This is a genomic window from Photorhabdus africana (genome assembly GCF_035181445.1).
Classification (GTDB): Bacteria; Pseudomonadota; Gammaproteobacteria; order Enterobacterales; family Enterobacteriaceae; genus Photorhabdus; species Photorhabdus laumondii.
Genome location: NZ_JAXBVE010000007.1, coordinates 1 through 165461, shown reverse-complemented (window position 1 = coordinate 165461; position 165461 = coordinate 1). Strand labels below are relative to the sequence as shown.

127 protein-coding genes and 7 pseudogenes are annotated in these 165461 nt (G+C 43.1%); 66 read left to right on the top strand and 68 right to left on the bottom strand.

Features of this window, described 5'->3' with window-relative positions; genetic code table 11:
- On the bottom strand, positions 1 to 372 hold a 372-nt coding region (locus SLS51_RS06400), incomplete at its 3' end, for a two-partner secretion domain-containing protein (protein ID WP_323836566.1).
- Positions 373 to 889: 517 nt separating this feature from the next.
- On the opposite strand from SLS51_RS06400, the gene rluB reads away from it, so the two are divergent.
- Positions 890 to 1822 carry a 23S rRNA pseudouridine(2605) synthase RluB gene (rluB, locus tag SLS51_RS06395; protein ID WP_323836564.1) on the top strand — a complete coding sequence of 311 codons (933 nt, stop codon included), beginning with the start codon at positions 890 to 892 and terminating at the stop codon, positions 1820 to 1822.
- Positions 1823 to 1858: 36 nt separating this feature from the next.
- On the opposite strand, the gene cobO is transcribed toward rluB, so the two are convergent.
- Both cobO and SLS51_RS06385 read right to left on the bottom strand, forming a co-directional pair.
- The gene (cobO, locus tag SLS51_RS06390; RefSeq protein ID WP_439126849.1) at positions 1859 to 2455 is read right to left on the bottom strand and encodes a cob(I)yrinic acid a,c-diamide adenosyltransferase; all 597 of its coding nucleotides are present in this window, start codon (positions 2453 to 2455) and stop codon (positions 1859 to 1861) included.
- Positions 2455 to 3219 (bottom strand): YciK family oxidoreductase, encoded by a 765-nt coding sequence (locus SLS51_RS06385; protein ID WP_323836562.1) that lies wholly within the window; start codon positions 3217 to 3219, stop codon positions 2455 to 2457. The genes cobO and SLS51_RS06385 overlap by 1 nt, the downstream gene beginning before the upstream one ends.
- Before the next feature lie 335 nt (positions 3220 to 3554).
- Between SLS51_RS06385 and SLS51_RS06380 the strand changes: the two genes are divergently transcribed.
- From SLS51_RS06380 to sohB, 3 genes are all read left to right on the top strand, one after another.
- The gene (locus tag SLS51_RS06380; protein WP_323836560.1) at positions 3555 to 3905 is read left to right on the top strand and encodes a hypothetical protein; all 351 of its coding nucleotides are present in this window, start codon (positions 3555 to 3557) and stop codon (positions 3903 to 3905) included.
- Positions 3906 to 3928: 23 nt separating this feature from the next.
- Entirely contained in the window at positions 3929 to 4441 is a 513-nt protein-coding gene (locus SLS51_RS06375) for a hypothetical protein (RefSeq protein ID WP_323836558.1), read from the top strand.
- 1018 nt (positions 4442 to 5459) lie between these two features.
- On the top strand, positions 5460 to 6506 hold the full coding sequence (gene sohB / locus SLS51_RS06365) for a protease SohB (RefSeq protein WP_323836556.1): 1047 nt from the start codon (positions 5460 to 5462) through the stop codon (positions 6504 to 6506).
- Positions 6507 to 6608: 102 nt separating this feature from the next.
- On the opposite strand, the pseudogene SLS51_RS06360 reads toward sohB, so the two are convergent.
- Positions 6609 to 6769 (bottom strand): annotated as a pseudogene (locus SLS51_RS06360) (DUF2498 family protein).
- 389 nt (positions 6770 to 7158) lie between these two features.
- Between SLS51_RS06360 and topA the strand changes: the two are divergent.
- Together topA and cysB are read left to right on the top strand one after the other, a co-directional pair.
- On the top strand, positions 7159 to 9759 hold the full coding sequence (topA, locus tag SLS51_RS06355; protein WP_323836554.1) for a type I DNA topoisomerase: 2601 nt from the start codon (positions 7159 to 7161) through the stop codon (positions 9757 to 9759).
- 304 nt (positions 9760 to 10063) lie between these two features.
- The gene (gene cysB / locus SLS51_RS06350; RefSeq protein WP_011146661.1) at positions 10064 to 11038 is read left to right on the top strand and encodes an HTH-type transcriptional regulator CysB; all 975 of its coding nucleotides are present in this window, start codon (positions 10064 to 10066) and stop codon (positions 11036 to 11038) included.
- A gap of 50 nt (positions 11039 to 11088) precedes the next feature.
- On the opposite strand, the gene SLS51_RS06345 is transcribed toward cysB, so the two are convergent.
- A complete protein-coding gene (locus SLS51_RS06345; protein ID WP_323836552.1) occupies positions 11089 to 11916 on the bottom strand; it encodes an Evf family palmitoylated virulence factor in 828 nt (275 codons plus the stop codon).
- Between the two features lie 253 nt (positions 11917 to 12169).
- Between SLS51_RS06345 and acnA the strand changes: the two genes are divergently transcribed.
- On the top strand, positions 12170 to 14845 hold the full coding sequence (acnA, locus tag SLS51_RS06340) for an aconitate hydratase AcnA (RefSeq protein WP_323836550.1): 2676 nt from the start codon (positions 12170 to 12172) through the stop codon (positions 14843 to 14845).
- Between the two features lie 190 nt (positions 14846 to 15035).
- Here acnA and ribA read toward each other — a convergent pair whose 3' ends face one another.
- A complete protein-coding gene (gene ribA, locus SLS51_RS06335; RefSeq protein WP_323836575.1) occupies positions 15036 to 15632 on the bottom strand; it encodes a GTP cyclohydrolase II in 597 nt (198 codons plus the stop codon).
- Positions 15633 to 15857: 225 nt separating this feature from the next.
- On the opposite strand from ribA, the gene SLS51_RS06330 reads away from it, so the two are divergent.
- The 7 genes from SLS51_RS06330 (at position 15858) to SLS51_RS06300 (ending at position 20371) form a co-directional block, all read left to right on the top strand.
- Positions 15858 to 15989, top strand: coding sequence for a hypothetical protein (locus SLS51_RS06330; RefSeq protein WP_109791587.1), 132 nt, complete (start codon positions 15858 to 15860; stop codon positions 15987 to 15989).
- A 160-nt stretch (positions 15990 to 16149) separates the two neighbouring features.
- The gene (locus SLS51_RS06325) at positions 16150 to 16461 is read left to right on the top strand and encodes a LapA family protein (RefSeq protein WP_011146657.1); all 312 of its coding nucleotides are present in this window, start codon (positions 16150 to 16152) and stop codon (positions 16459 to 16461) included.
- A 6-nt stretch (positions 16462 to 16467) separates the two neighbouring features.
- Positions 16468 to 17637: a lipopolysaccharide assembly protein LapB gene (lapB, locus tag SLS51_RS06320; RefSeq protein WP_323836548.1), complete on the top strand. Its 1170-nt coding sequence runs from the start codon at positions 16468 to 16470 to the stop codon at positions 17635 to 17637.
- 44 nt (positions 17638 to 17681) lie between these two features.
- Positions 17682 to 18428, top strand: coding sequence for an orotidine-5'-phosphate decarboxylase (pyrF, locus tag SLS51_RS06315; protein ID WP_323836546.1), 747 nt, complete (start codon positions 17682 to 17684; stop codon positions 18426 to 18428).
- Positions 18418 to 18744 (top strand): stress response translation initiation inhibitor YciH, encoded by a 327-nt coding sequence (yciH, locus tag SLS51_RS06310; RefSeq protein ID WP_113049814.1) that lies wholly within the window; start codon positions 18418 to 18420, stop codon positions 18742 to 18744. The genes pyrF and yciH overlap by 11 nt, the downstream gene beginning before the upstream one ends.
- Positions 18745 to 19261: 517 nt before the next feature.
- Positions 19262 to 19867, top strand: coding sequence for a TetR/AcrR family transcriptional regulator (locus SLS51_RS06305; RefSeq protein WP_323836544.1), 606 nt, complete (start codon positions 19262 to 19264; stop codon positions 19865 to 19867).
- A gap of 24 nt (positions 19868 to 19891) precedes the next feature.
- Complete coding sequence (locus SLS51_RS06300; RefSeq protein ID WP_011146652.1) at positions 19892 to 20371, top strand: nuclear transport factor 2 family protein; 480 nt, start codon at positions 19892 to 19894, stop codon at positions 20369 to 20371.
- A gap of 96 nt (positions 20372 to 20467) precedes the next feature.
- Here the strand turns inward: SLS51_RS06300 and SLS51_RS06295 are convergent, their stop codons facing one another.
- The 19 genes and pseudogenes from SLS51_RS06295 to SLS51_RS06205 all read right to left on the bottom strand — a co-directional run bounded on the left by SLS51_RS06295 (position 20468) and on the right by SLS51_RS06205 (position 47088).
- Positions 20468 to 21748, bottom strand: coding sequence for a type II toxin-antitoxin system HipA family toxin (locus SLS51_RS06295; protein WP_323836540.1), 1281 nt, complete (start codon positions 21746 to 21748; stop codon positions 20468 to 20470).
- Positions 21745 to 22107, bottom strand: coding sequence for a DNA-binding protein (locus SLS51_RS06290; protein ID WP_323836538.1), 363 nt, complete (start codon positions 22105 to 22107; stop codon positions 21745 to 21747). Before SLS51_RS06290 ends, SLS51_RS06295 begins: the two co-directional genes overlap by 4 nt.
- An 804-nt stretch (positions 22108 to 22911) precedes the next feature.
- On the bottom strand, positions 22912 to 27801 hold the full coding sequence (locus tag SLS51_RS06285; RefSeq protein WP_323836536.1) for a putative adhesin: 4890 nt from the start codon (positions 27799 to 27801) through the stop codon (positions 22912 to 22914).
- 628 nt (positions 27802 to 28429) lie between these two features.
- Positions 28430 to 29464, bottom strand: a complete 1035-nt coding sequence (locus SLS51_RS06280) for a PI-PLC domain-containing protein (RefSeq protein WP_323836534.1) — start codon at positions 29462 to 29464, stop codon at positions 28430 to 28432.
- 342 nt (positions 29465 to 29806) lie between these two features.
- Positions 29807 to 30709, bottom strand: a pseudogene (locus SLS51_RS06275) (Pvc16 family protein).
- A 24-nt stretch (positions 30710 to 30733) separates the two neighbouring features.
- Positions 30734 to 32815, bottom strand: a complete 2082-nt coding sequence (locus tag SLS51_RS06270) for an ATP-binding protein (RefSeq protein ID WP_323836532.1) — start codon at positions 32813 to 32815, stop codon at positions 30734 to 30736.
- Positions 32816 to 32824: 9 nt separating this feature from the next.
- Positions 32825 to 34258, bottom strand: a complete 1434-nt coding sequence (locus tag SLS51_RS06265; protein WP_323836530.1) for a contractile injection system tape measure protein — start codon at positions 34256 to 34258, stop codon at positions 32825 to 32827.
- 179 nt (positions 34259 to 34437) lie between these two features.
- Entirely contained in the window at positions 34438 to 37239 is a 2802-nt protein-coding gene (locus SLS51_RS06260) for a baseplate wedge protein (RefSeq protein WP_323836528.1), read from the bottom strand.
- Between the two features lie 26 nt (positions 37240 to 37265).
- Positions 37266 to 39068: a baseplate J/gp47 family protein gene (locus SLS51_RS06255; protein ID WP_323836526.1), complete on the bottom strand. Its 1803-nt coding sequence runs from the start codon at positions 39066 to 39068 to the stop codon at positions 37266 to 37268.
- A gap of 83 nt (positions 39069 to 39151) precedes the next feature.
- A complete protein-coding gene (locus tag SLS51_RS06250) occupies positions 39152 to 39568 on the bottom strand; it encodes a contractile injection system spike tip protein (protein ID WP_323836524.1) in 417 nt (138 codons plus the stop codon).
- Positions 39565 to 39987 (bottom strand): GPW/gp25 family protein, encoded by a 423-nt coding sequence (locus SLS51_RS06245; protein ID WP_323836522.1) that lies wholly within the window; start codon positions 39985 to 39987, stop codon positions 39565 to 39567. The genes SLS51_RS06250 and SLS51_RS06245 overlap by 4 nt, the downstream gene beginning before the upstream one ends.
- 12 nt (positions 39988 to 39999) lie before the next feature.
- On the bottom strand, positions 40000 to 41604 hold the full coding sequence (locus SLS51_RS06240; protein WP_323836520.1) for a phage baseplate assembly protein V: 1605 nt from the start codon (positions 41602 to 41604) through the stop codon (positions 40000 to 40002).
- Positions 41601 to 42284, bottom strand: a complete 684-nt coding sequence (locus SLS51_RS06235; protein WP_323836518.1) for a CIS tube protein — start codon at positions 42282 to 42284, stop codon at positions 41601 to 41603. The genes SLS51_RS06240 and SLS51_RS06235 overlap by 4 nt, the downstream gene beginning before the upstream one ends.
- Positions 42271 to 42450, bottom strand: coding sequence for a DUF5908 family protein (locus SLS51_RS06230; RefSeq protein WP_113026746.1), 180 nt, complete (start codon positions 42448 to 42450; stop codon positions 42271 to 42273). The genes SLS51_RS06235 and SLS51_RS06230 overlap by 14 nt, the downstream gene beginning before the upstream one ends.
- The gene (locus SLS51_RS06225; protein ID WP_323836516.1) at positions 42447 to 42905 is read right to left on the bottom strand and encodes a phage tail protein; all 459 of its coding nucleotides are present in this window, start codon (positions 42903 to 42905) and stop codon (positions 42447 to 42449) included. Before SLS51_RS06225 ends, SLS51_RS06230 begins: the two co-directional genes overlap by 4 nt.
- An 18-nt stretch (positions 42906 to 42923) precedes the next feature.
- The gene (locus SLS51_RS06220) at positions 42924 to 44090 is read right to left on the bottom strand and encodes a phage tail sheath family protein (RefSeq protein WP_323836514.1); all 1167 of its coding nucleotides are present in this window, start codon (positions 44088 to 44090) and stop codon (positions 42924 to 42926) included.
- Positions 44091 to 44144: 54 nt separating this feature from the next.
- Positions 44145 to 45431 carry a phage tail sheath family protein gene (locus SLS51_RS06215; protein ID WP_323836512.1) on the bottom strand — a complete coding sequence of 429 codons (1287 nt, stop codon included), beginning with the start codon at positions 45429 to 45431 and terminating at the stop codon, positions 44145 to 44147.
- 57 nt (positions 45432 to 45488) lie between these two features.
- On the bottom strand, positions 45489 to 46565 hold the full coding sequence (locus tag SLS51_RS06210) for a phage tail sheath family protein (RefSeq protein WP_323836510.1): 1077 nt from the start codon (positions 46563 to 46565) through the stop codon (positions 45489 to 45491).
- Between the two features lie 73 nt (positions 46566 to 46638).
- Positions 46639 to 47088: a phage tail protein gene (locus tag SLS51_RS06205; RefSeq protein WP_011146620.1), complete on the bottom strand. Its 450-nt coding sequence runs from the start codon at positions 47086 to 47088 to the stop codon at positions 46639 to 46641.
- A 670-nt stretch (positions 47089 to 47758) separates the two neighbouring features.
- Here SLS51_RS06205 and SLS51_RS06200 point away from each other — a divergent pair.
- On the top strand, positions 47759 to 49756 hold the full coding sequence (locus SLS51_RS06200) for an alkyl/aryl-sulfatase (protein WP_323836508.1): 1998 nt from the start codon (positions 47759 to 47761) through the stop codon (positions 49754 to 49756).
- A gap of 87 nt (positions 49757 to 49843) precedes the next feature.
- Here the strand turns inward: SLS51_RS06200 and SLS51_RS06195 are convergent, their stop codons facing one another.
- The 9 genes from SLS51_RS06195 to SLS51_RS06155 all read right to left on the bottom strand — a co-directional run bounded on the left by SLS51_RS06195 (position 49844) and on the right by SLS51_RS06155 (position 58979).
- Entirely contained in the window at positions 49844 to 51787 is a 1944-nt protein-coding gene (locus SLS51_RS06195) for an exoribonuclease II (protein ID WP_323836506.1), read from the bottom strand.
- 139 nt (positions 51788 to 51926) lie between these two features.
- Positions 51927 to 52565, bottom strand: a complete 639-nt coding sequence (gene nth / locus SLS51_RS06190) for an endonuclease III (protein WP_323836504.1) — start codon at positions 52563 to 52565, stop codon at positions 51927 to 51929.
- Between the two features lies 1 nt (position 52566).
- Positions 52567 to 53265, bottom strand: a complete 699-nt coding sequence (locus SLS51_RS06185; RefSeq protein ID WP_323836502.1) for an electron transport complex subunit E — start codon at positions 53263 to 53265, stop codon at positions 52567 to 52569.
- The gene (gene rsxG, locus SLS51_RS06180) at positions 53262 to 53891 is read right to left on the bottom strand and encodes an electron transport complex subunit RsxG (RefSeq protein WP_036805851.1); all 630 of its coding nucleotides are present in this window, start codon (positions 53889 to 53891) and stop codon (positions 53262 to 53264) included. Before rsxG ends, SLS51_RS06185 begins: the two co-directional genes overlap by 4 nt.
- A 9-nt stretch (positions 53892 to 53900) precedes the next feature.
- Entirely contained in the window at positions 53901 to 54980 is a 1080-nt protein-coding gene (rsxD, locus tag SLS51_RS06175; protein WP_323836500.1) for an electron transport complex subunit RsxD, read from the bottom strand.
- 12 nt (positions 54981 to 54992) lie between these two features.
- Positions 54993 to 57206: an electron transport complex subunit RsxC gene (gene rsxC, locus SLS51_RS06170; protein WP_323836498.1), complete on the bottom strand. Its 2214-nt coding sequence runs from the start codon at positions 57204 to 57206 to the stop codon at positions 54993 to 54995.
- Positions 57199 to 57831: an electron transport complex subunit RsxB gene (gene rsxB, locus SLS51_RS06165; RefSeq protein WP_323836496.1), complete on the bottom strand. Its 633-nt coding sequence runs from the start codon at positions 57829 to 57831 to the stop codon at positions 57199 to 57201. The genes rsxC and rsxB overlap by 8 nt, the downstream gene beginning before the upstream one ends.
- The gene (gene rsxA / locus SLS51_RS06160) at positions 57831 to 58412 is read right to left on the bottom strand and encodes an electron transport complex subunit RsxA (RefSeq protein WP_323836494.1); all 582 of its coding nucleotides are present in this window, start codon (positions 58410 to 58412) and stop codon (positions 57831 to 57833) included. The genes rsxB and rsxA overlap by 1 nt, the downstream gene beginning before the upstream one ends.
- 126 nt (positions 58413 to 58538) lie before the next feature.
- Positions 58539 to 58979 (bottom strand): DUF2569 domain-containing protein, encoded by a 441-nt coding sequence (locus SLS51_RS06155; protein WP_323836492.1) that lies wholly within the window; start codon positions 58977 to 58979, stop codon positions 58539 to 58541.
- A gap of 183 nt (positions 58980 to 59162) precedes the next feature.
- Here SLS51_RS06155 and SLS51_RS06150 point away from each other — a divergent pair, with 183 nt between their 5' ends.
- From SLS51_RS06150 to SLS51_RS06140, 3 genes are all read left to right on the top strand, one after another.
- Positions 59163 to 60206: an oxidoreductase gene (locus SLS51_RS06150; protein WP_323836490.1), complete on the top strand. Its 1044-nt coding sequence runs from the start codon at positions 59163 to 59165 to the stop codon at positions 60204 to 60206.
- 66 nt (positions 60207 to 60272) lie between these two features.
- Positions 60273 to 61244, top strand: a complete 972-nt coding sequence (locus SLS51_RS06145) for a bile acid:sodium symporter family protein (RefSeq protein ID WP_323836488.1) — start codon at positions 60273 to 60275, stop codon at positions 61242 to 61244.
- A gap of 302 nt (positions 61245 to 61546) precedes the next feature.
- Positions 61547 to 61828 (top strand): hypothetical protein, encoded by a 282-nt coding sequence (locus SLS51_RS06140; protein WP_323836486.1) that lies wholly within the window; start codon positions 61547 to 61549, stop codon positions 61826 to 61828.
- A 239-nt stretch (positions 61829 to 62067) separates the two neighbouring features.
- Here SLS51_RS06140 and SLS51_RS06135 read toward each other — a convergent pair whose 3' ends face one another.
- The 3 genes and pseudogenes from SLS51_RS06135 to SLS51_RS06125 form a co-directional block, all read right to left on the bottom strand.
- The gene (locus SLS51_RS06135) at positions 62068 to 62376 is read right to left on the bottom strand and encodes a type II toxin-antitoxin system RelE/ParE family toxin (RefSeq protein ID WP_323836484.1); all 309 of its coding nucleotides are present in this window, start codon (positions 62374 to 62376) and stop codon (positions 62068 to 62070) included.
- A 17-nt stretch (positions 62377 to 62393) separates the two neighbouring features.
- On the bottom strand, positions 62394 to 62858 hold the full coding sequence (locus SLS51_RS06130) for an antitoxin PaaA2 family protein (RefSeq protein ID WP_323836482.1): 465 nt from the start codon (positions 62856 to 62858) through the stop codon (positions 62394 to 62396).
- 79 nt (positions 62859 to 62937) lie between these two features.
- Positions 62938 to 63098, bottom strand: a pseudogene (locus SLS51_RS06125) (IS5/IS1182 family transposase); the annotation flags it as partial.
- 98 nt (positions 63099 to 63196) lie between these two features.
- Between SLS51_RS06125 and SLS51_RS06120 the strand changes: the two are divergent.
- Together SLS51_RS06120 and SLS51_RS06115 are read left to right on the top strand one after the other, a co-directional pair.
- Positions 63197 to 63400: a type II toxin-antitoxin system VapB family antitoxin gene (locus SLS51_RS06120; RefSeq protein ID WP_011146605.1), complete on the top strand. Its 204-nt coding sequence runs from the start codon at positions 63197 to 63199 to the stop codon at positions 63398 to 63400.
- The gene (locus SLS51_RS06115; protein WP_058588678.1) at positions 63400 to 63777 is read left to right on the top strand and encodes a type II toxin-antitoxin system VapC family toxin; all 378 of its coding nucleotides are present in this window, start codon (positions 63400 to 63402) and stop codon (positions 63775 to 63777) included. The genes SLS51_RS06120 and SLS51_RS06115 overlap by 1 nt, the downstream gene beginning before the upstream one ends.
- Before the next feature lie 312 nt (positions 63778 to 64089).
- Here the strand turns inward: SLS51_RS06115 and add are convergent, their stop codons facing one another.
- From add to manA, 3 genes are all read right to left on the bottom strand, one after another.
- A complete protein-coding gene (add, locus tag SLS51_RS06110; RefSeq protein WP_323836480.1) occupies positions 64090 to 65091 on the bottom strand; it encodes an adenosine deaminase in 1002 nt (333 codons plus the stop codon).
- 76 nt (positions 65092 to 65167) lie between these two features.
- On the bottom strand, positions 65168 to 66724 hold the full coding sequence (locus SLS51_RS06105) for a YdgA family protein (protein WP_323836478.1): 1557 nt from the start codon (positions 66722 to 66724) through the stop codon (positions 65168 to 65170).
- Positions 66725 to 66863: 139 nt separating this feature from the next.
- Positions 66864 to 68036 (bottom strand): mannose-6-phosphate isomerase, encoded by a 1173-nt coding sequence (manA, locus tag SLS51_RS06100; protein ID WP_323836476.1) that lies wholly within the window; start codon positions 68034 to 68036, stop codon positions 66864 to 66866.
- A 304-nt stretch (positions 68037 to 68340) separates the two neighbouring features.
- Between manA and fumC the strand changes: the two genes are divergently transcribed.
- A complete protein-coding gene (gene fumC, locus SLS51_RS06095; RefSeq protein WP_323836474.1) occupies positions 68341 to 69735 on the top strand; it encodes a class II fumarate hydratase in 1395 nt (464 codons plus the stop codon).
- Positions 69736 to 69793: 58 nt separating this feature from the next.
- Here fumC and SLS51_RS06090 read toward each other — a convergent pair whose 3' ends face one another.
- Positions 69794 to 70240: an Xre family toxin-antitoxin system antitoxin gene (locus SLS51_RS06090; protein WP_323836472.1), complete on the bottom strand. Its 447-nt coding sequence runs from the start codon at positions 70238 to 70240 to the stop codon at positions 69794 to 69796.
- A 52-nt stretch (positions 70241 to 70292) separates the two neighbouring features.
- Positions 70293 to 71219 (bottom strand): DNA replication terminus site-binding protein, encoded by a 927-nt coding sequence (tus, locus tag SLS51_RS06085; RefSeq protein WP_323836470.1) that lies wholly within the window; start codon positions 71217 to 71219, stop codon positions 70293 to 70295.
- A 315-nt stretch (positions 71220 to 71534) separates the two neighbouring features.
- On the opposite strand from tus, the gene SLS51_RS06080 reads away from it, so the two are divergent.
- The gene (locus SLS51_RS06080; RefSeq protein ID WP_323836469.1) at positions 71535 to 72647 is read left to right on the top strand and encodes a class II histone deacetylase; all 1113 of its coding nucleotides are present in this window, start codon (positions 71535 to 71537) and stop codon (positions 72645 to 72647) included.
- 315 nt (positions 72648 to 72962) lie between these two features.
- Here the strand turns inward: SLS51_RS06080 and SLS51_RS06075 are convergent, their stop codons facing one another.
- Positions 72963 to 73562: a lytic polysaccharide monooxygenase gene (locus tag SLS51_RS06075; protein ID WP_323836467.1), complete on the bottom strand. Its 600-nt coding sequence runs from the start codon at positions 73560 to 73562 to the stop codon at positions 72963 to 72965.
- A 470-nt stretch (positions 73563 to 74032) separates the two neighbouring features.
- Here SLS51_RS06075 and SLS51_RS06070 point away from each other — a divergent pair, with 470 nt between their 5' ends.
- Entirely contained in the window at positions 74033 to 74866 is an 834-nt protein-coding gene (locus tag SLS51_RS06070; protein WP_323836465.1) for an NmrA family NAD(P)-binding protein, read from the top strand.
- 82 nt (positions 74867 to 74948) lie between these two features.
- Here the strand turns inward: SLS51_RS06070 and SLS51_RS06065 are convergent, their stop codons facing one another.
- Positions 74949 to 76556 (bottom strand): ABC transporter substrate-binding protein, encoded by a 1608-nt coding sequence (locus SLS51_RS06065; protein ID WP_323836463.1) that lies wholly within the window; start codon positions 76554 to 76556, stop codon positions 74949 to 74951.
- A 639-nt stretch (positions 76557 to 77195) separates the two neighbouring features.
- Between SLS51_RS06065 and SLS51_RS06060 the strand changes: the two genes are divergently transcribed.
- The 7 genes and pseudogenes from SLS51_RS06060 (at position 77196) to SLS51_RS06030 (ending at position 83192) form a co-directional block, all read left to right on the top strand.
- Positions 77196 to 78626: a gamma-aminobutyraldehyde dehydrogenase gene (locus tag SLS51_RS06060; protein ID WP_323836461.1), complete on the top strand. Its 1431-nt coding sequence runs from the start codon at positions 77196 to 77198 to the stop codon at positions 78624 to 78626.
- 15 nt (positions 78627 to 78641) lie between these two features.
- Positions 78642 to 78896, top strand: a pseudogene (locus SLS51_RS06055) (nuclear transport factor 2 family protein); the annotation flags it as partial.
- Positions 78897 to 78962: 66 nt separating this feature from the next.
- Positions 78963 to 79415, top strand: a complete 453-nt coding sequence (locus SLS51_RS06050; RefSeq protein WP_323836579.1) for a nuclear transport factor 2 family protein — start codon at positions 78963 to 78965, stop codon at positions 79413 to 79415.
- A 162-nt stretch (positions 79416 to 79577) separates the two neighbouring features.
- A pseudogene (locus tag SLS51_RS06045) lies at positions 79578 to 80267 on the top strand (aminotransferase class III-fold pyridoxal phosphate-dependent enzyme); the annotation flags it as partial.
- Positions 80268 to 80297: 30 nt separating this feature from the next.
- Entirely contained in the window at positions 80298 to 80666 is a 369-nt protein-coding gene (locus SLS51_RS06040) for a DUF805 domain-containing protein (RefSeq protein WP_323836459.1), read from the top strand.
- A 52-nt stretch (positions 80667 to 80718) separates the two neighbouring features.
- Positions 80719 to 82260 (top strand): NAD(P)/FAD-dependent oxidoreductase, encoded by a 1542-nt coding sequence (locus SLS51_RS06035; protein ID WP_323836457.1) that lies wholly within the window; start codon positions 80719 to 80721, stop codon positions 82258 to 82260.
- A 161-nt stretch (positions 82261 to 82421) separates the two neighbouring features.
- Positions 82422 to 83192, top strand: a complete 771-nt coding sequence (locus SLS51_RS06030; protein WP_011146580.1) for an SDR family oxidoreductase — start codon at positions 82422 to 82424, stop codon at positions 83190 to 83192.
- 82 nt (positions 83193 to 83274) lie between these two features.
- On the opposite strand, the gene SLS51_RS06025 is transcribed toward SLS51_RS06030, so the two are convergent.
- Positions 83275 to 83958 carry a hypothetical protein gene (locus tag SLS51_RS06025; protein WP_323836455.1) on the bottom strand — a complete coding sequence of 228 codons (684 nt, stop codon included), beginning with the start codon at positions 83956 to 83958 and terminating at the stop codon, positions 83275 to 83277.
- A gap of 223 nt (positions 83959 to 84181) precedes the next feature.
- Between SLS51_RS06025 and SLS51_RS06020 the strand changes: the two genes are divergently transcribed.
- The 5 genes from SLS51_RS06020 to SLS51_RS06000 all read left to right on the top strand — a co-directional run bounded on the left by SLS51_RS06020 (position 84182) and on the right by SLS51_RS06000 (position 89965).
- A complete protein-coding gene (locus SLS51_RS06020; RefSeq protein WP_323836454.1) occupies positions 84182 to 85198 on the top strand; it encodes an NAD(P)H-quinone oxidoreductase in 1017 nt (338 codons plus the stop codon).
- Positions 85199 to 85644: 446 nt separating this feature from the next.
- The gene (locus tag SLS51_RS06015) at positions 85645 to 87564 is read left to right on the top strand and encodes a pyridoxal phosphate-dependent decarboxylase family protein (protein WP_323836452.1); all 1920 of its coding nucleotides are present in this window, start codon (positions 85645 to 85647) and stop codon (positions 87562 to 87564) included.
- Positions 87565 to 87608: 44 nt separating this feature from the next.
- Positions 87609 to 88817 (top strand): tyrosine transporter TyrP, encoded by a 1209-nt coding sequence (gene tyrP / locus SLS51_RS06010; RefSeq protein ID WP_323836450.1) that lies wholly within the window; start codon positions 87609 to 87611, stop codon positions 88815 to 88817.
- Between the two features lie 113 nt (positions 88818 to 88930).
- Positions 88931 to 89365, top strand: a complete 435-nt coding sequence (locus SLS51_RS06005; protein ID WP_323836448.1) for a DUF29 domain-containing protein — start codon at positions 88931 to 88933, stop codon at positions 89363 to 89365.
- 159 nt (positions 89366 to 89524) lie between these two features.
- Positions 89525 to 89965, top strand: coding sequence for an OsmC family protein (locus SLS51_RS06000; protein WP_323836446.1), 441 nt, complete (start codon positions 89525 to 89527; stop codon positions 89963 to 89965).
- Between the two features lie 154 nt (positions 89966 to 90119).
- Here the strand turns inward: SLS51_RS06000 and SLS51_RS05995 are convergent, their stop codons facing one another.
- Positions 90120 to 90434 (bottom strand): hypothetical protein, encoded by a 315-nt coding sequence (locus SLS51_RS05995; RefSeq protein WP_323836444.1) that lies wholly within the window; start codon positions 90432 to 90434, stop codon positions 90120 to 90122.
- A gap of 510 nt (positions 90435 to 90944) precedes the next feature.
- Between SLS51_RS05995 and SLS51_RS05990 the strand changes: the two genes are divergently transcribed.
- Positions 90945 to 92729, top strand: coding sequence for an acyl-CoA dehydrogenase family protein (locus SLS51_RS05990; protein WP_323836442.1), 1785 nt, complete (start codon positions 90945 to 90947; stop codon positions 92727 to 92729).
- A gap of 343 nt (positions 92730 to 93072) precedes the next feature.
- Here SLS51_RS05990 and SLS51_RS05985 read toward each other — a convergent pair whose 3' ends face one another.
- The 5 genes and pseudogenes from SLS51_RS05985 to SLS51_RS05960 form a co-directional block, all read right to left on the bottom strand.
- Positions 93073 to 93348 (bottom strand): type II toxin-antitoxin system RelE/ParE family toxin, encoded by a 276-nt coding sequence (locus tag SLS51_RS05985; protein WP_054481587.1) that lies wholly within the window; start codon positions 93346 to 93348, stop codon positions 93073 to 93075.
- Positions 93348 to 93629 carry a CopG family ribbon-helix-helix protein gene (locus SLS51_RS05980; RefSeq protein WP_323836440.1) on the bottom strand — a complete coding sequence of 94 codons (282 nt, stop codon included), beginning with the start codon at positions 93627 to 93629 and terminating at the stop codon, positions 93348 to 93350. Before SLS51_RS05980 ends, SLS51_RS05985 begins: the two co-directional genes overlap by 1 nt.
- 114 nt (positions 93630 to 93743) lie before the next feature.
- A pseudogene (locus SLS51_RS24610) lies at positions 93744 to 94322 on the bottom strand (plasmid pRiA4b ORF-3 family protein).
- A gap of 135 nt (positions 94323 to 94457) precedes the next feature.
- Positions 94458 to 94766, bottom strand: coding sequence for a type II toxin-antitoxin system RelE/ParE family toxin (locus SLS51_RS05965; protein ID WP_323836438.1), 309 nt, complete (start codon positions 94764 to 94766; stop codon positions 94458 to 94460).
- A complete protein-coding gene (locus SLS51_RS05960) occupies positions 94766 to 95020 on the bottom strand; it encodes a type II TA system antitoxin, ParD family (RefSeq protein ID WP_011146571.1) in 255 nt (84 codons plus the stop codon). Before SLS51_RS05960 ends, SLS51_RS05965 begins: the two co-directional genes overlap by 1 nt.
- A 105-nt stretch (positions 95021 to 95125) precedes the next feature.
- On the opposite strand from SLS51_RS05960, the pseudogene SLS51_RS05955 reads away from it, so the two are divergent.
- The 4 genes and pseudogenes from SLS51_RS05955 to SLS51_RS05940 all read left to right on the top strand — a co-directional run.
- A pseudogene (locus SLS51_RS05955) lies at positions 95126 to 95251 on the top strand (Rpn/YhgA-type helix-turn-helix domain-containing protein); the annotation flags it as partial.
- A 398-nt stretch (positions 95252 to 95649) separates the two neighbouring features.
- Entirely contained in the window at positions 95650 to 95895 is a 246-nt protein-coding gene (locus SLS51_RS05950) for a hypothetical protein (RefSeq protein ID WP_323836434.1), read from the top strand.
- A gap of 272 nt (positions 95896 to 96167) precedes the next feature.
- The gene (locus SLS51_RS05945; RefSeq protein WP_323836432.1) at positions 96168 to 96824 is read left to right on the top strand and encodes an SGNH/GDSL hydrolase family protein; all 657 of its coding nucleotides are present in this window, start codon (positions 96168 to 96170) and stop codon (positions 96822 to 96824) included.
- 10 nt (positions 96825 to 96834) lie between these two features.
- Positions 96835 to 97878 carry an acyltransferase gene (locus SLS51_RS05940; RefSeq protein ID WP_323836430.1) on the top strand — a complete coding sequence of 348 codons (1044 nt, stop codon included), beginning with the start codon at positions 96835 to 96837 and terminating at the stop codon, positions 97876 to 97878.
- A 204-nt stretch (positions 97879 to 98082) separates the two neighbouring features.
- Here the strand turns inward: SLS51_RS05940 and SLS51_RS05935 are convergent, their stop codons facing one another.
- The 11 genes from SLS51_RS05935 to SLS51_RS05885 all read right to left on the bottom strand — a co-directional run bounded on the left by SLS51_RS05935 (position 98083) and on the right by SLS51_RS05885 (position 130360).
- Positions 98083 to 98835 carry a Txp40, insecticidal toxin (previously name A24tox) gene (locus tag SLS51_RS05935; RefSeq protein WP_323836428.1) on the bottom strand — a complete coding sequence of 251 codons (753 nt, stop codon included), beginning with the start codon at positions 98833 to 98835 and terminating at the stop codon, positions 98083 to 98085.
- 607 nt (positions 98836 to 99442) lie between these two features.
- Positions 99443 to 100609 (bottom strand): cupin domain-containing protein, encoded by a 1167-nt coding sequence (locus SLS51_RS05930; protein ID WP_323836426.1) that lies wholly within the window; start codon positions 100607 to 100609, stop codon positions 99443 to 99445.
- A gap of 192 nt (positions 100610 to 100801) precedes the next feature.
- A complete protein-coding gene (locus tag SLS51_RS05925; RefSeq protein ID WP_439126851.1) occupies positions 100802 to 103699 on the bottom strand; it encodes a salicylate synthase in 2898 nt (965 codons plus the stop codon).
- A 35-nt stretch (positions 103700 to 103734) separates the two neighbouring features.
- Entirely contained in the window at positions 103735 to 104511 is a 777-nt protein-coding gene (locus tag SLS51_RS05920) for a thioesterase II family protein (protein WP_439126850.1), read from the bottom strand.
- Positions 104512 to 104537: 26 nt separating this feature from the next.
- Entirely contained in the window at positions 104538 to 105635 is a 1098-nt protein-coding gene (locus SLS51_RS05915; RefSeq protein ID WP_323836421.1) for a Gfo/Idh/MocA family oxidoreductase, read from the bottom strand.
- Positions 105632 to 117361: a non-ribosomal peptide synthetase/type I polyketide synthase gene (locus SLS51_RS05910; RefSeq protein ID WP_323836419.1), complete on the bottom strand. Its 11730-nt coding sequence runs from the start codon at positions 117359 to 117361 to the stop codon at positions 105632 to 105634. The genes SLS51_RS05915 and SLS51_RS05910 overlap by 4 nt, the downstream gene beginning before the upstream one ends.
- On the bottom strand, positions 117361 to 123522 hold the full coding sequence (locus SLS51_RS05905; RefSeq protein WP_323836417.1) for a non-ribosomal peptide synthetase: 6162 nt from the start codon (positions 123520 to 123522) through the stop codon (positions 117361 to 117363). Before SLS51_RS05905 ends, SLS51_RS05910 begins: the two co-directional genes overlap by 1 nt.
- A gap of 42 nt (positions 123523 to 123564) precedes the next feature.
- A complete protein-coding gene (locus SLS51_RS05900; protein ID WP_323836415.1) occupies positions 123565 to 125421 on the bottom strand; it encodes an ABC transporter ATP-binding protein in 1857 nt (618 codons plus the stop codon).
- On the bottom strand, positions 125321 to 127120 hold the full coding sequence (locus tag SLS51_RS05895; protein WP_323836413.1) for an ABC transporter ATP-binding protein: 1800 nt from the start codon (positions 127118 to 127120) through the stop codon (positions 125321 to 125323). Before SLS51_RS05895 ends, SLS51_RS05900 begins: the two co-directional genes overlap by 101 nt.
- Positions 127113 to 128357, bottom strand: coding sequence for an MFS transporter (locus SLS51_RS05890; RefSeq protein ID WP_323836411.1), 1245 nt, complete (start codon positions 128355 to 128357; stop codon positions 127113 to 127115). The genes SLS51_RS05895 and SLS51_RS05890 overlap by 8 nt, the downstream gene beginning before the upstream one ends.
- Positions 128354 to 130360 carry a TonB-dependent receptor gene (locus tag SLS51_RS05885; RefSeq protein WP_323836409.1) on the bottom strand — a complete coding sequence of 669 codons (2007 nt, stop codon included), beginning with the start codon at positions 130358 to 130360 and terminating at the stop codon, positions 128354 to 128356. The genes SLS51_RS05890 and SLS51_RS05885 overlap by 4 nt, the downstream gene beginning before the upstream one ends.
- Before the next feature lie 296 nt (positions 130361 to 130656).
- Between SLS51_RS05885 and SLS51_RS05880 the strand changes: the two genes are divergently transcribed.
- Positions 130657 to 131634 carry a helix-turn-helix transcriptional regulator gene (locus tag SLS51_RS05880; protein ID WP_323836407.1) on the top strand — a complete coding sequence of 326 codons (978 nt, stop codon included), beginning with the start codon at positions 130657 to 130659 and terminating at the stop codon, positions 131632 to 131634.
- 229 nt (positions 131635 to 131863) lie between these two features.
- Here the strand turns inward: SLS51_RS05880 and SLS51_RS05875 are convergent, their stop codons facing one another.
- Positions 131864 to 133714 (bottom strand): polyurethane esterase, encoded by a 1851-nt coding sequence (locus tag SLS51_RS05875; RefSeq protein WP_323836405.1) that lies wholly within the window; start codon positions 133712 to 133714, stop codon positions 131864 to 131866.
- Between the two features lie 303 nt (positions 133715 to 134017).
- Between SLS51_RS05875 and SLS51_RS05870 the strand changes: the two genes are divergently transcribed.
- The 3 genes from SLS51_RS05870 to SLS51_RS05860 all read left to right on the top strand — a co-directional run bounded on the left by SLS51_RS05870 (position 134018) and on the right by SLS51_RS05860 (position 135366).
- Positions 134018 to 134281: a type II toxin-antitoxin system Phd/YefM family antitoxin gene (locus tag SLS51_RS05870; RefSeq protein ID WP_323836403.1), complete on the top strand. Its 264-nt coding sequence runs from the start codon at positions 134018 to 134020 to the stop codon at positions 134279 to 134281.
- A complete protein-coding gene (locus SLS51_RS05865; protein ID WP_323836572.1) occupies positions 134281 to 134688 on the top strand; it encodes a type II toxin-antitoxin system VapC family toxin in 408 nt (135 codons plus the stop codon). The genes SLS51_RS05870 and SLS51_RS05865 overlap by 1 nt, the downstream gene beginning before the upstream one ends.
- A 291-nt stretch (positions 134689 to 134979) precedes the next feature.
- Positions 134980 to 135366 carry a hypothetical protein gene (locus SLS51_RS05860; RefSeq protein ID WP_323836401.1) on the top strand — a complete coding sequence of 129 codons (387 nt, stop codon included), beginning with the start codon at positions 134980 to 134982 and terminating at the stop codon, positions 135364 to 135366.
- Positions 135367 to 135584: 218 nt separating this feature from the next.
- Here the strand turns inward: SLS51_RS05860 and SLS51_RS05855 are convergent, their stop codons facing one another.
- On the bottom strand, positions 135585 to 135758 hold the full coding sequence (locus tag SLS51_RS05855) for a hypothetical protein (protein ID WP_391529213.1): 174 nt from the start codon (positions 135756 to 135758) through the stop codon (positions 135585 to 135587).
- 568 nt (positions 135759 to 136326) lie between these two features.
- Here SLS51_RS05855 and SLS51_RS05850 point away from each other — a divergent pair.
- Entirely contained in the window at positions 136327 to 137334 is a 1008-nt protein-coding gene (locus tag SLS51_RS05850; RefSeq protein ID WP_323836399.1) for a tail fiber protein, read from the top strand.
- Between the two features lie 255 nt (positions 137335 to 137589).
- Here the strand turns inward: SLS51_RS05850 and SLS51_RS05845 are convergent, their stop codons facing one another.
- Positions 137590 to 137853, bottom strand: a complete 264-nt coding sequence (locus SLS51_RS05845; protein ID WP_323836397.1) for a toxin-antitoxin system HicB family antitoxin — start codon at positions 137851 to 137853, stop codon at positions 137590 to 137592.
- A gap of 724 nt (positions 137854 to 138577) precedes the next feature.
- Between SLS51_RS05845 and tssB the strand changes: the two genes are divergently transcribed.
- The 21 genes from tssB (at position 138578) to SLS51_RS05740 (ending at position 164172) form a co-directional block, all read left to right on the top strand.
- Entirely contained in the window at positions 138578 to 139129 is a 552-nt protein-coding gene (tssB, locus tag SLS51_RS05840; protein ID WP_323836395.1) for a type VI secretion system contractile sheath small subunit, read from the top strand.
- Between the two features lie 7 nt (positions 139130 to 139136).
- Positions 139137 to 140618, top strand: a complete 1482-nt coding sequence (gene tssC / locus SLS51_RS05835) for a type VI secretion system contractile sheath large subunit (protein ID WP_323836570.1) — start codon at positions 139137 to 139139, stop codon at positions 140616 to 140618.
- A gap of 66 nt (positions 140619 to 140684) precedes the next feature.
- Complete coding sequence (locus SLS51_RS05830) at positions 140685 to 141179, top strand: Hcp family type VI secretion system effector (RefSeq protein ID WP_323836393.1); 495 nt, start codon at positions 140685 to 140687, stop codon at positions 141177 to 141179.
- 56 nt (positions 141180 to 141235) lie between these two features.
- Positions 141236 to 141676, top strand: a complete 441-nt coding sequence (tssE, locus tag SLS51_RS05825) for a type VI secretion system baseplate subunit TssE (RefSeq protein ID WP_323836391.1) — start codon at positions 141236 to 141238, stop codon at positions 141674 to 141676.
- A gap of 4 nt (positions 141677 to 141680) precedes the next feature.
- Positions 141681 to 143492, top strand: a complete 1812-nt coding sequence (gene tssF / locus SLS51_RS05820; RefSeq protein ID WP_323836389.1) for a type VI secretion system baseplate subunit TssF — start codon at positions 141681 to 141683, stop codon at positions 143490 to 143492.
- A complete protein-coding gene (gene tssG / locus SLS51_RS05815; RefSeq protein ID WP_323836388.1) occupies positions 143483 to 144475 on the top strand; it encodes a type VI secretion system baseplate subunit TssG in 993 nt (330 codons plus the stop codon). Before tssF ends, tssG begins: the two co-directional genes overlap by 10 nt.
- Before the next feature lie 24 nt (positions 144476 to 144499).
- Positions 144500 to 146506, top strand: coding sequence for a type VI secretion system Vgr family protein (locus SLS51_RS05810; protein WP_323836386.1), 2007 nt, complete (start codon positions 144500 to 144502; stop codon positions 146504 to 146506).
- A 34-nt stretch (positions 146507 to 146540) separates the two neighbouring features.
- A complete protein-coding gene (locus tag SLS51_RS05805; RefSeq protein WP_323836384.1) occupies positions 146541 to 147137 on the top strand; it encodes a DUF6931 family protein in 597 nt (198 codons plus the stop codon).
- Positions 147137 to 147436 carry a PAAR domain-containing protein gene (locus tag SLS51_RS05800; protein WP_323836568.1) on the top strand — a complete coding sequence of 100 codons (300 nt, stop codon included), beginning with the start codon at positions 147137 to 147139 and terminating at the stop codon, positions 147434 to 147436. Before SLS51_RS05805 ends, SLS51_RS05800 begins: the two co-directional genes overlap by 1 nt.
- Before the next feature lie 13 nt (positions 147437 to 147449).
- Complete coding sequence (gene tssA / locus SLS51_RS05795) at positions 147450 to 148517, top strand: type VI secretion system protein TssA (RefSeq protein WP_323836382.1); 1068 nt, start codon at positions 147450 to 147452, stop codon at positions 148515 to 148517.
- 22 nt (positions 148518 to 148539) lie between these two features.
- Complete coding sequence (locus tag SLS51_RS05790; protein ID WP_323836380.1) at positions 148540 to 149217, top strand: type VI secretion lipoprotein TssJ; 678 nt, start codon at positions 148540 to 148542, stop codon at positions 149215 to 149217.
- A gap of 3 nt (positions 149218 to 149220) precedes the next feature.
- Positions 149221 to 150618, top strand: a complete 1398-nt coding sequence (gene tssK, locus SLS51_RS05785; protein ID WP_323836378.1) for a type VI secretion system baseplate subunit TssK — start codon at positions 149221 to 149223, stop codon at positions 150616 to 150618.
- The gene (locus SLS51_RS05780; protein ID WP_323836376.1) at positions 150615 to 151238 is read left to right on the top strand and encodes a DotU family type IV/VI secretion system protein; all 624 of its coding nucleotides are present in this window, start codon (positions 150615 to 150617) and stop codon (positions 151236 to 151238) included. Before tssK ends, SLS51_RS05780 begins: the two co-directional genes overlap by 4 nt.
- 15 nt (positions 151239 to 151253) lie before the next feature.
- The gene (locus tag SLS51_RS05775; RefSeq protein WP_323836374.1) at positions 151254 to 154763 is read left to right on the top strand and encodes a type VI secretion protein IcmF/TssM N-terminal domain-containing protein; all 3510 of its coding nucleotides are present in this window, start codon (positions 151254 to 151256) and stop codon (positions 154761 to 154763) included.
- On the top strand, positions 154756 to 157338 hold the full coding sequence (gene tssH, locus SLS51_RS05770) for a type VI secretion system ATPase TssH (RefSeq protein ID WP_323836372.1): 2583 nt from the start codon (positions 154756 to 154758) through the stop codon (positions 157336 to 157338). Before SLS51_RS05775 ends, tssH begins: the two co-directional genes overlap by 8 nt.
- A 70-nt stretch (positions 157339 to 157408) precedes the next feature.
- On the top strand, positions 157409 to 158647 hold the full coding sequence (locus tag SLS51_RS05765; protein ID WP_323836370.1) for a hypothetical protein: 1239 nt from the start codon (positions 157409 to 157411) through the stop codon (positions 158645 to 158647).
- 30 nt (positions 158648 to 158677) lie between these two features.
- Positions 158678 to 159304 (top strand): response regulator, encoded by a 627-nt coding sequence (locus tag SLS51_RS05760; protein WP_323836367.1) that lies wholly within the window; start codon positions 158678 to 158680, stop codon positions 159302 to 159304.
- Positions 159305 to 159307: 3 nt separating this feature from the next.
- Positions 159308 to 162919 (top strand): transporter substrate-binding domain-containing protein, encoded by a 3612-nt coding sequence (locus tag SLS51_RS05755; RefSeq protein WP_323836365.1) that lies wholly within the window; start codon positions 159308 to 159310, stop codon positions 162917 to 162919.
- Between the two features lie 144 nt (positions 162920 to 163063).
- Positions 163064 to 163264 (top strand): type II toxin-antitoxin system TacA family antitoxin, encoded by a 201-nt coding sequence (locus SLS51_RS05750; RefSeq protein WP_011146531.1) that lies wholly within the window; start codon positions 163064 to 163066, stop codon positions 163262 to 163264.
- A 51-nt stretch (positions 163265 to 163315) separates the two neighbouring features.
- On the top strand, positions 163316 to 163729 hold the full coding sequence (locus tag SLS51_RS05745) for an Exc2 family lipoprotein (protein ID WP_113049478.1): 414 nt from the start codon (positions 163316 to 163318) through the stop codon (positions 163727 to 163729).
- A gap of 56 nt (positions 163730 to 163785) precedes the next feature.
- Positions 163786 to 164172: a type II toxin-antitoxin system Phd/YefM family antitoxin gene (locus SLS51_RS05740; protein ID WP_323836363.1), complete on the top strand. Its 387-nt coding sequence runs from the start codon at positions 163786 to 163788 to the stop codon at positions 164170 to 164172.
- Here the strand turns inward: SLS51_RS05740 and SLS51_RS05735 are convergent.
- The 3 genes from SLS51_RS05735 to SLS51_RS05725 all read right to left on the bottom strand — a co-directional run bounded on the left by SLS51_RS05735 (position 164061) and on the right by SLS51_RS05725 (position 164949).
- Positions 164061 to 164366 carry a CcdB family protein gene (locus tag SLS51_RS05735; protein ID WP_011146528.1) on the bottom strand — a complete coding sequence of 102 codons (306 nt, stop codon included), beginning with the start codon at positions 164364 to 164366 and terminating at the stop codon, positions 164061 to 164063. The genes SLS51_RS05740 and SLS51_RS05735 overlap by 112 nt on opposite strands.
- Position 164367: 1 nt before the next feature.
- Positions 164368 to 164607, bottom strand: a complete 240-nt coding sequence (locus SLS51_RS05730; protein WP_011146527.1) for a type II toxin-antitoxin system CcdA family antitoxin — start codon at positions 164605 to 164607, stop codon at positions 164368 to 164370.
- A gap of 87 nt (positions 164608 to 164694) precedes the next feature.
- On the bottom strand, positions 164695 to 164949 hold the full coding sequence (locus SLS51_RS05725) for a VOC family protein (protein WP_323836361.1): 255 nt from the start codon (positions 164947 to 164949) through the stop codon (positions 164695 to 164697).
- Positions 164950 to 165461 lie beyond the last annotated feature (512 nt).

Below are 165461 nucleotides of genomic sequence, written 5' to 3'. Positions count from 1 at the left end.
CTCCAATTGGCCTTGCAGGTTAGATTGTCCGCTGCCGGTCACTTCATTAATAATCAGTTCCGCCGCTTTTCCATGCAGATTAGGATTAGCGTTAAGTTGCCCCGCCAGTTGCGATTGAGCCGCTTGCGTGGCGTTATTGAGTACAGCGCCTTGAGTATCGACGTTGAACGCTTTATAGGTGTTGTGGGATATCCCCGCGTCATTCGGCGTGGCAATATTGACAACCGGGACATTGCCCTGATTTTGTACCTGCGTATGGTTATTATCCGGTGTGATCCCCGCGGCAATCGCCGGGTGAAGCGGCTGAATGGCGGTCAGGTAAATTAATAGATAACTCGTGCCTCTCGCCACCGAGTTGTTGCGTTTACTCATCGTGCTATCCCTTTTGTTTAATTTAAGTGTTAAAAAGTCAGTGATGCTAACCAATAAGTGACCTGAGCATCTGCGGTCAGGCTTCGGGTATAAAATGACCATTTACCACAGAGAATATTGATTATTTAATAGTTACATTATTGAACCATTTTAATGTGTAATTAATTGATCGTCAGAATGGGTAGTATGAAATGTGATCGGTGCTGGGTTTTTTAATTCTGATAATGGGGAATCTGTCATATTAAATGTCGGTAAATCGCGATAAGGATGGAGATATTGTTCCCTTACGCCAGCCATAATGTTTTCAGTTTTAGCGTGATGGGAATTGCTGGATTAGAATCATTGTGTCTGAAATTAGTGTAGAATGCTCGGCCACGGATTAGAATGTATGAGCTATTTTCTAGCATTCTATGCTATCAAATGTATTAAAATCAGTTTGTTATGATTGAATTTCACAATCAATGTATTGATTGATATATAACACGACGCCTGTGAAGGCGACAACAGAGGTTGCTCAATGAGCGGTAAGACACAGAAATCTGAAAAGTTACAGAAAATTCTCGCGCGTTCCGGTCACGGTTCCCGCCGCGAAATAGAAGGCTATATTCAACAAGGCCGCGTCAGTGTTGACGGTAAGATCGCGACTTTAGGTGATCGCCTTGAAGTTCAGCCCGCCACGAAAATCCGTCTCGATGGTCGGATATTAAATATCAAAGAATCACAAAAAGCGGTTTGCCGTGTTCTGGCTTATTACAAACCAGAGGGTGAGCTTTGTACTCGTCATGATCCAGAAGGGCGGCCAACGGTTTTTGATCGTCTGCCTAAATTGCTAGGTTCCCGCTGGATAGCTGTTGGGCGTCTGGATGTGAATACTTGTGGTTTGTTGCTATTTACCACGGATGGTGAGCTGGCTAATCGGTTGATGCATCCAAGCCGCGAAGTTGAACGCGAATATGCTGTCCGTGTCTTTGGTGAAGTTGATGATGCTAAATTGAAACAACTGGCTAAGGGCATTCAACTGGAAGATGGTCCCGCCGCATTCCGCACTATCGCGTTTAAAGGCGGTGAGGGGATGAATCAGTGGTATAACGTCACGCTGACAGAAGGACGTAACCGCGAAGTTCGTCGTCTTTGGGAAGCGGTTGGTGTACAGGTGAGCCGTCTTATTCGTGTGCGTTATGGTGATATTGGTTTGCCAAAAGGCTTACCACGCGGGGGATGGACAGAACTGGGTCTGGAGCAGACTAACTATTTACGCCAATTAGTGAATTTGAATGAAGAGACGGTTTCCAAAGTGGAAGTGGGACCGGATAAACGTCGTCTTAAAGCTAACCAAATCCGCCGAGCGGTTAAACGCCATGCTCAAGTCGCATCGCGTCCATCGGCAGGAAAACGTCCGGGCAGTTCACGCCAGAAGGCGGGGCGAACAACCGCGCCAAAAGGCCGTTAAGTTTTCTGGGTCTCGTGTGTTATAACGGGGCCTTTTTTACCAATCGATCCCTTTTTGTGCTTTGATGCCGGCGTCAAAGGCATGTTTTACCGGACGCATCTCTGTGACGGTATCTGCCATTTCCAATAATTCACGATGACAACCGCGGCCGGTGATAATAACGGATTGGTGCTCCGGTCGGTGGTTGAGCGCACTCATAACGTCTTCCAGAGGAAGATAGCCATAACTCACCATATAAGTCAGTTCATCCAGGACAACCAGATCTAAATCGGGATCAGATAACATCGCTAACGCATGGCGCCATACCTGCTGGCAGGCTACAGTATCCGTTTCCCGGCTTTGAGTTTCCCAGGTAAAACCTGTTGCCATAACATGAAAATTCACCCCATGCTGTTCCAGCAGATTTTTTTCGCCATTCTCCCACTTACCCTTGATAAACTGGATCACTCCGGCGCGAAATCCATGACCTATCGCTCGGGTCACGGTGCCAAATGCCGCAGTGGTTTTGCCTTTACCATTGCCGGTAAAAACGATGAGAATACCCCGTTCTAACTGGGCGGCTTCAATACGGGAATCCACTTTTTCTTTTAGGCGTTGTTGCCTTTTTTGATGTTGATTGTCATTGATTGTCATTATTCGGCTGGTCCTGCTTTGCGTCCGGGTTGGGCATCAAAACTGATGCCTGTTTTATGCAGACTATCGCTGCCCATAAGATAAAGATACAGTGGCATAATATCTGCCGGTGTTTTCAGTTTAGCAGAATTTTCGTTAGGGAATGCGCGGGAGCGCATATTTGTGCGTGTACCGCCGGGATTAATACAATTAACGCGCAGAGAAGTGTGTTTATATTCCGCTGCTAAAACTTGCATCATGCCTTCGGTTGCAAATTTAGAGGCAGAATAGGCTCCCCAACCACAACGACCTTCGCGGCCAACGCTCGAACTGGTAAAGATTAATGATCCATCAGGTGATTTCAATAATAGTGGCAATAAGGCTTGCGTTAACATAAAAGTCGCATTGACGTTGACTTGCATAACATCATGCCATAGTTGAACGGGTTGCTCTGCCATCGGTGCGACGGCCCCCAGTAAACCGGCATTATGCAATACGCCATCCAGATGCGGATAATGTTGCGCTAAATCGCCAGCGAATGCTTGACACTCTTCGGCTGTGGCGGTAAGCAGATCCACGGTGTAAACAGTTGCCGGGGCACCACCTGCTCGTTCAATCTCTTTTTGGACAGCTTCCAGTTTGTGTGTTGTTCTGCCAAGTAAGATCACCTGTGCACCGTAACGGGCATAGGTCAAAGCCGCTTCACGGCCAATACCCTCTCCAGCGCCTGTCACTAAAATAATACGTTGTTGTAGGAGGTCATGTTTTGGTTGGTAATGTAACATTTGAAGATTTCCTGTTATTGACGGCGCGATTTGTTACCGTCGGAGGCCGTTCGGGCTATCAAAACAGAAAGTTATATATTGAGTCAAATTTGCCAAGGTTGATTGCTCAGGAGATACACGGAGAAACATTGCGGGCTGCGTGAGTGAATGTTAGGCAACTTAGGTAGCTGAAGTTGGTCGGGATCATGATTACGATTGGACTATTGCTGTACAGGCGGCTGGTTGTTAAATTTGTTGAACTAGAGGTTCAATGCGACTATTATCACGTTAAGTGATATAAATTTGTATCATGCTAAGCACTATGTCACTTCAATTTCATCATGTTAGGGGGCTATATGAGAACTGAACATACCAGGTCTATACAGACCATTAGCCACTCAACAGAAGTTATTGACTCCTTCAAAGATAAGAGCACAGATAAACTTTTTTGCGTTCTTCGCCTTAGTGAAAGGCGGGATGCTAACAGGCAATTGTTTATTGTAACTCTTAAAGATGATAACAAGAGTGATGGTTTCTATATTGTGCCATTTGCTGAATTGGTTGTCAGAAGGGAAAGAGTGAAATACCTTGTTTCTCCTGAAAATCAATATCCAGAATTTGGCGATAATATTAGCTTCATTATGAAACGCATTGAGTCCGTTGTTAAAATTTTCATTGATAATTACAAACTAACGACTACCCGTTAAATTATTATATAATAGGGATAGCAATGGCCCCCGATCTTATTAGTTCATATTCAAAGGACTTGAGCGAAAAGCCAAGTTGTGTTTCATCAAATATTATTGATGAATTTTATTGTCTATCACCGGAAGATGATTTATTGAAAATAATAGAATATGCTCTTGCTGGAAGTGAATACGATTACTATTCAGAAATAATTTATATGGGATGCTCTACTCCTGACTTTTACTCTGAACACGCAGAATGCCTGAGAAAATACGGGTATTGTACTGAGAAAATTATCGATGAATTACTTTCTTTGGATATGCATGAATCATCAGAAGATATTTTGGTCGGAAGAGTTTTATATAACGACTTTAATTTTATCGATAAAGGGATAACCCAAACGGGTAAGCAAATAAAAGGCGTTTATACCCTATGGATTTCAAGATGCATCGCGGCGGCAAGGGAGCGAATCCCCGGGAGCATAGATAACTATGTGACCGGGGTGAGTGAGTGCAGCCAACAAAGAAGCAACTTGAAAGATGACGGGTATATATAGACATAGATTATCGGAGGGTGGGGCTGGCTAGTTCCATTTATAACAGTCTATTATTGAAACATAGATATCTTATTTGCGACAATATTCAGAGTCTGTCAGGTGGTTCTCTATGGGCTAGTAGTATCGTTAAATTAGGTGAAGTTCGCATTTATGATGTTATTAAGAAGAAATTTTTGGATGTGTTAACTCCACGTGGCGTCGGTGTAAATGGTGTTGTTCCTTGGAGTGTCCTGGATTTGCCTGTTAGTGAGTTATCCAAGTGGGAACCAAGACCTTTATCGCCAGAATCTTGCCATCATATCGTTAACATTATAAGCAAAGATAAATTATACAACTAAATCCGCTTCGGTGAGTTTTTTCATATATGCCGCTTAATTGCGGTTTTTTTACATCTGAAATAACCACACATTATTATTTTCCTATTCCTTGGTCATTGCCCCATTCATCTATTTGGTTATTTCACTTGTAACAGTTCAGATTTTGATAAATTACAGTACCCGGAATTAGCGGAAGCTTATCCTGATGGTAGATTACTCGATTTAAGAGGGGAATTTATTCGAAGTTCATTCGTCGGCATGATAGCACCAAACCAAGTTCTAACTATATTGTAATGGCCGCATAATGATGGGAGCTGTTTGGCCCTTATTCTTTACTCACAGCGATAGCAGTTTACTTTTCCATTGTTCAATAATTTCTCTCTTTTCTTTCAGATAGTCGTAGCGATCAGGTCGTTGTAACAGTCGTAGTTGTAACAGTCGTAGTTGTAACAGTCATAGTGCTTGGTTGAAACGCCGGGTTTTTGTGATTCTGCAATCTAATTCCTCATTTTTGAACTGGTCCCCCATTTCTCCATCTTAATGGTGTAGAATTAGCGACTGAGACCGATATACTGGACGTTTTTATTTGTACATATTCGTATTTATTGAATGCGAATTAATTATAATATATTGTTTTTAAATGAGAAAATTAGATACATTATATTGTAAATTCATAGTCTAAGAAGCAAAAGGTGGATTTTGTGGAGTACTTATCTCTTTACGGGTTGTTTTTAGCCAAAGTAGTTACACTGATGTTGGCTGTTATTGCTTTGGCAATATTCGGTATTGGCATGGGAATGAGGAAATCCTCGCTAAAAGGAGAACTGAAACTCACCGATCTTGGTGAATCATACCGGGATAAACAGCGTCAAATGCAGCGGGCACGCATGACGGAAGCGGAAAGAAAAATCTGGCAAAAAGCGTTTAATAAGCAACAAAAGCTCGAATTTAAGCAGAAGAAGAGTGAGGCTAAGACAGGTCAGAAAGGGTTACAGAAACCTTGTCTTTATGTGCTGGATTTTAAAGGGAGTATGGATGCACATGAGGTCGATTCATTACGTGAAGAGATTAGCGCAATTCTGGCCGTGGCAGATGCAAAAGATGAAGTGTTGCTACGTCTGGAAAGTCCTGGAGGTATGGTGCATGGCTATGGATTGGCGGCCTCTCAGCTTGCTCGTTTGCGTCTGAAAGACATTCGCTTGACTATCGTCGTAGATAAAGTTGCTGCCAGTGGGGGCTATATGATGGCTTGTGTTGCTGATCGTGTCGTTGCTGCGCCCTTTGCCATTATTGGTTCTATTGGCGTGGTCGCTCAGATTCCGAACATTCATAAGCTATTGAAGAAAAATGATATTGATGTGGAACTCCATACGGCTGGTGAATATAAACGTACACTGACTGTGTTGGGAGAAAATACAGAGCAGGGCCGGAAAAAGTTTCAGGAAGATCTGAATCAGACTCACGAACTATTCAAATCGTTTATTCATACACATCGCCCATCACTTGACGTGGAAAGTGTGGCGACAGGCGAATACTGGTACGGCTCACAGGCGAAAGAGAAGGGCTTGATTGACGAAATTGGTGTCAGCGATGATCTGTTGATTGCTCAAATAGATAACTGTGAAGTTATTGGTGTCAGTTATACACGCCGTAAACGCATGGTAGAGCGTTTCACCGGCAATGCAATGGAAAGTATTGATAAACTGTTATTGCGCTGGTGGCAAAGAGGGGAGAAGCCTCTGCTTTAATTAAAGTTTCGCTATTTTGAATTAATTATCTTGGCGTACCCCAAGGCGTTCTATTTCGACGTTCAGGGGTGCCTTGATATATTGCTTAATGAATTTTTGTTATTAATTTTCAAGGTAATATTGTTTCGGCAGGATATGCGTCAATTGTTTGAACATATTGAAAATAGCAGTACTTTTTACTGTGGGTAAACCATTTTCACTTGGAAAAAATTCACCATTAATACTAATACATCTCCTTTTTGTTCTACGCTACTTATATACATGCCATGAATAAAATCTTCACGTTGGCGGATAATATCGCTGGTTTTTTTGGTCATTGTTCACCTTTAATCGGTGTTGTTCTGTTTTATCTTTTTCTGTCCTTAATCAAAAATAATTTGTTGCGCATCATTTTTTATCAGGTAGAGTGTGAACTTTTCATCATGCAGATGGAAGATTTTGTTTACGGTGATCACTTCATTCATTTGCATAGATCATGGGCGGTATCTAAAATACCTTAGATAATTCAATATGTTTCGAGTTTGGGGAAATCAACTGAATAAAAATAAGTTGATATATTGAGAATCTATCGCAATATAAAAAGAGGTTTTAAATACCGTGATATGGCGCAGTGAATTCCACCATCTGAAAAGATAATTAGGTAAAGATAACTATGGGTAAAGCTCTTGTAATCGTGGAGTCCCCGGCAAAGGCCAAAACAATCAACAAATATTTGGGGAGTGACTACGTGGTGAAATCCAGCGTTGGTCATATCCGTGATTTGCCGACCAGTGGCTCAGCCAGCCAAAAGAGTTCGAGCTCATCTACCGATAAGTCTAAGAAGAAGGTTAAAAAAGATGAGAAAGCTGCATTAGTCAACCGTATGGGAGTTGATCCATACCGTGGTTGGGAAGCGAATTATCAGATTTTGCCGGGCAAAGAGAAGGTCGTGGCAGAGCTGAAATCACTGGCTGAAAAAGTTGATCATGTTTATCTCGCAACGGATCTTGACCGCGAGGGAGAAGCCATTGCATGGCACTTGCGGGAAGTGATTGGCGGTGATGGCGATCGTTTTAGCCGGGTTGTTTTTAATGAAATCACTAAAAATGCCATCAAACAGGCATTTGATAATCCGGGTGAATTAAATATTCACCGGATAAATGCTCAACAAGCTCGCCGTTTTATGGATCGCGTCGTGGGTTATATGGTTTCTCCGCTACTGTGGAAAAAGGTCGCCAGAGGGCTTTCTGCCGGTCGTGTGCAATCGGTGGCGGTACGCCTTGTGGTAGAAAGAGAGCGTGAAATTAAAGCGTTTGTACCGGTAGAATATTGGCAATTACATGCTGATTTGCTGGCGAAAGGCGAAATTTCGCTGCATATGGAAGTGACCCATCAGCAGGGTAAACCGTTTAAGCCGGTTAATAGCGAACAGACTCAAGCCGCCGTCTCTTTACTGGAAAAAGCCCGTTACAAAGTGATCGATCGTGAAGATCGTCCAACATCCAGTAAACCGAGTGCGCCGTTTATCACATCGACATTGCAACAGGCGGCCAGCACGCGTTTAGGGTTTGGTGTTAAAAAGACCATGATGATGGCTCAGCGTTTGTATGAGGCCGGATATATTACTTATATGCGTACTGATTCAACTAACTTGAGTCAGGATGCGCTGGATATGGTTCGTGGTTACATCAGTGATCATTTTGGCGATAAATACCTGCCAAAAGCAGCCAATACTTACAGCAGTAAAGAGAACTCACAGGAAGCGCATGAAGCGATTCGTCCTTCCAGTGTTGATATCATGGCAGAGCAACTGAAAGATATGGATGCGGATGCACAGAAGCTGTATCAGCTAATCTGGCGTCAGTTTGTGGCTTGTCAGATGACACCGGCGAAATACGATTCCACAACATTGACGGTACAGACGGGTGATTTTGAATTGCGGGCCAAAGGCCGTACATTGCGTTTTGATGGCTGGACAAAAGTGATGCCTGTGTTGCGCAAAAGTGACGAAGACCACACGTTGCCGGTTGTTGAAATTGGTACAGAACTTGATTTGCAACAACTGATTCCAAGCCAGCACTTCACTAAACCGCCGGCGCGTTACAGTGAAGCATCCCTGGTTAAAGAGCTGGAGAAACGCAGTATTGGTCGCCCATCCACTTATGCTTCCATTATCTCCACGATTCAGGAGCGTGGTTATGTTCGCGTGGAGAGCCGCCGTTTCTACTCGGAGAAAATGGGAGAAATTGTGACTGATCGTCTGGAAGAAAATTTCAACGAACTGATGAGTTATGATTTTACTGCGCGAATGGAAGATCAGCTTGATCAGGTTGCAAGTAACAAAGCCGAATGGAAAGGGATTCTGGATGAATTTTTCACTGATTTTAGTGAACAGCTAGACGTCGCCAATAAAGAGCCGGAAGAGGGCGGCATGCGGCCCAATCCGATGGTAATTACCTCTATTGAGTGTCCGACATGTCAGCGCTCTATGGGTATTCGAACGGCAACCACTGGCGTTTTCTTGGGTTGTTCTGGTTATGCGTTATCACCTAAAGAGCGTTGTAAGCAGACGATAAACCTTATCCCTGAGAATGAAATTCTTAACGTCTTGGAAGGGGATGAGGCGGAAACAAACGCATTGCGCGCCCGTCGTCGTTGTAAAAAATGTGGTACAGCGATGGACAGTTACCTTATTGATAACCAACGTAAGTTACATGTTTGTGGTAATAACCCAGCTTGTGATAGCTACGAAGTGGAAGAGGGCGAATTTCGCATTAAGGGATATGACGGTCCTGTTATCGAATGTGATAAATGTGGCGCTGAAATGCACCTGAAAATGGGGCGTTTCGGTAAATACATGGGCTGTACCGATGAAACTTGTAAAAATACCCGCAAAATCTTGCGTAGTGGGGAAGTCGCGCCGCCAAAAGAGGATCCGGTTCCATTGCCAGAGCTTCCTTGTGAAAAATCTGATGCCTATTTTGTATTGCGTGATGGTGCAGCCGGTGTATTTTTAGCGGCGAATACCTTCCCTAAATCCAGAGAAACCAGAGCGCCGTTGGTAGAAGAGCTAGCGCGTTTTAAAGAGCGTTTGCCGGAGAAATTACGCTATCTGGCTGATGCGCCTGTGGCGGATGCTGAAGGTAATAAAACAGTTATCCGTTTTAGCCGTAAGACTAAACAGCAATATGCTTCTTCAGAGAAAAATGGCAAGGCAACGGGGTGGAGTGTGTTTTATGTTGATGGGAAATGGGTTGAGAAAGAGAAAAAGTAACAATTTCTGACAGAATCAACACTCTCTTTTTCTCAGAAAAGGGATTATTTTCTTCTATTAAGCCAACCATATAGGTTGGCTTTTTTCGCCTATTGGCATTATCTTAAAATATATGAATTAGAATCCGGTTAAACATTCATTATGAATTTTTAATTATTCGTTATATAAATATATAATCGTGTTATAGTGGTTATATGCGACAACAATATTATTTCTATTCGTTATAATAAATAGCAAACAGCAATATCAGTCCAGGTTTCTAAGTCATAATTGTTCACAGCGTTTATTTTGGGATGGTGTTTATATGAAATTGCAACAGCTTCGTTACATCGTGGAGGTGGTAAACCACAACCTTAATGTTTCATCTACGGCAGAAGGACTGTATACATCTCAACCCGGGATCAGTAAGCAGGTTAGAATGCTTGAAGATGAATTAGGTATTCAGATTTTTTCCCGTAGTGGTAAACACCTGACGCATGTTACTCCCGCAGGTGAAGAGGTTGTCCGAATTTCTCGTGAAGTATTATCTAAGGTTGATGCAATACGGTCAGTTGCTAGTGAACATACTTATCCGAATCGTGGTTCGCTATATATTGCGACTACCCACACTCAGGCCCGTTATGCATTACCTCCTGTGATTAAAGGCTTTATTGAACGTTATCCGCAGGTCTCTTTACACATGCATCAGGGGTCGCCAACGCAAATTGCTGAAGCTGTGAGTAAAGGTAGTGCTGATTTTGCTATTGCAACTGAGGCGCTGCATTTATATGAAGATTTGATAATGTTGCCTTGTTACCATTGGAACAGGACGCTGGTGGTGACGTCGGATCACCCGCTGGCAGGTAAAGAGAGTGTTTCAATTGAAGAACTGGCTGAATATCAACTGGTCACTTATACATTTGGTTTTACCGGTCGTTCTGAGTTAGATGTCGCATTCGATAAAGTGGGCTTAAAGCCTAAAATTGTTTTCACTGCGACGGATGCTGATGTCATTAAAACTTATGTCCGGTTAGGATTAGGTGTGGGGGTTATTGCCAACATGGCGGTTGATCCGGTGCAGGATAATGACCTTGTTTGCATTGATATGCGTGATAAATTCAGCTACAGCACAACTAAAATTGGTTTTCGTCGCAGCAGTTTCTTACGCAGCTACATGTATGATTTTATGTGGCGTTTTGCGCCTCACTTGACGCGTGATGTTATTGATCAGGCAGTTGCTTTACGCTCAAATGAAGATATCGAAGTCATGTTCAAAGATATCAAATTACCAATCGTATAATGAAATAGTTAGGGAGCTAATGATTGCTATTGGCTCCCTAATTTTGCTTATCAGATGGGTTCAAACTCACCACTGAAGAAATCATCAGACTCTTCTATTGATGTTTTTCTTTGTTTGTTGACGAAATTATCAAAACTGGCTTTAATCTCAGGATTTTCGAGCGCCTCATAGTCTAAAACCGATATTAAGGATGAATACTCAAAATCAATATTGATATTTTCATTAGAAGCACAACTTGATAAAAAGTTTGAATTAGTGCTATCAAAATTAACTCGATAGAGTTTTAGTTTTGGAATATATACGGTCTTTTCTCCTACAATCAAGGTATCGATAGCAATCGTTAGGGTCACAGTAGAATAGAAGCCTTTATTTTTCCGAATACCTAAACGAATCGTCTCCCCTTGCTTGGTAATAAACTTAGCGAAATCTGGCAGCATATCTGTATTTTCGAATACAACCACGTTCATAATGAAATTAAGGAAACTTTTTGAAATGCTTAAACCATTTAATGAATCGGTGTAATTTTTAGATTCAACTTTGCTAGTACCCATTAGAGGTAATTTATTAACGATTTTAGTCCAAAAATCCATATCTGTTTTATATTGCTCTCCATACTTTTCCGCGTATTTATTGACATAATTGGTTGCGATGGAGGAGAGTGCAATTAATGTTTGACTTAAACTATTAGTTTTATCTATAACTTCTGGTTTATCAGATAATTGTTTGGCTATAATGAACTGAACTAAACCATCCTTTTCATTATATTTATTGGTATTTTCTATACTAAAATAAGTATCGTCGATGTGAAAGAACGTATTAGCTTCATTGATTTTTGCGATATGTTCCTGATTATTCGTAATTGCGTTTTTTATATCCATTATTTTGTCCTTGTTTTTTTATTGATAATTTGAATCCAATTGCATTGTTAGCGGGTTAATTCTAGCTGATTATCATTCGATTGTTTACCCGACTAAATTATCAAAATTTATTACTGAAATTCTGATAGATACACTGAATTGACTCATTGTGCGGTAATGAGAAACAAATATTTGCTTATATGTTATGTTTAATTTGTGCCATTATCATCTAAGGTGGTTTTGAGTTATGCCAGTATAAGAAGAAGGAGGAGTTATGTCGTTTGATTTAAAAAAAGTTTGTGTTTCAACACTTTCCGCTGCAAATAAACAATATGATTATTACAGCTTGCCACTGGTTGCTAAACATTTGGGGGATATTTCCCGTTTGCCCAAATCAATGAAAGTTCTTTTGGAGAATCTTCTTCGCAATATTGATGGCAATTCTGTTGTTGATGATGATTTGAAAGCAATTGTTGATTGGCAAAATACCGGCCATGCAGACAGAGAAATTGCTTACCGGCCAGCACGTGTATTAATGCAGGATTTCACCGGAGTACCTGCCGTTGTTGATTTAGCGGCCATGAGAGAAGCGGTTCAGCGCCTTGGTGGTGATGTTGAACAAGTTAATCCACTATCACCCGTTGATTTGGTTATCGACCATTCAGTTATGGTCGATAAATTCGGCACGGAAAAAGCCTTTGAACAAAATGTTCAATTAGAAATGGAACGTAACTACGAGCGTTATCTCTTTCTGCGTTGGGGGCAAAAAGCGTTTAACCGTTTTCGTGTTGTCCCGCCCGGAACCGGGATTTGCCATCAGGTAAACTTGGAATACCTGGGTAAAACGGTTTGGCATGAAATGCATAACGGACGGGAGCTGGCTTATCCTGATACCTTGGTTGGTACCGATTCTCATACCACCATGATCAATGGTCTCGGTGTTCTAGGATGGGGTGTGGGCGGTATTGAAGCTGAAGCGGCTATGTTAGGACAACCTGTTTCCATGCTGATTCCTGATGTGGTGGGTTTTAAACTTACCAGCAAGTTACGCGAAGGGATTACTGCAACAGACCTTGTACTGACAGTGACTCAGATGCTGCGTGCGCATGGTGTGGTCGGGAAATTTGTTGAATTTTATGGAGATGGGTTAGCTGATTTGCCGCTGGCAGACAGGGCAACCATTGCCAATATGGCACCGGAATATGGTGCAACTTGCGGTTTCTTCCCAGTAGATGATATTACCTTGAGCTATATGCGATTGACAGGGCGTACAGAACAGCAGATTGAGCTGGTAGAAGCTTATTGTAAGATCCAAGGATTATGGCGAAATCCCGGTGATGAACCGGTATTCACCAGTAGTCTTGAGCTGGACATGTCGACGGTGGAAGCGAGCTTGGCAGGGCCGAAACGTCCACAAGACAGGGTGGCTTTAGCGCAAGTACCTCAGGTATTTCAGTCAGCCGTTGATCTGGAAATGAATAAACCTCAGGGGAAAGCCATCTCAGCGCCAGTTAATTTGGATAATCAGAAGTATGAGTTAGAAGAGGGGGCTGTTGTCATTGCTGCGATTACTTCCTGTACCAACACCTCTAATCCCAGTGTGCTGATGGCTGCGGGGTTGTTGGCAAAGAAAGCGGTTGAGAAGGGGCTTAAACGCCAACCGTGGGTGAAAACCTCACTGGCGCCCGGCTCGAAAGTGGTGACAGATTACCTTGAATTGGCGGGCATGATGCCTTATCTGGAGAAACTGGGCTTCAATCTGGTGGGTTACGGTTGCACAACTTGCATTGGTAACTCTGGGCCATTGCCTGAGTCTATTGAAATGGCGATTAAGCAAGCTGACCTTACCGTCGGTGCCGTCCTTTCTGGCAACCGAAACTTTGAAGGCCGTATCCATCCTCTGATAAAAACTAACTGGCTAGCGTCGCCGCCATTAGTCGTGGCATATGCTTTATCCGGCAACATGAAAAAGGATTTGACTAAAGATCCTCTTGGTCAGGATCAACAAGGCAATGATATCTATTTGAAGGACATATGGCCTGATAGCAAAGAAATTGCTAAAGCCGTTGAGCAAATTAAGGCTGATATGTTTCACAAAGAGTATGCGGAAGTCTTTGATGGTGATGAAACATGGCAATCGCTGGATGTTGCGAGTTCTGCTACTTATCACTTCCAGCTTGATTCTACTTATATTCGCCACCCGCCATTCTTTAGTGAGATGACAGCAGAGCCAGAAGCGATAACGGATATTCATGGCGCGAATATATTGGCTATTCTTGGGGATTCTGTCACCACAGACCATATTTCTCCGGCGGGGAATATCAAAGCTGACAGCCCGGCAGGGCGTTACCTTCAAGAACATGGGGTTGAGCCTAAGGATTTTAACTCCTACGGCTCAAGGCGCGGTAATCATGAAGTCATGATGCGTGGAACGTTTGCCAATATCCGTATCCGTAATGAGATGATTGCTGGTATAGAAGGAGGATATACCCGCCATATTCCATCACAGACACAATTAGCGATTTATGATGCGGCTATGTGTTATCAGGAAGAAAAAACACCATTAGCTATCATTGCGGGCAAAGAATATGGTTCCGGTTCGAGCCGCGACTGGGCAGCGAAAGGTACCCGATTATTAGGAGTTAGGGTAGTGATTGCGGAATCATTTGAGCGTATTCACCGTTCGAACCTGATTGGTATGGGGGTATTGCCATTGGAATTTCCTCATGGCGTAAATCGTAAGACATTAAATCTACGAGGTGATGAGACAATTGATATTGAAGGGATGAATAACCGCAAGCCGGGACAGATTGTACCGGTGAAAGTGACTTATTCGGATGGGCGTCAGGAAATCATTAATGCTCAGTGTCGTATTGATACCAAAACTGAATTAGATTATTTCCACCACGGTGGTATCTTGCACTATGTTATTCGTCACATGTTGAAATAATTTTTATCCCCGTTATCTTTCAAGCTGCCTCTTTGTTGGCTGCACTCGCTCACCCCGGTCACATAGTTACCTATGCTCCCGGGGATTCACTCCCTTGCCGTCGCGATGCATCTTGAAATCCATAGGGTATATACTTAAAGATGGCACTGATTTATTTGAGCGCCGTCTTTTCAGCTAGCTTACTGAAAAACTAATTTTGCTCAGATAACAAATGACCCATTTTTCTGGCTTTAGTATCCAAATAATAAGCATTCTTAGGATTTCGGCCGGTAATTAATGGAACACGTTCTACGATATTAATCCCTGCTTCGGTCATAATTTCCACTTTTTTGGGATTATTTGTCAGCAGACGAATAGCTTGAATACCGAGTAATTTATACATATCTGCACATAAGGTGAAATCACGCTCATCGGCGGCAAAACCTAACTGATGGTTAGCTTCTACAGTATCGATACCGTTATCCTGTAACGCGTAAGCACGAATTTTGTTGATTAAGCCAATATTACGACCTTCTTGCCGATGGTAAAGTAATACACCTCGCCCTTCTTTAGTAATTTGAGCAAGGGCGGCTTCAAGTTGAAAACCGCAATCACAACGCAGACTAAACAGGGCGTCACCGGTCAGACATTCTGAATGGATCCTGGAAAGCACAGGTTCATTGCCAGAAATAGTACCGTATACTAATGCGACATGATCTTGACCTGTGGCGATTTCTTCAAAGCCGACCATTAAAAAATCACCCCAAGGAGTGGGTAACTTGGCCTCAGCGACTCGTTTTAATTGCATTTTATTGTTCATATGTTGATTCAGACTCGTTACAAGACATTCGTTACAAAGCATAGATGTGAAAAACAATACCGGTCTGGGAAATCAGCGGACACTGCGTAAAAGATTTTCTCTGATTATAATGTGGCTATATTTTGCCATATTTACCGCAAATTATCTGTCAAAAACTTTCAAATAATTATATCTACAATTGTGATGGTATGATGGTATGGTCTGATTAGCAGAATGGCATTGGGTATGCACTGGTCGCAGGACATTATCACATCAACGTTAATTAGTGCAGTATTAGTGATGGCTATCTGTTATCTCACAGAAAAATGGCGGTTGATTAACGACAAAAAGGATTTGGTGGTGTAATTGCTTCTTATTTACACTTAATCGATGGGAAGATATCGTAAAAGAGCTGAAAGACGCATTTATCATGATAAATTGCTTCCTTTATCCAGACTGGAAATGCTAATTTAATGAGCCGTTATCCAGCATAATGTCCAAGCAACAATAGATAACAGGAAAAAATGTGAAATATTTTCTGATTTTATTACTGATATTGGTGATCTTTGTCATCTCGATGACTCTTGGATCAAATAACGATCAGGTCGTTACATTTAACTATCTGATTGCTAAAGGGAATTACTCTATATCTACACTTTTAGCTGTATTATTTGCTAGCGGTTTCGTGTTAGGTTGGGTTATCTGTGGATTGTTTTATCTTCGTGTTCGTTTGTCATTAGGAAGAGCTGAACGCAAGATTAAGCGACTTGAAGTGCAACTGGAGCAACCTGCTGAACCTTCGGTTACTGATTCATCGCTTGCACTTAGCAAGGAATAAACTCCTATGTTAGAGCTGTTGTTTCTGTTGCTTCCTGTGGCCGCTGCTTATGGCTGGTATATGGGGCGCAGAAGTGCTCAACAGGATAAGCAACAAAATGCTGATCGCTTATCACGAGAATATGTTGCCGGGGTTAACTTTCTCCTTTCAAACCAGCAAGATAAAGCCGTGGATCTGTTTCTTGAAATGCTCAAAGAGGACAGTTCTGCTTTTGAAGCACATTTGACTTTGGGGAATCTATTCCGTTCCAGAGGAGAAGTAGAGCGGGCTATCCGCATTCATCAATCTCTCATGGAAAGCGCTTCTCTGACATTTGATCAGCGTTTGCTTGCGACACAACAATTGGGCCGCGATTATATGTCTGCGGGTCTGTATGATCGTGCTGAAAATATGTTTGCTCAATTGGTGAATGAAAAAGATTTTCGGGAAAATGCGTTTCAGTCGCTGCTGACTATTTATCAATCAACCAGTGATTGGAAAAAAGCCATTGATATTGCTGAGAAATTAGTCAAATCCGGCAAGCATGATTTACGGGAAAAAATTGCGCATTTTTATTGTGAACTCGCTTTACAGGAGATGAGCGGTGATGATCTTGATGAAGCTATCGGTTATCTCAATAAAGCGGTTCAGGCAGATAAAAACTGCGCCAGAGTTTCTATCATGTTGGGGCGCTTGTTTATGGCCCGGCAAGAGTACAATAAAGCGGCGGATGCTTTAAAATCTGTTCTTGAGCAGGATAAACAGTTGGTGAGTGAGGTGCTACCTATTCTCCAAGAGTGTTACCAGCATCAAAATCAGATTGATGAATGGGAAAATTTCCTGAAACGTTGTGTCGAGGAAGATTGTGGAGCCACGGCCGAGCTTTTGCTGGCTGATATTATCGAGCAGCAAAAAGGGCATGAAGTCGCGCAAACTTACATCAATCATCGATTAGAGCGTCATCCGACCATGCGCCTATTTTATCGCCTGATGGATTACCACCTGGCCGAAGCAGAAGAGGGTCGGGCAAAAGAAAGTATTATTTTGCTACGGGACATGGTTGGTGAACAAATTCGCACTAAACCTAATTATCGCTGCCATAAATGCGGCTTTACTTCTCATTCGCTTTATTGGCACTGTCCATCATGCCGTTCGTGGGATTCTATTAAACCGATCCGTGGATTAGATGGTCAGTGACAGTGTCACCATAATATTGCTTTGTTAGTCAAAAAGGTTAAAAAATGACATCTCATACCTTAACATCGTTCGGTAGACAGATTAGCTCGCCTGTCATTGTTGCTTTAGATTACGACAATCAGGATGCGGCGCTGGCTTTTGCCGATAAAATTGATCCACAGGATTGCCGTCTGAAAGTAGGTAAAGAGATGTTCACCCTACATGGTCCGCAGTTTGTTAAGTTACTGCACCAACGTGGTTTTGAAATATTTCTGGATTTGAAATTCCATGATATTCCTAATACCACCGCCAGAGCGGTAGCCGCTGCTGCTGAGATGGGGGTTTGGATGGTAAACGTACATGCCAGTGGTGGTGCCAGAATGATGGCGGCGGCGAAAGAGGCGCTGCTACCTTATGGTCATGATGCGCCATTGTTAATTGCTGTCACGGTATTAACCAGCATGGAACAATCGGATCTGCAAGGTATTGGGATTGATATGACGCCAGCGCAACAGGCTGAAAGGCTGGCAAAGCTGACTCAGGCATGTGGGCTGGATGGTGTGGTTTGTTCTGCGCATGAAGCTCAGCAACTGAAAAAGGTTTGTGGTCAGCATTTTCAATTAGTTACTCCAGGAATTCGCCCGACGGGCAGTGATGCGGGAGATCAGCGCCGTATCATGACGCCAGAACAGGCGGTATTGGCTGGGGTTGATTATATGGTTATTGGGCGTCCGATTACCCGTGCCGCCGATCCTGCGGCCGCATTGCGTCAAATTAATCAATCTATTGCGGGAGCTATTAATGCAAGATAATAATTCGCGCTTGGTCTATTCCACAGACAGAGGGCGTATTCAGGAAGAAATAGTTAAACCTCAGCGTCCAAAAGGCGATGGCATTGTTCGTATTCAGCGTCAAACCAGTGGCCGTAAAGGAAAAGGGGTTTGCGTGATTACCGGGATTGATGCTGATGATCAGACACTCGCTAATCTGGCGGCTGAATTGAAGAAAAAATGTGGCTGCGGTGGTTCATTGAAAGACGGTGAGATCGAAATTCAAGGCGATAAAAGAGATTTATTGAAACAGTTACTTGAAGCCAAAGGTATGACAGTTAAATTAGCGGGTGGTTGACAGAAGGGCGATATTCGCCCTTCATTTTATACCCGTCATCTTTCAAGTTGCCTCTTTGTTGGCTGCACTCACTCACCCCGGTCACATAGTTATCTATGCTCCCGGGGATTCGCTCCCTTGCCGCCGCGATGCATCTTGAAATCCATAGGGTATATTTCTGCCTAATTGCTAGTAGTGTTTTAAAATATTTATTAATAATATTCCTAATCATTTTAATTAAAAATAATTGACAATAAATAGGCGAAATAGATTATTGTAAATATTCTATTGAAATAATTTTTTAATATTGTTTTTTTCCTTTTAAAAATAAATTTATATTTTTAATTGATAGAATAATCAAGAAACGGTAGTAGGAAATTTAATATTATTTCTTCATTTCTCTGATAAGATCATTATTGAAGGAAATTCTCATGTAGAAATGAGCAGTTTTAATGATAAAAGCAATGAGAATTAATAATTTTATTTAAAATCATATAGATAACAGTTTAAATCTATTTTTTTAGTAAAGAGGTTGACTATGGAGAATGATCGTTCTACCATGAAAAACATGGAAGGTGAGCCGGTGCCCAACATCAGGGAAAACATGTTGGATGTTGTAGAGGAATTAATTTACACCAGGGGGATTGCGGCGACGGGTATCGATCTGATAACGCGCACGACAGGTTCTTCACGTAAGACAATTTATCGTTATTTTGGTACGAAAGAGGGGTTGATTGAAGAAGTTCTTCGTCGGCGAGATGAACGATGGATGCGGTGGTTTACCTCATCAATAGCTGAATATAAAACGCCTAAAGATAAATTACTGAATATTTTTCTGGTATTACAAAGATGGTTCGCGAGTGATAATTTTAGAGGATGTGCATTTATTAATACATCCGGTGAACGCCCTAATCCTGATGATCCGGTAAGAATAATTGCTAAGGAACATAAAGAGAAAGTTTTTACTTACGTGCTGTCTATTTGTGAAGAAATATCGCCGGATTCATCGGTAGATTTAGCGAGGAAGCTCCTACTCTTAATAGAAGGTGCTATTACAACTGCGCATGTGATGAATGATACACACTATGCTTTAGAGGCGATGAATATTGCCGAGGCATTGCTGAGTAAATACGATGTGAATTAATGGAAAATTTAATTAGGAGACAATATGTCTAATACAAAAGAAATTCGCCAGCCGGTGCCGCCATTTACCCGCGAAACCGCTATTCAGAAAGTCCGCTTAGCGGAAGATGGATGGAATAGCCGTGATCCTGAAAAGGTTTCATTGGCCTATTCGTTGGATACCCATTGGCGTAATCGTGCTGAATTTGTGCATAGCCGTAAAGCAGCACAGGATTTATTAACCAGAAAATGGGCGAAAGAGCATGAATATCGCTTAATTAAAGAACTTTGGGCGTTTACTGATAATAGAATAGCGGTTCGTTATGCTTATGAATGGCATGATGATTCCGGTAACTGGTTTCGCTCATATGGTAATGAGAATTGGGAATTTAACGAAGATGGCTTGATGTACAACCGTTATGCCTGCATTAATGATCTTCCGATAAAAGAATCTGAGCGCAAATTTCATTGGCCTTTAGGTCGCCGCCCTGATGATCATCCTGGATTATCTGAGTTAGGGCTGTAACCCTTTTCAGGTGCCGGTCGAGACGCGGCTCCTGCGCAGTACCCTCGCCGGAGCCTGCTGATTAACAGAAGAATTCAGAAGGCCTGTACCTTGAATTTACCGTTTAAGATAAGACAGATTACGGTTAATGCAGCCCGTGACCTGATGAAGTTCGTCAGTGGGAATATCATCAGTTATATTCCGTGCAGTATGGGCGAAGTCGGCGGCGACATCCGCGACTTCATCAATAATATTGTTCATTCTGGCCGACGCGATGCCCGCATCTTTGGCAACCTTAAGCAACATGGTGCGGGTGATATCTGTTCCGTGGCCGGTCACTGAGGTTTGATGTTGTCCGCCGGGTCCGTCCGAAAAGGTCAGATCATAGGCGGGGGATACCACCCACTCATTGCTTTCATTCAGAATGAAGGAGAAATTCTTCACATGATCATCACGATTATGCATCAACACGTTGAACACCATACGACGGGCCTGAATTTCTCGCGCAACAACACAGCGCGTGATGGAGCCCGTCGCCCGTAGGATATTTGTGTAATCCATACCGGGTAATCGAAAGTCGGCATGTAGGGCGCCGGCCATACTCAGTACCGGCACCCGCATTCCATTCTCACGATCGAAACGCTGGACACCGAAAGCAGCAAGCTCCCCTTCAAGGCGGAAGTAGCGACTCGTGGGAAAATCAATGCCCGCCATTCTAGCCGTACAGGCGAACACTTCCTCAAGGGCACAGACCCAAGGATTTTCCTCTGCTGCGGGGAATTTGACCAACCAAGGCTGACTTCCTGAGAATGCAGCCGTTTTCATCTGGCCGGTGGATGGATTATATTCTACCTGTGCTTTGGGTCTGGCTCCATGAGGCGAGCCGCCAAGTAGGAAAAGTTCACGCAGTGCCTCTGAATCCTGACCGGTGACTTCCTGCCGGATCTGCTGAGCCAGTCCAGTCAAGTTCAGAATACTATATTTGTCTTCCTGATCGTTCGGTAAAGGCAGAGCAGGTTGGTAGGTTAGCGCCCCCATCGTGTTATCGCTCAGCAATGCCAGACGTTCCAAGACGGAAATCCGGCTAGGATCGACATTATTACGGCGAAGGAACCTGTCCATAAGTAGCCGTCCCCAGCCATCCGGTAGGGAATCTGCGATGAAGCCGGGGAGCCAGTCCTGAAAGTGCTCAAAATTCGCGTAAGTCTCTGTGGAAAGTGGCAATTGTAGGGGCGAGAATTCGATGCCATTATCAAGAGCTTCATGGGTGTACTCAAATAAATAGCGGCCACGCACAGTACTTTCGGCCAGATGGCCCAACACCCACTGTTCTCCTCGGCCGCTGTAGATCACTTGTAGTCGGCCCAGTGACCGGTACTGAAAGTTTCGTGTCGTCATTTTTTTGTGTTTCCTGATTGATGAGCGCGGCCATTGCCGGAGGGTTTCCGAGACGAACGTTGGGTTCGCCGGGCACGCTGGCGAACCGGTGCTTTCATGGCTTCGAGCTGTGCAATGCTGATCTGTTGTGGCACAAACAGGGACTTAATTTCGTTCTCCAGCCGCAGAGTAAAGACGACCTTCATGAAATTCTCAAGCGTGCCCCGCCCGCTGCCTTCAAGTTTTTTGAGCGCAGAGACGGAAATACCGCTCCTGAGCGCTAGCTCTGTCTGGAGCATGTTACGCCGTAACCGGTGATCCCGGAGGCGGTGCCCAAGTTCTGCCAGCAACTCTGATTCGGTATAAAGTATTAGAGCCACAAATACACCTCTTAAGTTTAAATTTTATGGTTAAGAGACTTTATTATACCTCTTATTTTACTAAAATCTGATATGAAATGAGAGTGTTTTAAAAGTTCTATATGAAGCTCATAAGTGTGTTTAAGATACTTTAAAGTTTTATATGAGTCTTTTATAAAAGAAATCCTCCGTTTCAAACAGTTCATGAATCTGGTTTATTCGTGTTGGCCTCCTTAAGGATTTACTGTCATACTTACCTATACATCAAATTTTAAAATGTGAGGTAATATGGCAAAACATCCTGTAAAACAATCAAGGAGCACGCTAAAGACTATGGTATGTCATATCTTTATGTTCAAAAGGATTATGGGGATTTAACTTATTTTATCGATTTTAATGTTAATATTATTCTAAACGCATTTTGATGAATTACAAGAGCATTTAAAAGTAAAAACAAAAGAATTTTATGAAATTGTCGATGTGTTGGAAAACTCAAAGTATAAAAGTAAGCTAACCTTCATTCAGAAAGATTTAATTAAAAAAGGTATAAAAGAACCCGGAAGATTGTTTAAAGTTAAATCGGTTAAAAATGTATATGATGTTAGTGAAAATACAGCCAGAAAACTACTTAGAGAGCTTGAGGCAATGAATATATTTCTTCCTATAAAAATAAGACGAACAACTTATTATATTGCCCCCGCCGATCTACGTAGTAGGCTAAATAAGATATCAAAATCGTAGGCAGAATTAGTACAGTTTAAAATAAATAAGGCGAGAAAAATTTCCCGCCTTAATTTAGTGTTTCAAGTAATACAAAGAGACCTTTTAATTATCCATAAATAGGAAAGGGGCGATCCCAATAATTTTTTCTGTTATGAGATTATTATGCAAATTTACTGCAATAACAGAATAAATTATTGCGCCGTCGGGCGTGAGTGTTGTTGATCGTTTTGAACGAGAAAGAACCACCGTTGGTTGTAGTTTGGGTTCATAACCACCGCCAAGGCCAGTATCATGTACTGGTTTCATATTTATTCTGTTCAATTCTTCACGACAGGCAACAAAGGTTATTTCATCATATTTTGCCATCCTTTCGTCGGTTCTCAGCAGAGTAAAAATATCGGACAATTTTTTACGATTTCCCGCTTCCAGGCTGACCAATAGCGCGTCATATTTATTGATATTTGTACTGTCTGCTCTATTTTTCCATATTGCCGCCTTCACTTCCTCATCAGGCATTTTTTCGTAATATTTAATACCATAATTTCTTACCTTACCATGATTGACTGTATTGGCTTCTAATCCGGTGGCGAGTAGATAATTTTCAATATCATCGGCAGTCATATTCTGAATATCGTTTACGGTAAACGTCTTATCATCTATTTTTACACTGGCCGAACCGGTTTTATTGCCTGATTCTATTGTTGCATAAGGTTGTATCGTCAAGCCACTATTACCCAATGTGACATCAAAAGGGGAGTTTAGTGGATTTTCCGGTGATTCCAATAATGTCTTACCGTGGGGACCGAGAAATTGAATCGTTTTTCCCGCAGGGACTTGCGTTGCTGCACTATCAGAGAAAAAATATCCATGTGAACTCAGTATTAATCTATTCGCCGGTTCATTAGGTACTGTCCATAATTCGAGTGCACCGCCAAGCTCAATTTTTTGTGGTTCAAATTGAGGATATTCTTTTTGTAAAAGTCCAATTCTGAATTGTGCTTTTGTTTTTCTAATATCACCAGTTCCAATATCTGTTTCTGGTTTCTTATTGGCTTTCCTCCATTCTCTCACTCTGTTTCGGTAATCAGTAGCTGATTCACCGGGCATTTTTTCAGGTTTTCCACTTCCCACACCCATGACATTACGGTGTGATTCATTTGTGCTTATTCTAGTACTTGTTAATGGGATCTGGCTATCTCCTTTACCATAATAAGGTTGAATAACATACTCGCTTTCACCTTTGAATATGGCATATTCTGCTCTGAATCTATTTTCAGTCAATAAGGCCGAATTGTTTTCTAATAAATAGCTGGAATTGCTGAAATCAAATAACGTATTTTTATCATTGGCGTAATATTTTGTTCCCACAATGCGTGATTCTTCCAGCAAAGAAAAACCGCCACTGACTTTTTGATCAATTATTTTATTATCGATAGAAGTAAACCATGTTGGGTAACGATTATAATAGATATGTAGCATCTCATGATATAAGGCAATAGCGGGATCACGGGAACGCCAAGGCTCTTCGGTAAGTTTTTCTTCTGTGCCAATCAGATGATTCTCTGGATCAAAAGTGATACTGCTACCGGCGCTATTTCTGGCATAAAATTGGCCCTCTTTTTCACGGATAATGGCATCCATCGTCGGGGGTTGTATCTTTAAACCCTGTTTTTCAAGCTCCTGAATAATGATATTTCCGGATGGTATTTGGTCTATCTCGTTTAGTGCATGAGTGACTTGATTAATAAATAGATCATTACCTGTTATGGTGATCCCGAGAGGAGGAATATCGACACGGTTACTCTCTATGGATGTGTATTGTATAGTTTTTTGGATATTACCCGAAGAATATTTTGGCATCGGTGTGCTAGGTATTTCTTCAATGGCTAGGGCAATTCTATTTATCTCTGATTGGTTGGGTAATTGATTTTCAAAGGAAAATATTTCTTTTAGTAGATAAGGGAATTCGGTTTTGATAGCATTAATTTTTTCAATCGAAGTACTTGGATTGTTTTGTAATGGTAAGATAACTTCACGGATCCAAGCCTGCTGGATATTGACTATCTCTGTGCTGAGTAGCGCTGTTTTATCTCCAAGTTTTAGCGATTTTTCGAAAAAATGTGTTAATGTTTCAGTAATATCTGATAGTTTATCGATATCATATATTTCACAATTTTTGAATGCAGTATTGATATGAATAAATGCATCCAATATTTTATCGTGATTAATATTACTGTGTGCTGCTTCAAGTTCCTGATCTATTTTTTTACTTTGCCCCAGGATAAGAAATTTATTAGATACATCGGTATGAGTAATCCAATGTCCATTTTTATCTAATTTAACCGCAGGCCAGTAACTAAATTGTTCGGGGTAAGCCGGGTTAACGACACGCCAGGTGTGATTTGCTTGATCCCATTTGACTTGATAGCTAGCGCCAGATTCCTTTATATAGTAGTTTTGTTTAATTGCTGTTTCCACATTAGCAGGGTGTATTGAATAAATCCCTTTATATATTCCCTCATTTGCATGAGGTGCTATTCTGTCGAGTGGAAGATGACTGATTTTCCATTTATCTTTAAGTTTACCTAATCCTTTGGCGCTTTTGCCAAAAATATCAGCGAAACTCTTCTCAAGTTTAATACTATTTCTCATTACTCCTACTGCGCTTATGACACCCCGGTAAGTTAAGGTCAGTGTTGATCTAATGGGTAAAGGTTCGATTAAATCGATTAATCCGCCGAGCAGAATGCGAGAAGATTGACGTAAGGTGATTACGCCATGCTCTGGTAATGTTCGGATAACCGCTGTAATTAAAGCTCTTCCGGTCAGACCGGCTTGTCTGAGGCGTAATGTGGTTTGTGTGACTTTAGCGGCCATTGATTCAGTCAATGACATACCTAGGGTAGCAACAACTAACAGCACATTCGCGGTATCAAAGATAATTGAACCGATATCCTCTCCCGTTAATGTATATTCACTATCGGTTGTTGCTTTATAGATAACATTATAGAAAGGAATCAGAATGGTTGCTGCGATATGCCAACCAGAGGTAATATCCAGAGCTTGTTTACTTTTTATTGCAATATCGTTTAAGCCTTTCTGCACTATCGTTGTGGTAACAGAAAGTAAGTTATCTTCTTTATAAAAATTAAATTTAGGTGAGCCTGTGAAACTAATTCCGACATTCATTCCTGAGGTTATACCATAATAATCATTCCAAAATGCGTCATAAGAATATTTATATCGCCTTGTTTCTGAGAAGCCGCTCAAGGTTTTGGCCCGTTCATAGCCAATCGGGAAAAGTCTTTTTCCTGTACGAACCATTCTATTTGCCATTAATATCCCCATGCCTATCTCTATTTTTTGCTCAATTAAAAATAGTGCATTGGGTCTAGACATAGCACGTAAGGTGGGTTGGCTATCAACCTGCTGTTGGCTATATTTTTTTGCTTTCACTCCTCCTTGTATTGTTGAGACAACCAACCAATTACCCTGATACATTTTTATCATGGCGACATTTCCCATACCCTGTTCGACTGAATAGAGAAAAGCTTCTTCTGGTGGATTAACAATCTCTTCGGTAGTTAATTGCGCAGCCGGAGATGAAAGTATTAATTTACTAAGTAAAATGGATTCATAATGACTGTATTTGTTTTTATAAACATTAAATTGCTCATTAAAATTATATTGTGAATCAAATTTATCCCTCTTTTTGAAATCGATAAAAGAAAAGTATCCTGCTGGCTTTACGTTGCTTTTATTGAAAGGATTAAGTTTTTGCTTGTCATTTTCAAATAATTTTATTGTTTCTAATGGAGAATACTTAAATGTTTGTTCCACATTGGCATTCTCTTTTCTCATTCGATAAATGATTGCGGCTGTTAAAATAATACAGCCTTCCATTTCAATATGTTTTGATTCTTGATAAAGAACATGATCCGTATCATAGTGAATATTATGTTTTTTAAATAATAATTCAGCTTGATCTTGGGCAAAAATGATATCGCGATAATCACCATGACCTTGAGTCATTTTTCCGATTTTAGGAGCAATCTGATATAATAGGGCACCTAATGAAGATAAGACTAATAAATGATACTTAGCAGCTTGTAGAGTTTGCAGGTCAAGAATATCTTTTTGACTATACTCGGTACGATGTTGTTTTTTTAGTGCTATCTCTTCTTTGGCTAGTAGGGATAATAGTATGTCATCTCCAATGCTGATACTTTTGTTTGTTTCTGGATGAATAATTGGAATGCCCGGATTAATATTATTATTAGAAATTAAACTATTCACCTTTTCAATACCTTTTTTATAGGATTTGAAAAGATCTTCTTTATCTTTGATTCGTTGGTTATAATCTGATTTTTCTTTATCATTTAACGCTACATTGCCATCTGACATAAAAGTTAGCAGTGCATCTGAATAGACCTCATCATCGATATCGCCGGTAGAAAATGCTTGACGATATATTTTTAGTAAAGGCTCTTCGGCGTTGATACCCAGTTCCTGCCATATATCGAATTTAGTTTGATCTGAATCGACTTTATCCTTATTTATGCTTGCTAATTTTTCATGAATTTCTATCTTTGATATTAAGATATTAATTGCTGTATCGATATCAGAGCTGTTATAATTTTTTATAAAGAAAAGGTTAAATATATTATTAATGTTATTCAGTAACTCAGAATATTTTATTTCGGAATATTCATTGAAAACGGCGTCCACAGCTTTTTTCAAAGTCTGTTGTAATTTAGTTGAATATTTATGATAAGAAAGTAAATTCTCTATGATATATAGAGCCATTTCTTTAATATCAGAGGTTATCCAAGTTGGATAGTCTTGATTGCCTTTCAGTAGGGAAATAAATGGCTTATTTTCATTTTCATTTCGCTTATACTCCCAATATTTTACATTGACTACAGTATATTCATTTTCTTTTGATTGATAGGCATCTGTTTTATTTTCGATATCATATTCAAAATGTGACATATAATCCTCCAAGTTGATTAAATTTATTATTTATTTAGCTATATAGCTACTGTATCCATTTGATTTATAAAAACGATTGTTCATATAAAAATATTATTTTTTGATTTTAAAGTCACAATCGCAAGGCAGGGTGATTATAGTTAATTTCGATTAATATAAAATATCAATTAATAACATTGTAAAATTATTAATTAATATAATTATATATAAATATTTATTTATAGTTTTTATAATATGGTTAAATATACAACAATGTATCCGTTGAGGAGTGGGCTGATAAGGTCTCTGTGGCTAATACGGGATGTTTGTTAAAGGCACTCTATAGCGAGTAGTCAACAGTAGAAATAGTAAATATTTGTAAAGAAGAGGAAAGGGAAATGTTATCACTGTGAGGGGATAATGCTAATGATACCTTATGGATTTCAAGATGCTTCGCGACGGCAAGGGAGCGAATCCCCGGGAGCATAGATAACGATGTGACTGGGGTGAGTGAGTGCAGCCAACAAAGAGGCAACTTGAAAGATGACGGGTATAGCGTAGATTTCGAATTTTTATATCCCGCTCTGCATAGAGAGCGGGGAAGAAAGTATATCAGGCTGCTTTTTTCACACTTAATTTTATTACCTTATTAGTCCGTCTTCATTAAACGTCGATTATGTGATTCAATCGTCTCTATAAATCCTGAAGTTGCACTATGTGTGTCACCGATATAATCAGCACTGATTATTCCCGCATGAGGGATCTTCTCAACAGCATCAGCCAAAACGGTATTATTTCTAGATAGGTAACTTTTTACCCCTGAAGTCAATTGTCTACGTCCAATAGACGCCACTGGGATGTTTGTCTGCATAACATTAAGTTTACCTTCAGGTGCAGGATTTGCATGAAACTCACTAAGGAACTTGGCTGTACTTTCTGCGTTTGCTCGATTAGCCCACTTTGTGTGAACTTGTTCTTTGTAGGCCCAATGTGACTCAGCGCCGTCATAACCATGCACCATAATCCCGATGTTTTTTCCTTTGCTCAATAAATCAACCGTTGCTTCGCTTAAACTCGGTGTATCACTACGGGTAATAAGATTATTATGGTGAGCTTTGAGTACAAGATCCAAAAATATATCTGAATTCGATGTTCCAGAAGCGGTGTTCTTCTTCTTACCTTCTCCTTTAAATACAAATTTGATGAGATAAAAATTATTGGTATCTCCTGCGGCATGGCTCAATAATTCCTGAACATCGGCAATGGCATCCCCGGCCGCAACACTGGGGCCGTGAAAAAAGCTAAATGAGCCATTTTTGTTCCGTGCTACGCGAATATCGAAATATTTCGTCCCCGCTTCTGCTTGCTCTCTCAAATTCTTATTTTGGGTTTTAAATGCAGAGGGAAATAGCGCTCCTAAACTACTGAACATTCCATTTCTTTTTCTACTGTAAGCATAGGTACCTGCATCATGGCTACCCAACATCGCTATCTGAGATAGCTGAGTGTTAGCAGGTAATTCATTATGATTTACGGAAGTACGCCCATTCGTAATATGACTTGCGCCATTGTTTCTTGGCGCTGCATTTAGTTCTAATTCTAATGAATCGCTTTCATGATGAATCGCATTCTTTGACTGTGATAAGCGTCTTTTTTGCGTTTCTTCTTCATATTTACGTCCCATATTATCACCTACCTATTAGTGTTAAGTAAGAAATACCTTGGGTATTTCATTAAATTTATGCATATGTCGTTTAACTTGATTCTACTATATACCCGTCATCTTCCAAATTGCCTGTTTGTCGGCTGCACTCGCTCACCCCGGTCACATCGTTATCTATGCTCCCGGGGATTCGCTCCCTTGCCGTCGCGATGCATCTTGAAATCCATAGGGTATAGATTTATTTAGCATATCGAATTTATATGACAGTTTTATTTCCTTTTTGTGAAACCTTCAAATCTATTAATTTTCTTTCTATATGATCTTATGTTTCATGGAAAATATATGGTTAATTAAATAGTAATGCTAGATTTCAATTAATTTAGCATGATTTTCTTCAACAATTATAATACTTATACCGTTGATCTTAATCTCGGCTCCATTAATGTTTTTCCACGTTGAGAGAATGTTCTTAATTTTTGGTAAATAACTTGAATGGGTAATGCCCGAAACATGAAGAATCATAGTTTTATGTTCCTGATTTTCATTACTTTCCGTGGTGAGTTTAGTTGTCAACTTTACTTTATTAAGTGTAAGGCGAACATCTTCTGTACCACCCAAATCAGAACATAATTTATCAAATAAAGCTTGATTTATTTGTGAATTATCCAGATTTTATTTTTGCACCACAGAAGCGGAAATTTGGCTAACGGGTTTTATGTCATTTTTAATATTTTGCAGTTTCACTGGTGCGGTAATTGAATATAATAAAGAAAGGCGAGGGCGATTACCGAGTGCTTGCCAAAAGTTACCTAAGCTATTTAGATTTTCTTGTGGTGGAATGACTCTGGTATATGCGCCAGGAATTTTAGGTAATTGTCGGTTGTTAACCAGTGCAGTTAAAATATCTGTCATGACGCGTGCAGCTTGATTATTGGGCTGACTGTCAGGATTGGAACCGTCTCCTGATGGTTGATTTGAATGCCAGTAAGTAATTAAATAATTGTAATTAATATTTACCCATCCAGATAATAATGAACTGGTGGCAGGATTATAACTTCTTGGTTCCGCAGAGCGTAATTGTAGATCTTCATGTATATCATAAAGAAACACACTGACGGTAGGTTTAGCAGGAGTTGAATTAATTTCCGGTAGATCAAAACGGATATCAATTATTTGCTTGGCGGTATTTAGATGTTGAGATAAAATTTCATGCAATGCGGCATTAACTGCAACAATCGCATTATTAGGGTCAATTATATTTGTCATGTTGTCTCCAATCTTATTAAACGTTTAAAAAAACAATCGGCCAGTTTTATTCAATTCGAGAATAATTGCCCGTTCTATGTGCTTATTCTCAATTTTTTCACTATTATCATCTGCTGCTAATATTGATGCTAATAAAGCAATATTACGAATATTTGCACCTGTCAGATCTGTCTGTTTAGACAAATGGTCAAAATTAAGTTCATCGGATACATGCAGTTGTTCAGGCCAAATTGCTTGCCACATTTGTTTACGTAATATTTCATCGGGATAAGTAAAATGGGTAATAAAGGTAAAACGGCGATTAAAAGCACTGTCTAAATGGCTACGATTATTGGTGGCTAAAATTACTAATCCGGGATAATCTTCCAAGCGTTGTAATAGATAAGAAACTTCAATATTAGCATGTCTGTCTTGAGCATCTTTGGTTTCACTGCGTTTACCAAATAAGGCATCGGCTTCATCGAAAAATAGCACGCCGGAATCGGCTTCCGCCAGATCGAAAATCCGGGAGATATTTTTTTCCGTTTCACCGATGTATTTATTTACCACGATAGAAAGATCGACTTTAATCAAATCAACGCCAAGATGCCCGGCAATCACTTCTGCGGCCATGGTTTTTCCGGTACCTGACTCGCCGTAAAATAGGGCGCTAATGCCGCTACCATAACCTATTTTCTCCTGAAAACCTGCGTTTAATACTGGGTCACGGTAATTAATTGCGGCAATAATTTCTCTCAATTGTTGAGTTAATCCCTCTGAAACGACCAAATCATTAAAACTGCGTTTGGGTGTTATTCTTTGGGCTAATTTACCGAAATTTTGTTGGGCGCGGAAATTTAATGCCTTACGCAAATCGATTTCCTTTAATTGGCCTTCCGGCTGCCGGAATATTTGATATTGGCAGGATTCTTTCAGAATTAACGGTAATGTTTCCGGTGTAAATGAAAAACGTTGACATAACTGAGTAAGATTAATTTCCCGATCAACATTATCCGGCAGATTTTCTATCAGCATCGCTTTTTTCTCTGCTAGCGTGAGCGTTGGCATATCAATTTGCACCATTGACAGGTGTTGAATCCATACGAATGAATCTCCCGGTTCTACCAGACAAACCACGCGTAATTTTGGTTGATTCAGCAGGGTGGATAATTCGCTTTGACATATTTTCTTTTCCTCTGCGAGTAAAGAAAAATTGCGGATTAATAAGCAGGCATCGTGTAACCGGGTTTCTCGTATTGCGTCTGTTAACCGGCCAAGTTGAGTGTTGATATTCTCTTCGTCTGGTAGATGGGCTAAATCGATAATTAAGGTATTGATGTTATGCAATGCCATAATATTACTGACTGCTAATTCTCTGGCGCTGTCCTGTTTTCCTGTGAGGATTACCAGTGGGCGTACTTCATCTATTTCATTTAACAATATTTTTTTAAGTGAATGATAAAGGGTTTGCGGATACCAAGTCTGTGAAGCAGAAGAATGCCAATAAGCACAGGTTATCAGGGGAGGTAAAATAACCCGTTGGCCGGATAAAAAATGCCAGACGCTACTGTGTGTTACAAATTGCGTTTGTAGCCAAATAGGTTCCTCGTGGTTATTGAGCTGTAACAGACGGTGATTGATTAATGGTGTTTGCGGTAGAAAGCTATTTTGCAGTAATTGCCAATCACTTTGACGTTGACTAAATAATTCAATTGCCAAAGTAAAGCTCGGCCACTGCTTTTTACTGTTACCATGCAGAAAAGCAAATAGCGCATGATAACGGCTGTCAAAATGGGGTAATAAACCTAATAATAAAGTATCACGCTCAAATTCAGTCAGTTCAAAACGTTCTATCAATAATGATAATGTACTGGTGATAGATTCATTCTCTATTCCCTTATGACCAATAATATCGCTCTGTTCTAACCAATGGGGTATGCCTAATGGTTTTACCAAACGTTGTTTTATTTCATCCTCGGTCAGTAAAAAACTTTCTGGTAAGGAGTCGTACCAATCTCTCTTTTGATAATAGTAGCGTTGTAATAGCAGATCAATACGCTCCAAATGAGGATAAATCCAATGTAATTCTGCGGCCATACAGTGGTTATTTTTCAGCGGGGAGTTCATATAAACCTTTTAAATTTTTTGCCAGTTGATTAATAAATGGCGATCCAGCCAAGGCAATTTGGCGATATTTAATGGCCAGGGCCAGTCAGCTAATAGTGCATCAAACGGTTGATATTGAATTGTGATGTTGATTTCCTGTTCATCTATTCGTAATTCTCCCGCTCGTTGTAAAAATAATTGGCGAACATCATTGCGGCTTAATTTTTTCCAGCCAGGAAGTTGAGTAATAACGGTATCCAGCCATTGCTCTGTTGCCAACTGTTGTTTTGGCTCAATGGGCACTGATTCGATATTTTCATCAGCCATGAGTCCACATAAAATAGGATTTAATCCCTGGTGTTCTATCGGTGCCTTTTCAGTTCCCCAAATTAGGTAATCAAGGAAGACAACGGCACTGAATTGAGCTTGACGATGGATAAATTTTTGCTTTTCAAGTAGACCGAGTTGATTAAATAGAGCAGGTAATATCGGCCATAAAACCAATACTCCAGCATTATTTACCTGACGAAGAAGAACTTGTTCAGGTAATAAAGTTGTTTCAGAGAGTTGTGTGTTATCAATTCGATGTTGGTTATGGTTATTTTCTTCTGTTGTAATAAAGTATTCCGATAGGTATTGGTATTCTCCATCCGATAGATGTTTTTTACAACGTTGTGAAATTGGTACTGTTTGCCAAAGTTGTTTTAACCAGTTATTTAATGGAATATGGTTGGCTATAGCATGGCGAAATAATGTAATAATAGGTGCTATATTAATTGCACCGTTATTAAGTTCAGTCGTGATACGTGAGATAATTTTTGCGTCGGATTCAGGTATTTCCTGTGTATTATGCTGTTGTATATATTTCAAAGCATTTAATATCAGTTGGCAGGAGGAAATGGGTTCCTCCTGATGCTGCGGTGTAATTATTTTTTCCGATAATTTATGATTAATGGCAGTTAATAAAATGGGCTCTCTGATAGACAAAAGTTTTTGTAAACTATGTTCAGATAAACAGCTTTTTGCTAATAAGAGTGTCCAGTTGTTTTGTATCTGGGGTAATTGATTAATTAATTGCTTAATATTGATGTCAGTAATTTCACTATTCTTAATCCCTTCTATTTGGTTTGATATGGAGTTTTTTTGCTGTAAGTAATGAATAAATTTCTCAATATCAGTCTGATTATTTACCTGATATTGGCTTAATGCTTGATTTAATTTAGCATTAAGCCGAGCAGGAAACAGTGAATTAAAATTATGTAAAGTTATTTCGCCAAGATTCAAGGTGAGTGATTCCAAATAGATATTTTGGTTAATGACATATTGATTAAAACAGAAGTTGATTAACTTATTTATATTGGATTGATTTAGTAGGGAGCCATTTAATACTTTTTTAGCTGCCTGCGTGTTATTAGCTGAAATAATAATGGTTATTCGGTTTAACATATTTTGCTCAAAGACCATGTTTATATTTCCTTTATGGTTAGTAAATGTAATCAAGCGTAAAAATATGAATGTGAAATATGTTATCATAATTAACTGGAGTTTTTATTTATAATATATCTCATATTATAAGGCGCACATTGTTCTAAATGTTTATTAATTATTATAGTACGTTGATTTTCGGCTGAAATTTTTTATTATTATGATGCATCAGGTATAAAATTTTCTTCGGATGATGAAGTAGTAGGTGGTTTTCCGAGTGTTAATGTTTTTAAAATTTCATATGCTGCGTCCCCTAAGGAAGCGCCGTTGTTTTGCCAGCGTTTGTAGGTGTTGGCAAAATCATTAAAATGTTCTGGTGAAAGCCAATGAATAACGAGTGAAATATGAGCTGGTAATTCGGCTAAAATCTCAGCTTTCACCCAAGATTCTATTTCGTATAGATCAACTTTGTCACTGCCAATTAGCTCGCGATTCAGTACCACACTGACCACAAATGAAAAATGATCAGCTTGGACATATCTTTCTCCGGAAAAATGCCAGTGATAGAGTGATGCTATTTCCTTTCTTGGGAAATTATTTATTGAGTCTGATTTTTTTTTAAGTAATATTTGTCTCTTAATAGGATTAAATTTCTTTACGCATGCTTTAATTTCATGATTTTTATTATCATTTAGAGTGATTTCGTCATCCTTTCCAATCATGGCAGGGAAGTGGCTTTTGTCGTTGATAGTAATCCAGTATTCTTTTTCTGCTTCACTTGAGGGGAGATGATCGGCATAAACCAGTTGATAATCTATATCTTCCATCCACTCTGAGCTGTTTTGCCAGCTTAGTTTATTTTCTTTAAATGCTAGTTGCACCTTTTCTAGATTTTCTTTTAAAACATTACTGTTATTGATGTTAAGGGTGAATATATTTCCTGTTACCTCAGTGATCATCTGATTCAGCAAAAGGCGATTAGCATAACCTATATTGATAATTAAGTTAATAACTTGACCTCGTAGTAACTTACCTGCGGAACCTATTTGCGTGATTGTTAATTGCTCATTTTTGACTTCGATATTATTAGGGATTGTCTTATTATTGTATTCCTGCGTAGGTTTTACTGGTAAGAGTTGCCTATGTTCAATTAAATAAAAAGGAAGGTTAGCTAAGTCTGGTTTTTCTTTAAAACATTCCCCTCCCAGACCCAACCGGGCAGCGATACGTTTTTGCAGTGCTGATACCTTATCAATACGAACATTATTACGTTGATAGGTTAGTTCTGGTTGTTGAGCAAGATATTCTCGTTGAGTAGATAGAAAATCTTCCTGAGAATTTGAGGTTTGTGATAGGAGAGGGGTTGCACATTGCGCCCCAAAATATCGTAATAGATAATCTAGAATGATTAATTCTTTAGCATAGTTTTTATTATTATCAATTTTAGCTTCGTTATTCACTTGGTCAATTAAATTAGGTTTTATGTTTTGATGAACATTTTGACCCACACTATTTTCTTGAAAAGGCCATTGAGTACCATGTACATTATTTCCTCGTTGTTTAAAAGCCAATAGTTTTGGTAACAAGGCGAGATTAGCACAGTTATTAGCTAGCATTTGTTCAAAAGGTAACATGAACTGATGTAATTGTATTTTCTGCTGAGTATTAGTTTGTAATTCATAGCAAGCAGGTAATTTATTACTCACTGGATAGTAATCCAGAACCTTACGATGTTTTCCCCAATTTAATAATTCAGGCTGTGTATTAATCAGAGGTTCTGAAATTATTTTTTCTTTTACCTGTTGTTTAATCACGTTGGCTTTAATCCCTCCTTTGGCGGTAATGATGAGAGGGCTTGATTCTGAGGTAATTAATGCTAATGGATCGTTGCCCCATAGTCTGGGATAGTATCCCTGATCGATTTTCCAGGACCAATTATCATTTGGTAACTTAGAAATCTTTTCATTATTATCATCTAATGTGAATCGGGTAATGCTTTGAACGCCTTTGATTGTTAATAATTGGTTAACCAAAGGGCTTAGATTTAATATCATAGGGTTGTTGTAATCCTTAACCGGAGGTAGTTTGAGTATCCAGCCGTGATTCAAATAAGGCCCATCAAAAATTTCTTCATGATCGTAACCCATTTCTTTCATTTCTTGGGTGGTATAACGTAGTGGTTTTTCAAGAATCATTTGTTCCGCTGTTGTATAAACTTTAGCAAATATATCAGCGATATCTTTGACATCATCATCAAGCTGAATATCAATCTTCAATGAGAGATCGATGGGTTCTAGCCAAATAATTTTGCTGACTGATTCACCCAAATTGCGATTGTCCCTCAGAAAATCTTCCAACTTTTCCTGAGCTTGATTTTTTTTATTTTGATCTTCTTCGATTTCCCGGCTAGGGAGCAAATAAAGCCAATAGTTTCCCCTCAGTGTTAATTTTAATTGTGGTGTATTTTCGTATTGGTCTTCAATAGAACTATCTTGATCTTCAATAGAACTGTCTTGAACTCCAATAAAACTATATTGATCCTCAATAGAACTATCTTGATCTTTAATAAAACTGTATTGCCGCTTTTGTTTGCTATACCAGTATGTATAGCGTTGATCTTCAGGTTCATGAATAAGCTGTACATCATTAAAGAGAAAATAGCCATCACTTTGGTCGTTGCTATGCAAATCTAATAAAGCCCGGCGATAATCCTCTTCGGTGATGGGTCCGCAGGTTAATATTTGTTGTGGGCCAAACTCCTTAGGGAAAATACCATTGCGGAGCGTTTGTTCTTCTTGTTTAGGAGTAAGAAGATCTTTCAGTGGTAATGAATGGCGGTAAGCTAAATCAGATGCCCCATAACAACAAGCTTCTAATAAGGTGATCCCCGGATCATTTTCCCCCATATCGTTCCAACATTGGCCGGATTGTTGTTCAATAACGGTTTTTGCCTGAGCAAGTAAAGAATCAAAGGCAATATCGTCTTTGATAATGGGAAATAGCATATCTCGATTATTCATTTGTGAATTCCTTCGTTTAGGGATTTTTATTTCCAGACTAAAATCAATACTTCGTCATCGTCGGCTTCAACACTTTTACCTATGACATCAGTGGATGGACTGCCTTTTTTTAAAGTCAAACTAGTGACCCGTTCAACCCAAGGTGATTGTTGAATGGTGGCTAATAACTGGTAATAATCAATGCGGTTACCTGGTGTTACGCCAATAGCTGTATTTTCTCCCCACGGCATGTATATTCGACTCAGTTCCTGTTGTAATTGATGACGACCATAATCGGGGTTAACGCCTGGAGTAAATATCAATTCATAGGTAATCGGGACATCAACGTATGTGGGATTCTTAATTTCAATGGTTGTCCAAGGGCTGCTTAATTGATCTAACCATTCGACCATCTCAGTTAATCGAGCTTGGTTCAATTCTGGGCGGAGTGAATCATCATTATCTTTGTAGCGATTATCAGGAATGACAATTAATTGGCGTTTTTCTGGTGCTGGTATTTTGGTTAATTCATTGATAGAAGGGTATTTGACATCAAATATGCTAACAAACCGCTCTTTTAGTAAGGTGACAATATCGCCCCAATTCAATGCTCGGTTACGATGGGATAGCCGTGCAGGAACCTGTTTCAGGAAGGTTTGCTCATCTTCTTTTGGACGACTATTCCAAGATGCCCAAGGTTGAGCCACTTCACTGATTGCAACGGATGAGTTCACCGGCTGTTTAATGCTGTTGGCGGCTAATCCGTTTAACAAGTGATCCGACGCAATGGTTTCTACGTTAATTAGAGTAGCGGTTATAGCGTTATACAGCAGACCTTTAATTTTTGGATAATTAGGCGATTTTTCACCAGATACCTTTGGTATCATTTCGGCTTTTAGCCAGTATTTATGTGTTGGCATGAGGGAGGTTTGATTTGAAGCATCCTGAGGTAATAGGGCACTCCAACTTCCTTTATCAAACAGATTGCGGGTTTGGTCATGAATTGGTTGAGTTAATGGCTGCCAAGTATTATTTTTATTAAGATAAAACCAAGATAAAGGGAGTTCTCTAATACCTTCTAATTGCCAGTACAGGGATAAAGTTTGCCCCGGTAATACATCGGTAAAACCTAAATAAAATGTGTCATTGGCTGATGACGATATATTTGCTTGGCTCCAGGTTTGGTCGCCTAATTGAATACTGACATCATTGGATGTTTCACTAAAAAGTCGAATACCGTTTTCAGGTAATTCAATGTTATCTGTGTCGCTTAATAGGATTGCCGACTTCCAATTACTATTATCTTTCCGATGCCAACGTAGATCGGTTAGTTTCCCTTGGTTCGCTAATAAATCAGCATCTGATGCATATTGTAACGGATTTCCGGCACTATCTTGCCCGGCATCAAATAGGGTTCCTTTAGGGATAAGATATTCTGCATTATCTGTATTTAAGGTAATGCTTAAAGCAACGCTATCTGCTTGGCCACTTCTCGGTTTCAGTCCCAATAATTCCCGGTAATAGAGATCACGATGCCGTGCCGGAAAAGTATTAAATAAAACTTTGGTTGTTTCTAACAGTTTTAAAAAAGATAATATAAAAGTTTGATGAGCCGGTAAATGTCCATCGGCTTTATTAATGTTTTGGTAAATATCCGCTAATTTCTCGGGAGTATTTTTATGAATAAAGTAGAAACTGTCCCAGAACTTATTTCTATCTTGATCAAAAGGGATTTTTGCCGCATATTCTTTAAGCCAGTTTAAAATATCCAGTGTACTTCTTTCATCAAGTTTAAAATCTGTCTCTGGTACGATAGCGGCGAGTTTATTTTTTAATTCGGTAAGTCCCATATTATACCACCTGTTATTTTAATATATTGCTGATGGTTTTGTACAATAGAATCGTTATTTAATAATAAATTTTTAAGCGTTATTTATCCGGCACTGACGGTATATTGGCTGGCAATAAAACGGCCTTTCCCCATACTGGGTGTTGTGATATCCGGTACGCCTGACGGATTAATCGCTGGTTGTGTCGGGGTAAAACGAGCAGTAAATTGTTGCCCGACAATAATCACTGAGTCAGGGCTACAGCAAAAGTTTACTTGCTGGCTGGTATCCAATTGGGCAATGGTGACTATACCCATGCCGAGTGTTGGATGGCTGGAAGTAATATATTGCGCTTGAAGTTGTACCTTTTTTTCATCACCCACAATGGCGATCTTTTTGCCCTGGATTTGCGCGTGCCCGCTGCCTTTAATAATTGCCGGTCCCAAAATAGTGACCTGCCGGTTACCAAATAATGGCTCAAATAGCAGACTATCACCATCGACTATTAGTTGTTTGCTCATAAAGTTACCTTTGCCTGACCTTCGTTGATTTCGAGAATGCTTTCAAGTTGTTGAGTGATTGCGCTGCCTCTTAAAGCATAGGTCACTTGAATATGTAAGGTATTCGGTGAATTTGTTTTTTGGGTTACCTGAATATCGGTGATTTCTGCGCGGGGTTCATAGCGCAATACGCGTTCTTCAATGCGGGTTTGAATCTCCGATAACAATTCATCACTGATATTTTCAAACATATAATCATTCAGGCCACAGCCATAATCTTCACGCATAATCCGCTCACCGGGTTCAGTTAAAAAAAGGATTTTCATACTTTGGCGAACATTTTCGGCTCCTTTGGCCATTGCTACGCCAGTCTCAAGAGAAAACTGTGGCGGAAATTTCCAGCCGCGCCCATAAATATCGGCTAATATTTTGTTTGTCATTTCAATACCTCATTACTGTGTTAAGTTAATTTTCGCGCCTTTAATATCGACGCCAGATTTTCCTGTGGCCGACAGAGATTTTTCTGCTTGTATGTTAATTTCTTGAGCTTGAGTGATGAGATTTTTCGTTGCATTGAGCGTAATATCTTTATCCTGTTGCAGAGAAACTTTATTTTCTCCGCTATTAAGTGCCACGGTGTTTTCCTTATTATCGAATATTAATGCCTGTTGTTTATCTCCTTGCTTAATAACTAAGGTTTTCACCGGATTTTTTTCACTGGGTTCTAACGGCGGTTTATTTTTAGGATTATGCATGGAACCTAATATCACCGGAAAACGGGGATCACATTCAAAGAATCCGATAATCACTTCATCTCCCGGTTCTGGATAAAAGCAAAATCCGCTTTCATGACTGGCATAAGGTTTACCTAGCCGGGCAAAAAGGACACCTTGAGTTAGGTTTAATGCCGGTATTCTGACCGGGATACGCCCCAGCGATTGGCTGTCTTGCTGATATTTTTCCACGATACCGATATGTAACTCTTTCACCTGTGGCACCGGCGGTTCCATATCTGGCCGCATGCCTAGAGTTAATCGAGTGCGCCAGCCTTGCTTCTGATTAATTATCTGATGTATGCCGGTGATAATCCCTTGACCATCCATTCCTTGACCAAAGCCATTTAACGCCAGAACATCCCCCGGTTGGTAATGATGATTGCCTTCGATTTCAAAACTGCCGGATATATTATGACTGCGTAAGTTATCCATAATGCCTTGAGCAAGATGTTTGGCTTGTTCATTATCCAATGGATAGCTGTAAGCCCATTGCCACTCTTTATCGGCCAGTGCGGCGATACTGTCCACGGCTAATTTATGACTGCCAAGCCGACTGTTTTGGGTATTGATTGCTTGAGAAAGCTTTTGTTGAGTAATATCCCAAGCGCGGACACTCACCGTTTTAGGACTGTATTGGTTATTCCACTGGAGATCCGCTTCAAATAGCACAATATCTTGAGCATTATTGGCATGTCGATGAAGGGTATGTACCGTTGATTGATTCAGGGCCTTGGGTGTTATCAAGGTAACCGATTCGTTGCCGGGCAACAGCCAGGTGTTAGTGGCAGTCAATCGGCTTTTTAGAAATGCCCAGTCATTGCAACGGAATTGCACCATTTGTTCATGAACGGTTTTAAGTTGAGGCGCCTGCTTTATCGTCGTTTGGATGCCATTTTGATTGAAGAGTTTTTTGATAATCGCTTCATCACTCTGTTTATTGAATAGCTGTGAGTGAAAGCTATGGGTTAATTTTTGCAGGTGATGTTTTGCTGTCAGGGTAATGATGCTGTCTTGACCTTTAAGCCCCAGATTCTGCCGAACGATGACTCCTTTAAACAACACGGTTTTTTGCATTTGCACAATCACTTCATGGTTCGGACGACAGCTTGCCAATTCATCCTGTGTTTTGGTGTCGAAGATATGGTTGACATCACCGGCGATACCTAGAGTGATGTTGGCCGAAGGGATGCCGTTGATGTGATGGTTGGTTGTCAGGCTGATCACGGTAAATTGATTAAGTGTCTTACCACCTATTTTGATAGTTACTGAGGGTATTTTCATGCATCCCCCCGAGCTTGTAGGGTCTGTCCGGGGGTAAAGTCATCAAGATTATCCAGACCGTTTTGCCATGCCAACGAGAGATAATTGATACCACCGGCCAGAGAAGCGCCAGCACCTAAGGCGATTAAGGGTAAGGAAAGCATGTCAGTCACGCTAACCGCAGTGGCCGGAGGCGATTTTAACTGTCGCTCGGTAGCCTGAATAACAAAGCTTTCGTCTGCCACCAGAGATAAGGTCGCACTGGCCCGTAATGGGGTGGCGTCTCGGTCAAACAAGGTGTAGCTGATGGCAAGGCCACTGGCCCGGCAGGCAAAATAACCCTTGTTTTCCCAACGCATTTTGCCCCATTTGATTTTAAGAAAGTGAGGTACTTTGGTGCTGGCATCAACCGCACACAGGGATTTCAGCGTTGCAAGCTGTGTTTCTATTGGTGTGTTATTGCCGGGCATTGATGCATCAAACAGCAGGACTAAGGATAATCCGGCGGGCTGAGATAGCACATAACGGCTGCTTTGGCTGGCACGATTAACACTTTCATCCTGTTGGTAACGGGTTTGGTAATCAAGCTGAATGGTATCGGGGTTATACATCGCCTGTAAGCTCCCCACGGAAACTTTTCCTTCCCGGTCTTTGAAGGCGGAAAGGGTGAGTCTGGATAAACCACGTTCAATTAAACTCATAAGCACCTCCTGTTTCACGTAATGCTTCTAATACCTCCCGTTTCACCATCTCAATTAAACGGGCGTTATCCAGTTTTTCCTGAGCTAATGTTCGAGGGGAGAGTTGATCACTCGTCGGATCGATGACTTTCGCCTGAATAATCAGTTCTTTAATTTCTACCGTCATGCTTTTACTCCTAACCAGCGCATATCCTGATAACGTAATTCCAGAGAGTTCACCAGTACAGTGTTGCTATTAGCATCGAAGTCGCTGGTGGACCAGCGAACTGGCAGCGCGTTACTGACTGTCCAGCTTGCTACGGGCAATGATTGTTCATTCAGTAGCATGATAACGACATCGGCATACATCGCTTTCTCACCACGCAGAACGCGATCAAACACTAAGGTGAGCGGTGTGATGGTCATGACACCACGCTCTAGCATCAGGCTGCCATGTTGGATCTTCTCGGCTAGCCAAATATTTCTGGCGTTTTCTCCACCTTGGCTGTGTTGGGTGGTTTGCAGTTCTCGGCTCAGGCCCGATATGCGCTGAAAGGCGATATCAAGTGGGCTGGGAATGCTATTAAACAGAAAACTGGCGATAAAACGGTGCGATACTGATGGGGTGTATAAGTTGTGCATGTTTTTCCCCTGTTTGGATTAGTTACGGATATCAAACGTCAGACTCAGCTCAATAAATTCCGCCGGAATTAACAGGGCCAGCTTGATTTTCATGATCATCTTTCCGGCCAAGATATCGGTTTCACTCATTGATTCATTAACACCCAGTAACACCTCAAATGCCTGATCTTCCTTTGTGCCTCGCAATCCACCTTTTAGCCATAATTGACGTAACCAGTTGTGGGCTTGACCTTTAAATTTCATCCAGGTGATGGCGTTGTTGGATTCAAAGACAAAGGCTCGACCGAGTTGGGTTATATGAGTTTCGATATAGGAAACCAGACGGCGAATTTGGATATAGCGCCAGGGGGAACCCGGCGTGTTGTCCAGCGTGCGGCAGCCCCAGATTTTAATCCCTTTGCCGGGGAAGCTGCGAACCAGATTCAACGAAGTGCCTTCTTGATTAAGATTAAGGAGGACACCTGCTTCAATGTAAGAGCGTACCGGGCTGATCACTTTGGCTAAAGCAACATTGGCGGGAGCAGTCCACACCCCTTTTTGGTGGTCATTGCGTTGAATGACGGCGGCGATCGCAGCAGTAGGTGAAAGTACGATATGTTTATCTTCTTCCTGATAGGTACTTATCAGTCTTGGCCAGTATACGGCCCCCCATTGGCGATCACTTGAGGAAAAATCAGCCAGACAATCAGCAGCTAGTGTTGGATCGTCCGGGGCATCCAGTAACCCCATGATCCCGCGCCGACTTTTACAAAGTTCAAGTATTGATTGCCATGCTTGTTGCCAAAGGCTTTTTTGAGTGTCGGGATCATTAAAACGGGTAGTGTCAGGCACAACAATCAATGTGATTTCACTTTCTGCGGAAATGGCTTGTTTTACCCATGCTTGTTGTAGGGTGGTGATCAATAGTTGGAAATGGGTTGACGATTGATAATCACCCAATGACAGTGCATAGGCTTGTTGCCCGCCGTTTTCAAAGAAGTGACGCACGGAGTAGTACATTAATCCTGATTCACCAAATGCTTGGGTAAATTCGGTCAGGCTGTTTAGTTTGACGGCAGTTTTGTTGCTTGGGTTTTCTTGGGTATAACCAATAAAAACGGGGACACCGATAAATTCATTGTTTGGTGGCAGGGATATACGGCTTTCCGTTATCGTGACGCCCGGCTGTTTTGTCTCTGTTGTCATTATCATCTCCTCAATGATTGAATAGACGCGGTGTTAAACCGCGCCTCAATAAGGTTACTGTGCTACGTATTGTGAAAATTGAAGGATAATAAATTCAGCCGGACGCACTGCGGCCATACCCACTTTGACGATCATTTTGCCTTGCTGAATGTCAGTGTCGGACATGGTGATACCTTTACCGATCTGGACAAAGTAGGCTTCCTGCGGCTTATTTCCCGCTAGGGCACCTTGTTGCCAAAGTTGATAGAGGTAGTTGTCAATGGCTGCTTGTACTCGTTTCCAGGTGGGTTGGCTGTTAGGCTCAAAGACGGCAAATCGCATTGCCCGCTTGATGTCTCGTTCCGCTGCATTAAATAAACGTCGTACTGGAATGTAGCGCCAGTTGTCTGTTTTATCTAACGTACGGGCCCCCCAAATTAGCGTACCTTTGCCGCTAAAAGCACGGATGGCATTAATACCGGCTTCATTCATGGTACCTTGCTTATCATCTGTGATCGGCTCGGATGGTTTGGCATTATTCAATGCCACATTAGCGGGGGCTTTCCAGACGCCACGACTGGCATCGGTCGCCGCATAAACACCCGCAACGGCAGCGCTTGGGGGTAAGGTAATTTTAGTGGACTTTAATTTGTCATCGACGGCTTTTTTAGCTTTAGTGTATTCCCCTAGAGAAGCCGTTTTCAGTTTGGCTAGAGTTTCAACACCGCCATAGCCATCTAGCTTAATATCAGCATCTGCTGGTTGGCTATAAGTAAAAGAGGTCTCTAGATTAGGGTAATAGACAGCGGTTTTATCCGGTTGAGTAGTGGGTTTATTTTCCCCATCTGTACTATCAGCGAGTAGGAAGTAACCTACTTTTTGCTGTAATAAGGAGTTTACCGCCCCGTAGACCTTTTGTTTTAGTGTTACATCCGTTTCAGGGCAGACCAATAAGGTGATCTCTTGTTGTTTTTCAATCAGGTCTGGCAGCTTTGCTAATTCTGATTCATCTGTCGTTATCAATGGCAACAGATAACAGACTCCACCGCCATGACTAAAATAGTGCTGTACAGCAAAGGCACTGAGAGAAGTGGCTGTGACGGTAACGGCATAGGTTTTTGAGGCATTTTCACCCACATTTGTAGCCTTTACTGATACGGCCGGTGAAAGTGAAAACTGTGAGATAAAATCCAACCAACTGGTGATTCTAATACAGCTTCCCTTTGCAGGTTGATTCCCGTCTTTGTCAAAAAATTTACCAATAAAGACGGGAATGGCGGTTGGACTATTGCTAATTGATAGCGATAGTGAAGCGTCCTCTTCAATATAAACGCCCGGTGTGGCATAGGTTGCGGAAGTCATGGGGTTTTCCTTAAATAGGATAAGTATGAGGTGATCTTGAATCGATTATTCGCCCCATTAAGATTGGGCAACATTTTGGGTAAATTGCAGAATAATAAATTCAGCAGGACGAACCGCGGCCATACCGACTTTGACAATCATTCTGCCCTGTTTGATATCGTCATCGGTCATGGTTATCCCTTTACCGATTTGAACAAAGTAAGCCTGTTCCGCTTTGTTACCGGCTAATCCCCCTTGTTGCCAGAGGGCATAAAGATAGTTATCGATCGCACGATGTACCGCTTTCCAAGTGGGTTGACTGTTAGGTTCGAATACCGCGAAACTCATGGCATTTTTGATATCTCGCTCTGCACTATTAAATAGGCGGCGAACCGGGATATAACGCCAGTTATCACTATCATCAAGTGTGCGAGCGCCCCAGACGGTGACACCGGTATTTGGAAATTCACGGATCATATTGATGGCTTTACCGGTGTTATAGGTACCTTGCAAATCATCAGTGACTTTAAATTTCGGTTTCACCCCGCCTTGTAATACAACATTTGCCGGTGCTTTCCAGACACCTCGGCTGTTATCGACACTGGAATAAATACCGGCCATCACGGCGCTAGGTGGAATATCAACGCTGGCTTTATTTTCTCCCCATTCAGCGGTCAGCCAAGGGTAATAAACGGTAGCAAAAGAGTTTAGATCATAATCATTTTGGGATGAGCCATTAGAATTTAACTCTGTGGTTGGACCATCCAGAATGGCGAATAATCCTTTGCCCGATTGGCAAAGTGTACTTACCGCATTTTTGATATCTTCTCCGGCAGCAACCAGTAAGGTGACATCATCCAGTTTTGGAATTTGGTTTGCTAAGTCGTTGGTTTTGACAAGATAGCCATATCCACCGCCGTTAATAAAATAGGCACGCAGTGAAATATCAAGTTTGTCGTTAGAATTAAATTTCCCGCTTTTTAGTGTCAAATATTCCAACCAACTATTAATTCGGATAAAAGGATGTTTTGATAATAATGAATTGCTATTTTCAACTGCAAAAACAGGCACTGCCGTTGCACTGGAACGAACGGAGAGTGATAGTGAGGCGTCCTCTTCAATATAAACGCCGGGATGGGTTGGTGTTATTGGCATATATTGCCTCCAATTATTGAGCGATATTTTGCATGAATTGTAGAATGATGAATTCAGCCGTTATTCTGGCGTTTTAGGCGGCCTGAATCATTACTCTATCCGCAGTGAGTTTTATCTCTTGAACTGCGATATCATTGCTGGTGGCATCAAAAGAAGGGGAGGTTAATGACGTTGGGAACGCATTTGCCACGCTCCAGCTCATTAAAATTTCGGTGCCGGCTTCATTGGTCAGGCTAATTGAAACATCTTTTTTCTCAACCTGATTAAGCTGAATGGAATTAAGCCAGTCAAAAAGTTTAGTATCCCCAGGGAATACCCCTTTACGCAGCGTAATATTGATCAACTGGCGTTGACCCGGCATTTTATAGTGATTACCGGTACCATCTTTATATTCTATTACATCATAAGTGATATCTAGCCCTGAAACGTTGTTGAAAGGGATTTGTTCATCACCAACGGAGACAACGAATCGATAAGTTGGTATTGGGTAATCAACAGCAATTTGTTCTGTAGTTACGGACATAGTTTATTTCCTTAATTTATTATTTATAGAGGGTAGGTCAGTGCGGTTATCGCTTTATTTCTCTTGGTATTTAGCGATAGACAATAGCTACCGCACTAACCTGTTTATATAGGAACGTTACTCGGTGAATTTGAGATCACATTAATGATCACTTTGAATTATAGTCAATTCACATTAATTTCAAATATCAATTATTAATATTTAAAATTATCAATCAATAAAATAATTTCGATATAAATCATTTTGTAATCACATTGTTATATTTTTCTATGAAAGGATGAATAAATAGTGTGTTATAAGTTTTGATATATAAATGATGATGAGTTTCAGAAAAGAGTTTTATTAACAGAGGGTTATGTATGTTTTTTTTATCGGATTTAATTTTTCGGATTATTGAATTTTAATAATGAAGCATGGGGATTAATGTTGTTATTTATACCCGTTATCTTTCAAGTTGCTTCTTTGTTGGCTGCACTTGCTCACCTATAGGGTATGGTTTTCATATCATAGAAAATATTTTGCGTTGATTATAATAGAGATGACTTGGTTTTTTTGCTTATTTCAATATTACTATCTATTATTATCAGGATATGGTTTATATTGTTTTAGTTTTTATGGATAAAGTTATTTCTAGTTTTAATAACCTACCTGTCTAAAGGAATATTATCTTATGAATTACAAATGCTTATTAACCATTTCAACCGCAATATCATTTGCCATTTTTAGTTCTTCATCATTAAGTCAAGATAAATTTTCCCTTCCTGCAACGGAAATCACTAAACAAGTTAATGCTGAAATGGCATCAACGTTACCATTTAACGATAAATCTGATTTTGATGATGCGAAACGAGGTCTGATCGCGAGGCCGGATTCTCTGATTATTCGTGATGATAAAGGTAAAGTCATATTAGATATTGATAGTTATCGTAAATTTATTACCGATAAAACACCGGCTCCAGATACGGTTAACCCTAGCTTGTGGCGTAATGCACAACTTAATGTGGAATATGGGCTGTTTAAAGTGACTGATCATATTTATCAAGTGCGTGGTTATGACATAGCTAATGTGACTTTTATTGCGGGAGATACCGGATGGATTGTTTTAGATCCGGCTACGTCCTCTGAAGCAGCAAAAGCAGCCTATGATCTGGTCAGTAAACATTTGGGTAAGAAGCCGGTGGTGAGTGTGATTTACAGTCATTCTCATGTTGATCATTACGGTGGTGTACGCAGTATTGTTAATGAGGATGATGTTAAAGCAGGAAAAGTACAAATTATTGCACCAGAAGGTTTTATGGAACAGGCGGCCAGTGAGAAGGTGATTGCCGGTAACGCCATGAGCCGTCGGGCTGTCTATATGTTTGGTTCTTTGTTGCCACGGACTTCACAGGGGCATGTAGGGACAGGTTTGAGTGCGGAATCTCCGGCGGGAACGGTAACGTTGATTCCACCAACACGTACTATCAAGCTTACCGGTGAAAAAATGACGATTGATGGTGTGGAGATGGTATTCCAGATAACCTCTGGCACGGAAGCTCCCGCAGAGATGAATACTTGGTTTCCACAATGGAAAGCGATGTGGATGGCGGAAAATACCACGAATACCATGCATAATATTTTGTCGTTACGCGGTGTCCAAGTACGTGATGCGTTAGCCTGGTCGAAATATATTGATCAAGTTATTGAGTTGTATGGGGATCAAGTCGAGGTAAAATTCCAGAGCCACCAATGGCCGATGTGGGGTAAAGAGCGTGTGGTGGATTATTTTAAAAAACAACGTGATTTATACAAATATATTCATGACCAAACAGTGAATCTGATGAATAAAGGTTACATCGGTGAAGAAATTTCCGAGATGATCAGATTACCATCAGAGCTTGCACGTTATTTTCCGAACCGTGGCTATCATGGATCACTGAGTCATAATGTGCGGGCGGTTTATCAGTTCTATATGGGGTGGTACAGTGGAAATCCTTCTGATTTGAATAACCTGCCGCCGAAATCTTCTGCGATTAAATATGTGGAATATATGGGCGGTGAAGCTGCGTTAATAAAACGTGCGCAGGCTGATTTTGATAAGGGAGAATACCGTTGGGTGGCTCAAGTGCTCAAACATGTTGTTTTTGCTAATCCCGACAATGTAGCGGGAAAAACCTTATTGGCTAAAACTTATGAGCAGTTGGGTTATCAATCCGAATCAAACTCTTGGCGTTCGATCTATTTGCAGGGGGCAGCGGAGTTGCGTCATGGTGTACCGAAATCGGGCGGCCTGAATACTAGCAGCCCGGATATGATTCGTGCCATATCACCTGAAATGTTGTTCGATTATCTGGCAGTACGGTTGAATGGACCTAAAGCTGCCGGTAAGAAATTGGTGATGAACATTAACCTCACTGATCTCAATAAGCATTACACGTTAACGGTGGAAAATGGTGTGCTGAATTATACGGATAAGCAGGTAACGCGGGCTGATGTCACATTAACGTTAACCAAAGCCATTCTGGATAAAATTCACTTGGGTGAAGACGTATTTGATAATGAGGTAAAAAAGCAGAATGTGAAAATTGAGGGAGAGCGCGCTAAGTTTAATGAATTTATTGGTATGTTGGATCACTTCCCATTCTGGTTCAATATCGTGACGCCTCGTGCAGAGCAAAATACGATGTAATTTTTGGCTTCTGATAGCTAATTTTTTAAACACAAACTACAGCTTAATCGCTGTAGTTTGACGTAGAAAGGGGTCGATTAAGGGAAATCAGGCCGTAGGGCGGGCGACAATATTACGTGTTTCCATTCTGACTTCATCAATACGAACATCAATAATATCGTTCAATTGGTAAGCGACTTCACCTTTGATAATCACTGTCCCGGTCTCTTGGCTACATTGCAGTTCATCACGCACGGCATGCAGGAAGGGAGCCGGTATAAAGGCTACCGCACCGTTATCGACCAGTCGGACACGTAAACCACCACGGGTGATATCAATGATTTCTGCGGTAAATCGTTGTTCTGTTCCTGCGTGTGGTTGCAGGAAGCGGGCATACAGCCAATCCCCCACATCCCGTTCGGCCATACGATTCAGTCTGCGACGTTCAGCCATCTGTAAACAGGTTTCTTCTGAGGGTTGTTCCACATCCGTTTTTTGAATAATCGCTTTCAGTAAACGATGGTTAATCATGTCGCTGTATTTACGGATCGGTGACGTCCAGGTGGCGTAAGCATCAAAACCGAGACCAAAATGAGGACCGGGTTCAGGTTTAATTTCTGCGAAAGTCTGGAAACGACGAATGCGACTATCAAGGAATTGTGTTGGCTGTTTATCCAATTCACGGCGTAATGTGCAGAAGCCATTCAGCGTCAATAATTCTTCTGTTTTGGCATCGATACCATTTTCTTGTAGTAATTCAACCACTTGTTCAATTTGCAGTGGCTCAAAACCCATATGGACATTGTAAATGCCAAAACCTAACTTATCGCGCAGGATTTTTGCGGCGCACAGGTTAGAAGTGATCATGGCTTCTTCAACAATACGGTTGGCTGTACGGCGTTGTTCTACCACGATATCCAGTACGTAACCATTATCGTCAAGGATGAAGCGATAATCAGGACGATCTTTGAAAATAAGCGCATTTTGGTGGCGCCATTGGTTACGGCGATCACTCATTTCCTTTAGCAGCGTGATTTGAGTCTTAATCGCTTCGGAAGCAGGTTCCCAAGTCCCGGTTTCTTCCAGCCAGTCAGAAACTTCGTCGTAAACCAATTTAGCTTTTGATTCAACCCAGGTAGAGAAAAACGCAATATCATCACCCAGTTGACCATCTTCCAGAATAGAAACCTGACATACCAATGCCGGACGGCGGGCGTTAGGGCGCAGAGAGCATAAATTCTCTGACAGGTCGCGTGGCAACATGGGGATATTAAAACCCGGCAGGTAGTTAGTGAAAGCACGTTGATGGGCGATTTGATCCAGTTCACTGTCAGCCGCGATATAAGCTGTTGGATCAGCAATGGCGATACTGAGTTTTAGGCTGCCGTCATCTTGCTTAGCAATATGCAAAGCATCGTCCATATCTTCCGTGGTTGCACTGTCAATAGTGACAAAATCCAGCGACGTTAAGTCAATGCGCTCAAGATCGCCATCATTCATCTGGCAATCGGCAGTCATAACGGGAGCATCACGTTCCAGATTATGGCGAGTGAGTGTTACCCACCAAGGGGCGTAGTGATTGTCGCTTTCAGTGATATAGCCGGTAATTTCTGCATGAAAACCCCGGCTGCCTTTCAATGGATGGTGACGCATTTCTGCGACGGCCCAATCACCATGCTGAAATGAATGAGTGACCTGATTGGTCGGTCGGCAAGGGATAGCATCTTTTAGCAGTGGGTGATCAGGAATGATCCATAAACGGTTATCATTTTCTTTTTTCTGGATACGACCAACGAAGCGATTTAGAAATGGTTCGATCAATGTTTCTGGCTCGGCGATCTCTCTTTCTTTATCAGTATGAATAGCGGCAGTCACTCGATCGCCATGCATAACTTTTTTCATGTGTGGGGGAGGAATAAAATAACTTTTTTGCCCATCGACTTCTAAGAATCCGAATCCTTTTTCGGTACCTTTGACCAAACCTTCTACTCGAAGTGTTTGGGAGTAAAGTTGCTGTTTTAGCTGTGCAAGCAGCGGGTTGTTTTGAAACATAATATCCGCGGAGAAAGTTGAGGGTTATTATCAGATAGTTTTTTAGAATAACAGTTTTACGCGAATTGATGGTGTCGAGCAAGCAACATCTGCAAAATAGCGTAAAACAGTATGGGAATTGCAATGAAAATTACAATAGTTACTCAGGGTAAATTTTTTCTTTAAATTCACAGAGATCTTCAATAATACAGGAACCACAACGAGGTTTACGCGCTATGCAGGTATAACGACCGTGTAAAATAAGCCAATGATGACAATCAACTTTAAATTCGTCCGGGACAACTTGCAGTAATTTATTTTCGACTTCATTGACATTTTTACCGGGCGCGAATTGAGTACGATTACAAACGCGAAAAATATGGGTATCGACCGCAATAGTCGGCCAGCCGAAAGCGGTGTTTAACACCACATTGGCTGTCTTGCGGCCAACACCCGGCAATGCCTCCAATGCGGCACGATCTTCTGGAACTTCGCCAGCATGTTTTTCTAGCAATATTCGGCAGGTTTTAATTGTGTTTTCTGCTTTGGTGTTATAAAGACCGATTGTTTTTATATACTCTTTCAACCCATCTACACCCAGATTCAGAATTGCCTGAGGCGTATTTGCCACTGGATAGAGTTTCGTTGTGGCTTTATTAACACTCACATCTGTCGCTTGCGCTGAAAGCAATACTGAAATAAGTAACTCAAATGGTGTTGTGAAAACTAATTCAGTGGTTGGCTTTGGGTTGTTATCCCGTAAGCGCGTTAAAATTTCAACACGTTTCTGTTTGTTCATATCAAATAGAACTCTCCGATCCTGGCGACATTGTTATTGTCCTGCTTTTTTCTTTCATTGCTTTGGTTTTCATTTTTTCGTCAATAAGATATTTCACTGCCAGCATTAATCCCAAACCGATAAAAGCGCCAGGGGGTAAGATCGCTAACAGGAAAGGGGAATCCATATGAACGATTTCTATTCGTAATACCTTAGCCCAATTACCCAGTAGTAAATCAGCGCCATCAAATAGGGTTCCATTGCCGAGAATTTCTCTCATGGCTCCGAGAACAAACAGTGCACAAGTTGCGCCTAATCCCATAGCTAAACCATCAATCGCAGAGGGCATGATTGGGTTTTTCGCGGCATAGGCTTCGGCCCGGCCGATAACAATACAGTTAGTCACAATCAGTGGAATGAAAATCCCGAGTGATTCATACAGACCAAAAGCGTAAGCGTTAATCAACATTTGGACGGTACTAACAACCGAAGCGATGATCATAACATAAATTGGAATACGGATCTCGTTGGGTACCCAACGACGCAGGCTGGAAACCGCAATGTTGGTACAGACTAGAACCAGTGTCGTTGCCAGCCCTAAGCCAAGCGCGTTGGTTGCAGTGGAAGAGACGGCTAACAGTGGACACAATCCTAGCAGTTGTACTAAAGCGGAATTGTTTTTCCATAGCCCTTGGATAAATAAGTTTTTGGTTTCACTCATGATTTTTCTCCACAGGATTCTAGAGAAGAGAGATGTTCAGGTATGGTCTGTAAATAAAGTGCAGTCCGTTTGACTGAGTTTACTACAGCGCGTGGGGTAATAGTGGCACCGGTAAATTGATCAAACTCACCGCCATCTTTTTTCACTGCCCAGTGCCGGTCATGATTGGATGTGATGGTTTTCCCTGAAAAGACATTAATCCAGTCTGAAATTCGGGTTTCAATTTTATCCCCCAGTCCTGGGGTTTCATGATGTTCTGTAACCCGTACACCGAGCACTTTTCCTGAGAAATCTGCTCCAACCAGTAATTGGATAGCACCGGAATAACCATCCGGTGCAGTACTTTCTAGCGCTGCCGCCACAGGCTGACCATTTTTACGGGCCAGATAGAGACGATGAGGCAAGTTATTGCCCAGAGCATCCGCATTGACTAGATAGCATTCGTTTTGTATGTCGTTGTCGTACAGGGCAGGCGGAATAACCTGATCAAGCAGTGACTTGTGCTGTAATGCGGCCTGTTCTGCAATAGTACTTTTGGTGAGTGAATTCACGATGGCCGTTAGCCCGGTGGTAATTGCCGCAAAAATGGCGAGTGTGATGCCGTGACGTCGCATGGTTTCTAACATAACGGCTCCTTATTTATGCCCGTAAACGCGGGGTTGGGTGTAATGGTCAATGAGTGGCACGGTGATATTCGCCAATAAAACTGCAAACGCTATGGCATCAGGATAACCACCATAAACACGGATAACCCAGACTAACAAACCAATCATGGCGCCAAAAACCAAACGACCTTTGGGTGTCGTGGAAGCACTGACCGGATCGGTTGCAATAAAGAATGCACCTAGCATGGTTGCACCGGAGAACAGTTGTAATAATGGTGGCGAATAACGGGATGGATCAATCAACCAGCTAGTGAGTGCACATAAGCCTAATACCAGGATAAATGCCGTAGGAATTTGCCAGGTTATCACTTTTCTGTTCAGTAGAATCAGCCCACCAACAAGATAAGCAATGTTGACCCATTGCCAACCAATGCCAGCCAGAGATCCTTGCAATATAGGTTGGTGAAGAACGTCATCAATATTGTGAGTCAATAAACCGGTTTTGAAACTATCCAGCGGTGTAGCCTGGCTAATCCCATCGAAACCTTGTTGCAACTGCTGTAATGTTGTGCCATCGGGAGTATGACCGGTGAAAATCACCGTCAGGCTGTCTAGTGGTGTGATTTGTGTTGCCAGTAAATCCATAGGCGGCAACCAGCCGGTCATTTGCACTGGGAATGATATGAGTAGTACGACATAACCGACCATTGCCGGATTGAATGGATTTTGACCAAGGCCACCATATAAGTGTTTGGCAATAATCACCGCAAAAGCAGTTCCCAATACAATCAGCCACCAAGGAGCCAGCGGTGGAAGGCTGATCCCCAAAAGTAAACCTGTCAGTAATGCAGAATTATCCTGCAAACGAGGCATAATTGCCTGTTTACGCAGAGATAGGGCAAATGATTCTGCAAGCAGGGCGGTAATCACTGCAAGCAGGAGCTGGAACAAGGTACCGTAACTAAAGAAGTACGTTTGTACCGCAATACCGGGGATCGCTGCCAGCACAACCCACAGCATAATGCGGCTGGTACTTTGCTGATTGTGTGTAAAAGGCGAACTGGCGACTTTTAGTTTTTTATTGTCAGTCTGAACGGGTCTGAATTTCATTTATAACAATCACTATTCTATTGAAATTTTCTGTTGTTCCTGAGCGTCTTTTTTGGCTTTAACCCTAGCAATAGCGGCAGAGATGGCAGCTTTACGTGGATCGATTTCTTCCGCTGTCGGTGTTTCTGTTTGGGTTTCAGTCAATTGCTGTGTTTGGGCTTTCTTGGCTTTAACACGAGCAATGGCAGCCGCGACGGCAGCTTTACGCGGATCAGTTTCTTCCGCTGACGGTGTTTCTGCTTGGGTTTCAGTTAATTGCTGTGTTTGGGCTTTCTTGGCTTTAACACGAGCAATGGCAGCCGCGACGGCAGCTTTACGCGGATCGGTTTCTTCCGCTGTCGGTGTTTCTGCTTGAGTTTCAGCTAATTGCTGTGTTTGGGCTTTCTTGGCTTTGACACGAGCAATGGCAGCCGCGACGGCATCTTTATGAAGATCTTGTTTTTCACTAGCAGTAGTTTCTGGTTCTTTCGCTTCCGGTGATGGTGTTACTTCCTGATTTTGAGCTGTTTTCTTCGCTTTAGCTCTGGCAATCGCGGCTGCTAATGCGGCTTTGCGTGGATCTTCTGCGCTTGTTGGTTCAGATGGCGCAATACTAATATTTTCCACCGCCTGACGAGCGCGAAGCTGCTCTTTTCTTGCCTGACGCGCAGCTATTACTGCGGCATTATCAGGTAGTTGCCCCGGTTCTATAGCAACAACTTTACCCGCGTTAGCCTGTTTTTCCTTCACGCGGGAAAGCGCATCTTGTACAGCGCTCTTATCTTTATTATCAACTTGAACGGCCGATTTTTTGTGCTTTTCCTCTCGGGCCAGTTTTTCTCGTTCCATGCGGGTCTGCTTAGCTTCGAAACGAATTTTGGCTTCGGTTGAACGGCGGTTTTCCTGATCCAAGGCCCGAATTTCGGCTTTCTCTTGGCGATAATATTGCACCAGAGGAATATTGCTTGGGCAGACATAAGCACAGGCGCCGCATTCAATACAGTCGAACAGATTGTGATCTCTGGCTTTTTCGTGCTCTTGTCCCCGACTGAACCAATAGAGCTGTTGCGGCAATAAACGGGCAGGGCAGGCTTCTACACATAATCCACAACGGATACAAGCCTCTTCGATTGTATTTGAATCCATTTCCTGATGGGATGGTGCCAGAATACAGTTACTGATCTTAACGATGGGCACGTTGAGGTCAGGCAGCGTGAATCCCATTAAGGGACCACCCATAATGACCATCTGTTCTGATTGTGGTGCAAAACCGGCTAACTGGAGAAGAAATTGTACCGGAGTACCGAGCCGCGCCCAGAAGTTACCCGGCGAGGTGACTGCTTCGCCAGTCATTGTGACGACGCGCTCAATCAAAGGTTCTCCATCAATAATGGCACGTTTGATTGCAACCACCGTACCCACGTTCTGCATCAGTACACCGATAGTAGAGGAACGGCCACCGGAGGGGACTTCTTTACCGGTCAGTATCTTGGTCAGTTGTTTGGCACCGCCAGAAGGATATTTGGTCGGGATAACTCGGATGATAATCGATTTATCGCCCTTTAGAACGGTTTTGAGTTCTTTTATTGCTGCTGGTTTATTATCTTCGATACCAATCAGGATCTGCTCCGGTTTAAGCAGATGTTCCAGAATACGAATGCCCTCAATAAGTTCGTCGGCATGTTCCTGCATCAGGCGGTCATCAGCGGTGATATAAGGCTCGCATTCTGCGGCATTAATGATCAGTGTCTTAAGACCATGACGGCCGCTTTGTAGTTTGGCTGCGGTAGGAAAGCCAGCTCCACCTAAACCTGCGATGCCGGCTTGATGGATTCGGTTAAGAATCGTATCTGCATCCAGTGATTGATAATCAGGTGCTTGAATGCGTTCACTCCATTGATCTTTCCCATCAGGGCGCAAACGAACACATAACTCCTTCAACCCGGATGGGTGCGCGGTAATACACGGTTCAATGGCAATGATTGTACCGGAAGTTGATGCGTGAACCGGTACCGTACGACCAGTGCCAAATGTTAAGGGCTGGCCTTTAAGCACGTCATCACCCACTTTAACCAGCAACTCGCCTTCCGTACCCAAATGTTGTTGCAATGGGATGATTAACTCTTCCGGTAGTGGCGCAATGCGTAAAGGGCACTGGCTGGATTGCAGCTTCATTTCAGGTGGATGAATACCACCGGCGAAATCCCAGATTTTATTTTTATTGAGCAAATTGAATAAATTAAACATGGTGTTCAGCCTCAATATTTTTGCCCGGGATACTTTTAATGGAAATGGCGTGAGATGGCTGAACAGGAATATTTCTAACTGGAATGGCTTTTAAATCCCATTTCCAGTTGGAAGTGGTTGTTGCTACAGGGATCATCGTAATACAGTCTGTTGGACAAGGAGCAACGCACAGGTCACAACCGGTACATAAATCTTCAACAATGGTATGCATGGCACGGGTAGCACCGACGATAGCGTCTACAGGACAGGCTTGAATACATTTAGTGCAACCAATGCAATTCTCTTCATCAATAAAGGCGACTTTGCGTGCAGGGTTTTGTACGTTTGCATCACCATCCAATGGTTGCGGATCGATACCGAGCAGTTCTGAAATTTTCAGCATGACTTGCTCACCGCCAGGTGCACATTTGTTAATCATCTCGCCATTATTCGCTACGGCTTCAGCATAAGGGCGACAGCCTGGGTAACCGCATTGTCCACACTGGCTTTGCGGCAGAATATCATCAATGTTTTCAACAATGGGGTCCTCTTCCACCTGAAAACGGCGGGCAGCAAACCCTAGGATTAACCCAAAAATTAACCCTAATGCACTGAGTGCACCAATAGCAATCCATAACGATGTCATCAGAATTTCACCAAACCACTAAAGCCCATAAAAGCCAAGGACATTAAACCCGCAGTAATAAGACCAATAGATGACCCCTTGAAAGGGGCGGGTACATCAGCAACAGCCAGACGTTCGCGAATAGCGGCAAACAGTACCATAACGAGAGAGAAACCGGCAGCAGCACCGAAACCATAAATAGCGGATTGTAAAAAATCGTGTGATTGATTGATATTCAGCAGCGCCACACCCAATACAGCACAGTTAGTTGTAATCAACGGCAAGAAAATACCCAATAACCGGTATAACGTCGGGCTGGTTTTGCGTACAACAAGCTCTGTGAATTGCACCACGACCGCAATGACAAGAATAAAGCTCAGGGTACGCAAATAGATTAAGTCCAGTGGTAATAAAATAAAGATATTCACCAGCCATGAACATACAGAGGCTAGTGTCATAACAAATGTTGTCGCAAATCCCATCCCGATGGCAGTTTCCAGCTTTTTAGATACGCCCATGAAAGGGCATAAGCCCAGGAATTTCACCAAGACGAAATTGTTAACCAATACGGTGCCGACAAATAAAAGGAAGTAGTCAGTCATTGCTGTGCCTGAAAATGAGTTTGTTTACTTTTTATTAAATTGTTTACTTTTTATTAAATTATCAGTATGCCCTCGTCTTACCAGGGGCAATCTATTGTTAATGATAACAACCAAAGAAAATTGAGGTTATCGATCTTGTGTGAAAGTCATTTTGACTCGATGAGAGCGTTTAATGTAGGGGACAAAAATAGCGGTTGCCAATAGTGGCCATGCTAATGCACGCAAAGCCATTTGATCAGGAATAGGGGAGAAAGCGAAAGTTTTCAATGCAATTAATACGGTAACAATAAGCCAAATAATAAAAATTTTGGGAAATCTTTTTGATCGAATGAAAAGCAGTTTCAATACCCATAAGGTGAAACACCACATTACCGCAGTAATGGCGACAGAGAGAAACCACATTGAAGTAAAGTGATTATCCCCGGTACTCAATGCATTGTTTTGACTAAAAAATGCCATGATATATAAAGCGAGCATGACACTGGCACTGAGAAAGGTCATGATCAGATAAGCTGCCGGAGCCAGAATCCAACCATTAATTCGGTGGTAATCATTGGTTTGATACATAAATCATTCCATTTGAAGCTATATAAAAAAAGAATAATAGGCGATTCTGATGAGTTAGGAAATAGATTGATTGAAAAATCTTCAAGGGTAGATTCAGAGATAATTTGCGAAACGGTCATCACCGATGATATTTTTTACGGATGCTGAATTGCTGCATATTATTAATCAGTTTGAGAGGCTGTTATGCGTGAGTTGTTAAAGGTTGGGCTGGTGGGGTATGGTTATGCGAGTAAAACGTTCCATGCACCATTAATTGCTGGCACTGCTGGTGTTAAATTGGCCGCTATTTCCAGTAGTGATGCTGAGAAAGTGAAATCAGATTGGCCAAATATCCCGGTGGTATCTCGCCCTGAGGATCTTTTTAATGATCCTGACATTGATTTAATCGTTATTCCGACACCTAATGATACGCATTATCCTCTGGCACAGAAGGCATTGGCAGCGGGTAAGCATGTGGTGGTGGATAAACCATTTACTATCACAGTTGAACAAGCTGAATCTTTAAAAGAGCAGGCAGAGAAGGCGGATTTATTACTTTCTGTATTTCATAACCGGCGTTGGGATTCTGGTTTTCTAACGATAAAATCGTTAATTAAAGAGAATCGTCTAGGTAAATTAAAATATTTTGCATCCCATTTTGATCGTTATCGCCCGATTATCCGTCAAAGATGGCGTGAAGCGGCGGGGCAAGGAAGTGGTATTTGGTATGATTTAGGCCCTCACTTACTTGATCAGGCGGTTCAACTGTTTGGTAAGCCGCAATCTATTACCGCTGATTTGGGAATGATCCGTCCACAAGCGGAAGCGGTAGATTATTTCCATGTACTGCTAAATTATCCAGATATCAAAGTAGTTCTTCATGCAACAACACTGGCAGTGGCTGAATCTGCTGTTTATACCTTGCATGGTATGGCAGGTAGTTACGTAAAATATGGTCTTGATCCTCAGGAAGAGCGATTGAAAGCGGGGGAAAGGCCGCCACATGCTGATTGGGGATATGATATTCGTGATGGTATTGTGACGTTGTCACATGGAGAGGAATTAGTGACTGAACACGTGCCGACTCTGCCTGGTAACTATTCTGCTTATTATGCGGCTATCCGTGATGCAATTATGCTAGGTAAACCTAATCCAGTCACGGCAAATGAAGCCATTCAAATTATGAAATTAATTGAGGCTGGTATTCAGTCGGCAGAACAACAATGTACAGTGGCAATTTCTTGTTGAGACTGTTTATTTACTGCTTAGCCTGGTTTGCCGGGCTAATTATTTGCAAAGCAAGGAAAATGATCAATGACTTGGTGGCAAAGATTAAAAATAGATCCTTTTTTGATGGTATTAGTGACGGTAGTTGTTATTGCGACATTCTTTCCTTGCGAAGGTGAAATAAAAGTAGGATTTCAACGATTAACCACAGCGGCTATTGCTCTGCTATTCTTTATGCATGGAGCCAAATTATCTCGTCAAGCTATTATTGCTGGCATAGGACACTGGCGGCTTCATCTGGTGGTTTTTCTCAGTACTTTTGTCTTATTCCCGATCATCGGATTAGGATTGAATTTGCTCGTACCCGAAATCATGACACCAACGGTTTATTGGGGATTCCTTTACCTTTGTGCATTACCGGCTACGGTTCAGTCAGCTATTGCTTTTACCTCAGTTGCTGGTGGTAATGTTGCCGCTGCTATTTGCAGTGCTTCAGCATCCAGTATTCTGGGCGTTTTTTTGTCGCCAATATTAGTCGGATTGATGATCCATACACAAGGTGAGGGCAGCGCTGATACGCTGGAAGCAATAAAATCCATTGTTCTTCAATTGATGGTTCCCTTTATTGTCGGGCATTTGTCGCGGCCATTGATTGCCCGTTGGGTAGAGAAACATAAAAAACTGGTTAATATGACTGACCGGTCATCGATTCTTTTGGTGGTTTATGTAGCTTTTAGTGAGGCGGTGGTAGAAGGTATTTGGCATAAGATTGATGGTTATTCACTCCTGACGATTGGGGTGGTTTGCTGTGTTTTATTGGCGGTTGTGTTGATTATTAATACTTATATTGCCCGTTGGTTAGGTTTTAATAAAGAAGACGAAATTACGATTGTTTTTTGTGGTTCGAAAAAGAGTCTGGCTAATGGCGTGCCAATGGCAAATGTTTTATTTCCTGCTGCGACGGTTGGCGTAATGTTATTGCCGTTGATGATTTTTCATCAAATTCAGTTGATGGTGTGTGCTGTATTGGCGCAACGTTATGCCAAAAGGTTAAAATAGAAATAGGTATAAATCTATGATAGGGAATTGTTGTAAATATATATTAATGATATTTACAACAATGTAATATTTGACTACGAAATTTAAATCGTAAACTTCTATTTGAATTTTATATTTCCCCAATGAATACAATTTTATATTTTAAATAGTTTTCTTTAGAAGTCTAAATCTTTGATTAAGATCACTAAAATAGTCGTTATGATGGATTTTTTAAATCTATACTTAATTTGTTGTGGTGTATATTGTAACATTGTTAAATTAGACCTAGATAAATCTACGCTAATATTACTCAAGGTGATGATATGATTATTGTTAAAAATTCTTTAAATAAGGTGATTAAAGTTTCAATTAATAAGTGGGGGAAAGATGGTAATACAGGTTATTGGGATATTAATCCGGGAGATACAGCGAGTTGGAATCGCACTGATGGTCGTGGTTTTGTAATGTCAATAATACGTGATAATGAGGACCAAAAGTCATATTTTGTCTTAGCAAATAGCAACATTGTTATTTATGATAAAGATGCTACTGGTTACGGTAAAAATGTTCAGGATAATGGTCGTTGGATATATCCTTTAAATTGAATCATGAGAAAAAACTTATCATTTTTATTGTCATCCTAAAACCATCTCCTAGGGAGGTGGTCTTTGACATTCAGCTTAGCATCCAATTTTATTGGATATTATATTCCAAATATATAACCACAATCAGGAATAGAATCTTCACGCGAAACATTGGGTATGAGTTGAGAGCATAAAAAAGTCTGGGGCACTTGAGTTATTTACGCTCTCCATCTCCTGCAGGGAGATCCGTTGTCACCATGTCACGGCGTTTGCTGCGCCGCGTGTTTCACTCGCAAAATTTCGACGGTGCGCGCCTCGTCCAGCGCGCGATAAAAAATAATGTAGTTCCGATGCGCGACCAGCTCGCGCACATAATCCGGCAGGCCGGGCCGCCCGGTGCGGCCAAGCTCCGGGTACTGCGCAAGCGGCAAGGTCTTGTCGCGTAGCTCCTGACCGAAGCTGCGCGCCCTGGTCAGGTTGTCTTTGCCTATGTATCGAACAATGGCGCGTAAATCCTCGCGGGCCTTCGGTCGCCACTCGATGCGGTAAGGGGTCTTTGCCTTCGCCATAAATCAGCCAGCCGCGCTCAAGCGCGCTTCCTTTTGGCGGGCTTGTGTTCGGCGGCCAAGGCGGCAATATCGGCGTCCATCTCGGCCATAACCTCATCGTGTGAAAGATTCGGGCGCGGGTCGTCGATAGCATCCTGAATCTCGGCGGCCAGCCACTCCGAGTAGGCGGCGGCTTGGTGGGCCTTACGCATTGCCTCGGCCCGGCCACGATTGCCGGCGGTTTCTTCTTTCTCGTCCGGGTTCCACTCACTGGCGTCGAACTGGCCGATGGTGATGCCTACGCCGCGCAACACCTTCAGGGCGGCAATGGGGTTGCCGAAACGGCGCGGCTCCTGGCTGCGGGCCTTCGCCAGCACAGCGGCGGCACCGCGGCGGGTTGCGATCTGCACAAGGAAGGTTCCGCCCTGCCCTTTCAGGGTCACACCTTCCACGCCGCCGGCATCGCTTGCGGCGCGTAGCTGCTCAATGGTCATGCTTTGCATGATTCACTCCTTATAGGGTGATAAAAGTAACAGGGTTGATTGTGCATGTTTTCTAGGAAACGCGCAATCACCTAGACAAATCGGTGGTACTGACCTTCGTCTTTCTCGGCCGTTCCTTAAGGGCTGGCTTCAGGCTTTTTTTCCGACTGCTGCCCGGTCTTCATTGACGGCTTTATGCAGTGCGTCAAAATAGGCGCCGGGGGGCACAGCACGTTGTTCACTCTTTGATTTGTGCGGATTGCAAGGTTGTCCCATGCCATTATTCTTTTCTTACAAACTGTTTTGATTCTATTTTTGATGTATATTATCATCAATATGTGAATCAAGGAGGTTATATTATGCGAACTACTGTCACGATTGATGATGCGTTGTATGCACAGGCACTAGAAATGGCCGATCCTGGCATGGATAAGGCTGATATTTTCCGTGAAGCGGTGAAAACGTTTGTTCGGGTGCAGGCAGCAAAAAGACTGGCTTCGCTCGGCAGCACATCACCTGATATGCAGATAGTTCCCCGTCGCCGGGAGGAGCCATCCGCATAATGACTATTTTAGTAGATACGTCCGTCTGGATTGACCATTTCAAAAACAGGAATGACGGATTGATCCAGTTGTTAAGCCGGGATCTGGTTCTGATTCATCCGATGATACTGGCTGAAATAGCCTGTGGTACTCCTCCGGCACCAAGACTGCGAACGCTTGGAGATCTGGGGCTGTTACCACAGAGTCATCAGGCCACTATCATCGAGGTAATGGCATTCATTGAAAACGAAAAGCTGTACGGCCTCGGATGTGGGCTGGTTGATATTACATTGCTGGCATCAACCTTGATAACACCAGGGGCAAGGCTTTGGACGCTGGATAGACGACTTGAGAAGTTGGCTAAACGTCTTAATGCGAGTTATCAGCCGATTCATTGACAGAATTTAAACCGCTCTGGAAACCACCGGAAAACCGGCCGGTTTTCCGGTGGTTTTCTCATTCTCAGGAAGGGTGGGCGGGCAAATCAGTAATGTGGTTTGATTCTCAGATAAAGTGATTTGGAACGGCTTTTCATTCTCACGCAATGTGGAGGCCGACCCACCAAATTATTGGGGAAGGCTGCCAGTTTCAGGGGAAGTGAACAAAAAGCACACCCTGAAACCTCCACCGGGGTAGTGGCGACAGCATTATATATTTCAAGTAATAACCATAATCAGGAATGGGAGATTCCATTCCTGAGCTATTTATGTTTAACGATTTGCTGCTTTCATGCGTAATGCCTGTTTTTCTGCATCACTGATAAAAGCAGTTTCCAGCCCATTTATCTGAGCCTGACGAATTTGAGCAATAGATAAACCCGCGGCAGGGGCGGCAATTTCATATTCATGGCGGATGTCGATGCCTTCAACGGCTGGATCATCGGTATTAATGGAAGCAAGAATCCCTTTTTCCAGGAATTGTTTGAGTGGATGGTCCAATAAAGAATTGACGGTGCTGGTTTGAAGGTTTGAGGTTAAACAAGCTTCAATACCAATACGGTTTTCAACTAAATAATCCATCAATACGGGATCGGTAATGGCTTTTACTCCATGACCAATACGCGTGGCTCCTAATTCCCTAATGGCTTGCCAAATACTTTCAGCGCCAGCGGCTTCACCGGCATGGATGGTTATATGCCAGCCAGCATCACGGGCTTTGGTAAAATGAGATTGAAAAAGATGGCCGGGAAAACCTAACTCGTCACCCGCGAGATCTAATGCAGTAATATATTGCTGGTGAGCTAGCAGGCCAGCTAATTCTTGAGTACAGGCTTGTTCACCAAAAGTTCTGCTCAAAATTCCGATAAGACGAATGTCGATATCGTTATTTTGACGGGCAGAACGGATACCATCAATAATCGCCTCAACGACCCCTTCAACCGGCAATTTGTGGTTCATCGCCATGTAATAAGGGGAAAAACGTAATTCAGCATAATCGAGCCCAGTATTGATGGCATCTTCAACATTTTCGATAGCAACACGATGGCAAGCGTCCAAATCAGCGAGTACTGCCACTCCCCAATCCAGTTTTTGCAAAAAACTGACTAAGCTCGGTTCATTTTCAATAACTTGTACGTGAGGGAGTAGTGATTCCAGATCATTTGCTGGAAGCTGAATATTATGCTGGTTGGCAAGATCTAAGATAGTCTCCGGCCGGATATTTCCATCGAGATGGCGGTGTAAATCTGTCAGTGGGAGTTTTATGTCAATCACATTTCGGTCCTTTTTTATGTAAAAAGCCAGTCACATGTGTTGACTGGCAATTTAACAAAACGTTTATCGGCGCGTTTTATTGCGCAGGTTGCACAGTACCTTCTGATTTCACTTTTCCACTGTCGTGGTTGTCACCTTTTGGCACTATTTGTTCTGGTTGCTCTGGTACTTCATCATCAGAAGGGCCGGATAAATAGTATTCAGACAGGAACTGATGTAAGGGCATTTTCTTACCGTTCATTTCTACATTACCGTCTGCATAGTTAAACTTAATGCTGATAGCATCTTTATCAACCGTGGTAATTTTAAACAGTTGTCCTAATTGTTCGAACTGTTTTATCTGTTGCTCGGCATTTTGTTCAGCCTTTGCTTTATCCATGCCATTCAGTATCATTGACTGAGTGGAGAACTCAATCATCATAGGTCTTGGTAATGTGACATTCAGAGACATGTTCTGAATTAAAGCGCGGATAGCTTCTTCTGTTTTCATTGAATACAAGCTACTTTTATCTTTCGGTAAGCTCTTTAAACTCACGTGGTAATTAATGGTGCTTTCACCTTTGGCATTTTTCCAGGTTAATGGTTCGATACCAAATTGTGGATTGTTTTTTAGCAAAATAGGCAGGTTAGACAATACCGCATCAATAATAGCGGTATCTGCCGCGTCGGAAGAGAGATCACCAGAAGAGAGTGCTTTGGCTGCGGCGTCATTGTAAGCTTGAGTAAACTTACGCACGGCTTCACCATCCAGACGATCCGCAGTAATTGCAAACTTACCAGAGCCAAAATCAATATTTTTCAGTTTGAGACCATCTAAACTGTAAGTGATTTTCCCTTTCAGATTAGCTTCATCTTCACCGATATTTGAATCTATTTTAACACCGGAAAGCATCATATCTTCATTACCAATACCTTTTAGGCTGATTTCCTGAACTTTGATGCTTTGATCGCCAATATAGAGATCAAATTTGCCTTTTTTATTGGCTAGGTTTAAATCAATACCTTTGACAAGGAAATTTTCGTCATTTTTATTGATGGCTAATTGGTCGCTCTTGATTGCCAGTGATATCTCTTTCAGATCACGGCTGAGATCGGAAGTCAGTTTGGCACCGGAAAAATTGAACTTAGCACCATTTTTTTCAAAATCGACAGGAACGATATCAACATCAGAAATAACAGAACCACTATAACTGACACGTGAATCAGAAGTGAACAGCGATTTTCCTTTAGTGATTTCAAACAGGGGTTTTAAAGATTCATTATTTTCCAGTTCGGAATGAACGGAAGCCATACTCGGAATTAAAGTTAATTTTTTCACTTGTGCAAGTGGGAAAGGGCCGTGATCAATCACAGATTTAATTGAAATCTCTTCACCGGGTTTGATTTCTGCGTTTTTAACGCCGTCTTTAATTGTCAGAACAAGACGGACATCAGAACTGAACACGCCACGGTGGAAATCTTTACTCTGTAGCATCAGACCTGTTTCAGGAAAGGCTTTTTTCATCTCAGCATTGGCGCGGGAAATAGATTGATCTATACGTTGTTCAATCTGTTTACCTGTATACCATGAAGCTCCAGTCCAGGCTGCTCCCAAGGCAACAATAATGCCTACTGCCACTAACGATTTTTTCATAATGCAAATCCATCCTTTTAATGCATATTTTGCAGGTAATATGCATTCTCTTGGTATAAAAATGGCCGTTAACACAGCTTGGAGTGTAAGTAGTGCTTAACAGCGCCTGTGAATAAGTTTTAGGCCCAGATTGGTATTATTAATTAAAAACCCGGCCGGTAAAACCATCACCGTAAATTATCACAGCCTTTTCGGCAGCAGATATGAATACTGACTCACCTGGGAAAATTCTCAACTGGTGTTCGCCAGATTGTATAACTGTTTGACCTTCAACACAAAAAACAATCGATGCTGAATTGTTATCAAGCGTAATTGACTGTTCCGATAGAGAATAAATAGAAAATGCAAAATCATCCACTGGAATAGGGAAATTTTTAGCTGTTTTTTCCTGTCTTGGTAGCATAAATAAGGTGTTTGTTGGTTTTGAAATAAAGTCAAGGTTTGCCATTAGCTCAGGAATATCAATATATTTGTTGGTTAAGCCCGCTCGTAGGACATTATCTGAATTTGCCATCACTTCAAGAGCAGTGCCTTCCAGATAAGCATGAGGCGTACGGGCGCATAGAAACATGGCTTGACCGGGTTCAAGTTCGATGACATTAAGTAAAAGTGGAATAAATAGGCCATTGTCGTCAGGGTAAAATGTCGTCATTTTTTTGATGGAATCCCAAGGTTCTCCGAGCCGACTATTCAATGCTGATTTCAATACGCCAAGAGCTAGCCGTTTTTGTTTACCACTCATATTCAGTAATTGGGAAAATAAGCAGGCAAGATTCTGTTCATTGGGTGTCTGAATAAAGAACGGAATTTTGGGATGGGCCGCCGTAACAAATTTCAGTAATTGCGCGATTTCGTTTAATGGACGGAACCCATTCATTGCCCGGAAAGGGGTAAGGGCATAAACCAATTCGGGCTTATGGTTATCATCTTTGTAATTTCTTTCCGGGGAATCCAATGGAATACCGGCGATATTCTCTTTGGCAAACCCCTCTTCTGCGGATTTTTTATCAGGATGAACCTGAATTGAGAGAGGTTGAGCCGCGCACAATACCTTAAATAGGAAAGGCAAACGGTGAAATCTATCTGAAACTTTTTTCCCCAGATATTTTTCCGGATCACTGGCTATTAATTCATTTAAGGCAATGGGTTTTCCCGTTTCTGGATTGACTACAAGTGAACTGCTTTTAGGATGGGCGCCCATCCATAATTCAGCCATTGGCAGATTATCTGGATTTTCAACACCATAAATATCCATCAGGGCGGTTTTGCTTCCCCATGAATAGTGCTGGATCTGATTTATCATCTTCAACATGGCCGTTACTCTCTTTTTAAAAAAATCAATCTATTTCCTGTCTACCACAATACGATAAATACGACTTGGTTGGCATAATCAGGAACTAATATGTGGCATGATAACAGAATGTTAATCAGTTTATCTGCAAAGACTGATTATACCCTATGGATTTTAAGATGCTTCGCGACGGCAAGGGAGCGAATCCCCGGGAGCATAGGTAACTATGTGACGGGGGTGAGCGAGTGCAGCCAACAAAGAGGCAACTTGAAAGATGACGGGTATATGCATATTCGATTATTCTGTGTGTTAAGGAGAGATAGTAATGGCAGCCACTCGCATTGAAAAAGACTCAATGGGGCCCATCGAAGTACCTGCTGACCAATTGTGGGGAGCGCAAACTCAACGTTCACTTGAGCATTTTCGCATTTCGCAGGAGAAAATGCCGGTTGCATTAATTCATGCTCTGGCATTGACCAAACAGGCTGCGGCCAGTGTCAATATGGATTTGGGTCTTCTGCCGCAAGAACGTGGTGAAGCAATTATTGCTGCTGCGAAAGAGGTGCTGGAAGGTAAACATCCGACAGAATTTCCTCTTGCTATCTGGCAGACCGGTTCAGGAACACAAAGTAACATGAACATGAACGAAGTGTTGGCGAACCGTGGTAGCGAGATCCTTGGCGGGGTGAGGGGGAGTGAACGCCTTATCCATCCTAACGATGATGTCAATAAAAGTCAGAGTTCTAACGACGTTTTCCCAACAGCAATGCATGTTGCTGCGGTTATCGCGCTGCGTGAGCACCTTATTCCTGAGCTGAAAATATTACAAAAAACATTGGCTGATAAAGCTGAAGCTTACAAGGATATCGTTAAAATTGGCCGTACACACTTGCAAGATGCGACGCCATTGACCCTTGGTCAGGAAATTTCTGGTTGGGCGGCAATGTTAATGCATAACCAGAAACACATTGAAGACAGTATTCCCCATGTTTGTGAATTGGCATTAGGGGGAACTGCGGTTGGCACCGGTTTAAATACTCATCCTGAATATGCTGTTCGTGTTGCTAAGAAATTGGCTGAACTGACCAACCATCCGTTTGTTACTGCGCCAAATAAATTTGAAGCTCTGGCGACTTGTGATGCTCTGGTTCATTCTCATGGTGCATTAAAAGGTCTGGCTGCATCCATAATGAAAATAGCAAACGATGTTCGTTGGTTGGCTTCCGGCCCTCGTTGTGGTATCGGTGAAATTTCAATTCCTGAAAATGAACCGGGTAGTTCAATCATGCCGGGTAAAGTTAACCCAACTCAGTGTGAAGCAGTGACGATGCTTTGTGCCCAGGTGATGGGTAATGATGTTGCTATTAATATTGGTGGGGCATCGGGCAACTTTGAGCTAAATGTGTTTCGCCCAATGGTGATTAATAACTTCCTGCAATCTGTTCGCTTGTTGGCTGATGGTATGCGTAGCTTCAATGAACATTGTGCAGTCGGTATCGAACCTAACCGTGATCGCATTACTCAGTTGTTGAATGAATCTCTGATGTTAGTAACGGCGCTGAATACACATATTGGTTATGACAAAGCCGCAGAAATTGCTAAGAAAGCCCATAAAGAAGGGCTGACATTAAAACAATCGGCGATGAAACTGGGTTATCTGACAGAAGCTGAGTTTGATGAGTGGGTTCGTCCAGAAGATATGGTTGGCAGCTTGAAGTAATTGTTGTTTAGCCATGAAAAATTGACCGGAGACGAGTGCTCCGGTTTTTTTCAAATGATCACGAGACAATCCCGTGTTCAATCCTACCGATGAAATTCATGACATCTAGCGCTCCACTTTCTGTATCGAGCATTGATTCAGGCGTTAGGTATCCCAGACCTCGGACAGGACGCTTCATCCATCGAGCTGTTTTATCTCTGTCACCGCTAAATAAGCCTACAGCGCGGTCCATGACACGAACGAACCGGGCAATGCACTGACTTTCATCCGCAGTGAATTTACCTTTACTTGGGCAGAGTTTTGCATAACTGCGTATTTGGATACCGGCAATTCGTAGAATATCTTCTTTATCGAATGTTGACCAATTTTGTATTTTCTCAATTATAGTGACTGGTAATCCTTCGTTTAATATTGTATTTAAATGTGGTCCACTGCTTGATGGGAAACCAATGGTTTGCCAAAGTGGATTATTCTGAACTTTATGGTTTGGTGTAAAAACTCGCATAAACATCTCTTTGGTCATTTGTCACTATTTGAATCAAACAAATAACTATGCACTAAATCTCACGATATAAATGTAGCCTTGGAATAATCAACTCCAATGGTTTGGCTTTGGGTTTATAGCGATGGACTATGGCATTGGCATCGTAGTTAGCAAGTCTACCTATCTTTGGTTGGTTACCGCCATAGTTAACATAAAATGCAATTATTGGCAGGGGACAAGCATATTGCACCTGTTTTTGTTGTTCCGCGTACCAGACTCGTGCAATGGGTTGTACTTTTACTGGACGCTTGATTTTTAAAACCACATCATCAGATAATTTTTTTATGTCGATAATTTCTTTAGCGACTAATGCTGCCCACTGTTCACGAGAATAGGGGGGAACTGCACGTCCTGCGTCATAGCTTTTTTCCAAACGTTGTAGGATTTGATCTTTTGTGACTTTATTGATGATATTTTTATTTGCCCAACCAAAGCGAACTGAATCGGGATTGAGAAGGGGAGTGATGGTTCTGTAAGCGTTTAAAGTTATCAAACCATGTAACTGACTGTGAACAAACTCAAACCGTTGTTCTTTATCTACCCCTGATTGCACAGTTACGATATGTTCAAGTTCTGCTTTCAACTTATTAATTTCCTCAATCAAAAGTAAAGCAGAGCGATATTGTTGTTGGTTTACCGAAAAACATAATACACCGGGAAGACGAACGGCAGCTTTACTGCTGATATTTTGGTTATTGTGATATATAAATAGCTTCTGGTAATGACTTAACCCTATATTTAATGCGTCATCATCGGTCATTTCATTAACAATTATTTCCGTTACTGGCTCATGTTCACTGCCTTTTTCTACATCAGGTAGAATAAACACATGAGCAGCCAACAGAAAATAGCTGTTTAATTGTTCACACAGTTGTCTCAACTTACTCTCTTGTTTTTGAAAACAACTATTCAAATCTTCAATTGATAAATATTTACTCATTTAAATAAGTTAATTAGTTACAACATACTTTTTATTATAGAATAAAAAAAGCAAATATCAAACTCACACGTTGTATTCAAAAGCAAAGCATGGAACTCACATACGTCGGATGCATATATAAGCACGACGGTTTTCGAATTTAAGCAACTACAGGTAGACGTGGTTATTTAAAAGTTGGCGGTTATCACAACTACCCAGTCATTACGCCTTTTAGCATTGTCGCTTTTAGGGAGCTTAGGCAGAATCTGTTTTTGTTTTGATTATGTCAACGATGATATATGAATTAATTTAATTAGAAATCAGAAGGAAGGGGTGATGAGACGAAAAACGGGATTTTTCTTTGATGAACATTGTTTTTGGCATAGTACTAGCGCGCATGTAACGACTCTACCTGTCGGTGGTTGGGTTCAACCTTCTTCTGGAACTGCACATGCTGAATCGTCGGAAACAAAAAGGCGGTTAAAAAATTTGATGGATGTATCAGGCTTGAGCCACTCTTTACACCTTTCTTCGGCATCGCCTATTGACGAGCAAACATTACGTAAAATTCATTCAGAAGAGTACCTGAAACGATTTAAGCAAGTCAGTGATAATGGTGGAGGAATGCTTGGTATAGCAGCCTCTCTGGGACCAGGAAGCTATGAAATTGCTAAGCTTTCAGCCAGCCTTGCTTGTGCGGCGGTGGAAGCAGTGCTTAGCGGTGAGCTTGATAATGCTTACAGCCTTTCTCGACCACCAGGTCATCATTGTTTACCTGATGAGCCAATGGGATTTTGTTTTCTAGCAAATATCCCATTAGCAATTGAACAGGCAAAAGCACGTTTTGATTTAAAACGCGTTGCGGTCATTGATTGGGATGTTCATCACGGTAATGGTACTCAGCATATTTATTGGGATCGTTCTGATGTTTTGACCATCTCGATGCATCAGGATGGTTGTTTCCCTCCAGGATACAGCGGTGAAGATGATATCGGGGAAGGGGAAGGGACAGGTTATAGCCTGAATATCCCACTACTTGCTGGAGCCGGACATAATAGCTATATCTATGCAATGACACAGATAGTACTTCCTGCGCTTGAACGTTTTAAACCGGAACTGATTATTGTCGCCTGTGGCTACGATGCGAATGCAGTGGATCCTTTGGCAAGGATGCAGCTCCATAGTGAAAGTTTTCGGGAGATGACCCAGCTAGTGCAACAGGCAGCAGATAGTTTATGCGACGGAAAATTAGTCGTTGTTCATGAAGGCGGATATGCAGAGTCTTATGTACCATTCTGTGGATTGGCTGTACTTGAACAGATGAGCGGCATTCGTACGGAAGTCAAAGATCCAATGTTAGATTTTATACGCTTGCAGCAGCCAAAAGCTGAGTTTGAGTTATTTCAACAGCAGCAGCTTGATAAACTTAAAGAAAAATTCGGTCTTTGAGCTTTGTTGCGTAGGTTTGTTCCGCATAGTTTGGAAGCAAACCTATTAAAGCTTCACCTTCATAACATATCAACGACACATCAATAAAATTTATCGAAATATTTTCTAATTGAAAAATATGTTTCATATAGCCGTACATTTAATACGCGGATAATGGCTATTTTATCAATTGGTTCTATTGACCAAAAATAGGTTTAATTTTGTTATCATAAACATCTTTATTTACATCGAAATTAACTGAGTTCAATATATGGAATAAGAAGTCCGATAAACAGGAACAGCATCATGCTGTTCCCGATCATAGTTATTTTATAATCAAGCAGGGCTAATTGTTGTGTCAATTACTTGGTAAAATGCATTTAGGGTATCTGAGATTGTCCAAACACCCAGTATAACGTGATAGCCTTGATAACCCTCGGGTAAGGTACATTTATTAATAACTCTATTGCCCGGCATTTTTTCTTGATAATCCTCAAAGCAGAAAGGTGTACTATTAAATTGCTCTCTGGTTAAAGGTTTATTGGGATCCCAATCAGGTTTGGTAATAAAATATTCCCAACTTGAGGTTTTGTGTTGAATCACAATTTCCCACCGGAACTCAATCTCACCGGCAGTAATAGGGATTTTTTTCCAACGATCTTCGGTTTGAACATCCAATTCGCCAAAATGACCAATGCCAGCGCTAGCAATATGGCCATCTTCCGGACCAGCTTGTGGAAAGCCTTTCTTAGCTTCAAGAGATTGAGGCTCATACTTGACCAACCCACAATCCGTATTTTGTTCATTTCCCTGTGCGGAACAAAGGAATGCACGACTTCCTGGGCTATCAATATAACCATGAGCCCATGCACCGTTAAATAAAGCGGTAATTATCGTAGCGGCTAAAGTCATCACTTTCACTTTATGTTTATACATAATAGCGTCCTCCACTTTACAGGATAATTTATCTACGACAAATAAAGCCCCAGGACTTTAATTATCAATTCTAGATAAATATAATATGATTATCCATTTCATAAATTGATTAACAATCTAATTATATTAAGTTATTGAAATTTTGTTTTAAATATGCCTGTTACTATTTTTTGTAATATAAAACAATATGATTTTCCTAATTTATTCGACATAGTAAATGATGGGAACGGTGTCATGCTGTTTCCATATTAGATATTAGATATTAGAGGGATTTGAGGTCCAATGGCGTGAAAATTACCTCGTATGGTCATGCGCTGGCAGCTTGAATGAAACTGGTCTACGCTATGATCAGAACTACATTTCGGTTATTGACATTAAAGGTAAATTAATCAGCCGTTATCGGGACTACTGGAATCCGCTGATTCTGTTATTTGCATTAGGCTGCATTAACAAACTAAAAGGAGATTATCATGCAGAATAATATTCTGGTTACAGGTGGTAAAGGAAAAACCGGAAGGTTGGTTAGTAAGTTACTGACACAAGATGGGATCGCGCATCGGATCGGTACCCGCACCCCTGAATCAGGTAATGAAATTGCCTTTGACTGGATGCGCCCTGATCTGGCCGAAGCCGCATTTTCTGGCATCAGGTCACTATATATTGTGGCCCCAACGAACACCAGTGATCATGGCTCAGTAGTACCACCATTGCTTGAAATAGCACTAGAAAAAGGGGTTCAATGTTTTGTGTTGCTCAGTGCATCGTCACTGGCCTCTGGTGCGCCAATGATGGGAAAAATTCACGCCTGGCTGGAAGTTAATGCGCCAGAATGGACAGTGTTACGTCCTACCTGGTTTATGCAGAACTTCTATGATCAACGGCATTTGGTAACAATAAGTGAAGAAAATGCTATCTACTCTGCAACGGGCGATGGCAAAGTGGGGTTCATTGACGCTCTTGATATTGCTCAGGCTGCTGTTTCTGCGTTAACATCAAATCGAACCATAAATAAAGATTTCATCCTTACAGGGCCCGAAACACTGAGTTATGGCGATATTGCTGCTGCACTGAGTAAAGCCTTAGGCCGCAAAATTAGTCACCGAAATCTAACGACCAGCGAATTGACCCGTCGGCTACAACAAAATGGACTGGATGAAACCTACTCAAAAATCCTTTCAGCAATGGATAGTGACATTGCATCAGGTACTGAAGACCACATTACAGATTGCGTCAAAGCATTAACAGGTCTGAATCCTTGTTCACTGGATATCTTTATTCAGCGGGAATGTCATCGTTGGAGATAATAATTTACCAATATATTACGGTTTAAAACAACCAATCTGTTCAAAACCGTAATATCTACTTAAATGCTACAATAATATGTTATTAATGTTTAATAACATAGAGATCTTTTGTCGACACGAAACCCAATGGACTCATATAATATCCACCAATATAAGGTTTGACTAATCTGACGCCGATATAGTAATAAACGGGAATTGCTGGTACATCTTTTGCCAAAATGTCTTCTGCTTGTTGAAAATATTTTCGATCATTTGTTTCTTTAGCTTTATTTATCAAATCATCATAAGCATGATTGCTATATAAGAATGTATTATTAGAACTATCAGTAACAAAGTTATTTAAAAACGAGGCAGGATTATCGTAATCAGCAATCCGTGCATATCTCACCATCTCAAAATTACCTTGACGAATAACATCCAACATGGCTTTTCGTTCTTGGTTCTGCAAAATAATATCTACATCCAAACTTTTTTTCCACATTGAAGTCGCCGCAATAGCAATCCGTTTATGCTCTTCTGACGTATTATAAAGAAGTTTAAATTTCAATGGGTTAGCTCTATTATAACCCGCTTCATTTAATAATTTCCTAGCTTTCTCAATTCTTGCTTGTTGTGTCCATGATGCATAATCAGGTTGCCCTAAATTCATTCCTCCAGTATTTGGTGGGGTATGATTATAAGCAGGCTCTTGGCCTTGCCCCAAAACTTTATTCGCTATAATCTCTTTATCTAAAGCCAAATTTAATGCCTGCCTGACTCTGAAATCATTAAAAGGTGCTTTTTGGTTATTAAGATCATAATAATAAACACCCAATGCTGGTGTGATATGAACTTGATTACCTAATTTTGCCTTTAAGGATTTAAATAAAATCGACGGGATATTCTTGGTGATATCAATTTCTCCGGCTAGATAACGATTGATATCTGCCGTTTCTGATGCTATTGGAAGGTAAGTAACTTTATTAATAACAGTATGAGCACTATCCCAATATTGTGAATTCCTGATACCCACAACTTTTTCATTAACAACCCATTCGGACAACTTAAATGGCCCACTACTGACAAATAGATCGGAATGAGTCCATTTTTCGCCATACTTTTCAACCGCTTTTTGGCTGATAGGTACCATAACAGGATAGGCCAACATCTGTAAAAAATAGGATACGGGTTGTTCTAACGTCACTTCCAACGTCAAATTATCCAGTGCTTTTACACCTAATTCATCGGTTTTTTTCTTGCCAGCAACAATATTTTTGGCATTGACTACGTGCATGTTTCCAAGATAACTGCCATACGGAGACGCAATTTTGGGATCAACTAAACGTCGCCAGCTAAAAACCACATCATGGGCAGTAATAGGGGAGCCATCAGACCACTTTATTCCTTTTCTTAGATGAAATAACCATACTTTATTATCTTTGGTTTCCCAACTGACCGCTAAATCAGGATTGATTTTTCCATCACTGCCCGCTCTGATTAATCCACTAAAAAAATCATGAATAATATTAAATTCAACATCATTTTCAACTTTATGAACATCAAGAGACACAGGTTCTGAACCATTATTGCGAACAATATCTTGATTAACTGATAATAATGTACCGGCTGGAATAATTGCGGCATGAGATAATGCCAGATTGCCAAATATAATACCTGTGAATAATGATATATTCCTTAATGTTTTATTCATCGTTTGTTCTCCAAGAGGATCTCATTTTGGGGCATCTATTTCAGGGAAATTAATTGTTTGATCATTAAGGTTTTTATGTAATCTTGCAAACCAAACCTCAGAATATTTATGATTATTTAAGATATTAAGTTAAAATTACGTGATTCTATTGAATACCCTATTTTGAATGTAAGAGGTATAACTATAATTAAGTATTAGCATAAAATACTTAGCGCTACTTCATCAATCATTAGCTTACAGTACCAAGTGGAATAATTACTGCATGAGATAATGTCAAGCCTCTAAATATAATTCCTGCGAATAAAGATATATTTTTTATTGTCTTTTCCATCGTAATTTCTCCAATAAGACTTCGTTTTTTAATATTGATATTGCAAATTGAGCAATCTTTGATATTAACTCGATTGTAAATAATCCTGCCGAGAAATAGCCCCAGAATCTTTTCTTCCAGTTAAAAAATCCTCGATCCTGCTCACAAATCGGCATATTTTCCTGAATAGGAGTGTCGAAAGTTACATCTATGTATCTAATTACTCTTTTATTTTTGTTATTTAATTGAAAAATTAACATCCACATAACAATTGAACATATTAAGTTATAGGTTATATTTTATATTATCCAATCCATCAGGAGGTAACCATGGCGGTACCAACGCTCAGGCATTTCATTAATAGTCAGTATGTTGAATCTAAGGGTTCCGAATATTTTGACCTAGTAAGCCCGGTCACAGGTGAAACCTATGCGCGTTCTCCTAACGCGACTGTAGCGGATGTTGATGAAGCTTATGCATCGGCTAAAGAGGCATTCAAGATCTGGGGGCGCAGCACACCGTCAGCACGTCAGCAGGCATTGCTGGCATTAGCCGAGGCGGTGGAAAAAAACGCTGAACGTCTGATCGAAGCGCAAAGCCGCAATACCGGGCAGCTCAAGCATCTGATTGCCTCTGAGGAAGTTGCGTCGTCAGTGGATCATATCCGTTTCTTCGCTGGCGCCGCCCGTTTTCTGGAAGGCAAAGCAACTGCTGAATATCTTTCTGATATGACGACCAGCATCCGGCGCGAACCCCTGGGCGTGGTGGGGCAAGTTACGCCGTGGAACTACCCGCTGATGATGGCAGTATGGAAGATAGCGCCTGCGCTGGCAGCGGGTAATACCGTGGTACTCAAACCGAGCGAGACCACGCCGGAAAGTACTCTGTTGCTGGCTGAACTGGCCGCTCCGTTCTTCCCGATAGGTGCATTCAACGTGGTGTTGGGTAATGCCAGCGCGGGTGCGCTGGTCGTTTCACACAAAACGCCAGCTATGGTTTCCATCACGGGCTCCGTGCGCGCAGGTTTGCAAGTTGCCTCTTCGGCGGCAGCTAATCTCACCAGAGCGCATTTGGAGCTAGGTGGCAAAGCGCCAGTGGTTGTTTTCGCCGATGCAGATATGGACAAAGCGGTGGAGACCATTGCTACCGCGGGGTATTTCAATGCGGGTCAGGATTGTACGGCAGCCTCGCGTGTGCTGGTACATGAATCTGTTTACGATACCTTCGTCGCCAAACTGGCGGCGGCAGCTAAAGCTACCCGCTTTGGCTATCCAGAAGATGAAGAGGCGCTGTATGGGCCGCTCAATAATGCTCGTCAGCTAGAGCAGGTCAAAGGGTTCATTGCGCGTTTGCCCGCGCATGCCTGTATCGAAACCGGAGGCCGTCAGGCCGAATGTTCGGGTTATTACTTTGAACCTACGGTAATTACCGGTCTGGAACAGCACGACGAAGCAATCCAGACCGAGATTTTCGGCCCGGTTATCACGGTGCAGAAGTTCCGCGATGAACAGGATGCCATAGAGAAAGCTAACGACGTGAAATACGGATTAGCCTCCAGTGTCTGGACCCGCGATCATGGCCGCGCATTGCGCCTGTCACGTGAACTCGATTTCGGTACCGTCTGGATTAACACCCATATTCCTCTTACGGCAGAAGCGCCGCACGGCGGCTTCAAGAGCTCAGGATATGGTAAAGATCTGTCGGCTTATGGCTTCGACGAATATACGCGTATCAAACACGTGATGAGTTCCAACGACTGACATAGGACATCCGTAATGATTCAGAATAGATCTCCACGCGACTTAGTGTCGCGTGCGCACCACGAGCTGTTTACTGACCGTGATGTAGGGGCGCTTGAGCGTTATTTCGCGCCGCATTTCATTGAACATTCCCCGTTGGTCAAGGATGGTCTTGCCGGATTGCGTGAGCTGGTCTGGGCACATCCTGAACTGCACCACGAAACGTATCGCGTATTGCAGGATGGTGATCTGGTCGCCATCCACGGTCGTTTTACGGGATTAGACGACTGGCCGTTGGTCGGTTTCGATCTGTACCGGGTTGCCGACGGCTTAATCGTAGAGCACTGGGACGGCCTGGTGCCGCAGGCTGCACCCAACGCCAGTGGTCGGACTCAGTTAGACGGCCCGACTGAAACAGGCCATGACCATGACCGAGAGAAGAATCGCGAGCTGGTGATCAACTTTTTTACACGTACCCTGATCGAGGGTCACTACGAAGAGTGTGGAAACTACACTAATGGTGAATTATTTCGCCAACACAGCCCCGATATTCCCGATGGTACGGCGGCAGTCATCTCATTTCTTAAGCAGCTCAGGGATAAAGGGCAGGGCCTGCATTACACTAAAATTCACCGTACGGTAGCCGATGGGCAGTTTGTTCTGACCCATTCGGAGGGGAGTATCGTCGGAGTGCGTCACAGCTACTTCGAGCTATGGCGCATTGAGAACGGCAAAGTGGCTGAACTTTGGGATGCAATCACCCCGGTACCGGAGGATGCAAAAGCGCTGCATCGCCACGGTATTTTTTAACGTTGATCGATACCCGGCGTGAAGCTTGCAGTCGCGCCGCAACCGGATGCCCATATAGGCAGATATGCGTTCATTGACGGTCCCTATGTAGATTATGTCTGCAACGGAGCCTGCACGATTACAATAGCCCACTTGGTACTCATCGTTGGGGATTTTGTCGGCGTTGCGGCCATCATCATCGAGCCAGTACAGGGCGAAGGTGGTTTCTATCCTGCGCCTCCTGAGCTGCTCAAAGCTCTGCGTGAGATCGCCGATTGCCACGGCATTGTACTTATCGCCGATGAGATCCAGACCGGTTTCGCGCGTACGGGCAAACTGTTTGCCATGGAGCATCATGAAGTTGTTGCCGATCTGACCACTATGGCGAAAGGTCTGGCGGGCGGTTTGCCACTGGCGGCTGTAACGGGACGTGCAGAGTTGATGGACGCTGTAGTGCCGGGTGGTCTGGGGGGAACTTATGGCGGTAACCCGGTGGCGATTGCGGCCGCCCATGCGGTGCTGGATGTGATCGAAGAAGAAAAGCTGAATGCGCGAGCGACACAGTTGGGAGACCAGCTAAAACAGCGTCTGCATGAACTGCGCCCGCGTGTCCCGCAGATCGCCGACGTGCGTGGGCTCGGGCTGATGATTGCGGTGGAGTTTAACCATGCGGACAGTCAGGAACCCGATGCCAGCTTTACCAACGCGGTACGTCAGAAAGCGCTGGAGCGTGGTCTGATCCTGCTGATGTGCGGTGTACATGGCAACGTGATCCGTTTTCTTCCGCCATTGACCATACAAAATGACGTTTTTAATGAAGCGCTCAACATTCTGGAGTCTGTTCTGCTCGATCTGACTGAACAAAATAGATAGAATCTGCTACCTCACAAGAGGGAGATAACAATGCACTGGTATTTAAACGTATTAAAGAGCTATGCATGTTTCAGGGGGCGAGCCAGGCGTAAGGAGTTCTGGTACTTTTTTCTGTTCCAGATCTTAGCTGTATTTATTATCTCTTTCCTTGAAAGCTACTTTGCCGTTGCCAATCCTGAAATTTATATGGGCTGGTTCAGCGCTATCTATCTGCTGCTCACGTTTTTGCCCGCGCTAGCAGTGAATGCCCGCCGCCTGCACGACATCAACTGTAGCGCTTGGTGGTTACTGCTGCATCTCATACCGTTTATCGGCACTATTATTCTGCTGATTCTCGCCGGTCTGAAAGGGAGCTCTGGCAGCAATAAATACAACTCAGATAGCCGGACTCACTCATAGGGAAACTCTCCAGGCCAGCAGGTGATTTCAAGATCATAACAGGAGTGTTGAAATGACAATGAATAGAAGAGCCTTTATCTCTACCGTCGCGACGCTCGCGGGGGCAGGAGTCCTTTCATCCGTACTTCCCAATTTATCCCTGCTCGCCCGGACCTTAACCGCGGCTGATGCTTCGGCCGTCAATGTTGATAAGCTCCGGCCGATACTGTTGGAGGATGCACAGCATAGAGCCAGCCGGTTGGGGCTGGACCCGCGTATATGGAGCTGGCATAAAGACGCTGCTGCTGACGCCATGCCAGCCAACTATTATGAAGCTTCTTTAGCTGACTGGCCTGCTTTTGGAAGCCTGCCTGGAGACCAGAACTGCGAGGTTGTGGTTATCGGCGGTGGGTTGCTGGGTGCTTCTACAGCATTGCATCTTGCTGAAGCGGGAGTGGACGTGATTCTGGTTGAAAAGGATAACATTGGTTCAGGCGCTTCTGGCCGCAACGGGGGACAGATAACCCCTGGGCTTGCACGCTGGGAAGCTGAAAACATTCTGGAAAAATTTTCATTCGATGAGGCTAAACGCTTGTGGCGTTTTGCTTCTGTTGAAGCGATGAATCTCGTGGATGAACTCCGTGAGCGTTATAGTTTCGAATGTGACCGCAAATATGGTCATATCACTGTTGCGGTGCACGCAGGCCACATGGGGCCGCTGGTGGCTAATGCCGATGCCCGGCGCCAACTGGGAGATACGGCGATGAAGGTTATCGGACCGCACGAATTGCAGGAGGAGTATGTGCGTTCGGGTATCTACCACGGAGCAAATATCGACAGTATCGGTGGGCAGGTCCAGCCTTTGGCACTGTTGCGTGGTCTGGTTTATGGTTTCGCCAGACTGGGTGGGAGAATCTATGACAGCACGAAGGTGAAGGGCATCAGGCAAGATACTGATTGCACCGTCGTAGAAACTGAGCGGGGGACTATCAGGGCAAGTAAAGCCGTGGTGTTGGGTGTGCATGGCTCCACAGGTGAGTTTATCTCCGGCCCTTCCACCACGGTGCCTTTTTTCTCCTACGTGGCGGTAACGCCGCCGTTGCCAGTGGATGTCAAAGAGCTGATCCCGTCAAATCTGCCGGTTTACGATACACAGTTACAAGTCGACTACTATCGTGCCGTGCGCAACAACCGCCTACTGTTCGGTGGACAGGGGACTGGCAATTCCTGGTCACCGCGTGATGTGAACAGCTATCTGCTTGGGCGTATCAGAACCGTGTTCCCGCAGTTGGAAAAAGCCGAACTGGAATATTCCTGGGGCGGGATCAGCGATCTGACCCTGAACGGTGCCACCGATGCCCGCAAGAGCGGTGACAGAGTACCCGTGTATATGGTACATGGCTGGAATGGTCATGGCGTGGCGCAGACGGTGCGCATTGGCAAAGCTATCAGCGACGATCTGACCAGACGCAACGACGACTTTACTATGCTCACCTCCATTGACCACGCGAGCATCCCGCTGGGTTCCTATCTCTCTCCGGTAGCCATTCCGTTGGCTAAGAGTATTCTGGGAGTGATAAGCACGCTTAATCCGGCAGACATAGTTTCGTTCTGAGCATTGCCTCACCAATATGTCTTATGCGAGCACTTCTGGAGTAACTCTCTATAAGTATTCTGTGTTTCACTAAGCAATTATTGATAACGTTACCGCATGATCTGGGTCAATAAATCTCTCAAATTGCCCCTGTAATAGCGCTACACAATGAGGAATATCAAATGGACCGTATGCTAGAAGGTAAGGTTGTGATTGTCACTGGCGGCGCAAGTGGCATCGGAGCTGGCATTGCTTTGGCGGCGGCGCGTCATGGCGCAGCCACCGTAATTATCGGCGATATCACGGATCAGCCCCGAGAGGGAGGAACACCAGTATTCCAGCGTCTCCGTGCGCTTGGTACACAAGCCATATTCCACCGGTGTGATGTTACCTCTCGAAGCGAAATGGATGCATTGGTCGATATCGCTACACCGTTCGGCGGTGTTGATTTGATGGCTTGCAATGCAGGAATTGCATTAGCTACCGATGGTCCACAGATTAATGCGGACGATTTTCACAAGCTGCTTACGGTCAACCTTGATGGCGTTTTATTTGGCGCACAGGCGGCGGCTGAACAGATGATAAAACTGGGCAAACGCGGAAGTATTGTGGCAACGTCAAGTATGGGGTCCATTAGGACAGGACAACTTACAACCGCCTATTCCACTAGCAAAGCCGGCGTGAATATGATGGTGGCCGCATTGGCCGATGCTTTTGGGCCGTCAGGTATTCGTGTTAATGCAGTATGCCCAGGACTGATCAATACAGCACTTCCTCTTTCCTCGCCGGAAGTCGCGAAAATGTTTGACGGGTTACGGGAAAGAATGCCACTCCGAAGATTGGGAGAGCCAGAAGAGGTAGGAAATGCGGTTGTGTGGTTAGGATCAGATCTCGCGTCGTTTATAACCGGCGTATCACTGCTAGTCGATGGCGGGCAAACGGTAGTACTGTGAGAACCCGCATTTTTGCGCAGTGGGTATATTCCAAAGGAGGGTAGGGAAAAATGGCTGTTTTTCAATTACATACTGGACTTTTTTATATAAAATCAACAGAACCGAACATTTTCGCCAGTTTTACCAATTGAACAATTTCATCATTGGAGGCGCCATTTCTGAGGATATCCAGTACCGTCGTGGATTCAGCCAGATCGATACCAAGATTAAATGTCTTGATTTTACGGAGGAAAAAACTGCACTTTTTTACGCCACTGACTGGACCTAGGTTAGCCAGCATTTCTGGAACACCTTTTAAATATCCCTTATTGCTAGTTTTTTTATTTACCGAAAACTGAAATACAGGGTATAAATTCTCTATTCCCCAATTTAATACAATGAGTTTATGATTTTCACCATACTTATTTACTGTCGGGCGGGTCACTCCTAATATATCAGCAACCTTACTGGACTTATAAACACCACCGTATTCCCCAAGATGGGCAAGAAAAGCGTTTCTAGTTTCGATAAACTCCTCGTGTTCCTTCTTTTCCGGTGTGATATTTGTCACTATTTCAATATAGTTAGCTCGTCCTTTGACTTCTGTCCAAAATTCATCATCAGGTAGAGTTAACAACTGAGAAATACTCTCTGAATCTTTGTTTTTAAGCACATTAATAAAATGATCAGCAAGATTGATGATACGTGCTTTGACCAGTTCAGATTGATCAAATCCGCTTTTCAGTTTTACTGCCAGAGCATTGAGCTCTTTCGTCGTTGTCCCCATAGAGTTACCTCAATTATTTTTGTCATTTTTAAAAATGAGCATACATGAAATGGTAAGATTTTGGCACCTAATGGTCTTAATCGTTTGTGGAAAAACCTCAGCCGAGCTCCTTAGTGCAAGCATTATTTCTCAGCACTCTTTCCACAAATCAGAATAAATAATATTATCATCTAAACTTAAACTAAATTCATAAAAAGGATCATCGAAAAAATAAGAGGTATATATGCACAGCCAAATTAATTCATTGCCCCAATATATGTTAGCTATCAGTATCATTAAGCCCGGAGGCCCGGAGAAATTGCATTTGGTTCAGGTTCCGTTGCCGCGGCCAGGAAAAGGTTACTTGTTAGTAAAAGTGGCGGCGGCGGGTGTGAATCGGCCTGATATATTTCAGAGAATGGGTTCTTATCCACCACCACCTGATGCATCGCCATTACCGGGGTTAGAAATTGCAGGAGAGGTGGTTGCCAAAGGTGAAGGTTGTGAACGCTGGAACCTTGGCGATAAAGTTTGTGCCCTTGTTGCCGGTGGCGGTTATGCCGAATATTGTCTGGTACATGACTCCGTTGCTTTACCCATCTATGGCTTGGATTTTGTTCAGGCAGCCGCATTGCCAGAAAACTTTTTTACCGTCTGGGCAAATGTTTTTCAGACTGGCAAGTTGAAACAAGGAGAAAATTTGCTGATTCACGGTGGTACTTCTGGGATAGGCAGTGTCACTATTATGTTAGCAAAAGCCTTTGGTGCCAAAGTTATTACTACCGTCGGCTCTGATGAGAAAGCCAAAGTTGCACACAGTTTAGGTGCTGACTTTGTTATTAATTACCATAAAGAAGATTTCGTTGATCGGGTATTGAAAATCACAGGTAATCATGGAGTTGATATGGTTGTTGATTTAATCGGTGGTGATTATGTCAATAAAAACTATAAGGTTGCTGCTAAATTCGGGAGAATTATTCAGATTGGTATGATGAAAGGAAACCCTGAAAATCTTAATCTGATGCCCTTAATGCTAAAACGTCTGACTCACACAGGTTCTACATTACGTTCTCGCAGTGTAGAAGAAAAAGCAGAGATAGCCAAAGAGTTAGAAAAACAGGTCTGGCCATTATTGAAATCAGGAAAAGTCAGTCCATTAATTTGTAAAGTATTTGATCTGAAAGATGCTGCTGATGCGCATCGAATGATGGAAGCCGGTGATGTTATCGGCAAGGTTATGCTGGTAAATGTATCATCTTAATAGTACTTTTGCTTAAATCAGGGCTATTTTAACTTGTAGCCCTGCATTCTATCTACTAACCTCTTCGCGTTAGAATAAACCATTATGGTTAATAAGGTTAATGACAAATAAATCTCTATTTTTTGATTGGTTTTTATTCGTTCTTTGTCCTCGCGCACAAAATCAGAATTTATATTTAACGTCATTGTTAATATTTTAACAAATATAGTCTATATCTATTAACAAATGATCGTTTATAGATATGTTAATGATTAATCTATTACACCTGATAGATTTTTCTGAACATCTATAATAATGAGGTATGACCAGCTATTGGTAAGTTAGGTGGCATACAATTTTCTGTCTGCCTATCAGAGGATTATAGTAATTTCATTAATAAATAAAGAATTTTAGAATCTCTCTGTTGCTGACAGCCGTTTTTGTTAGTTGGAAAAGGGTATGTAATTATGACTAAGCAGTTTACTTCGCACTTAAACATTGATGCGTTGTTTTTAGGCCCTAAATCAGAAAATACGGTTTTTTTTAGAGAAATGATGGAATATGCCGTAAATGAGCACATGCACTGGCGTTCTGATTTTCACCCAGAAGATCCCGCCTTGGTAACTTCAATTGATCGTTATGCACCTAATTATAGAGAAACCCTCTATCGGACAGAGGGTATTCTGAACCAGCTATCTGCCAAACTGAAAAACACCTCTGTTCCCTGGTTTTCTCCTCGTTATATGGGGCATATGAATGCCGATACCTTGATGGTTTCTAATCTCGCTTATGTCATGGCTATGATGTACAACCCGAACAATTGTGCCCACGAATCATCACCGACAACAACGGAGCTAGAAATTGAAGCAGGGCTAGATTTATGTCAGATGTTTGGTTATGACCCTCGCCGAGCCTGGGGACATATCACATCGGGAGGAACTGTCGCCAATTATGAAGGGCTATGGGTTGCGCGTAATTTAAAAACCATGCCTCTTGCCATTGCACAACACCCGCAATCCAGTGATTTAGTTGCAAATAAATCAGAACAACAACTGTTGAATATGTCGTCATCAGCCATTCTGGATTTAACAGATGAATTAAAAAAGCGCGGCATTTTCGAAGAAGTTCGTGAACTTTCTTGCCGTGGTGTTGGGATAAAACAGGGAATGTTTGGCAAAGTCTTGGTTCCACAGTCGAAACATTATTCATGGATGAAAGCAATGGATGTTCTAGGGATGGGTCAACAGCATATTGTGCCATTGCCGGTCGATGAAAATTATCGTACCGATGTTGAAAAAATGCGTGAAATTACGTTCAGTCTGATAGAGCAGGGAGAACCTATTCTAGCGATGGTAACCGTAGTTGGAACTACAGAAGTGGGTGCCATTGATCGAGTTGATGAAGTTATTGCGTTGCGTAAAGAATGTGAAGAGCGTTATGGCGTCTCATTTTATGTGCATATTGATGCTGCTTATGCAGGTTATGCCAGCGCAATGTTCCTTAACGAGCGAGGAGAGTTTATGGAATATGATGAACTTATCCGCCGTTATCGTGAATTGGCAATCATTCCGGAAGATATTATTTGGCCTAAACCTGAAATTTACCAAAGTTTCCGGGCCATGTGTCAGGCTGATTCAATCACCGTAGATCCTCACAAAGTTGGATTTATTCAATATGCCGCCGGTGCGGTATGTATGAAAGATAAGCGTATTGTTGACCTCATTTCCTACCGTGCAGCTTATGTTTTTGAAGATGTTGATACTCAACAGGATCAAGCCGTTAACCGGCGTGTCGTGCTCGGTGCTTCTATTATGGAGGGATCTAAAGCCGGAGCTATCGCCGCCGCAATTTGGGCTGCGCATCGATTGGTTCCACTTAATATCAGTGGCTACGGAAAAGTCATTGCTGCCGGTATTGTGACAGCCAATTGGATGGTTAAAAAACTTTTAACCACAGAACCATTGGTTGTTGATAAACGCCGGTTTGAAATTCATGCCATGCCGAATCCTGATTTCCATATGGTCAATTTTACTTTTAAAGAGCAAGGAAATGATGACTTAATGCATCATAACCGTCTTAATAAACGGATGTACGAAATTTGTTCATATGCCTCTGGACGTACTTATACTAATGATTTTTTGACTTCTTCCACCTCCCTTAGTTATGAAGAGTATGGTGATACTCCTTGGCATTATGTTGAAAGTTGCGGTTTTGACCAAGAAGAATGGCAGAAAGTCCACCGTTTATATGTCTTACGGTCTGCTGTGATGACTCATTGTTTACGTAATGCTGACGATTTTGACGAGTATTGGGAAAGGCTCCAGAAAATTTTTATTCACAAACTGACTCAGGTTGTTGATGAAGAAGAAAAAAAGAAAGTGGCCTGATTTTCTATTATTAAATATTTGCTATTGATTCGAAGGGAAAAAACGTGAAGAACCGTACTTTTGGCAGTACTTTTATCATAGCAGGAACAACCATCGGCGCTGGTATGTTGGCCATGCCATTAGCCACCGCCGGTGTAGGATTTGGTGTAAGTTTGATCATGTTGGTTGGCTTGTGGGTTTTGATGAGCTACACCGCATTATTGCTGGTTGAAACTTACCAATATGAATCACCTGATACGGGGTTAGGGACACTTGCTCAACGTTATCTTGGCAACAGCGGTAAAATGTTAGCCGGTTTCAGCATGATGTTTCTAATGTATGCATTAACATCAGCCTACATTAGTGGCGCCGGGGAATTACTGACAGTCAGCCTCAACAAATGGCTTAATCTATCTCTTCCTGCCTCAGTAGGTGTTATCCTGTTTACCGTGATTGGTGGAGGAGTTGTTTGCATTGGTACCCGTTCAGTAGATATGGTTAACCGAGTTATTTTTGGTGCAAAAATTATTTTCCTGGTATTGATGTTGGGGATGATGATGCCGCATGTTCAGCATATTAACTTACTGACCATGCCATTAGAACAAGGATTAATACTATCTTCAATTCCTGTGATATTCACCTCGTTTGGTTTTCACGGTAGTGTGCCCAGTATTGTGAAATATATGGATGGCGATATCCGTCGACTCCGCTGGGTGTTTATCATCGGCAGCGCAATTCCGCTAATTGCTTATATTCTCTGGCAATTGGCGACACTCGGAAGTATTCATTCCAGCACATTCGTCAATATTTTAGCTGAAAACGCAGGGTTGAATGGCTTATTACACAGCATTCGCGAAGTTGTTGCTTCACCGAAAACGGAGCTTGCAGTGCAAATGTTTGCCAACCTGGCGCTCGCAACCTCATTCCTCGGTGTCACACTTGGCCTGTTTGATTTTCTGGGTGATCTATTTAAACGCAAAAATAGCGTAGCTGGGCGTATGCAAACTGGTTTGTTAACTTTCGTTCCGCCGTTGATTTTCGCGCTATTTTACCCAAAAGGATTTGTGATGGCGTTAGGATATGCCGCGGTCGCACTATCAATTTTGGCGTTAGTATTGCCTAGCCTCCTGGCATATAAATCCCGCCAGCAAAATGAACGCCGATATCGGGTACCTGGCGGTAACGCAGTACTATTACTGGTATTTTCCTGCGGTATTGCAGTAATAGCAATCCAAATTGGCATAGTCAGTGGAATGTTGCCGAAAGTAGGGTGAATACAGGGTTATCGAAGACAGGTTATTTTTTTGATCCAAATAAGTTCTCTTTTGACCTAAAGCGTATTCTCTGACAGACTGCTAGCATAATAGACCTATTAGCGGAGGCAATTATGAATCATACCCGTTACGAAACTGATGTGGTTGCTTGGGCAAATGAACAAGCAACGTTATTACGTGCCGGTAAATTCTCTGAGATTGATATAGCCAATATTGCTGAGGAGATCGAAGACGTGGGCAAGAGTGAACAGCGTGAGTTGGCTAGCCGCATGGCAGTATTAATTGCTCGCTTATTAAAATGGAAATACCAGCCAAGCCATAGAGGAACAAGTTGGGAAAGGACCATTAAAGCGCAAAGAAAAGAGATTCTTTATGGTTTAAAGGAATCTCCTAGCTTAAAGACAAAGTTAAATGATTCAGACTGGGTTGATGTTGTTTGGTCTAAAGCCGTTGCCTCAGCAATGAACGAAACCGGGTTAGACGTGTTTCCCGACGTATGCATTTGGGGTATGTACCAGATACTGTCCCCTGAATTTTATCCTGATTAGCAAAAATCTATATGAATATATACCCTATGGATTTCAAGATGCATCGCGACGGCAAGGGCGTGAATCCCCGGGAGCATAGGTAACTATGTGACCGGGGTGAGCGAGTGCAGCCAACAAAGAGGCAACTTGAAGGATAACGGGTATATAAGGAGTTGGATCATGGCGAAAGAACTATTTACTGCCACAGTAAAATCTGTAGCTGGATTGAAAGTTGAATGTACATCAAGAGATTTCTCCTTTTATTTGGATGAACCGCGTAATTTAGGTGGTACTGATCAGGGGATGAATCCCGTTGAAGCTTTACTCTGTTCTCTCGGGGCCTGCAAATGTATCGTAGCAAAGGCTTTTGCTAAACTGCACAAAATTAACTTAATTGATATTCACGTTAAGCTGGAGGGTGAGCTTGATACTGATGGTTTCACTGGTAGAAATAAACAAGCGAAATTAGGTTTCTCCAAAATTGTGACAAAATTTCATATTAACGCTGATAATAGTGAAGAAGAAATTCATGCCTTTGTCGACTTTATTAATAAAACCTGCCCAGTTCACGACACTATCGAGAATGCACCAATTTTTGTCACTGAAATATATTGTGAATAAGATAAATACTAAGTTGAAATAATTCCGAAAATGACAGATTGTCTAAGTTAATTTAAAAAATCCTCTACAGTGAAGTGGAGGATTTTATTATAGCGTTAGGAAATCAATGTTTATCTGTATTTTTACCCCATGATAATGGCATAAAAATCAATTACTATTGTTTAATAATGTAAACCGTAGTTATATTACAACTCGCATTTTCTATGCCAACTTTAATATTTAAACCCTGTGCATAAGCTTGGCTTAATAGTTTGTTAATGTTATCAGAGCTTGAACCTGACCAAATATAACCTGGTCTTCCACAGTTACCAACTAAGCCTCCACTGAATGTATAAAGATAATGTGCAGGATTGTCCCAATCAGCTTTAATTTCTGCAACTCTAACAATGCCACTATTTGTTTCTGCTGAGAATACAGGGGCACTAATCATACCAATTAAAATAAATAACATAGATATCAATTTTTTCATAACTTACTCCTGATTTAATTATATAAAGAAGGTTTGACATGTTTGAAGTGTAGATTATGAAAATAATATTTGCATCAACTTCATATTAATATAATAGGTGACTCTCCTGATAAATAACGCTAGAAGTTTTTTCATTAAAATTCAGTAATTGATAAAAACAACATGGTAATTTTTATCTATAAAAATAACGGCAACATTGTTTAAAATAATAAAAATATCTACCATATTTCAGATCCATTTTCATATTAAATTATTTATATCAAAATAATTTTAACGATGAAAATAAAATTGTTAATAATAAATCTCATTAAAATAACAATGAGTAATTATTTACTTGGTGACCATATTTTACTATGACTTTCTATACTGGACTCTAAGAAGGAAAATTTTCAACAAGTCACTTGTATTAATAAATTTTTTAAATTAGCAGTATTTATTTCTGGCGTATTCAATTACACTATTAAATAGTTATCATACATATTAATCATTCAAGGAAAGGACTTCATCGATATGAATAAATCATTGTGCAATTTAGAATTAGCATTAAAATCTTATTTAAGTATAGGAAATGAGGTCGTATCTGATAACCTTTTAGCAGTACTTAAAAGCACTTGTGGCAATTACCAGTCATCAGTAAAAAAATTTATAGAATTACTTAAATATATTCAAAATAATAATATTTATACGACTTCATTTAATGAATTAGTTGCGCTTCATGAAGTTGTAGCCCCACATGATTGCGCTGTCGTTTCTATGCTATCAATTCATTTTAATTTAACCATCGGCACTATCGCTAACTTAGGAGCACAAACTCCATATGTGGAAGATCTTTACCAAAAACTTTGTTCAGGTCGTGCCATTGGAGTATATCTGGCGACTGAACTGGTTCACGGGAATGATCTAATTGCACTTGAAACACAGGCTAATTACCTCCCGGAAAAAGGGGTGTTCATGTTAAATTCACCTAGCCAAAATGCATATAAATTTATGCCTAATACCATACCTTGTGAATTACCCAAAGTGGCTGTAGTTTTCGCTCAGTTAAATATATCAGGAAAGAAATATGGTATTTTCCCATTTCTTCTTCCTCTGTCCGTAAATGGAAAATTAACTCCCGGAGTTAAAATTACTCCACTTGGTGATAAACCAGGGTTTTATTTAGATAACGCAATCACTTCATTTGATAATGTCGAAATTCCCTTTGAAGGACTCCTTGCGGGCAATATGATAACCCTGACCAAGGAGGGTAAAATATCATTGCATACTAAAGCAGTAAGAGAAAGATTCTCGTTAATTACAAATAGAATACATTCAGGGAAATTATGCATGGCAATGAGTTCAGTTACATTAGCCAAATCAGCACTCCATATAACGAGTACATATGGAAATAAACGGCAAACATTCGGCTATTCAGGGGCTATGCCAATAATGCATTATTCTCATTTCAAAGAGGGTATTGCCTGGGATACCTTGAGCACAATCACTCACGCGTTATACTTAAAAGAGTTAACAAAAAAAGTTTCAGTTATATTATCAGAGTCAGTTAAAAATTTTAAGTTTTCAGATGATCTACTTATTGAATTTATTACTATAAAATCCCTGTGTACATGGCGTACACAAGAAATATTAATTAATTGCCGTGAACGTTGCGGCGCACAGGGCTTATTTACGATTAACAAAATATCCAGTTATTTGATATCTAATTTTGGTTCAATTACTGCGGAAGGTGATAATCTTGTATTATCACTAAAAGCCGGAGGGATGATCATTCTCAATAAAATGAAAGAAATAGACAAAAAATTCTTCCGAAATGACTTATTTTTCATTTTAAATGGTTATATGAGTTTTTTATATAAAAAACTAAATAAATTAATAACGAGTGACAAGAAAAGAGTAAATTTAGATATACTTAATAATCATAGTAAGGATTTTCTAGAATTAAGCCAGACATATGCGATTTTATCTGTGGTGACGACAACTATTGATACATATTACAATGATGATGATCTTTATATGATCATCGAAGGTTATCTTCTCGATTGGATTCATCGTACCATGAGCAACCTCCTGAAAAGTGAAATAATCAATTTACAGGAATCTCAAAAAATAGATGAGAGACGCATTGAATATATACGCCAGAATGCAGATAGAATAAATGAATATATTTCAAGTTTTGGCGTGGATAAAATTGGAATCGAAACGCCGATATCCAGTGATGATTATATTTCCTGGTATGCAAATAATCACCATCAGTTAAACCATAAAATAAGTCTGGATAATGTTGTAAATATATAGAAAAATTCGGTGACCTGCTAGAAGGTCACCATTAATGATTGCTTTAACAATTTTTCTGGCGCATAAATCGACTGGGATGCCGTGCGCCAGCTCACTATTATTAGTGAACTTCTAACTTCTTTAGGATGGGCTCCTAAAATTCATCTTCTCTTTTAGGGGTCTGAAGCCCAACCGTACGAAAACGTACGTTAAGTGTATTTTTTGAACAATTTGGTGTGGCTATGGGCTTGCAGCCTGGGGTTGTACGCCCATAACGACGTAACTAGATCAGCTCATGAAACGCGATAAATCATACGCTAAGCCTCGCGCACGATTTAAATAGTTGATGGGCGACCCACCCATCTCAACGATTTTCTCGGGTATGCCACAGCCGTAGCACGTAGACGATAGAATCAAGAATCTCGTAACGAACCTCGTACTCTCCAACCAAAATCCGCCTAACCTCACGTGGTTCAAATTGGAACAATTGCTCTCCAACACGCGGATTACTTAGCAGAATGGTCGGGGATTGAGTCAACGAATGTATCGCCCTCGCCGCCGCGGACTTGTTAGCCAGAGCTAAAAATTCATACAAGCGCGCCAAATCTGATAGTGCCTTGCTGGTCCACTTAAGTTCCATCAACGCGGCACAGACAACGGTTGGTCGGTACCAAGGCTATCTGTCCAGGCTTGCACTGCCTGATGATCAATAACCCGGCCAGCATCCACATCTGCCAGAGCCTCCAGAGTAAGGCGATCTCGCTCTTCTTCCTGAGCTATCCATGCGGAAAGTGCCTGTTTCATGATCCAACCCCGTGAACGTTCAAGTCGGGCTGCCATCTGGTCAACCTTGTCGGCCATCGGTAGTGGCACGTGTGCTGTCAGTACCTTAGTTGTTGCTTGTGTCATGTTGCTCTTCATTTACCGACTCCTGATGATTTATTTGATTCAAAGCTAATCATAGTGATTTTTCCAAAATCAATCAAGGTAGTGTCAGCTTGGATTATACCTTTATGGATACGATCACCCTATCCGCTACAGCCATATAACGATGGGTTCCAGTTCTGGTGCTTCAAGGTTGAGCTGACTTAATTGGCGATTAACCTTCCGGCGGTTGAATCGGACAGTATCCAGATCATCTATCAATGGGCGAATTTTTCTGACGGGCGTTGTGCCATCAGCATGAATAATCACATTGAACAATGCCAGTGTTTTAGTCATTTCATCTTCTGGTATAGCACCAGGCATTCTGTTTCCGGCCAGACAAAATGGGGACTTCAGGTGAGAGTTTTCAAGAACTTTTTCGATGCGGATATCATGGAGCCAGTGTTCGAAAAAGTTGTACTCGTAGATAAAACGGTCACCGGCATCAAATTCAAAATCATCAATTGTAATTTTGTAGGGATTATCCGGAAACCCGATCCCACCCTCGTAGGAAATGCCATAATTTTTGCCCTAAATACGGAATTGATGCAGGTGATCATCCTGCCATCCTTGCGCGATCTGAATGATATAGTGAAAAGCAGCTAAGGAAGTCCCGCCTGATAATCTGAATCGGCGCCAAACCATTGGACTGATATCCCGGAGAGCAACTTTCACGACGTAGGTTTTCATGGTAGGGGCCTGATGAAAAACGTGCTTAATTGCTCATTCTATCGCCGAATTAACACAGTGCCCCACAGATTTTTACGCTCTCGGCACTAACCTAACAAAAAGGATCTCAATAAGATTTTTTGCATTAAGATCTAATCATAACTTTAGTCGGTCAGCAAGGCGTGCCAATAAGTCCATCCTCTCATGAAAAATTGCCACTATTAACGCAGGAGAATCTTTGCGTGGCAAACAAAATACATAGTGATGTTCACAACGCGCCATGCGCAATGCTGGAAAGAATTCGCTCATATCCTTGAAAGATCCTTTGCCGCAAGCGAGACGTCCAATACCTTGTTTCAGGGTAGTGATGTAATGGTGTACCTGAGCATCCCCCCATTGCTTACGTGTATAACTAATAATTGCGCGCAAATCGGCTTCAGAGGCTTCTGTTAGTACATAGTCCATTAATCGCGTCCGTTCTTGGCAAGTTCTTCATTAAGAATTTCGTCGATGCTTTTTTTGGATACCTTGCCTTCCATCCCTTCACTGATCCGCGTATTTAACAAGACTTTCAATTCTTGCCATGCTTGATCACTATCGGTCATGTCAGGGAACAAACGTTCGAGTGTATATTGCTTGATTGTCTTGCCATGCAAGGCTGCCAGCGCTTTCAAACTTTTGTGTTGTTGATCGGTTATATCAATAGTTAAACGGCTCATAGTTTATTCTCCTTATGAATTCACCCACAAACCCACATTAGCACATATGATGTCTTATAGCTATTTATGGGGCCACCTCAGCGAAATTTCATCAGATGCTTAATTGAGCTAGGCCGAGAAGAAGGTAAACTGGAAACGGCTCGTGCTTTATTACGGCATGGCGTAAGTTTGGACATTATTGTCACCAATACCGGACTGAGCCGGGATAAAATTGAAATGTTAAAGCATTAAATTCATCTTCTCTTTTATAGCAAAATGCCGATATTCAAGATCGGCATTTTTGTTATTAAACTCAAGTGGTCAGTAATTCAATATTATGTTTCAGATCCATTTTTCTCCTTAGTTAATTTATCAGCCATTTCTTTAGCAAACTAATTATCGCTATCAGCATTTTTTAGTCCCTGATCGATAACTTGCTTATGATAACCAATCCGTATTTCTGTCATGAATGTTGTACGATTAAAGGGGTTGATATCGTACTATTTATATGAGACAACTTTATCCGAGATCCAACCGCAGTGACGAAATTCATTTTCACTATCCGGTCAGCGATCCTCATATATACCTTATGGATTTCAAGATGCATCGCGACGGCAAGGGAGAGAATCCCCGGGAGCATAGGTAACTATGTGACCGGGGTGAACGAGTGCAGCCAACAAAGAGGCAACTTGAAAGATGACGGGTATAGACATGATTTGCGTGGGATCAAGATAATGACTCATCATACAAACCAAGCTGCCAATAAAAGTAAAAGACTCACTGTTTTAACGGATGCGAAGCAATTCGCCCTGAATACGCTTCCTGATTTTGATGAAGTCCCACAGTTGGAATTTCTGTCGCTGTCAACACGCTTTTTTCTGTTTCGCTTTGTCTGATATGGAAAGCGATTATGCATTTGTGATTAGTCGCTACTTCCGTCATGCTACCCCAGTTGCCAACCATGAATATTACACTCAACGTAAACTAATCGCAGAATTGTTTGGATATTCTCTATGGTCTGAGAAATTCAGGCAGCAATTCTCACAACGGCCCCTCGCCGAATATCCGGGTGCCACGCTACTGAAACACCTGCGCTCGTTCCAGCTAATACTCGATACTGATAGAAAGCTAGTCGGTCTACATTTTATTTTTAGAAGGATGAAAGTAAATGTCTTATATTCAATCGCATTTGAAGGGAGGGTGTTGGTTTACCCTCGGTGACAGTATAACTGAAAGAGGGTGGTATCAACCAATAGTGACTAAAAATTTAGGCCTAAAAGAGTGGAAAAACTACGGAATAGGGGGAACATGCATAGCCCAAAAAGATAAAGATGACAATTCAGCCATTTGTTTAAGATATGAAAAAATGGGAAGCAATCCAGATATTATTACAATATGGGGAGGGGTAAATGATTTTGGATTTGACTTTGGATCCTATGGTGGAGTGGAAATAGGTGGTTATAAAGACAATACTCCCTTGACATTTATTGGCGGCATGAAGTTATTAATGACTGGAATGATCAAAAAATATCCTCTAGCGAGAATAGGGTTTATTATAACAACGCCAATATCAGTACAAAGAGGTATGAACAGTAAAAACGCCAAAGGGTACTATTTGTCTGACTATTGCCGCGTTTGTCGAGAAATTTGTGAAAAATACTCTATCCCATATCTGGATTTGCTAAAGCAATCTGGATTCAATGAAGGAAATATCGATATTATGACCAGCAATAGTTTGGGCACAGTGTCCGATGGTTTGCACCCATCAAAAATAGGTATGGCCAGGATTGCCCCAAAAATTTCAAACTTCATTTTATCTATTTAAGAGACAAAGAATGAGAATATTAACCATAGATTTATTAAAGATCGTTTCTATATTTTTCGTTGTAATTTCTCACGTTACTTTATTTTTCCTGTTGCGCAATGATAATGACGTGGTTTTGTATTTTTTTAGGCAAATTGGTCAGTTAGGGGTCTCGTTGTTTTTTATGTGCAGTGGCTATTTCTTACTAAATAACAAGCATGAAAAACAGGTGGATTACATCATTAATAAAGCCAAAGGGATATTAGCTGTATTGTTGTTTTGGCTTATCTTTTATTATCTGTATGACACATATTTTATCAGCAAATTTACAACAGTGCCTACTGTTAACTTTTTAAATTATGTTAATGTTAGCAGAACCACATCAGATGCTACCCATTTATGGTTTATATTTGCAATTGTCTCTCTCTATATATTAACACCACTAATGCGTAACACATTTAACGAAAAAAATGCAAAGGGGATTATGAAAATACTTGTCATAATGCTTATGATTTCTAATCTTACATTGCTGAATGAACTAACAGATTACAAATTCTCTTTTTCCCTAATCCCATTCAATATGTTGCTTCCGTTCCAAGTTGAGGGTTTGATTAGTTTCTTGATAGGTGGATATTTAGGGCTAACGAAACCTCAAATAAAAACTTTTTCCTGTAAACACATAATGCTTCTGGTACTTTTTATTATATCATTGATATCTTTATCAATCATTTCATCCAGAACAGGGATGGCCTTTTTTTATGGCAAGTTTTATAATGTATTCCTTCAGGTTTCTTCGGTGTGCCTGTTTTTATTCTTGGTTAATTTGAATATCAGAGAAATACCATTCTTAATAGATGACATTAGCAAGAATATACTAGGAATATATCTTGTTCACAATATTTTTGTTATTGAAATACATAACGAGTTTATCCATAATTTCTTATTAAGAAAATTTAATTACATAAATATATATGTTTACATAATAGCCTATTCTTTGCTGGCTTTTATCCTATCATATATATTATGCGTTTTGTTGCGGAAATCAAAAATAACATCAAAAATTATAACCATCTAACGTTATGGACAGGGAGTTATTGGCAAGGAGAGCCGGTTTCTTCCAGTAATATCTTTTTGGCAGAAAAGTGTATTGGCGAAAGGAAGGCGTTTTACAATTATCACAGACCACACAGTGGCTTGAAAAGTAAAACGCCTTATGAGACTCCTGTTGAGAAAATGAGAGCTTAAAAATGCTCTGTCAATCGAAACCAGAAATCACTCATCATATATTTTTATAATGAGTTCCAACACTATGAACCGTCATTGTATTGTCAGTATTATTTTGAGTGAAGGTTACCCTGTCTTTTTGGCTTAGCCTCACACTATATAAATTATTCGGCAATTTTTCCAGGTTACTGCCGCTTGCTGTACCAATACTTTTTGCGGCTGTCAGTGGATCGTTACCCTTTTGTACCTCTTTTATAAACGAGCTATACTTTTGTTTTGCAGCCCCTTCCATATTAGTAAATCCATTCCTGGATTTGTTATTTTTAAGTTCTTTAAAACTCACTCTCCATTTAGGCGGTTCTGTTGGTCCAGCTAAATAACCTATTCTGCCATCGGGTAATCTCTGTGGTGGTCGAAAGAAAGGTTTAGGAAACTTTTTTCTCTCAATATAATTCTCTAATGATTTAGACTCTAATCCATTGTAAAAGTTTTTTGAAAAAATCCTCCTTCCCAGTGAAGTTACAGCAGATAAGGTAAATAAGAAATCAATTAATTTAAAAAATCTTGCGGCATTTGATTGTTGATTTTCCTCCAGTGGAATTTCCTGTACAAAGAAAAAATATAGTGCTAATAATTTATCGTCATCTGAATAAGCACTCAATGGTTTATTTTCAAGCTCAGGAACATTCCAAATGTTTTGAGGATATTGACCTTCAAAATCCAGTTCATTCTTATAAAAACCATTTGCCATATCTTTAGAAATTTGATCACCATTTTCACCTAATAGTGCAGATGAAAGATTAGACATATATTCTTGATAAATTCTCTCAGCAGTCTCTTTATTCTTATAGACTAGAAGCTGTTGCCGATTTTATATCCATTATATTTCTCCATTATGTTGGTGTTTATTGAACTATGAATCTTCTGCCAGAAAACCCCGAAATTTATCACTACTAATATAAATTGCAGTTTTAAATATAGGGTTTTTTCTGTCTTTTTAATCGTTAATTTCAATGTAAAATTACATTACATAAGAATCATTAGCAAGCTTTGCTTTTACCCTTTTTTGTTGATTTTTTCCATTTAAATCATCATGTTAATATTAGTTAAACAAATAATAGAATGAGCGAAAGAAAAAAAGAAGGCACTAAAGCCAAACAAACTTGGAGAATAGGATAACTTGATGTTAACAAAACGTTTTTAAATGGTCGAAGCAGGTTGTATAAGTGTAAAATAATCATTAAATATGACAGGGAATAAGCAGTTTATTCTTTTAACCCTTGGCTGACCTAATCACCGATAAAAAAGGGGTTTTCGATTATTTTTAAAGCTGTTAAATAAAGCCTCGTGTAAACGAGGCTATTTCTGGTATACAAGGTCATATGGGTTTTCAATACACCACAAGGTGTAATATCTCAAGTCCTACGGCGCGATATAACTAGCTTATCCTTAGGACGATCCACCCAATCGGAGGGATTATTATTGAAGTTATCCGCAAGCAGATAAGACGGCGCTTTAGCTAACCAATCAGAAAGTGAAATATCTTGGTAGATACCGTTATCTAGCACAATCAGTACTTGAAGATCATCATTACCAATATTTTCAATATAGTGACCAAATCCCAGAGGCACATAACCAACGTCGGTCGGCCCATATTTTGCGGTTTGGGCGTGTCCGTGGGAACTAAACACGGTCATACGTCCTTTACCTGAAATGTAGTATTGCCACTCGTTGGCATTAGGGTGCCAATGGAGTTCACGTATAGCGCCAGGTTTGATGGTCTCGATGAGGCCGGTGATCGTTGTAGAAATGGGAAATTCCTTCGATGATGCTCGGTAAACACTCCCTGCGTCGTTCTCGAAGAAGGGTTTGTTCTTCAAAAGTTCATAACGGTGGGTGAGTGGGGCATCGTTCAATCCGCCGTCGTCAGCGGGTAGGGGAAGTTTTGGCGGGATAGCGCCACCGACGATGTAAGCTTCACCCTGTTTGATTTTAGAAAAAACAGATGCTGGCATGTTGACACTTTTCTCAAGCACCTCTTTCGGCATATGCGTTATCCAATCAGTGATGCTGAAAGTGCCAAATTCTGAGAAGTGTCCGTTATCAAAAGTCAGAATAAAATGCGCGCCATCTTCAAGCGCCTGAATGGAATGACCATGACCTTTGGGAAAATACCATACATCACCGGGACCAAAATCAGCTACTTCACTTCTGCCCTCTGGATCAATAATGGTAATACGTGCATGCCCTTCAAGCATATATGCCCATTCAGCGGCAACAGCATGCCAATGGAGTTCACGCACGCCACCCGGTTCAAGCATCATATCAACACCCGCAATCCCTTCAGATATCGGGAATTGTTCCACCGTAGCTTCCCGTGCCCATCCATTTTCCAATACCCGTTTTTTACTATCGGTGAATTTATATTTATACAAACTTTTAGCATTTGTGGATGGTTTACTATTACCAGCGGCAACCGTATTGTGCTGTTCATCAGCAACAGCCGCTTTAATCATACCACCCATGCTAGCAGCCGCCGCGCCAATTGCAGATGCCTTCAAGATATCACGACGAGAAAACATATTTATTGCCTCCAAGTACAATGGGTACCAGCAAGAATAGTTGCAAGCTGATATCTATTTGTTTGGTTTTTTTAAGTTACTGGTTGTCACAGAAGGAAAAATTAGAGGTGACTGATTAAGCATAGTAGAAAATTAATCGTCTAGGGAAAACCAGAGACAACTCTGGTTTTCCCGGAAGTGTTATTACTTCATTTACTCTTTTTTGCCAGAGCAAGGGCGAACGTATTTCATAATGCAGTCAAGTTTTTCACAAGTTTCCTGCCATTCTCTTGCTGGTTTTGAATCTCTGACCAATCCTGCGCCAGCCTGGAGCCAACAGCGCCCTTGATACTGATAGAGAGAACGTAATATCAGCGCTGCATCCAGTTTACCTGAACTATCTAATAACATGACACAACCACTATAAAGCCGGCGTGGTTCACCTTCATAACGTGAAATTGCTTGTAAAGAAGGTTTTTTCGGTATCCCCGAAGCGGTTACTGCCGGGAATAGGGCGATGAACGCATCCCAACGATTTTTGTCTGTTTGTAGTAATCCTTTTACCCGTGATGCCAAATGTTGTACTGAACCTCGTTCACGAATCGCCATAAACTCTGATACACAAAGTGTGTCGGCCTGACAAATCGGTGCCAATTCCTCTAATGCCAATTTAGCCGAAACAGCATGTTCGGAGATCTCCTTCGGGTCAGAAAGCAAATCTGCTCTCAATCGTTGATCCTGATCTTTATCATGTGTCAATGCTCTGGTACCCGCTAATGGTTGCGTGCTAACCCAGCCTGAACCATCCGCTTCAACTACGGTTTCCGGGCTAAAACCATAAACAGAGAAATCTTCATCACGTAAGAAGAAGGAGCGAGCAGGGGTGTTAGCTTGGCGGCCTAACCAGTAACTGTGTGGCATGTCAATATCCGCGCCAAGTTCAACCCGACGTGACAGGATCACTTTTTGGTAGTGGCCCGAGGCAATGTCCTTAACTGCATTGGCGACGTTATCCTGATAACATTTCGCCGCGTCTGATGTACTGATAATTTCCCTATCTTTTGCCCACGGGAAAACAGGTGTACCTAATTGATCAGCCTGTCTGATTTTTTCCCTCAATATGGCGAGTTGACTCTCTTCAAGAGTGCGTATCAGAACCTGTCCTTGAGTTATGCGTAATTCATGCTGTGGAATAGTGATTTTTATTAACGCTTCGTTTTGTTGTGCTAATGGCAACCCATATGTCATATGGGAGAATTCAAATAACGTTCTTCCATAGGCCCGCCAGTCCTGAATAGGAAGAGCACTGAGCGCCTGTTCAAGTTTTTGGCTTAATGTGCTGATATCGTATCGATGACGATTACCTTGTGGATCAATCAATTGTCCAGATGCATCTGCACTAATGGTTGCTGCACAGCCTATCCCCAGTGACCATTCATCTTTTATTTCATAGAGCATATAAGGTTGTGCATCGTCTTCTGAAAGCAAATGTGTGATCAAATCTAACGGAGTGCTGGTAATAACAACAGTTTGTTCATGATATTGCTGCATTGGGCGGCCATGTTCTGCTTGTGCCATCTGTACCAAGCGGCGTTTATCAATTTTTCCCACGGTGGTGAGTGGCCAATATGGGACAAACAACCATTGGTCAGGAATTTTATGACGCTGAACCCCTTTCTGTTGTAGAAATGCCGCTATCTGCACCGGTTCCGGTTGATTGCCGTTGTTAGGTAAACAGGCGCAGGTTCGTTCACCCAACAGTTCATCCGGCACAGAAATGACAACGGCATCATCAATGTCAGGGTGTTGCAACAGCAAGGTCTCAACTTCTTGGGTCGAAATTTTCTCACCACTGCGGTTAACCTGCTCTTTAATTCTGCCCTCAACGATCAGATTGCCATCTGAGGTCATACGAACCAGATCGCCGGTACGATAGAACCCATCGGTGGTGAAAGCCACGGTATTATGCAGCTCTGCACGGTAATATCCCGTAATGGTGTAGGGGCCACGTGTAATCAGTTCTCCTACCTCACCGGGTGTCACAGGTTGTAAATTGGCATCAACAATTTTGATCTCATCTTCTTCTGATAACGGACGTCCTTGGGTGTTAATGATGACCTCGTGGGGATCATCCAATCGGGTATAACAGAGTAATCCTTCCGCTGTACCAAACACCTGCTGCAAAGGCCCAAGGCGTGCTATTACTTGTTCCGCCAGTTCTGGGGTCAACCTGCCACCACCCACTTGCAAACAGTGTAGAGATGAAAGATCGCTTTGTTCCCAGTCGCGGGCCTGTTCCCAGAGCCGAGCCAAGGCCGGTACTAATGCCAGATGGGTTACTTTGTGTTGCTCGATTAGCGGCATGGCCTCATCAAAACTGGCGGTATCACTCAGAAGGACACTTCCGCCCTGAGAAAGGGTACCCAAAATACCGGGGCTTCCTAGGGTGAAGTTATGTGCCACAGGCAATACGGCTAGATAAACACTTTCTGTATTTACCGTACACAGACGGGCTGACAGCACAAAATCATAGGTATAAGCATCGTGAGTACGGGGAATGAGTTTCGGTGTACCGGTTGTTCCGCCCGAAAGCAGCAATACGGCAATATCACCATAACTTGGGCCGGGAATATTTACCGGTTCATCATCAATGGATGCCAATGCGGTAAATTCTTCCGCTTCTCCATCAACAATAATGTGTTTTAGATCAGGGCAAGATGACGCAATTTCTCGTGCCATTTTTCGGTAGTCAAAATCATGGAAGCAATCAGGGATAATGTAAGCAACCGGACGTGCAATCTGGCAAAGGGCATGAACATCATGAGTCCGCTGTGTCGGCATTAATAACACCGGATGAGCGCCTAACCTAAACAGAGCAAAACAGGTAACGACAAAGGAGATACGGTTAGGCAGTTGTACCATAACGTTATCCCCACGACGGATCCCACGACGAAATAGTCCGCTGGCCAATCTCTCTGCGGATTGGTGCAATTCACGGTAAGTTAGTTGTTGTTCTTGATAGATCAGCGCTGTTTTATCGCCCCAAATACCAGACCATCCGGCAAGTTGTTGGTCCAGCGTTTTGCCATTCCAAAGGTAATCTGGCGTCATAGTAAGTGTTTTCCCAGGAATAGAAAAAGGTGCCATTATGCGAACTCCTGTAAATAGACATATTGTATAAATTGTGTAATGTGACGAATAAAATTCTCAGGTTCTTGAGTAATATAAAAATGGTCGCCTACAATCTCCTTGTGGCGATATGAACGGTGTTGTTCTCCGTCTGCAAGCCATTGCTGCCACTGCTGAACTTCTACCGCGGAAGCCTCTTTATCTTCACTGCCATAAAGCAGCAATGTTGGTGTTTGCAGTTTTACCGCGTCAGCCTGAATGAACCGGTGATAGTGCTCCGTGGCAAGAAAATCAGCCCGTAGCATCGGCAAGAACAGCGCAAGCAAGCCAGGATCTTCTCGCAAAATCGGGCTACAACCGCCGATATCAATCAATTGTTCAATAAATTCATGATCAGGTAATCCGCTAAGTTGGCGGCGGGATTGAAGATGAGGTGCATGGCACCCCGAAAGCACCAGTGCCTTGGGTGAACAATTTTGTTGCTCAAGGCGTTGGCAAGTTTCAAAAGCAACTTGAGCCCCCATACTGTGACCGACAAGTATCAGGTTCTCTCTCTGTGCGGGGGTGAATGACACCATCAGGTCAGAAAGTGATTGCGCCAATGGCACAATACTGGTAGCCGCCTTTTCCGTCATACGGCTGTCTCGTCCGGGGTAAATCACCAGTGAAACCGCTATATCTGAACTTTCCAGTGTAGACCAGTGGCGGAATGCACTGGTACTGCCCCCGGCAAAGGGGCAGATTAACAGCGTATATTTGGGTTTGTCGTGAGCCGTCAGGCAAGGACGAATCATCGGGTGTGTAGGGAGTGCCCACGTCATCAACATTCTTCCTTAGTTAACATCAATTTTGCTGGCTCAATCCAAATAGGGGACGATAAATCCTGAGTAACAGGCTCTCCCATAATGCGCAAAATTCGTTGCCATAAACCTGCTAACCGCAGTTGGTAATCGTAAGCAAAAGCAGGTGGACAGGGGGCACCGTTCAAGACAGAACCCAAGGTATTGAGCAGAAATGCCACACCTTTAGCCCCATCACATTCAAATGCTGTCATCCAGTTTTTGGTTGCCGGACAAAGAATTTGTGATGTTGCTTGGTACAGATAGTTATCATCCGGCTGACTGGCATGCAGGTAGAGGCTTTGTTCGCTATTCAGATGATCAGGTGCATGAAGGACGGGTGTCCAGATGACCGGCCCGTAACTGGCTTCCTGCGTAAGATAACCGACAGGCCAGATCAGCGTCATTTTATGCATCACCAGATTGTGCATATCGGGATCTCTCGGGTCCAGATAGGATTGCACGTTTAATGTTACTGTTGTCCCGGCGAAGCTAAGTTCAAAGCAATGAAATGCACTGCTTCGCTGACCCACATAGACTATCTCCATCTGTTCTGGACAGTGACATGCCTGTAATAACAGATCGAGCGCGGAAAATAGCAATTGGCGACTGGTTGTCAAATAACCACTTACCGGACACTGCTGTGATAAGTGAGTGATTTGCCGCGCCGCGTATAACCAACTTCTTCCAGCATGGCATTGGCCATAAAAGCTATTTACCCAAAACATCGCATTATGTTTGTTGGCGGTTAATTGATGTCTTTTAATGGCTTCGGCATCAAGTGGGTGTTCCTGAATGACAGAAATTCCACGCGCCAAAAGTGCTTGAGTGAGCTGATCGCCTTTACCGCCAATAACCTCCGCTCGTATCACCACGCAGGCAATATCAATATCGTCTGGTAGTTCATCCAGTGAGCGGAATAGGGGCACATTAAAATCACAGGCAAGTTGCTGCGAACGAGCGCTGCCCTGTGCCAAAATACCGGCTAATTCCAGACCAGACTGAGGTTGTAAGAACGCATTAAGATACAATTCGCCAAATTTCGAACCGACAATCAGAACCCGCCGTGGCTTTATCATATGTTCTCCTTAACAAGATTAGTGGTTGATACTGAATTCAAGATATCTTTCATACAGGTAACCAGTGAGCCAACATGTTGATGTTGGAACAAGGTGTAATGATCGCCCGCAAGTTGTGTCACATGGACTGGCCCAAAAGCCTGCCAGCCAAGATCGATTGAGGCGATGGTGGTTGGATCGAGATAATCCATAAAATCAGGTAGTGCCTGTGCTGCCCGAATAAGCCAGAAAGGCTGTGAAGTCTGCGGTGGACAGTAGTCAAGCAACGCATTTAAGTTATGGCGCCACACGTCATAAAGTGCGGTCAGCGAGCTATCAATCTGTGCAGATTGTGGCAAAGCAGCGTGCAACGTATTAAGGAAAGTCTCTGTATCAGCAGCGATAACATGATCATCCAGAGTTAGACCGGGGAATTGCCCCTGCAAATCAAGTAGGAAATGACGATGACAAAATGTTTCATTCAGCGTCAAATCGCTCCGCACATTTGGCGCAAAGCTGTCAATTAGGATGCATTGAGAAACACGTTCACCCATCGCTCGTAATTGATGAGCCATTTCATAGGCTACCAATCCACCGAAAGACCATCCTGCCAAAGCATAAGGTCCTTGCGGCTGGAAGGCACGGATTTGACTGATATAGTCAGCCGCCAACGCCGCCACGGAAGGGGTATTTGTCGTTAAATTATCTGGCGAAAATGCCAACCCAATCATACGTTGGTCGCCGAAATTGGCTGCCAAATGGCGATATCCCAACAGATGCCCACCAATAGGATGGACGATAAACAGGGCCGGTTGCTCAACATTTCCCTGGTTCAATATCACCCCTTGGTAAGGGTTTTCTGGCTGATGTTCAATAAATTCAGCCAAAGAGTGTACGGTATCGTAAGTTTGTAGCAGACTGAGCGGATATTGACGGTTAAACGTCTGATTGATTTTCACCATTAATCGTACCGCCGCCAGAGAGTCTCCACCTAGCGTAAAGAAACTTTCATGCGCACTGATAGCTTGTTGTTCCAATACTGATTGCCAAAGGTTCAACACAGCTTGTGCTGTCACACTCAGAGCAACCGACGATGCAAGATTGACTTCCTGTGCTGCCTCCTCAACCAAGGTAGCCAATGCGCGTCTGTCAATTTTGCCGTTGTCAGATACAGGGATCGCATCAAGAATGATAAATCGCTGTGGACACATCCAAACGGGCAAGGTCTGTTGCAACCAATGAGGCAGAACCGGTAAAAGTTCTGTAGATAGCGGAGCTTCATCAGACAGACGCAAACCCGCGACAAGTTGCAATGCACCGGTTGACGTAGTATGTGCAAACGCTAACGCTTGTTGTATATCCGGGTGCTCGCATAAGCGGTATTCGATCTCGCCTAGCTCAATCCGATAGCCACGAATTTTAATCTGGTGATCATTGCGCCCCAGAAACTCAATATTACCGTCTGGCCGCCAGCGACCTAAGTCACCAGTGCGGTATAACCGTTCACCGGTTTGAGGATGAGTAATAAAGGCTTGGGCGGTTTTTTCCAAACCATCCCAGTAGCCTAGCGCTAACCCTTGTCCACCAATATAGAGTTCCCCCGTTACCCATACTGGGCAGGGTGAAAGCGTTGCATTGAGTACATAGAAAGTCTGATTAGCCAGTGGTTTTCCGTATGGAATGCTGCACCAGTTTGGATCAACCTGAGCAATAGGATAGGCAATAGACCAAATTGATGCTTCGGTCGCACCGCCCAAACTGAGAAGATTCAACGCAGGGTGGAGGGCAGATAATCTTTCCGGCAAACTGGTCGGTATCCAATCACCGCTCATCAATACCCAACGCAAGCTATTCAGGGAATGTGGATAATCTCTGGCGTATTCCTCAAGCAGTTGCACGAATGCTGGAACAGAGTTCCAAACTGTGACTGATTCTTGTTGTAACCACGTCAATAGCTTGTCAGGTTGTCGGCTGTCACCAAGAGCAGGAATAACCAGTTTTGCCCCACAACTTAACGTACCGAACAGATCATAAACTGAAAGATCGAATGTCAATTCTGAGATTGCCAGTACGCTATCGTGTTCATTGAGAGCAATGCGTTGGTTAATATCAAGAATGGTATTAACCGCACCTTGATGATCTATCATCACACCTTTCGGTTTGCCGGTAGAACCTGATGTGAAAATCACATAAGCCAAGTCCTCAATATGGGCAGACAAACGCTGTTCACCGGTATTTTTCGGCAAGCGGTTAAGTAATAGTTCATCCAAAGAGATAATCTGTAGACCATCAGGCCAACTCATCTGTTGAGCAAACTTAGGTTGAGTCAATACAGTATCAACTTCCCCTGATACCAATAGCTGATCGATGCGCTGTTGCGGGTAGCTGGCATCAATAGGTAAATAAGCCCGTCCCGCCAATAAAATCGCTATAACCGCGACAATCTGTTCCCAACCTTTTTCCATCACGACGCCAATCAGAGACGAATGCTGATTTTCTTGCGCTTGTAAATGTGCGGCCAGCGCTAGGCTTTGTGACCACAAAGTGCGGTAATCAATTTGACGATAAGCATCGACTACAGCGGTACGTTGTGGGTAGCGGTTTACCGCCTGTTCAATTAATGAACAGAGCGTATGGGGCGGAAACACATTCTTTGTTGCATTACTGTTTTGGCACAAAATCCGATCATTTGCCGGGAGCCACTCTGGAAGTGGAGCGTTCCATTGGTAATCGGGTTCAAGCAGGGCGGCGACACTAGCCTGATAGTGAGCAAACATGTTTTCTGCAACTTGTGGCTGGAACAATTGCGGCAAAATTGCCCACTGGATGATAACGCCACCCTCTGAACCGGAAATCAGCATGCAGTCGAGATAAACATGCGGTGTTTGCGCACCAAAAAGATTCAGCGTTCCCAATCCTGATGGCCCTTGACCCGCAGTACCGGTTGTATCGTTGAACACAATCGGCATACCGGCGTTTAGATTGTAACGGTGCTGATTTTTCTCTCTGAGTACCAATTGTCCGTCAAATAAAGCCTGTTGCAGATCAGCTAACCACTGTTTCTGTATCCGACTTACCGCGTCACTGAATCCTGTGCTATTGCGTAAATCCACTTCCAACAATGATGTAGTGGACAGATTTCCGACCAGCGTATCGCAATGTTGTGACATTAACAGTCGGTTGCCATGCAGAACATTGATGGTGAAATGCTCGCTGTTGCTCCATACCGCCAGAATATGGGTGAATAACGTCAGCATAACCTGTGATGGTGACGCTCGGTATTCTGCTGCACGTTGTTGCAAACGCTGCCATTGTTGCGGACTGATATATCCCGTCAGACATTGTTGATTAAGTTCTTGTGATTGATGATCTTTTAACGGTAACACCGGAGCATCAGGCAGATAAGGTAAGCGATTAAGCCAGTATTGCCGGCTTTGTTGCCAAGCGTCCCCCGTTTTCTCATCTTCCAGTGCTTGAATATAGTCACTAATAGTCGCTGCCAGTGGTTCTGGCTGCCAGTTAGGTTCCTGATATCCGCGTTGCAAATCGCGTAGGATTAACGTCAGACTTTTGCCATCAGCAACCAGTAGGTCGATAGTCAAATGTAATAAGTGTGTCCGGTCATCAGTACGATATAGTGTCAAATCAAACAGCGGCCAGTTATCGCTAGGAACGCCTTTAGTGCGCAGGATATCGCGGGCATCAGCGAGTTTTGTCTCACGTTGAGCGGGCATCATGTTACGACAGTCAATTACCGTCGGGGTATAGCAGGGCACTTCCGACAGAATATGATATTGCCCATCCTTCACATAACCACGTAATTGCGCATGGTGGTTTACCACAAGGTTCCAAGCCGCCGTGAAACGTGGCAGATCAAGATCGTTAATAGCCAGTTCAGCGTAGAAATGCGCAATACCGTTACCAAATTGGAATAGTTGGCTTTCGCCTAACCAATAGGCATATTGCAACGCTGTAAGTGGAAGCGTCTGCTCCGATGCTGGCTTAGCCTCAAGTGGAATAGCCTGTGTAGCGGGTGTTGTTTCAACTGTTTCAATTGTCCGCAAAGTACGGCAAAACTCACTCAACTTAGGGTGTTCAAAAAGCTGTTGCAGATTTGCCTGTTCGTAACCTTGACGACGCAATTGCACCACCATGCGGGTAGCAATTAAGCTGTCACCGCCACTTTGGAAAAAGTCACTGTGGCGCTGTATTGGCTGAGGAAGCAGTGAACACCAGAGCGCGATTACCTGTTGTTCTATATCATGGAATTGGTTATCCGCGGTTTCCGGTTGTACAGTTTCCGTGATTGACGATTGTGCCACGCGCTCTTCAGCGGTCACGAGCAATGGTAATTGTTCTTGCTGTTGAACATGCAATGAATAAGGCAAAGTGGAAAATTGTGCCGCTATTTCACTGACATTGAGCCGTGCTTGCCGTTCAGCCCGCGCCAGAATCAGTTGTTGATGCAGTTCTGGCCCATCTTGCCCCGGCCATTCCAATGAAATCCGATAACCGGATTTCTCCAAGCACTTACGCCAGTCCGCAAGCGCCATCAATGCACTATCGCCGCGATCATCACTCCAGGCATTAATGCCTTCAATAAAACCAACACTGGCGAGTTGCATCGCACTTTCGCGTTTAGTCGATTCAATAATCAGCAACCATCCACCGGTTTTCAGTAACCGCGACAATCGTTGCAAGGTGTTTCGCAGATGGGTTGCATCATGTAACACGTTAACCGCCAAAATCAGGTCATAACCGGATTCAGGATGCTGACTAAAATCAATACGCTGATTAATATCGAACAGCGCAAATTTTACGGTTTCGCCATAGTGATTAAGCAACTGGCGGGCATCATCCAGAAATAGCGGAGAAATATCGGTAAAGTGATAGCGTTCAAGCGATTGTGCATTGTGTTCAAGCACCTTCGCTGAGGTTGCACCGGTTCCTGCACCGACTTCCAGTACAGTGAAATGCTCAGATACCTGACTCAATTGCCGGACAATTTCAGCGGCTGTTTGATTCAGGCATCGTAACGCTGGATTCTCACTATAGAGGCTGGCCGTGATCTGTTTATCAGCAAACAGCAGTTCCAACGCATTACCTCGCCCGGCAAGCAGGGCATCATGTTGCTCGATACATGTCGCGATATAGCGGCTAATCGTTTGACACCACACTGCATCGTCCAGTTTTGCCGTAGGAGCAGGAACACGATTAAGCGGTTGCAAACAACGGTATCCATCAGCGGTTTTTTCAATCAATCCTTGGTTGCTTAATAACGTCAGCCATTGGGTAAGAAGACGCTGATACTGCGGCGCAAGTTGTAAACGTTGTTCAATCTCTGTGCGAGAGTGGCATTGCTGAGGATAAGTGAACAGATTATGACGCAGTAATGTCTGGCTCAGACCAAATAACGCTTGCTGCTCAATGTGTTGCCAGGAGCGCTCAAATGCTTGTTGTTCAGTTAACTCAGGCAGCGGTAACACATCGGTGTTTATCGCCTGTAGTTCTGGTAACTGTAATGGCAAATTATTTTCTGCCACCAGCCATAAGTTATAACCTTGCGTGTCGTCCTGACGTGGCTGAATTTCTGCCAACCGGATTTCAGGTTTGGCACGCAAATATTGTTCAGCCTGACGTAATTCAGGTTGTTGCGGCCAGAAATCATAACGTGCATGACCGGAAGGGGGGATATGAAGATCATAATGTTCTATGTGGTCAGGCCGACGGCAAATTTGCACTAACAGCGCGTTATAAGCAGCAAACAGTGCCTCAATAACTCCCGGTGCCAATACATCATCCATGCAATACCAGTTAAACAGTAGATCACCATCTACTTCCATGACTTGATGATCCAGCCAGACTTGTGGGGTTTGACTCAGAACAAAGACTGGATCACCCAGTAACTGAGTGATGGATTGTTTGATGGCGACGCCTTCTTGCGCCATTCCTAACATGCTGGTGAAAACCACCGGCGTCAGCGGTTGTCTGCTTTGTGATTCACCATTTTGTTGGCGGCCAAGTTCTCGCAACACCTCAACACCATTGACATAGTTATGGCTCAGCCGTTGCCACAGCAAAGCTTGTGTTTTCTCCATGCTGGCACGCAGGGAAGTTGCCTTACGTAAGTCAAAATCCATCAACATCACTGAGGTAAAATCACCAATCAGATCTTGAACCTCTGGATGGAAAGGTTGCCGGTTAAAGAATGTCAAGTTGAGAGTAAACAGCGGATGACGGCTATACCATTCCAGAGTATGAGCAAACAGTGTCAGCAGACCGGCAGAAGGAGTCACTCCCCATTGTTGCCAGCGTTGTTTAAGCATTTGCCAATCAGATTGTGCTAATCGACCTTCATAAGTTGTGAATTGTGGCTGACTACGCTGAGGCAATTGTAGGTTCAGTGGCAATCTTGGTGCCGGAGGCAACGAAGGTAATTGTTCCTGCCAGTATGCCCATGATGCCTGCCACTCTTTACTTGCCCGTTGAGCTTGTTCCGCCATCACATAGTCACGGAAAGTAAACACCTGTGGGATCAGTGGTTGCTGGTGGTAAGTGCGTTGCAAGTCGTCCATCATGATTCGGAAACTCTGTACATCAAACTGCAACAGATCCAGATTCATATGTAGGCGACAGCGTGCATTCGGTAGCAGAGAAACAGAAACTTCAAACAGGGGCCACTGTTCTGCTGGCGGAACCTGGTAAGAAAGCGTATGACGACGCTGAACCAGCGCCTGTTGGCAAGCTGTTTCATCCAGCATACGCAAATCATCTTGTGATAACACATACCAAGGGGTTTCAGGCAGAATTCTTTGTTGTCCGTCTTCATCCACTACCATGCGCAACATGCCATGACGCTGAATTAAAGCATTCCATGCCTTCTCAAAACGCGGAATATCAAAACTACCCAGATTCAGATCCCATTCAAATAAGACGTGACACGCGACACCACCGAAATCAATGGCCTGAGTACGACCAATCCAGTAAGCGTGCTGAATGGGCGTCAACGGGAATGGAGCGTGACGTTGGGCGTTATCAATAATGATCTCAGGCTGAGAACAGGCTACTGGTTGTTCAGGTAACGCGTCGGCAATAAGCCGATTAAGCCCCTCTAAAGTCATATTCTGATAAGCCAATTCGGCCGTTAATCTGAAACCAAATTGCTGGTGGATCACCGCATTTAGCTCCAGAAACAATAGGGAATCTAAACCAAATTGTAGTAAGTCCTGTTGCGATTCCAAACGTTCAGGCTGTTCTAACCGAAGCAATGTAGCGATACGTTGACGCAACCAATTAAGCCGTTCTTCACTGTCCTGATACAGCGTGTTATCGACCGAATGCGAAGGAGAAAGGGTTGCCACTGGGTGGCGATGGTCAGTATCAGCCTGTAAACGCCGCGAAATATCAGGGTGATGCTCATCTAACCGTATTGCCAGATAACAGGGAGATGCACTGCGCAGAGATTGATTAAAATGCCAGATACCTTCATTGACGCTGAACGGTAACATGCCATCTTGTGCCAATTTTTCCACTAATCGCCGATCGCGGGCCATACCAACGCCCCCCCAAACACCCCAAACCAATGTTTTTACCATCAACGGACTCGGTGCTGTCAGCGCCAAGGATTCCAGATAAGCATTGGCAACGGCATAAGCACCTTGCCCTTGAGCACCTAACATTGATGCGGCAGAAGAATGAAGCAACAGATAGTGTGCATTATGTTGCTTAAGAGCAATTTGCAATGCCGATGCACTCAGGGCTTTTACCGATAGCATTTGTGACAGACGTTGAGGTTCAAGTTCTGCCAACCGGGTGTGATCAGCAATACCCGCCGCATGAATTGCCCCGGCGATACCATCCGCTTGTGCCAGCGTCTGCACTGCATTTAACAAAGCTGGCGTATCAGTAACATCAACTTTAATCCAGCGTATTTCACATTCAGTATTCAGTGATAACGCTTGAACAAAAGTGTCCCAATCCGCATGTTGACGGCGGGCAAATACCGCAATTCTACGTGCACCTTGAGCCAACAACCAACGGATGGAAATCTGACCAATTCCTCCCATTCCCCCAGTCACGATATGCCATCCCTGATGGGGAATCGACATCGACTGTTGAGAAAGCAGCAAGGATTGACGTTGTAAAACCGGCACCGAGACTTGATTGCCACGTATTCTCAGCCAACGGCTATGTTCACTCAAATATCCAAGCGCTAATGACAAAGTGTCAGCATCGTTGATGTCAGCAATATCAATCGCTTGAATACGACGATGGGGATATTCTTCAACTGCGACACGTAACAATGCCCAGACAGCATATTGAGCTGGATTGATATTCTCTGGTGATAAGGTGGTTTCCGGTTGAGCGCCACAGGTGACAACAGTTAATGATGTTGCTTCATCACGTTTTAATTCGGTAATAACCTGATCGCATAATTCAAGTACATCACTGCCGGTAAGCAGTAATAAGATATTTTCGCTTTCTGGCTGTAAATGAATCCCCGCCTGACGCCAATGATTAACTATCTCGTCATTCGCAGTTGAGGAGCGGAGAGTATATACCGTTGAAGATCTTGGGTTATCTGCGATGTTTATTGTACGCCAGTGTAGGGCATAGTGGGTGTCGGGACACGGTTGTGGTGCGGGAAGCCATGAGTTGGTCGCAGCTTGTGTTGATACAAACTGACGCGGTAGATCACAACGATCGCTTAACAGGGCGAATAGACGTTCACCCGCATAAATCAAAGCCGGGAAAACAGTGAGTAAACGTGCCTCTAATAATCTGCGTTTGGCATATGGCAAGGGACGATCAGGACGATACATTTTACTTGCTGTTGGCCCAGAAACTTCCCGGTAATAACCTTGCTGGACGCAATAAATTAGCAATTGTTCCAACAAAGGGCGCCAACAAGGTTGCAGACGGCCAGCCCGAATAGTGTCGATAGCACTGAAACCTTGTTCAGTATCACGCCCATGACATTGATATATCAATGCATCGGTATACAACTCGCGTAGTGTTGCAGCATCGGGGTTTTGCTCAATGGCAGGATCGAGCAGAGCATTTACATCCAGTCCAGCGTTGATATTGGTTGTAGACTGCACAGATTTGGTTGCAGGGAAGCGATAATGTTGCTCATCAAATGGATAGAGCGGAGCATGACATTTTTCCCCAGTAAGCGAGAAAAGATGCGGCCAATCAAGATGCACACCAGCACAGTAAAGTTGCATAAGCGCCGTTTGCTGAGCTGTCTCTGGAGAGCTTTGACGCTGTACGCCAGCAATCCAGGTTTCCTGTGGCAGACTGACACGCCGCCCGATGCCGGTTAATTGTGCATCAGCGCCCATCTCCATAAATAATGCCACCCCTTGCTGGCGGGCAAATTCAACCGCCGGGTAATAGCGTACGGTCTGACGCATATGGTTACGCCAGTAGTCCGGTGAAGCCAATTGTTCAGCCGTTGCAATATTAGCTGTCAGGGTAGAAATCAGCGGAATTTCCCCCAATGCAGGTTGCAACTGGCTACAATGCAGAGAAAATGCCTCCAGTACGCCATCAAGCATGGCTGAATGTGCGGCACAGGCAACGTTAAGACGTTGGCAACGAATCTGCTGTTGCTCCAGATGTTGTGCCAAAGTAGCAATTTCCGTCTCTGTACCGGCCCAAACCCAGTGTTGTGGGCCATTGCAAACCGCCAAATCTAATGCCAGCGAATGAACGAACGGAAGTACTTCTTCTTCATTGGCAAAAACCGCCAGCATTGCGCCCCCTTGGGAGCAGCTTTGCATCAGTTTGCCTCGTACCGCAACGAGCGGCATCACCTGTTCAGGTGTGAGAATCCCGGCAACAACGGCAGCGGCAAATTCGCCAACAGAGTGCCCCAATACATAATCAGGCGTTAATCCAAGTGCCTGCCAATGTGCCGCCAATGCAATTTGATGCGCCACAATTGCCGGTTGTGCGTATTCAGTGGTGGCTAATGCGGCATCATGCTCTCCGAACATGACTGCTTTTAATGGCAATGCCAACTCTGATGCACAGGCTGCGCAGCAACGATCCAACATAGCGGAAAAAACAGAAGAGCTGGCATACATTGCTTTTCCCATGCCAGACCATTGACAACCCTGACCGCTAAATTGCCAAAGTTGCTTACTTTCGCTATTGATTTGCCCACTGAAAACATTTTGTGTTGGTTTCTTGTTAGCAAAAGCGGATAAATTTGCAGCACTCTGTGGCGTTAGAGCCAACGCTAAACGCCAGGGTAATGAAAAATCACGTCCCTGTAATGCGGTCCAGGCCAGATCTGCATGATGCTCTGGTGCACCATTGAGTGCAGCCGCATAACGTTGGGCCAATTGACGTAATGAAAATTCAGAATTAGCAGAGAGCAATAAAGGTGAAGTCTGCGCATGATGGACACGGTGACGACGTAATTCTTCCGGCAATGATTGCACGACGACATGACAGTTAGTACCACCAATACCAAACGAAGAGACGCCTGCGGTACGTAATGCTTGTGTCCAGCGTTGCCCTTGTGTTGCCAGCCTGAATGGACTTTGTTCCAACCGTAAAGCCGGGTTGGGTTGCTGAACATTGATCGTCGGTGGAATATAGCCATGCCAAACAGACAGAACCGCTTTAATCAAGCTAGCAATGCCGGCGGCCGTATCAAGATGGCCCATATTGCTTTTCACTGAGCCAAGATAACAAGGCGGTACCGCCACACTACGATCAGAAAATATGCTGCGTAGCGCATCAACTTCTATCGGATCGCCAAGAGGCGTTCCTGTACCGTGTGCTTCAATCATACCAACATCATCAATGCTGACATCGGCCAGTTGGAGTGCTTCGATAATAACGTTGCGCTGACCGTTGACCGAAGGGGCGGTAAAGCCAACTTTCTCATTACCGTCATTATTAATTGCACTGCCACGTAGCACAGCCATGATGGGATCACTATCGCGCAGAGCATCATTCAGGCGTTTTAGTGTGACAACACCAACGCCATTGCCTCCATAAGTGCCATTTGCCTGGCTATCAAAGGGGCGGCAATGCCCATCAGGCGAGAAGATCATTCCCGGCTGATACAAGTAACCACTTTCTTGCGGGAAAGAAACTGCCACACCACCAGCCAACGCCATGTCACACTCACCGGCACGCAGGTTTTCACAAGCCATATGCACAGCAACCAGTGAACTTGAACACGCTGTTTGTACCGTCAATGCTGGGCCTTTTAGGTTTAATTTATAAGCGGTACGTGTCGCAAGATAATCTTTGTCGTTACTGATTAACGCTTGAAGCCCTTTAACTTTGCCAACATCGGTCATGGAAAATTGTGACCATGAAGGCCAAGTACTGACCCGGCTACTACCAAAAACCCCGGTTTTCAACGGGACATGACGTGGTGCATAACCGGCATGTTCAAGAGCATGCCAAGCGGTCTGGAGAAAAAGACGCTGTTGAGGATCGAGCATCTCCGCTTCCTGACGTGAATAACCAAACAACGAGGCGTCAAATTGTTCCGCCTTCTCTAATATCGCTGCCCGATTGACAAAATTTTCACTCTCAATGACTTCAGGAGGAATACCTGCATCTAATAATGTTTGACGGGCGAGTGGAACAGTACACTCAACTCCGTGTTGCAGGTTATGCCAGAAAGTATCGCTATCTGGTGCCTGCGGAAAACGGCAGGCAAGGCCAATCACTGCGATAGGATCGCAATTATCGTAGTGAGGCGTTAAATCAGTCATTATGCAGCTCCTTTATGACGTTTTTCCCGTTGTTGCAGACGCTTCTGTTGTTGACGCTGACGAGGGGTAATCGACAGGCGATTTCCGTCGTGGGAATCCTTCCGGCAGCGCAAACTGAGCGTCTCTGGTGTTGGATAAGCAAATAAATCAGTCACGGCAAGATGATGAAAACCCGCATGTTGTAATTTGCTATGCAATTGAATTAGCTGTAGCGAGCTGGCTCCTGCCTCAAAAAAGTTTTGTTGTGCGTTAATAGGATGATCTGTTATGGACAAGAACAGGTGTTGAATTTCACTGCATATTTGAGGGTCTAATCCCTCCGAACGCAGTGATGACACAATGGCAACAGCCGTATTTTCAACCATCACGGATTGCTGGCGCGGCACCAGTTGTTCCAGTGCTGCATGCCAGCTTTCTGGCTGTGCCGCAAGGGCACGCAACAGCGTCATGTAACTGTTAAACATGTTTTGCAACTGACGCGGTTCAAACAATTCTTCGACAGCATCCCAGTTTAGACAAAGTTCGTTATCAGATTCATAAACCTGGTGATCCAACCAGATTTGTGGCGTTTGGGAAATACCCCAAACGGGTTTCATCCACGATGAATGCGAAAGGAATTGCCCTTGGTGTGTTCCCAATGCACTGGTGAAAACGACCGGCATAATGGCCGCATCGGGGCTACGGCTCTGTGCCAATTCACGCATCACTCTAATTGCTGAAATGTGACGGTGATCTAGATCCTGCCATAACTGTTGTTGCAATCTACGGGCACTTGATAACCAATTTTTCTCCGGGTGCCAAGCCAGTAATGACAGTGAAGTGAAATCACCCAGAATATGATTAATATCTTCATGCCAGTGCGGACGATCGAACAGAGTAAGGTTGAGTGTCAGTTCTGACCTCGTACTGAACGCAGAAAGAACCGCTGCATAAGCCGCAATTAATAGCGCGGAAGGCGTTATTTGATAAGGAGCTGCATGTTGTTTCAACTGGCTCCATTCATATGCAGATAGCCGATCGCTATAGCGCACAAAACGTGGCGATTGAACCTTTTCCGGGGCAATACGCAGTGGCAATTGTGGTGCCAGTGGTAATGTTTTCACTTGCTCCTGCCAATATTGCAGCGAACGCTGATGTGCTGGTGCCTGTTGCTGGCGTAGTACACAATCCCGGAATGTGACTTTCAATGGTGGCAATTCATGCAGCTCGTCGAGATAAAGCTGTTCTAATTCGGCCAGCAATATCTGCATGCTCAACCCGTCTAATAGCAGATTATCCAGACTGACAAATAACCGGGAGACAATCCCATCGTCTTGCGCAAGCTGAAAATCGAACACTGGCCAGCTACTGGCATCTAATACTTGATGCGAAAGCTGTTCACGTAATGTATCTGCCTGCGTAATATTGGTGAATTGATGTTGTTTGACGGAGAACAGCGGGACATTTTCTAATACCTGTTGCTGCCCATTGACAACCACGGTTCTCAGCATGGGATGACGCTGAATCAGACGATTTAACACCCGATTTAAACGTTGAACATCTAACTGCTCTATCTGGTATTCAATAAAGAAATGCGCGCCAACACCACTTAAAGCGAAACCCGGATGGCGTCCGACCAAATAAGCCTGCTGAACTTCCGTGAGTGGGAAAGGCTGGTACTCATTTTGCTCTTTCGGCAGAGCGCACGCTGTTGATGAAGTTTCAGCCAGAGGAACCAGTGTCGCCGCAAATGCAGCCAATTGCGGGTTACGGAAAAGATGACCGAGTTCACCTTTGAAGCCTTGTTGTGTCAGTTCACCAACCAAACGTGTAGCCAGAAGACTATCACCGCCAAGTTGGAAAAAGTCGCTGTCACGGCCCAGTTGTTCTGTATTGAGCAAGCGTTGCCAAATGCCAGCAACGGTTTGTTCCACCGCATTCAACAAAGCCATTTCATTCTGGCGTGGTGCTGTCTCTGTTTTTGTCGCGGACGGTAGTTCTTGCGATAGCGCCTTACGATCAATTTTGCCGTTAGGTGTCAGTGGCAGGCGAGGAATGATATGCAAGCGCTGTGGGATCATATATCCCGGCAGATGTTGTGCCAGGACAGCCTTAATTTTTTCCCGATCAGGGATAGTGACGCTGTCACTTGCTTGCATCAGTAGAACACTAAGGTTACCGATGGTAATTGGGGCTTCGGCCTGTAATGGGAATAGTCGTGATAATAGCGATAACCACTGTGACGCAGAGCGTAATTGAATACCTTGAGGTGAAAGCAATTCAGTCGTAATCAGGGAAAGAGACGATGCCTGTTGCAACTCCATTGCCAATATCAACGCGCCAGGTTGAGCAAGGGGTACCAATTCCTTGACACAACATGCGGGATCTTCTTCTCGGTGTAATACGTTATTCAGCAGAATAATATCAGCCTGATGTTGCAGAGATTCAGGAACTTGTTCAGGCCAACTTTGTTTATGTTTAGACCAGCCTTGCACTTTAGACCAATATTGTACTGATGCATGAGCATAACCGCTTAACCGTGTTTGCGCCTGATTGACCAGTGCCTGAGAACGTTCAAAGCCGAGATAACAGAGGTGCTGATCAGTAATATGCTCTGCTAACCACTGCGCACAGCGACCGCTGCGAGCATCAAACTCCATCAAAGTCACGGGGCGTTGTAATCGCTGAGAGAGGGCAGTGATGACCTGTTGCAACCCTGCCAACCACTGCTGGGTTTCTGGCAACACAAACAATTGTTGTTCCGGTGCGAATTGCGGATCGTCAAGTAATGCAACCGCCGTCTGTTGCCCGGTAAGAACATCGCGTAACACAGTGTGCCAACGTTCCGGGATACCTATCGCCTGATCATTGGATGTAGCGGGTAACCATCCGACCTGATATATATACGGTGTAGATTCAACCAGTACCTTACATTGGCAAAGATATGCCAACATACGGGCAAACCAGTTATGGTATTCCAGTTGGGGCTGATAGTGTTTCAAGCAATCTGTCAGTGACTGCGGTGAAGTAAAGGTAATACCGTGACGAGATAGATGTTCCAGCAGGAACATGGCAACTTGAGGTTCACTGTTATCTACGGTTATTGCCTGCACTGCGGGGAACAGATCACGATAGCCAGCAGGTAACTGAGGCGCACGATTTACCCGTTGGCATAAAGAATCACCTTCCAATTCAAGGAACGCCACTAGCGACTTCTCTTTTTCACCACTGGCGAGTGCCACCCCTTTACTGATTCCAATTACCTGATTAAGGGCAGCATCAATTTCTCCCAACTCAATTCGGTAACCACCAATTTTTACCTGACTATCACGACGTCCCAGAAATTCAAGCCAGCCCTCAGGATGGTAACAACCTAGATCACCGGTGCGGTACCAACGTTCCCCTTGATCGACAACAAATTGAGCGGAAGTGCGTTCTTCATCATTAAAGTAGCCTAATGCGACACCGGCACCACCAATCCAAAGCTCACCGACAACCCAGTCAGGACAATCACGGCCATCTTCACCTACGACACGGTAACGCTGGTTAGCTAAAGGATAGCCATACGGAATGGAACGCCACTGTGCTTCAACTTCTTTGACGATATATTCGTTTGACCAAATAGCCGCTTCTGTTGCACCCCCCATTGCACTCAAAACACCATCAGGATTGAAGGCGCGGTAACGTTTAGGCAGTGACAAGCCGATCCAGTCCCCGGACAGCATCACAGTACGAAGTGCTTTCGGCGCATCGACCTCCATGCCTTCGCAATAGGTCAGTAACATATCGAACAGTGCAGGCACACTATTCCACAACGTCACATGATGACGCGTGATCAGCATTTCCCAAGTTGATGGGTCACGACGTTGCGCTTCACCAATTAATACCAGCGCACCTCCCGCGGTGAGAATACCGAAAATGTCATAAACGGAGAGGTCGAAATGTAGGGCAGAGAGTGCCAATAACCGGTCGCTACTTTGGACCTGATGACGGCGATTAATATCCAAACAGGTATTGAGCGCATTTTGGTGGCTGATAACCACTCCCTTTGGCATACCGGTTGAACCAGAGGTATAGATGATATAAGCCGGATCAGTAACCGCACGCTTAGCCATGTTTGCCAAAGGCGGCCATTGCTCATTCTGATGCCAGGAAACACCGTGCACATCTTGTGACCAGTTATCACCTTGTTTTTCAAGATCAATGTGCTGTTCAGGATCAATGATAACGACACGAATTCCAGCACTTTCGCAGATAGCACGACGTCGGTTTACTGGCTGATCAACAGGAACTGGCACATAAACGCCGCCGATATAAAGTATCGCCAATACCGCAACAATTTGCCCGACGCCTTTTTCCATGCTAATGGCAACCCGATCTCCCGGTATAACCGACATTTTTTGCAACACGGTTGCTAACCGGCGAGCGGCCAAACTTAATTCACCATAACTGATTTCCTTATTATTAGTCACCAAAGCAACAATATTTGGTGTGCGTTCTGCCTGCAAAAACACACCTTCATGCAGAAGGGCATCCGGCAAAGGTTCAGTTGTGTCATTGATCTGATACCGAAGCTGGTATTGCGATTTAGGCATCAGATCCGGTAATTCTTTACTCCACTGTGTGGCGTTTTCCGTTAGATTTCCAATGAACCCCTGATAGGCGGTAAATAAGGTATCCATTAACCCATCTGGGAAGAGTTCATCGTTACTATCCCACTGAATATTCAGCGTGTTTTCATGTTCAAATGCAACGAAATCCAGCCATACTTGAGGGGTTTGTGATATTCCCCAACTTGGTTTTCCCAGAACATCACGAGTATTTTCACCATATAAAGGTCGGCCTAAATTGCTGGTAAACACAATTGGCGCACCATGTGGATGGCCGCCGCGTTTTTTAAGTTCACGTAAAACTTCTACCCCAGACCAATGACGGTGTTCGTAAGCTTCCGCAAATGTTGCCTGCGCATCTTTAGCGAGTTGGCAGAACGGCAAATTATCAGCGGGAATATCTAATAGCAGAATATTAGTAAAGTCGGCCAGCAGGCTATCAACCGCGGTATGCAACGGCGCTCTATCAAACAATGTCAGGTTAAACAACAGACGGGGAGCATGATTCCAGCGACACAATAAACCAGCAAATGCGGTCACCAATGCCATCGTTGGCGTAACACTGTTTTGTTGAGCACGTTGTTTAAAACGTTGCCAATGTTCGGGAGCCAAGCAGAAACATCTGCGCTGAATGCGGACGTTTTTTATTAGCGAAGGTTCCTTAGCCAGAGGAAGTTGCGGGGCAGGGGGAAGGGTATCTAACCTGTTACGCCAGAATATCTCTGCCTCTTGTCGAGCCTGCGCAAATTCCGCCTGATATTGCGCCAAATAGCTGCAAAAATCGTAGTCAGAAGGGATAACAGGCAGGTTGCGTTTAACAATTAATGCCGCCAGTTCAGTAAAGAACAGGCTAAAACTGGCGGCATCCATGATCAGCAAATCAATATTAGCGTGCAACCGGTGCTGATTCTCACCAAACAGACTGAGCTGAATATCGAACGTCTCCCCTTGTTCAACCTGTAATACCCGATGGCTTAGTTGTTCACGTATATTATTCAGCGCTTGTTGCTGTCCGTCTGCTGTCAAGCTGCGCAGGTCATGAACCGTTAATTTTTTCCAATAAGCATCGGCCATCCCTTGCTGGCGACCATCGGGCAAAAACCGCACTCGTAACATCGGATGTCGCTGAATCAACTTATGAATTGCCGCTTCCAGTTGTTCAGGTTCTAACCCGATACCGTCAAATTCGTGATATAAATGACAACCGACTCCTCCCAATGTCTGTTCTGGCGAACGCCCAACAAAATACGCATGTTGTACTGCGGTCAGCGGGAACGGACGCGCATCTGCAATCAGTGGCTGTACCGCATCAAGCTTAGGTGCTGCGTGAGTAACAGGCGCATGACGTTGCAGAAGCTGGCTCCAGGCATACAGTGTAGGGTTTTGATAAAGTTCACGAAGGGTGACGCGATATCCCTGACGCCTCAACTGGTTTAACAATGCCATCATTTGCATTGAGTCCAGCCCTTTGCGAATTAAATCATCGTTATCATCCACCAGTGTATTTTTTTGAGTAAACAGGCCAGATATGATCTGACGCAGTGAATCTGGAGAGACAAAATCCTTGTGCATGAAGATATCCTATAAATAATAACGGTTACGAAGCGGTGGGGGTTACACCTTATTTGGCTTATTTGGCTTATTTGGGTATAGATGCCAGTGCTCTTCTGAGCCGAGATGGTTTTCCCAAAGAGATTGATAAAGTGAACAACGCGCTAACAATTCGTCATGAGTGCCGCTATCACAAAGGGTTCCATGATCCATCACCAATATCTGGTCAGCGCGGGTTATCGTGCTCAGCCGATGAGCGATAACAAAAACTGTTTTATTCCGGGTAAGAGAATCAAACGCCTGTTGTATCAACTGTTCGTTTTCGGGATCGAGAGAAGCCGTCGCTTCGTCAAGGAATAAAACCGGAGATTGCTTTAAAATGGCACGGGCAATGGCAAGGCGCTGACGCTCGCCACCAGACAGCGTACCGCCATCCACGCCTAGCGGAGTATCGTATCCTTGTGGTAATGCCAAAATCGTATCGTGAATATTGGCAAGACGAGCTGCTTGTTCCAGTTCTAATTGGGTTGCATTGGGATCACCCAACCGGAGATTGTTAGCGACGGTATCCTGAAATAGTGCGGTTTCCTGAAATACCATAGTCACGGTGTCATACAATGCTTGGGTTTGGTAATGATGGATATCATTTCCACCCAGACGGATTTCTCCCTTATCCAGTTGATAGAAAGAGAGCAGCAGATAAGCCAACGTGGATTTCCCACTGCCACTGGGCCCGACAATAGCGGTCATACTGCCTTGCGGCGCATAAAACGACACATTTTGAATAGCGGGTTGATTGGTACCTGGATAGCTAAATGAGATGTTATTAACGTCAACATCATATTTGGCTGGCGCGGCTAATGGCCCGGAAGCTTGCGTTGCAACAGCTTCTAGCTCTGCAATATGGGTTTCACCTACTTGTGTTAAGGCCGTTATATTGAGTAAGGGGATGATCCCACGTAGAGGGGTAATCGTGGCAAACAACAACAGAATCGTGATAAGCATTTCTGAGAGTGTTAATGCTTCTGGTGAATTAAAACGCAAGGCACCAGCCAGAATGCCAACGACCACGCTGGTATCAATGATGATGTAAAACAGGCTCAGTAGCGGAATACTTCTGAATACCCCGCGGCGGAATGCAACCCGTAATTGATCGATTTCGCGGTCAAAACGCTGTTCTACCGTCGTGGTCGCTGCCGCAGCACGAATAAAAGACATACCTTGGGCGTACTCAACGATAGCTTCGGATACATCAGCCATCATAGTGGCACGCAAGCGCAATATTTCATTCAGTTTTTTACGGATAGCCCCTAAGATGAACATCCCAACCATCAGCACTAATAATGCACTACCGGCAACTACCCAATCGAACCAGAATAAAGCCAGGTAGATGAGAGTCAGCATCATCACCTGACAAGCGATTTGCGGGGTGGTATAGGCTGACTGATTTTCCTGCCATTGCACATCTTCAGATAACGTCAACGCTATTTTTCCAGCACTCAATCCCCGAATAGTGGCGACAGACATACTGACAAGGCGTTGTAGCAGAGAGCGACGAATTTCTATGCCTAAACCATAGGCGGCAATAGTGAGTTTACGTAATGCGCGAGCCATAAAAGTAAATCGCAGCAACAGTAAAATAACCAGTAATCCCAAAGTGATAAGCGGCAACATAGGATTGTCACTTTCCCCTAGATGGGTAATAGCCCAGGCAGCAATAGCCAGTTGAGCCATAATCGCAACGGTATCCAACTGTTTATATAACAACCCCTTAAACCAAACTCGTTGCAGTTTTGGTGATAGATGTTGCTGGAGACGATTAAATAGCCCCATGATAATTTGCTCCTGTCCCGGTTTTTTCTCCCCGCCAAGCAGCCCACTGTCTGGCGTATGCTCCTTGCTGTGCGACCAGTTCCTCATGGGGGCCTTGTTCGATAATCTGTCCTTTGTCTAAAACCAGTATTCGATCAAGATGACGGATAGTCGGCAGGCGATGGGCAATGACAATCACAGTCTTATTGCGGCATAAGGCATTGAGCGCTTGTTGCATCTCTTTTTCACATTCTGGATCGGCATAGGCTGTAGCTTCGTCCAATACAAGAATTGGGACGTTTTTCAGAATAGCGGCGGCAACGGCAATACGCTGTTTTTCACCTACTGATAAACTCACACCACCGTTCAGTACGGTGTCGTAACCTTGTGGTAATTGCTGGATAAATTGATGGGCTTGCGCTGCGATAGCAGCCGTTTCAACTTCGGCCTGTGAGGCATTAGGACGGGCTAATCGTATGTTATTCGCCACCGTATCGTTGAACAGAAACACACGCTGAAAAACAAAAGAGACGTTATTACGTAGCGTCGGTTCATCCATATTACGGATATCCACACCGCCAATAGTCACCTGACCATGCTGAGGGTCCCAAAGACGTGCGATAAGACTCGCTACGGTAGATTTACCCGAACCACTGGCACCGACTAAAGCTAATGAACTGCCTGCCGGTATAGAAAATGAAATGTTATTTAATGCATTTTCCTGCTTATCTTGGTAGGAAAAACTGACATTGTGCAGAGCGACGCTGTGATCGGCGGGTGTTTGGCTTTGGGTACAAGGCGCTAGTTCAGGTTGATTCATTAACCAACGATAGCGTGTGATCAACGCCTCTTGCTGTTGCAAACGTGTCATCACAGCGAACATGGATGAGGCAATATTGCCGAATGCCATTGCCGCCAAAATAAAGAAAGTGAATTCGAATAAAGTGATCTCTTGTCGGTTCAATAACCAGACCGCCAAAGGGAGGACAAACAACAGGTTAGCACTGGATAACACGAAAAACCGGCTGGATTTGACCTGCACTTTCTCAACCCAAACATCAATAATCCGAGTCAAGGCAGTAAACGCTTTCTCGGCGCGTTGCAACGCAACCTTGCCGCCTGAATAGGTTTTAACCACAGGAATCGCATTAATAACTTCACCCATTGTTGAAGCAATACGGTTTTGGGCTGCATAAAAACGCTGAGTTGTCGTTTGAACTTTTATCTGAATATAGACGAATAACAGGCAGGCACCCAAAGTTGGCGCGAAGGCCGCTAAGGCTAACCGCCAATCAATGGCTAACATGACACTCAATGCGATCAATGGACCGAATAAGGTAGCAGACATCTCTGGAATGATATGGGCAATACCATCTTCAAGCTGTTCGACGTCATCTAGCATCATCTTTTTTATTTCAGTGCTGTCGGTCAGCATGAAAAAGCCCAAAGGTACAGACTTCAACTTACTGCTGATATTGCGGCGAACATCAGCTTGCACATCGGCAGCAATCAAATGAGCAAAAAACGTTGAACCACTAAAGGTCAACATAGCGGCAAATGTAAATCCCAATAACATGACGCCATAATTCAATAGCGAGTCATATTGCCCGTCATAGATAGATTGGGTGATGAGCCCGGCAACCGCCGCCGGCAATATTTGCAGGCCGGCGGAAAGAATGGCAAGTGCAATCGCAACGTAACTCAACGTGCGGTATGGGCGCATCATATACCATAACTCTTTAATAACACCGGCATCAGCCGCACGCTGCTCCGGCAAACTCTGAACAGAAGTATCATGATTACGCATTCACGCTCTCCTTGTGGAAATTATGGAATTTACGCAATGTCCAGAACAAGGCAATGAAGGTGAAGAGAAGTGCAAGAATGAAAAGGGCGGAATAGCCTGCTTTGGTAACAATTAATCCACCCAACACTGAGCAGATAATTGCAATACCCATATCTGCGGATTGCATCAACGCAAAATCCACGCCGGACTGAGCACCCGCGGCGAGCGACATCATTTGGGTATACAGCGCAACAAATTTGGCGGCAGTGATTAAGGTGATGAAGACATATGCGGCTGACAGCAGGGATAACGGCGCTTCTGGTTGCCGGGCAAGCCAGAAGATACAGGCTAATACGATAGACTCAAGCAGCATGACAGACAGTAAAGTCTGGACAGCACCGAATTTACGTACAATGATGCCACCAAGCAGAACACCAGATAATCCAGCTAATGCACCACCACTGGCGGCAATGATACCAAGTTGAGTTAAATCCACACCGCGATCGATCAAAAACGGCGAAAGCATACCCAGTGAAAGGCGCGTACCGATCATACACAGCAATATCAAAACCAGTGCTTGCCTAACCGGCGCCCGACGGAGTGCATTTTTGAGAGAAGGGGCAACCGGGGCTTTTAAGACTGTTGGTGCTTTTTCTACCTGTGTTTCCCGTAAAAATAGGGTGGGCAATGACATCAATAGAATCACTATGGCTAACACCCCGGCACCAATGTGCCAACCATACAGTGAAACAAGGTATAGAAACAGACCGCTGCCGATAATAGAACCCAAATAACCGCCGCCAACTTGCATAACATTGCACCAAGGGCGATATTTTGGTGATAACCGGTCAATCGCGTGACCATCGGTGGTGGTATCCACCACGGTCAGGCAAATGGTGATCAAAAACAGACCAACAATAATCAGCGGCATATGTTCGGCAGGTCTTGCCAATGACATTGAACAAAAAAGCAAGGTAATTAGCAAATTACCGCAGATCATGATACGACGGGGGTTTGTATCCCCCGAACCCGATTTACGATAGCGCTCTATAATAGGTGCCCAAAGGAATTTGAACGCCCAAGGCAGCATCAACAAGTAGAGCAAGCCGATTTTATCCGGGGTTACACCGTGGCTGCGCAGAAATGCCGGCATACTTTGTAACGTCAACATGCCGATAGTACTTTGGATAGTGTAAACACCCGCTAAAGTTAGCAGTAATAACGATATATAGCGGGGATGGGAGATATTATGCGTCATAGTGAGACACTCACATCCAGCCCAACATTCAAGCCTTTATTGATCATACTGAGCGTATTTGGCTCCACGGTGAAACTGGAGACACGATACTTTTTATCGCCCAGATTTTCGCCATAGAGTTTTACGCTAACCCCGTGTGCCATTTCTAAACTTAATGAAGCGTCATAGAGGGTGTATCCTCCCTGTTCAAGGGTATTCGCTTCATTAAAGTAGCTTTTTGAATAGTAGCGGGCACCGGCATTTAAATAGAGGTTACCGGGTAACAACGTTTGATCAATCAAGTAGTCAAAATTTGCATTAAGCATGACATCTGGCGCATAAGGCAGACGTTTATCGTTATAACTTATGCCATTCTCTGTATCGGTTGCATCAGTGAAGTTTGATTTGCCTACACTTCCCCCGAGAGAAAATTTCAGCCCTTTCATTGGCTTAATCTGGCTACTCAACTCAATGCCTTTGCTCTCTGCTTTACCCACATTGCGTATAAACTGTGCACCGATCAGATCAACATAAATTTGTTTATCTTTCGAACGAATGTAGTAAACAGCGCTGTCTAATGTCACTGCGTTATCAAAGAACGAGGTATGCCAGCCGAGCTCATAATTATCTGAGGTTTCAGTATGGTAGGGTTTTCTATCCTTGGCTGAGGAGACAATGTTATTGAATCCACCGGGTTTGTATCCTTTAGTGGCAGAGAGATAGAAACGGGTATCTGGCGTCAGTTGCCAACCCAGGGCAGTCTTAGGTGTAAACTCATTGCTGGACACTTGGTTATCAAAAGCTTCGATTGCTGCCATGCCAGAACGACCCGCATAATCTATCTGCGATTTTTCATGGGACAAACGCCCGCCCAAGGTCAAATCCCACTGAGAAGCAAAGGGCAATTTCACTTCACCAAACAGTGCCAGCGATTTTCCTTTTATTGTGTTAGCCGCATTGCCATAGTGACCGGGGTAACCACTGGTATGATGTTTATTCTTTTCATCTGAAAACCAGCCACCGAGAACGCTGGTAATCCCATTTGAGAAATTGGAGTTCAAACGCAGCTCTTGCGTGGTGGCATGGTGTTTCTCTTTCCATTTACCACCAATGAAATCACGGTAAATATCGCGATCCTGATAAGAAGTCACACTGGTTAATACACTGTCGCCGAAATCATATTCAGCCTTGAATGCATAACTGTTAACCCGCCGGGTTAAATCAGGGATAGGGCCCTCATATTCTTTCCGACGAAATTGTTCGTCGTTTAAATAAAGTTCTTCATGGGAATCGAGATCTTCATGAGCAAAGCTAAGTTCAGCACTGAACGAAGAATCTTCTGGTGCAAACGTCAGTTGCCCTCGACCAAGCCAGGTTTTGCTGGAATCAATATTTTTATCGCCACGATTTGGTGCATCAATTTGCCCAGGCTCTTTTACCCAACGCAGGCTGGTACTACCATAAAGGAGATCTTCAATAAGCGGTATTGATCCGCTGAAAGAACCGCCTTGTTTCAGCTTAGAATAATTACCGGAAAGGTTAAGCCAAGGGCCTTCTTGCGGCGAACGAGTGATGATATTAATAACACCCGCTTGGGCGTTTCCGCCATATAAAGTCCCTTGCGGACCGCGTAATAGTTCGACACGTTCCACGTTGATTAATTCTTGTGTTAGGAACTGGTGATCCTGAGGAACGCCATCGACATAAATTCGAACAGAAGGCGAGTAGAAGTCCGGTGAACTAATACCGCGAATGGTGGTTGCTGAATAGGTTCTATTACCTCGTGAGCGGATTTGTAAACCCGGGAAAGCGCGTTCAAGATCTTGTACTTGAGTGATACCGGCCTGTACAAGTTCCTCGCCTGTTTTAACCAGAACGCTGCCATCCACTTTATTTAACGCTTCTTCCCGTTTATTGGCCGTCACAATCAAAGCATCTTCTGTCGCGCCAGACGAATGTTCTGCCCATACTACAGGCGAAATTAAACAACATAAGACAGACGCTCTAGCGTATTTTTTTCTCATATAAATAACTCGTTATGCACTGTTTAAATCATGTTTTACGAAAATTAGGTGTGGTAAAACAAAAAACATAACGGGAGACTATCGATAGTATTCCATCAGGGCTAACGGGATAGGGACAAAAGTAGCGCATTACGTACTATTGATAATGATTATCATTAATGATAAATTGCGTGATATTTACAATTAGAATATATATATACAGTAAAAATATAATGTTTTTAATATGTAAAACATACTGTTTTAAGTACGGAAACAATTTTTAACTGGTATTTGATGCCAATTTTACAGGGGATCTCATGAAGACAATCTATAGCAAAAAATTAGAAGTTTTCACAGCTGACCATTGCAATTGCATGCATTCACATGAAGATAAAAAGAATACAAATACTCCCTTATTGATTGAGGAATTATCTGACGGCATTCACATCAACCGGCTACGCTTTGAACTTAACAAAGATATCACAGAATATTGTGAAGGGCCGCCAACGGTATCAATCGCGTTTATTTTAAACGGGAGAGGGAAAATGGCGATTGAAAATGGTGATGAATTAGATATTCATTCGGGAATGATGATATTTTTCTATTCACCTAAAATGACGCGAGGCATGAACTTCTTTAGCTGCGGATCATGGCATATACTCGACATTCGTTTTTCATTGAACGAAATTGCAGCTCAGGAATTGCCACCTTTTACTCAATTAGCGGCAGGTTTTGAAAAGAACGCCAGTTACAGTGATGTATTGATGATGGCATGTCCTATCTACCCACCATTTATGCAGATAGTGAACCAAATAGAAGAGTGCCAATTAAGTGGCAATGTAAGAAAGGTTTATTTAAAGGCAAAAGCGTTAGAAATACTCGCTTGTGTGGCATCTCAAGTTTATGATTGTCAATATAATATGGTTAACGGGCTACAACGCCGCGCTGTTTATAATGCAATAAAAATAATTAACAGTGATTATCATTACCCTTGGACAATAAAATCATTATCAAGAGCGGTTGGTTTAAATGAACGGAAATTAAAAGAGGGTTTTCGTGCGGTTGTTTTTCGCACTTTCCATCAATATCTGGAAAATGTCCGCATGACGACCGCAGAAGATTTATTGAAAAAAGGCATGAGTGTCATTGATGTTTCTACCGCAGTAGGTTACGCCAGTCCAAGCCATTTTTCTAAACGCTTCCGGCAACATTATTTGATCAATCCTAAAGCATGGCAGGCGAAATATGCCGTTGTTCACACTTCATTAACAGAAAATATCGTAATCGGAAAATAAATGAAAATCTCTATTCTACAATGCTAACTATTTAATTGATTTTAAAAAAGATGGCCATTTTGACATGGCCTATTCATGAATAGGGGTATCGTATGATTTATACCCGTCATCTTTCAAGTTGCCTCTTTGTTGGCTGCACTCGCTCACCCCGGTCACATCGTTTGCTATGCTCCCGGGGATTCACTCCCTTGCCGTCTTGATGCATCTTGAAATCCATAGGGTATATATGTTACGCCAGTATTATGTTATCTACCGATAAGCTGTCCATGCTGACGCCAACCAGAGTGACTGAGTTTTGTCCGAAGGTAAACACCAGATCATTGTCCACCATAGAAGCATGATCCAGATAATTACTTTTATCACTGCTGCCTTCGGTACCCAAGAACACCAATTTATCCGTCTTGTTGTAACCATAGATGATGTCTTGTCCAAAATCACCGCTGAACAGGAAGGTATTGTTATTACCCTGACTTTTCAGAACATCATTACCTTCACCACCGATGAAGACATTATTGTTGCCGAAGCCGATCAACGTATCATCGCCATCCAGACCGAACAGCCAGCTACCGGAGGTTTTAGCAGTCAGAGTATCATTCCCATCGTTGCCTGTGACTGAATTGGCGTATTTCTTCAATCCACTGCTAGAATACAAACCATCGGCTCTGACTTGGGAATCCACCTGTTTAGTCAGAAACAGCCAGGTACTTTCCTTACTTCTTATAGTCGAGATATCCGTAGCAATGGTGATACCGCCTTGTGCATCACGCATATACAATGTACCTGCCTGGTCATAGGCTATTTCTGCATTTTTTAGTGACTTCTGTAAGTCAAAGGTATTATGGCCTTTCCCGCCAGCAATAATGTTAAATCCGCCATCATCACGAAATATATCATTGCCGTCGCGTCCTTCCAGATAATCGTTTCCTTTACCACCTTTAATGAGGTCGTTGCCGTCGGTACCGATAATAAAAGTACTACCCGTGTGTTTCTCCGCATTCCGGTTCAAATCTTGCACCCAGGTATTTTCACGGGTGACGTTGGAAAGATTACTAACAACAATAGTAGAGTCTTTATGAGTCAGGTCGTAGAACGTTGACTCCATAATACGTTGCATGCCGCTCTGATAAAATGGCGTCACATGCGAAACCCAGGTTGACGGATTAGCAATAGAGAAGGGCAACACATTCCACCAATCTGATGCATAGTGATCGTTAAAATTAACAATATTATTTGTAGCCGAATCCCTTGGTACATCGTGAACACCCGGAGAGAACGAATCAATGCTGGTGCCGTTTAATACGCGGAATACGGGATCATTCTCGTATCCCACGTTCAGCACTTTATTACCTTTCTCATACTGTGATGGCGAAGCGAAAGTGATATAGTTCGACTCGGAGTAGAATCCACCCCATTTCGTATCGCTAGACTCCGCCATACTATTCACAGCTAACCCACCCAAACTATGGCCGCTGACCACAACATCACTGCCCGTCAAACCGTGAGCTTTGGCATAATTAGCTACATGGTCCAGCAGCCGGCCGAAAGCGTTTGGCGCGTAGTCATTCGAATAGTCTTTCTTACCTAAAGCTACCAGCACATTATTCATAACGTCGCCGAATGTATCGGTAATAATTGACTCTCGGGGACCACTTGTACCGCGAAACGCAATGCCAATAGAAATCAAATTACCATCAGCATCATATTTTCCCATTACCTCTGCCTGTGCAGTGGAATGACTTGATTTTTCGCCAAAAAAAGTACCGCGGGCATCAGTTTTTCCCTGATAACCTAACTCATCAGCACTGATAGTAAACCATCCTGCATCATTGAGTTTATCTTGTGCCTGTTTTTCTGCGTCCGGATTCCAAGGCAATTTAGGTGTGATGCCCTGCGATGTCGTGCTGCCGAGAATTGCGGTCAACAATGTTAATGGCATCCCTAGACCAAAACCATAATTGTAATACCCCTCGGCAAATCCGCTACCCAGATTATGGTAAGCATACCCGGAGATAGTTTTTGCGTCGGAAAATAACTCTTTGGAAGTAGTATCATCAAAGTCTTTGTACTGAAAAACACCCATGATGCATATCCTTATTAAGTTAAAATAAAGTTAAAAAAGTGTTCTAAAAATATTAACCAACTAGGTAAGTATAGATTGATGCAGATCATTTAAAGAGTAATTATCTAAAAATTTATAAATTAGTGAGCCATAATGAAAATTTAATATTTTTACAAAACTTTAATTGAATAAATCAAGTTTATATGCTAAATGGTCTCGCGAGTTTTTCCTGGAATGCTAAGAGGGGGAATGACTAAAGTTTGCACCCCTTAGCATTATGTAGTAACGTGCCTACATAAATTAGCTGTTATATCGAGGTGCACTATGTCAATCACAACCTTATCAAGTCGGGAGCTTAATCAAGATGTCAGCAGGGCAAAAAAAGCGGCTAAAAGCGGTCCAGTGTTCATCACAGATCGTGGCAAACCGGCGCATGTCCTGCTAACCATTGAGGAATATCAACGAATCACCAAGCAGCGTAGAAACATCGCTGATGCTTTGGCAATGCCCGGTGTTGAAGATATTGAATTCAATCCACCACGTGTTGCTATCCCATGTTCAAATAGCCGTCCAGCCAATTTCTCATGATGTATATTCTTGATACCAATGTTGTCTCCGAACTTCGGAAAGTTCGAGCAAGTAAGGCTAATGCCGGTGTGGCTGCATGGGCTGAAAGTGTCGATGCAACAGAGCTCTTCCTGTCAGCCATTACCATTATGGAGCTGGAAACCGGCATCTTACAGATTGAACGACGAGACATAACCCAAGGGGCATTATTGCGCTCATGGTTCAACCACCATGTAATACCGGAATTTGCTGGTCGGATCTTGCCGGTAGATATGGCGGTGGCTCAGCGGTGTGCCCGGTTGCATGTTCCAGATAAGCGTGATGCACTAATCGCCGCCACTGCGCTGGTTCATGGTATGACTGTCGTCACACGAAATGTGATTGATTTTGAATTGACCGATGTGCCAATATTAAATCCTTGGGTTTAAGGACGATGAAATATTTAAATATTCATGTTTATATTAAGTGGAAAATAAATATGAGTGACAGATTTAAATAATAATCACGAGGTGGACTCACATAATAAGCTTATTATGTGAGTCCACCTATAATTATTGATAAATACGTATCTTGAAATCACACAGAAAACTCAGGTAGAATATGTTTCATGTAAATATCATTGATAATGATATTTATTAAACTTGGACTTAAGAGTTCAGTTCCTTTAATATGTTATATAAAAGAAAAAATTCTTTAAATTATATTAGGATGAAATTATTATGCCAGATGTTCGTACTATTACTAATGTTGATAACAAATTTGGTTGTAAATACAAAGTAGATTTATTGAATCAGCAATCAACACAGAGTGTGACTGTTTTTCCTGGGAAGGATGAACCTACCGGTGATATACCGATTCCGTGGTGTGATAGTCAGCAAGATCTTGACTCTGGTCGTTGTATCAAAATCACTTTCAGTAAAAAAGGGGCTTCTAATATTGAGAACTATATGTTTCAACATGGCAGTCAAGTCTATTTGACAAACAATAAAAAACAGTTTGGCAATAAGCAGATTATATCTGGTGATTCAGAAATAATTGGGGGGAATTATAAACTTAATATTAAAACAAATGGTGATTTACCACGGATGGTGTTGAGTAAATATTAATCCGCCATTATTTATAACTAAAAACAAAATTTATCTTTTACCAATTATCTGTAATTGAGTTCAAAAGAATGAATGCGATAGTGGTTTTTTTATGATTTCACATTGAATGTTAGTTATATTAGAGGAGGTGTTAATATAGCATAGCCCGAATTCCGTTTAAGCCGTCACTGGGAAATCTTCTTCTGAGTAGAAAACTTTCAGTGATGGCTTTTTCCATATCAAACGTGACATTCAGGTAACTCCGCATCTTCTCCTGCTTCGAGCTTAGCTAACCAGTCGTCCGCTTCTTCAAGCGTCAGGTGTAGTCCATTCTCTTGATACGCTTCCCAGGCACGCAATGCATCCTGCTTGAAAGATTCACGTTTTTCTTCACGCTCTACATAGGTTGCCATTTTCTTCCACCTAAATATTAAAAGGTAATACCTTTTAATACTATATCATGAAATCTCCGCTTTGCTACCAGGTAAAGAAAACCTGCATTTTTCACTTACTTGGTGCAGTAGCTGAATTTGAACGTAATCTAACATCCCTGATCCATGTTCAGAGCGTGATGCACTAATCGCCGCCACCGCGTTGGTTCATGGTATGACTGTCGTCACACGAAATGTGATTGATTTTGAATTGACCGATGTGCCTATTTCACAGAGCTTAAAAAATATTTTCCTCAATAATTAAAATTTATTTTCATCCTATTTTCCTTTCCATTATTTTATTCAAATAAAATCATTTTCACATTTTAAATTTATTGTCATATAGGTTTATTTTTCAGTGAAATAATAATTAACATGCATTAATTTTTTATTTTATTCTTATACAAAAATAATCAATCCTGTAAGTTATAAAAATAGTCCATTATTATTTTTTTGAACTAGACTATGATTGTCGCCAATGGGTAGAGTTATCTATACGATAATTTAATATGTTTATTATATGGAAAAAAATTTAATTCAAGAGGGGCGTATGAACCAAAAAAATGATTTCAAAGCTTTTTCTATTAGTAATAATGCTAATGTAGTGAGTCAAGAAAAATATGAGGAAAATCAAAGTCTACAGGTAGGATTTCCACCAGATAATATATCTACTCATGTATTAAATAAGGTATTACGCCAATCGTCAACAATAGCGTCTGTTATCGCCAACTTTATTGCGACACAATCTGGTGACGACATTCTGGATGATGGTGATATAGCTAAACTCAGCGCCAAATTAAATCAAGCGTTAAAACAAAAAGTCACCGCAGAAATTCCCAACGCCTCATTGACACAAAAAGGCGTTGTCCAACTAACCAATGAAATCGGCAATAATGACACATTGGCAGTGACACAAAAGCTAGTTCAGGAAATCATCAACTCATTGCGTGGAAATATTGATGGCAAAGTCTCCAATAGCCGGAAAATAAATGGTAAAGCGCTGACTGAGGATATTAATCTGAATGCAAGTGATGTGGGAGCATATACTAGAACAGAGGTATACACTCGGTCAGAAGTGTATACCCGAGCAGAAGTGGATAGATTGATTAAGACAACCAATGAAATTCCTGTTGGTGCTCCTATTCCTTGGCCGTTGCCCCATCCACCTATCGGCTATTTCACCTGTAATGGTTCCGCTTTTAATAAATTACAGTACCCAAAGTTAGCAGAAGCTTATCCTGATGGCAGATTACCCGATTTAAGAGGCGAATTTATTCGCGGTTGGGATGATGGGCGCGGTGTGGATGCTAAGCGTGTAATTTTAACATCTCAAGAGGATGCCATTCAAAAAATTACGGGAACATTTACAACTATCAGAGCTGTTGTTATTAACGCCGCTGGCGCATTTTCACTTGGGGATAGTACACATAGAGGCAATACACTTGATGGGGGGGACTACGGAAGAGTAGTCAATTTCGATTCATCACTTGTCGCACGTGCAGCAACAGAAACCCGCCCCCGCAATATCGCTTTTAACTACATCGTAAAGGCGGAATAATAACAAAAGAATATATCTTAGATACTGAAATCGCCATAGCCATATTAGTTATGAATAACATCATCGTTAATCATGACACGTGGCTCTAGCAAAATCATTTTCACGGATAATAAAAGCTCATCAGGTAAGATGAGCTTTTATTGCTTTCTAGACACGCTCGAAGTTTGGATTGAGCATCGTCATCATATTTGGAAAACCAGATGGACAAGAATACGGTTCCTATGCTCTGAAAAAGTAACTTTCCAGTTCAGTATGTTATCGATGAACAAGTTCATCATCAGTGCGAGGCGTTTCTCCACCTGTCCGGAATAGGATATCCCGGAATGCTTTTATATCAGCAGCTTCAGCAGCTTTGGCACGGTCTGAAAAAAATTGCTCAGTTTCCAGAGCAGAAATTTTTTCCGCAACTGCGATAGCAATAAACTGGTTAACGCTGGTACGATCACGCTTTGCCACTCTGGTGACTTCCTCTCTTAGAGATTTCGGTAATCGCAATGTATCGGTTGATGTTTCACTCATTTCTCACTCTCCTAATGGCAATGGCCGGTGTCAGAACCTCAATATTAAACGTTCCAAACACAGTACCATAATAACCACCTCATGCAATCCCTGAAAATCAAAGAGTTCGCTTAAAGTTAATGGTTAATATAAATCAGGTTGATATTTCATTAGCGACAAACTTAATTAGCTTAAAAAAACAAAATCAAATATCAATAAAGCGCTGTTTTTAATCAGCGCTTTTATCTAATAAAAACTCGCAAAGTATTTTATTTTCTTTCTACGACTCATCCAAGATTAAATCAAACCCTAATTCCATCTATATTTTTACTTTTCTGATTCGTCAGATTTTGATTATTAAAAACGGCAGTATAAAAAATAAGACAAGTATGAAAATGCATTTTTACCACAATGTGCCTTATCGATTTTTCACAATAAATACAGTCAATTACAAAATAACATAAAATTCCATATATTATATTTCACTCTAAGACTATTGCATTAAGTTAATATCCATGAGAATTTATTCCCCGCCGAAATACGGTGGGTTTTGAATATCATTAAATGTGTCACAGCATATTAACTTGCTATAAATAATGTTAATTGATCTCTTCATCTATTTCTCATCTTAATTCGGTTATTTACTGTCTATTTCAAAATACTTACTGAAATAGACCATTAATCAGGTTTGGTGCGGTTTAACGTAAGTTTGCACTTCCTGTCATATATAAAGGTAAAAGGTGCCATGAATACTCAACGTAAGCTTGATAAAGTCAGACCGCCCCGAGTTCAGATTACTTATGATGTTGAATTAGGTGGTGCGGTCGAGAAAAAAGAATTGCCTTTGGTTATTGGTGTTATTGGACAATTTGCTGAGCAATCTATTCCCATGCGTGAACGTCGTTTCATGCATATTGATAAAGATAATTTTAATGCCGTGATGGAAGGCTTATCACCCTCATTGGAATTACAGGTTGAAAGCGCGCTGCCGGGTCAGAGCGGATTTATTAATGTCGATTTGCAATTTAAATCAATGGCTGATTTTAACCCTGAGAATTTAGCGAAACAAATAGAACCGCTTCATCATTTGTTAGAAGTACGCAGCAAACTCAGTGATCTGAAAGGCCGTGCACTGAGCAATGAAAAATTGCGTGACCGTCTGGCGGAAATTCTGGCTGAACATGCGGATAAATTACCGCAGGTAAATAAAGAAACGGAAACCACCGCCACAGAAAATAGAGCGGATGACGTCACCCCGGACAATAACAATACTCCGGAAAATAGTAATGCACAGTGAGGACAGCATGGAACAGAGCGTTGTTGAACAGCAAGAATTGAAAACGACAGAAACAAGTGGTGATTTTCTTGATCAAATTATTGATAACACCCAAGCCATCCGTCGGGAAGCCGATCGTGATCGGGTAAAAAGCCAACTCGACCAGTTTCTGGCCGAAGTCACTTCCGGTTCACTGGTGGTTTCTGGCGATTTAGTAAACAGCATTGAGGAACGTATCGCAGCGATTGATGCGCTGATGTCCGCTCAACTGAGTCTGGTTTTACATCATCCGGAATTTCAGCGTCTGGAGTCTTCTTGGGTAGGGCTTAAAGGATTACTTGACCAAAGCGAAACGGATAATACCCAAATCCGCATGCTGAACGCGACGAAAACCGATTTGATTAAAGACTTTAAATCGGCATCGGATTTCGATCAGTCAATGCTGTTTAAAAATGTGTATGAATATGAATACGGTACCTTTGGTGGTGAACCTTATTCCGCATTTGTCGGTGATTTTGACTTTGATAACAGCCCGGAAGATCTCTACTTACTAGAGCAGATTTCTCATGTGGCCGCAGCCGCCCATGCGCCGTTTATCAGTTCAGTCAACGCGGGCATGTTGGGGCTGAATGATTTTGGTGAACTCCCACGTCCACGTGATTTATCCAAACTGCTTGCAACATCCGATTATCTGCGTTGGAAACGCTTCCGGGAATCTGATGACTCTCGTTATGTCGGCTTGACTTTACCACGAGTCATTGGCCGTTTGCCTTATGGGGCAAAAACCATCCCGGTCGAACAATTCTGCTTCGAAGAGCAGGTCAAAGAAGGGAATAGCAATAGTTATCTGTGGATTAACGCCGCCTATGCACTGGCAGGCCGTATGGTCGCTGCATTTGAACAGTATGGTTGGTGTGCAGCGATCCGTGGTGTAGAAGGCGGAGGATTGGTCGAAGCATTGCCAGCGTATCACTATACCTCTGTGTCCGGTGAAAATGTGCTGCAATGCCCGACTGAGGTGGCTATCTCTGATCGCCGCGAAAAAGAGTTAGCAGAATTAGGGTTCATTCCTCTGGTTTATTATAAAGGAACTGACTATGCCGCATTTTTCTCGGTACAGTCACCGAATAAGCCGAGAAAATATAATTCTGACTTGGCAAATGCCAACGCAAAATTATCAACCCAATTGCAATACATTATGACAACATCTCGTTTCGCTCATTATTTGAAAATGATTGTGCGTGACAAAGTGGGCAGTTTTATGTCCCGCGGAGAATGTCAATCTTATCTGCAAAACTGGATCAACCAATATATTGTTGGCTCTGATACCGTCGGCGCGGAAATAAAAGCGAGTCACCCATTACGGGAGGCAAGAGTTGATGTTGTTGAAGTTCCTGGATCACCGGGAACATATCGGGCTGTAGCCTATTTAAGGCCGCATTTCCAATTAGAAGGATTAAGTATGTCTTTACGGTTGGTGGCTGATTTACCGCCATCATCGGCTGCCTGATTTTTCTATTTATTAATATTTATCCTATTTATTAATATTTATTACAACTAACTGGAGTAGTTAATTATGAGTTCTTCAATCTTTTTACAAATTGATAGTATTAAAGGTGAAAGTACCGACAGCCAACATAAAGAGTGGATTGAGCTGGAACATGTCAATTTTGGTGTATTTAACCATGCACGTATTGCAGACAGCGGTAAACGTAAAATTACCGTTGGTGCAGCGGATTTCCGTACCATTGACTGTGTGAAGGTGATGGATTCCAGTTCTATTGGCTTACTGTCTGCTGTGGCGCAAGGTACCGCAATTAAGAAAGTGAAACTGGAAATCTGCACGATTTTCAAAGGCGAAATGCATCCTTACGCAGAAGTGGAAATGGAAGAGTGTGTCATCTCCGATGTTCATGAAACCTGTTCACGTGGCGGTGAATTCCCACAAGAACAGATTTCTATCACCTATTCCAAAATTAAATGGACATTTACACCACTCAAAGAAGATGGAACTAAAGGAACTAAGGTGGGACCGGAAGGTTGGGATCTTATCGAGAACAAAAAACAATAACAATTACCGTTTACTGTCGGCCTTTGGCCGGCAGTTTCTAGCCGGAAAAAAATATAATGATTCAACCTTCATTTCTCCACCGCTTAAAAGATGATTATCCACAAGATGAAAAACGGGGTGTCGCACTTGTCTGGTCACGTCAGGAAGTTGTACAAAGCCTGATTTCTGACTTGAGTATGTTATTTTCATCAAGACCGATTTCTGAAATTTCCCCTTTATTTGGTGAGTTGCCGAAATCAGTTTTAAATTATGGCGTTTCCGATGTCATTAATGTGGATATTTCTGATGATGAACGTATTGATGTACTAAGCAATAATATTGACCAAGCTATTTCCTGGTTCGAACCTCGTTTGCAAAATGTCGTTATTACATTACAAAAAAACACACCAGAAAATATAACCTTTTGGGTAAGTGGAATTTTCTTCAACGAACAAGTGGTGTTTTCTATCTCATGGAACAGTACCGCATATAGCTATTCAATTTCATGGGATAAATAACAAGATGATGTTATTACCACAAAAAATACTGACTTATTACAATCGGGAATTAAGTTACTTAAGACAATATGGTGCCGCTTTTTCTCAGCGTTTTCCTAAAATTGCCAAACGTCTTGGGTTTGCGGAGGGCGTTTCAGAAGATCCGCATGTAGAACGTCTGGTGGAATCTTTTGCATTTCTAACGGCAAAAATCCATCAGCGGATTGATGAAGATATGCCGGAACTTAGCAACGCTATGTTGGAGGTATTAGCGCCACAGTTTCTACGTCAGGTACCGTCGGTATCGTTGGTGCAGTTTCAACAGGACCCATTAGCATCCGGTGTGACTGGAATGATGACGGTAGCGCGGCATACCCCGTTGATTTCTCAACCGGTAGGTGATGTGACATGTCGTTTCCGCACGGTATATCCATTGGAGATGTTGCCATTGGATTTAACGCATGCAGAACTGATACCAGACCCTTACGATCGGGACTTTATTTTAACGCTAAGTTTTACCCTGTGGCCGGGCGCCAGCTTTCAGGCACAACATATCCGGTTGTACTTACATGGTGCGCCAGTGCTGACTCATCGCTTGTATGAATTGTTGTCGGCGCAAGTTAAGCAACTGGAATGTCGGTTAGGCGAGCGTACATTCAACCTAAATAGCCAAGGTGTTCAAGTGGTGGGCTTTGATCCGCAAGATAACTTATGCACCGATGATCCATTGATAAATCCAGTTCATCACTTGTTTCGTGATTATTTCAGCTTCCCAGAAAAATTCTTATTCTTGGATATTCCGCTACCGAATGCCGGTTTGATTACCCGTTCATTAGGTGAGCTGCAATACCGTTTCCGGCTTAAGGATTGTGTCGCATTGCGCCGCATTGAACGTATGAGTGATAAAGTCAGCAACGAAACCTTCCGGCTAAATTGCGTGCCGATAATTAATCTGTTTCCTCACCATGCGGAACCCATTATTCCACTGGAAACAGAGCATGAATATCTGGTTCAACCGGATGCGCGTCGCCCACAAAGTATGGAAGTCTATACCATCGATCAGGTCGAAATTGTCAGCCGTCAGCAGGAACAATTAAGTTCCAAACCGGTGCCGTCATTATTTGGTATTGGGCATACGCAATCTGACGAACAGTGCTCATTGTTTTGGCAGGCAACGCCTCGTCCCTCACTCAGGCATAACGATCTGGGGATGAATATGTTCATCGGTTTTTCCGATAGCAGTGGCGAACATCTGAAACCCGAAACCGATGTGGTGATCTTGAGTCTGACCTGCACTAATCGCGATATACCGCGGCAATTGAGCAACGGTCATCCTGATGGGGATTTCGAATCAGAAAGCGCACTGCCGGGCGTAAAAATTCTGGGCCTGATTCGCCCTCGCTTGCCGGTGCGTCCACAACCCAATAGTGCATTGAACTGGCGGTTGGTATCACAACTCAATTTGAACCAAATGCTACTGAGTGGTCCGCAAGGAGTTCAATGTTTAAAAGAGACGCTAGAACTCTACAACCTGCTTGGCGATCCAGCCATATCGCGGTTGATTGCACAATTACAGCAGATTGCTATTGCGCCAGTAAGTGCGCGCCTGAATCCCGCCGATCCCTATTCTCTGGCTCGGGGGCTGGAGGTGACATTAACATTTCAGGCACAAGCCGGGGAGTTTGTTGATTTTTACCTGTTTTGCAGCCTGTTAGAACGTTTTATCGCAATGTATGCACCGATTAACAGCTTCACGCAGACCGTCACACAGCTAGAGACCGTTAATAATAGTACCCGCCGTTGGCCACGTCGCAGTGGGAGGCTGACATGGCTGTAGAAAATAAGATGCGTTTAGCGGGCGGTCGTTTTTATCAAAATGTACGTCGTCTGCTTAAACGTTGTCGCCAACGTGAAGAAACAGCAATCACCCCTGATGATGTGGTGCAATTTAGCTCCGCACTCACATTGGATGCGCCGGAAAGGGAAGTCGAGTCTTTATTGCCACCGCAAGAGGGGGACGAGCAGTATCGCATGGCGGTACATCACTTTGGTCTATTAGGAACCCTCGGTGCATTACCGTTGCGTTATACCGAATGGCTGATTGATAGGCGTTACCGCTATGGCGACGAATCAGCTCAGGCATTTATTGATATTTTTACTCATCGTCTGCTTAGCCTGCGTTTTCAAGCGTGGCAGAAATACCGGTTATATATCAATGCCGAATTTCAAAACCATGCTGAATTGCAAAACCATGCAGAGTTACAAACTCATCGGGCTTTACCGGCAGTCATTCCAGCAGTTGTCGGCCAGTTGATGGCGGATACCACACAACGTTCTCATCCCGCTTGTGTCGGATTATTGGCAACACCGGTCCGCTCAATGGTGAATTTGCAACACCTGTTGCAGCGAGAATTTGGTATGGCGGTCAACATCCAGCCCTTTAAAGGGCGCTGGCAATACGCTGATCAGGCTCACTGTTGCTGTTTAGGTCGCAGTTTGTTAGGCGATAACCCGATGTTGGGACATGCTTATTGGGATATTCAATCAGGATTTCATGTTCAGTTGGGGCCGTTTGCTGCTCGGCAGCGAGCCGCCTTTATGCCGGGAAATGAACAATATCGCAAACTAACACAATGGGTGTGGCAATTTGCCGGGCCACTGCTCTCCTTTTCACTGGAATTGTTGGTACAGCATAGTGGGCAAGGCAATCTATTAAATGGCAGCCATCAATTGGGGTGGGATGGTTGTTTGGGCGATACCGGCGAGAGCCATATTCAGCGTATCTATTTGGCTGAATGTACGGGTCCCTACGCAAATTAAACCAAAAACGCAGGTAATAAAAAGATGCTGTTAGGGCAAAAGAATCGTTTTTTACAAGTTATCGGTAGCCTGTCAGATATTATGGCACTGAACAAAATAGAAGGTGAAGAGCACCTGTCACGGCCTTATTCATTTTCTGCTCAGCTCTATTCCAACGCAGACTGGGATAAGCTGGAATCTCATATCGGTAAGCCTTTGGCATTTCGTCTTGGTGAAACGCCGAATCACCGCATTGTGCATGGCATATTGACTGAATTGCAGCAACAAGGTTTTAGCGACGGCCAGTTTTGTTACCAAGCACGTATTGAACCTTGGCTGAAAATGCTGACATTAACCCATAATTTACGCGTCTATCAGCGCATCAGCGTGCCAGATATGGTATGTGATATCTTCCGTAAACGTGGGTTTAACGACGTTGAACTGGCGCTAAAAAGCCGTTATCCGAAGCTTGAGTATTGTATGCAATACAAAGAATCAGATTTTGACTTTGTGACACGTCAACTGGAACAAGCGGGGATTTTCTATTTCTTTCGCCATGAAGAAAGGCGTCATGTACTGGTATTGGCAGATCACCCTTCGGCGTTTATTAACGCACCGTTAGCGGTATTGCCATATCAATCGAAGATGGGTGATCAGCAAGGCTATGGGCTACGCGCTTGGCATATTCATCGCACAATGATTCCAGGTACGGCGGAAATGAATGGTTATAACGTTAAAAGTGCAGCGGCAATCAGTGCCAGTGCCAAAGCGAACAGTGGCTATTCTACCAATCCCAAGCTTTCTATCTATGATGATCGACGTCAGGAGGAGCGTAATCAACTGGAAGCACAGGCAACGCTGTGCATGGAACAATGGGAATCACAATCCTATTACTCAGGTGCCGTTAACAGTTATCCCAGTTTACAAGTGGGGCATCAGTTTACCCTGAGAGGACACTCCAGTGCCGATGGCCGTTATGCCGTGGGCCACCAGCGATTAAAAGCGGAGAACAACCTGGAGGAAGGTGAATTACTGTTTTCGTCTCAAGTGACCTTACTCCCGGCGAATAACGTATTCCGTCCGCGTCCTTCTGTTACGCGGCCCTACATTTCCGGCGTATTATCCGCGCTGGTAGTGGGGCCAACGTCGGAAGAGATCCATACTGATGAACAGGGACGCATCAAAATCCAGTTTCACTGGGATAAAGAACATAAAAAAAATGATGACAGCTCCTGTTGGATTCGTGTCAGTCAGTTCTGGAATGGCGCAAAGTTTGGTGCCCAATTTGTGCCACGTGTGGGCAGTGAAGTATTAGTGAGCTTTATTGATGGTGACCCGGATAGCCCGCTGGTGACCGGAACGGTTTATAACGGGGTAAAGATGCCACCATTTGCACTGCCGAGACAGAAAACCCAAAGCGGGATTGCAACGCGCAGTAGTGCAAAAGGCACGGTAGAGCAAGGACATCAGTTCTGTTTCGAAGATAAGAAAGGTGAAGAGTTTATTTTGCTTCACTCACAAAAAGATATGCGCCTGAAAGTGAAAAATGATTTTTCGGCGCAGATCGATCGCAATGCGTTATGGGAAATCCAAGAAAAGCGCGATACCCAAATTAAAAAGGGTAATGACACATTAATTTTGAGCGAGGGCAACGCCTTAACTGAGGTGAAAAAAGGTGACAAAAAACAAACGCTGGATCGCGGCAATTTTACCACCACCGTCAGTGCAGGCAGTTATGAGCTGGAGGTATCCAGAGGTAACGCCAAAATCAATGCAGGTCAACAATGCACAATTACAGCAAATCAGGGCATTGAACTGAAAGTCGGTGCCAGCACATTATCGATTACCCCGGCCGGGATCACCATCAAAGCGCCATCGGTCACCGTAGAAGGATCAGGAAAACTGGCGTTGAAGAGCAATGGTATGGCGGAACTAACAGGAACCACGGTAAAAGTAGAAGGCAGTGCGATGGCACAATTAAAAGGCGGCATTGTTCAGGTGGATGCGACCGGCATTGCTATGGTGAAAGGCACTTTGACCAAGATTGGTTAATAGCAGGATCAACGAATAATAAGAGTTTGCAATCATGGTTAAATTACGACACTGCCAGCTTTCGCCACAAGCGGAATTGGTACTACAACAACACACGGCACATGAACAAAACCTATCGGCGCTCAATAAAGAAATGTTGTGGCAAGACGCAGTGCGCTACACCATTTTTATGTTGCCTTACACTCAGGCTCTGGAACTGGCACTGACATTTATCTCCTGCGTTTACGAACGCGATCTGATTCAAGGACAGCGGTCGTTATTGCAACAAGTGCGGCACTGGCGGGTTGATGGCGGTGATCCGTTGCGTCATGAACTGTTCGAACAGGCGCAAATAGTCGGGTTCGATAACCCAATCTCATGTCTGGTGCTTTCCGTTTTTTGGAGTGAAGGCAGCATGACCACCCCGAATTTGGAAGCGGTCTATCCACAACCGTGGCAGTCACTGGCGGCATTAGCCGATACGTTGTGCCTGATATTGCACCTTTATGGCGAACAACCGGAACGACAAATGCAGTACGCTGAACAATTTTTCCAACTGGCACATGGTCAACTAAGGCAATTGCCACCATCACAGGATCAGGGACGCAAAAACTATCTGTACCATGAAGCCACATTATCAGGAGAGCAATGATGCCAATGCCAGCCGCCCGTGTGGGTGATATGCATATTTGTCCAATGGTCTCGCCTGCGGTACCTCCGGTGCCACATGTAGGTGGACCAATTATGCCGCCAGGTATACCGACGGTGCTGATTGGCGGATTGCCCGCGGCAACAATGGGCTCAATGCTGGTGTGCGTCGGGCCGCCGGATACCGTAGTCATGGGTAGCCCAACAGTATTGATCGGTGGAAGACCTGCGGCCAGACTCGGCGATCTATGCGCACATGGCGGCACAATTACCACTGGCTACCCGTTAGTGATTATTGCTTGAAATGGAAGCCACCGTGAACTTAGCCCAAACAGATATCGCGCGTTTTTTACGGCCCATTGCTGCTGACAAACCAGCAGGGTGCGATATTGAATACGAACCTATTTTTGAACAGATAAACGCAGCGCGCGAAACCGACGACAATTTTCTCCAGGACGACGCATGGGGGTATGAAACCCGTCAGGCTGATTGGATGCGAGTTTCAACGTTGTGCCAAGAGGTGCTGGAAAAACAGAGTAAAGACTTGCAGATAGCCTGCTGGTTAACCCAAGCGCAAGGGGAACTGTATGGCCTGGAGGGTATGAGTGGCGGTATCACATTACTTGCCCATCTACTGGAGACTTTTTGGCCGGTACTTTACCCGCGGCTGGATGATACAGAGACAAACAGTGCAGATGCTCGTCTTGGCCGGTTAAGCTGGTTGGATAAGCAATTGGTGAAACAACTAGACAATCTGACACTGACCGATGATGGCAAATTGAGCTTGGCCGTCTGGCAACGGGTGCAATATTTTGAACAACACGTTGCCGTTAATAGCGAATTACGCAGTGCCTTGATCAGTGATGGCTATTTCGGTATCGCTGAGTGCGACGGCAGTATTCGCACTACATCAGCCGAACAATTGAACCAATTGCTGATGCGGGCTGAACAAGTTAGTAAGGCATTAGCAGAACTGCAAAAAATCATGGTGGAACTATTGCCTGATGCCGGTAACAGCATGAGTGCCAGTACGCAGCGGTTGCAAGATCTGATGGCCTTAATCGAACGGTTTCGTGAAATGGTGACACCGGAATTCACTCAGGAATATCGCAATGAAGAAATAACGGCAGGAGAAAATGCCCCAAATGACATAAATATGGCTTTTTTAACAGAAGGTCGGGCGCACCATGAAATGCGAGCTATCGCCATTAGACAATTGATCAATATCGCTAATTATTTTCGCCAAAATGAACCTACCAGCCCAGTGCCTTATTTAATCGAACGGGCCGCACGTTGGGCAAATATGGGCATGGCAGAATGGCTGGAAGAAATGATGTCAGAAAATACTTCCGCGCTACAGGAAATTATGCGTGTGATAAAGTGATCAGAAATAAATAGAGAGCAAAATGAATAACATGAATTTTTATAGCGTCATTAAACAGCGATTTTTAATATTGACGATGATTATTTTAATAAGTGGTTGCAGTCATTCCACTTCCAACGATGAAAAACGCTTGCAGGCAATTGAACAAGCCAAACCCGTTTATGCCAGCAATGCCATTCGTTTAAGAATAACGGCGGTTCCGCAATTGAATGTTTTTAATAATATGGCAAACAGTTGCACAATATTAATTGCTCAAGCGGAGAAACGTGAGCAATTAGATAAATTACTGGCTAATCCGGTGTTATTACGCAATTTATTTGCCGGCACCGGGGCAACAGAGCACATATTACAGTTGGATAATTACGTGATGATGCCGGGGCAATCGGTATCTTTACATATCGATAGAGCGGAGCAGGCACGTTATATCGCATTAATTGCCGGTTACTACCCGGCGCCAGAGAGTACACATACGCGAGTATTATCATTGCCGCTGCGCCTTGAGCAACACGGTTGGTGGAATAGATCTTGGCGTGCTGAATTTGTTCCCATGCGCATTAATCTGACGCTGGGACGTTACGCCATTACCCGCAGTGATTTCTCCGCAGGTAACACTGGGGATGAGGTGGTTTTTCCCGAACAAATAGTTTTCCCCGGACAAACGGCAGAATCCGGCAATGACGAAAATTTGTTGAGGAAGTAACCTATGTTTGAACATAAACCGATGTATTGGTATTCGGGCCTGTATTTACAGCCACAACACTTTCAAGCCCATGAATTGCAACATGAATACTGGCAAGGGCGCTATCAGTTACTGACACAACCTTATGCTTTTGGTGTGGTGAAACTCGCATTCAATCTGGCTGCGCTAAGTGATGAAGTGCTGAGTGTTCATCATGCCGCGTTTATTTTTCCCGATGGTGGTTACGTGGATTGTGATGTCAATAGCGTACTCAGTGCTCGATCATTGCGGGATTGCTGGCCGGTACGAGACAAACCGCAGCGCATTTATGTTGGTCTGCGTATGTTTAGCCACAATCAGAGTAACGTCACCGGTATCACGGATGCCAACAGTGTCGGTAATATCACTAGCCGTTGGGTGACATGGCCGCAAGAGCAGCGTATGCGGGATGCCTTTGGTGAGGGGCCGGAAGCGGAAGTGCAACAACTGACCTATAACTTACGTTTTTTCTTACACGATGAGATTGCTCAAGCAACGGGTTATACATTATTACCGATTGGCCAACTGCACTGCACCAGTGACGGTATTGCGCTGGATAACCGCTATTTACCGCCATGTTTGACGCTCCATGCTGTGCCACAACTGAGCCAGCGCATTGATCAACTGTGTCAGGAGCTAACCGGGCGTGTCCACCAATTGGAAGAGTTGAAGCGTCCGCAAACACTGGAAGGGGAAATTTATACCCAGGAAAAAAGCACATTATTGCTGACACTACGGACTCTGGCGCGTTATGTCGTACAGTTGCACCATTTTCAGGAAGCGAGAGATGTTCATCCCTTACAGATTTTTGGATTATTGCGCCAACTGATCAGCGAGCTTTCCTGTTTTACCGACCGTTGCTCATTTTTAGGTCAGTGGGACGGGCAGGACGAAGTACTGGAGAAATATCAGCATCTGGATCTGGCGCTCACTCTTGATAGTTGTGAAAGGACAATTGCCGATTTGCTTAATGCACTGGTGCTGGAACCCAATACCGTGATCCCTCTGCAACAGGAAAGCCGTGGTTATTATCATGCAACCTTCAATACAACGGGGAGCAATGAACAACAACGGTTCTATTTGGTGCTGCGTTCTGACAGCTTTACCCATCGCGAGCGTGAAATTCCTGATGATCGCTTGATTAAACTGGCGGCGGCAGAACAGATCGACAGCATTATTAACCGTGCTTTGCCCGGTGTGCGTCTGTACTACCAGGAAATTGCACCACATGGTTTACCTAACCGAGCAAATACCTGCTATTTCCGGCTAGAAAACCGCGGTGCATTGTGGCGGCAGGTAGAAGAGAGTAAACGTGTGGCAGTGCACTGGGCAGATGCGCCAGACGATTTACAAACAGAAATCGTTATAGTGAGAGCATCATGATGCAGTTGTTGGATTGTTATATTCCCGTATTCACTTGCGTATTACGCATGATCCAGCAGCAGGTGAATCAAGCGGAAACACTGCGGCAAACCGTATTAGCTGAATTGACACAAGCGCAGAATAGGGCGCGTTTGCAGGGTTATGGGGCACAAGATATCGAAGAAGCAAATTTCGCCGTGGTGGTTTGGGCAGACGAAGCCATTTTGTGTGCAGGTCAGAAAGCGTTGAGTATTTGGCGCCAATCATCATTGCAGGCTGAGCTTTATGATGCCGAACTGGGCGGAAATACGTTTTTTGATCGCCTTGCTGCATTAGTACCGGATAATTATCCGGTTCGATTGGTCTATGTTTTCTGTCTGCTTGCTGGATTTTATGGCCGTTATGGCAAACATGATAATTTGGAATTACACAATATTATCCAGCAAGAATTAAATAATCTTCCTGATACTTTGCGTGGTTATCTCTCTTTAGAAAATCACCGATTAATGAACAGCTACGATAATAAGCCGAAAAATAAGCCCTCCAATCATAAATGGCGTAGAAAATTAATATTATTCATATCATCTATTACATTAATTTATATTTTTATTACCGTCTATTTATTAAGTATTGGTCGGTAAACTCGGAAATCAAACATGAAAAAATTATTTTATGCCATTGGCTGGCTTAGCGTGATGGTTATCCTTTTATTACTCAGTTTAACTATTGCGGTGGCATTTTCATGGCCGACAATAAGTGGCCTGTTATTATTTATTTGCCTATTGCTGTTGTTATTATTGCTGCGTGGGGCAATGGCATTCATGCCGAAAATAATGAATACACTGCGCTGGATAAATAAATTCTGGCGGAAAGGAGATAACCGCCTGGAATATTTACTCTATCAGCACTGGAGGCAAGGAGGGTATTTACAAAGTTGGCGTCGATTCCGTTCACTGTTACACCGTAACGGCCCTGTTCCACCGTGGTTTCTGGTGGTAGGGGAACGGGGCAATGGTAAACAGAAGTTGTTAACACGCTGCAATGTGGCGCCCATGACGGGGAAAAATCTGCCGTCGCTGACAGAAAACACCTTTACCTGTCGCTGGTGGTTCTTCCGCCGGGCAATGTACATGGTCGTTTCCGGCCGTTATACCGAAGGTCAATCCCTATACCGGCAAGCTTGGTTGCGTCTAATAAGCTGGATCGCACAGGTACGTAAACCGGCTGGTGTACTCGTTTGCTTGTCAGTGGAACAGTTGCTAAACAGCGACAATAGAGCGCTCTATATCGCCGCACGTCAGGTACGTGCTCAGTTGGAACCATTACAGATACGTCTGGAACGCCGCTTGCCAATCTGGTTGATCCTTACCCACAGTGAAACATTGCCGGGGTTTGACCATTGGTGCACTCAACTGTCAGTAGAACAACGCGCTGAATTGCTAGGCGATTTTATCGAGCATCATACGGTGGGTAATGTCACCAACGTGCTGGATAAGAGCATGAACACCATTGTTAACACGTTAAAAATGATGCGCCTTAAGTTGCTCAATCAACAACGGCAGCAACCCAATGCGGAAATCTTAGCGTTACCAGAAACCGTAGCTCAACTGCAACCTGCACTGGGCTGTTACCTGAACGCACTGTTCGATCAAGACCATTATCTGGAGCATGGCCTGCTGCGTGGCCTGTTTTTTACCGCCGAGCATCAAACCACCGGCGTTTTCAGCCACCGTTTGTTGGGAGAATATCTGCCAGACCAAGTTCAACATAGCCAAGATCAACGTAGTCATAGCCTATTGCTGACCGGCTGGCGGACATTGACCAAACGTGTATTCGTTAGTTTACTCAGTTTAATGCTGGTATACGGCGCAGGTAATGCATTGATGACGACCTGGCGTGGTGTTACGCAACTTGAAAATATCCATGAGGCAGACCCGCTTGAGCGGAGTTACTTGCGTTATCAAAAAGTTGAGTACGGGTTGCAGGAAACCTTGCCATCTCTGTTTTTCTATCCGGTCACCCATACGATGGAACAACGGATGGCGCAGCAATACCAGCAACAAGCGCCTGTTAATGCATTCAACCCGGCATCGGTAGCGACACACTTGCTAACACGTTTCCGTAACGCGGAAGCACCGCAAAAACGACTGTTGGCTTTACATTGGGCACGTTTCATTAACATTGAACAGGCAATGGCACATGGCGCTACGCTAGAAACGCTACAGCATATGCCCGCTTATTCAGCTTCTCTGTTAAGTGGCGAAAACGATCCTTTATCAGCGGAACAACGCGTCGCACTCCGTCTGGCGCAATATCGCCAAAGCAACGCACAGCAAGAATTTGATCAATGGCAGGACACATTGCAGGCACTACTGGCAGATGGCGGTAATTGGCAGTGGCTGTTAGCTGACGAACAACCGGCTGGAACACGTTCGCTGACACTGGCTGATTTTTGGCCGTTGACCAGCGGGGATGCTGCCACAATTAACACACGTATCCGTGGTGTTTATACCCAAGCCGGTGAGCAAGATATTCAGGTAACTTTGGGAGAATTGGCGAAAGCTCTTAACAGATCGGAATTTTTTGCTCCTTTACAGCGCTCGTTTTATCAACAATATCAAAATCAGCGCCAATCAGAGTGGTTAGCATTCGCTCAGGCTATGCCTCAAGGAGAGACGTTAGTACGAGGCAAGAAAAATTGGCAAGCCCTGATATTAGCAGCGGGCCAATATGACAGTCCCTATATCGCTTTTCTGACCCAGTTAGAACGTGATTTATCCACGATAGAGCCGACGGATCGGCAACCTTGGTTACAGACACAGCAACGTTTATGGCAACTGCATGGTTATGTGCAAAAAAGTAGCATGATGCAACGAGTCTCGCTAGGGAACCTCTCTGTGCGCCAGCGCATCATGTCATGGCTTGGAATTTCACCGCAGATCTCGGTACGGCTGGATGAAACCGCGCTGACACGCTATCGCGCCTACCGACAAGCGGTGCAGTTAAATAGCCAACGCGAGTTGCTTAGTGACATGGAAACCGAGATGTTGGTTAAAAATGCGCTAAATAACGAGAAAGAAGAACTGGATGATAGCGGTTTACGCGCATTGTTTAACCGTTTTACCTTGTGGCGCCATGAGACCGAAAGCAAACAGAATGCAGGGATAAATGAAACCTTATGGCGGCTCTATCAGGGTGATGCGCATCTGGTACTGCGTTACGCCTTCTTAAGTGCTGCCAGCCGCTTGCAAACTCAGTGGGAAAGCAAAGTGATTTGGCCGATGGAGAAATTAAGCAGACAGGAACTGTTTGATGGCCGGGAATTGAACGCGCGTTTGTATGAATACAGTAACGCATTTGTACGGGATACCGCAGAATATGCGCTGGATATTCGTCCAGAAGGGATTAAACGCCAGGAAATAGAAGATGTAGTCTTTCCGTTTAGCGACGATTTCATTTTCTATATCAATAACCTCATTCAACCGAATGACCTACTTTCAGCGACATCGGATATTCGCCGTCGCCTACAAGAGAAACTCGCCTTACTGGAAAGCGAACAACAACTGACGGCGGTACAACAGAAACCGGAACAGGAGCAGAAGTCATCGGCGGAAGTGACCATTGTCAGCCAGCCGGCAACCGCTAACCGGGGAGCAAAAGTATTGCCAGTGGGGAGTTCAGTGACGTTGAGTTGTGATGATGGCGTACAGCAGCTTAAGAGTATGAATTTCAATGACAGCATGACGCTGCATTGGAGCCCAGGAACATGCAGCAAAGTACAAATTGATGTCTATTTTCCCCGCTTTACCCTAAGCAAAAGTTACGTTGGCCCCGACGGTTTGGTGCAATTTATACATGCTTTTTCCCGTGGTGAACTGACATTGGCAGCTCAAGCGTTCCCGCAACAGCGAGATGAATTAAGTGCACTGGGTATCAATAACATCACTGTGCGCTATCAGCTCAGCGGAAGCAAAGCGGTTTCAACACTCTACCAACAATGGCAGCAACATCAGCAACAACAAACGGCGTTGTTGGAACAGCGCAACCGACTGGATAGCCAATTGTTAAATTTAAGTGAACCGGCAGTAGCAAAAGGAACCCTCTCTACTTTGCCATCACAGATCACCACCTATTGGAACGAATTAAGGAAACCTAAAAGTGAGTAATTATCTTAAACAGATCGTGAGTAAATTAACGATAGAAGCGCGTCAGTGCCTTGATGAGGCGGTTAATCTGGCAGTACGGCGCACCCATCATGAAGTGGAAATTGAACATTTGCTGTTGACTTTGTTTGAAAAACAGCTTCCGACAATGGAACACGTGTGTCACCACGGCGGTATTGATGGCATGACATTGCTGAATGCCTGCCAACGGTCACTGGCATTATTACGCAGCGGTAATCATCGTCCACCGGTACTGGCTACCAGCTTAACTGAATGGATGGAACAGACCTGGATGTACGTCAGTACTCACTGGGAAGCATCACAGATTAGCGCTCAAGCACTGATTGTGGCCCTGATCATGAATCCGTCACTGCACCATTCTCTTACCTCAGAGCTACAACAAGCGTTACAGGGTAACACCGATGGGATAGAACAATGGTTGCGTACACAGACAAATACGGAGCCGCAACACACTACAACGCCTGCCGGAAAAAATACCCAATCCGCGCTGGCACAATACACGCATCACCTGACACAAGCAGCGCGTGATAACCAATTGGACCCCGTTTTAGGGCGTGAACGAGAGATTCGCCAGTTGATTGACGTGCTATTACGCCGTCGCCAAAACAACCCGTTGTTAACCGGTGAAGCCGGTGTCGGCAAAACCGCGCTGATCGAGGGGCTTGCTCAGCGGATCGTTGAAGGCCGTGTACCGAAAGTTTTGGCACAAGCCGAACTATTTACGCTGGATATGGGGCTGTTACAAGCGGGTGCCAGCGTAAAAGGTGAGTTTGAAAGCCGCTTGCAAAAATTATTGGATGAGGTGAAGAAGTATCCCACACCGGTGATTCTGTTTATCGATGAAGCGCATACACTGATTGGTGCAGGCGGCCAAGCCGGGCAAAATGATGCAGCCAATCTGTTGAAACCCGCGCTGGCGCGGGGCGAGTTACGGGCGATTGCGGCAACCACCTGGTCTGAATATAAGAAGTACTTTGAAAAAGATGCCGCGTTAGCACGTCGTTTCCAGTTGATCAAAGTCGAAGAACCTTCGCTAGAGCTGGCAATCGCCATGTTGCGCGCCATGACACCGGCAATGGAAAAACATCATGGTGTCAAAGTACTTGCAGAAGCAGTCACGGAAGCGGTTACATTAGCCAACCGTTATATCACTGGACGTCAGTTGCCGGATAAATCGGTTAGCCTGTTGGATAGCGCCTGTGCCCGTGTTGCCGTTTCACAAACGGATGAACCGGCACCGATTGAAGACCTACGTGCCATGCTGGTAAACATTACTACCGAACAGGAAGCATTACTGCGTGAAGGTGGTCATGAAATCCAGTTACAGAAATTGGCGCAGCGTCAGGCTGAATTGCAGGCCTCACTGGCAGAAATTTTGCCGGAATATCACACTCAACGTCAGTTGGCCAATGACATCCTTGTCTGTGACGAACACGACGAGCGGCTATCTGTGTTACGTGCAGAACTGCATCAGCGCCACCAACAACACGCTTATGTCTTTGACTGTGTTGATGCCGCCTGTGTAGCGGACGTTGTTGCCGGTTGGACAGGGATACCCCTTGGTCGAATGGTCGAAAATGAGCGTGATGTGTTGCGTCAGTTGGAAACCCGTCTCGGCCAACGGGTTATGGGACAAGATCATGCACTCAGTCAGATAGCGCGGCAAATTCGGATTGCTAAAGCACAACTGGCGGATCCGGTCAAACCTACCGGAGTATTTATGCTCGCTGGGCCTTCTGGTGTCGGGAAAACCGAGACTGCCTTAGCGCTGGCTCATGAGTTGTATGGCGGTGAACACCATCTGATCACGATTAACATGTCGGAATATCAGGAAGCCCATTCAGTTTCCGGCCTGAAAGGTTCTCCTCCTGGCTACGTCGGTTATGGACAAGGTGGTGTATTGACGGAAGCAGTTCGGCGTCAACCTTACAGCGTTGTGCTACTTGATGAAGTGGAGAAAGCTCACCCCGATGTGCTGGAGTTGTTCTTTCAGGTGTTCGATAAAGGCATGATGGAAGACGCCGAAGGGCAACAGATTAACTTTCGCAATACGCTGATTATCCTGACCACGAATGCGGCATCAGATTTGGTAATGCGGGCCGCCATGCACGGCGTCAAAGAGCAGGGGGAAAACCGCCCGGCCACTCTGGAAGATATTCAGGAGATTATCCGACCAGAGCTGCAACGTATTTTTACGCCAGCATTTTTAGGCCGTTTGCAGGTTATTCCTTATCTGCCGGTACATGGCGAAGTTCTGCATGCCATTGTGCACCATAAACTGAATAAAGTTGTCGCACGCTATCGTCAATCAACCCAATGTGAATTGCACTATAGCGACACGCTGGTGGATTTTATCGCTAAAGGGTGCCAGATCGCGGAAAGCGGTGCCCGTGAAATTGATAACCTGTTAACCCAGTTTGTCCTGCCGTTGTTATCAGATCAATGGCTATTAGGTGGTGTGCCCATCAATCAGGATGTCTGGATGGATGTGATAGCAGATCGGGTACAATTGCGATCAGACCAAAAGAAACTATTACAATCTAATATTATCAACTAAGGGTAGCAAGCGCTTATCTCTGCTATTATTATCTTACAATGTAACATCAGTGTTACGAAATGAGATCCCGATGAAAATGAAAAAGATAGTGATCTTCTGGTTTATCTTTACATTGGTCAATTTCGCGCTGGCACTGTTAAACCTACAGGTACGGGATGTGTGGAGTCTGTCATCACTGGTGTGGTTTCCGGCGGGCTTGTTACAAGGCATTTTTTGCGTCAGGGCACCGCGGTACTGGCCTGTCTGGCTAATCACGGGTGCCTTGATTTCGCTGACGGCCAGTCAGTGGTATGGAAGGCCAGTCAATGTATCGCTGACCTTTTCCAGCATCAATATGATGATGCTGGTAGCAACAGCGCTGATCTGGCAGTTTTTTTACGGTGTCATGTGGGCGCCGAGGCGGACAAGAGACATCATTAACCTGACCGTACTCTGTTCGTTAAGTGGCATCATTGAACGATTTATCGCGAAATGGATACTTCATCTATTTGGTTATCCTACCGACATATCGGTTTCATTACCGATTGTCGTAGGCTCAGTGCTGAGTTATCTACCACTTACATTGTTTGTTATCTACTACATCACCCACGAGAAAAATGGGATTGGGAACTGGAAAATCCACGGTTTATGGCTGGTGGCCCTATTTGCCATGACAGCATTGTTCATCAGTCCACCACCGGAAGCCGGGAAAATACACTGGCAAGGTATCGCACTGCTGTTTTCCTTCAGTTTGCCGATGCTGCTAGCATTCAGCGGTAATCTGCTGGTATTAAGCAGCTTTTTATCCCTGTGTACGGTGGGGATCGTCAGTGCTACCATTTTTGGTCTTGGTCCATTCTCATCGCCGTTAACCAATCTCCAACAAAATGTGCAGATAGCGGCTTGGTACAGTACAGCGTTAACGTTACCTGCGTTGTTATGCTGTAGCTGTTTATCCAACATAATCAATGCACTACATCGGCGTAAAGCGCGCTTTCTGTTAATGAGAGCCATACTGGATCAAGAACAGGTTAATTGCTTTCGGTTAAGCGCCAAAGGACATCTGTACTGGCATCATAATAGTGCTGCCTGGATGCGGTTCGGAAAAGCACCTGCCTCCTGGTCGCAGTTGATGGCTTGGGTACATCAGGAAGATCGACACAAAATCGAACAGCTTAAAAATTCCGTCTCGCAAATACCGCAGACACTAAAAGTTCGGATTGCCGATGGTAAAGGCGAATTTAACCTGATCATTATCGCCTTAATCGTCCATGTGGGAGAAGATGCCGGTTTTATTGAAGGAACGATACGTGAAATAAAGAGTAAATAAAAAATAGTCAATAATCTGGAGAAATAACCCATGCCCAGACGAGTCATTATTGCCGACGATCATCCGGTATTTTTATTAGGACTACGAACGATACTGGCAACATTGCCGGAGAATTACCAGATTGTGGGGGAAGCCCATGATGTCACTTCACTTTTCTCTCTGCTGGAGGCAAAAGAAGCGGATATGCTGATTACGGATTTCATTATGCCGGGTAATAACCAGATCGACGGTCTGAGGATGATTAGCCGAATACGGGAACAGTATCCCAATTTGCCGATTGTGGTGATTACGATGATCAGCGACCGAAAAATAATAGCTTCATTGATTGACTACAAAGTGAAAGCGATTTTGAACAAAAACAGCTTATCCCATGAGCTGGTAAAAGGGTTGTACAGTACAACCGGACGTTATGAACCTTATTTAAGTGAGCAATTTCTCGAATCACCGGACGAAGAAGTTGTAAAAATGCTAACCAGCAAAGAGTTGGAAGTGATTAAACTGTTGGGACAAGGGCTGAGTGTGAATGATATTGCTGCGCGTTTATACCGGACTAAGCAGACGATCAGCGCCCAAAAAATTAGCGCAATGAAAAAGCTCGGGTTAGATAGCGAAGCCGCGCTTTATAATTATTTGCATCAGATTGGACTGGGGCTGTAAGCCATGAAGTGCCGGTGCAAAGCATGGCGATGGTTTACCTCGTTGGTATTACTGTTACCGCTATCTGGCTGGAGTCTCAACCTCTTCGAATACCGCAATGCGCAAGAATTACCGGCAAATGGATTACCGGTGGAGTTTTATTCAAACATCACGCAAGAATCGCAGGAATTTTTGCCGTTGCCCATTAAAGAACAAGCGGTGCTTCCCTCACGCTTCCCGACATTAAAAGTCGGCATTCTCTGCTGTATCGGTGCGCCACTGGTGATCCATCGTTGGGACGGCAAATTGGAAGGGATTTATGCTGATTATCTGCGCTTGATCGAAACTGTGCTGAGAAGGCCGGTGGAGGTACGGCTATTTGGCAACTGGGAATCAGCTTATAAAGCATTGCAACGTGGCGATATCCAGTTGTTATCGAATTCCGCCTCATCACAATCAGGCAATGAAGCCAATGACACTTACCCGATTCTGGTACAACCACTTGCCCTGATTATGCGCAAAGAACAAGTCAATATGCCATTTGCCAACATGAATATTATGGCGGCACCAAGCAGTGATCCGAATGTCATTAAGCAATTACGTAAACATTACCACACTATTTTAATAGCCAAAAACCAGCAAGAGGGGATACAGGCCGTCGTGGATGGCGAAATGGATGCCTATCTGGACGGACAAAGCCAGATTGCCTATTTACTGGCTTTTCGTCCGTTTACCGGATTGACTTACCGCCGGGATATTTCATTCGGGGAACGATATGATTTTCTTGGTCACAGCGGTGATGGCATGGTTGAAGCGGTAAATCTGATCCTGACATCCATTCCTCATGCCATTAGAAATAAAGTTTATGAACGTTGGATTTCTGGACTGGCGTTGGGCAACAATAACGACGCCGCCATCTTTTCAGCTCAGGAAAAAGCCTGGATTAAAAAAAATCCTGTCGTCAATGTGGCACTGAATCGCACTGCACCGCCTTATTCTTTTCTGGATAAAAACGGTCAAATCACCGGGCTGGATGTGGATATTTTACGCTTACTGGGAGAAAAAAGTGGTATCACCTTTAATTTTATCCCAACAGATGGTGCAGTCGGCATTAAAAAGCGGTTAGAAGATGGCGAAGCACAAATGACCTCTATGCTCAACACGCCCGAACGTAACCGTTGGCTCTCTTTCAGTCATCCCTATGGTACCGTGGAATGGGTGATGATCACGCGCAATGAGCGTAACGCACCTTATGAGTTTGAACAACTTAAACACCATCGGGTGGCGATCCAGCGCGGCAACGCACTTTTGTCACTCTTGAAACAGTATCCAGAGATTTTCATCGTAGAAGTTGACAGCGTGACACAAGGTATTGATATGGTGCTGGCCGGAGCGGCAGATGCCACTTTTGACAGCCTGATCAGTGCTGATTACCTACAAGCAAGCCGCTACGGTACCAATATTTCTATTCAATTCTTTAAAGGCTCGTTGCAACCGGAACAATACGCCATCATACCGGCCTATCCTCAACTGGTGGACATATTAAATAAAAGCATTGATGCATTGCCACCAAATGAACTGCGGGTATTACGGTTGAAGTGGTTATCTATGGCGAATGTCACGCCTTATGATGACAATAAAATCTCTCCTTGGGTGAAACTGTGGGGAGGGGCATTACTTGTGATTGCGTTAAGTTCGGCTTTTTGGGGCAGTTATCTTGCACACCAGATCAAACGACGTAAAACTGCGGAAAGCAACTTACAGAATTTGCTGGCGTACTGGGAAACACTCTTTAATAACATGCCTACACCAATGTTTGTCTGCGATCCCACCATGTGTATCACGGCGGCTAACCTCTATTTCCGGCATGAAATGGGCTCTGTTGGATTTGACGTGATTGGCCGTAGTCTTTTTTCCCTCTGCTTTTTAAAACCGGTCGATGAACAAGAGATCAGTCTAATTTTTCTACGCTGTTTGGAAGGTGCTCCTGTGCATTTTTCTGATCGCAACATTGTTATTCAAGGACAGGATAAAGACGTTTACTTGTGGCTCGAAAGTTATAGCAATACCGAAGGCGTTGTTCAGGGAATCATTGGGGGCTGGTTTGATGTAACCGAACGTAAATTGCTGGCGCAAGAGCTACGCCAGGAACGTGATAAGGCAGAACTTGCCAGCCTGGAAAAATCAGATTTTCTGGCCCACATGAGCCATGAGATCCGTACACCGCTCCAAGCCATTATCGGTATTCTTGATCTGGAGGTAAAAAAGCAAACTCAGCCAGCCACGCCATTACATATCGCCTGGCAGGCTGCCATATCCTTGCAAGGAATCATCGGTGATGTACTGGATTTCTCCAAGATAGAATCAGGGCGAATGGTGCTAAATCTCAAGCCGGAATCATTGCAGGTGATTCTGGAAAATTGCGTAGCTACTTTTAGCCATCGGGCAAAGGAAAAAGCGTTATTTTTCACCTATCAGTTTGATTTGCCGTCTGAATATTATCATCTACTGGACGCAACACGCGTAACCCAGATCATCAATAACCTGTTGGGCAATGCGATTAAATTTACCGAACAGGGTGGTGTACAGATCAGCGCCAGCTATCAGCTTATTCCAGAGAGTCAGCAAGATGAAATTACGCTGGTGGTTGCTGATACTGGTTGCGGCATTCCAGAAACCATGTATGAAGCGGTTTTACTGCCCTATGTACAGGTGACACAACATAATGGCGGTAAAACCGGTACGGGATTGGGATTACCTATTTCTGTACAGCTAGTTGAATTAATGGGTGGCAGCTTGAAAATCACGGGTGCGCCCAGTGGTGGCGCACAAGTTACCGTGGTGTTACCGCTGACGCGCACGATTATTGAAAAAGAGGCGATAAGCGAAAAAACCGAAAACATTGAGACGGAGCTTCATGAATCTTTGAATATCTTAGTGGTTGATGATTTACCTGCCAATTTACAGGTGTTGTCATTACAGTTAGCCCCATCGGGCCATCGTATCGCGCTAACTGAAAGCGGTGAACAAGCCATGAAGCTGGTGGAGGAGGGCTATTTCGATATCGTGCTGACAGATTGCCAGATGCCGATGATGAATGGTTACCAACTGGCTCAGTTACTGAGAAAACATGAACGATTACGGCAATTACCGCCGTTTATTATCCTGGGCTGTACCGCGAACGCGTTCTCTACCGAACAGGCTCGTTGTTTGGAAGCGGGAATGAATGGTGTATTGATCAAACCACTGGTGCAAAGCAAATTACTGGCAGAAATTACCCGTTATTACCGACAAATCAATGAGGAAGCAACATTAACATTCGATGAGATTCAAGCATTGGCTCAGCAAAATGTGGCTGTAGAGCGCCAGTTACTTAGCGCAATACAGCAAGGGATGTCGGAAGATATTGCCGAATTACAACAACAAGAAAATCAACAATGCCATGAAAAAGTCGTGCATCACGCCCATCGTATGAAAGGCGCTTTTGCGCTGATGCAATATCAGCAAGGAATACGTGTCTGCCTGCGAATTGAAAAAAGTGAACATTGTGATGTGAAAATAATAGCCGTTTTATTAACTCGTGCGGAATATTTCCAACAGCAAATTAAGCAGAAATTGGGGGAATTGCATAGTTAGAAATCAAATGAAACGACACAGAAAAACCTTAGCTTGAAAATATAAATGCAATTTTTGTCATCGTAAAAATTGGAAAAAACACCATTTTGACGTACATTGCTCTCACATTATCTAACGGGTATACATCTAAGGAAGGTATTCTCTATGAATACAGCCACAGTTAGCAACTTTATCCTGACTAGTGCATTAACACATGCTGAAAAAACCATTCATGAATACGAAGTTATGAGTTTGAATAACCGAGACTCAGAAGTTTTCTTCAATGCATTGGTTAAATCGGTTCGCTTCAATAAAAAGCTGGCAGATGCCTTCGAAGAACATAATCAACGTGTGATCAATAAATAACCGATAATTATTTAAATCTATTATTAGGACAATAATCATTGAGGATTTTTTATGCGTGCTTTATATTTTTTCCCTATTTTCTTATTTTTATCTTCTTGTTCAATAAATCTCCCACCTTATGAACGGGAAGCCCGACATTATGTTTATCGCTCTAATGATGATTTTGACCCTAATTTTGAAACACATGTAAATAATTCTATTAAGCTTATGACGCCATTCTTTGAACAATTTTATCGAGAAGGAGTTAAGGATAGAATGAATAACATCAGTTCACATGAATTTGAGAAAAAAATTAATTATTTTAAGAGTGATAATTTAATTCAAGAAATCGGCATGTCCGAAATATTCATTTCACCCAAAATACACACAAAAGAAATCAACAATAGTCAGATTTCAAATAAGAAGAAAAAAGCATTAATTAACGGAATCATCAATTCTTACGAGGCCGGTTACTATGGCAAGTAAGAAAATTAACTATGAACTTATAAGCATAATGGAAGCGGGGGGAGAGGGAATTAACGATGGACACAATAAACTATTCAGCATTTAGAACTCACTTCGCCAGCCCCTTAGATAAAGTGAACGACAATCACAAGCCAATTCTGATTACTCATCAGAATGGCAAGCCAGCGATCGCCCTACGTTTGGAAGATTTTCAAGCCTACGAAGAAACAGCCTATTTAATGGCTAGCCCGAAAAACGCGGCACATTTAAATCAGACAATTGCTGAAGTGGAAGCAGGGAGAATATGCAACAAGCCAAATACCATCCATTGTTGCGTTACTTTTTCGACTAGTCAAAATCCATCAATGAGAAAATCCAAAGCATCTTTAATTTGTTTCCGGTGGGATGTGACATCAATAACTTCATTACCGATCATAGATACTCTGATACTTGCCATTTCATGAGTCATGACGATGTAGTCACTCTCCTCAATTGTCAATATTGGACATAATCTTATAGGAACTTTGCCTTTAAAATTTTCTTTCAGAAACAGGGGTATCATTAATCTTGTATTCAACATATCAATAATGTCACTCTGTACGTCAAGAAGATATGGGTAAGCAGAATTGCCAATATTGCGATAAACAACATACTGCATCTCAGAACACCCTGTACTTGTCAGACAGTAAACCGTGTTCGTTAGTGATACGATTAAGTTCTTCCATTCCTGCCTTATTCTCACGTTTCCAGCGTTCAGACTCAACGGCTTTCAGTTCCGAAATTAGTGCTTTAGTCAGCACTGCTGATAAGTTAAGCCCTACCTGTCTCGCTTGTTGATACAGTTCAGGTGCAACGGTCACGCTCACTGTTTTCTTTAATCTGATTTGTGTTGCTGGCATGTTAACCCCTGTATGAAACACGTTATTTTACACTTGTAATTATAGCAAGCTTTTTTATATAAGGACGGCAGAAAAGAGTCAATACATCTAATCCAAAGGACATACCCGAATAATATGACCATCGGGATCTTCAACGAGGAAAGTACGACCAAAAATTTCAGTGTGGGGTTCCTTCACAATCTTGATATCGGGTTTCTTCTGCCATTCTTCAAATAAGCGATCTACATCTTCTCCAGATGGCAACATAATACCGATCTCAGAGAACCGAGGAGTAGAGGCATCTGGCGTTGTTCCGCCTGACCAAATAGCGAATAGTGCTTCACCGCCGGCGGCAAATGCCACATAACGAGGGCTCGAAAATACCGGCTTAGCATTGAAAATCGTCTCGTAGAAGACCGTCGAACATTCAGTAAACAAGTTGAAGGTTAGGCTTGGGGGATACTGTCATCATGTAATTCTCACCTAAGTTAGATTCAATAAGAGAGTAAAAGCAAATCAATATGTAACATTTGTTACCGGATTGCGCTTGTATCATAGTAATATAATGTTAGCAGGCTGTATATACATACATATGTAAATTGATGTGGGAATTCTGGGATATGGAGATGTCTAAGATCGAATCTTGTGGGGAAAACATGAGAGTTACCTCTTGCGCTTTGTATAAGGATTCAACATCCATATCCAAACCGGTAACTCTCAACCTTCCAAAGTGCTTTGTCAGATCTGATAAGACTAGCGACAGTTCATATACAGGCTCTTAAGCAGTAACTGTATATTTTAGATAGAAAAAAGGCTTCATTTATGATCTGATAATCGTCGCCAAACTAATACCAAAACCACGGATGAAGCCTGTG

Bases quoted from the DNA above. Each gene is read 5' to 3' on its own strand.
- SLS51_RS06040 (WP_323836459.1), top strand. From the start codon at position 80,298: ATGCACTGGTATTTAAACGTATTAAAGAGCTATGCATGTTTCAGGGGG.
- SLS51_RS05910 (WP_323836419.1), bottom strand. From the start codon at position 117,361: ATGACTGATTTAACGCCTCACTACGATAATTGCGATCCTATCGCAGTG.
- tssC (WP_323836570.1), top strand. From the start codon at position 139,137: ATGGAACAGAGCGTTGTTGAACAGCAAGAATTGAAAACGACAGAAACA.
- SLS51_RS06375 (WP_323836558.1), top strand. From the start codon at position 3,929: ATGGCCCCCGATCTTATTAGTTCATATTCAAAGGACTTGAGCGAAAAG.
- SLS51_RS06135 (WP_323836484.1), bottom strand. From the start codon at position 62,376: ATGGCGAAGGCAAAGACCCCTTACCGCATCGAGTGGCGACCGAAGGCC.
- SLS51_RS05865 (WP_323836572.1), top strand. From the start codon at position 134,281: ATGTATATTCTTGATACCAATGTTGTCTCCGAACTTCGGAAAGTTCGA.
- SLS51_RS05940 (WP_323836430.1), top strand. From the start codon at position 96,835: ATGAGAATATTAACCATAGATTTATTAAAGATCGTTTCTATATTTTTC.
- SLS51_RS06145 (WP_323836488.1), top strand. From the start codon at position 60,273: ATGACTTGGTGGCAAAGATTAAAAATAGATCCTTTTTTGATGGTATTA.
- SLS51_RS05755 (WP_323836365.1), top strand. From the start codon at position 159,308: ATGAAGTGCCGGTGCAAAGCATGGCGATGGTTTACCTCGTTGGTATTA.
- SLS51_RS05735 (WP_011146528.1), bottom strand. From the start codon at position 164,366: ATGCAGTATGTTGTTTATCGCAATATTGGCAATTCTGCTTACCCATAT.
- SLS51_RS05885 (WP_323836409.1), bottom strand. From the start codon at position 130,360: ATGAGAAAAAAATACGCTAGAGCGTCTGTCTTATGTTGTTTAATTTCG.
- SLS51_RS06240 (WP_323836520.1), bottom strand. From the start codon at position 41,604: ATGAAAATACCCTCAGTAACTATCAAAATAGGTGGTAAGACACTTAAT.
- SLS51_RS05740 (WP_323836363.1), top strand. From the start codon at position 163,786: ATGGACACAATAAACTATTCAGCATTTAGAACTCACTTCGCCAGCCCC.
- SLS51_RS06200 (WP_323836508.1), top strand. From the start codon at position 47,759: ATGAATTACAAATGCTTATTAACCATTTCAACCGCAATATCATTTGCC.
- SLS51_RS06270 (WP_323836532.1), bottom strand. From the start codon at position 32,815: ATGAACTCCCCGCTGAAAAATAACCACTGTATGGCCGCAGAATTACAT.
- SLS51_RS06155 (WP_323836492.1), bottom strand. From the start codon at position 58,979: ATGTATCAAACCAATGATTACCACCGAATTAATGGTTGGATTCTGGCT.
- rluB (WP_323836564.1), top strand. From the start codon at position 890: ATGAGCGGTAAGACACAGAAATCTGAAAAGTTACAGAAAATTCTCGCG.
- SLS51_RS06265 (WP_323836530.1), bottom strand. From the start codon at position 34,258: ATGGTCTTTGAGCAAAATATGTTAAACCGAATAACCATTATTATTTCA.
- SLS51_RS06250 (WP_323836524.1), bottom strand. From the start codon at position 39,568: ATGAGCAAACAACTAATAGTCGATGGTGATAGTCTGCTATTTGAGCCA.
- SLS51_RS06195 (WP_323836506.1), bottom strand. From the start codon at position 51,787: ATGTTTCAAAACAACCCGCTGCTTGCACAGCTAAAACAGCAACTTTAC.
- SLS51_RS06185 (WP_323836502.1), bottom strand. From the start codon at position 53,265: ATGAGTGAAACCAAAAACTTATTTATCCAAGGGCTATGGAAAAACAAT.
- SLS51_RS05920 (WP_439126850.1), bottom strand. From the start codon at position 104,511: ATGATTCGTCCTTGCCTGACGGCTCACGACAAACCCAAATATACGCTG.
- tssE (WP_323836391.1), top strand. From the start codon at position 141,236: ATGATTCAACCTTCATTTCTCCACCGCTTAAAAGATGATTATCCACAA.
- SLS51_RS06280 (WP_323836534.1), bottom strand. From the start codon at position 29,464: ATGGGACGTAAATATGAAGAAGAAACGCAAAAAAGACGCTTATCACAG.
- SLS51_RS06235 (WP_323836518.1), bottom strand. From the start codon at position 42,284: ATGAGTTTAATTGAACGTGGTTTATCCAGACTCACCCTTTCCGCCTTC.
- SLS51_RS05790 (WP_323836380.1), top strand. From the start codon at position 148,540: ATGAATAACATGAATTTTTATAGCGTCATTAAACAGCGATTTTTAATA.
- SLS51_RS05945 (WP_323836432.1), top strand. From the start codon at position 96,168: ATGTCTTATATTCAATCGCATTTGAAGGGAGGGTGTTGGTTTACCCTC.
- ribA (WP_323836575.1), bottom strand. From the start codon at position 15,632: ATGCAATTAAAACGAGTCGCTGAGGCCAAGTTACCCACTCCTTGGGGT.
- SLS51_RS05900 (WP_323836415.1), bottom strand. From the start codon at position 125,421: ATGAGGAACTGGTCGCACAGCAAGGAGCATACGCCAGACAGTGGGCTG.
- SLS51_RS06150 (WP_323836490.1), top strand. From the start codon at position 59,163: ATGCGTGAGTTGTTAAAGGTTGGGCTGGTGGGGTATGGTTATGCGAGT.
- pyrF (WP_323836546.1), top strand. From the start codon at position 17,682: ATGACATCTCATACCTTAACATCGTTCGGTAGACAGATTAGCTCGCCT.
- SLS51_RS05870 (WP_323836403.1), top strand. From the start codon at position 134,018: ATGTCAATCACAACCTTATCAAGTCGGGAGCTTAATCAAGATGTCAGC.
- SLS51_RS05915 (WP_323836421.1), bottom strand. From the start codon at position 105,635: ATGATAAAGCCACGGCGGGTTCTGATTGTCGGTTCGAAATTTGGCGAA.
- cysB (WP_011146661.1), top strand. From the start codon at position 10,064: ATGAAATTGCAACAGCTTCGTTACATCGTGGAGGTGGTAAACCACAAC.
- SLS51_RS06330 (WP_109791587.1), top strand. From the start codon at position 15,858: ATGGCATTGGGTATGCACTGGTCGCAGGACATTATCACATCAACGTTA.
- tus (WP_323836470.1), bottom strand. From the start codon at position 71,219: ATGAGTAAATATTTATCAATTGAAGATTTGAATAGTTGTTTTCAAAAA.
- SLS51_RS06230 (WP_113026746.1), bottom strand. From the start codon at position 42,450: ATGACGGTAGAAATTAAAGAACTGATTATTCAGGCGAAAGTCATCGAT.
- SLS51_RS06000 (WP_323836446.1), top strand. From the start codon at position 89,525: ATGGCGAAAGAACTATTTACTGCCACAGTAAAATCTGTAGCTGGATTG.
- SLS51_RS05860 (WP_323836401.1), top strand. From the start codon at position 134,980: ATGCCAGATGTTCGTACTATTACTAATGTTGATAACAAATTTGGTTGT.
- SLS51_RS06140 (WP_323836486.1), top strand. From the start codon at position 61,547: ATGATTATTGTTAAAAATTCTTTAAATAAGGTGATTAAAGTTTCAATT.
- SLS51_RS05875 (WP_323836405.1), bottom strand. From the start codon at position 133,714: ATGGGTGTTTTTCAGTACAAAGACTTTGATGATACTACTTCCAAAGAG.
- SLS51_RS05880 (WP_323836407.1), top strand. From the start codon at position 130,657: ATGAAGACAATCTATAGCAAAAAATTAGAAGTTTTCACAGCTGACCAT.
- SLS51_RS06020 (WP_323836454.1), top strand. From the start codon at position 84,182: ATGCACAGCCAAATTAATTCATTGCCCCAATATATGTTAGCTATCAGT.
- fumC (WP_323836474.1), top strand. From the start codon at position 68,341: ATGGCAGCCACTCGCATTGAAAAAGACTCAATGGGGCCCATCGAAGTA.
- SLS51_RS05730 (WP_011146527.1), bottom strand. From the start codon at position 164,607: ATGCCAGCAACACAAATCAGATTAAAGAAAACAGTGAGCGTGACCGTT.
- rsxB (WP_323836496.1), bottom strand. From the start codon at position 57,831: ATGACATCGTTATGGATTGCTATTGGTGCACTCAGTGCATTAGGGTTA.
- SLS51_RS05980 (WP_323836440.1), bottom strand. From the start codon at position 93,629: ATGAAGAGCAACATGACACAAGCAACAACTAAGGTACTGACAGCACAC.
- SLS51_RS05905 (WP_323836417.1), bottom strand. From the start codon at position 123,522: ATGCACAAGGATTTTGTCTCTCCAGATTCACTGCGTCAGATCATATCT.
- SLS51_RS05855 (WP_391529213.1), bottom strand. From the start codon at position 135,758: ATGGCAACCTATGTAGAGCGTGAAGAAAAACGTGAATCTTTCAAGCAG.
- SLS51_RS05985 (WP_054481587.1), bottom strand. From the start codon at position 93,348: ATGGAACTTAAGTGGACCAGCAAGGCACTATCAGATTTGGCGCGCTTG.
- rsxD (WP_323836500.1), bottom strand. From the start codon at position 54,980: ATGAAATTCAGACCCGTTCAGACTGACAATAAAAAACTAAAAGTCGCC.
- SLS51_RS05775 (WP_323836374.1), top strand. From the start codon at position 151,254: ATGAAAAAATTATTTTATGCCATTGGCTGGCTTAGCGTGATGGTTATC.
- SLS51_RS05745 (WP_113049478.1), top strand. From the start codon at position 163,316: ATGCGTGCTTTATATTTTTTCCCTATTTTCTTATTTTTATCTTCTTGT.
- SLS51_RS06300 (WP_011146652.1), top strand. From the start codon at position 19,892: ATGTCTAATACAAAAGAAATTCGCCAGCCGGTGCCGCCATTTACCCGC.
- SLS51_RS06130 (WP_323836482.1), bottom strand. From the start codon at position 62,858: ATGCAAAGCATGACCATTGAGCAGCTACGCGCCGCAAGCGATGCCGGC.
- SLS51_RS06295 (WP_323836540.1), bottom strand. From the start codon at position 21,748: ATGACGACACGAAACTTTCAGTACCGGTCACTGGGCCGACTACAAGTG.
- SLS51_RS06075 (WP_323836467.1), bottom strand. From the start codon at position 73,562: ATGTATAAACATAAAGTGAAAGTGATGACTTTAGCCGCTACGATAATT.
- tssG (WP_323836388.1), top strand. From the start codon at position 143,483: ATGGCTGTAGAAAATAAGATGCGTTTAGCGGGCGGTCGTTTTTATCAA.
- SLS51_RS05750 (WP_011146531.1), top strand. From the start codon at position 163,064: ATGAATACAGCCACAGTTAGCAACTTTATCCTGACTAGTGCATTAACA.
- yciH (WP_113049814.1), top strand. From the start codon at position 18,418: ATGCAAGATAATAATTCGCGCTTGGTCTATTCCACAGACAGAGGGCGT.
- SLS51_RS05850 (WP_323836399.1), top strand. From the start codon at position 136,327: ATGAACCAAAAAAATGATTTCAAAGCTTTTTCTATTAGTAATAATGCT.
- rsxC (WP_323836498.1), bottom strand. From the start codon at position 57,206: ATGTTTAATTTATTCAATTTGCTCAATAAAAATAAAATCTGGGATTTC.
- SLS51_RS05925 (WP_439126851.1), bottom strand. From the start codon at position 103,699: ATGACGCCAGATTACCTTTGGAATGGCAAAACGCTGGACCAACAACTT.
- SLS51_RS06255 (WP_323836526.1), bottom strand. From the start codon at position 39,068: ATGGGACTTACCGAATTAAAAAATAAACTCGCCGCTATCGTACCAGAG.
- SLS51_RS05995 (WP_323836444.1), bottom strand. From the start codon at position 90,434: ATGAAAAAATTGATATCTATGTTATTTATTTTAATTGGTATGATTAGT.
- acnA (WP_323836550.1), top strand. From the start codon at position 12,170: ATGTCGTTTGATTTAAAAAAAGTTTGTGTTTCAACACTTTCCGCTGCA.
- SLS51_RS06285 (WP_323836536.1), bottom strand. From the start codon at position 27,801: ATGTCACATTTTGAATATGATATCGAAAATAAAACAGATGCCTATCAA.
- rsxG (WP_036805851.1), bottom strand. From the start codon at position 53,891: ATGTTAGAAACCATGCGACGTCACGGCATCACACTCGCCATTTTTGCG.
- SLS51_RS06025 (WP_323836455.1), bottom strand. From the start codon at position 83,958: ATGGGGACAACGACGAAAGAGCTCAATGCTCTGGCAGTAAAACTGAAA.
- SLS51_RS06105 (WP_323836478.1), bottom strand. From the start codon at position 66,724: ATGAAAAAATCGTTAGTGGCAGTAGGCATTATTGTTGCCTTGGGAGCA.
- SLS51_RS06345 (WP_323836552.1), bottom strand. From the start codon at position 11,916: ATGGATATAAAAAACGCAATTACGAATAATCAGGAACATATCGCAAAA.
- tssK (WP_323836378.1), top strand. From the start codon at position 149,221: ATGTTTGAACATAAACCGATGTATTGGTATTCGGGCCTGTATTTACAG.
- SLS51_RS06070 (WP_323836465.1), top strand. From the start codon at position 74,033: ATGCAGAATAATATTCTGGTTACAGGTGGTAAAGGAAAAACCGGAAGG.
- SLS51_RS06065 (WP_323836463.1), bottom strand. From the start codon at position 76,556: ATGAATAAAACATTAAGGAATATATCATTATTCACAGGTATTATATTT.
- cobO (WP_439126849.1), bottom strand. From the start codon at position 2,455: ATGACAATCAATGACAATCAACATCAAAAAAGGCAACAACGCCTAAAA.
- SLS51_RS05960 (WP_011146571.1), bottom strand. From the start codon at position 95,020: ATGAGCCGTTTAACTATTGATATAACCGATCAACAACACAAAAGTTTG.
- SLS51_RS06245 (WP_323836522.1), bottom strand. From the start codon at position 39,987: ATGACAAACAAAATATTAGCCGATATTTATGGGCGCGGCTGGAAATTT.
- SLS51_RS06015 (WP_323836452.1), top strand. From the start codon at position 85,645: ATGACTAAGCAGTTTACTTCGCACTTAAACATTGATGCGTTGTTTTTA.
- SLS51_RS05780 (WP_323836376.1), top strand. From the start codon at position 150,615: ATGATGCAGTTGTTGGATTGTTATATTCCCGTATTCACTTGCGTATTA.
- SLS51_RS05890 (WP_323836411.1), bottom strand. From the start codon at position 128,357: ATGACGCATAATATCTCCCATCCCCGCTATATATCGTTATTACTGCTA.
- SLS51_RS05845 (WP_323836397.1), bottom strand. From the start codon at position 137,853: ATGAGTGAAACATCAACCGATACATTGCGATTACCGAAATCTCTAAGA.
- SLS51_RS06260 (WP_323836528.1), bottom strand. From the start codon at position 37,239: ATGAATAATCGAGATATGCTATTTCCCATTATCAAAGACGATATTGCC.
- SLS51_RS05830 (WP_323836393.1), top strand. From the start codon at position 140,685: ATGAGTTCTTCAATCTTTTTACAAATTGATAGTATTAAAGGTGAAAGT.
- tssF (WP_323836389.1), top strand. From the start codon at position 141,681: ATGATGTTATTACCACAAAAAATACTGACTTATTACAATCGGGAATTA.
- manA (WP_323836476.1), bottom strand. From the start codon at position 68,036: ATGTTGAAGATGATAAATCAGATCCAGCACTATTCATGGGGAAGCAAA.
- SLS51_RS06035 (WP_323836457.1), top strand. From the start codon at position 80,719: ATGACAATGAATAGAAGAGCCTTTATCTCTACCGTCGCGACGCTCGCG.
- rsxA (WP_323836494.1), bottom strand. From the start codon at position 58,412: ATGACTGACTACTTCCTTTTATTTGTCGGCACCGTATTGGTTAACAAT.
- SLS51_RS06120 (WP_011146605.1), top strand. From the start codon at position 63,197: ATGCGAACTACTGTCACGATTGATGATGCGTTGTATGCACAGGCACTA.
- SLS51_RS05805 (WP_323836384.1), top strand. From the start codon at position 146,541: ATGGTTAAATTACGACACTGCCAGCTTTCGCCACAAGCGGAATTGGTA.
- SLS51_RS06090 (WP_323836472.1), bottom strand. From the start codon at position 70,240: ATGCGAGTTTTTACACCAAACCATAAAGTTCAGAATAATCCACTTTGG.
- SLS51_RS06225 (WP_323836516.1), bottom strand. From the start codon at position 42,905: ATGCACAACTTATACACCCCATCAGTATCGCACCGTTTTATCGCCAGT.
- SLS51_RS05810 (WP_323836386.1), top strand. From the start codon at position 144,500: ATGCTGTTAGGGCAAAAGAATCGTTTTTTACAAGTTATCGGTAGCCTG.
- SLS51_RS05930 (WP_323836426.1), bottom strand. From the start codon at position 100,609: ATGTTTTCTCGTCGTGATATCTTGAAGGCATCTGCAATTGGCGCGGCG.
- SLS51_RS05800 (WP_323836568.1), top strand. From the start codon at position 147,137: ATGCCAATGCCAGCCGCCCGTGTGGGTGATATGCATATTTGTCCAATG.
- SLS51_RS06385 (WP_323836562.1), bottom strand. From the start codon at position 3,219: ATGTTACATTACCAACCAAAACATGACCTCCTACAACAACGTATTATT.
- SLS51_RS05935 (WP_323836428.1), bottom strand. From the start codon at position 98,835: ATGTCTAATCTTTCATCTGCACTATTAGGTGAAAATGGTGATCAAATT.
- SLS51_RS06080 (WP_323836469.1), top strand. From the start codon at position 71,535: ATGAGACGAAAAACGGGATTTTTCTTTGATGAACATTGTTTTTGGCAT.
- SLS51_RS06220 (WP_323836514.1), bottom strand. From the start codon at position 44,090: ATGACAACAGAGACAAAACAGCCGGGCGTCACGATAACGGAAAGCCGT.
- SLS51_RS06060 (WP_323836461.1), top strand. From the start codon at position 77,196: ATGGCGGTACCAACGCTCAGGCATTTCATTAATAGTCAGTATGTTGAA.
- SLS51_RS06005 (WP_323836448.1), top strand. From the start codon at position 88,931: ATGAATCATACCCGTTACGAAACTGATGTGGTTGCTTGGGCAAATGAA.
- SLS51_RS06210 (WP_323836510.1), bottom strand. From the start codon at position 46,565: ATGCCAATAACACCAACCCATCCCGGCGTTTATATTGAAGAGGACGCC.
- SLS51_RS05965 (WP_323836438.1), bottom strand. From the start codon at position 94,766: ATGGACTATGTACTAACAGAAGCCTCTGAAGCCGATTTGCGCGCAATT.
- SLS51_RS06205 (WP_011146620.1), bottom strand. From the start codon at position 47,088: ATGTCCGTAACTACAGAACAAATTGCTGTTGATTACCCAATACCAACT.
- SLS51_RS05760 (WP_323836367.1), top strand. From the start codon at position 158,678: ATGCCCAGACGAGTCATTATTGCCGACGATCATCCGGTATTTTTATTA.
- lapB (WP_323836548.1), top strand. From the start codon at position 16,468: ATGTTAGAGCTGTTGTTTCTGTTGCTTCCTGTGGCCGCTGCTTATGGC.
- SLS51_RS05895 (WP_323836413.1), bottom strand. From the start codon at position 127,120: ATGCGTAATCATGATACTTCTGTTCAGAGTTTGCCGGAGCAGCGTGCG.
- tssB (WP_323836395.1), top strand. From the start codon at position 138,578: ATGAATACTCAACGTAAGCTTGATAAAGTCAGACCGCCCCGAGTTCAG.
- SLS51_RS06115 (WP_058588678.1), top strand. From the start codon at position 63,400: ATGACTATTTTAGTAGATACGTCCGTCTGGATTGACCATTTCAAAAAC.
- SLS51_RS06305 (WP_323836544.1), top strand. From the start codon at position 19,262: ATGGAGAATGATCGTTCTACCATGAAAAACATGGAAGGTGAGCCGGTG.
- SLS51_RS06030 (WP_011146580.1), top strand. From the start codon at position 82,422: ATGGACCGTATGCTAGAAGGTAAGGTTGTGATTGTCACTGGCGGCGCA.
- SLS51_RS05990 (WP_323836442.1), top strand. From the start codon at position 90,945: ATGAATAAATCATTGTGCAATTTAGAATTAGCATTAAAATCTTATTTA.
- topA (WP_323836554.1), top strand. From the start codon at position 7,159: ATGGGTAAAGCTCTTGTAATCGTGGAGTCCCCGGCAAAGGCCAAAACA.
- SLS51_RS06380 (WP_323836560.1), top strand. From the start codon at position 3,555: ATGAGAACTGAACATACCAGGTCTATACAGACCATTAGCCACTCAACA.
- SLS51_RS05765 (WP_323836370.1), top strand. From the start codon at position 157,409: ATGAAAATGAAAAAGATAGTGATCTTCTGGTTTATCTTTACATTGGTC.
- SLS51_RS06215 (WP_323836512.1), bottom strand. From the start codon at position 45,431: ATGACTTCCGCAACCTATGCCACACCGGGCGTTTATATTGAAGAGGAC.
- nth (WP_323836504.1), bottom strand. From the start codon at position 52,565: ATGAACAAACAGAAACGTGTTGAAATTTTAACGCGCTTACGGGATAAC.